This is a genomic window from Mycobacterium sp. 48b (genome assembly GCF_048282725.1).
Classification (GTDB): Bacteria; Actinomycetota; Actinomycetes; order Mycobacteriales; family Mycobacteriaceae; genus Mycobacterium.
This window is the reverse complement of the sequence record NZ_JBLVUL010000002.1, coordinates 1-174,709: the sequence shown is the minus strand read 5'-3', so window position 1 is coordinate 174,709 and position 174,709 is coordinate 1. Positions and strand designations below refer to the sequence as shown.

The 174,709-nt window shown below is 63.8% G+C and carries 156 protein-coding genes and 5 pseudogenes; 74 read left to right on the top strand and 87 right to left on the bottom strand.

Translation table 11 applies throughout. The annotated features are described in order from the left end of the window. Nucleotides 1–144: 144 nt before the first annotated feature. The 9 genes from ACNQR1_RS37145 (at nt 145) to ACNQR1_RS37105 (ending at nt 7,458) form a co-directional block, all read left to right on the top strand. A complete protein-coding gene (locus ACNQR1_RS37145; RefSeq protein WP_368569687.1) occupies nt 145–873 on the top strand; it encodes a hypothetical protein in 729 nt (242 codons plus the stop codon). 521 nt (nt 874–1,394) lie between these two features. Then, complete coding sequence (locus tag ACNQR1_RS37140) at nt 1,395–3,059, top strand: ParB/RepB/Spo0J family partition protein (RefSeq protein ID WP_418050676.1); 1,665 nt, start codon at nt 1,395–1,397, stop codon at nt 3,057–3,059. Between the two features lie 351 nt (nt 3,060–3,410). Then, on the top strand, nt 3,411–4,460 hold the full coding sequence (locus ACNQR1_RS37135; protein ID WP_418050675.1) for a DUF932 domain-containing protein: 1,050 nt from the start codon (nt 3,411–3,413) through the stop codon (nt 4,458–4,460). Nucleotides 4,461–5,003: 543 nt separating this feature from the next. Continuing rightward, a complete protein-coding gene (locus ACNQR1_RS37130) occupies nt 5,004–5,240 on the top strand; it encodes a redoxin NrdH (RefSeq protein WP_418050674.1) in 237 nt (78 codons plus the stop codon). A 2-nt stretch (nt 5,241–5,242) separates the two neighbouring features. Further along, nucleotides 5,243–5,641 (top strand): hypothetical protein, encoded by a 399-nt coding sequence (locus ACNQR1_RS37125; RefSeq protein WP_418050673.1) that lies wholly within the window; start codon nt 5,243–5,245, stop codon nt 5,639–5,641. A gap of 38 nt (nt 5,642–5,679) precedes the next feature. Continuing rightward, nucleotides 5,680–5,961, top strand: a complete 282-nt coding sequence (locus tag ACNQR1_RS37120; RefSeq protein ID WP_418050672.1) for a hypothetical protein — start codon at nt 5,680–5,682, stop codon at nt 5,959–5,961. Continuing rightward, a complete protein-coding gene (locus tag ACNQR1_RS37115; protein ID WP_418050671.1) occupies nt 5,958–6,605 on the top strand; it encodes a hypothetical protein in 648 nt (215 codons plus the stop codon). Before ACNQR1_RS37120 ends, ACNQR1_RS37115 begins: the two co-directional genes overlap by 4 nt. Beyond that, on the top strand, nt 6,602–6,790 hold the full coding sequence (locus ACNQR1_RS37110) for a hypothetical protein (protein WP_418050670.1): 189 nt from the start codon (nt 6,602–6,604) through the stop codon (nt 6,788–6,790). The genes ACNQR1_RS37115 and ACNQR1_RS37110 overlap by 4 nt, the downstream gene beginning before the upstream one ends. After that, the gene (locus ACNQR1_RS37105) at nt 6,787–7,458 is read left to right on the top strand and encodes a serine protease (RefSeq protein ID WP_418050669.1); all 672 of its coding nucleotides are present in this window, start codon (nt 6,787–6,789) and stop codon (nt 7,456–7,458) included. The genes ACNQR1_RS37110 and ACNQR1_RS37105 overlap by 4 nt, the downstream gene beginning before the upstream one ends. 9 nt (nt 7,459–7,467) lie before the next feature. Here ACNQR1_RS37105 and ACNQR1_RS37100 read toward each other — a convergent pair whose 3' ends face one another. Beyond that, nucleotides 7,468–7,605 (bottom strand): hypothetical protein, encoded by a 138-nt coding sequence (locus ACNQR1_RS37100; protein ID WP_418050668.1) that lies wholly within the window; start codon nt 7,603–7,605, stop codon nt 7,468–7,470. A gap of 259 nt (nt 7,606–7,864) precedes the next feature. Between ACNQR1_RS37100 and ACNQR1_RS37095 the strand changes: the two genes are divergently transcribed. After that, on the top strand, nt 7,865–9,208 hold the full coding sequence (locus ACNQR1_RS37095; RefSeq protein ID WP_074328301.1) for an IS256 family transposase: 1,344 nt from the start codon (nt 7,865–7,867) through the stop codon (nt 9,206–9,208). 24 nt (nt 9,209–9,232) lie between these two features. Here the strand turns inward: ACNQR1_RS37095 and ACNQR1_RS37090 are convergent, their stop codons facing one another. Then, the gene (locus ACNQR1_RS37090) at nt 9,233–9,964 is read right to left on the bottom strand and encodes a DUF6933 domain-containing protein (protein WP_019348133.1); all 732 of its coding nucleotides are present in this window, start codon (nt 9,962–9,964) and stop codon (nt 9,233–9,235) included. An 18-nt stretch (nt 9,965–9,982) separates the two neighbouring features. On the opposite strand from ACNQR1_RS37090, the gene ACNQR1_RS37085 reads away from it, so the two are divergent. Both ACNQR1_RS37085 and ACNQR1_RS37080 read left to right on the top strand, forming a co-directional pair. Continuing rightward, nucleotides 9,983–10,384, top strand: a complete 402-nt coding sequence (locus ACNQR1_RS37085) for a hypothetical protein (protein WP_019348132.1) — start codon at nt 9,983–9,985, stop codon at nt 10,382–10,384. A gap of 163 nt (nt 10,385–10,547) precedes the next feature. After that, the gene (locus ACNQR1_RS37080) at nt 10,548–10,922 is read left to right on the top strand and encodes a hypothetical protein (protein WP_418050667.1); all 375 of its coding nucleotides are present in this window, start codon (nt 10,548–10,550) and stop codon (nt 10,920–10,922) included. 39 nt (nt 10,923–10,961) lie between these two features. On the opposite strand, the gene tnpB is transcribed toward ACNQR1_RS37080, so the two are convergent. Next, the gene (gene tnpB / locus ACNQR1_RS37075; protein WP_368569830.1) at nt 10,962–12,365 is read right to left on the bottom strand and encodes an IS607 family element RNA-guided endonuclease TnpB; all 1,404 of its coding nucleotides are present in this window, start codon (nt 12,363–12,365) and stop codon (nt 10,962–10,964) included. Between the two features lie 2 nt (nt 12,366–12,367). Continuing rightward, complete coding sequence (locus ACNQR1_RS37070; protein WP_368569829.1) at nt 12,368–12,955, bottom strand: IS607 family transposase; 588 nt, start codon at nt 12,953–12,955, stop codon at nt 12,368–12,370. 628 nt (nt 12,956–13,583) lie between these two features. Here ACNQR1_RS37070 and ACNQR1_RS37065 point away from each other — a divergent pair. The 3 genes and pseudogenes from ACNQR1_RS37065 (at nt 13,584) to ACNQR1_RS37055 (ending at nt 15,756) form a co-directional block, all read left to right on the top strand. Further along, nucleotides 13,584–14,018, top strand: a complete 435-nt coding sequence (locus ACNQR1_RS37065) for a hypothetical protein (RefSeq protein ID WP_368569828.1) — start codon at nt 13,584–13,586, stop codon at nt 14,016–14,018. Nucleotides 14,019–14,609: 591 nt separating this feature from the next. Then, nucleotides 14,610–14,771: pseudogene (locus ACNQR1_RS37060) on the top strand (Rv3235 family protein); the annotation flags it as partial. Between the two features lie 427 nt (nt 14,772–15,198). Further along, a complete protein-coding gene (locus ACNQR1_RS37055) occupies nt 15,199–15,756 on the top strand; it encodes a hypothetical protein (RefSeq protein WP_368569827.1) in 558 nt (185 codons plus the stop codon). Between the two features lie 196 nt (nt 15,757–15,952). Here the strand turns inward: ACNQR1_RS37055 and ACNQR1_RS37050 are convergent, their stop codons facing one another. Beyond that, nucleotides 15,953–16,489 (bottom strand): hypothetical protein, encoded by a 537-nt coding sequence (locus ACNQR1_RS37050; RefSeq protein WP_418011080.1) that lies wholly within the window; start codon nt 16,487–16,489, stop codon nt 15,953–15,955. A gap of 119 nt (nt 16,490–16,608) precedes the next feature. Then, nucleotides 16,609–17,067 carry a hypothetical protein gene (locus ACNQR1_RS37045; protein WP_368575685.1) on the bottom strand — a complete coding sequence of 153 codons (459 nt, stop codon included), beginning with the start codon at nt 17,065–17,067 and terminating at the stop codon, nt 16,609–16,611. Between the two features lie 241 nt (nt 17,068–17,308). Between ACNQR1_RS37045 and mobF the strand changes: the two genes are divergently transcribed. Together mobF and ACNQR1_RS37035 are read left to right on the top strand one after the other, a co-directional pair. Next, nucleotides 17,309–23,119 (top strand): MobF family relaxase, encoded by a 5,811-nt coding sequence (gene mobF / locus ACNQR1_RS37040; RefSeq protein WP_368575686.1) that lies wholly within the window; start codon nt 17,309–17,311, stop codon nt 23,117–23,119. An 83-nt stretch (nt 23,120–23,202) separates the two neighbouring features. Continuing rightward, nucleotides 23,203–25,551, top strand: coding sequence for a hypothetical protein (locus tag ACNQR1_RS37035; protein ID WP_418050666.1), 2,349 nt, complete (start codon nt 23,203–23,205; stop codon nt 25,549–25,551). Between the two features lie 88 nt (nt 25,552–25,639). Here the strand turns inward: ACNQR1_RS37035 and ACNQR1_RS37030 are convergent, their stop codons facing one another. From ACNQR1_RS37030 to ACNQR1_RS36995, 8 genes are all read right to left on the bottom strand, one after another. Continuing rightward, a complete protein-coding gene (locus ACNQR1_RS37030) occupies nt 25,640–25,795 on the bottom strand; it encodes a hypothetical protein (RefSeq protein ID WP_418050665.1) in 156 nt (51 codons plus the stop codon). A gap of 104 nt (nt 25,796–25,899) precedes the next feature. Further along, a complete protein-coding gene (locus tag ACNQR1_RS37025) occupies nt 25,900–26,847 on the bottom strand; it encodes a hypothetical protein (RefSeq protein WP_418050664.1) in 948 nt (315 codons plus the stop codon). Beyond that, complete coding sequence (locus tag ACNQR1_RS37020) at nt 26,840–27,280, bottom strand: hypothetical protein (protein WP_418050663.1); 441 nt, start codon at nt 27,278–27,280, stop codon at nt 26,840–26,842. Before ACNQR1_RS37020 ends, ACNQR1_RS37025 begins: the two co-directional genes overlap by 8 nt. A 105-nt stretch (nt 27,281–27,385) precedes the next feature. Next, nucleotides 27,386–27,892 (bottom strand): hypothetical protein, encoded by a 507-nt coding sequence (locus tag ACNQR1_RS37015; RefSeq protein ID WP_418050662.1) that lies wholly within the window; start codon nt 27,890–27,892, stop codon nt 27,386–27,388. 12 nt (nt 27,893–27,904) lie between these two features. Then, entirely contained in the window at nt 27,905–28,387 is a 483-nt protein-coding gene (locus ACNQR1_RS37010; RefSeq protein ID WP_418050661.1) for a hypothetical protein, read from the bottom strand. 389 nt (nt 28,388–28,776) lie between these two features. Continuing rightward, nucleotides 28,777–30,234 carry a type IV secretory system conjugative DNA transfer family protein gene (locus ACNQR1_RS37005; RefSeq protein ID WP_418050660.1) on the bottom strand — a complete coding sequence of 486 codons (1,458 nt, stop codon included), beginning with the start codon at nt 30,232–30,234 and terminating at the stop codon, nt 28,777–28,779. Beyond that, nucleotides 30,218–30,901, bottom strand: a complete 684-nt coding sequence (locus ACNQR1_RS37000; RefSeq protein ID WP_418050659.1) for a hypothetical protein — start codon at nt 30,899–30,901, stop codon at nt 30,218–30,220. Before ACNQR1_RS37000 ends, ACNQR1_RS37005 begins: the two co-directional genes overlap by 17 nt. Beyond that, a complete protein-coding gene (locus ACNQR1_RS36995) occupies nt 30,885–31,259 on the bottom strand; it encodes a hypothetical protein (RefSeq protein WP_368569627.1) in 375 nt (124 codons plus the stop codon). Before ACNQR1_RS36995 ends, ACNQR1_RS37000 begins: the two co-directional genes overlap by 17 nt. Nucleotides 31,260–31,418: 159 nt before the next feature. On the opposite strand from ACNQR1_RS36995, the gene ACNQR1_RS36990 reads away from it, so the two are divergent. Genes ACNQR1_RS36990 through ACNQR1_RS36960 form a run of 7 tightly spaced genes read left to right on the top strand, consistent with a single transcriptional unit; the run spans nt 31,419 to nt 39,655 of the window. After that, complete coding sequence (locus tag ACNQR1_RS36990; protein WP_368569628.1) at nt 31,419–31,697, top strand: hypothetical protein; 279 nt, start codon at nt 31,419–31,421, stop codon at nt 31,695–31,697. Then, nucleotides 31,694–32,872, top strand: coding sequence for a hypothetical protein (locus tag ACNQR1_RS36985; RefSeq protein WP_418050658.1), 1,179 nt, complete (start codon nt 31,694–31,696; stop codon nt 32,870–32,872). The genes ACNQR1_RS36990 and ACNQR1_RS36985 overlap by 4 nt, the downstream gene beginning before the upstream one ends. Before the next feature lie 21 nt (nt 32,873–32,893). Beyond that, nucleotides 32,894–33,886 (top strand): hypothetical protein, encoded by a 993-nt coding sequence (locus ACNQR1_RS36980; protein ID WP_418050657.1) that lies wholly within the window; start codon nt 32,894–32,896, stop codon nt 33,884–33,886. 3 nt (nt 33,887–33,889) lie between these two features. After that, nucleotides 33,890–34,168, top strand: a complete 279-nt coding sequence (locus tag ACNQR1_RS36975) for a hypothetical protein (protein ID WP_418050656.1) — start codon at nt 33,890–33,892, stop codon at nt 34,166–34,168. 34 nt (nt 34,169–34,202) lie between these two features. Then, a complete protein-coding gene (locus tag ACNQR1_RS36970) occupies nt 34,203–34,511 on the top strand; it encodes a glycosyl transferase family 39 (protein WP_368569943.1) in 309 nt (102 codons plus the stop codon). After that, nucleotides 34,512–37,511 (top strand): ATP-binding protein, encoded by a 3,000-nt coding sequence (locus ACNQR1_RS36965; RefSeq protein WP_418050655.1) that lies wholly within the window; start codon nt 34,512–34,514, stop codon nt 37,509–37,511. It abuts the gene before it with no gap. Then, nucleotides 37,508–39,655: a hypothetical protein gene (locus ACNQR1_RS36960; RefSeq protein WP_418050654.1), complete on the top strand. Its 2,148-nt coding sequence runs from the start codon at nt 37,508–37,510 to the stop codon at nt 39,653–39,655. The genes ACNQR1_RS36965 and ACNQR1_RS36960 overlap by 4 nt, the downstream gene beginning before the upstream one ends. 36 nt (nt 39,656–39,691) lie before the next feature. On the opposite strand, the gene ACNQR1_RS36955 is transcribed toward ACNQR1_RS36960, so the two are convergent. After that, nucleotides 39,692–40,735 (bottom strand): IS110 family transposase, encoded by a 1,044-nt coding sequence (locus ACNQR1_RS36955; RefSeq protein ID WP_368569564.1) that lies wholly within the window; start codon nt 40,733–40,735, stop codon nt 39,692–39,694. A 592-nt stretch (nt 40,736–41,327) separates the two neighbouring features. Here ACNQR1_RS36955 and ACNQR1_RS36950 point away from each other — a divergent pair. The 8 genes from ACNQR1_RS36950 to ACNQR1_RS36915 all read left to right on the top strand — a co-directional run bounded on the left by ACNQR1_RS36950 (nt 41,328) and on the right by ACNQR1_RS36915 (nt 52,754). Continuing rightward, entirely contained in the window at nt 41,328–42,599 is a 1,272-nt protein-coding gene (locus ACNQR1_RS36950) for a tyrosine-type recombinase/integrase (RefSeq protein ID WP_033711450.1), read from the top strand. Next, a complete protein-coding gene (locus ACNQR1_RS36945; RefSeq protein WP_205626389.1) occupies nt 42,596–45,127 on the top strand; it encodes a tyrosine-type recombinase/integrase in 2,532 nt (843 codons plus the stop codon). The genes ACNQR1_RS36950 and ACNQR1_RS36945 overlap by 4 nt, the downstream gene beginning before the upstream one ends. A 151-nt stretch (nt 45,128–45,278) precedes the next feature. Beyond that, on the top strand, nt 45,279–46,760 hold the full coding sequence (locus tag ACNQR1_RS36940) for an ATP-dependent nuclease (RefSeq protein ID WP_073914419.1): 1,482 nt from the start codon (nt 45,279–45,281) through the stop codon (nt 46,758–46,760). 118 nt (nt 46,761–46,878) lie between these two features. Then, entirely contained in the window at nt 46,879–47,580 is a 702-nt protein-coding gene (locus tag ACNQR1_RS36935) for a hypothetical protein (protein ID WP_418024752.1), read from the top strand. Nucleotides 47,581–47,644: 64 nt separating this feature from the next. Further along, on the top strand, nt 47,645–48,901 hold the full coding sequence (locus tag ACNQR1_RS36930) for an ImmA/IrrE family metallo-endopeptidase (protein ID WP_418011070.1): 1,257 nt from the start codon (nt 47,645–47,647) through the stop codon (nt 48,899–48,901). A gap of 22 nt (nt 48,902–48,923) precedes the next feature. Beyond that, nucleotides 48,924–50,126, top strand: a complete 1,203-nt coding sequence (locus ACNQR1_RS36925) for a tyrosine-type recombinase/integrase (protein ID WP_418011069.1) — start codon at nt 48,924–48,926, stop codon at nt 50,124–50,126. Further along, nucleotides 50,113–52,350 carry a tyrosine-type recombinase/integrase gene (locus tag ACNQR1_RS36920; RefSeq protein ID WP_418011068.1) on the top strand — a complete coding sequence of 746 codons (2,238 nt, stop codon included), beginning with the start codon at nt 50,113–50,115 and terminating at the stop codon, nt 52,348–52,350. The genes ACNQR1_RS36925 and ACNQR1_RS36920 overlap by 14 nt, the downstream gene beginning before the upstream one ends. Next, entirely contained in the window at nt 52,347–52,754 is a 408-nt protein-coding gene (locus ACNQR1_RS36915; protein WP_418011067.1) for a DUF6262 family protein, read from the top strand. Before ACNQR1_RS36920 ends, ACNQR1_RS36915 begins: the two co-directional genes overlap by 4 nt. Nucleotides 52,755–52,760: 6 nt before the next feature. Here ACNQR1_RS36915 and ACNQR1_RS36910 read toward each other — a convergent pair whose 3' ends face one another. The 20 genes from ACNQR1_RS36910 to ACNQR1_RS36815 form a co-directional block, all read right to left on the bottom strand. Then, nucleotides 52,761–55,127 (bottom strand): DUF262 domain-containing protein, encoded by a 2,367-nt coding sequence (locus tag ACNQR1_RS36910; RefSeq protein ID WP_418011066.1) that lies wholly within the window; start codon nt 55,125–55,127, stop codon nt 52,761–52,763. A gap of 179 nt (nt 55,128–55,306) precedes the next feature. Then, a complete protein-coding gene (locus ACNQR1_RS36905) occupies nt 55,307–56,140 on the bottom strand; it encodes a phosphoadenosine phosphosulfate reductase family protein (RefSeq protein WP_418024751.1) in 834 nt (277 codons plus the stop codon). After that, nucleotides 56,133–59,603: a hypothetical protein gene (locus tag ACNQR1_RS36900; protein WP_418011064.1), complete on the bottom strand. Its 3,471-nt coding sequence runs from the start codon at nt 59,601–59,603 to the stop codon at nt 56,133–56,135. The genes ACNQR1_RS36905 and ACNQR1_RS36900 overlap by 8 nt, the downstream gene beginning before the upstream one ends. Then, the gene (locus ACNQR1_RS36895; RefSeq protein WP_418011063.1) at nt 59,600–60,610 is read right to left on the bottom strand and encodes a DUF4007 family protein; all 1,011 of its coding nucleotides are present in this window, start codon (nt 60,608–60,610) and stop codon (nt 59,600–59,602) included. The genes ACNQR1_RS36900 and ACNQR1_RS36895 overlap by 4 nt, the downstream gene beginning before the upstream one ends. Then, complete coding sequence (locus ACNQR1_RS36890; RefSeq protein WP_418011062.1) at nt 60,607–61,821, bottom strand: cysteine desulfurase family protein; 1,215 nt, start codon at nt 61,819–61,821, stop codon at nt 60,607–60,609. Before ACNQR1_RS36890 ends, ACNQR1_RS36895 begins: the two co-directional genes overlap by 4 nt. Nucleotides 61,822–62,171: 350 nt before the next feature. Next, complete coding sequence (locus ACNQR1_RS36885; RefSeq protein ID WP_418050653.1) at nt 62,172–62,666, bottom strand: hypothetical protein; 495 nt, start codon at nt 62,664–62,666, stop codon at nt 62,172–62,174. Continuing rightward, a complete protein-coding gene (locus tag ACNQR1_RS36880) occupies nt 62,647–64,056 on the bottom strand; it encodes a hypothetical protein (RefSeq protein WP_418050652.1) in 1,410 nt (469 codons plus the stop codon). The genes ACNQR1_RS36885 and ACNQR1_RS36880 overlap by 20 nt, the downstream gene beginning before the upstream one ends. Before the next feature lie 429 nt (nt 64,057–64,485). Continuing rightward, the gene (locus ACNQR1_RS36875) at nt 64,486–64,614 is read right to left on the bottom strand and encodes a hypothetical protein (RefSeq protein WP_346418049.1); all 129 of its coding nucleotides are present in this window, start codon (nt 64,612–64,614) and stop codon (nt 64,486–64,488) included. Between the two features lie 923 nt (nt 64,615–65,537). Next, nucleotides 65,538–65,855: a helix-turn-helix domain-containing protein gene (locus ACNQR1_RS36870; RefSeq protein WP_368569566.1), complete on the bottom strand. Its 318-nt coding sequence runs from the start codon at nt 65,853–65,855 to the stop codon at nt 65,538–65,540. Beyond that, nucleotides 65,818–67,776 (bottom strand): type VII secretion AAA-ATPase EccA, encoded by a 1,959-nt coding sequence (gene eccA, locus ACNQR1_RS36865; RefSeq protein WP_368569568.1) that lies wholly within the window; start codon nt 67,774–67,776, stop codon nt 65,818–65,820. Before eccA ends, ACNQR1_RS36870 begins: the two co-directional genes overlap by 38 nt. Nucleotides 67,777–67,804: 28 nt before the next feature. Next, nucleotides 67,805–69,424, bottom strand: coding sequence for a type VII secretion protein EccE (gene eccE / locus ACNQR1_RS36860; protein WP_368569571.1), 1,620 nt, complete (start codon nt 69,422–69,424; stop codon nt 67,805–67,807). Between the two features lie 5 nt (nt 69,425–69,429). Further along, entirely contained in the window at nt 69,430–71,142 is a 1,713-nt protein-coding gene (gene mycP, locus ACNQR1_RS36855; RefSeq protein WP_418011059.1) for a type VII secretion-associated serine protease mycosin, read from the bottom strand. After that, the gene (gene eccD / locus ACNQR1_RS36850) at nt 71,139–72,776 is read right to left on the bottom strand and encodes a type VII secretion integral membrane protein EccD (protein ID WP_368569893.1); all 1,638 of its coding nucleotides are present in this window, start codon (nt 72,774–72,776) and stop codon (nt 71,139–71,141) included. The genes mycP and eccD overlap by 4 nt, the downstream gene beginning before the upstream one ends. Then, a complete protein-coding gene (locus tag ACNQR1_RS36845) occupies nt 72,773–74,221 on the bottom strand; it encodes a MinD/ParA family protein (protein WP_368569894.1) in 1,449 nt (482 codons plus the stop codon). The genes eccD and ACNQR1_RS36845 overlap by 4 nt, the downstream gene beginning before the upstream one ends. Nucleotides 74,222–74,372: 151 nt before the next feature. Beyond that, the gene (locus ACNQR1_RS36840) at nt 74,373–75,284 is read right to left on the bottom strand and encodes an ESX secretion-associated protein EspG (RefSeq protein ID WP_368569895.1); all 912 of its coding nucleotides are present in this window, start codon (nt 75,282–75,284) and stop codon (nt 74,373–74,375) included. A gap of 105 nt (nt 75,285–75,389) precedes the next feature. Next, the gene (locus tag ACNQR1_RS36835) at nt 75,390–75,680 is read right to left on the bottom strand and encodes a WXG100 family type VII secretion target (protein WP_368569896.1); all 291 of its coding nucleotides are present in this window, start codon (nt 75,678–75,680) and stop codon (nt 75,390–75,392) included. 35 nt (nt 75,681–75,715) lie between these two features. Next, nucleotides 75,716–76,009: a WXG100 family type VII secretion target gene (locus tag ACNQR1_RS36830; protein ID WP_055109476.1), complete on the bottom strand. Its 294-nt coding sequence runs from the start codon at nt 76,007–76,009 to the stop codon at nt 75,716–75,718. A 147-nt stretch (nt 76,010–76,156) separates the two neighbouring features. Further along, a complete protein-coding gene (locus tag ACNQR1_RS36825) occupies nt 76,157–77,338 on the bottom strand; it encodes a PPE family protein (RefSeq protein WP_368575791.1) in 1,182 nt (393 codons plus the stop codon). Between the two features lie 15 nt (nt 77,339–77,353). After that, the gene (locus ACNQR1_RS36820; protein ID WP_055109472.1) at nt 77,354–77,647 is read right to left on the bottom strand and encodes a PE family protein; all 294 of its coding nucleotides are present in this window, start codon (nt 77,645–77,647) and stop codon (nt 77,354–77,356) included. Nucleotides 77,648–77,718: 71 nt separating this feature from the next. Beyond that, a complete protein-coding gene (locus tag ACNQR1_RS36815) occupies nt 77,719–78,336 on the bottom strand; it encodes a hypothetical protein (protein WP_418050651.1) in 618 nt (205 codons plus the stop codon). Nucleotides 78,337–78,490: 154 nt separating this feature from the next. Here ACNQR1_RS36815 and ACNQR1_RS36810 point away from each other — a divergent pair, with 154 nt between their 5' ends. Then, nucleotides 78,491–79,894 carry an IS1380 family transposase gene (locus tag ACNQR1_RS36810; protein WP_025997282.1) on the top strand — a complete coding sequence of 468 codons (1,404 nt, stop codon included), beginning with the start codon at nt 78,491–78,493 and terminating at the stop codon, nt 79,892–79,894. A gap of 110 nt (nt 79,895–80,004) precedes the next feature. On the opposite strand, the gene eccCa is transcribed toward ACNQR1_RS36810, so the two are convergent. The 6 genes from eccCa to ACNQR1_RS36780 all read right to left on the bottom strand — a co-directional run bounded on the left by eccCa (nt 80,005) and on the right by ACNQR1_RS36780 (nt 88,844). Continuing rightward, nucleotides 80,005–83,670, bottom strand: coding sequence for a type VII secretion protein EccCa (eccCa, locus tag ACNQR1_RS36805; protein WP_418050650.1), 3,666 nt, complete (start codon nt 83,668–83,670; stop codon nt 80,005–80,007). Beyond that, nucleotides 83,667–85,256 (bottom strand): type VII secretion protein EccB, encoded by a 1,590-nt coding sequence (gene eccB, locus ACNQR1_RS36800; RefSeq protein WP_368569711.1) that lies wholly within the window; start codon nt 85,254–85,256, stop codon nt 83,667–83,669. The genes eccCa and eccB overlap by 4 nt, the downstream gene beginning before the upstream one ends. A gap of 128 nt (nt 85,257–85,384) precedes the next feature. Beyond that, a complete protein-coding gene (locus tag ACNQR1_RS36795; protein ID WP_418011054.1) occupies nt 85,385–86,059 on the bottom strand; it encodes a C40 family peptidase in 675 nt (224 codons plus the stop codon). A gap of 555 nt (nt 86,060–86,614) precedes the next feature. Then, the gene (locus ACNQR1_RS36790; RefSeq protein ID WP_368570416.1) at nt 86,615–87,085 is read right to left on the bottom strand and encodes a hypothetical protein; all 471 of its coding nucleotides are present in this window, start codon (nt 87,083–87,085) and stop codon (nt 86,615–86,617) included. Between the two features lie 35 nt (nt 87,086–87,120). After that, the gene (locus ACNQR1_RS36785; RefSeq protein WP_418050649.1) at nt 87,121–87,867 is read right to left on the bottom strand and encodes a hypothetical protein; all 747 of its coding nucleotides are present in this window, start codon (nt 87,865–87,867) and stop codon (nt 87,121–87,123) included. Nucleotides 87,868–88,235: 368 nt separating this feature from the next. Then, a complete protein-coding gene (locus tag ACNQR1_RS36780) occupies nt 88,236–88,844 on the bottom strand; it encodes a glycoside hydrolase (protein WP_418050648.1) in 609 nt (202 codons plus the stop codon). Nucleotides 88,845–89,005: 161 nt separating this feature from the next. Between ACNQR1_RS36780 and ACNQR1_RS36775 the strand changes: the two genes are divergently transcribed. From ACNQR1_RS36775 to ACNQR1_RS36755, 5 genes are all read left to right on the top strand, one after another. Next, nucleotides 89,006–90,409 carry an IS1380 family transposase gene (locus ACNQR1_RS36775; protein ID WP_011768002.1) on the top strand — a complete coding sequence of 468 codons (1,404 nt, stop codon included), beginning with the start codon at nt 89,006–89,008 and terminating at the stop codon, nt 90,407–90,409. Nucleotides 90,410–91,126: 717 nt separating this feature from the next. Beyond that, a complete protein-coding gene (locus ACNQR1_RS36770; protein ID WP_418050647.1) occupies nt 91,127–91,360 on the top strand; it encodes a hypothetical protein in 234 nt (77 codons plus the stop codon). Then, complete coding sequence (locus tag ACNQR1_RS36765) at nt 91,357–91,620, top strand: hypothetical protein (protein ID WP_368569595.1); 264 nt, start codon at nt 91,357–91,359, stop codon at nt 91,618–91,620. The genes ACNQR1_RS36770 and ACNQR1_RS36765 overlap by 4 nt, the downstream gene beginning before the upstream one ends. A 77-nt stretch (nt 91,621–91,697) precedes the next feature. After that, complete coding sequence (locus ACNQR1_RS36760) at nt 91,698–92,075, top strand: hypothetical protein (protein ID WP_368569594.1); 378 nt, start codon at nt 91,698–91,700, stop codon at nt 92,073–92,075. 1,051 nt (nt 92,076–93,126) lie between these two features. Continuing rightward, nucleotides 93,127–93,846 carry a GNAT family N-acetyltransferase gene (locus ACNQR1_RS36755; RefSeq protein WP_368569593.1) on the top strand — a complete coding sequence of 240 codons (720 nt, stop codon included), beginning with the start codon at nt 93,127–93,129 and terminating at the stop codon, nt 93,844–93,846. Here ACNQR1_RS36755 and ACNQR1_RS36750 read toward each other — a convergent pair. From ACNQR1_RS36750 to ACNQR1_RS36730, 5 genes are all read right to left on the bottom strand, one after another. Beyond that, entirely contained in the window at nt 93,826–95,370 is a 1,545-nt protein-coding gene (locus ACNQR1_RS36750; RefSeq protein WP_418050646.1) for a hypothetical protein, read from the bottom strand. The genes ACNQR1_RS36755 and ACNQR1_RS36750 overlap by 21 nt on opposite strands. Before the next feature lie 31 nt (nt 95,371–95,401). Next, entirely contained in the window at nt 95,402–96,214 is an 813-nt protein-coding gene (locus ACNQR1_RS36745) for a chemotaxis protein (RefSeq protein WP_368569590.1), read from the bottom strand. Nucleotides 96,215–97,761: 1,547 nt separating this feature from the next. Next, entirely contained in the window at nt 97,762–98,217 is a 456-nt protein-coding gene (locus ACNQR1_RS36740; protein ID WP_368569589.1) for a hypothetical protein, read from the bottom strand. A 231-nt stretch (nt 98,218–98,448) separates the two neighbouring features. Beyond that, on the bottom strand, nt 98,449–98,718 hold the full coding sequence (locus ACNQR1_RS36735; RefSeq protein WP_368569588.1) for a hypothetical protein: 270 nt from the start codon (nt 98,716–98,718) through the stop codon (nt 98,449–98,451). A 57-nt stretch (nt 98,719–98,775) separates the two neighbouring features. Beyond that, nucleotides 98,776–99,486 (bottom strand): hypothetical protein, encoded by a 711-nt coding sequence (locus ACNQR1_RS36730; protein WP_418050645.1) that lies wholly within the window; start codon nt 99,484–99,486, stop codon nt 98,776–98,778. Between the two features lie 105 nt (nt 99,487–99,591). Here ACNQR1_RS36730 and ACNQR1_RS36725 point away from each other — a divergent pair, with 105 nt between their 5' ends. Further along, nucleotides 99,592–100,122, top strand: a complete 531-nt coding sequence (locus ACNQR1_RS36725; protein WP_418011043.1) for a hypothetical protein — start codon at nt 99,592–99,594, stop codon at nt 100,120–100,122. A 36-nt stretch (nt 100,123–100,158) separates the two neighbouring features. Here ACNQR1_RS36725 and ACNQR1_RS36720 read toward each other — a convergent pair whose 3' ends face one another. Continuing rightward, nucleotides 100,159–100,530, bottom strand: a complete 372-nt coding sequence (locus tag ACNQR1_RS36720) for a hypothetical protein (protein WP_418011042.1) — start codon at nt 100,528–100,530, stop codon at nt 100,159–100,161. 106 nt (nt 100,531–100,636) lie between these two features. On the opposite strand from ACNQR1_RS36720, the gene ACNQR1_RS36715 reads away from it, so the two are divergent. Both ACNQR1_RS36715 and ACNQR1_RS36710 read left to right on the top strand, forming a co-directional pair. After that, entirely contained in the window at nt 100,637–101,143 is a 507-nt protein-coding gene (locus tag ACNQR1_RS36715) for a hypothetical protein (protein WP_418024746.1), read from the top strand. A gap of 37 nt (nt 101,144–101,180) precedes the next feature. Beyond that, entirely contained in the window at nt 101,181–101,876 is a 696-nt protein-coding gene (locus ACNQR1_RS36710) for a DUF3800 domain-containing protein (RefSeq protein ID WP_418011040.1), read from the top strand. 98 nt (nt 101,877–101,974) lie between these two features. Here ACNQR1_RS36710 and ACNQR1_RS36705 read toward each other — a convergent pair whose 3' ends face one another. Further along, a complete protein-coding gene (locus ACNQR1_RS36705) occupies nt 101,975–102,490 on the bottom strand; it encodes a helix-turn-helix domain-containing protein (RefSeq protein WP_418011039.1) in 516 nt (171 codons plus the stop codon). Between the two features lie 315 nt (nt 102,491–102,805). Between ACNQR1_RS36705 and ACNQR1_RS36700 the strand changes: the two genes are divergently transcribed. The 7 genes from ACNQR1_RS36700 to ACNQR1_RS36670 all read left to right on the top strand — a co-directional run bounded on the left by ACNQR1_RS36700 (nt 102,806) and on the right by ACNQR1_RS36670 (nt 109,328). Continuing rightward, on the top strand, nt 102,806–103,243 hold the full coding sequence (locus ACNQR1_RS36700; protein WP_368569487.1) for a WhiB family transcriptional regulator: 438 nt from the start codon (nt 102,806–102,808) through the stop codon (nt 103,241–103,243). A gap of 5 nt (nt 103,244–103,248) precedes the next feature. Then, entirely contained in the window at nt 103,249–103,422 is a 174-nt protein-coding gene (locus tag ACNQR1_RS36695) for a hypothetical protein (RefSeq protein WP_418011038.1), read from the top strand. 18 nt (nt 103,423–103,440) lie between these two features. Then, the gene (locus ACNQR1_RS36690; RefSeq protein WP_418050644.1) at nt 103,441–104,442 is read left to right on the top strand and encodes an alpha/beta fold hydrolase; all 1,002 of its coding nucleotides are present in this window, start codon (nt 103,441–103,443) and stop codon (nt 104,440–104,442) included. 357 nt (nt 104,443–104,799) lie between these two features. Further along, the gene (locus ACNQR1_RS36685; RefSeq protein ID WP_368569479.1) at nt 104,800–105,141 is read left to right on the top strand and encodes a hypothetical protein; all 342 of its coding nucleotides are present in this window, start codon (nt 104,800–104,802) and stop codon (nt 105,139–105,141) included. Between the two features lie 685 nt (nt 105,142–105,826). Next, nucleotides 105,827–106,051 (top strand): hypothetical protein, encoded by a 225-nt coding sequence (locus ACNQR1_RS36680; protein WP_418050643.1) that lies wholly within the window; start codon nt 105,827–105,829, stop codon nt 106,049–106,051. Between the two features lie 90 nt (nt 106,052–106,141). After that, nucleotides 106,142–107,545, top strand: coding sequence for an IS1380 family transposase (locus ACNQR1_RS36675; RefSeq protein ID WP_011768002.1), 1,404 nt, complete (start codon nt 106,142–106,144; stop codon nt 107,543–107,545). Nucleotides 107,546–108,500: 955 nt separating this feature from the next. Beyond that, a complete protein-coding gene (locus ACNQR1_RS36670; RefSeq protein ID WP_418011084.1) occupies nt 108,501–109,328 on the top strand; it encodes a helix-turn-helix transcriptional regulator in 828 nt (275 codons plus the stop codon). A gap of 505 nt (nt 109,329–109,833) precedes the next feature. On the opposite strand, the pseudogene ACNQR1_RS36665 reads toward ACNQR1_RS36670, so the two are convergent. The 4 genes and pseudogenes from ACNQR1_RS36665 to ACNQR1_RS36650 all read right to left on the bottom strand — a co-directional run. Next, a pseudogene (locus ACNQR1_RS36665) lies at nt 109,834–110,070 on the bottom strand (transposase); the annotation flags it as partial. 161 nt (nt 110,071–110,231) lie between these two features. Continuing rightward, nucleotides 110,232–110,645, bottom strand: a complete 414-nt coding sequence (locus ACNQR1_RS36660) for a hypothetical protein (protein WP_418011036.1) — start codon at nt 110,643–110,645, stop codon at nt 110,232–110,234. Between the two features lie 3 nt (nt 110,646–110,648). After that, on the bottom strand, nt 110,649–111,533 hold the full coding sequence (locus ACNQR1_RS36655; protein WP_418011035.1) for a DUF6192 family protein: 885 nt from the start codon (nt 111,531–111,533) through the stop codon (nt 110,649–110,651). Nucleotides 111,534–112,184: 651 nt separating this feature from the next. Continuing rightward, nucleotides 112,185–112,634 carry a GGDEF domain-containing protein gene (locus ACNQR1_RS36650; RefSeq protein WP_418050642.1) on the bottom strand — a complete coding sequence of 150 codons (450 nt, stop codon included), beginning with the start codon at nt 112,632–112,634 and terminating at the stop codon, nt 112,185–112,187. A 23-nt stretch (nt 112,635–112,657) separates the two neighbouring features. On the opposite strand from ACNQR1_RS36650, the gene ACNQR1_RS36645 reads away from it, so the two are divergent. From ACNQR1_RS36645 to ACNQR1_RS36630, 4 genes and pseudogenes are all read left to right on the top strand, one after another. Next, nucleotides 112,658–114,382, top strand: a complete 1,725-nt coding sequence (locus ACNQR1_RS36645) for a DUF4832 domain-containing protein (protein WP_418050641.1) — start codon at nt 112,658–112,660, stop codon at nt 114,380–114,382. A 31-nt stretch (nt 114,383–114,413) separates the two neighbouring features. Further along, nucleotides 114,414–115,013 (top strand): annotated as a pseudogene (locus ACNQR1_RS36640) (GDP-mannose 4,6-dehydratase); the annotation flags it as partial. A gap of 242 nt (nt 115,014–115,255) precedes the next feature. Next, nucleotides 115,256–116,122 (top strand): glucose-1-phosphate thymidylyltransferase RfbA, encoded by an 867-nt coding sequence (rfbA, locus tag ACNQR1_RS36635; protein WP_418011032.1) that lies wholly within the window; start codon nt 115,256–115,258, stop codon nt 116,120–116,122. Nucleotides 116,123–116,239: 117 nt separating this feature from the next. After that, a complete protein-coding gene (locus ACNQR1_RS36630; protein WP_418011031.1) occupies nt 116,240–116,542 on the top strand; it encodes a hypothetical protein in 303 nt (100 codons plus the stop codon). On the opposite strand, the gene ACNQR1_RS36625 is transcribed toward ACNQR1_RS36630, so the two are convergent. Together ACNQR1_RS36625 and ACNQR1_RS36620 are read right to left on the bottom strand one after the other, a co-directional pair. Further along, entirely contained in the window at nt 116,519–117,886 is a 1,368-nt protein-coding gene (locus ACNQR1_RS36625; protein ID WP_418024745.1) for a glutamate-1-semialdehyde 2,1-aminomutase, read from the bottom strand. The genes ACNQR1_RS36630 and ACNQR1_RS36625 overlap by 24 nt on opposite strands. 16 nt (nt 117,887–117,902) lie before the next feature. Then, nucleotides 117,903–119,423, bottom strand: coding sequence for a sugar transferase (locus tag ACNQR1_RS36620; RefSeq protein WP_418011029.1), 1,521 nt, complete (start codon nt 119,421–119,423; stop codon nt 117,903–117,905). A 476-nt stretch (nt 119,424–119,899) separates the two neighbouring features. Between ACNQR1_RS36620 and ACNQR1_RS36615 the strand changes: the two genes are divergently transcribed. Together ACNQR1_RS36615 and ACNQR1_RS36610 are read left to right on the top strand one after the other, a co-directional pair. Further along, nucleotides 119,900–121,213 carry an IS256 family transposase gene (locus ACNQR1_RS36615; RefSeq protein WP_052536990.1) on the top strand — a complete coding sequence of 438 codons (1,314 nt, stop codon included), beginning with the start codon at nt 119,900–119,902 and terminating at the stop codon, nt 121,211–121,213. Between the two features lie 159 nt (nt 121,214–121,372). Continuing rightward, entirely contained in the window at nt 121,373–122,392 is a 1,020-nt protein-coding gene (locus tag ACNQR1_RS36610; protein ID WP_418050640.1) for a glycosyltransferase family 4 protein, read from the top strand. On the opposite strand, the gene ACNQR1_RS36605 is transcribed toward ACNQR1_RS36610, so the two are convergent. Genes ACNQR1_RS36605 through ACNQR1_RS36595 form a run of 3 tightly spaced genes read right to left on the bottom strand, consistent with a single transcriptional unit; the run spans nt 122,364 to nt 126,851 of the window. Further along, the gene (locus ACNQR1_RS36605; RefSeq protein WP_418024744.1) at nt 122,364–123,392 is read right to left on the bottom strand and encodes a glycosyltransferase family 4 protein; all 1,029 of its coding nucleotides are present in this window, start codon (nt 123,390–123,392) and stop codon (nt 122,364–122,366) included. The two genes, ACNQR1_RS36610 and ACNQR1_RS36605, sit on opposite strands and share 29 nt — an antisense overlap. Further along, complete coding sequence (locus ACNQR1_RS36600; protein WP_418024743.1) at nt 123,389–125,377, bottom strand: glycosyltransferase; 1,989 nt, start codon at nt 125,375–125,377, stop codon at nt 123,389–123,391. The genes ACNQR1_RS36605 and ACNQR1_RS36600 overlap by 4 nt, the downstream gene beginning before the upstream one ends. Continuing rightward, the gene (locus tag ACNQR1_RS36595) at nt 125,367–126,851 is read right to left on the bottom strand and encodes an oligosaccharide flippase family protein (RefSeq protein ID WP_418011026.1); all 1,485 of its coding nucleotides are present in this window, start codon (nt 126,849–126,851) and stop codon (nt 125,367–125,369) included. Before ACNQR1_RS36595 ends, ACNQR1_RS36600 begins: the two co-directional genes overlap by 11 nt. A gap of 53 nt (nt 126,852–126,904) precedes the next feature. On the opposite strand from ACNQR1_RS36595, the gene ACNQR1_RS36590 reads away from it, so the two are divergent. Further along, nucleotides 126,905–127,966 (top strand): glycosyltransferase family 4 protein, encoded by a 1,062-nt coding sequence (locus ACNQR1_RS36590; RefSeq protein WP_418024742.1) that lies wholly within the window; start codon nt 126,905–126,907, stop codon nt 127,964–127,966. On the opposite strand, the gene ACNQR1_RS36585 is transcribed toward ACNQR1_RS36590, so the two are convergent. Further along, on the bottom strand, nt 127,926–128,738 hold the full coding sequence (locus ACNQR1_RS36585) for a WecB/TagA/CpsF family glycosyltransferase (RefSeq protein ID WP_418011024.1): 813 nt from the start codon (nt 128,736–128,738) through the stop codon (nt 127,926–127,928). The genes ACNQR1_RS36590 and ACNQR1_RS36585 overlap by 41 nt on opposite strands. A gap of 534 nt (nt 128,739–129,272) precedes the next feature. Here ACNQR1_RS36585 and ACNQR1_RS36580 point away from each other — a divergent pair. From ACNQR1_RS36580 to ACNQR1_RS36570, 3 genes are read left to right on the top strand one after another with little or no spacing between them, the layout of a single operon-like run. Beyond that, complete coding sequence (locus tag ACNQR1_RS36580; protein ID WP_418011023.1) at nt 129,273–129,845, top strand: hypothetical protein; 573 nt, start codon at nt 129,273–129,275, stop codon at nt 129,843–129,845. Between the two features lie 7 nt (nt 129,846–129,852). Continuing rightward, entirely contained in the window at nt 129,853–131,145 is a 1,293-nt protein-coding gene (locus tag ACNQR1_RS36575; protein WP_418050639.1) for an O-antigen ligase family protein, read from the top strand. Then, nucleotides 131,142–132,767, top strand: a complete 1,626-nt coding sequence (locus ACNQR1_RS36570; RefSeq protein ID WP_418011021.1) for a hypothetical protein — start codon at nt 131,142–131,144, stop codon at nt 132,765–132,767. Before ACNQR1_RS36575 ends, ACNQR1_RS36570 begins: the two co-directional genes overlap by 4 nt. Here the strand turns inward: ACNQR1_RS36570 and ACNQR1_RS36565 are convergent, their stop codons facing one another. Both ACNQR1_RS36565 and ACNQR1_RS36560 read right to left on the bottom strand, forming a co-directional pair. Further along, complete coding sequence (locus tag ACNQR1_RS36565; RefSeq protein ID WP_418011020.1) at nt 132,768–133,289, bottom strand: GNAT family N-acetyltransferase; 522 nt, start codon at nt 133,287–133,289, stop codon at nt 132,768–132,770. A gap of 68 nt (nt 133,290–133,357) precedes the next feature. Further along, nucleotides 133,358–134,443: a class I SAM-dependent methyltransferase gene (locus ACNQR1_RS36560; RefSeq protein WP_418011019.1), complete on the bottom strand. Its 1,086-nt coding sequence runs from the start codon at nt 134,441–134,443 to the stop codon at nt 133,358–133,360. 14 nt (nt 134,444–134,457) lie between these two features. Between ACNQR1_RS36560 and ACNQR1_RS36555 the strand changes: the two genes are divergently transcribed. Further along, nucleotides 134,458–135,012, top strand: coding sequence for a dTDP-4-dehydrorhamnose 3,5-epimerase family protein (locus ACNQR1_RS36555; RefSeq protein ID WP_418011018.1), 555 nt, complete (start codon nt 134,458–134,460; stop codon nt 135,010–135,012). Here ACNQR1_RS36555 and ACNQR1_RS36550 read toward each other — a convergent pair. From ACNQR1_RS36550 to ACNQR1_RS36535, 4 genes are read right to left on the bottom strand one after another with little or no spacing between them, the layout of a single operon-like run. After that, a complete protein-coding gene (locus tag ACNQR1_RS36550) occupies nt 134,996–136,024 on the bottom strand; it encodes an NAD-dependent epimerase/dehydratase family protein (RefSeq protein ID WP_418011017.1) in 1,029 nt (342 codons plus the stop codon). The genes ACNQR1_RS36555 and ACNQR1_RS36550 overlap by 17 nt on opposite strands. Further along, on the bottom strand, nt 136,021–136,680 hold the full coding sequence (locus tag ACNQR1_RS36545) for a PIG-L deacetylase family protein (RefSeq protein WP_418011083.1): 660 nt from the start codon (nt 136,678–136,680) through the stop codon (nt 136,021–136,023). The genes ACNQR1_RS36550 and ACNQR1_RS36545 overlap by 4 nt, the downstream gene beginning before the upstream one ends. After that, on the bottom strand, nt 136,677–137,459 hold the full coding sequence (locus ACNQR1_RS36540) for a glucose-1-phosphate cytidylyltransferase (RefSeq protein WP_418011016.1): 783 nt from the start codon (nt 137,457–137,459) through the stop codon (nt 136,677–136,679). The genes ACNQR1_RS36545 and ACNQR1_RS36540 overlap by 4 nt, the downstream gene beginning before the upstream one ends. Further along, nucleotides 137,459–138,691 (bottom strand): class I SAM-dependent methyltransferase, encoded by a 1,233-nt coding sequence (locus ACNQR1_RS36535; protein WP_418011082.1) that lies wholly within the window; start codon nt 138,689–138,691, stop codon nt 137,459–137,461. The genes ACNQR1_RS36540 and ACNQR1_RS36535 overlap by 1 nt, the downstream gene beginning before the upstream one ends. A 700-nt stretch (nt 138,692–139,391) precedes the next feature. On the opposite strand from ACNQR1_RS36535, the gene ACNQR1_RS36530 reads away from it, so the two are divergent. Further along, a complete protein-coding gene (locus tag ACNQR1_RS36530) occupies nt 139,392–140,576 on the top strand; it encodes an alkane 1-monooxygenase (protein ID WP_418024741.1) in 1,185 nt (394 codons plus the stop codon). After that, nucleotides 140,566–142,203 carry a GMC oxidoreductase gene (locus tag ACNQR1_RS36525; RefSeq protein WP_418024739.1) on the top strand — a complete coding sequence of 546 codons (1,638 nt, stop codon included), beginning with the start codon at nt 140,566–140,568 and terminating at the stop codon, nt 142,201–142,203. The genes ACNQR1_RS36530 and ACNQR1_RS36525 overlap by 11 nt, the downstream gene beginning before the upstream one ends. 159 nt (nt 142,204–142,362) lie before the next feature. Here ACNQR1_RS36525 and ACNQR1_RS36520 read toward each other — a convergent pair whose 3' ends face one another. Continuing rightward, nucleotides 142,363–143,208 carry an IS5 family transposase gene (locus ACNQR1_RS36520; RefSeq protein WP_418050638.1) on the bottom strand — a complete coding sequence of 282 codons (846 nt, stop codon included), beginning with the start codon at nt 143,206–143,208 and terminating at the stop codon, nt 142,363–142,365. Nucleotides 143,209–143,464: 256 nt separating this feature from the next. On the opposite strand from ACNQR1_RS36520, the gene ACNQR1_RS36515 reads away from it, so the two are divergent. Together ACNQR1_RS36515 and ACNQR1_RS36510 are read left to right on the top strand one after the other, a co-directional pair. After that, the gene (locus tag ACNQR1_RS36515) at nt 143,465–143,902 is read left to right on the top strand and encodes a hypothetical protein (RefSeq protein WP_418011012.1); all 438 of its coding nucleotides are present in this window, start codon (nt 143,465–143,467) and stop codon (nt 143,900–143,902) included. 1,463 nt (nt 143,903–145,365) lie between these two features. Further along, nucleotides 145,366–145,737 carry a hypothetical protein gene (locus ACNQR1_RS36510; RefSeq protein WP_418011011.1) on the top strand — a complete coding sequence of 124 codons (372 nt, stop codon included), beginning with the start codon at nt 145,366–145,368 and terminating at the stop codon, nt 145,735–145,737. A gap of 52 nt (nt 145,738–145,789) precedes the next feature. On the opposite strand, the gene ACNQR1_RS36505 is transcribed toward ACNQR1_RS36510, so the two are convergent. The 8 genes from ACNQR1_RS36505 to ACNQR1_RS36470 form a co-directional block, all read right to left on the bottom strand. Next, nucleotides 145,790–146,113 carry a hypothetical protein gene (locus tag ACNQR1_RS36505; RefSeq protein ID WP_418011010.1) on the bottom strand — a complete coding sequence of 108 codons (324 nt, stop codon included), beginning with the start codon at nt 146,111–146,113 and terminating at the stop codon, nt 145,790–145,792. Nucleotides 146,114–146,347: 234 nt separating this feature from the next. Then, a complete protein-coding gene (locus tag ACNQR1_RS36500; RefSeq protein WP_368569470.1) occupies nt 146,348–146,749 on the bottom strand; it encodes a type I secretion protein TolC in 402 nt (133 codons plus the stop codon). Continuing rightward, nucleotides 146,746–148,365 (bottom strand): PPE domain-containing protein, encoded by a 1,620-nt coding sequence (locus tag ACNQR1_RS36495; protein ID WP_418050637.1) that lies wholly within the window; start codon nt 148,363–148,365, stop codon nt 146,746–146,748. Before ACNQR1_RS36495 ends, ACNQR1_RS36500 begins: the two co-directional genes overlap by 4 nt. A gap of 18 nt (nt 148,366–148,383) precedes the next feature. Next, nucleotides 148,384–148,689, bottom strand: a complete 306-nt coding sequence (locus ACNQR1_RS36490) for a hypothetical protein (RefSeq protein ID WP_055109424.1) — start codon at nt 148,687–148,689, stop codon at nt 148,384–148,386. 50 nt (nt 148,690–148,739) lie between these two features. Then, complete coding sequence (locus ACNQR1_RS36485; RefSeq protein WP_368570149.1) at nt 148,740–149,372, bottom strand: hypothetical protein; 633 nt, start codon at nt 149,370–149,372, stop codon at nt 148,740–148,742. An 83-nt stretch (nt 149,373–149,455) separates the two neighbouring features. After that, a complete protein-coding gene (locus ACNQR1_RS36480; protein WP_133058848.1) occupies nt 149,456–149,764 on the bottom strand; it encodes a hypothetical protein in 309 nt (102 codons plus the stop codon). A 12-nt stretch (nt 149,765–149,776) separates the two neighbouring features. Beyond that, nucleotides 149,777–151,294 carry a DUF4226 domain-containing protein gene (locus ACNQR1_RS36475; RefSeq protein WP_418050636.1) on the bottom strand — a complete coding sequence of 506 codons (1,518 nt, stop codon included), beginning with the start codon at nt 151,292–151,294 and terminating at the stop codon, nt 149,777–149,779. A gap of 213 nt (nt 151,295–151,507) precedes the next feature. Further along, nucleotides 151,508–152,377, bottom strand: a complete 870-nt coding sequence (locus ACNQR1_RS36470) for a DUF2637 domain-containing protein (RefSeq protein ID WP_368570154.1) — start codon at nt 152,375–152,377, stop codon at nt 151,508–151,510. Between the two features lie 596 nt (nt 152,378–152,973). Here ACNQR1_RS36470 and ACNQR1_RS36465 point away from each other — a divergent pair. Together ACNQR1_RS36465 and ACNQR1_RS36460 are read left to right on the top strand one after the other, a co-directional pair. After that, nucleotides 152,974–153,870: a ParA family protein gene (locus tag ACNQR1_RS36465; protein ID WP_368575824.1), complete on the top strand. Its 897-nt coding sequence runs from the start codon at nt 152,974–152,976 to the stop codon at nt 153,868–153,870. Nucleotides 153,871–154,252: 382 nt separating this feature from the next. Next, entirely contained in the window at nt 154,253–154,654 is a 402-nt protein-coding gene (locus ACNQR1_RS36460; protein WP_418050635.1) for a hypothetical protein, read from the top strand. Between the two features lie 607 nt (nt 154,655–155,261). Here ACNQR1_RS36460 and ACNQR1_RS36455 read toward each other — a convergent pair. Both ACNQR1_RS36455 and ACNQR1_RS36450 read right to left on the bottom strand, forming a co-directional pair. Continuing rightward, nucleotides 155,262–155,561: a type II toxin-antitoxin system RelE/ParE family toxin gene (locus ACNQR1_RS36455; protein WP_368570320.1), complete on the bottom strand. Its 300-nt coding sequence runs from the start codon at nt 155,559–155,561 to the stop codon at nt 155,262–155,264. Next, nucleotides 155,558–155,809, bottom strand: a complete 252-nt coding sequence (locus ACNQR1_RS36450; protein ID WP_368570321.1) for a type II toxin-antitoxin system ParD family antitoxin — start codon at nt 155,807–155,809, stop codon at nt 155,558–155,560. The genes ACNQR1_RS36455 and ACNQR1_RS36450 overlap by 4 nt, the downstream gene beginning before the upstream one ends. 782 nt (nt 155,810–156,591) lie before the next feature. Between ACNQR1_RS36450 and ACNQR1_RS36445 the strand changes: the two genes are divergently transcribed. Beyond that, complete coding sequence (locus tag ACNQR1_RS36445) at nt 156,592–157,011, top strand: ArsR/SmtB family transcription factor (protein WP_033725375.1); 420 nt, start codon at nt 156,592–156,594, stop codon at nt 157,009–157,011. Continuing rightward, nucleotides 157,008–158,048 carry a cation diffusion facilitator family transporter gene (locus ACNQR1_RS36440; protein ID WP_033725373.1) on the top strand — a complete coding sequence of 347 codons (1,041 nt, stop codon included), beginning with the start codon at nt 157,008–157,010 and terminating at the stop codon, nt 158,046–158,048. Before ACNQR1_RS36445 ends, ACNQR1_RS36440 begins: the two co-directional genes overlap by 4 nt. Nucleotides 158,049–158,109: 61 nt before the next feature. On the opposite strand, the gene ACNQR1_RS36435 is transcribed toward ACNQR1_RS36440, so the two are convergent. The 6 genes and pseudogenes from ACNQR1_RS36435 to ACNQR1_RS36410 all read right to left on the bottom strand — a co-directional run bounded on the left by ACNQR1_RS36435 (nt 158,110) and on the right by ACNQR1_RS36410 (nt 161,817). Beyond that, the gene (locus ACNQR1_RS36435; RefSeq protein WP_044524883.1) at nt 158,110–158,463 is read right to left on the bottom strand and encodes a low molecular weight phosphatase family protein; all 354 of its coding nucleotides are present in this window, start codon (nt 158,461–158,463) and stop codon (nt 158,110–158,112) included. Between the two features lie 86 nt (nt 158,464–158,549). Beyond that, entirely contained in the window at nt 158,550–159,023 is a 474-nt protein-coding gene (locus ACNQR1_RS36430) for a GNAT family N-acetyltransferase (protein ID WP_088304394.1), read from the bottom strand. Nucleotides 159,024–159,081: 58 nt separating this feature from the next. Continuing rightward, nucleotides 159,082–159,750 (bottom strand): arsenate reductase ArsC, encoded by a 669-nt coding sequence (locus ACNQR1_RS36425; protein ID WP_033725367.1) that lies wholly within the window; start codon nt 159,748–159,750, stop codon nt 159,082–159,084. Between the two features lie 62 nt (nt 159,751–159,812). Continuing rightward, nucleotides 159,813–160,859: pseudogene (gene arsB / locus ACNQR1_RS36420) on the bottom strand (ACR3 family arsenite efflux transporter); the annotation flags it as partial. After that, on the bottom strand, nt 160,856–161,221 hold the full coding sequence (locus ACNQR1_RS36415) for an ArsR/SmtB family transcription factor (protein ID WP_033725365.1): 366 nt from the start codon (nt 161,219–161,221) through the stop codon (nt 160,856–160,858). The pseudogene arsB and the gene ACNQR1_RS36415, both read right to left, overlap by 4 nt. Before the next feature lie 107 nt (nt 161,222–161,328). After that, complete coding sequence (locus ACNQR1_RS36410; RefSeq protein ID WP_033725364.1) at nt 161,329–161,817, bottom strand: ArsI/CadI family heavy metal resistance metalloenzyme; 489 nt, start codon at nt 161,815–161,817, stop codon at nt 161,329–161,331. Between the two features lie 103 nt (nt 161,818–161,920). Here ACNQR1_RS36410 and ACNQR1_RS36405 point away from each other — a divergent pair, with 103 nt between their 5' ends. Continuing rightward, nucleotides 161,921–162,280: an Rv2640c family ArsR-like transcriptional regulator gene (locus ACNQR1_RS36405; protein WP_033725383.1), complete on the top strand. Its 360-nt coding sequence runs from the start codon at nt 161,921–161,923 to the stop codon at nt 162,278–162,280. 459 nt (nt 162,281–162,739) lie between these two features. On the opposite strand, the pseudogene ACNQR1_RS36400 reads toward ACNQR1_RS36405, so the two are convergent. The 3 genes and pseudogenes from ACNQR1_RS36400 to ACNQR1_RS36390 form a co-directional block, all read right to left on the bottom strand. Beyond that, nucleotides 162,740–164,140 (bottom strand): annotated as a pseudogene (locus ACNQR1_RS36400) (hypothetical protein); the annotation flags it as partial. A 76-nt stretch (nt 164,141–164,216) separates the two neighbouring features. Beyond that, nucleotides 164,217–164,564 carry a helix-turn-helix domain-containing protein gene (locus ACNQR1_RS36395; protein ID WP_033725363.1) on the bottom strand — a complete coding sequence of 116 codons (348 nt, stop codon included), beginning with the start codon at nt 164,562–164,564 and terminating at the stop codon, nt 164,217–164,219. Then, a complete protein-coding gene (locus ACNQR1_RS36390; RefSeq protein ID WP_033725362.1) occupies nt 164,561–165,664 on the bottom strand; it encodes a tyrosine-type recombinase/integrase in 1,104 nt (367 codons plus the stop codon). The genes ACNQR1_RS36395 and ACNQR1_RS36390 overlap by 4 nt, the downstream gene beginning before the upstream one ends. A 342-nt stretch (nt 165,665–166,006) precedes the next feature. Here ACNQR1_RS36390 and ACNQR1_RS36385 point away from each other — a divergent pair, with 342 nt between their 5' ends. The 6 genes from ACNQR1_RS36385 to ACNQR1_RS36360 all read left to right on the top strand — a co-directional run bounded on the left by ACNQR1_RS36385 (nt 166,007) and on the right by ACNQR1_RS36360 (nt 171,435). Beyond that, nucleotides 166,007–166,276 carry a type II toxin-antitoxin system Phd/YefM family antitoxin gene (locus ACNQR1_RS36385; RefSeq protein ID WP_368569691.1) on the top strand — a complete coding sequence of 90 codons (270 nt, stop codon included), beginning with the start codon at nt 166,007–166,009 and terminating at the stop codon, nt 166,274–166,276. Beyond that, on the top strand, nt 166,273–166,551 hold the full coding sequence (locus tag ACNQR1_RS36380) for a type II toxin-antitoxin system RelE/ParE family toxin (protein WP_368569689.1): 279 nt from the start codon (nt 166,273–166,275) through the stop codon (nt 166,549–166,551). The genes ACNQR1_RS36385 and ACNQR1_RS36380 overlap by 4 nt, the downstream gene beginning before the upstream one ends. A gap of 195 nt (nt 166,552–166,746) precedes the next feature. Then, the gene (locus ACNQR1_RS36375) at nt 166,747–167,478 is read left to right on the top strand and encodes a TnsA-like heteromeric transposase endonuclease subunit (RefSeq protein WP_235718637.1); all 732 of its coding nucleotides are present in this window, start codon (nt 166,747–166,749) and stop codon (nt 167,476–167,478) included. 137 nt (nt 167,479–167,615) lie between these two features. Beyond that, a complete protein-coding gene (locus tag ACNQR1_RS36370; protein WP_036372924.1) occupies nt 167,616–169,568 on the top strand; it encodes a Mu transposase C-terminal domain-containing protein in 1,953 nt (650 codons plus the stop codon). After that, the gene (locus ACNQR1_RS36365) at nt 169,556–170,569 is read left to right on the top strand and encodes a TniB family NTP-binding protein (RefSeq protein WP_011891572.1); all 1,014 of its coding nucleotides are present in this window, start codon (nt 169,556–169,558) and stop codon (nt 170,567–170,569) included. Before ACNQR1_RS36370 ends, ACNQR1_RS36365 begins: the two co-directional genes overlap by 13 nt. 2 nt (nt 170,570–170,571) lie before the next feature. Next, nucleotides 170,572–171,435 carry a TniQ family protein gene (locus ACNQR1_RS36360; protein WP_011891571.1) on the top strand — a complete coding sequence of 288 codons (864 nt, stop codon included), beginning with the start codon at nt 170,572–170,574 and terminating at the stop codon, nt 171,433–171,435. An 89-nt stretch (nt 171,436–171,524) separates the two neighbouring features. Here the strand turns inward: ACNQR1_RS36360 and ACNQR1_RS36355 are convergent, their stop codons facing one another. From ACNQR1_RS36355 to ACNQR1_RS36345, 3 genes are read right to left on the bottom strand one after another with little or no spacing between them, the layout of a single operon-like run. Beyond that, the gene (locus tag ACNQR1_RS36355) at nt 171,525–172,118 is read right to left on the bottom strand and encodes a cadmium resistance transporter (protein ID WP_011894055.1); all 594 of its coding nucleotides are present in this window, start codon (nt 172,116–172,118) and stop codon (nt 171,525–171,527) included. A gap of 19 nt (nt 172,119–172,137) precedes the next feature. Beyond that, a complete protein-coding gene (locus tag ACNQR1_RS36350) occupies nt 172,138–174,105 on the bottom strand; it encodes a heavy metal translocating P-type ATPase (protein WP_011891568.1) in 1,968 nt (655 codons plus the stop codon). Then, nucleotides 174,102–174,497 carry an ArsR/SmtB family transcription factor gene (locus ACNQR1_RS36345; protein WP_063840634.1) on the bottom strand — a complete coding sequence of 132 codons (396 nt, stop codon included), beginning with the start codon at nt 174,495–174,497 and terminating at the stop codon, nt 174,102–174,104. The genes ACNQR1_RS36350 and ACNQR1_RS36345 overlap by 4 nt, the downstream gene beginning before the upstream one ends. Nucleotides 174,498–174,709 lie beyond the last annotated feature (212 nt).

Here is a 174,709-nt window from a genome sequence, read left to right as displayed (position 1 = left end):
GTGCGATCGGGCGCACAGCACTCACACTGAGACCGCGACGGTCACCGCCCTTGTTACCTGACAGCTCATCCACACACCCAAGGGCGGCCGACATGCCACGGCGCGGCGCCCCACAGAACCAGGTTAGTTAGTACGGTTTCAACTATGACCGACCGTGCTCGACTTGTGTTTGCTCCTGAGGTCCGCAAAGTGCTCACTCAACAGGTGATCGAGGAAGCCCGCGCAACCATCGACGTATACACCTGTGTCGCTTGCGGTAGATCCGGGCATGCCCGAACCGAGCTCGCCAGTGTCCTTGTCATCAAGTCACCGAACTTCCCGCCAGTGATGCGATTCGCGCACGTCGACTGCGTACCTTCCCATGTGGTGGATGGTAAAGCTGTTGACCCGAGCGAGTTCCCGGAGGACGAGGTCACTTTCATGAAAGTCGCCTTCCAACCAGGCGGTGACACTCGACGTGGTGTTCAAGCCATGCTGCTCATTGATCAACGTCGTGGTTTGAACGCCGTTACTGCCTCTGGTGAACCAACTGCCCTTGATACGCAGTTCTTCCTCAGTGAGGGGTTCGGCCTCGCGCTAGCAATCGATCAGCAATTTCCAGAGGTTGCTGACTACACCGCGCACATTAATCCGGACCGTACCGGCTATATCGACCACGTGCCCGGTAGGCCCGGCCGGTTCCTGGAGCATTTCGACGACGACGACCCCGCCGGAATGTGGTACTCCACTGTGCGATCGACCGGCTGGCTCACAGTCATCACTGGCAAGCTCGGAATCGCCGGAACCCCACCAGAACACACCCAATCAGCTGTGGAGAACGCGTTGAGATCCGGCAACGTGGTCGGCGGTCGAATTCGCGTTATTCAGCATTAGCGACGGCGCTCACCATTTTCGCTGAGAGCGTCGAGTTAGCTCGGCGCGCCCCACGTGTGGTGCCAACTCGGCCTCATACGGGATCTGAGAGATCCGACGGCGGATGTGCGACGCAGGAGATAGTTCGTGAGATATCGCACGCGATATCTCACGAACGGCACCCGCCTCAATCCGCGACGCGGCCATAGACGGCGGCACAATTTGTCGTAGTGGTGGGAGTGGGTTGCGTCGCGCTGGTGACGTGATGTTTTTGTGCCTTTTGCACTTTCCGATTGTGGCGGGTGGCTCGCCTACGCGCCAAGACGCCGGCCTCCGCTGCTGCGCGACGCTCCGGGCCCTGCGGGCTCGCAAACTCTTTCCCTGCGCTCGCTGCGGTCGCTGGCGCTCCCGATGGCTTCGCTGGGGAAAGACTTTGCGCCCGGGTCTTGCACTCCGGCTCCCCCACACCCGCCCAAATCTCCAGTGCCAAAAGGCAAAAAGAACGGGCGGCCTCCGGGTCGCTCCCTCTGAAAGGTACTGAGATGACCGACACCACCCAGCAGGACGTTGTTGAGACCGCACAGTTCGGGACGCTCGAACACCTCGATCCCGCAACGTTGGAAATAGGTGAGAACGTCCGCGACGAGGCGACGCTAGACAAGTCGTTCCTGGCCAGTATCGCCGAGAACGGCGTCCTGACGCCGATCACCGCCGTTCGCAGCGCTGAGGACCCCGACGTGATCCGGGTCCGCAACGGCCAGATGCGTACCCTTGCAGCCCGCGAACTTGGCCTGGCCAGCGTGCCGGTGTACGTGCTGCCGTCCAGCGCAGCCGACGCTAGCGAAGAAACCATCGAGCGCATCGTGCACCAGATCGTCACCAACGATCACGCGAAGGCCATCACCGAGGCCCAGCGGGCACGCGGCATCCAGCAGATGCTCAACGCCGGAGTCTCACAGACCAAGGTCGCCAAGAAGCTCTCGGTGAAGCGCGACACGGTCAAAGCCGCTGCCGCAGCGGCCAAGTCGAACGCGGCCATGCAGGCGCTCGACACCGGCCAGCTCAGCCTGGAAGAAGCCGCCGCACTCAGCGAGTTCGACGGCGACGACGACGCAATCGAAAAGCTCATCGCCGTTGCCGGGACCACCAGGTTCGCCTTCCGCGTCGAAGAGCTGCGCCAGGCCCGCGACCGTGACCGCGCATATGCCGCCGCCGTGCAGGACTACACCGAACGCGGCTACCGCGTGATCGAGCACGACGAAGCACCCATGTGGGACGACACGACCTGCTTGGCAATCGAATACCTGCTCACCGCAGACGGAGAACCGTGCACCACCGCTGCTGTCACCGAACCCGCGCACTGGGCAGCCATGCTCTACGAAGAGGACGGCTACGCCGACGCCAAAACCGGCGAGATCGTGGACGAGGACTCCATCGACTGGACCACCCGCGACGACGACGAGGCCACCCCGGAAGAAGGCATGCGTCACCTCAACAGCGTGGTCCAGACGACGATCTACTCGCCTGACTGGTACTGCCTGGACTACCAAGCCGCTGGCCTGCAGCTCGGCCACCAGGTCTCGGCACGCGGAGCGCGTGACACCACCGTCCAGGACGAGGCCGACATCACCGACACCGACGCGCAGCAGGCCCGCGACGACGCCGCTGCCGAAGAGGCCCAGCGAGCAGCTGAGTTGCGGCGTGAACGCCGCAAGGTCATCGCCCTCAACCGAATGGCCGAGGCCGCCGCACATGTGCGCCAGGAGTTCGTGACCAAGCTGCTGTCCCGCAAGACCCCTCCGAAGGGTGCGGCGATCTTCATCGCAGATTGCCTGGTCCGCGACCCCGGACTCATCAAGGAGTTCCACGGGGCAACGCAGGCGGCCAAGCTGCTCGGCACGGACTCGACCGCTGCGGTGAAGAAGCTGGTCAGCGAGCTTGCACCGACCGCTGATGGCCGTGCCCAGGTCGTCACCCTCGGGCTGGTACTAGGTGCGCTCGAAGCCCGCACACCGAAGGACTCCTGGCGCTACGGCGGCTACGACGTCGTCAAGCCCATCGACTACCTGCGCTTCCTGGCCACCAATTCCTACGAACTGACCCCGGTCGAACAGGTCATCGTCGGTGAGCGGACCGCAGACGAGGTCTACGACGACAGCCGGCAGACCGATGAGGCCGAAGCCGAACCCGGCGAGGCCGCCGACTAACTGCCGAGTCGGGCTGCGGAGGCCACCACCCTCCGCAGCCCGACTCGGTTTCCAGATGAATGGAAGCGCCTGCGGCGCTACTGAATTCGATCACTCCTGACGGAGTGATCAGAGTTCGTTTGCCTTTCCGGCCATCGATCATAACCGGCGGTCCGGCTGCGCAAGTGCCCGCTGCGGCCTGCGGCTCGGCACCGGTTTCTTTGCCGGTCGCTGCGCTCCCTGGAAACCGGCCCCGCCGAACACTTGCTGCTTTACCGGCCCTATGCCGGTTCTTGATCTCGGTGCCGGAAGGCAAAAAGAACGGGCGGCCACAAGGTCACCCACCACCCTCCTACGGAAGGAACCCACATCATGGCCCACGAACTTGACTCGACCCGCGGCATCTACTCGTTCGCCGATTCCCAGACCGACGCATGGCACCGGCTCGGCCAACCGGTCGGCCACGCCATGACCGGACACGAAGCGATGGAGTCAGCCCATCTGGCCAATTGGAACGTTCGCAAAATGCCGCTGATGATCCCCCGCGAGGCGATCATCAACGCTGACGGAGTCACCACACCGCCACCGATTCAGGTACCGGACATGTTCGCCACCGTGCGCGACAATCCGATCCTTGCCGGACAGGTCGACTACCTCGGTGTGGTCGGCACCAAATACGAGCCGGTGCAGAACGAAGCGTCATGCGCGATCCTTGACGCGCTCACCGACGAGTCCGGCGCGCACTTCGAGACCGCCGGAGCGCTACGCGGTGGCCGCGAAACCTTCGTGACCATGAAGCTTCCGAAAACGATGACCTTCGAGGGACCCGACGGGTCGAAAGACCGCACAGACTGGTATCTGGCAGCCCTCAACAGCCACGATGGCAGCAGCAAGTTCCGCCTGCTGCTGACATCGGTACGCATCGTGTGCGCCAACACTCAGGCCGCCGCTATCGCTGGCGCGAAGTCGACATTCGGGATCCGCCACACCAACGGAGCCCGCATCGCGATCCAGGAGGCCCGAACGGCACTTGGCCTGGCGTGGCACTACATCGACGCCTTCGAAGCCGAAGCCGCCGCGCTCTACGCCACCCCGATGGACATCGACGAGGTACGTCAGTTCGCCGCCAAGCTGGTCAAGGCCGACGACAAGAGCGCCAGCGCCACCGCCCGCCGTGGCCGCCAACAGCAGGCCAACAGCATCGTCAAACTGTGGACGTCGTCGCCGACCGTCGCCCCGATCGGCGAAACCCGCTGGGGCGCCTACAACGCCGTGACGGAATACCTCGACCACTTCCAGCCCGTCCGAGGTGCCCGCACCACCCGCGCCGCAGCCGACACCCGCGCCCTGCGCGCCGTTACCCCCGGCAGCACCGTCGAATCCCTCAAAGTCGACGCCTTCCGGATGCTGCAAACCCTCTGACCATCTACCCGCACACCGGGCCCGCCGCGCACTCCCCCGCCGGCGGGCCCGGCCCATAACTCCAAGCGGAAACGCCTCCGGCGCTACTCCCTATTCTCCTTACCACCGCCGCATTACTTGCGGCCAGTTAGAACACGTACAGCACTAAGCACTGAAAAAGACAACTACCACCGTTTCTGGGCATTGGATTATGCATTGATTGCCAGCCGGTAGCGCAAGGTCTTCGGCGCCGCATATGCGGGCGGCTTACAGCTCGGAAACTTTTCCCACCTGCTCGCTCCGCTCACGGAAAACTTTCCGCCCGAAACCTTGCGCTACCTCTACCAATCAATAGTGAAGAACCTGCCAGAAACGGCGAAAGAAAGGTGGGCAAGACATGCTTCGTGCAGCGGTAAGGCATACCTTAACGGGCGGATTGGCAACACGTTCTGATTGCAACAAAAATATCAATAAGAAGATTTCTTTAGATATGGCATAACGGCATTACCGACAGTAGAATAAATTAATATCCCATCCGCACACCGAATTGTTTAGAGGTCACAAATGTCTCACATCACCGTTTATACCAAGCCCTCATGTGTACAGTGCAACGCCACCTACAAGGCGCTGGAAAAGCAGGGCATCGAGTTCGAGAAAGTCGACATCACCATCGACAGCGAAGCACGCGACTATGTGATGGCACTGGGATACCTGCAAGCCCCGGTCATCGTCGCCGGCGATCAGCACTGGAGTGGGTTCCGCCCAGACCGCGTGAAATCGCTTGCGCGGCAGGCAGTCTGATCATGTACCAGCTAAGTATCGACCACGCTAACAGTACCACCGTCAGCGTGCACCCCGACCACGGTGACGCCACCGCGGCCCTACACAGCTACGCCGACAGCGCCGACTGCACCGTCACCACCACCCAGGCCGGCAATGAATCCTCGAGTTTCGAGCTGACAAGCCTGACCACCGGCAAGGCCTACGTCACCGCCACCATCGAGCACGACCTTAGCAGTCCTGCCCGCACCGCCCGTTTCGCCGAGCTCAAGCAGCTACGCGACGTCGCGACCGCCGCCGATACCGGCAACCCGCTCGTCGACGCCTACGAACGCGACGCCATGCAGATGGCCTGGGACGACCTCACCGGCGCCAGCAGTCACCGAACCTACGGACACACCTACCCCGGCCACCCCGCCTGACGGCTAGATGGCCAATCCCGCGAAAGGACCATAACGACATGACAATTCACCCACTACCCACCGCAGCTACCTACGACGAGCACACCGAACAGATCGGCCACACCCGCGACCAGCTCCTCACCGAGATCGCCGACGGCATCTCCTCATTCCAACGCGCCTACGAACAACTCGCGCAACTACGCGGCCCCGTCGAAGACGCCGAGTTCGTCGACGGCCGCGACGGCCGCGACGTCGCCCGCTTCCTCGATGACGGCATCCGGATCGGCCGCGCCGCCTACGCCGTGGTGCACACCATCATCGACAAGGAGATCCCACGATGAGCCCCAGTACCGCGGCAACCCTCGAACGTCTGCCTGTGGCCGGCAACGACTCCTGGCTGGCCGCGCCCGAGCTCGACGAGCAGCACCCCACCCAGGACGAAAGCGACTCCCCCACACATGCCCTCGCGCAAGACTGCGAAGCCGAACACCAGCTGATCGGTGCGCTGCTGTGGCTGCCCGCCACCCACGCCCGCGCCATCCTCCAGCTCGTCCCCGACACCGTGATCTGGCGCCCGCGAACTCGGTGGGCCTACCAAATCATCCGCACACTGGTAGTGGACGCCGGACAGGATCCCGACCCGGTCGCCGTGCTCGCCGCCGCACGCTCGCAGCCCAGCACCATCACTGTGCAGCCAGGCCGGCCACCCACCGCACACCAGCTCAAAGGACTGTCTATGTACCTGTTCGACGCCTACCAGAGCGCGACCGACCCCCATCGCACCGCCGGACAACACGCGCGCGAAGTACTCGACGCCGCCTATCGACGGGCATTCCGCGACAACGCAATCCGAATGCAGCAACTCGCCGCCACCGACGTCGAACCCGAATTGCTCACCAAGCTGTTCACCGAGACCCGCCAAGAGCTCGCCGACCTCTGGCGCCGCGCCGAGGCTGCCGCCAAACCCGGATGGGACACACCATGACCACACCCCTCACCGATGCCGTTGTCCGCCACACCGCGGCCGCCGTTGCAGTCACCCACCGTCACCGCGCGGCCGCCACAGCGGCCGGCACCTGGATCGAAACCCTCGGGGTCCGCGCCCAACGGTACGCCGAGCGCCACCTGTGCCGCCGCCGGCGGCCCACCGACCCGATCCGCCACTCATGAACCCCGCACGTATCGCAGCCGCGATCACCACCACACTCGGCATCCTCATCGGCACCCCCACAGCACCGGCAGAGGCCGCCGTGCAACTCGTCGAGCCCGGCGACCGAATCGAAACTGCCAGCAGCGCATGCACACTCGGATGGGTCTACATCGGCGCCGACAAACACACCTACGCCCTCACCGCCGGTCACTGTGCCACCTCCCCCAACCAAACCGTGCGCGATGTCGCCAGCGACGCCACAGGCCGGTTCATCAATACCAGCGTCGACCCGCCAGCCATTGGTGGAGCGGACTACGGGCTCATCGACTTCGGGATCAAACCGCTTCCGGCCCGCTTCATCAACGACCAGCCGGCCACCGCCGGCAACCGGCGCGACCTGCAACCCGACCAGACCGTATGCCGCTACGGCATCGCGACCGGCACCCAGTGCGGAACCATCACCCGCGCTTTCGGCCATCACCAGTACCTGACAATCGGCATGACACCCACCATCGGTGGTGACTCCGGCGGACCGGTATGGACCACCGCCACCGACGGATCCGTGCGCGTTGTCGGCATCTGGCTCGGCGGGCGAACAACCTTCGCAGGCGGCAACTACGGCCGCTTCGCCAGCCTGAGCGACGCACTCGCCGCCATTGGCACACCACCGATCACCGCCAACAGCTGACAGGACCACTCATATGCACCAGCTGACCATCGAACTCGACGACACCACCAGCACCACCCCTACAACGACTTCGAGACCGCTCACCAACAGCTGCTGTCCCACGTCATCGCAAAAGACCTCTATCTGCACGTCGATAGCGATGACCATGAAACCGGCACCACCTTCCAGCTGGTCCGCCTCACCGAACGCACCACCCGCCCCCGCATCGTCGGAACCGCACGCATCAAACCCGCACCGGCCACCCCCGTCGCCGACCCGTACTACTCCGCCCACGCAGCACTGTGCTGGATCGCCGACCGCGACACGATCTGGCTGCACGGTCGTGTCCGGGACGCGGTGTAAATACGGAGCACGGGCGTAGGTTCCGCTTCACGACCTGCAAGTCTGCGAAGAAGGAGTCACGCCCGTGCCTGTTCGAGTATCAGCCGTCGATCGCATCCGCACCAGAATCGATGCCCTATTTGCCGAGGATCGGGAGCTTTCGGAGATCCTTGAAGAGGTTGCCCGGCTGGGCGCTCAACTGTTGATGCAGGCGGCCCTGGAGGCTGAGGTCACCGAGTTCCTCGGTCGCGAACGCTACCAACGCGCTGCTGCCTGTCCCGACGCTAACGGCGGCTCGCGCAACGGGTATCGACAGGTGACGGTGAAAACCACCACTGGGCCGGTTACGTTGGAGCGGCCGAAGCTGCGTGGCACCACCGCAGCGTTTGCGTCGCGGTTGTTCGGCAAGCACGTGACGAGAACCAACGCCTTGGAGACGCTGGTGATTGCCTCGTTCGTACGCGGGTTATCGGTGCGCGACGTGCAGGCCACCCTCGCCGAAACACTTGGCGACCAGGCCGCGATCTCCAAATCCACGGTCTCGGAAGTGTGCAAGGCGATCCGAGCCGAATACCAGGCGTGGGCGCGTCGTCGACTTGACGAGATCACGCTGGATTACCTGTTCTTGGATGCCAGCTTCTTTCGGATGCATCCGGGGTCGCCGGCCGAGCCGGTGCTGGCCGCCTGGGGCATCACCACCGAGGGCAAGCCGGTGTTCGTCGGGTTGGCGCCCGGGACCGGCGAGTCGACCGACGCATGGGCCGACTTCCTGACTGATCTGGGCGATCGCGGCCTGGGTTGTCCACTGTTGGTTGTCTCTGACGGCGCCAAGGGCCTGATCGCAGCCATCGAACAAATTTTCCCAAAAGCGTTGCGGCAGAGATGTCTTATTCATCGACTCCGCAACGTGCTCGCGAAGATTCCCGCCGGGATGCAAGCCGAGGTCCGCGACGGCTACTGGGCCATCTTCGATACCGCCGATCTGACGGTTGAACCGGGGCCTGGGCTCGTTGAGATCATCGACAAGCGGATCGAGGCGTTCGCCGCCAAATACTTCGACCTCTATCCGGCGGCGATGCGCATTCTGCTCACCGACAAAGCTGGGTTGACTGCCTATCTGCGGTTCCCGGTCGAACACCATGGGCGCGTTCGACATTCGAATTTTATTGAGCGCTCCTTTGGGGAGACCAAGCGTCGGACCAAGGTCATCGGCCGATTCCCCGGCGAGACCAGCGCCGTTAGCCTGGTATGGGCGGTGCTCGACCGGGCCTCGGCCGGTTGGCGCGGGCTGTCCATGACACCGGTCGGTACCCGATTGCTGCACGACCTACGTCGATCGCTGCTGGACCCACCCCGTGAACTGCGGCTGACACCGTCCACCACGAGTAACGGCACCAACCCCGCAGATCCCATCTCGGCCACCGCGTAACAACTCCGTGTCGCTTTGGCAGGCTCAGTTTCGGTGACGGCTGGCGGTGACCAGGTCGATCGGTGGGATGTAGCCGGTGATGCTGTTGATGGTGCGATGCAGGCCGTGGTGCAGCGCGTCGATGTCGCAGCGGGCCAGGCCGCCAGCGGTGGCGATGACGTGTTCGGTGGTGAACGCCAGGTCGTTGATCGTGCCCAGGATGCGGCGGTCGGCGGTCTTGGCCACGGCCACCTGCTGGGGATCAAGATCGCCGAGCGTATCGGCGGGCAGACCCTCGACGTGCAACGCGGCCTGGATCGCCGAGACGACCGGCGGGCCGATCGGGCGCAACCCGGCGGCGGTGACGTTCGGCATGAACACCGAGAACAAGGTCCCGGCGTGGGTCACCAGCAGGCATTTGCGTCGGTCGATCCAGACCAGGTGGGCATACCAGTCGGTCGCGCAGGCTTGGCCGATGGCCGGCTCAGGCGCCCTCAGCAGCGCCAACACCTTGGCGGTACATCGCAGCATCACGACCCATGATCGTAGGCAGCGTCCCCGAGGATCGGTACCCAAGAACACCGCGACGTGGCGCCGGTACAGTGTGGCGACGTGTTGGTCGCCGATCTGCATCACTTCCTCGACATGCCGCACGACGCTTCCGGTCCCGCGCGCCGCCTGGCACAACACCTGGGCGACATTGTCCGGGCGGGCACCGCCGGCCAGGTCGGTGATCGGTGGGTATCGGCATTGCCGTGTCGGCGCCGCCCCGCCCACAGGCGCTGCCCCGGGCGGATGACCATCGCTATCGCCTCGGCCGAGACGGCGGCGCCGATCCGATGGTCGTGCAGCGTCTGCGACGACGAGGGGGTGATCAGCAACTGGGCAGACTCCCCATACGACCTGCGCCGCCGCCGCTCCAGCGTTGCCGGCGACCTCAAGGAGGTCATCGTCAGCGACACGACCGCCGCCGTGTTACGCGACCTGATGCTGCTTGACCCCGACTGTGAGCGACTGGTGTACGGCATGCGCGCCCACCCAAACGGCGCTGCCTTACTGACCAATGCCGACGACCTCGAAGAGCTTATCGGGTTCGTAGCCGCCGAAGCCAACCACGAACCCAACCGCCGCCGCCAAGACCGCCTCGACGCCGCGTTCAACGCACTGACCGACGCCGCCCAAACCCTCTCCAGCTGAGCATCTCTCGGCCCTACGCATCAGCCCTGGGCGCGCCAAAGCATCCGCAGCAAGCTACCGAACCCGCTCGCCGTTATCCCCAACACCACCAGCTCAAGCTGCAAGAGCCTGTCACTTGAGTTCCCCAGCCCGTATGCTCACCCACGAAGCTGCGAACCGACCGGTGCTTTTACACCCACTTTCGGACGCGACCTGGCTGCACGGATGCGACACCGACTCCGGCGCGCGCTACCCGCTCGCCGTGCTCACCGCCGCGCGCGCCGAAGCGCGCCGGTGGGTCGCCGCGGGCACCATCTACGACGAAGCCGCAGAACTTGCCGGCGTCGACAACGACCAAGTGCCACGCCCCCACCACGCAACGCTGGCGATCCTGCGCGATGAGATCGTCACCGACGCGGCCCTGCGGGCCGAACCGCTGCCTGCAGCCGGCCTCGCTGCCGAAGTCCAGCGTCTACTGCCCGCCAACACCACCCCGCATCAGACCGCTGCCCTCATCTGGTGGAGCGCACTGCTGATGTGGGGAGCCACCGCCCGGTAAACCCCAGAACTTCCGTTGCAAGTGAGTGATCTTTAGTGGTCACGCGACTTGCACCCCGTCTCGGGGTTGTTCCCCAGCCGGGTGGCCGGGTCCCTTCCGCGCTTCACGGCCACCCGCCGGACAAGGTCCGGTCTTACGGTCGGCTCCACGCTTGACGGCGGCCCCAACTGGGCCGACGACGCTACCCGACTTGGCGTCGGTGTCCTCGTAGCGTGCGAGGTTGATCGCGGCGCAATCGTCGCGTTGGTGGGTGGCTCCACAACCGCCGTCAGCGCGATTGCAGGTCCAGTGTTCGTCCCAGCCGATGTCTTGAACATGCCGGCAGGCATGGCAGGTTTTCGACGACGGGAACCACCGATCCGCCAACACCAATTCACTCCCATACCAGCCTGTTTTGTAGAACAGGTGCCGCCGCGGCATTCCCAGGGCTGCATCGGATAGTCCGCGCCGTCTCGCGCGGGCGCCGGGCAGGCCCTTTTGCCGCAGCATTCCCGCAGCGTCGAGACCTTCGACCACGATCCGGCCGTGAGTCTTGGCCAATCGTGTGGTCAGGACATGCAAATGATGCATGCGGACATCGTTGACCCGGCGATGCAGCCGGGACATCTCAGTGGTGCGCTCACGATAGCGGCGTGAGCCTTTCGTGCAGCGGGCACGAGCGCGGCTGACGTGCCGCAACTGCGTGAGCGCTGCATCGAGCGGGCGTGGATTGGGCACCTGTTCGAGCACTGTGCCGGCAGCGTTGGCGACGGTGGCCAGACGCCGCACACCCACGTCGACACCAACCCGCGAATCCGGCCGGGACACACGAGGTTGCCGGGGGCGTTGCACCAACACCCGCACACTCGCGTCCAGTCGGGTGCCGTTGCGGCGCACGCTGATCGCCAACACCCGTGCGCGACCCTTCGCGATCAGCCTCTCGATTCGGCGGGTGTTCTCGTGGGTACGGACACAACCGATCACCGGCACAGTGAGGTGGCGGCGATCCGGTTCAACGCGCATCGCCCCGGTCGTAAAGCACACCCGATCGGCGTCCCGGCCCTTCTTCTTCAACCGCGGGAAACCCACTCGCTTACCCGCCCGGGCACCGGCACGGCTCTGCTGCCAGTTCCAGTACGCGTCGACCGCGCCGTCGATGCCGTCGGCGTAGGCCTCTTTCGAACATTCCGGCCACCACACCGCCCCGGTCTCGGCGTTGACACACACCTCGTCCTTGACCCTGTTCCAACGTTTGCGCAGCACCCGAAGCGACGGTTTCGCCGTCTCGACACCGGTCTCACGCCACGATTGGATGTCGGCTTTGAGGGTGGCCACGGTCCAGTTGTATGCCTTGCGGCGGGCACCGAAATGCCGCGCCAACGCGCAGGCCTGCTCGGCGGTCGGATCCAGCGTGAACCGGAACGCTTGAACCGTCCATCCCTCAGGAATCTCGAACCTTGCCAACCTCAGGCCACCTCGCGCTCGACGACGTCAGCCGCCGCGGCGACCGCACGTTTAGCACGGTTGGCCGCAGCGCGTTTGCCGTAGAGTCGGGCACACATACTGGTGAGGATTTCGGTCATATCCCGCACCAGGTCGTCATCGACCTCAGCTGAATCGACGACCACAAGCGCGCGCCCCTGGGCAGCGAGAGCGGCTTCGACGTATTCCGAGCCTAACCGGCAGAACCGATCGCGATGCTCAACCACAATCCGCGCCACAGCCGGATCACGCAGCAACGCAAGGAACTTGCGGCGGTGCCCGTTGAGCGCCGACCCGACCTCGGTCACCACCCGATCCACAGAGATCTGTTCGGCTGTGGCCCAGGCGGCGACACGTGCGACCTGCCGATCCAGATCAGCTTTCTGATCCGCCGAGGACACGCGCGCATACACCGCGGTCCGGCCCCGCACACCGGCCGGCCCAGCCGGTTCGTCAACCAGAATCAGCCGCCCGACCTTACGGGCGGACACCGGCAATAGCCCGGCACGAAACCAGCGATACGCAGTCACCCGCGCAACGCCGTTGCGCTCAGCCCACGCCGCGAGATTCATGACTTCGTTCCTACAGCACACCACCGACAACTACCGACCACTCACACCGCAACAGCTGGCAACCCCCGGTGCCCCGAGGCCTCCGCACCACTGGCCGGCGGCGCCATCAGTCACCGCATCCGGCACTTCCGCGGCGCAGGCCTGCTGTGGACCCACACCGCCAAACCCGTCACCGAAACCGCCGTGTCCGGCCAGATCCACCCTCCACTACGGAGGTGATAGACCGGCCCCCCTTTTTCTTCCGGCCGCCGGATCCGAGGCGTCGGCGCACCAGGTGCGACCGGCGAATAGCCACCTCCGGCGGCTCTCAAAGCCCACGTGGCCGGGTCCGGGTGTCTTCGCGACTTTTCGGTGCTCCCGGCCAACCCTTCGGGCCGGCCACTCGCACCGAACCCGTGCCGTCAGCGGGTCGCCCAGTGTACTTCGAACTCGACCTCAGTAAACCAGTCGGCCGCAATGGTTTTCGGCGGTGGAGGACATTTGCCGCCCTATCAGCTCGCTGGCGCTCGCGGGCGACAAATCCGCCGAAACCCACCGCGTCCGCCAAGTTGACACCGGTCGATTCCTTCAGTGATTGCTCCCTAGCGCTGACCGGCGCAGCCAATCACCAACCCGAACGGAGAAGGACATGGAACACCAATTCGAACTTGCCTTCGAGCTTCTCGACATCGCCGCCGAGCAACTCGTCAACAACGAGTACGACCGGACCGAGCTGACCAAGACCACCTACTACGGGCTCTACACGATCATCAACCGCCACCACGACAGCCGCACCGGCGGCCACGTCCTCACCCTCCTGGCCTACGACCACGACGAGCTACAAGCCGCCGTGGAAGCCACCACCGACCACGACCACGACCAGCCGCACACCCGGATCGTGAAAGTCCGGGCAGGTGACCAGATGCTCCACGCCACCCAAGAGTGGACCTTCCGGACCCAGCCGAACCACACCCTCACCGCCGAAGTGGCCGGCGACCAGCTCTGGACCGTCCATGCCGCAGGGGGCACCACCACACACGACGACCTCGATGAGGCGGTCAACCAGCTCCTCTCCGCCGCCTAACCCCCCAGCGGGGCCGGCCTCACCCGCCGGGGCCGGCCCCTCACCCCATCAACTCATCAAACTCATCAACAGAACGGAAGAACAACCATGACCACCAACACGTACCCATGGAAGCTCTGCACCCTCACCCACCGTGAGAACGGCGCATCGAGCAACCGCACCCTGCTCGGCAGCTACTTCAACCGCCAACACGCTCTCAACGACGCATGCCGAATTGCCAACCAGCTCGCCGGCCCCGAACGCGACGTACCGCCGACCCACAGTCAAACTGCGCGACGACGAAACACTCGGCGAATGCTGGCAAGTCGGCGACGCCGCCCTGGACCCCGAATACACCCTCGTCTACCCGATCCAGAACTCGTGGCGATAACCACCAACCAACATCGGGCCCGGCCAACCACTCACCCCTGAGCAGGTTGGTCGGGCCCCTTTTTCTTCCGCCCGGCCGGTCATGGTTGGCGTCGGCGCACCAGGTGCGACCGACGGACAGCCACCTGCGGCGGCTTTCAACAGCCCACGTGGCCAGGTCGGGGTGCCTTCGCGACTTTTCGGTGCTCCCGGCCAACCCTTCGAGCCGGCCACTCGCACCGAACCCGTGCCCTCATGAGCCCGCACCTGGTCGATGTCATTGCCACGCTGGCCGCCGCGGAGCTGTTCGCGACTTACACCCGCGGCGAGCGAGGGCATGCCATCGCTGCCCGCATCGAACTACGAACCGATCGTTGGTGCCTGACCGCGCTATACATCGGTTAATTCTCCGACCGCGTGGCCAGTCCGCAGCCAAGCGCGGACTGGCCGCGCACTCCGATGTCCGGTGGGTTTGCGCCGGCGCACCCGGCGCGACCGGCGGACTGCCCACCTGGCGGCGGGCACCAGTTCCGTAGCCCCTCACATTTTTGCCTGTCAGTGGGGTCTCAGTGTGACCGACGAGGACACCGTCACGGTGCAAGGCGCATCCGGCGGGCTCGCCCGTCTTCGCTCCCACCTCGCTGGCGCTCGGCTTCCGCTGCGCCGTGCGGCTCCGACGGCATTTGCGGCCCTACTCAGCTCGCTCCCGCTCGCGGCCCGCAAATCCGCCTCCAGCTGATCCACCGGCTCGCCCTTGACCGCGCCACCTCGCCGGTCCTCCTGAACCCCACGCCAACAGGCGCATCACACCCGATCCGAACGGAGAAAAACCATGTCGCACACCTATCGGCTCGCCGCCCAACTGCAAGCGCTCGCCATCGACAACGTCGAGCGTCGCGTTTTCGGTACGCACCGCATTCCCAGCCCCCAGCACGGCCTCATCACGACCGCCCGACACCGCCAGCGTAACGGGCAACACGCCGTCCTGATCGTCGCCCGCGACGACATCACCCACGTCCTGGCGGCAGCCGTCGCCACCACCCCGATCGGTGGCGGCATCATCGACTCTCACATCGCCCAGTTCCGCAGCGCCGCACTGGTCTGGAAGCGGACCATCACCCCACCCGCCCACTGGTGGCGGCTCAGCGTCGACCACACCGACCCTACAAAGCCCGCGCCGGGTAACCGGATCGGCTTCACCGCCACCGGGGCCGCCGAATATTTCCTCAACCACGACTGGCTGCCCGGCCGCGACCCGCGTAACACCCACTGGTCGCTGAGTTCCTGGACGCCGTCGGCAGGCCTTCGCATCCTCATCGCCGGGGCCGACATCGACGCCGCCACCCGGCACGCCATCACTCTGGAAACCCGGGCGGCAAGTGTCGCATGACATTCCGCTCGAACGTTCCGGACCCGGCTGGCTCCGGACGCCGCCGGGTCCGGAGCCATCCCGACGCGCACGGCGTGCCCGCGAGCCTGCTCGCTGCGCATCGCGGCCCGTCCGTGCGGGTGCCGTTGACGGGCTACCCGCCGCGGCGCCGCCGGCCTTCAGCCCGGCTGTCGCCTGCGGCGCGCTGCCCGCTCTCTCACCACAGTGTGGGGTCGGGTGATCCCAACAATGCGGCCGCGACCGCTTCAGCGTTCCAGCCGTGCCTGACGGCCTCGCGCAGCGCTACCGCGCGCGCTCGCCGCTCGGCTACCCCGTGGTCGCCGCGCCGAACCAGGGTCCGTCCTCCCCCGCGGCCGGACCGGCCCATCATCTCCATGTTGTCGCGTTGCGTGCCGGCCACCAGGTGCAACAGCCCGACATCGCCGACTGCGCTCACGCGTACACACACCGGGTTGTCGCAGCCGTGTAAGGCACGCTCCCACGGTTCCAGCGGTACGCCCGATCGCGCTGCGGCCAGCGCGTACCGGTTGCCTCGCACGATGATCCGGTCACCGCCGCCGCGTCGCACCCAAAATCTCGGGTACCCGTCACCACCGATGGCTCCCCGCCAGATCGCGCAGTCTTCGGCGCCCGGCCCGCGCACGATGTCGGATTCAAACCGCCGCAATTCGTCCGCGTGAACCGCAGGATTGACCACCAGCTGTAGTGGTTGCGAAAACCCCACGGTGGTCACGCTCTCCTGTCACCCTAGTCCGACGTACGTCTTGGGCTGCCTCGCGCTGAGCGCGAGCCTCGCCCAATCCGCCGTCGCGCTCGTGGCTCATTGTGCAGACTGCCACCGACACACCGTGGTCAGCTGGCCACGCGAATCGGATCCTCAGGCGATTTCGCTTCCGCCCCCGGCGCGACCGGCTCCCCGCTCACCGCCTCGCTGGCCGGCGGCTCCTCGACTTTCTCGACCGGCACTGCCGCTTCGGCCGTCGCCGTCCTGATCAGATCCCGTACGGCCTTTTCGCTGATTCCAGCCAGCCGGGCGATCTCGCGGACGCTCTCTCCGCGGTCCTGCATCGCTTTCAGCGCGACCCCGCATTCGCGTCGCTGTTCCTCGCGCCGCTGCGCGGCCCGCTCGGCCAGCTCCGCTGTGCGCTCGCGCAACCACTCGGCCACATCATCAACTCGCTGCTTTGCGGTGAAGTACTTCGCCAAATCTTCCACGTTCGCCTTCTGCCGGCGGACCTGTTCCTCCTGGGCTGCCGCTGCGGCTTCACGTGCTGCTTTACGTGCTGCTTTCGAAACTCCGCTGTTCGCCATACAGCCCACCATCCCCCGTGCTCTCCCGTTATGCCGCACCCAAACTCAATTCACCTCGGCCCCACTGCGCCTTCCACCCGCAGCCTGCCCCTCGCTCGGTCCACTCACCCTGCCTCGCCCCTCACCACTTTCACCCCCACCACGGCACATCACACCTCTTGCATTCAGGTCACGAAACGGTAACGGATGCTGCATAACGCCCAAGTCCCCCTTTGGGTCGATACCAGGTGATGACACGGTGATGGGCCTCCACAAGTTGAGCGCGGGCGACGGGTATCTGTACCTGATTCGCCAGGTCGCTGCCGCCGATGCCACCCACCGTGGCAAGCCCAGCCTGGGCGATTACTACTCGGAAAAAGGGGAATCGCCGGGACGCTGGATGGGCAGCGGACTGCCCGGCCTCGGTCAACCCGTCGGCCGCGACCCCTCCGATCCGATGGTCGCCGAACTCTGGTCAGTTCCAGAGGGCTCCGAGGTCACCGAAGACCAGATGAAAGCCCTCTTCGGCGAGGGACTGCACCCGAACGCCGACCGAATCACCGAACGCCTCACCGGATTCGGCATCGGGCACCAGGGCGCCATCGCCGCCGCCCGATTGGGCCGGCCGTTCCGCGTCAACAAGACCGACAACGAGTGGATGCGGCGCCTGCGGGAGGGCTACGCCGACTTCAACACCACCCTGGGCCGCGACCGCCAAGCCTCACTCGAACCCGAAGAACGCGCCCAGATCCGCACCGCGGTCGGACGCGAGATGTTCGCCGAAACCTACGGCCGCCCTCCGGCCGACGAACGCGAACTCACCGGCTTCATCGCCCGCAAATCACGCGCTCAAACCCAAGCCGTCGCCGGCTACGATTTGACCTTCACCCCGGTCAAATCTGTGTCGGCGCTATGGGCGTTAGCACCCCGGGAAATCTCAGAGCAGGTGCTCGCCGCGCACCACCGAGCCGTCGCCGACGCCATCGCATTCTTGGAGCGCAACGCCGCGTTTTCGCGCATGGGAGCCAACGGAATTGCCCAGGTCGACACCACCGGTTTCATCGCCGCGGCGTTCGACCACCGCGACTCCCGCGCGGGTGATCCCAACCTCCACACCCACGTCGCGATCAGCAACAAAGTCATGGTCATCGGGCCCGACGGAGTACCGCGTTGGCTGGCGCTTGACGGCGACCCGCTGCACAAGGCCACGGTCGCTGCATCCGAGCTCTACAACACCCGACTCGAGGCCTATCTCATCGAGATGCTGGGCGTCGACTTCGCAGAAACCCGCACCAAAACCGACAAACGGCCGGTCCGCGAAATCGTCGGCATTCCCACCGATCTCCTGGAGCGATGGTCAGCCCGGCGTACCGCGATCGAAAACCGTGTCGCCGACTTGGCGAAGGCCTTTCAAGCCGAGCACGGACGCGAACCGCACGCCGTGGAAATGCTGGCGCTCTCCCAACAGGCGACCCTCGATACCCGCCAAGCAAAACACGCTCCCCGCAGCCTTGGCGAACAACGCCACACCTGGCTCACCGAGGCCATCGAAGTCGTTGGTAGCCAACGCAAACTGACTCGTCTCATCACCGACATCACCAGCCAGACCCGCCGTCGGCGCCAGCCCGCCATCACCGCAAAATGGGTCAGCGAACAGGCCGAGGCGGTCATCACCACGGTGTCGCACGCCCGCGCCGAATGGGGCATCAACCACGTCCGCGCCGAAGCTCAACGACTGCTGCGAAACACCGGTCGCCACAGCGATACCAGCGCCCTAGACAAGATCGTGACCGCTGCGCTCGGCGAGCACAGCATCACGATCACCACCCACACCGACACCGAGATGAACGAGCCCGCGGCGCTACGCCGCCACGATGGCACATCGGTCTACACCAAACACGATTCGACCCGCTACACCAGCGCCGCGATCCAGGCCGCAGAACGACGCATACTCGATGCCGCCGCCCAGCATGGCGGACGTGTCGCCGACGACACCAGCATCGGGTTGGCGATGCTCGAAGCGCACGCACAAAACGGCTTGCAGCTCAACGACGGACAAGAAGCACTGGTGCGCGGGATGGCCACCTCCGGAGCCCGGCTGCAACTGGCGCTCGCCCCCGCAGGCACCGGAAAAACCACCGCCATGTCCGTGCTGGCAGCTGCGTGGACCAACAGCGGCGGCAACGTCATCGGCCTGGCACCAACCGCGGCGGCCGCCGAAGTTCTGGCCGAAGACGCCCACATCACCACCGACACCATGGCCAAATTCGTGCAGCTGGCCAACCCCGGAAATCACCGTGACTCCCCCGCCGCACCATCCAATGATCCGGCCCGCAAGTGGTTCAACAAGATTGGCCGCAACACCCTCATCATCGTCGACGAAGCAGGCATGGCCTCCACCCTCGATCTCGACGAAATGATCACCCACGCCCTGGCCAAAGGCGCCAGCATTCGGATCATCGGCGACGATCAACAGCTCGCCTCCATCTCAGCCGGCGGTGTCATCACCGACCTCGCCACCCGGCCCGAAACACTCACGTTGTCCACCGTGGTGCGGTTCCGCGACCCTGCCCAAAGCGCGGCCAGCCTGGCCATCCGCGACGGCGATCCCGCCGGCATCGCCTACTACATCGACCACGGCCGCGTGCACGTCGGAGCCGACCAAACCGCCGCCGACATGGCCTACCAAGCCTGGGCCGACGACATCAAAGCCGGCCACCGTAGCGTGCTCATCGCACCCACCAACGACCTGGTCGCAGAACTCAACGAACGCGCCCGACTCGATCGGCTCCGATCGGCGAAACAGCCGTCACAGACCGTCACCTTGTCCGACGGACTGACCGCATCGGCCGGCGACTGGATCATCACCCGCAAGAACGCCCGCTGGCTGCAACTGGCCAACGGAGCATGGATCAAAAATGGTCACCGCTGGGTCATTCGGTCTGTGCGCCGCGACGGTTCGATCACCATTTCCCGCCTCGGCGCGGCCCCCGGTGCCAAGACCGTCCGCCTGCCCGCAGAGTACGTTGCCGCCAACACCACCCTCGGCTACGCCTCAACGATCAACGCCGCCCAAGGCCTCACCGCCGGCACCCGGAAAACCAAAGGGACCTGCCACATTGTGGGTTCAGATCAGTTGACCCGCCAACAGCTCTACGTCGCCGCAACCCGCGCCAAAGACGAGAACCACGTCTACTTTTCGACCTCCGAAGCCGACCCGCACCGCATCCTCGCGCCCAAAGCCACCCACCCGCCGACCGCGGTCGACATCCTCTCCACGATCCTGCGCCGCGACGGCCGCCAAGTCTCGGCCACCACCGCCGCCCGCGCCGAAATCGACCCCTTCACCCGACTGTTCGGCGCGGCCAGCATGTACTCCGATGCGCTCACCACCGCCGCCGAACAACTCGCTGGCACCACCACCATGGCCCGCATCGACCAAGCCGCCGCCGCGATCGCCGGTGACATCACCGACGCCGAAGCCTGGCCCGTGCTGCGCCGCAACCTGGCCCTGCTAGCCCTCGAAGGCCACGACCCCGTCGCCGCACTGAACCAGGCCGCCGCCACCCCGCTGGGTAACCCCCTCGACGCCGCGGCCGTGCTCGACTGGCGCCTGCCCACACCCCAGGGATCGGCTGCCGCCAACGTCGGCCCACTGCGCTGGCTGCCTACCATCCCGACCGCGGTGAACCAGAATCCCGAATGGACGCAATACCTCACTGGCCGGGCGCAGCTGGTCACTGAACTGGCCGACCAGATCCGCGCCACCGCACGGGAATGGACCTCGGCCACCGCACCCACATGGGCCCGCCCACTGCTCGGTGCCCAACCTCAACTGATGGCCGAAATCGCCGTGTTCCGCGCCGCCCACGACGTCGACCCCGCCGACACCCGGATCACCGGCCGTGAACAACACGCCAACCGCTCCGCCGCCTTCCAACAGCTCCTGCATAGCCGCGTCGACGACACCATCCTGCGCAGCCAGGACAGCGCCGGACGCTGGCGGACCATGGTCGCCGCCATCAACCATCACATCCCCAACGACCCCTACTGGCCGCGGCTGGCCGCCCACATCGACGACGCCGCCCGTGCCGGAGCCGACGTCACCGGCATGCTCGCTTCGGCCATGGCCACCGGCGGTCCACTGCCCGATGAACTCCCCGCAGCCGCCTTGTGGTGGCGCCTGTCGGGGACACTGGCACCGCCCACACTGGAGCGGTCCAACCCGCGTCTGCGACCCGAATGGACCCCCGTACTACACCACCTGCTGGGCACCCAGCTCGCCGAAACGATCATCGCCGACCCGGCCTGGCCCGGACTTATCGCCGCTGTCGCCGCGTCCGACTGGCCACCAGCGGACCTGCTCACAGCCGCCACAGAACACCTGCGCGAGATCGCCCAAACCGAAGGCCTTCGCCCCGACGAATACGCCCGCCTGCTCACCACCCGTATCGAACTGCTCACCCACGCGGCCACCATCGACGCCGACGTCCCGCACCCGGCGGAGACCGTGACCACCCCGGGCGAACAGCTCGACCTGCTCGCCCAGCCGTCCCCAGAAGACGCCGCCTACGCTGTCGACGACGCGCCACCCGATCCTTACGATTACAGCTACGGCTACGCCGAAGACGACCTCGGTGACTGGCTTTTCGAGGACCTGCTTACCTACCGGCCCGCTCCGACCCGGCCAGCTGACATCCTTGCCCTGCGCACCGCGCGGGACCTCGCCCGCGCGCGTGTCCGCGAACTAGAGCAGGCGATTCTGCACACCGGCGGCGGGCCCGCTGAACTCGCCGCGGCTCCCGAGCTCGCCGACCTCACCCACCGCTACGACCAGCAGCGGCCCTACGCCCACGCCTATCACCACGCCTACCACGACTGGGTGCGCGCCGACCGCGGCGTTGAAACACATCACCGTCTCCTGCAGACCATCGACACCCACATCGCGACCGCCCGAGAACACGGACACGACGATCTGGTGGCCACCTACATCGCGTACCGAACCCAACTCGCCACTCACACCACCGATATCGAGACCGCCGCAACCGGGGCGAAACAGCACCGCGACACCGCCCGCCAGGCGCTCATCGACGCTGCCGGCGGGGCCGACCGGGTCGTCACTGCCGCCGACATTCAACAGCACCGCACCGTGGCCCTGCGCGCCGACGCTGAACAACTTCGCCAGGCACGTGCGGAAGCCACCGACCTCGACAACCAGCTCTTCCGCGCCGAGCACGCCGCCGCCCGCACCTTCGCCAACCGACCCGCAGCGGACTACGACCTGGCCGGCGACCTAGAAGCGCTACGCACCGAAATCGAGGTGCTCGAACAGGCCGGGCACCGTAGCCCCGCAGCCATGTACACAGCCCCACCCAACAACCTGCAGCGGCTCGACGACCAAGCCGCCCGGGCCATCGCCGACATCACCGCCAGCGGACAAACCGTGCACCCACTACATCTCGGGCCCGACGCCGACAAGACCGCAGTGCTGGCCGCCCTGGCCGAGACAGCCCGGCACAATCAGCGCCGCATCCTGGCACTGCCGGCCACCGACGCCGCAGCCACCTACGCCGACGCGAACCCCTACGCGCACACCACCACCGACCCCGCGCACGCCCACACCCAACTCGAGAACAGCCAGTGGACGCTGCCGATCGGCACCCTGATCATCGTCGACGACGCCGACCACCTCGCCGCCCACCAACTGCAAGCACTCACCGCTGCGGCTGGCGAAGCCAACACGAAACTTCTCCTCATCACCAACGACACTGTGGCCCAACATGAAACCGACGCCACCAACCTGATCGAGATGCTGCACAACCAGCTGCCGTGGGCGCAGCGCATCGGGACCGCCGACACCGACCAATCCCAACAAACACGCACCGCGATCGACCGCGCCGAACATCACCTGGCCTCCACCACCGACTCCAGCCCAGAAGCTACCCAGGCGGCCGACCTCATCAACCGCCGCGACGCGCTGCGCCACGAACACGACTACCTTGCCGGCGCCCGCGGCCGCGCAACGATCGACCGCAGCCGCGAGCGAAGCCGCGGTGCCGGTCTGGACCTCTGACACCCAAACTCAGCAGAGACGGCGCGTTACCGTTGGATACCTATAACTAGCGCTATGTAGAAACTAACGGTAACGTCCAGTCCATGCCGGTCAACAAGCCCTTCTTCGGACGGATCGTGAACCAAGCTCGCGGCCCACGCACCCAGGACGAGATCGTCGAACTGGGCGGCCCGACACGGCAACGTCTGGCCCAGATCGAAAAAGGGGATCCTGTTGTCCTCACCCCCGCAGTGCTGGCCCAGATCGACGCAGCGTTCGGTTGGGCCCCCTCGACGTCCGAAACCCTCCTCACCCCACCGCGACCACCCGTCGATATGCAGCACCGAGCGTTCCCCGTGACCGGCCTAGGAGTCGATCAATCCGGTGCCAGCGTGCCGATGCCCCCAGTCACCGCTATCACCGGTGCGGGCCACATACTGATACCGCTCGCGGAGCGCTGGGCGGGGCCTGTGCTGATCGACGTTTGCAGCGGTGAGCTGATCGAGCAATTCCTGCAGGGCTGGCACGATCGCTCCTTCAACATCGATCACCGGCGGCTGAAACGCACCGGCCTCAGCGAGCCATTCACCGCAACTGCGAGCGCCATCGACCCCTTCCCCCGCTGGCGCACCACGACATCGGTCATGCAGGTGCTCCATCAGATCGAAGTATTCACCAATGTCAACTCGCCTGTACCAGAGCCGATTCGGCCGACAGCGACGCTAAAACGCATGGCGGTGACGACGCTATTTGTCAGCATGATGGCGACGAAGACCGAGCGTAGCGGACTCTCGGTGATCAGCGACCTGGCCTCGACCACGCCCGATCCTGAGCTGCTCAAGGCGTGGAACGAGTTTTTCGAATCAACCCAATTGAGCAGCGGTTTCGAAAAACTCAGCACCGATGCCTTTGAGGTTTTCAGTCACTTGCTGGAGCTCAGGGACTTCCACATCGACCTTGAGCTTGTGTCAACCGGCCCGGCAACGATGTGCGTACAGCCCCACGACGACGTCGAGATCCTCAACCCTGCCCACCTCAACGACTTCATCATCTTCTACGACTCAACGGTGTGCCCCTACCTCCCAGTCATCGTTGACTGCGCCTACGGGGCTCGAAAATCCGAAATCACACCGCTGCTCATCACGGCCAACCCCCGCCCCTATCTCACGACGGGAATACCACCCGTACTGCCGAACTCGGCTGTCGCGATCCTCACAGAAAACGCCGCGATCCACCGGCCACCCCTAGCATGCGCCAGACTGGTCGACCTGCGAGAAGGATCGGCCGTACTAATACCGCCCACAACCCCACCGAACTCGGCCGCCACCCGTGTGTGGATCACCGATGCGGCAGACACCGTATCCATGAGCCACCACATCAGTCCCTACCATCGTCTCACCGCGGCCGATGCCTACGCCTCCTTCACCACCGTCAGCACAAGCTTCGGCCCATTCACCACCGCAGAATTCCGCCGCGTCCACGGGCCAGAAGACAGCGGCCCCAACCTAATCCTCACCGACGACAGCACCCGCCGCCTCGTCATCGACTGGGTTACCAGCGCCAACCCGAACCAGGATGACGAATACGCCAGCCAGCTGCTCTACATCGCGGGATTCGGCTCGTCCAAAGACGAGATCCTCACGCTGCTCACCGACACCCCGGCAGAGGAGCTCACCAGACTCAGCCGCACTCCCGGCCAGCTCGTCCTGCCCCTAGGCACTATGCGGGGCGAGACCAACACCACGATGTCGGTTGACCTCAGAAACCAGTTCAGTTTCGGCGTGATCGCCGGCGACGGAACCGCCGCGACAGAGATGATCTCCCAAGCCGCAGTAATGATGTGCCAGGGAGCGCCCAGATCCGACCTCGCGGTCATCGGCGTCACCGCAGGATCACCGCGGCCATGGGTGCCGCTCGCCGATCAGGCCCACACCATCGCCTTCCCAGGATTGGGAATCGGAACCCGTGACGAAGCGGCGATCGCACGCTGGTTCGACACAGAGCTCAGCCAACTAATCATCGACCGCGAGCGTCAGCTCAGCGAATCAGGCGCCCACAATGCAACCGAATACCGCGACGCCGGCGGCGTCATGCCCTCGCTCGTGGTCATCATCGATGGCCTCCAGACAGAAACCGGCTACCGCGCACTGACGAAGGCACTCGGCCGAATCGACGAACTCGACATGAAAGTCATTGTTTGCGGCCAAGATCCCATGACGGCAGTCGCGATGCTCACCGAACCATATGGCGGCTTCGAAAAGTGGGCATGGTCGCCGGGGTCGCCGGCGCGCCCCTTCACCGCCACCCTGCCCGGCGCGTCACCAGACACCGTCCGACAACTGATCGGCCTGGGCGCGACCCTCGACCATCCTGCAGATCCGACAACGCCGCGCCCCTTGCTGCGCACCAAGGGCGTTACGCCGTTCAAACCCTGGACCGCGGACCAGCAGTAGGGCCTGCTGTCGTTCGCCTCGGTGGCCGCGACTCCTGTAGGTAATCCGCGCAATTTTCGCCAAAGATTCCTACAACGCCGGATCGAGGTCAGAACCCGACCGGGTTCTGCAGAAGATGAATCAGGAACGACACGACCCCGCCCAGCACCTGGCCGATCATCCACACCGCACCCACGAGGGCGACGAGCAGGCCGCTCAGCCACGGCCCCCGCTGTTCGGCGCGCACACGACGATTCCTACCCATGACGGGACCATCGGGTGGTGAGTCGTCCCACGTGGGCAGCCATCCGCATACCGTCACTGTCTGTGCTCATCTCGGTCCTTCCGCTGTCGTCCAACGCATGTGAATTACCTGTTGTGGGTGCCGGTTTCGTCGCCAGGGATGATTGCGATGCGTGACAGGGCGAATGGGGTCGGCCACGTGACAGCATCCACTGTGGACCCGGTGGGGAAGTCCGCTTCACCGCTGTTACGGACCGGGAAGCCGTAGGCCTCGAACGGCGCATAGTAGGTGCGTACCGCGCCCGGCGCGGGCACCGAGGCTTCAACGACGGCGGTGATGCGCGTCGCGCCGTGACTTTGGCCGGCCAGGCCGTCGCTGGTGAACGCAGCGGGGCTGTCGTCGGTTTGGGAGAACACCACGGTGTCACGCCCTGACCGCTGATCGACGTCGTGCAATTCCCACCGGAGGCGGGTGACCCGGCGACCGGGCAGGAATTCTAACGGGCGGTAGGCGACGCGGGTGACCATCCAGGGCCGATCGCCTCCGAACTCTATGGTGAGCACTTTGCCGGTGCACACACCGTCGGCTGTGCAGGATCCGGCGGTCTCCCTGCCGTCGCTCATCATCGGAATCGGTGCATCGCGGTAGATCATGGGGATAGGGTCCGCGTCCTTGGCGGGCGGCGGCATATCAACAATGTGCGCCCGTGGGGCAGCAACGCTTTCGCCGGCTCCGGGCGGCGTGATGGTGGGCAAGATGATCGCGGCGGCGGTGAGCACCGCCGCGACGATGGCCGTGGTGGCCAGTGCGAGCCCTGGTCGTTGTGTGACAGCGTGTTTCAGATCGAGCACGGCACGGTTTGCGCCGGCCAGGGTGGGCTGGCTGTTCGGTTCTGGACGGTCTTCGTGAGTCGGTTCACTCGCTTCGACGTGGCCGAAATCGGCGGTGTGCGCGCGGTGGCGATACCACGCTGTTGTTGCGCTCCCGGCGAGGGTGGCGGCCAGCCCGATCGCGACAGGTAGGGCCCAGTGTCGCGGTGTAGTTTTACGCGGCGTGGCGGTGGGGTTAGACATGTGAATCTGACTCCTTTACAGCGGCGGCGCCGAGGGTGCGCTGAGAAGAGTCGTCGGCCGGGGCGGGCGCCGTAATGATTGCCCAGGCCACCGTGCACAACAGCGCCAGCGCCGTTGCCACGGCAGCCAGTGTCAGCAGCACCAGGGTGATGATGAGCAGGACGTAGTAGTGCTCCCATACGCAGGTCTGCAGCGTGCAGCGGACAGGTTCGTTCCAGCTGATGGGGAACGGTGGATTGAACGCGGTGTTGAAGAGCACGAGGCTCAGCGCCGTGCTGATGACCAGCTGTGTCAGAGCTGGTGGTAGGTGGCGTTTCTGCGTGGCGGCTGTCCAGGTGTGGCGAAACTTGTACGCGACGGTGACGAGAATGCCAATCGTTGCGACCACCAGCACGCTGAGGATAACTAACGTGGCCATGGTGTTGGGACTCATTGACGTGCTCCTGGTTGTTGAGTGAGGGTGGTTCGTAACCGTGTGATGTCGGTAATCTCTTGTGGCACAACGTAACTGTGATTGTCGGCAGTTGTTGTGTCGACGTCACTTCCGGGGCAGCCACGGGGCTATCGCCGCGTGCATCGTGCTGATGACGGAGTTGCGCTGGCGTGGCGGTAGCTCGGCGATCCTGCGCAGCTGCCCCGGGAGGGCCGCGCCGTCTGCCTGGTCCCAGATTTCGGCGGCCTGGCGCCAACCTGGCACCGTTGTGGGCGCCTCGGTATTGACCAGTGCGTGCCACGTCCAGTCGATGCCCGACCCCGCGCCGTGCTGTCTCGATGCGGCGTAGAGCAGCTCAGCCAGAGGCCTGACGGCGATGCTGGCCCACACGGCGGTGTTGGTGTCGTGGCGCCCCAGAAAATCGAGGAGCGTGTGTGCGGTGTGGATGGCGTCGTGGGGTGATCGGATCGCCCTGGTGGGATCGTCTCCGAGCTGACGGAGAACTTTCTGGCGGCACAGCTCGCGCCGCAACTGGCTCAGATGAATGCGTACCGCTCCAAGCAGGTTGCGTCCGTGAGCGATCCGAACCTTGGTCGCGTTAGCTGTGGTCACTATCATTGGATCTCAATCCCTTTCGCTGTCGATGTCGTCGAGCTCTTCGAACAGGTCGTTGTCGATGTCGTGTTGCAAGGCGGGTACGAATTGGCCGAGGAGCATGCTGCGGTTGAGATGTTTGGTTCCGGCGAGCAGTCGGCGGCGGGCATCGTGGTCGTCGGCTGCGCCGGCGCCGTCGATGATGTGTCGTGCCCGGTCACACAGTTCGGCGGCGATCGCCCACATCGCTTCGGTGGACGCAGCTGGGCTGCGTGGGATTGCGTTGTCGATGTCGGCTTTTAGGCGGTCGAACCGTGTGTGGTCGGCCTGGAGGGCTTCGAGCAGCAGGTGCGCGTAGAGGTCGCGGAAGGCCTCGGTGCGCGAGACCATGTGCGGCTCCATTTCCGAGCCGATACTCAATTCCGCTGGCCCAGGGGTTTGCTCGTGCAGGCTGGCGTTGAGAGCGTAGATCCACGCCGAGGTCAGGTCTTTGTTGCCGGTCGGCAGGGTCATGAGGTGGGTTTCTCCTCCCGGCGTGGCTGGTTGGGCGTTGGTGAATAGTTGGATCGCATTGCCTTGGCGGTCCCCGTTTGACGTGGCCCGCGCTGCGAACGTCGGGCGCGGTGACGCTGTATGAGGTTGTGGCCAAGTTCTTTTCTCTTCCGCTTGACGGGGTGTGATCTGCCAGTACGCTGCCCTGGTCCGGGGCGCGTTCTTTGTCCGCTCGACCAAGCCGTGTCGGTGAAGGGCCAGCAAGGTGCGGTAGATCTGTTCGGCGATCAGCCCAGCCGTTGTCTGGGCGTTCACTCGCGTTCGAATGCAGGTAGTGCTCAGCGGTTGGTCTGCTGCGACGAGCACGGCCAAGACCGCTTCCTGGCGAGCATTCACATCGGGCGGCCGGGTCATCGCGCACCTGCGGCGATGTTGGAGGCAGCTTTGAATTGCCGATGCCGTTCTGCGAGGCGGCCCCACATTGATTGCCGGACTTGAGGTGTCGTCGGCTGTTTGAGGATTCGTTGGATCGCTTTGTCGTAGATTTCGACGAAGGCTTCCCACTTCTCCAACTCAGTGAGCTCGCCGGCGGTGCCGAGCCGCACCAGCCGGGCATGACTGCGATTCTGGGGAAGCAAGCGGCGGTAATCCAGGGTGCTGCCTAGGTGCGATGACACCGTTTTCTGGCTGGAGACCTGGTCGAAGGTTTCTTGACGTCGTGTGGTCTGGCCTTCCCACTCTTCGGCACGCTGCAGAAATTCCATTTCGGGGGCACCGAACATGACCAGCGCGCCCGGAAACGTGTCGCGCAGTTCTCGCATGTATGCGCTGCCGTATACGGTTTCGAGCTGGCTGCTGGCCTGGACCGCCAACATTAGATTCACCCCGAGACCCCGGCCTTCGGAGATGTAACGGCGCAGTGCCGGCATCGGCGCCACGTTGGCCGCTTCGTCGACGACGATCAGCAGCCGGTGACTCATCTCTTTGCGACTGGTCTTGGCCCGCCACAATCGAATCAGGAAGTCCAGCAGGGTCACTGCGGCTCCTGCGATGGAGCCTTCGGCCGGCGTCAGAACGTAGAGGGTAGCCGTGGGATCTGCCAGAAAGGTTTCATCGAAGGCCGGGTAATGCACCCCCCGCATCGACAGCCGCATCCATGGCATCACGGCCTTGCGCACTGTCAGAGCAATGCTGTCGCGCTGTTTGGGATCCATCTCCAGCGTTGCTTTGAGTGCCTCACTGAACAGCGGGAGGCGCTTGACGATCTCAGCTGCGGCTTCCCAACCAGGGTCGGTCGGGATTTGTTGGTTCTTCGGAGTGACTTTCGTGTTGTTCACCGCATGCAGGATCCAGTCGATCCCGCCACCGTTGCCGCCTCGTTGATTACGCCCAGGCGGGGAGGCTGCGTAAAGCATGGCGGCCAACGGAGTTTCGGAGTTGGACTCCCAGATTCCGGCATCGGAGACCTGATCGGCCCCTGATCCCATGCCCACCGCTGACATCGCCATCATGGTGTTGGCGATCGTGAACGCCTGATCTGGGGTGCCGATCAGCTTGGTGGGATCGAACGATAATTGCTCAACTCCGGGGTAGTCCGCCTCGTAGTCAGGCCGCAGGTCGATCAAGGCGCTCGGCCCGTAGCGGCGCTGCATCACCAGTTCCATCAGATCGTCCTTCGGGCCGACGATCACCACGGGCCCAGCCGTCCAGAGAACTGCCGCCGGCGCGAGGACGGTCGAGGTCTTCCCGATCCCGCTTGGCCCTGAGACCAGCACATTGGTGGCCGATTCAGGCACGATGCGACGGCCGTTATCGTCGCGGGCGAAGCCGCAGAACGGTGTTGGAGGAGGTCTATGCGTTTCGCTCATCGGGATCCCTCCGCCGTGGGATGCGATCCCCTACGGGACGTTCTGCTCGGGTCCGGAAAATTCCGGGTGTGGGTGGGTCATCAAAGCTGAAACCGAAATCCACGGTCTCCGTTTCCTGTGGCGGACGCATCGGCCACCAGTCCCGGGCGCCGTCGACAGCCAACCAGCCCTCCAAGATGCCGTAGATGCCCGCGGCCAGCAGAGATGCGGGCACCTGCGCGAATACCCACGGGACCACCACCGTCAGGCTCAGCGAATCGGCCGCGTCGTAGAACAGCCAGTAGACCACCGGAAGTGGTAGCCCAGTCGCGACCGCACCCCACATGAACGCCGCGATCGGATAGGAACGGATCTCATCTGGAATTAGCTGTATCACGAAGTTGTAGAGCCCTCGCCCGGCGGCCCAGCCCACAGGGGCCAGCACCGCCACGGCGAGGATTATCGCCCAGTCGAGCGCACTGTAAATGGTGTCACCCGAACGTGCCCACATAGGGTGAATAAGGTCGTCATCGGCAGGGTCAACGCGTGCACCAGTTCTTTCTTGTGCGCGGTCGCGAATTTGACGAGCGAGAATTTCTGCGCGCCGCTTTTGAAATGTGAACGTGTGCTGATGTCGGGCGATCCACTTTCGGCGGATCTCGTCGAACCGGTCAACGGGAGCCGGCATCAGCCACCTCCTTGCGGGGTGGTTCATGATCAGGATAAAACGCCCGCAGGCGTTGTGCGACATCCAAAAGAAACTCGCGCAACTCTGCCGCGAGGTGACCAACAGCGATGTTTTCGCTCTGCGTCACCGCAGCGTCAATCCGTGTTTTCACCGTCTCTACCTGCTCAGACATTGCCATCACTGGCTCCCCGCCGGCCAGGATCCGTTCGGCGGACCCCTCATCCCACCCCAACGCAGTCTCCAGGCGATGCAGGCTGCGCTCGTTCATCGCGCGGTTGGTTCGGTAGGTCTTGTACAGGGTGGACGGCGACGGCCCGCCGTGAGCGGATAGGTCGTCACGAGACCAGCCCAATTGCACTAGGCGACGCTGGATAAAGAACATGAGCCTGGCCGGTCCATCCTGCGGTATTGCTCTCACGTTTTCGACCGTAGCAACGCCTCAACCCGTTTTGCGATAGCTATCGCAAAACGGTGCAGGTGGCATTTAGCCTCGCTTTGAAGGACTAAGGAGAATCTGATGCAAGTGCTTATCGGTGCGGCTCCGGCCACCGTCATGTTCTGGCTGGCGATCGTGGCCGCCACAGTTGCCTACATCATCGATCATGCATTTGCTATCACGGTCGGCGTCGGCGCCGCCGTTGTGGTGATCACCGCGATCGTCGTCGCGCGTCTGCTCGCGCGCCGCAGCCGGCCCGCAGCGCCCCGGCATCAGGCCTGGCCCGCAGCGCCGCCACCGACATACCCCTCTGCCGCGTACCCAGACCTGTCGCACCGCTTCCAGGAGATGCCTCGATGACCTTTCACGACGATGAACCCGAAGACGCCCCGTCCTGGGTGTCCAACACCCAAGACTGGCTGACCGACCTCGACCGCGACCCCGACTACATCTCCTACGAGGACGACTCAGCACCTGATTTCGACGAAGCCGACTATCCGCCCGACCCCGCCGACGGCTCAGACGTGGACGCCGGCAACCCCGCAGAGAAAAGCAGCACCGACGACAACAACTACAGCGCGGATGACGACGCTGACACCCTCGACGCCGATCCCGTCTCGGATGTGGTCCCAGGTGATGCCGACGACCTAAACCCAGTCGGCGCCGACGGCATTGACATAGAAGCGGCCGCACCGGAAATCGTCGAAGACGAGACCTCTCCCGACCACAAGGAACCGCCCCGGTACAACAAAGCCATTGTCGGTGGCTTCGTCGCCGTGGTGGTTGTGGTCGCGCTCGGCATCACCAGCGCCATGCTCGGAATGCGCCGAACCCCCGAAGTAGCGCAGGAACCCGCAGAGTCCTCGATCAAGGTCACCGCCGCTCCGCAAAACGGCCCGCCGCCGCCTGCGGATGTGCCTGGTACTGCGGGAATTCCGTTCACGGCCAGTGCGCCGGGTTGCCTGCCCGGATCGACGGCGGCCCAGTCGGTGGCCACGGGCGACCCGACCCAGGCGTGGGTCTGCGTCCGCGGCGGTGTCGACGGACAGGTTCTGACCATCGAACTGGGCCGAACTATGGCTGTCACAGCCATCCGGATTACCCCCGGATGGGTTGGCCCGGACACCTCCGGCGCCGACCAGTGGCTTCAGCACCGGGTCTTGACCCGTGTGCAGTGGATACTCACCGACCACGGCAATCAGCCCACTGTCGTGAAGCAGAACACCGGCAACGTCCACGGGGAAGCGCCGCAGCCGATGTCTGGCCAAGGTGTGCTGGCCTCGACCATCACCATGATCGTCCAGGAGACCTCGCGGCCCCCGGCCGACGCTCCACCCACCGATACCGCCAACCCACAACCCGGGTCGGGCGGCTTGCTCGATCAGGTCATCGGCGCTCCACTCAACGCCTCACCACTATCACCCCAGAGCCCGCTTCCGGGCATGCCCGGGGAACAGAGCCAAACCGATCCCGTGGACAACACATTCGCCGTCTCGTCAATCGTCATCGAGGGGCACACGCCCCTCCCGTCCTAACCACCGGAAGGTCGGACACACATGCCCACCAAAACTTGGGAACGCCGTATCAACACCACCGGCGGCTGGCTCGGAAAAGCCGCCCTCGCCGTAGCCTTGATCTCCTGCAGCATCGTGGCCACCGCCACCATTTGGGGATGGATTTTCGATGACCCCATCGATGTGCGCGGACCCGCGCGCAAGGAGCTCAACCGCGCTGAATTCGTCGGAAACTGGGCCAAGCATTGTGTCGAAAAAGCGCTCACCGCAACGAAACCAGCTGCCGGAACGGGCGCATCAGCCCAAGACAGCCGCAACCCCATGCAGGATTGCTGGACCAGCGAAGACGGGCAGCCTCTACCGACCAATCCAGGAGCGGTGATCACCTCACCCGGGGTAGCCGCAGTGACACTGCAAGACGAGATGGGCTATGCCCAGCAGTGGAGCGTGATCATCTCCGTCCTGGAACGACCCTACGCCTCGGCCCCGGCCACGGAGAAGTGCTACAGGCTCCCGGTCCTCTACAGCAGCTACGGACTGCGTGCCACGATGCGACCCGGTAAAGCCGACTGCGGTGGCGCCGGCGCGGACCTGCCGCTCGGGTATCCCACCACCTTGGCCACCACCTCCCCCGTGTTCATCACGCTCACAGGGTTTTTCGAAAGCTACCTGACCAATGCCGGCGGTCTGGACCGCTACATCACCACCGACTCCGCCCTGGTTGCGGCCCCCGACTATCGGTCCAAGCGTGACGGTGGACCCGAACCGCGCATCATCAAACTCCGCTCGACACGCACAGTGCCCGACGCCGACCAGCCCACCCCCGCCGACGGCACCAAAGTGCGGGTACTGGCCACCGTGGATTCGGTGACCCGCCAATACTCGCCACGCCGCGAGGACTACGCCTTGACCCTCACGGTTGTCAGCGGCCGATGGATGGTGGCCGGGATCGACTACGCACCGCAACTGGCCTCCAACGCCGAACTGACGCCAGTCATCCCCACCCCGACAGCTCAAGGCCCGACAGGACGGTAAGTGATGACTGCGATCCCGCGATTCGCCACCAGCACAACAGCACTGACGGCGCAGCCCGCTCTCGATAGCGCCTCCGCGTGGGCCGGCGACCATCCCACCGCGATCCTTGCGATGGTCGCCACCATGGTCGCTGTCACCGCCATCACCGCGGCCATCCGTGCACTACGCCGCTACCTGCGACTCGCACTACTGATGCTGCTGCTGTCCCTAGTTCCCCTGTACCCCACGTCGGCCAACGCGGATCTGCCACCGCCACCGCCGACCCCCTCGCTGTTTCGCTGATCCACATCACCCCATTGAAAGGAACCCCTCTGAAATGATCACTACCGCAACGGTGCTGGCCGCAGCACCCCAAGCAACCTCAACCATCCTGGCAGCCAACGACCTCGTGTCCGGGTCACGCACCCTCTACACCATCGGCGTCGTCATCCTGGTGTTTCTCATCCTGCTCGGCGCCGGATGCCGTGTGGCTGTCGCCGTGTTCGCCGGCAAAAAAGGCGATGTGTTCCTGTGGGGAATCATCGGCGTAGTAGCTGCCGTGTTCGTCGGCGCCGGCTACGCCATCTACGTCTCGACCCACCAGACCGTCGACCGGACCGGCATCACCACCGGACAGCTGGGCTAAATGGCCGTCGAATCCGCCCAGGTGTTCAAGGGGATTCACGACACCCCCACCTACACCGACGTTCTGTTCAACAAACCCCTACGGGTGACCCTGGTCGTTCCGCTCGTGATCGGCGGCATCACCACCCTGGGACTGTGCGTGCTGCTGCTCGACTCCGGCAACGTCCAAACCATCTTCGTGATCGGTGTCCTGCTCACTGCACTCGCCACCGGGATCGGCGCAGCCATCCCCTACGGAAAACCCAACCTCGCGTTCCGGCTCACCAGCATCTGGCAGGCAGTGCGGCCAGTGCGCCAATCCAGCAGCGACACCCTGATTCTCGCACCGCCAGACGACGTCATCGGCCACCTCGAATTCACCAAGCACGGCGTGTACGCGAACTATCTAGTCAGCGGCTTACGCTATTACCTACTGCCCACCAAGCAGCGGCTCGGCGTGGCCGACCGGCACAGCAGCCTCGGCCGCCAAGTCCCCTCCGGTGCCTACATCTACAGCTTCTCGGTGCCGCAGAACCAACGCCAACTGCTGCGCGCGATGCTGCACGGTCACCGCGACAAACCCGAATGGGTCAACACCTGCCAAGCGCTCGCACCACAACTGCAACGCAAAAACCCCCGAACCCGCATCTACTGGCTACGCTTCCCCGTCGACGCCGGCCGCGCCGGCCACACCCCCCAAGGCCAGGCCACCAAACTCAAAGATTGGGTGGCCGGCCGTGACAAAGACTCCGAGACCTCCCTCGCGGCGTATCACCGACTGGCTCACGAAGTAGTCACCTCCCTACCCGAGGAATTCAGCCCAATACCAGTCACCGACGAAATGATCGGCTGGTTCTATCGGCGCACGGCCTGGCGGGGCACATTCACCAACCCTGTACCCCGCCGCCGCGACTCACAAGCCCAGCAAGCCCCGATGCGGTTTCCCACCGCCGAGTTCGACGAGGGCGACCAACTGCACAACCCCGGCCGCAAACTACCCATGCTGCCCGCAGCAGCCGCCCTCGCCGCCCTGGCCATCACCGCGGGCCTGCTCGGCTTCATCACACCCACCGTCCTTTTCGGCGCCCAGGCACTCACCGTGGCCGCCGCGTGGGCGGTCGGCATCCGCCGCCTGCCGTCCTGGAAGAAAGTGCTGCGGGTCAGCAGCCCCGACGGCCTCTACCCCGACAGCTATCAAGCGATCCTGCCGGTCACCGAGATCCCCAAGCAGGGCATCCGCTTCCCCGGGTCGGAATTCCTCGACGCCCTCGACGACCTCAACACAGGCGCCGAATTCGACTTCGCCATCAACCTCGTCGCACACCTACGTGAACTCGAATTCGTCCGCAACGACCGAGCCAAAGAGAACATCTTCGACCAATTCAAACACCGAGGCGACGCCCGCGACGGCGACCGGGAACTGTTCACCACCGGCCGCCAACTCTCCGAGTACAACCGGCTACTGACCAACAGCACCGATGAACGCCCCATGGAATCGGCATTCATCATCGCAGTCGGCGCACCCGATCCCGCCACCCTCGAATACAGCATCGAGCGGTTGCGCGAGCGCCTCGCCGACTCCGGACAAGTTCTCACCCGCCACTACCGCGGCGCGCAAACCCGGCTGTGGGCATCATTCAATTCCGGTGTGCCCGCGCATAAAAGCACCATCGACCAGTTCAGCTACCCGACCACCGCCCGCAAATGGTCACGTTTCGTGCCCATCACGTCCTCGCAGATCGGCAACACCACCGGAGCACTACTCGGCTTCAACACCGCCAACGCCCTCAACAGCGCCGTCCTGATCGATCTCCCCGGCTCCGCTCGACGCAACCACACCCCTTGCCTGGTATGCAGTGGTGCCCCTGGCTACGGCAAATCCTATGCAGCCAAACGCATCACACGTAGCGAGTTCCAACGCGGCGCCCAGTTGTTCATCATCGACCCCGGAGTCGAATGGGTCGAAGCATTCGCCGACGTCCCCAACTCCCGGAAAGTCGTCATCGACATGGCCGGGCGGAAATTCAGCTGCGATCCCCTTCGAGTGTTTCCCGACAGCGTCGCCGGCGGTTACTGGCTGGACTACATGGTGCCCATGATGGGCCTCGACTCACGCAGCACCGGCGTGCAGCGCCTTCGGACCGTGTTGACCGCCCGCGCCCGCCGCCAGTTGAAGATCCCCACCACCGCCGCACTAATGGCCTACATCAGTGGCATCCAAGCCCCCGCCACCGGCCCCGATAACCGCCCCGAGCAGGTCGTCAAACTCGCCGACGACCTCTACCCGATCCTCGTCGCACTGGAGTCCTGGGCCACCTACGACTTCACCCAGGCCATTTTCGACGACAGCCTGCCGGTCCCCGACCTCGTCAACGTCGACATCAGCATCTGGCTCACCGAGAGCCTTGACCTGCCCGACGCCGAGGAGATGACCAGCGAGCACCTCTACAAAGATCTCAGCGACCGTAAGAAGGCCTCCGTGGCGATCTACGGCATGATCGTGCGACTGGCGCGAACCACATTCTTCGCCAACACATCCCGGTTCGGTCTCATCGTCCTCGAAGAAGCCGGCGGCCTGCTGAACTCGCGGGCCGGCGCCCACGACGCGCACATCATCAGCCGCCGCGCACGCCGCCGGTTCACAGGCCTGCTCATCATCACCCAGAACCCCGTCGCCGACCTTCGCCTCATGGGCGACGAATTCATCACCCAACAACTCATCGTCCCGTTCGAAAACGAAGAACTCGCCAAAGAAGTCGCGCGCAAAGCCGGACTCCGGGCCGGCGACTACGACGACCTCGAGGAGTACTTCCTCGCCGAACCCGATCCCGAACACATGCGCGAACCCACCGACTTCGACGACCAACCGGACCGCTCGCAACGACCCGACCGCGGCGACCGAGTCGGCAAAGCCTTCTTCATCGACGAATTCCGCCGTCCCGCACCGATCATCGTCGCCCACGAACCCGACCCACGCCTGCACGCCGCCTACGACACCACCCCGGGAAAGAACGCGCCATGACAACCACCCCGGCACCACGAATGCACCCGGCCGAACGATTCGGCTACCTCATGGCCACCCGCCCCACGCTGCGTCGCGTGACCATCTTCTGGTCTACCGGCCACATCCTTGGCCTATGGTCGGTCGGCGCCGCCCCACCAGCGTTCGCCTCCACCATGGCCGGAGTCCTCAACTGGACAGGAATCACCGACAGCTACGGCGTCCCCCTCGGCAGCTACTACCTCTCGGTGGTCTCCACCCGCGAAGCCATCATGGAAGCCGGCCCCGACCTGTCCCTCAACCCGACCAGCTGGGCACGATGGCTCGGCAACGCCGTGGTCACCGGTGTCAGCCACGACACCGTCGTCAACTGGCTGCAAGCGCAAGTCTCGGTGTACGTCTTCATGATCACCATCGCACTCTGGCTGCTGCGATTCGCCATGTCCTCGACCTGGCTGTACTGGCTGGCCACGTGGTTCCGACCACTCTTCGAAGTCCTACGCACCCTGCTCATGGACATGTGGATCTTCCCGATCTGCCTCACACTCGGCCTGGCCTACGGTGCCTTCCAAATGCTCTGGCACGGCCGACGCGGACACGGCTGGAGCATCATGCTCAGCAGCGTCGCCATCGGCGTCATCGGCATAGTCCTAGTCTGGAAAGGCGATCCACTCGGCGAGCTTTCCGGAGACCACGGACTGCTCTTCCAAGCCCGCACACTGGCATTCACCGCCGCACAAGGAGCCATCAACAACGGCTCCCTCGTGCCCGGCGCCGACACCGCGGCCAACCTCAACCACCTCAACGGTGTCACCGCCGACGCCGTCCTACGACACCCCCTGCAGCTGCTCAACTTCGGGATGGTCGTCGACAACGTCGGCAGCTGCTCCAACGCCTACTCCACGGCCTTGATGGCCGGTGATGGCCAAATCATTCCGTCACTGGGAATGCCGGGATCGCCCGTGTCAGGGGTCACCGACGCACTGCCGTTCATCGGCGGCGGTGACCACGCCGGCCCGGCCCACGCCATGGCCCGATGCGGCGCACCCCAGGCACTCGCCCACGCTCAGCAACTCGACTTCGGCAGTTTCGCCGTCGGGCTCGGATTCCTAGTCCTCGGCTTCATCTTCACGTTTTTCATCTGCTACGTCACCTACTCCTACGTCATGGTCTGCGGTGCAGCGTTCCTCAACGCCTTCATGGCACTGTTCGCCGCGGGGCCCGCCATGATCGCCGGCAAGCCCCGCCAACGAGCAAAACACCGCCTCAAAGAGTTCTTCAAACACGCCTTCCTGGTGTTCGTCTACGTGCTCTACGTCTCGTTCGCCTCGGTCATCATCCTCAAGACGGTGGCCCCCGGCGGCTACGCCTCCCAAGTCGGAATGAACCATCCCGTCGCCCAACTCGTCATGATCGCGATCATGTCCGCCGTAGCCATCGGCCTATTCTGGTGGCTCAAAAAGAAGGTCGGCGACCGCACCCGCGAAGACCTCGTACACGCCGTACACCAGGTCATCGACAAAGCCCGCGCAGGCTACGACAAAGGCCAAGAACTCAAAGACCGCGGCATGGACGCCTTCCACCGCGGCACCGACTTCCTCAACCGCGGCAAAGGCGCCGACACCGACGAGGACGACGACCAGCCATTGACCGGCGCACCCGTCGACGGACGCTCCGGCGTCAACAAGCCCACGACCAGCAACCCAAGTGAGCTCACCGACGCGCTGCCCGTAGGCGGCGGGGCAGGAGGTGGCGGCCTCAGCGGCGGCGGTGCAGTCGGCGCAGGAGCCACAGGCGGCGCTGCCGACGCCACCGCCGTAGCTGCACCCGAAGTCGCCGTCGGCGCTGCCGTAGTCCAGAAAGCTCAACAGGGCCGCCAACAACACCCACAACAATCAACGGGCCGCAGCACCAACAGCTATCAACTCTCCGACTCTGCACCGCCGGTCATCGACGCCAACGGCGGCCAACAAAACGTCAGCACGAGCCCAGACGATTCGGTGCCAGCCACCGGCCGCAGCAACCAACCCACCAGCCAGAGTGGGCAACGTCGACTCCCCCCGCCACCCGACGACTACCCACCCATCTACGAACCGCCACCCGACTGGGACGACCCAGCCGACCGCTCTCCCCAGGGTGGACTGCCTCCCGCACCCGGCCGCTAAACCTCGATGGTGTTGGGACTGTCTCTAGCTCCTCTGTCAAGCGGCAGCGGTTTTGGCCGCCGTAGCGAGGTCGGCTTGTAGCGCCGCGTAGACGACGTCGGAGAGTCGCCGTTTGAGGACACGCAGTGCTTCCATCCCGCTGTCTCCGCTGGCTTTACGCCGAGTCATCATCTGTTTGGCCGGTTCGTGCCAGTGCGCCTGGGTGAGCGCGATCCGGTGCAGGGCTGCGTTGAGTTGACGATTCCCGGTGCGGCTCAGCCGGTGGCGGGCCTTGTTGGAGGACCAGACCGGCATCGGTGCGGTGCCGTTATGACGGGCGTAGGCGTCCTTGGACCGGAACCGATCGACCCCGGCGGTCTCACCGAGAATCTTGGCTGCGGTGATAGCTCCGCAGCCGGGGATCGCGATCAACGACGGCGCCATATCGGTCACCAGTGTGGTGATCTCTGTGGTGAGCTCGTTAATCTGCTGGGTCAGTGTGCGGCACCGTTCGAGCAAATCACGCGCGAGCCGGGCGACGGTTCCCCTGAGCGGTTCCAGGTGAGTCCAAACCTGGTCCAGAGTGCTGAGCCGGTCCAGCGATCGGGCCTTGGGTTCCCAAGATGGGTCGAGCTCGTGCAGAAACCAGCGCAGCCTGTTGACTACTCGGGTTCGTTCTGCGACAAGGGATTCACGATGGTCTCCCAGCAGTCGCACGTCACGGTCGGGCCCATCCAACCGGGCCACGGGAAGATCGGGTTCGCGCTGCGCGGCACGGGCGACGGCGAGCGCATCGATGGGATCGGATTTGCCGTAGGTGCGGGCCGAGTCGCGGACGTGGGCCATCAACTTCGGTGGCACCCGCACGATTGCGTGACCCGCGGCAAGCAGATCCCGTTCCAGCCGCCGCGACAGGTGTCGGCAGTCTTCGATCGCCCACACCAGGCCGTTGCCTCTGGCCAACTGCTCGGCCCAGCTCAGCAGTCCCAGATGATCTTTCGTGGTCGTGGTGATCGTCTTCGATGCCAGCTGGCGGCCGTTAGAATCGACCGCGACGATGGTGTGGGTGCGCTTGTGCGCATCGACTCCCAGAGTGATCATTGAACCGTCTCCTTCTCCATGAGGGGATCAGGGATCGGTCGGTGGGCACATCCCAGTCAGGGGCGATGCCACGCTCCTCTCAAGCCACGCCGGCCGGTCCTTGGCATCCGGCGGGTCGCACTACAGACAATGGCCACCAACGGCAAGTAACAGGTGGAGCGAACCCGCCGGACCACCTCAGTCAAACACTGGCGTTAACGGTGTTTCCGGCGGTTTTCCTCAGTAGGTTTCGGCTGCCGGGAATCGGTCGGCGAAGGTGATCGCGAACGCATTCAGGGCAGGTTTCCACCTGTGGCTGCGGCTATGTGCACAAGACCAACCGCAAATCCCAGGCCCGACTCCAATGCGGGTTCTGCGGTAAGAAGTTTTACGGCTTATCAGGGGTTAAACTCATTAAACGCCAGCGATCTGCGTGTTGAACTGGGGATATAGCTTTATATACATGTATCCTACTAGGTATGGCACGCGAAAAATTGCGCGCCGTTCGGCGGCGTGGCACACCAACGAATGTTGTGTGGCGGGGTAAATCTGTTGACTGAACTAAGATACGAATCATTGCAGGTCAGATAGGGCTTTGGTACGTTCCCGAGTCATGGGCGATCCGGATGGGGTGCGGAATCTTGCAGTGCTGGTGGTGCCCGATGTTGGCCGGCTTGAGGCGACCGGTGACCGCTGGGTGCCGTTTCGCATGCTTGACGCAAACGGGATTTCCATTGAACCAGTCGCGGCGTTTTTCGCCGAGTTGCAGGCCGCAGATCGGCGGCCTGGCACGATCCGCTCGTATGGTCACGATCTGTTGCGGTGGTGGAGGTTTCTAGCTGCGGTCGGGGTGGACTGGGACCGCGCGACATCGATCGAGGGCCGTGACTTCGCACGTTGGATGATGCTGGCCGACAAGCCCGTTCGTGTTCATTGGCGGCACCGTGACGGAAATAAGGCAGCTGCTCCCGCACCGTCCAGGCGTGACGGTGGAGTGAATGCTGTGACTGGCAAGCCGGAACCGTCGAGTCGTTACGCTTCGTCGACGAGAGTGCACGCTGAGGCGGTATTGCGCTCGTTCTACGACTTTCAGATCGAGTTGGGGCGGGGTCCGCTGGTCAATCCGTTCCCATTGGATCGTTCACGTCGGCCGGGACGGCGCAATGCTCACCGGAACCCGCTGGATGCGGTGTCTGGCGATCGGGCAGGTCGGTACCGTCCGCGACGACAGCGTCGGATACCGAAGAGCATTCCCGATGACCAGTTCAACCGATTGTTCGCAGATCTGCGCACGCATAGGGATCGTGCCCTGCTGGCGTTTTGGGTATCGACGGGCGCCCGTGCCGACGAACTGTTGTCGACCACACAATTCGATGTGGATCCGGGGCAACAACTGATCCGTGTGACGCGTAAGGGATCTCGGGCGGTGCAATGGCTTCCCGCGTCACAGGATGCGTTCGTGTGGCTGCGCCTGTATCAGGAACAGGTGTGGAAGCGGGGCGCACCTCGCGGCAAGTCGCATCCGTTGTGGCTGACCTTGCGCCGGCCGTGGCGGCCCGTGTCGTATCCGGCGGCCCGGGCGATGTTCTCTCGTACGCAGGATGCGCTGGGGTCGAATTGGACCATTCACGATCTGCGGCATACGGCCGCGACCCGGATGAGCAATGACCCTGAAATGTCGATCACGGACGTGCAGTGGGTACTGGGCCACGCTCACCTGACGACCACGCAGATCTACACCACACCCACAGAGGAGGACGTGGTCGCGCGAACGCTGGCCCATCAGCGCCGCGTCGCCGCACAACCCAGTGACGTGGCGCCTCCGGCGGCGGGGTATCACCAACAGTCGCTCGACGTGCTCTTCAGCCGCGGAGCGACCCGATGAAAACTCCGTCGCGTCCCGACGTGGTGACTGCCGCTGTGCCGCCAGGCGTGAAACCAACGGGTTGGCAGGTTTCGGGGCGCGGTGAGTATGCCCAAGACATGCTGCGGCGCTTTCCGGCCCGTATCGCTGCACCCTGCCCCGATCTCGGCGCAGCATCCATCGATGAGGTGTTGATGCGAATCAGCGTGGCCGGCCGGGCCGCAATGCCGTTGACTCCCAAACAAGTCCGTGGTGCCACAGGCCTGTTGCGCTGGCTCGCGTCCCTATCAGGTGACACCTGGCAGCAACGATGGATAACAAGCGGAGCCGAGGAACGCGAGGCGGACTGGATCACTGAGCCTGCATTGTGGCTCGGTGCTCACACCAGACGCGTCGGCGCGTCAGCACTTAAGGCCGGCTTTCTGGTCTTGGTCGCAGCAGAAGTCTTGTCTCCCAGCTTGATGTTCTTTTCGTCACGCAAACGCGACCCTGACTTGACCGACATCATGACTGCTCGCCGCGATCCGGGCGGTTTCGCTGCCATTGAGGCGGCTACGGATTCCGATCTGTGGGGCTCGCAGCCGGGCAGACTGGCTCGATGGCAGATCGCTGCCATCCTCGCCGCCAAAGGCGGCGGGATCACCGACATCACGGTTGGCGACTGTGTACAGCTGCGCCAGGTCGAAATTAGCTTGTGCCTCACTGGATCACGCCGATACCTGTTCTATGCGATTCTGCGATCGGCCGGGGTGTTCACCGGCGGCGCACCCGCCACTCTGCGCAGAATCACCTCCTATGGAGGACAACTCACACCCGAACAGCTCATCGATCGCTATCACGTGGAGAACGGCAGAATCCGCGACCTGTTGGTGGACTACCTAACCGAACGCCAACCCGCGCTGGACTACACCAGTTTGGAGGGGTTGGCCCGCTATCTCGGTTCGAATTTCTGGCGTGACCTCGAAATTCACCATCCCGGGATCGAGTCGTTGAAATTGAGTCCTGAAGTCGCCTCGGCATGGAAAGAACGGCTGCGCACCAAAACAACTCGCCGACAGCTACCCGACGGAACCGTCACCGAGACGGTCGCACCGCGCGGCAACTACATCCCGATCCTGCACCAGGTGCGTGCCTTCTACCTTGACCTTGCTCAGTGGGCCACCGAAGACCCCGCTCGCTGGGCACCGTGGGCCGTCCCGAGTCCCATCAGCGCCACCGAGGTGCTATTGAAGAAGACCTTCGCCCGGCGCAAGGCTCGTATCGACCAGCGCACGCGGGATCTACGTCCATTCCTGCCGACGATCGTTGATGCCGCCGCACAACGGGCCCAAGACGCTCGAGTACGGCTTGAGGCAGCGTTGGCCACCGACGACGACACATTCACCGTGTGTGGTGAGACGTTCACAAGAGCGGTTCTATCGAGTCGCCGCGGCACACGCCGGCAGCGCACCGCCGCCGTCGACGCCTCGGGCCGCAAACGGCATCTGCTCAGGGAGGAGAACCGCGCGTTCTGGGGCTGGGCGGCTGTGGAGTTTCTGCGCCACACAGGAGTTCGAATCGAAGAGATGCTCGAAACAAGCCACCACAGCATCACCCAGTATCAGCTACCCAAGACGGGTGAGATCATCCCGCTGTTGCATATCGCCCCATCGAAAACCGACCAGGAACGTCTCCTGGTCGTGAGTCCCGAATTGGCCGATGTACTGGCCACGATCATTACCCGGGTCCGGGGCGACTCTGAGTCGATACCGCTGGTGCCGTTCTACGACGAACACGAGCGAGTATGGGAACCACCTTCTCCCTTGCTCTTTCAATGGAACGATGTTGGCCACCGCTCCGCCTTGTCTACCGCGACGATCCGGACAGCCATCAAAGAAGCGTTCGAGGCCACCGACGTCAAAGACGCCGACGGGCAACCCCTCTATTTCCGGCCCCACGACTTCCGGCGAATCTTTACCACCGACGCGATCCTGAACGGGATGCCACCACATATCGCCCAACTTCTACTGGGGCACAAGGACATCAACACCACCATGGGATACAAGACCATCTATCCCCAGGAAGCAATCAACGGCCACCGCGCGTTCATCGCACGGCGCCGAGCGCTGCGCCCCGGCGAGGAATACCGCACCCCGACCGACGCCGAATGGGACGAATTCCTCGGGCATTTCGAACGTCGCAAGCTCGCCCTTGGGGACTGCGGCCGCGCCTACGGGACCAGTTGTCAACACGAGCACAGCTGCATCCGCTGCCCAGTGCTTCGGGTCGATCCGGCGCAGCGGTCCCGCCTGGAGACCATCCGCGACAATCTCAGCGACCGGGTCGCTGAAGCCGAGGAAGCAGGATGGCTCGGAGAAGCCGATGGGCTACGCACGAGCCTGGCTGCCGCCGAAGAGAAACTCGCCGAGCTCGACCACCGCGCACGCCAGCAAGCGACCGTATTCCTCGCGACACCGTCATTGCCGGAGATGACCGCCCGAACCGCAGCAGATCTGCGTTCGGAGGAGTTCGCACTGGGACGCTCCCGAGAGTTCACCCTTCGCCCCTGACGAGCTGACGAGCGGCATCTGGCGCTTACCTGTGAAGCATCTCAAGGCCGTGTCTGGCCCGAACCGACTGCCGGTGGTGGATATCAGTGGCAGAATGAGCCGTGTTTTTGCACGATATCCATTGGTAGTCGAAGTGAGGCAAGCCAACAAAATGAGCCACGACGACAATGTTCGGAAGCTGGCAGCAAAGTTCAGGGCTGACCACAGATATGCCAACTTCGGGCCGATCTTGCAGTCCATTGAGATTCACGGCTTTCGGGGCGTTGCCGATCTTACTATCGAATTTCAATCACCTATTACCGCGTTGTCAGGATTGAATGGAACAGGAAAGAGCACTATTGCCCGGCTTGCAAGTTGCGCATACCGAAAAGCGGTCACTGCGGCACTTGCAAGATTTTACGTGAAGGATTTCTTCCCTGTATCGGCGGCCGACCCATCACCATTCAGCGACGATGCAAGGGTATTTTATTCATATTGCGTAGAGCGCGGGGCGGAGCCGCAAAAAGTAACGGTTAGCAGGAAGGCTAGAGAATGGTCTGGCTACAAACGACAGCCTGAAAGAGCGTGTTACTACATCGGCTTTACCCAGTTCATACCTAAGGTCGAACGCCGTGACTTGTCTATATACGGTGGCCACCGTATCCAATTGGGCGCGTCACGTGAACTACCAAACGATGCGGCCAATAACGTAGCCACGATACTCGGATTACCATACGATGAGCTGGGCTTCACCGAGGTTACCCATTCCAACCGAACCGCAGAGTTGGCGATGGCAACTCGAAACGGGAAACGGTACTCAGAGAATCATATGGGCTTCGGCGAAGGGCGTGTCGTCTATATGGTCAACACAATGGAAGGCGCTCCGACGCAGAGCCTGTTTGTTCTTGAAGAGCCTGAGACCTCGCTCCATGGCGAGGCTCAACGCCGCCTCGCCAGATACCTAGTTGACGTGGCGGGCCGTCGCGGTCACCAGATCATACTAACGACTCACAGTTCTGCGATTCTGATGGAACTTGGGCGCGATTCAGTCGTATACCTGAAACGACAACCGGATGGTCTCATTGACGCAGCGACCGGGCTGAGCACCTATCAGATAGACGCATATTTGCATGGTGATGCACGGGACAATGAAAGAGCGATCGTTTGCGTAGAGGATGAATTTTCCCGTCGCCTCACAATTGAGATAATCCGTAGTTGCGCTAGCGACTTTCTCTCAGGGGTCCAGGTTCTGGGCGTTGGAGATGCGCAAAACATACCATCGGCCGTTTCACTTTTGCGAAAAGCGGGCATTAGAGCAGTCGGACTGTATGACGGCGATATCAAAATAGGCGATTTGAAGGATCTCAAACCCTTCGTGGCAAGCCTACCAGGTGGTGTCGCGCCCGAGATATTGGTTTTTGGCTGCGCCGAGGTGGAAGAGCATTTCAAAGTCAATCACCGCATCAGTATCGCAGAGGTGATCAGCAGCGTTGACGACCATCACGACTATATCCGCGCAGTGGCTAAGAAATTAATGCTCGACGAGACCTACATTGCCACGGAGGTATGCCGCGTCTACGCTTCCACCCGCGATGCGACCGAATTTACTTCGACCGGAGAATTCCTTCGAGAAACATTGAGTGACCGCCGGTAACGGGTTCGACACCGAGTAACGCTACGACTACGCTAGATCGCTTTTCGCGATCGCCCAAATCGAAATTTCAGCATTGGCCATGCGTGGGGCCAATGTTAGTTCAGAAAAAAAACACCCCATGGAACTACACGAGGACCCGCAGGCCTTGGTAGAGGCGTTCGCTGCGCAGCACAGCCAGGCCCTTGGGGAGTTTCACGGCGACATCGTGGCACGACTGCCGGAGGTGCCGGATCGGTTCAGCGACCAAGGCGGCGAGCCGCGGTCGATCACGGTGTCGTGCACGTTGTTGGAGACGCTGCTGACGTCGCGGCGGCGTCGGCAGACTGGCGAGTCAACGCTGAAGGTCGCCAGGGGCAATGGGATGGGGATCTTGCTCCTGGACGGGAAAGGGACGCGAATCCCTGTCAAGAAGCATCCACGCAAATGGGATGGCAGCCTGCTGGAGTTGGTGGCCTATACCCCTGGCGCGGTCCAGCTGAGCATCGAGGAGGAGTTGGGCCATTCGGTGGGCGGCGAGGACGGCATCGCGGAGCCGCCGGGCTATCGCCTGTACATCTTGTGGTGGTCGGGCCCGTCTGGCGCCTTGGGCGGGGCAGTGCTGGCCGCGGGCGTGCTCACCGAAACGGTGCAGCTGCTCTATGCGGCGACGCCGCTGCCTCCACCGATCATGGAGGAACGCTCCGATCGTTCCGGTTCGGCCGGCGGCGCGGGCAGCGCGCCGGGATTGGCAGGCACCGAGAAGCGTCGCCGCGACGACGATTTCGGCGATGTCGACCAGGACGACGGTGGCGAGGAGGCGGCACCGCCGCAGACGTCGTAGCCCTCATGCACAGTGTCGGGTGCATGTGCGATTCCCAACCCGATGATGTTGAATCGAGCGCGCGATGACAGAGGTATTTGGTGCACGGATCCGGCAGGCCCGGCTGCTGCGGCGGATGACAGCAACTTCGGTGGTGGAGTCGGTTGGCTGGACCAACCACCGCCAGACGAAGATCGAGAAGTCTCCCAAGATTTGGCTTGAGGACTCCGATGTTGAGCGGCTGGCAGCGTTGTTTCGCTTTCCTGCAAGATTTTTCAGTTCCGAACCGCAATCTCGGGTCACCGCTGACGAACTGCTGTTTCGGGCGCCGAAGTCAATGACGGTCGGCGAGCAGGAATTCCTGGCCACGTTCGCGTCGCTGGCCGGAGACTTCCTCAGCGATCTTGACGCCCAGTCGAAACTGCCGCCTGTCAAGGTTCCCGCCGTGGTCGGCGACGGGCCGGTGAAGACGTCGATCGCCGACGCAGCAGCCCGCCTCCGGGAAGCGATGGGCGTGGATCCTGATGCGCCCCTGGACGATTTGACGTATGAGGCGGAGCGCTTGGGTGCACCGGTCATCGTGCGTCGACGCGTACCCGGCGAATGGGAAAGCGAGTTCGCCGCTACTCCTGGACGCGCACGTGACGAGAAGCACCTTGGCTATTCGAGCTGGGTGGGCCGGCACCGCGACCGCCCACTGTTGGTGCTGCGGGAGACCGAATCGTGGGAGCGCACCCGGTTCACCATTGCTCATGAATTAGGGCATCTCGTGTTGCACAGCCGTGCCTACTGTTCGGTGAATGCTCACGAAGAACTGGAAGCCAACCGGTTCGCCACCGAGTTGTTGGCCCCAGCGGCAGTGATCGCCTCGGAGCTGCCACGAGTGATATCGCTGTTGAATTTGCGGCCGATCAAAGACAAGTGGGGTTTGTCGCTAGGTTCGCTGATCATGCATCTGCGGGACACGAAGTTGATTGATGCGACGCGGGCGAAAACACTGACCACACAACTGCATTCACGGATCAATCCCGCGACCGGACACACCTGGGGCATGACCGAGCCCGGGTGGAAGGACCGTGAGCCGGAGCGGCCTCGGCTGCTGCGCAAGTGGGTGGAACGCTGCTACGGCAGCGCGTCGGTACCGATGCTCGCCGCTCGTGAGTCCATGATCTTCCCGCCGGACCTGCTGGACTGGTTCTTGGCGACACAGCGACCAGCACCGGAGGCCAATCGTCATTCAGTGGCCGCTACGGCCGGGTCTTCGAACAAATCGTCTCCTGCCGGCGAGCGTGGCACACGGGTCATCCGACTGGACGATTTCCGGCGAGGCAGAGAGTCATGAGTCGGGGCGGGGGCTGCTGATCGTGGCGCAGGTGCAACGGTTGTTGTTTGCCGACCGGTCCCACTCCTACACCGTGGTCGGCGCCGACAAGCTTCCGATTGCACCTGCGCGGGAGTACCTGCGATTCCTGGTCGACAGTGGTGCCTCACCGCACACAGTCCGCGCATACGCCTACGGACTGGCCGCCTGGTGGACCTTGTTGGAGCACACCCACACCGCCTGGGATGACTTCCCCACCAGTCTGTTCGGTCAGTTTCTGCGCTATCTGCGGACCGGGGACCTTCCTGGCACCAGCCGTATCGGTGAGGTCGAAGAATCGATGGCCGAGTCCTCGCTGCTACCTCGTGGTGCCGCGGTGTTGTCGATGTATCGATACTTCGCCGAGGCACACGACCTCGATCGTCCCTATCGACGCTTGTTCTCCTCCCACGCTCGCGCTGCTCGACGACGCTACGCATCGTTTTTGACCGGGATCGGTCCGCAACGCGACCACGCCGCGCCGATCTATCGCCGCCGCGCACCCACCCGCAGCGAGACCCCGCTGCTGCTTCCGGTGCAGGTGAACGCCATCTTGGACGCCTGTAGTGTCCAGGCCGATTCCGGGCAGTGGTCGGGTGGGGCGACCGGGTTGCGCGACCGCTTGTTTCTCGGGGTGCTGGCCGAGACCGGGATGCGGATGGGCGAAGCATTGTCGTTGCGACACCATGACTTTCACATCAGCGGCGGCGATACTCCGTCGATCGTGATTGCCGGGCGCAATGATCACCCGCACGGGGTACGGGCGAAGTCCGGTGCCCGCCGCATCTACGTCGGTGATGACCTGGTCGCCCTCTACACCGAGTACGTGTGGCAACTGATTGCCGACGGCGCCGATGTCGCAGTCCCTGATCTGGCCACCCATTTCGTGTTCGTCAACCTGACGCGAGGCGAAAAGTACGCGCCGATGCGACCCGAAACCATCTACGACAAAGTTGATCTCATCACCGACCGGTGCTCTGATGTACTGCCCGAGGACTGGACACCACATTGGCTGCGCCACACGCACGCCACCGCGCTGCTGCTGGCCGGCATCAGCGAGCACGTCGTGATGCGCCGGCTGGGCCATGCCGACGTGCAAACCACGCTGTCGACCTACGGGTGGGTGACCGCCGACGCTGAAATGCGGACGTTGGCCGAATGGAAGAACTACGTCGCAGGCTGGAAGGTCGACCATGACGGGCAGTAACACCCACCCAAGGGGATCGACGCGACCAGCTCGGGCCGCTGCTGACCAGGTGTGGGCGCAGCAATGGGAACAGGTGCCGCAGTCCTGCCGATCGCTGACATATGTGCTCGACACCTCACCGATCAAGTCGGTATTCGTGCACAACCCGCGCTACTGGCGCAACCTCGACAGTCACGACTTCACACCTGCGGATGTGCCCCAACGGTTTTGCGACGAATTGGCATGGTGGGTGTGGACATGCGCCCATGATGACGTACGCAAGATCGACCCGTCCCTGTTGAAGTGGTGCGGTCGGGCTTTGACCGCCGCGGCTGCCGAATACCACCAGCAGCACCACCAGTGGCCACGCAGCATCGCTGACCTGTCAGCGGCAGCGCTTGTGCGCCACGCGATGGTCGAGTTTGAACACCGCAACAAGCGGTTGCCCTCGGCCGGAGCCCGACGCCAGATCACCGGCTTCATCGAGCACCTGCACCTGTATGTGTCGGTGCGCTGCACACCAGCACCGTGGTGGGCACATGATGTGTGGGACCTGAGCGCAGATCCACGGATCCCCCAGCGGGAACACGAACCCAGCCACGACAAGGTGGTCCGGCTCGCCGGGATCGAACCGGCCTGGCTGCGCGAGGGGGTGCGGTTCTGGCTACGTACGTCGCTGACCGGGGAGCTGCTGCGTTGGACGTCGGTGGTGGACCGGGCCCGGGACATGGCACGCCACCTGGGCCCGTTTCTGGCCGCCCGCAACATCACTGACCCCTTGATCACCGATGACCGTGGCGAGCTGCGATTGCTGTTTACCGAGTTTTCCGAGTACCTGAAGTCACCGGAGGCCGCGGCCCGTCCAGACAAGCCGTTGTCACCCTCGGCGATCGATGCCACCCAATCTCAGACCCAGGTGTTCTATGCGTTCATGGTCGATCATGCCGACGAAGCCGCGGCCGCGACGGGCAACCCGCGGTGGGCAGATATCACCGATACCCACACCAGGTTGTGGGGTGCAGCGTTTCGGACCCGCCGCGCCAACAGGTCTCGGGAACTGACGTGGTTTTCGACCGCCCAGTTGCAACAGATGCTGTGCTACCTCGACGTGCTGGCCGCCGATCGCGGCCAGCCGGTGGCCATCACCCACCCCGACTCCACCATCTCCGTCGTCGCCGGCCTGGGTGACCCGCAAGCAGCTCGGGCATGGCTGCTGCAGGCCCTGACGGGACGCCGCGCCTCAGAGATCCTGATGCTCGACTTCGACCCGCTCTTGCCGATCCCGGGCCAGGACCGTCCCACGGCCTCCGATGACCCCGATGCTTTCGTGGCCAAACTGCGCTACCAACAGACCAAAGTCGACGGTGTCACCCCGACGATCCTCATCGAGCAGGCGGTGGTCAACGTCATCGCCGAACAGCAGGACTGGATTAACGACCGGTATCCGGGCCTGACGCCGAAGTACCTGTTTCTCGGCTTGCGCTATCAGCACCGCGGACAGCGACCGCGCAGCTACCAGTCCTACGGGGTGGTCCTGGGCAAGCTCGACAAGATCCACGGACTCACCGATACCGCGGGTAAACCGCTGCGGTTCAGCCACACTCATCGCCTACGCCACACCCGGGCCAGCGAACTGCTCAACGACGGGGTCCCGATCCACGTGGTGCAACGCTACCTCGGCCACGCCTCCCCCGAGATGACGCTGCGCTACGCCGCGACCCTGGCCGCCACCGCCGAAGCGGAATTCCTCAAACACAAGAAGATCGGGGCGCACGGCACCGAGATCGCCGTCAGCCCTTCTGATATCTACGATCTGACTCAACTGTCCTCGCGTACCGACCGGGTGCTGCCCAACGGTGTCTGTCTATTGCCGCCGCTGAAGTCCTGCGACAAAGGCAACGCCTGCTTGTCGTGCGGGCACTTCGCCACCGACGCCACCCATCTCGACGAGCTGCTCGACCAACGCAGCAAGACCCAAGCACTGATCGAGGTTCGCCGTTCTCAATACCATGCCCGCACCGGACGTGACCTGACCGACGACAACGTTTGGATACACGAGCGGCGCCGCGAAATCGCCTCCCTAGACGCCATCATCGAACGCCTACGCAACGACCCCGCGGCCACCAACGACGGCAAGTCGGTCAGTGGTGCCGGCACCACCAACCGGTCGCCACTGCTACAGATCAAAACCCGCGGAAGCCACGAATCTGTCCTCCGCAAAGCTGACCCTGGAACGAATCAATGAGCCGACGGCCCCCGCCACCCACCGCGAAAGCCCACGCAGCCCTCGCGAAATACCGCCACGCAATCAGCGTCGAGAAACGCCGCGACATCGAGAAAGCCATCCGCCATCTGCGCAAGACCAACGCTGAAATCAACGTGTCCACGGTCGCCCGACGGGCCGGGGTGCAACGCAAGACCGTCTACAAGTATCCCGAGCTGATCGCCGTGATCGACCAATACCGCCACCAAACCAACGCCGATCCCACCGATCCCGCCCCGACGAGCCGCGAGAGCAGCATCGTCGCGGCATTGCGAGCCCGGCTAGCCGCCAAAGACGAGGAGATCAAACAGCTGCGAGCGACCGTGGCGCAACAGAAAGACACCATCGAACTGCTCTACGGGCAACTCGATTCCCCGATGCCCTAGGCCTTTTTAGTCCGCATGCGGAAGGTCAAGTCCTAGCCACGGCGATAGTCGGGCGTAAGCGAGCCGTAGTAGGCGTTCCGCACGTATGGCCATGAATCCGGGAGTCCAAGGTTCGTGACGTTGGTAGAGCGCGTTTAGGTGTGGAAGGTAGTGCGAGAGCCCGGCGAGTTCTTCAGTGGTCTGTGCGAACGTCATCCCCGCGTCTTGGAGGACCTTCTTGGCGTCCTCTGGTGTCCGAGCACCCAAGGCGCCGTACAGCACACGCTTTTCGGCCCAAGGCCGGGAACTCAGCGAGCTGTTTGCTCCGCCTGGGGCAAGTACAAGGTTGCCAATCTGATGGACGGTGGCCTTTTCGGTGTAGAACCCTTCATCCCAACCACTCGTGCTCGTCCGGGGGGCGATGTGTTCGATAGTGAGATGACCGTCGTCAGCCCATCCTTGTCCTGTCAAGCAAGGTGCGACGCCGGCCTTACCCGGCTTGATCAATCCGGGGTGATCCGGATCCTCCACAGAGTCGTGATAGGCGGCGAGTAAAAGGAATCGTGTCAGCGGTCGGCTGACGTTGTACAGGGGAACTTCTCGGGACCGGTTGAGCCAAGTTTCCAATGACGAGAGGTCACCGTGATTGGCATGCACTAGTCGATGACGCAACTCGGATTTTAGTAGATCTACATCGACCGTCGGTGCGGGAATATCTGGCCCCGTTCTCCGGCGCCGCGCGAGCGGGTCCATGCCGGTGAGCGATGACGATCCAGCCATGATCTCGCGGTATTCACGATCGATGTTTCCAGTGCTGGAGCGCGATGCCCGCCACAGAACTGTGAACGCGGTAATTGCCTTCAGCGCTTCTTCGAAGTTACTGACTTTGATTTGGCGGGTAGCGTCATCGGCCCGCAGTGCTTCAGAATAGAATCTGACCAGCGGAGCTATCGTAACGGTGTGCTTGAGGTCGACGAGAAACGCAAGACACAGCCGGACCGCATCCGTCATGGCGGACGTCTCCAAACCCACCAATTTGCGATTTCCGTCGTTGCATTCCCACGTCTCGCCTACGAATGTGGCGGTGTCCTTCAAATGACCTAAAAACGACAGCCTGCTGGATTCTTCATCTTTACACTTGTCGAACTCTTCTTTTAGATAGACTCGTTGATCGGCGAGCCTTTTGGATAGCTTGGTCCCAGTTTCGGCGAGAGCAAACGTCACAAGAAGTTCCCGAGTAGCGTTCTGCAGTCGGTCACCGGCAGGAAATTGCGATAAATGCTCCTGCACCACAGCCATCTGCTCATGAGCTTTCGAATTTTGATAATTCTCAATCGATTCAGCCATCACCACCCGCGGGAGAAAAGTCTCGAAAGCGGTCAACGGTTCGCCAGTGGTATTGAGTGACTCGAATATCGTGAAGGCGTAATCTTCATCTTTGCCTTTTACGACCGTCAGCGCAATACGGTTGAGCGCATATGCCCCCAACATCGCTAAACGGGTGAGCTCCACTATGGCAGGGTCATCGACTACCTTTATCCAGTTACATAGACTCTCCTTCAACGGGTGGTTGAAGAGCGCCCTCTGAGCTTCGGGGTTCTCGGCTAGCGAATTGAGAGGTGGCAGCGGCTCGAATTCTTCCATCTCGTCGCCGCGGGCCAACTTGATGAAGTCACTGCGCATTTCCGTAAACCGCTTAATCAAATCGACCTCACCGTCGCCGACACCAGCGCGGGCAGTTGGCCGAAAATCTGTGGGTTTACGACCATTGCCGTCCTCGGCATCAACGAGCGTGCCGTAGTCGTAGAGAAGATGCGCAATCGGCGACATGTACTTACTGAGCTTACTCCTCTTCGCCCATTGGTCGCTGAATGAACGAATGAGGCGAGGATAAATTGGCGTATCACCGACGTCTTGCTTTTGATAGAACGCTAGCCCTAGGGACTTAAGAAGCGTGATGGTTTCTTCGTGTAACGCAGTCGCAGGCTCGTCATCGGGCGCCGGCGATTTTCCTTTGAATACATTCCAATGCTTCTGCCTGATCAAGTTATGCAAGCACGCAATGAGTAACAGCAAACTGGATATTCGTTGTTGCCCATCGATCACTGTTAAGACTTTCGCTGGCACTTCATCCTTGACGATAGGCAAGATCGTCACGTGATTGATATCGTGGATCGTAATTACAGTGCCGAGAAATGTAAAGCTGTCAGTCGCCCCGTCAATTAAATTGTGCAATCCATGCAATGTGTCGTCAATCAGTTTCTCTACTTTATCGCCGCTCCAGGTATAAGGGCGCTGATACGGCGGTAGGTAGAGCCCGAGTCCATTCTCCGTGAGTAGTTCACGCAAGCTCTTGCTATGGGCTTCGAAGATATCTTTGGCTTCTGTTGGCATAAACCGGCTCCCCCTCTTGCCATACGGTGATCGGGCGCGCTAGCCCATTGCGCATTACATCATCGCGGACGAACTTCGGAACAAACAACACTGGGTTCGGCTTTGACAACCTCGCCACAACCACGTCCGCCTAGTTCAACACAGCGTTACCCAGGGACGCGAAACGGACCGTTTGGCCTTCACAGGTGACAAACCGCGCATCCCGCCTCGTCGTTGTCGTCGTCGAGTGCGTCGGCGAGGACGTCCACCAGCGGTAAGTTCACAGGTCGGCGTCGCGCGGCACGTTGCAGCGCTTCTTGGTGTTTCGCTTCGATCTCATCGCGACGAGCGAGGAGTTCGCGCAGGTTCTCTCCATCCGACCAGGTATAGTCGCGTCCCTTCATCGCGGTGGCCTGGAAGTTGACCTTGTCCTCGTACTCCAGCGCTCTCTCAAACAGGTCGGGATGGCGGTCGGCAAGTCCGACCCATTCGTGTTTGCGTTGGAAGAAGCAGAAGTAGCAGCCTGAGCGGGTACGCCACTGGTAGTAGTCGGGTAGACCTACTCCGGATTCGTCGAGGATGCGCATCACACCGGCTTTGTCGATGCCGTCGTCGCGGAAGGGGAACGTCGTTTGGATGTTGGGTTTGGTTGACACATAGCCGAGGCGGTTTTCATCGGCTCGGATCGCGACGTAGCTGAGCGCTGGTTCATCACCAAGCCAGGCTTCCAACGGGCGTATCTTTAGGTTTTTCGTGCACCAACGGACTTGCGGACTGGGCAATGTCCCTTGGTATACCTGCAGCCAGTGGTCAAAGCCTCGCTCTGCGTTGAGGCGAACGATCGGTTTGCCGAGTGCGGTTTCAAGTCGGCTCAGAAATTCGTAGGTCTCGGGTAGCTCAGAGCCTGTATCGCAGAAGAAGTACTCCATCTGAGGCACTCGGTCTCGCAGGTAAATCGCCAGTGCGGCAGAGTCTTTGCCGCCAGAGATACCGAGGACATGCCGCTCAGCGGCCTGCTGGATGTGTTCACTCATGTAGCGCTCCTACAGTGGTGTTGCGTAATGCTCGGCTGGCAAGTAGCGATAGCAGCTGTCGTTCGGCATCTGCGCCGAGGACAGCTCGGGCACTATCCAGAGCCCGGTCGAGTACCTGTTCAGCATCCGGGTTCGATGTCGCCTCGACCACCAGGTGCTCCTCTTGGCCGTCAGGTGCAGTCAACGTCAGTCGATGTGCGGAGCCGTTCTCACCCGGGGCGTCGAGGTGCAGCGCGTACAGCCGTCCAATAGCACGGAGTAGGTGTCGGGCGCCGGCGGCGAAACTGTCCACATTTTCGTCACGCCATTGGTTCGGCGGCTTCGACTCGATGATCATTGCGGCCTGAGCAAGCCAGTCTGCATCGTCAAGGGTGTCCTGCTGGGCATGCTGGAGAAACGCCCTGACAGTGAGGTCGGTAGGCGTAATGGAAATGAGTCGGGCTTGCCGGGCCAAAGTTCGTCGGATCGCGGATATTCCTACTGCAGGTGGCGACAGGGCGGATCCGAGGTTGTCAGCGATCGATTGGGCGAGGGTGGCATCGGCTGTCCGGAGTTCGTCCATGGTGCTGGTGATGGCAGCGACGAGCTGAGCGGCTGTCTTCGCATCAACTGGGCTGTCGGGGGTGATGACGTCGTAGCCGAGCGCGACTGGCAAGTCGTGGAAAATGAGGTGCGCGGGGTCGCGGGCCGTCAGCAGCGCGGTACGAGCAGCGACGGCCTGCGGGGACACGCGCCGAGTGTGGCGGGCAAAATCCGACATCGTACTGACGTTCTGCAGAAGTGTCGCCACCACTAAGACGAGACTGGGAGCTCGGGTGGCCCGGCGCCGACCGGCGGTGAGACCGAAGGCCTGACCTAGTTTGCCGATCACTTCTGCTGCTTGTCCGCTTCCGACGGCGCTGTGTTTCAAGATGATTCGTTCAGGGCCTTTGATCGCACGTTCGAGCAGTTCTGGCTGTAGCGCAGTCTGAAACGTACCGTCTTCGAAGATGGCAATGTCGAGGTCGAGGGACAGGACAGCGGCCAGCAGAATCGGAAAAACGCCCGCTTTGACGCCGTACGGTGGCTTCGCCACGAGAGTTTCCAGCTCTGCGGCAGTGACTCCATCCGCGTGAGATCGGATGTGATCGACCATAGCTTGATAGCAGGGCCCGCTGGAATCGTGCGGACTAGGCGGTGTCCATCCGTACGCTGCATCGGTAGCACCTGGACCGTGAAGCCCGAGATGTTCGACCACGCCGCGGTACATTGCGACTTCGGGACCATGCCCGGTAAGGCCAGCACAGGGTGCACCGGGATGCTGCACCAGTGCAGTGAGCAACTCACGTCGCGCTTTGGCCCCCTGGCTCGTGAGCTGATGTCGCCCAAGCATCTCCGAACGAATCCGTGGCGAGTCGCAATACGCAATGTCACATGCGGCCGAAACCAGAGCCGACATGCTGGGCTGGAGACCCATCGGCTGATCCAACCCAAGTTCATCGACACGTAGCCGCCAGTCGACATCCTTACGGGTTGGGTCGAAAGCGCGAGTCACGACATTCGCTAGGACGGATCGAGCGCTAGTAAGCCTTTCCTTGACCTCGGCTCGCGCGACGGGATCAAGGTCAGCGGCATCCAAAAGCTCACCAAGGGCCAACGTTTCAGTCGCTGCCCGGCGGATCGTAGCGGCGTCCGGGGTGCTACCAACGAGAACCGGTACTCCTTGTCCGGCCTCTATGGAAGCCTCGCCACCTGACAGATCCATCACGATGAATCCGTCCGGTCGACCGGTGAGTCGATCACCGCTGACCGCGGCTGATGCGGAATCCGCCACCATCGGCTGGAAGTAGCGCAGCATCCCAGTGACTTGACTATGCCGGCCGGCGACAACTGCGGTCGGTAGATAACTCCGAGTAAGCAATTCGGCAACGGCCGCACTACCAAGTTGCTCGCGCAAACCTTCGACGCGGGCAGCGATGTCGATGTCTGTGCCAGCCCACAGCCGATACTCGTCGTCGTGGCGGCGATACGTCAAATAGCCTCGGTCCTGCAGGCTCTGTATTCGTCGGGCAATGAGGGCGCGAGCTGCGGCTGTGACCTGCTGTGGGTCGCTCAGGGCGAACGTCAAGGCCGGCAAGCTAGCTCGCAGTACTCCTCCCGCGCTCACCAAGTTGAGCAGGCCTGCGGCCTTCAGCAACCGTAGATCAATCTCGTCGATGTCGTCGTGGTGCCGAGCTGACTCGATGCGTGCCGTGATCTCGATCCAGCGGCCACCGGCAGCGGCGGCACCGCTGGTGATGGTGTCAGCGAAGTAGTCGTACACCGTGTCAAGCTTGACGGTGGCCAGTGTTTTGACATCCCGGCTTGCCGGAGTGCCCTGCAGAAATCGGGCCACTGTGTGTGGTTCATCGGCTGTGAGGAATCCCGCCAGGGTGCGCTCGTGCTGACCGAGCCGTGCGCACAGTTCCGGCAGGCTGGTCAACGCCAGAGGGTGCACGGGATAGGTGGCGGCGAACAAGTCGGGATCACCTGATAGGAGCGCGTCGAGGCCTAGTTCCCGCCAGTGAGTCGTCGCAGCCTTGGCATACCGGCGCAGTACTGTCTGGCCACCGGTGTCGAGGTCCTGGGTGAGAGTGGCACCCACCAGCGCTGCCACGTCAGAGGCGTCGTCCGAATAGGTGACGTCGTGGAATCGACCTTGGATTTTGCGCCACTCGCGGCCCTGCAGGGACGTGCTTCCAGTGCTGTATTCGGTGAATGTTGCGTGCTGGAAGGTCAGCAGGTAGATGGGAGAAGCACGATGACCTGACGCCAGTTCGGCCAGTTCCTGCAGGAAGAAAAGATCACCGCCGCTATGACTTTCACTGAAGTATTCAAGATTCTTGCCGAACTCGTCAATGATCATGAGCACCGGCCGCCGCGCCGCTGTGTCCCGGATAACCTCGAGGAGAGCAGCGTCAAGGCCAGCGTCGGTCGGCATCGAGTCCAAAGCTGCTGCCAAGGCATGATCATCGGCGGCGGCAGCGCGCAGAGCACGCAACACGGTTGTGGTTACAGGTTCACGACGGGCAGTCACCACGGCGCGAAGCATCGGTGCACGAGCAGCGTGCCGCTCGAGTGTCGAAGCTAGATCATGATCGCGCTGCCGTATCGCAGTCAACGCCAAGTCCTGTGCGTGGCTAACCGGCGACCTGGAGCGTCCACGCCGCCGCGCCGTTTGTGGCGGGCACAAGACGGCGGCAAGCATAACCGCGAATGAGGATTTGCCGGCACCGTATGGCCCAGTTACTGCCCAGGCACGGGACGAGTCTGGATGATCTAGAGCAGTAGCGATCCGCTGCAGTAACGCCAGCCCCCGGTTGGTAACCACGTAGCCATCCAGAGCTACCGCAGTTGTGTCGTGTTCGACGTTTGCCGATCTGAGCTGGCGCGTGACAATACCAATGCCTTGCAGCGGTGCAGCATTCGACGGTTTCAGGCTCATGCCGATTCCTTGCGTCGGTCCCCGCGACGTTTCCGCCCAGCTGCCGTTTGTGTCGATCGGTAGTACTCGTTGATGATGGTTTCCGCCAGTCGATCCGGGGGACCGTCGACGACGAAGGAACGTTGACCGAGACTGTCAGTCAGATGGAGATCCTTTGACGTTGTGCACAATTCATCGAGCGCTTCCACCAGTGCTGGCTCGCTCAACCGAAGTGCACGACCGACTGCACCAGGCTCCTGGGCCAAACGTGCAGTGGAGATCTGACCTTTAATGTCATGGTTGGCCATGTAGTCCAGGCATGCGTAGACAACAACTTCCGGTGGCGCCGGAAGCCGCGGACTCGCAGCGAATCGCCATTCCCGCGTCTCTCCGGGAACCGCCTCTAGGATGCCGAGTTCACGAAACGGGCTATCCAGAAGATCCTCAATGCTGCCCGGCGAACCAGCAGCTGCACGGCGGGGAGCATACATCTTGGTGAGGCAATCAACGTCTTTCACTATCGATGATCGGTTCACCGGCTCCCACGCAGCGGCGTCGATGGCACGCTCGACCTCGACGACAAGCCCGCTGTCTTGAAACCGCGTTGTAGACGTGCGGTAGAACGCAACCCACCAGGTCGGTACAAGGCATGTGCGTCGTAGCAACCACCAATGCAAAAGCCACAGCGTCGCTGGCTGCTCAAGCCACGGATCGACACCGTGCTCGCCGAACAACCAGCGGGCTTCGGCTGTCGGCTTCGCATACCGTGCGCGCGACTTCGTGTCGACACTCTTCTCGTCTGTCAGTCCAAAGGCCAACGCCCAGTACCTGATCGCGTTCACCATGTTTTTCCCTACGCCGAGATCGACCGGCGCAGTGGGTGTGAGGAACGCAGCACTGTACTCGCCATCAGGGCCGGCACCGCCGTCTTTAACGGCCTCGTAGGCTTTGCGTAGCCAGCCGAACCGCGGCGCGAACGTCTCATGTCCAGCGAAACGACGCTGTGCGTGGTCGGCGAGACCCGTCATGCCAGTGCGCCTTGCCGTTGTGTCGCAGACCGCACTGTCAACTCCGTGGATCCGATTGCAGCATCCACGGCTTCCACTGCCGCGATCAACGCCTCCGCGGCAAACTCTCCGTCGGACGCTTCGTTGGTATAGCCGAACGAGAACCGCAGCGTGGAGTCGGCCTCTTCACGTGAGAGGCCCATCGCAAGGAGTACGTGACTAGGCTCAAGTGTGCTTGATGAACAGGCCGACCCTTCGGACACGGCAACATGAGGCATCGCTGCCATCACCGCATCTGCTGGGCGACCAGGCAACGTCACACTGCTAACTCCGGGCAAGCGCAATGCGTTGGCACCGTTGAACCGCGCGCCGATGTGACTGTGTAAGACCACCTTCTCGAAGCGATCCCGGATCGCTCGAACGTAGCCGGATTCGTTTGGCATCGCCGACGCGGCCTCGTCGGCGGCAGCACCTAACGCGACGACGCTGGCGACGTTGACCGTTCCCGGCCGCCAACCTCGTTCCTGTTCGCCTCCGCGGAATATGGGTTGCGCGGACACCGGCGCGTCGCGCCGGACATACAGGGCTCCCGTTCCTGCCGGCCCACCAAACTTGTGGCCCGACAGTGACAGCAGATCGACGTCCCAATGATCCACATTGACCGGGATCCGGCCGACCGCTTGCGTCGCGTCCGTATGCAGCAAGCCCCCCGATCCCCGCACTAGCGCGCTGACGGATGGGAGGTCAGTGATCACCCCGGTCTCGTTGTTTGCAGCAATCACGGATACGACTGCACCGGGGTGGTTTCGCAAAACCTGGGCAAGGGCAGCAAGGTCGACTCGGCCACATTCGTCTACGCCCACCAAAACGCTTCCGCGGTGAGCTCGCGCTACGGACAGTACTGCTGCATGCTCGACCTCGGTCGTAATCAATCTCGCTTGCGGCCGATTGGCCAGCGCGGCGTGAATCGCGAGATTGTTCGCCTCGGTTGCCCCAGAGGTGAAGATGATCTCGCGAGGTCGAGCACCAACAATTGTGGCTACCCGTTCCCGAGCATCCTCGACCGCGGCAGCGGCTCGCTGTCCCCAAACATGTCGACTCGACGAATTTGCCGGGATCTCGAGCCACCGCATCATCTGCTTGACCGCAGCGTGGCGCATAGCAGTCGTCGCATTGTGGTCGCAGTAAATTGATCGCTCCTGCACTCCGACCTCCGCCGTAGATCGATCCATCAAGCAACAGTCTTATGTCGCTCCTGGGGCGCTCGGTGCCACGATCGATCACGGCCACCAGGCGTACAGAAGGACACTTTATACCTCCCTGGCGACAATTGGACGACCACCACAACATCACTCCAGGAGTAGAAATCGAGTACTCGGTCCACTCCTGGTGACAGTCCTGGAGATGCAACAGGCGATCAACCAGGCGTCCCCGCAGCACGGCCGCAGATCAGATCACCGTAGCCACGGCCACCGACCTTTCAGGGCAGCCATGACATCGCGGGACATCGGCAAAGCGACGGGCCGGCCGCCGATCAAGCGACCATTACAGACATCCGCTTAAGGTGAGTCCGTTCCGTGATTCACCGGTACGGCATGTGATACAGCACAACGTAAGTCGTCTCACCCTCGAATCGGGGAACCATCACCAAGATCTTGCGCCCACCGATGTATTGCTCGCAGGCCCCAAAATCGAAGCGATCCACGGTGATATCCGCGGCTTTGAGTAAGTCACCGTCGATGGTCCCACCAAGCAACGGCGGATGGTCGAAGTCCTTGTATTTGACGGTACTGCACGTTTGATCGATCACCTCGGCGCGGGGAGCGACGAAGCTCACCACTGCTTTCGCTCGGAAGTCCTCCAGCGGCGGCTTGACCACCCGCACCTGTTCAGCGTGCGTCGGCAGCGTAAGGCCGAACGACCCCATCACCTCGCGGGCATCGTCGATCGGTGACAAGCTCGGAGTGGAGGTTGTCGTTGCCGCGACGGGCTCACGATCGACTGGGCTACAGCCCGCCAGAGCCATGCAGCAGATCAGCAGAATGCCGGCCAGTGCTCTAGTTGCCACTGTGGACACCGGTGCTTCCGTACATGGTGAACTCCTTTGCCCAGCCGATCATGTGGAAGCGGCCCAACTGGTTGTCGCTGATCGGCACACCAGCGATCGGCGTGGCTTTCTGCACGTCCCAGTTGTACCGATCCCTCATGTTCAGATCGGCATCCATCGAATAGGTCCACTGCCCGCCCGGTTGAGTCGGCGGGTACACCGTCACTTCTCCACCCAGGTTGTAATCGAAGTTGCCGATCGCCAGATACCAGTTCCGGTCCGACTGCGGAATCGCGTTGCCGATCCAGTCGGTATTGACAGGGAACGTCAACGGTCCGGTAGCACCCGACGCCTGCGCCTGGTTTATCGCGCTCGCCCCCAACTCCTGCATCCGCGTGTCAACCGATTCCCGGAAGCTGGGCAGGTCGTTGAGCATCTTGCCGACATCCTGTTCCAACGGTGCACCGCTGACACCGAAATAGTGGGACATATTGCGTTCCGCTTCGGGCCACACCGACGCGATTCCTTCACGGACCGCATCGATTTCCCACTTGTCGAGCTGGTCAGACGGGAGCCGCGACTCCCACGTACCGAACGTGGCGTCGCCACCGGAGCCGACATCCTTGGGTGTCCACGCCGGCGGCTTGGGCCGCTCTGACAGCGACTCGCCCGGCACCGGGGGCCCAAGCCCGCTTGGGCCGTAGTGCTCACCGCCCGGCGTACCGCCGGACACCGGCGTGCCGGGAGGCGGCCACGTGCCGGGTTCGGCGACCTCGCTGCGCGGTTCGGCAACGCGTTCCATCGCCTCATCTTTCGGCGACTTCTGTTCCTCGTTGTTGACGAACTGGATGCTGCCGTTGCTTCCACGAGTTTCGCCGTCGAACATGATCGTATCCAGCTCAGCGGCTTTGGCCGAGATGCGTTGCGCGATCAGCTTGTCCGTAGCCAGGAGTTGCTCGGCATGCCAGCGCATGTTCTCCGTGTGTTCGGAAGCCGCCGTGTAGCGGGACGACATCGTAGAGATATCGATCCGACGCGTATCGGTGGCTAAGAAGTTTTCTGCGACACGAAATCCGTCCGCTTCCGCTTCGGCGATCGCGTCCAATGCCGTGCGTTGGGCGGCGCGCAGATCGCTGACTCCGGCGAAGGCGATATCGGCGGCAGCGCTCAGGACTTCACCTTGTCGACCGACCACTGTGGTGTCCGCACTGACCCGCTCCCATGCGGCATCTTTGGCGCTGCCATGCCAGTCCGTGCCACCTGGGGTCGACACGCTCTGACGGTGCTGTTCGAACAGTTCCTCAGATTCGGAAGCGGATGCCCGCCATCGAGCGGCGGCTGCGTCCAAATGAGCGAAATCCCAGTTCTCGATTTGCGACCGCGTCAGCGCCGCATCTGATGCCGGGGCGGCGGGGCTCATACCCACCTCGTCAAATCACCCGCAGCGTCACCGTCGGTCGTGTAGTAACGCGCGCTGGCAGTTCGCATATCGTCAGCATGTCCGCGGACACGGCCAGCCTGGCGGGACCGCGCTGACGCAAGTGCACCGTCGAGCGCCGCGACAGCGAAGTGACTGGGCTGACCCGAGAACGCCGAGCCCTCAACCCCTGTGACCGAAAGCGCATCAGCGACCTCCGCACTCTGCGAGGCCGCGTTGTTAAGCCCCGCGCCATCCACCGAAAGCTCATGCACCACTGAATTTCCCCCTCACCACACAGCTCTGCAGACAACTGCTTCAACCGACCCTCAGCAACTTCTCAAATCCAGAGTATGCGACCAGTAGTACGTTCCTGACGACGCGCCAAGTCACTGCGCGCCCGCCCGCAGGCACACAGACGGCGGGCCGCCCTCACACGACAGCATCACCACCGAACACGAGCGAAAGTTCCCACCGCACCAAATCAATTGCCGCCCTCACGCGCAGGTCGTCCGGATCAAGCCCCTCAGCAAGCAACACCTGGCGGTCCTCGTCGTCCACAAAACGTTAGACGCACACCGAGCCCAACCGGTTCCATCGGAATTCCAGCCAGACATCCCATCCCGCGCCCACGGCGGCCACGATTCACACCTTATCGGGAACACCACCGCTACAGGCTGTCTCCGACTAGGCCCGGTTCGGACCCTTCATCTCATCGGGAACAATAGGGCACACCATTATCTGACCCCAGATAACACGCGGACGTGAACGCGTCCAGGACCGTGGCGTCGAGACGTTCTCGGCCACTACCGCACGGCACTGGTCCACGCTCGCGGGAGAACACCCGCCGACTGCTCGACAGCGACCACCGTCACCGGTGGAACCTGCCGACACCAGGCGCGGTCCGCGGCATGACAGGTGCAGCCCCACAAAGGCCGCGTGACCTAGAACGATGAACTGCCATGGAATTAGAAACTGTGGAACACCAGAGTTAGTGCAGGGCACCCGTACTCACCGAGTAGCACAGTGGCCCTTGACCACTCTCCCCGACATCACTGACGTAGAGGTAGCTTCCCGGTGCCGGCTTCAACTGGCCTTCGGACGCTCGATCCATTTCGGCATTCTGTCTCTCGGCTGCCTTACTTGCACGCAGCTGCGCCGACACCGCGTCCGCCGGTGTCGCAAAGCAGTGGATCCCGAAGTTCGCCAGATCCAGTAGGTCGCGAATTGGGTCATTCGGTTGCTCAATTGCTGAGCCCCCCGCCCCTTCATGAGAGGCGCTATCGCTGCTTGTAACGTCGGCTGTAGGTTCGCGCCGTCCGCCTTCGCACCCAGCCACTGCGAGGAGGCACAACATTACCCACAACACCCGCGTGTAGGTTCTCATCGCAGTTGCTATGGGCATGATGGGCTTTCTCACTTCCATGTCGTTGCTCGTTGCTCAACGTAGTCAACGGAGCCCAGTTTCCCAATCTTGCCCACTGCTAGCCCAGGCGCCGGCACTCAAAGACGCGCGGACCATCGCGCATCATCTCCAACAGGGTCAGTTGGTCCTCGATGTCCGGCCTGTCCTCGGTTAAATACTCGGGGGATACACCGAAAAATTCGGCGATGGCTACCAGCTCAGGTCGACTGGGCGTCGACCCCGCTCCTGACCGCAGCCGACCTAGATAAGCCGGATCGATCGCGACACCCGTCCGCTCTACGATCCCTGCCGCTGCAGCTTCAGTCGACATGGCGGGCTCATTCCGGCGGTGCATGACCTCAAAGAGGCGGTTGATCTTGCCCGACAAGGCTTGCATGTGCACCTCTAATTTCCTCGATCGTTGAGCTCGATCCGATTTCGGTCTCCTCTGGTGGGTGTCCGGCGGTTAGCGAGGCGATTGCGCTGCCAATGTCCGATTCGGTGGAGGGAGCTGTATCTTCGAGCAGCCGCGTCACCGACGCCGCAATGTCACGTGCGGTGATGGTCGTGAGCATGGTGTCGTCGACGTCCTCGATGTCACCGCCATGGTCTTCAATGAGCCGCTCAGCCAGTGCTTCGAAGGATGCTTCGACGACGTTCCGCACGAATCGACCATTTCCGGCGACGTCCAGGGCTGGACGCAGTTTGCCTGGCTTCCCGTTGGATTCGACACTGGGCCATTTCTGAGGCTCCAGATACGCACACACCGCTTTCAGGATGCCGATGGCCTCCTCGTCGATCGCCGACTCATTGTCGGTAACCATCGACGCGGCGATGTCCCCCAATTCCTCGGGACTGTAGGAGGGGAAGTTGATCCTGCGGCGGAACCGGCTGGCAAGACCATCATTGGACTCCAGGAGTCGGTCCAGCTCACTCATATAGCCAGCGATGATGACCACAAACTTGTCCCGGTCGTTCTCCATACGGGCCAGCAGCGTGTCGATGGCCTCCTGACCGAACGCATCCCCGCCAGACAACCCTTCCTGGATCAGGCTGTACGCCTCGTCGATGAACAGAATGCCGCCCATAGCCTCATCGATCTTGGCTTCGGTCTTCGGCGCTGTCTGACCCAGATGTGTAGCGACCAAATCAGCGCGCCTGGCCTCAACGACAGTCGGCTTCTCCAAAATGCCTAAACCGCAATAGATGTAGGCCACCACTCGTGCGATCGTCGTCTTCCCTGTTCCGGGTGGTCCGCCGAACACCATATGATGGCTGCGAACGATCGGCGAACGCCCACGCTGCACCCGGACCGCGTTGATCTTCTCGGTGGCTTTCAGTGTCTGGATTTGGCGTTTGACGTCGTGCAGCCCAATCTGCTTGTCCAACATCTTTTCTGCCTCGGCGAGCAGATCAGCGTGCTGCTCAGCTGCCACCATTTCCGGTGTGGTTTCCGTGCTGGGATCCCACGGGTCAGTGCGCCCCTCGATCATCTCCGGAGTAGTCAGACTCAGTTGCCGGCGCGGATCGTCGAGTGCTTCGCGGGCCGGGGCGAATTGAGGATCACGCGCATACACCCGGCGCAGCAACTGACTGGCGTCGTCCTGCCTGCCCAGGTGGCGCAGGCACATCCCCTGCGTGTACAGGGCGATGGTCGCCGCATGCGGCACCACGTCGTCGTCAATGGCGCCTTGGGCACGGCGAAACGCATCCTCGAACACACCAAGGCTGGCCAGCGCCGTGGTGGCCATTGCCGCCGCAACTGCCCCGTATGCCGGTATCCGCCACACCTTGTCCGCAGGAAACAAACGATGCACATCCGCCCATCTACCGGCCCGGAAATGCAGCACCCCAAGGGCATACGTGACAAGGTCCGCGTCGAACGCATCGCTGGGCGCCAGCGCCGAGAGCACCTTGTCGGCGTCGGCGTAGCGCCCGCTGCGACTCAGCACTGTCCCGTAGGCCGCGCCCAACGAATCCGGCGAGGTGATCTGCACATTCAGGAACAGGCCGTCGAAAACCTTGGGCACAAATTTTGATGGCACCACGCCGAGTCGGCGGATCTCCCAGCCGAACGTGTCCCGAGCGTTCCACGCCCCGTACAGAACCTTGACGGAGTCTTCTCCGGTCAGAATGCGGCCCAGCCAGGCATCACACATCGACGGATCTTTGTCGGTCGCAAACCGAAACGAGCGGGTCGCGTCCTCAGCGTTGTCGCTGGGCATCATAGTGTTCACGCCGATCCCCGACGCGAGCATTCCGCGGATCAGCGCCTGGCGGGCAGCGTCGGTTGATGATGTCGCGTTCACACTGGTCATCGGCCCTCTTCGTCGTCTGTTGGTGTTGTCAGGCCACCCGGCCACGCGCCTGCGTCCGGATCAGATCCCGTTCGGCGCTCAAATCGATTCTCTCCCGATAGGTGAACGCGGCCGTCCGGATGCCGCACGTGTTCGGAGAATCGTGATCTTGCTCCATGTGGACATCGGCGACACTGGTAGAACGGGCAGGCACCAGGCGAACAGTGATCGCAGCACGCGGACCCGCCGCCGCCCGCGACGCACTGGCAGGCGCGCTGGCCCGGGGATCGTCATAGATGACCATCGCCCCTTCGCCGTTGTCGGGCAGGGTTGGAGGAAGCCCCGGCACGATGTGCAGACCCGCACCCGCGGCCGGGCGCCACACCTGCGGCCGCGACGACCGCACGATCACGTGATATCCAATGGCCGCGTGACACATGGCCAGCTGGATGAGCAGTGCTACCTCGCCGGCCACCGTCACTGTCGACGTCGCCCCCGGTACCGAGCTGGCCAGGTTCAGCAGCAACGGATGACCGTTCATGGTCGACCCGATGATGACCCCGTTCGACCCGATCGGAGCCAACAAGTTCTCCCCTGCCTCCAGCACCCGATGGGGAGCCAGTAGCGCTGGGGTGGCCGCGTCGGCCAGCCCAGCGCGGAACCCCAAGTCATGACGGCCCGAGAGCGGATTGAGACCTAACACCGGTGGCTCATGCAGCGGACCTCCAGTGGCGTAACGCACCAGCAGTCCAACCCGGGTGGTGCCGTCCGAACCGGCCCGTAACTGCAGCGCTGTCGCGGTGTGATCGCAATCAGGCACCCACACCCGATCCAGAGTGCTGGTGGTGATGTCCTCGGGTGACACCCAGTACGTGGTCACCACGCCGCCACCGTGGCGTAGGCCGCCCCACAGTTGATGAGCCGGTTCGGTGACCCCCAGGCTCAGCTCGTCATCGATCGTGGCCAGCTCGGCGGAATCGACAACCCGAGAGGAACACTGCCGGGCCGTCAGCTCCGCAGCCAGCCGTTGGGCACAGGCAGTCACCGTGTCTGCCACCGAGTCGCGCGACAACACAGCGGCCACGTTGTCCTGACTGTTCATCCGCAACACACACAGCGTGCGGCGGGTGCCCATAGCGCCATGGTCCCCCACCCGCCGCGAATACGTTGCCGCATAGTGATGATGCCCATTGGCAGCGCGGCGACGGCCCCGGCTGAGCACGTCGATGCCGGACAGCCGCACGTCGAACTGCCGCAGCGCATCAGCGATCACCGCGATGGGAAGGCCGGCCGGCGACACCACCCGTTGATGGTCAAGCGAGGCAGGGACATGGGAGGGCCCATCCACCGCCACGACCGCAATGGCCTCGTCACCGTGTCCGCGTACCGCCGAGGTGACGATCGGCCATCGGCCGGCGTGATCGACGGCCGGCGCCAGTGCAAGCAGGCCGTGTGCTCGGCGGCGCAGCAGCCGGATTCCCAGTGTCAGTAGGTGTTCACGCCGCCAGGTCAGCACGCCCAGTCCCACCACCAACACCACGACCACCGCCGACACCGCTATCGCGGCCGGGCCGACCAAGGTAGCCGATGCGATCGCCAGCACAGCTACAGCCGCCATGAACGTCACCGACAGCCGCAGCCAACGGGCCTGGACCCCCAGTGCAGCCATGGGTTTCACTGCTGCCTCCTCGATCGGATCGCGTTGAGTCCCACAGTGATCACGCAGAGTGCGCCGATGGCGCAGAGCCCACCCAGCGACCACCACACCGGTGTCATGTTCCGCGCAGGAACCGGCGCGGGCAGAATCAGCGGCGACGAAAGACGTTCCTCGCCAACCGGATCGCCATCGGCCCCGCTGTAGGTCAGCGCGGCGACCGGGTCGACGATGCCATGACCGATCTGGTTATCGACACCGCTGGCCGGTGGCCGTGCGGTGTTGATCAGCCGGTTGATCACCTGATGCGCGGTCAGCTGCGGATATTTCGCTCTCACCAGCGCGGCGACGCCCGTGACGATCGCCGCGGAGAACGACGTGCCGGCCGGAGCGACCATCTTGTTGTCGCGTCCTTCGGTAGCGTTGATCAGACCGTCATCGCGCGGTGAAAGGCTCACCATGTCTGTGCCCGGCGCTGCGATGCCCACCCATGGGCCCGACATGCTCAGATCCCTGAGCGGGTTGCCGTTGGAGTCGACTGCGCCGACGGTGAGCACATACTTGTCGAACCACGCCGGGGTGACCACCGTGCTGACCTGGCCCCACCCGCGTGGGTCGTCCGGCTTCAGTGGATCCGGTGCGGGGTTCTGACTGCAGTCACTGTTTCCGCTGTCGCCGGCATTGCCGGCGGCCGCAACGATCACGGCGTTGCGTTCGACCGCGGCGTACCGCAGCGCCGCCCCCAGCTGGGCCTGGTCGATCACGTTCAGTGCGCTCATGCAGGACACCTCGCTGATGTTGATTACCTGGGCTCCCATATCGGCGGCGTGTCGTACTGCCAATGCCATCGACTTGATATCGCCCGACTTGCGCCGCGTCACCGGATCTTGGTTGCCGAAGGCATCTTTGGGACTGAATGCCTTCGACGACTGCCGGATGCTGATCAGCTCAACATCGGGCGCAACCCCGGAGAACCCGTCGGCAGGCGGTCCCGCCGGGGGTGGTGGCGGTGCTGGTGGTTCGGCGGGAACGTCCACCCCGTCGCCGGGCGTCTGCGGAATCTGCCAGCGGTTGCCCACCAGTTGCGTGTGCACTGTGGTGCTGGTGGGCTGCCACGAGGCCGGCGCCCCGCCTGGCTCGGGTGGGGGTGGGCTCCCCGGAGCGGGCGGCGGCGGTACCTGGACGATCACTGTTTGAGGCGGCGGGGGTGGTGGTGGCGGTGGCGGAGCCTCACTGCTGGGCACCGTCTCTGGTCGCCGGGACTCCCGCGGCGGGGGCAGCGGGGTCTTTCCGTCCAGCGGATAGGCGGCGATCAGCGACGCCACCCAGGTGCCGTGCGCATCACAGTCCGAGAGCCCGTCACCGCCCTCGACCACATAGTCGCCGCCCCCTGCAAGGTTGGGCAAGCGCGGATGCGGGCTCACACCGGTGTCGATCAAGGCGACCTTGACACCCGCGCCGCGGCCCCAACGCCACGCCTCGGGCAGATTCAGCATGTCCATGTATTTCGGCTGCACCCGGTAGTCCGTATTGGGCAGGGTGTCCACCCGGGTGCAATACGCGCCCTGGCGCATCGGCTCAAGCGGCGCCGGCGGACTGTCCGCAGGCAACGCCGCGGGGTCGACTGTCGGCTCCTCGATCGCCGCCGCCGGCACGGCGCCCCACAACGTCGACGTCGCGACCAAGCTCACCGTCGCCAGCCCCGCCAGCGCCCGATACACACCGCCGGTCATGAGCGGTACCGGATCGCGGCGAACACATCCATAACCCAGAACGACAGCGGGAACACCGCCGTCAACAACAGGTACTCGACAATCTCGACGGCCTGTTTGAACACCGGGGTGTACACCGAGCGCGGCACAACCACGGCCGCGATCAGCCCGCATGCCGGCACCGCGACCAGCATTGCGGATCCGATCGTCAGCGCCGGCAACGACCACAGCCCTACGACATACCGCACCGCCACGGTCTCGGCGATCGTCACCGCGACCACCGCGAGGATGGCCGACTGCCACCGATCGGTGTAGGACCGGCCAAACAGCAGGACCGCGCTCGCGACCACGGCCGCCAACGACACCATCAGCCATCGGCGCGAGGCGTGCGGGTTGCACAGTCCCACACAACTGACGATCAGCAGAATGCCCCATGCCGACAGCAGCCCTGTCATGTAGGCGTGGGCACGTGCGCGGCCCAGTTCCACACGCCGCAGCGATTCGGCACCCTCCAAGGTCAATGACTCACCGGAGGCCACCACCACCTCGCTGGGCAGATACGGTCGGGTCTCAAAGACGAACGGGCGGCCCGGCGGCGGCATCACCGGCAACTGAATCGCCGCCGATGCAGCGCGCGCGATCGATGGCGTCAGTTTCAGTCCGACCATCGCCACCAGTAGCAAACAGGTCAGCAGCGTCACCGCCGAGGTGACCAGGACCATTCGCGCGACGCCCGTGACGATTACGGCGGCACCGAGGGTGATCACCGCGGTGCACAGTGCGATGTGGCGGCCGGTGTAGCGAGCGATCATCCCCGCGGCCGCGACGAGGACACCGGCACCCAGCCCGGCATTGGGAGCACCCAGCGGACCCGGGATGGCCATCGCAGCCCCCAATGCGACGGCTGCGGCCCCCACGAGCCGCAGAACATCACCAACGGCGATTTCTGCGGCCAGTTCCTCTTGCGCGGCTTTGTTTTCCGCTGCGCCGCCGGCTACGTCACGCTGATTCCAGGCCGTCCGCATCGCCACCACCGTCGAGGCGACGAGCAGACCCAATCCCACCACCGCGGCGATCACCGCGGCAGCGAGTCCTTCGTGCCCGTAACGCCAACGCAGCAACAGCGCCAGCATCAGCCCGACCCCGACGGCCAACATTCCCACCCCGATGCGCGCGGCAGCAGTCGGTGTGATCGCCGGCCAGCGCTTGCGGAACTCCGCAGCCACCAATGTGGTCACATTCTCGATCACCGGCGTGCGGGCTTCGGTGTCCTCGACGAACCGCAGCCACAGCTTGCTTCCGTCCACCACCCCCTGCTCCGCCAGTGAACGAGCCTTGTGCAGCGGCGTGCCGTCCACCCAGCACAACGCCCACCGGCCACGCGCCGGCTTGGTCTTCTCGTGGTCGAGGTACCCGCCGGAAAGCTCCAGCTGCGGTCGCCCGATTTCCTCAAACCGCATGTTGGCAAGGTCCACCAGTGCCGAAACCTGCTGCGACACTTTCGCTACCGCGTCTAGAACGACACCGATCTGAACGCCGTCCACCATCAGCCCGACACGTACGCGGCTGTACTGCTGCGACGAAGACACGGCAGCCGCCGCACTCTTGTCTTCGCGGTCAGCGTCGTCGGCCTGCCGATCAGCGACCGCCGTCATCGCGGGCTCACCCCACCAGGAGTCGGAAATCCTTCAGACAACCACGCCGCGATCTCAATGAACGCCAACTGAGTCGCCCGCGCCAGAGCATCGAAATCCAGCACCGCCCCGTCGCGCAAGTGCTTATCGAACGGCACCGTTTTCACCGCCCCGACCCGCGGTTCGAACGACTGCCGCACCGCTGTCAGGAATTTCGGGTTCGCACAATCGAACAGGTCATTGAGCACCACCACCGACCGGCGCAGCAGATCGTGGGCCCTGTTGGCAGCCAGCCAGTCGAGCGTCTTCTCAGCGGCGCTGGCACCTTCAAAGTTCGATCCACCCACGATCACCAACGCATTCGCTGACCGCAACACAGACCGCATCACCGCGTGCTCGATACCCTTGCCGCAGTCCAACAGTGCCAGCGGGTAAAACCGTTGTGTGCGTTGCAGTGTGTGCTCGAACAACTCCGGAGACAACATCACTGGGTCGCCCACATTCTGGTTGCCGCCCAGCACTTCAAGACCCTGTGGATTCTGACCGGTGTGCTTTCGGGACTGCGGGTACGTGGTGACCAGCGCGTCGGAGATGTAGTCGCGGATCGCTGATGTCGCTCTGGGGTCCACCACCCGGCTCAACGACCCGTAGGTGGGGTCAACATCCACCGCGATCACCGGTTCGTTGCGGTGCAGCTTGAACACTGTGCCGATCCCGGCCGTCAGGCGCGTCTTGCCGACTCCACCGCCGACCGAGAGCACTGCCACCTGATAGTTTCCGGGAATGTTGCTGCCGATCTGGGCGATCTGTTCGCGCAGCTTTCGTTCGGCGGGCCCGGCGCCGAGGTTGACCGTGTGTCCGGTGACCGCATAAACGGCTTTGCGCCAACCCATCTCAGCAGGAACGCGGCGCTTGGCGGCCAGTTCATCATGGCGCAGGTGCTTGGTCGACTCGCCGGCCCAGGCCGGGTCAAGCGCCCCGTTAGCACCGTATGCCCAGTTCGATGACACTCGCAGCGGTGCCGCGCTCTCCTGCTGAGTGCCGGGCCGCGTCACCGCGACCCCGTGTGGGTTCTCGAACGGTTGTCGTGCCTGCCATCCACCCGTATTCGCCGCGTGGTGGTTACCGCGACCGTTGGACGGCGGCTCCTGCTGGAATTGCGCTTGCTGGTAGTCGGAATACCCCTGTGGGACAGTTCCGTTGGGTGGTCGCCCGTTGCCCACCGGCGGCGTCGTGTCCCCCCGCCTGTGCCGCTCAATCACCTCAGACTCTGCGGCCGAACGTGGCCGCACGATCGTCGGCTCGTCAATCCGGGCGGCTGCGCTGCTCACCTCCGGCTCCGGTTGCACCACAGGTTCGGCGATGACCGCCTCCTGCACATCCTCAATGCCGGACTTGTCCTCGGCGGCGCTGGCCTGTCCCGGCGAATCGTTGAGATACCGGGCCTGGAAATCATGATTGTCCATTGTTTTTAAATCCCAACCCAAAATTGTGCTTCATTCTGACGGGCTCTGATCCCAATCCTATGACCCGCTATTACCGGCTTGCGACGGTCAAACGTGATCTTCCGAGAATTATTTTGCGGGCTCAGATACCACCGGAAATCGCACGCTTTGCTCACCCCCGCTTGTAGGTCTCCCACGACCGCACCCCCACACTGTCGAGCATCGCCGTGATGCCCTGTTCGACCACTTTGGCTCGGCCTGGCGCGATCGCCTGCCAATCCTGCGTGGACCCACGCATCCGACCCATCTGATACAACACGACCCGGCCCGCTGCCGTATCGCGCACATTCACCGCCGACGTGCTGTACAACACGTCGGTATCCCGGTGCGCCCGCGCGTACATCACCGCCTCCGCCACGGGACTGTCGAGCACCTCAGCCAGCTCAGCGATGTCGGCCGACCGCACCCCCAGCTTCCGCAGCCCGCTGTTGCGCACCGGTGACTGCTCATCGGTCTGTGCACGGTCGGCGGCCACCGTCATGATCTCCTCGAGCGGCACATTGACCGCACTGATGCGGGACGGCTCGCACGGATGCAGCGCGTCGATCAGGCCCAGCAACCTGGCCGTCAGCCACGAGGTTCCGCCGCCCTGTATGTCATCAATGGTGATCTCGTCGCCGCCACGCACTGCCGACACCCACCGACCATCGCGGCGAGCCAGCACCACCCGCAGCTGCCCCTCCGGGATCGACCGCCAGGTGCTCGGGTCCGCCAAATCGGGCATCGACGGTGCCAACGGACCGATACCGGCGTGAATGGCCACCTCAACGTCGGGCGCTGCCAGGATGTCGAGACGGCGGGCCAGGCCCTCGATAATGCGGCCGTCGCGGCCCACCACGCCTTGTTCACGCAGCGCCGCCATACCGGGGTGGGTTCCGATCCAGTCGTCGGTCCGCGCCGCCCCATAGGGCACGGCAACCAAATCCGGTGCCAGCGTGGGGATTCCCATGATCGCCTGCAACAGCCACAGGCCGGCCAGATTCACGGTCACATCGGCGATGTTGTCCTCAGGTGTGGTCACCATGGTCTGCCCCTCACATGTCCGATTCATTGTTTTGATACAGCAAAGCGGCGACACCCGTATCGCAGGGTGCCGCCGCTTCTCGCCGCGATAACTCGTAGTGTCGCCCTACACTGCCCACGACCCACCGACGGAGCCGTCGGTCGAAGCCATGTTGTTGCCTGCGGTGCGCACCTTGTTGCCGTGCTCGTGCAGGCTCTGGTAGATCACCTGGAAGTTGCGGCCTAACTCTTCGACGAACTGGGTGTAGCCGTTGCTGCCGACACCACCCCAGAAATCGCCGCATGCGGCCACGTCCCGCAGGATCGCCTGGTGTTCACCCTCCAACGCCTGGGCCTGTGCGATCAGGGTCGAGCCATGGCTGTCCACACCGTCGAAGTCGTAATCCATGCTTGCCATTGGTGTCCTCCTTGAAATTGCTGCTCGGGATGGGGTTACGACGACAGGATCTGGCTGGACTGGTGTTCCTGGGTCTCGTATTCGGTGGCGTTGCGGGCGAGGGTCTCGCTGGTGTGCTGCAGCATGTTGTTGATGTTCCGGAAGGCCCTCATCATTTCTTCCATCGTGGCCGTGGATGTTCCCTGGGCGGTGCCGCTCCAGCCCGCGCCGGCAATGTTCTGAGACGATGCCCAGGCTTTGTTGGACTCGTCCTGCACGATGTTGGCGTGGTTGTGGAACCGGCCCGAGTACTCGCGCATCAGATCCGGGTCGGTGAGGAATTTGCTCATACTGTTAGCTCCTAACAAAGATTTAGCATCGGATCGATTTTGCTGCCCGTAATGTGAAGTCTAGTGGCTGGCAATGTCACTGCAACGGTCATAGAAAATTGGTTTGGAAAACTTGGACCCCCTCCATCGCGCCAGTGCAACGCCAGTTCATGCTGGCTCCGGACGTACCCGCACGGGGTTTCCGTACCGTGGTTGTCCCCCATCGCCCTGCCCCTCGCGGGCCAGCGCCGCCACCGGGGCGCCGGCCATCCCGGTGCCGCCAGTACTGGCCGGCGCCGCGCCTGTTGGTGCCGACCCCGACGCCGGCACCACCGCACTCGTCGTCGTGACGGTGCCGTTCTGGCCTGTGCTGGCCGCCCACGTTGCTGGCACCGACAAACCGCCGAGGTTCCCGCCACCGCCCATCGCGGCCGACACCGCGCCGCCTCCACCGCCCAGCAGGCCGCCGCCGCCCAGCGCCGACACCGGCGCCACACCGGTGGCCGCCGGCACCAGGGCCGAGGCGTCTATGGCGCTGGTCAGAGCGGGGTTGTTCAAGCTGCTCATGAGCGGACTCAGCACGGACTGGAACTGGCCTAAACTCTGCAGAGGAGCCGTCGCGGGCTGTGAAAGCCCTTGCAATGCTTGCGGAATCATGCTGATCATCTGCGGCCCCATACTCAGCATGGACTGGGCATCCATCGGCATGGAGGCCGTCTGGGCGCTCGCCGTGGCGGCGTGCTGTGAGGCGTTGCCGGCGGCTTGACCGCTGGCTTGGGCCACCGACCCGCCTTGGGCCGCCAGCCCCGCCGGGTTCGTGGTCGGCATCGGCGGCGTGAATGGGGTGGCGGCGATTGCGCTCGTCACCCCCGAGGCGTCGGTCGCGTAGCCATAGAGCACGCTGACGTCCTGGACCCACATTTCGTCGTAAGCCGCGATCGTGGCCGCGATCGCGCCCGTGTTCACCCCCATGAAATTGGTGGCCAGCAGGGTTTGCAGAGTGTTGCGGTTGATTTCGATCTCTGCCGGCGGCACGACCCCGGCCCGAGCTGCTTCGAATACCCCCGCGGCCTGCTGTGCAGCCTGAGCTGAGGCTTCCTGCTGTGCCGCGGTCGCCAGGAGCCACGCCACATACGGCGCCGCCGACGCCGCCATCGTCAACGCCGTCGGGCCCTGCCAACCGGCCCCCAGCAGACTCTCGATGACCGCTTGATACGCCGCCCCGATGCTGCCGAGCTCGCCCGCCAGCGTGTGCCACGCTGCGGCCGCTTGGATCAGGGGTTCTGAGCCCGGACCCATGTACATGCGTCCGGAGTTGATCTCGGGAGGCAATGCAGCGATATCGATCATCAGCGCAGTTGGTTGCTAGAGCGCACCGAGAATGTTGGCGGCTTCGGTCGCTTCGTAGCTGAGCCCGCTGACGCCCATCGTGCCGACAAACAACTCGTTGATCGCCGTGGCAACGCCCCCAGCAGCCTGATACACCCCGCCATGCGTCGCGAACGCCAGCGCGAGCAACGCCGAAGTTGCGTCGGCGGCCGGCGGAAGAACCCCGATCGTCGGTGCGGCCGCCACGGCGTTGGTCGTCGTCATGGTGGTCCCGAGGGTCTGCAGTTGGGCGGCGGTTGCTGCCATTGCTGCGGGTTCACTTGTCAGCATTATTTCTTCCTCCCGATTGGGCCATGTGCGACCAGCATAACGGCGGCTGTGACGTTATGCCGCCGCCAAAATCAACCATTCCCTGAATCCACCGGAACCCATCCCACCTGCACGTATGTTCCCGATGGATCGGTACCCATCAAGAATCCGCGCCCCGGTGGCATGGGGTGCCCCTTCCATCCGGCGCGGACAAATCCGTCATCCGGCTTCGAATCCATCACCAGCAAATTCGGATTTGCTTGATTCATTGTCGCCACCAGGGGATCGCGTCCACCAGAGTTGACCCAGCCACCGAACAGCCGGGTGTAGATGATGTGCAGCCCGACGTCCTCGGCGGCATTTGCTGCGTCGACCAGCGGGGCAAACGCGGAGTCGAAGCCGCCTGCGAACCGGTGGCCATCGTCGATGACCAGGAAGATCTCCGGACCCTCCCAGGACTGTTCAAACGCTTGATCGACACTAAATCCGGCCTTGGGGAGCCGGTCTGCCAGCACCGCGGCGAGGTTCTTGATCATCTCCTTGGTGGTGTCGGGCCGGTAGGCGTACTGCTCGACATAATCGGGGCCCAGAACGCGCAACAACTTCCGGTCAGGGCTGGCCAACCACACCTGTGCCCGACGGCGCTGATCGTTGCTGTCGCGCACCGCGGTCGACGACCCTGGCGCGTAGACCCGGCCGATTTCGGTCATAATTGCCGCACAGGTAGTGGTGCGACCGCACTTAGCCTCGATCCACCGATGTATCGGCTGGTCGCAGGGTGTCGGAATGAGGAAAGTGCCCTTTGAACTGGGAAGATTGGTGTTCTCGACGCACTAATCAGTCCAGGTCAGAAAGGCACTTCCGGTGAAAGTGTCCCATAGTTTCGCTGTGTCGTCGGCGGTCTTCGATGATGACCATCTCGTGTCCTGTGCTGGATTGGTCCCGGTGATGACCCTGGCGGCCCAGACTGCCTTGCCGCAGCTATTACGTGACAAGGTGGTCATTGCCGAGCCGAGGATCAAGTCCGGGGCGGCCAACCCGGCACCGAAGCTGAGCACAGTCATCGCGGGCATGTGTGCCGGTGCGGACTGCATTGACGATCTCGACCTGGTGCGGGCAGGTGGGATGAAGACACTGTTCGGCGGCGTGTATGCACCCTCGACCATCGGAACTTTGTTGCGCGAGTTTACTTTCGGACACGCCCGCCAGCTCGAATCGGTTTTGCGCGAGCACCTGGCCGGACTCTGCGCGCGGGTCGATCTGTTGCCTGGCGCCGACGAGCGCGCGTTCCTCGACATCGACTCACTGCTGCGTCCGGTCTATGGCCACGCCAAACAAGGTGCTTCCTACGGACACACCAAAATCGCGGGCAAGCAGATCCTGCGCAAGGGCCTGTCGCCGTTGGTCACCACGATCAGCACCGCCACGAGTGCGCCGGTGATCACCGGCGCCCGGTTGCGAGCCGGGAAGGCCAACTCCGGCAAGGGTGCGGCCCGGATGATCGCCCAAGCCGTCGCCACCGCCCGCACCGCCGGGGTCACCGGCCAGATTGTGGTGCGCGGCGATTCGGCCTACGGCAACAGCACCGTGGCCACAGCCTGCCGCCGCGCCGGTGCCCAGTTCTCGTTGGTGCTGACCAAGACCCGCGCCGTCGCTGCAGCCATCGAGTCCATCGACGAGAGCGCCTGGATTGCAGTGGAATACCCCGGAGCGGTCCGTGATCCCGACACGGGAGCCTGGATCTCCGATGCCGAAGTCGCCGAGACCACCTACACCGCCTTCACCTCCACCGACAACCCGATGACCGCCCGGTTGATCGTGCGTCGGGTCAAAGATGCCCGCTTTCCTGATGCGCTGTTTCCGGTGTGGCGGTATCACCCGTTCTTCACCGACACCGACGAACCCACCGTTGCGGCCGACATCACCCACCGCCGCCACGCGATCATCGAAACCGTGTTCGCCGACCTGATCGATGGACCCCTGGCTCACATGCCTTCGGGACGTTTCGGAGCGAACTCGGCGTGGATCCTGTGCGCCGCTATTGCCCACAACCTGCTGCGCGCCGCCGGCGTCCTGGCCGGTGGAGCCCACGCAGTCGCCCGGGGCGCCACACTGCGCCGCAAGCTCATCACCGTCCCCGCACGCCTGGTCCGACCGCAACGCCGACCCCTTCTGCACCTACCGAGCCACTGGCCCTGGGCTGACCACTGGCTTACGCTGTGGCGCAACACCATCGGCCACAGCCCACCACTCACCGCCACCACCTGACCACCTGGCCGAATAGGCCCCTACCGGAGCGCACAGGGAAAAGCTGGGCAGACCAGCGGTTACGTCACGCTCACAAGCCCACCAAACGACAACCAGCCACGGCAGACACATCAATCACTCAAGTCCACGGATCGAGGCTTAGGCTCACCCACAATCTCCAGGAACGGCGATTGGAAGTTCTCCAATCCGACCGGCAGGGAGAACTCGTTCATCGCCCACACCATGCCGGTATGTTGATGCCGGGCCGCAGACTCCTGCAGCTGTGCCAGGCCAATTCGATGGGGCAGCAAGTGCACCGGCCGAGCCGGCTGATAACCCTCGGCCAGTCGCGCGACCATCGCCACCACGCTCTGCGACTCGAATGTGTGCTTGTCGGCACCGCGCAGCGCCGGCCGCGCCATCAACGTATGCAGACCGACTTTATCGACCCCTTCGCGCGGATAATTCTGCGCGACCATGCCACGACCCGGCTTGTGCGGAACCTTCCCCGCTTCAGAACCCCGCACCAAGGTCGCATCGGCTGTGGCCATCTTGAGCTCGATGCGGTTGACGTCAAACAGAGTCCGCACTCCCGGTGGGATGTTGCCGGGCCTGTTCGCAGAGACTATGACATGGATGCCGAAGCTTCTACCGTCCATGATCAGCCGGACGATCTGGTCGACAAGTTTATCCTTGCCGCGGAACGTCGATGACGCATCGGACAAGGCGAACATGTTGTCCACCACCAGATATACGTCACCGTAGGCGTCTGTCGAGACTGGATCCTGGGCCGCTTCCTGCGGTGTCTTGCCGGCCAGGGCGGCTTTGCGTGCCCGGAACTCGTCCATCGAGTTCACGTGCCAGTCCCCGCCGAAGCCGCGTTGCCGGCGTTCCAGCAGTGCGAGGAGCTCGGCCACGATCCTGCGGATGCCGTCTTCGTCTATCAGCTGGGCCACATGCCCGACATGGGGAAGCTCACGTACTGACGTCAGCGCCGACGAGGACAGGGCCAGCACATAGAACTGGACCTGTTCGGGACTGTGTGTCATGGCCGCCGCGCAGATCAAATTCTGCAGGACGGTCGTTTTCCCCGAACCCTGCCCGCCCACCACCAAGAGGTTGTCGTTTCCGTTGACCACCAGCGGCTGCTGATCCTGCTTGAACGGGCGATCGATAATCCCTACCGGGAACTGCAGACTCGGCTGCCTCGAATACCGGTACTCCTGGCCCCACACTCTTCCGAGATGCATCTCCACGACATCGTCGATGGTGCGGGGTTGATCCAGCGGGGGGCAGAACAGTCGGTACGGTGTGAACGGCATGGCCCGGAACTGCTCCAGCATGACGTCGCCGACTTTGGGTTTGCGCATAAGCTCAGCCTCGGCCGCCCGCGAAGCATCGCCTTGCTCCCCTCCGTCACCGTCGCCCAGTTCCGGAGTTTCGTCCACTGTGGCGGGATTCTCACCGTCCGCGCCGGTATCCGTGCCGTCGATCCAATTCGGTTTCACCGAAAAAAGCTGCGGCTCAAAGTGATTCACCGACTCTTCGGGCGTGTCGTCGACACTCTCGTCCTCGTCTGTACCCGGTTTGCGGTAGTCGCGCCACAGGTAATCAAACTGGACCTTGATCTGCTCGTCTTCCCCCAACCGCAGATACGCCAGCCCGGCTTTCTTCGGCAACCGCAAGGCGGCGGGCACACCTGCCGTCGACGCACTCGTCGCCGTTCCCGTCTTCAGCACCACCCGGTAGCCGCAGTTCTCCAACAGCTTGCCGGCTCGCGAGTCGACTTCCTGACTCGCCAACAGCATGTGGATCCAATACGCCCGACCTTGACGGCCTACTTCGTCAAACGCCAGCCACATGTCTTCGGTCATCTTGAACGCCTGCGTGAACTCGTCGAGCACCACCTGCAGGATCGGCATCGGTTCAAGCTGGGGACCATCCGGGTTACGGGCCAGGTCGATACGTTTCTGGTTGTACTCCAGGGCATTCGGCACATTCGCCTCGGCGAGCATCCTCTTTCGGCGAGCGATCTCCCCGAACAGTCCATCGATAAATCGTCCGACCAGGCTCTGGTCCTCCTCCAGGTCGGTGATCACACATGCGGTGTGCGGCGACCCTTCGAACGGCTTGACACCCTGCCCGCCCTTGAAATCTGCGAGCACGAGCTGCAGGTTCTCCGGAGGGTGAGCACACATCAGAGACAGAATCCAGGTCTTCAAACTCTCCGTTTTGCCCGAGCCGGTCGTGCCCACCATGAGCCCGTGTGGGCCGTCGCCCCCTTCGCTCATGTCCCTATTGTTGAGCGATATCAACTCGCCGGTATCGACCCGGATGCCGAACGGAACATCCATCCGCCCTGGCGACAAAATGCTGCGCCGCGACTTATACAAGGCCTCGAAATTGATGTTGGCCGGATCGGTGATCCCGTAGAACCCAGTGACATCGCGAGCCCGGCTGCCCAGCTCCTCGCCCAAATCGATCGTCTCGTAGGACGCAGCGAGCCGCCAGCGGGCCATCCCTTGAGCGAAATTCTCGAAATCATCGGCGCTCATCAAGTCGGCCTTGGCGAAAAACACCGCCGTGGCAGCCTTCTTGGTGTCGAACGTGTTGATGTCGCGGGGCACCGCCTCGATCACATCACCAGATGTGACCCGCAACAACCGCTGCGGCGTCACACACAGCGGCACCGTTCCGCGCAGATCGAACACCGTGAACCCGGCCAAACCTGTCGGATCCCCATCCGAAGCACTGATCTTCGACATCCCCGGCACCCCGGACCAGTCATGCTCACCCACATCGCTGATGATCACCGTATGGGGACACGGATCCACCGGACCCTGGTGCCCAGCGTGGCGCGGCGAAAACGCCGACCGGTTCGCCAACACATCGGTGTCCCTCAACTCCCGCACCGACTGGTACACCATCCGTAGCGGCCCGGCGGCGTCCTCCAGCTGGTCATCAGCGACGTGCGGCAACCACTTCGCCGACTCCCACTCCTCGATGTCGTCGGTGACCACCATGACCCTCAAATAATCCGGACCATGCGAAAACGTCATCTGGGCCAACACCGCCCGCATCAGTCCCAGCACCTGCTCACGGTCCCCGTCGAGCCACCAGCCCGGCTCGGCGAGCAGTGAAATCAACGCCGGCGTACCGTAGGCCGACTGCTGGCAGCGAATGAACTCCTGCAACGCAACACCGGTCGCCGGCTCCATCTCAGTGTCAGTCGGCATATCGTCGACCGGATCGGCCAGAGACAACGCCTTCGCCTCAGTCAGCGACGTCATCCCCCGCCCCACCCGGACAACCCCGAACCACGAATCCTCGCCATCGGGCCGGCGCTCCCACATCCTTGGACCACCCACCGCAGCCTCGAGCGTGTCTGTCGGAGGGTGATACCACCGGTAATTCGCATCGAGTTCATCAGCGGCCTCACCAGCGGTCTTTCGCTGCCGGTCCAGCAGCGCCATAAACTGCGCCCGCAACGAATCCATTTTGCTGCGCGACATTTGGTTGTTCCCGCCGAAGCGACCACCAACAAGCATCGCGATCATCCCGAACACCATGAACAGCGGGAAAATACCGCCAACACCCATGAAGGTGCGCTGGCCGCTGGAGAACGACAAGAACAGCATCGCCAGCACCATCCCGACGACGAAAATCATGACGGCGACAATCCACCACGGTTTCCCCTCAGGCACAGGTACTTTCAGCGGCGCAATCAACTGCAATACATGCGCCTTCAGCTTCGTCGGCGCCGGCAGCGGCTCCTTACGCGACCACGCCTTCTTCACTTCGGATTCTCCAATCCCCCGGGCTGCATATCCATCGGCAAACTGTTATGCCCCACCGCTGCATGCGCTTTCGACAACGCTGGACCCGCGACCAGAAGCCTCACCACTGACCAGGGCGCTGGAAGAGTGGCAGTGCCAACCCCCAACGACCGCTCCGTCTCCTCGTCACGAGGCACCCCGAACCGGGTGCCCTCCTTCGTGATGAACCACTGAGTCTCCACTGTGGAAGCCGTCGGGTCATTGCCCGTCGACGCCACATAATTCGCCGAGTCCGGCCCGAAAAATACCTGATCAGCTCGTTTACCGGACTTATCAGCATTGACCGGCCTGGCGATCTGGTCGACCCGGTCAGCAGCGATGGGAATGGTCGGGCCCGACACCAGCGACGTCTGTGCGCGACCCTCCCCCTTCGACTTCTGCCACCACCAGCACGTTGCCGGATTCGCCTGCGAATCAATCAAATCCAAACGCTGACGTGGGTACATCGACACATCCAGGCTGTCGGCCGACGGCAGATCCGACAACCGCGGCCCCGCCACCACCGGCATCGGAGCCCCCGACGAATTCGCATTCTGCAAAATTTGGGCCACTACAGGGGCAATCGTCTGCATACCTTCGGTCAGCACCACCGAATACGTCGGCTCCCCGCCAACCTGGGGAGTAGACACCACCGTCCCCACCGGCCCCGGCGCATCGGCGAACCCGGCCGGCTCACCCAACCTCGGGATCACCGGCACCGTCAGCGCTGACCCCACCGGGATCGCATCGAACAACGCCGTACTCATCGGCCGCGCCGTAGCGATCGCCTCCGTAGTCACACCCAACGCCAGCAGCACCGGCCTCTGCGCCGGATCCACCCGTGATCGGCGCCCATCCCGGATCAGCCACACATCCGCGCCATAACGCAACAACAGCGCCTGCTCAGGTGCCATCACCTGCCGCCGATCCGTCAAGTCAGGCTTCCCATCGATCACGGTCACCGTCACCGGTTCCGGCGCACCAGCCCCGAACGCCTTCGTCACCGCATCACACACCAGCCACGACGACGTCATCGGCGCCGCCACCAACAACTCATCGGGCGCACCAGGAATACCCACCAGCGGGCCCCGAGGCAACGACTCAATTTCACTGCGCCGCACCCGAACCGGATTCTCCGCACTGCCCACAACCAGCCGCGCCGAGGCCAGATTCAAAGCCGGATACAGCTTTTCGCCCAGACGCACGTACAACGCACTCGTGTCCTGATCAGCGACGATCTTCGAATTGCCCACCGACCCAGCCGGGCGCAGCAGCGACCAGAACAACGCCACCAAACACCCCACGATCACCACGCTCACACCAGCCATGTACGCCATCGACTGACGCCGAGCCTGCGGCGACTCCATCCCCACATGACGCAGCGTCAACGCCACCACGGCACGCCGGGCCATGAACTGGTGGGCGGTGACCTGAACCCGTGTCGCATAATCCAGCCCACGCCCCCGACGACGCCAGACCGGACCCTCGTCCTGACCGTCCTTGCCCTGCTGCTCCACCCTGGTTCCTACCTCCCCGGTGCGCGACGCCCTCGGAATCGCTTGCGTCATCCAACGCTAACCAGCACTGCGCAGTACAACCACACCCAAAACAAACCCATTACCGATCAGTCCCACCTGGTCGATCACTACCGTGACCGGGCTCGTGGGCCCACCACCACCGATCGACCGCGGCTCATCTACGCCACCCGGCGAACCACGATCGGCCCGGACGGGATCGGCGAATACTGCACATGACCACCAGGTTTGGGTGCCTCGATCTGCATCGTCGGAGATACCGCCAACGCCACATGCTCAGGAACACCCGGCGCCGAAAAGTTCTGCAAGATGATGTCGCCCGGCCGGATGTCGCTGCGCGAAACATGCTGGCCCTCGCGGATCTGGTCATAAGTGGTGCGGTCCAGCGACACCCCAGCATGCGCGTAGGCCTTCTGGACCAGCGACGAACAGTCCCACGCGTTGGGCCCGTTGGCGCCCAAGCTGTATGGCTTACCCAACTGGGCCTTGGCGAAAGCTATGGCGCGAGCCGCGGCCCCGTTGGGCTCACCGTTCTGCCCGAACAACGCGTCGACCTGCTGCTCGACACCGCCCTGACCGCTGCGCCCCAACGAGCTCAGTGAGCTCAGGGCGTTGAGGCCGGGAATCCCCCCACCAGCGCCACCAAAGCTGGGCATACCACCCCCACCACCACCGAAACTGGGCATACCGCCCGACATCATCGACCGACCACCACCACCCATCGCCGCCGAGGACCGATACGCCTGCGCCACCTGCCGCAACCGCACCGCCAACAACTTGTTCTGAGCCTTAGTCGCATCGATCTGCTGCTGCATCGCAGCCAACCGCTCATCCATCGTCGACACCATCAACTTCGCCCCCGCCGGCGAACCCGCCGCCGGCGCGATCGCCGCAGCCTGAGACCGAGCCGTATCCCGCACCCCCGACGAACCCGACCGACCCTGCTCACCAGCCGAACGACCCTCAGCAGCCGCAGTATTGGTATCGGCATCCAACCCAGTCACACCACGCCAACCCTGACGATACGAATCCCCCGCACCATCAACACCGACCTGCAACCGACCACCCGACGGCGCCCCCACCACAGAAGGCCCACCACCAGCATCAACCCGACCCGACCCACCACCACCGAACTCCGGAAACACCCCCACACCAGCAGACAACACACGATCGACCGCCACCACATACGCAGCCACCGACCCACCACTCACCCACAAAAACTAACCAGCAACCAACCCCTTATGCCGCACCCAAACCAAAATCCACAGGTGACGATCACAGAGGCATCGGCTTACAGAGCCAATACCGGCCAGGTGAATGGCATCCGCTCGACCGTCCGACCTGGCGTTTGTGAACAATCCGCAGGTCGGCGAGAAGCATATGCTCGAGTCTCAGGTGCTGGTGATCGCGCGCAACCGCTGCGCTGCCTGCTCCAGTGCCACGCGGGTCGAAGCGATGACAGTCTGGGCAGCGCCCAACCGCTCATCCATCGTTTCCGTCAAGAGCTTGAGCTCTTCCGGCGCTTTCCCGTCAGATTTCTCCGGCAAAATTGCGGCCGCCTGAGTCCGCGCAGCATCCCGAAGCGCTTCCATGTCCCGACTCCCACGCTGGACCGCATCAATCATCGCCGCCAACGTTTCCCGCACCGCCGCGTCCTGCGTGGCAGCCTCAGACACCATCCTGTTGTACGTGTCCGCCGATTCCGTGGCCCGCTCGGCAAGGCCGCCGCCCCCATCCGGCGGCGGTTCCAACGTCGGCCCTTCCCAGGCCGGCAATTCAGGGCGCTGCGACGGATCCGGGAACACCGCGCCAGCCGCCGCCAACAACCTGTCGATCTGTGCAACATAGTCTTGCGCGCCCACGCCACCAGAGTATCCAGGGGATCCGGCTGCTGTTGTCATGCCGTCAGCTCCTCATACATCCGGGTGGCCGGCCTGAGTTGGCTGCGGATCTCGTGCAAATAATTCACGCGCCCATTGGCCAGGGCTTGATCCGCAGACGGTTCACCCGGCCGTTGCTGCAACCAGAAGATGTTCCTGAACATGTCCGAGCTGGCTCCTGCTGAATTCCGTTTGGCATCAAGCCGTCTGAGGAACTCGTCGATGTTGCGGTTCGGATCATCCCGCCCGGGATAGCTCGTGTCCTGCTGGAAGATCCCATGCCAGGCCCCGCCGCCGCCACTCGCCTTCGGGTTGAGCCCACTTTCCTGTATTCCCGTCGAGAGGATCGCGATGATCTGCTCACGGTTGTAGCCCCGCCGATGTGCCTCGGCAATGATCCGGGCGGCGACCTCGCGTGCCGTCGAGCTCCGTGTCAGCAGCGGACCACCGCCCAGCGGTGCGTGTCCTGGTTCCCCGCCGCCCGCACCCGACATCGCGCTTACCGCCTGGCTGGGCAGTGAGCTCAGTGAGTTCAGGGCGTTGAGGCCGGGAATCCCCCCACCAGCGCCACCAAAGCTGGGCATACCACCCCCACCACCACCGAAACTGGGCATACCGCCCGACATCATCGACCGACCACCACCACCCATCGCCGCCGAGGACCGATACGCCTGCGCCACCTGCCGCAACCGCACCGCCAACAACTTGTTCTGAGCCTTAGTCGCATCGATCTGCTGCTGCATCGCAGCCAACCGCTCATCCATCGTCGACACCATCAACTTCGCCCCCGCCGGCGAACCCGCCGCCGGCGCGATCGCCGCAGCCTGAGACCGAGCCGTATCCCGCACCCCCGACGAACCCGACCGACCCTGCTCACCAGCCGAACGACCCTCAGCAGCCGCAGTATTGGTATCGGCATCCAACCCAGTCACACCACGCCAACCCTGACGATACGAATCCCCCGCACCATCAACACCGACCTGCAACCGACCACCCGACGGCGCCCCCACCACAGAAGGCCCACCACCAGCATCAACCCGACCCGACCCACCACCACCGAACTCCGGAAACACCCCCACACCAGCAGACAACACACGATCGACCGCCACCACATACGCAGCCACCGACCCGGTCATGGGTAACCACCCCCCGTCGACGCCACGTGCACATGGTCGAAATGGTTGGCGGTAATGCCTCCCCGGTCCTGCATGAGCTTGCCACCGCTGCCGCTGTCGATGTGCTGTCGCCAAATCGTGTGATCGACACCCAGAGAATCCCTATTGGTCTGCAGAAACTGAACGACCTTGTTCCCCAACGCAATACCCTCTGGGCTCGTCGGATTCGGAATCATGATGTCCAACGCCAAACCCTGCGGATGCCACTTCAACGAATCCTGCCGATAACCGCCGATCTCCCTGATCTCCGGGAACGCCGCCGACACTGCTCTGTTGATCTTGATGGTGTTGCGCTGCAAGCGATCCTCAGAGGCCTTCCCCGGGGGCAGAGCACCGTTGACGAACGCACGGCCCGAAGCCAGATCCGCAACATTGCGCCCCGAACCCGGCCGACCAGACAAACCCGAGGATATTGAGTTCAGGGCGTTGAGGCCGGGAATCCCCCCACCAGCGCCACCAAAGCTGGGCATACCACCCCCACCACCACCGAAACTGGGCATACCGCCCGACATCATCGACCGACCACCACCACCCATCGCCGCCGAGGACCGATACGCCTGCGCCACCTGCCGCAACCGCACCGCCAACAACTTGTTCTGAGCCTTAGCCTCGATCCACCGATGAATTGCCTGTGTAGGTGGGTGTCGATATAAGGAAAGTGCCCCTTGAGCTGGGAGGATTGGTGTTCTCTACGCATCAATCAGGCCAGTTAAGAAAGGCACTTCCAGTGCAAGTGTCCCACGGGTTCGCTGCGTCGTCGGCGGTCTTCGATGAGGATCATCTCGTGTCGTGCGCCGGACTGGTGCCGGTGATGACACTGGCTGAGCAGACCGGCCTGCCGAATCTGTTGGCTGACAAGATCTTCATCCCCGCGCCGAAGATCAAATCCGGGTCAGCGAATCCGGCACCGAAGCTGGCCACGGTGATCGCCGGGATGTGCGCCGGCGCCGACAGCATTGATGACCTCAACATCGTCCGGGCCGGGGGCATGAAAACACTCTTCGGCGATGTGTACGCACCATCAACCATCGGAACCCTGTTGCGGGAGTTCACCTTCGGACACGCACGCCAACTCGAATCAGTCCTGCGCGAACACTTGGCCGCCCTCTGCCGGCGCGTTGAGTTGCTACCCGGATCCGACAGCGGTGTGTTCATCGACATCGACTCCCTGCTACGACCGGTCTACGGCCATGCCAAACAAGGCGCCTCCTACGGACACACCAAAATCGCTGGCAAGCAGGTCCTGCGCAAAGGACTCTCGCCGTTGGCGACCACGATCAGCACCCCCGGTGCGGCGCCGGTGATCGCCGGGATGCGGCTGCGGGCCGGCAAGACCGGCTCCGGTAAAGGAGCCGGTCGAATGGTCGCCCAGGCCATCACCACGGCCCGAGCGGCCGGGGTCACCGGCCAGATCCTGGTCCGCGGCGATTCGTCCTACGGCACCCGCGCCGTCGTCGGCGCCTGCCGACGCCATGGTGCGCAATTCTCGGTGGTCATGGGCCGCAACAGCGCGATCAACCGGGCCATCAACGCCATCGACGACGCGGCGTGGACACCGGTGAAATACCCGGGCGCGGTGCGTGATCCCGACACCGGAGAGTGGATCTCTGATGCCGAAGTCGCCGAAATCAGCTACACCGCATTCGCGGCCACCACAGACCGCTTCACCGCCCGACTGGTGGTACGTCGGGTCAAAGATGCGCGCTTCCGCGACGCCCTGTTCCCGGTCTGGCGGTATCACCCGTTCTTCACCAACACCGACCTACCAACCGCCGACGCCGACATCACCCACCGTCAACACGCGATCATCGAAACTGTCTTCGCCGACCTGATCGCCGGCCCCTTGGCCCACATGCCCTCCGGGCAATTCGGCGCCAACTCCGCGTGGGTGCTCTGCGGGGCCATCGCCCACAATCTGCTGCGCGCCGCCGGTGTGCTTGCCGGTGGAGCGCACGCAGTGGCCCGGGGAGCCACCTTGCGACGCACGATCATCACCGTCCCGGCACGGCTGGCCCGACCGCAACGCCGACCCATCCTGCACCTACCCAGCCACTGGCCCTGGACCGAGCACTGGCTCACCCTGTGGCGCAACACCATCGGCTACAGCCCACCCGCTACCGCAACCGTCTAACCGTCGCCGAACAGGCCCCACCGAAGCACACAGGAAAAGCTGGGCAGACCAGCGGCTACATCCTGCCCACCCCACAAACCGCCGTCAGAATCACCGTCGAACCACACCACTCAAGTCAGTCCACGGATTGAGGCTTAGTCGCATCGATCTGCTGCTGCATCGCAGCCAACCGCTCATCCATCGTCGACACCATCAACTTCGCCCCCGCCGGCGAACCCGCCGCCGGCGCGATCGCCGCAGCCTGAGACCGAGCCGTATCCCGCACCCCCGACGAACCCGACCGACCCTGCTCACCAGCCGAACGACCCTCAGCAGCCGCAGTATTGGTATCGGCATCCAACCCAGTCACACCACGCCAACCCTGACGATACGAATCCCCCGCACCATCAACACCGACCTGCAACCGACCACCCGACGGCGCCCCCACCACAGAAGGCCCACCACCAGCATCAACCCGACCCGACCCACCACCACCGAACTCCGGAAACACCCCCACACCAGCAGACAACACACGATCGACCGCCACCACATACGCAGCCACCGACCCACCACTCACCCACAAAAACTAACCAGCAACCAACCCCTTATGCCGCACCCAAACCAAAATCCACACAGATTCGGCAGCAAACGATCACGGCCGCCCGCCAAAGCGACCAGGCGCAGCTCCCGGCTCGCCACAGTGTTGCCCATTGTGGGAAAATGGGCTATTTTAGTGTGGTGGCTGAACTTGCATTCGTCGAAACCGATAGCCGTAGCCGCGCAGTGCTACCCGGCCGCCCTAACCAGCGCTTCGTGATGCGCGAAAACCCAGATGGCAGCGTACTTCTGCAGCCAGCGCAAGTGGTGACGAACGCTCAGCACGAATTCGACACCGATCCCGAACTGCGCGAACTGTTGTCCCGCGCCACTGCATCTCCAACCGTACGTCGCACACGGACCCGCAGAACGTGAGCGTGGAGGGTGACTACTCCGCAGTCGCCGACGCCCAGCTCGACACCCTGGAGAACGGCCCGGACGTGGACTTGTACAACAGCGTCCTCGACACGATCGCATTCATCTTCCGGCTACCTGGGCAAGCCCAGTCCCTCTCCACAGCAATCACCACTCCGGCCGGCATTCGTATGCGACTACCGGTGATCGGCCACCCACCCCACAAGGTGTTCTGGTCTACGGACGGCCCCCGAATCGAAGCGGTCTTCCCACACCCATAACGGCGCGTTGCGACGCAGAACTTACCGGCGACGTCTCTCGGATGAGAGTTGTCATAGCACAGGAGCATGATCAAGACATGGACGACACTGAGAAGTCCCGACCCAGGAGTGAGCACGGGCTGCGGTTGGTAAGCACCCAGGAGCCGCAACCCTTGTCGCGTCGAGAAGCGCGCAGCCTGAGTAAGGAGCTGTCGCGAATTGGGCAATCGATCTCGGCGACCCGGCTGGAAGATATCTACGCCGGCAGCCGTGCGACCCGCGACGAAATCGCATCGCTGCAGGCCCTCAATCAGCATAGTTCCGTCGAATTGCCGATTCTCAGAGACCGCGCTTCGCAGCTACGAGAACTCAAGTGGCAACTCATCATCTGCGCTGTCCTGGTGTGGACAGTCCTGCTGGGTCTGTACTTCATCACCCACGCCAGCGAGCTGGCCCATACGCCGATGGGCCTCTAGACAGGGAGATAGCGCTATGGAACAACCTCAATCACCAGAAGCGGTCAATTTGCTGGATATCCTTGGGATTGCGGACGGTCCAGCGGACTCGTACCCGCTTCTCGGTGGCGATGGTCCCCACCGAGGCATCATCGGGCCCACGAAGTCGCTGGGACGGGACGCTGCGCCAGCACAGAGAAAAGAGCCCAAGTGGCGTCAGTGAGCCGGTCGGTCCGCAATCAGTCCGTGAAACGTACGGAGACGTCACACCCAAGGAGCAACATGAACGCCATGAAGGCACTGAATAGAGCAAAGCCCTGGTTCGCAGTCGGTGGGATCTTTGCGACTTTAGTTTCATCGGTGATGGCGGCCTATTCCGGCTGGGGCATCTCCTCCCTAGCGGTGGCCGGGCTCGGCACAGCCATGGCAGTTTGGGGCATCCCCCGGTAGGTACGGCGAAGTCCGAGGCAATTCTGACCCGCTCTTCTGTCAGAGAATGGTCGCGGCTCGGCGCCGCATTGAGTACCTCTCCGGTGAACGTACTAGCACTCGCACCCGAAGAACACCGCGAACCCGCGCGGATTGGGCAAATTTCTCCGTTTTGGATGTTGTTCAACGACTGACTGCCACTTAACGTTTCATTCAAGCCCCGGCGGACTCCCCCCTCGCCGCCGGGGCCTCAATTCTCTCAGGTAATCAGCCGGCAATGCCTCGACCACCGCCGCCCTTTTCGCAAGCAGCGCCCGGTACTGATTTCGCGGGGAAAAGTCGGCTCTGGGCGCCTGTGCACCTGGCAAGCTGGTAGCCACCGGAACCGACACCAGGAGGCTGTACTGATGAACTCAACTTCTCTCGATCCTGCTGACCAGCTCACGGACGCTCTGTTCACCTCGATGCTCGCCCTTGGTCTTCCTCCAGACAAGCGCGACGCTATCGAACAGATTCGCCAGGATCTAGCCGTCGCCCAGGCTCGGCTCGGGCGACGAGCATTGACTAATCCTGAGCTGCAACACCAGCATGCCAACGCAGTGCGAAACGCTGTCGCGAAAACCAGGGAGGTTCTGTCCTCGCTATGACCACCGCCACCCTGTTTGCACCAAAAGTACGCTACACCAGTACTTTTGAGAGTCAGTTCGACATGATGAACACCTGGCGGGCTGAACTCGAGTTGTCCTATCTCGACGACGACGGCGATGCCCCCGACGTTCTCGCTGGCTACGCAGACTTTCTCATCATCCGGGTGGGCGAGCACCCGATCGATGACCTCCTGGACTCGATATCCGAGGATGCCAGCCATTTCGCCGAGCTGTTCGACAAGGACGACGTCGCTGCCGCGGTGCAAGAACAGTTTGACGACGCACCGTTCAATCGCATCCTGATCATCACCCTGGTCACCGTCGGCCCCTCGCTACGACGGCACGGCCTCGGAGCGTGGCTAGTAGCAGAGCTCATCGACCGGATGGCCAGCCCGACCGACACCCTGGTCCTTCTCTACCCTTACCCGGTTGGCCCTCAGACCGATAAGGCCTCCGAGCTCGCGGCGGTCAACGCCCTGTCGAGTTACTGGCAACGTGTCGGCTTGCAGCCCATTGCAGCCCAACCCCAAATCCTAGGCCAGGCAACGGCCTACAGTCATCTACCTAATGCCCGAGCCGAGCTCAATGCCGCCACAGCACACGTCAAGATCACCGTTCCGACATCGCAGATCCACGCCGAACAACCTGACGCCTATCCCCGACACACCGCCATCACAAACCCAGAGCCACAGCGGTTACGGCTCGTCCGCGACTGACAGACGGCCATGGTCTTCGACAGCCAACGCTGGATCGCCCGAGGCGATCACCAACGGTGCATCGGTTCCATCAATCCGCCTGGCCAACAAAGAGTTCAGATTCGGCACCACCGCTCGGCGCACATCACCAGCCGCATCCAGCACCAGGTTCGTCACAACATTCCGCAACGCCTTACGCGGGAATTCGCCACCATGCGGCCCAGTCCCAGCCGGCCGCCCTGTCCACGGCAGCGGCCACACCTCCCCACGCGAATCCCGGAAAAACGCATTCAACGGACCCTCGAAATGCAGTTCGGTGAGCTGCCCCGCGGCCGGAACCGACCAACTCACCGCCACGTACACCGTGTCATCAGTGACGACAACCCACGAGTCCGGATTCCGACGATCCCGATACACATCACCCTCGGACCCGGCCTCCCGACGAACATACGCAAACCCCAGCTCAGCCGCAGCTTCAGGTACCGGAGTTAGATGCTGAAACCATTCGGCTGCAAGCGAATCCACCCTGTCCCGAGGGACGAAGTACACCGCATTCAGCGGAAGCCATCGCCCCTCCAAAAGCCTCAGATACTTCCTCGCCTCAGCAGGATCAGCGCACGGCTGGTGAAGCAACAATGTCGCCTCACCCGTGGTGATCCCACCCGGCTCCGGCCCCGGATCGATGTCTGCGACCGCGCCATGGATAAGCCCACGCCGCGCCGGCAACTCGTCATGCCCATCGCTGTCGAAAAACCCCTTCGCAGCGTCCCAATCGAGATACTCGATCGCACGGTCCACCACCTGGCGGACATACTCCGGTGTGCTCGCCGCGACGAGGCCGGCCAGATCATGAGGATCAGGCCACAGCGTGTGCTGAGCGCGAAGCCGCTGCACGGGCGCACCGGGCCGCCACGATGCGATCGCCTCCAGGTCGCGCAACTGCTCAGACCACCACGGGACATCAACCCGCAGCAACGATCCGATATCGAACCATCCAGCACTACCATTGACCCGCTCATGGTGCTCTGCCACAACCAAAAACGGCTGAATAGCCTGATCAGCAGCACTCTTGGTTGTCCGGCTTGGGCAACACACCGCCGTCGCCCAGGGCAACTCCTGCAACAAACCTTCAGCCGCTGCGATCAATTCGTTCTCGTGCACATCACGGCCGCAAAACGCCACCGCGATCGGGCCCCGCCCATCGGTGGGTTGCCACGCGTGCACCGCCATCCGGTCGACCACCTGACCGAACAAGAACCGCGCCGGACCCAGCGCTGGGGTGATCGGGTACAACCGCGGAACCATGAACTCACGGTCAGTGCGGTGCACCAGAATGTACTCATAAACCTGGCGGCGTGACCACTGCCCGTCCCCGGCCGGGGCCGGCAGACCAGGTGCAGCTACTGCCAAATCCGCTGGATCCGCAATATCTAAGAGCGCCGCCACATCTGGCGCCGAGAGATTCGGAAACGTCCACCGATGCACATTCCCCATCCGGATCCAGTACGCATCATCGTCACCAACCGGCGCGTCAAAAGCCCTCACACTTCAATCCCCCGCGAAAAGTTGTCCGTCGTTAGGTCTTGATCAAGGCCAAAGACGGCGTGGGCACCCCGGCCGCACGCGCTGCGTACACCACATCCGCACGCGAGTCCCGCTCCCAGCACACCAACGTCTCCAACCGCTGGCACGCCACAAAGTCGTACTGATACGCCATCGACTGCTGCCCATCCTCAATACCGATCACCCCAGGCCGCTGAGACCCAGCCATCAACCGCGCCGACGAGCACTCATCGCGCAGCGTCGACCACTCCTCTGTCGACGGCCAACTCCCCGACAACACCGCCCTCGCCACCCCTTGAGCCGCGGCAGACAGCTCAGGCCCAGCGCTACTGAATACCGCCTGCTGCGTCAGGTGCCGAGCATACGCATCGACCACCGCACGATCACCCACCGACAATTCGTGAAACAGCGCCGGCGCAACGGTTTCCAATCGATGCGCCCGACTCTGCAACTGCTGGGAAGCCTCCGCCTGCTCCGGACCACCCACCGCCGCCGTCACACCCATCGACACGTCACGTACCGCCTCGTCGACCATCTCTGACCGCGACATGAACGTCGTCGCCACCGCCGACACCACCTCACCACGCGCCTCGATCGCGCGCATCACGGTTTCTGCCGGGTTGAACCACCCGAACCACCGGCCATCTTCAAGATCCCGGACCACCGGCATCGACCGCGGCACATACACACCGGCCGGGATGTACCCCAAGCCCTCGTTCGTCGCGATCCAGAACCTCGGGATGCCCTGCGCACCACGAGCGACACCAACCGCCCAATCCAAACCAGGATGAACCACACTCGATGCCGCCGCCAGATCAGCGACCACCGCGCGAGCAGTCTCTAAATCCGACCGCGAAACCTCTCGGGACACCGCGCCCGAATCGCGCCCACCCCGATCCACCGGAACAAACCCGCTGGCCCCCGGAGCACCACCACCGCCTACCGGGCCAGGAGGAGCCGCACCACCCGACAAACCAGCCGGCCCACCGGCCACCGGCCCCGCACCACTAGCCGCCGCACCCGGAGGCAACAACGAACCATACGACGTCATCTGAGAACCACCAGGGCCACCAACAGCCGAAGAACCCATAGGTGCCCCACCCGCCGGCGCTGCCACAGCAGGAGCCGCACTAGGTGTCGGAGCACTCATCGTCGCCGGCGCCGCGGCCGGCAACGCACTGCTCATCGGCGCAGCCAACGGAGACGCAGGAGCCTGCGGCACCGGCTGCGAAGGTGGCGGAGAAGGAACCGCTCCAGCCGCATTCGCCCCCGCCATCAGCCCACGACCGAAATCACCACCCATCGCAGTCTGCATCGCACGCGACGTCTGCCCCTGCACCGAAGAGGCCGGATTCCCAACACTATTGGCCAAACCACCCGGACCGCCGCCCAGCAACCCCGACACCGGCCCACCCATACCGCCACTCGCAGCACCACTCAACGGCGACCCACCACTTCCCCCAGACGGAGAGGACGGCAACGACGGCATTGAAGGACGGCTGGGCGCAGCTGGTGAAGCCGACGGTGCATCACTCCAGTTCGATTGTCCACGTGGTGATTTGGCTGATGGTACGGACGATCCGTCTCCAGATCCGGTCCCCTGAGTGTTGTCTTGACCGCCCGCTGCGGGCGGCTTCGAGTGGTCTTTAGCGTCGTCGCTCCAACCGCCCTGCCCCCTACCACCGTTCTCCTTCGGTGGAGTTTCTGGGGCTCCGAATTTGTTCGTGAGACTTTGGGTTTCGTCGGTGACGATGGCTTTCAAGTCTGTTGAGTAACCCATGATCAAGGTGCGATGCTCGGTTAAGATCGGCGCAACACCGGCAATGCCTAGTGCGCCGGGGGCCTTCAAGTATGCTTCGATCTCTTCGTGGGCTTGGTCGTGTTCCTGGCGGATCAATCGTTTGGCGGCCCCGACAGCATCGCTCAACCGTCGCATACCCGATGATCCGGCGGTCAACACATCCACCAGATGCTGGTGCGCTACGTATTCCTGCGCGTAGTGCGCCTCGGCAGCTTCCGCCCCGTCACCTGACCTCCAGTACGTCTGGAGTACTTGATCCGAATGCCCCTTCGCCTCTTCATTGGCTCTCGCGTGGTGGCGGGCCATCGCACCCAACTGATCCGCTGAACGCGCCATCTCCGATTCCGAGGCCGTCGGCCAGTCCTCCGGTCCGACCAGGTATGGCGTGTACAAGCCCGGGCGAAGCTGCACATCTCCACCGTCTGCCATCCCCACGTTCGGCACGAAGCAATCAGCGGCCGGCTTCGCGGCCACGAACTTCTGCAACAGTTGCCGAGACTGGATCTGAGCAATATCAGGAACCTTGGCAACACCGTCGCCACTCGGGCTCGGGTTCGGGGTAACCGCGGGCATCAGCGCGGCAGCCCGCACGAATCAGCCAGCGCAAAGATAGCTGAGTTCGAAAGGTCGTTCAATCGATTTCCTTCGTCAGCAGGAACACTGGCCAGTGCGGCCGTCACGGAATCGAGAGAACGATCGACGAAGTTGCGCGCAGCTTTCGCCAGGTCCGGCGATACCGCGGGTACCAACGCATTCTGAACGGCTACGGCGCCACTCACTGTCCGCAACGCGAGTGGCATGTTGAGGGCACCGGCTTGGACGAGTCCGCCCTGGGACTGTTGTCCTTTGGTAGCGGTGTCGAAGGTGCCGCAGAGCCGGCCGTCGGCCGCGCTCTGCTCGGCCGCTGTGAACTGCGGTGCGGACGAGGCTCCGGTCGTTGGTTGCGGCGCTGCTGGCTGCTCAGCCGAGATGTTGCCTCGGGCAATCGCATAAGTGATCGCCGCGGTGGCGGCGATAGCGACGATCATCAGGATGACAACACCAACCGCTGCGAGCCAGATTGCCCGGTTGCTCCTCCCCCCACGCGGCGGCGCAGGCTGATTCGCAGGCGGCGGGTTCGCCGGCGGTGGCGGACCGCCCCGCGGTGGTGCAGGCAACTGCCGTGGCGCGGGATCAGCGGGGATCTGCGGCGCCGGCCCCGTCTGCGGTGCCCACGGCGACGTCGTGGTCATGATCGCCCCCTCCTTCGAAAACTCTCTCTACGTCAGCGAGGCGGCGTTCAGCGCCTCGGTAGTCTCAACCGCCGTCACACTCGCCGCCGAAGTAACCGCACCGAATGCGGCTTTCGTCTCCACGGCCGCCATGGCCGGTACCAGCAGCCCCTCCAACGTCGCGCTGAACAGCGTGATGGGTGTCCCCATCGGAAGCATCGGCACACCAGAACCCACCACGGCACCAGTGCGTGCAGCAGCAGTCGCGGCCAACCCCATCGCGGTTTCCGGCGCTGCCATATCCATGGTTGAGGCCATGGCCCCGATGCTACCTGCGGTTTGCTGCCTATACAGCTTCCAAAACCCAGAAATGTTCTAGGCGAACAGCCTGGTCAGGCGTGGATCAGTCATCCAACGCTCACCCAGAACCGCCGCCGCAACCCATAAACACACTGCCGGGGCCGCCGGCCCCGCCAACCGCAGCGGCACACACTTGCCCTTGAACCCAAGGGTGACCTGCCATCCCTCCAGATCGGGATAGAACTCAGTGACGGCACCGTAGGAGTAACTCTCAAAGCCTTGATCAAGCGTATTGCACAGCAAGCGACGATTAGTGACGGTCACCTGGACTTGCTGCTGATCGCGCCAACGCTGCTCCGCGGCCCGGCGCGCGACAACCTTGCGACGATGGTTGATCGCGGCGTTGACCGCCAAAGCCCCCACCATCACAGCTGGCTTACCGACGACGAGCATGTCGTTCTTGTGGTACCGGCCGTCGCCAGCCGCATACAAGCGGGAATACGACAACTGCGCCTCCAACAAACCGACCTCACCCGCCGCGAGCACCGGCCCGTACACGTTGATTTCCGGTGGCGCGATCCCGCGGGCATACCGCCGCGCCGCGCCCTGCGCATACATCCACCAGCGCTGCCACTCATCGTGCACCGCAGCGATCCGAGCATGGTGATGTTCAGCGCCTTGCCGAGGACTGTCCACAACCCCTTCGGAGACATCAGGGTGATAGACAGCCGGCAGCGGCCGAGCTGTCGCAGCCCCAGCCACCTGGTCCTCCCACCAACCGTCCATACCCGGATTATCGCGCGGGGCACCGACATATTGCGACAGCCAAACTAGAGAATCCGAAGACGGTTGGGTGTGGTGTAACTGTTCTCCCCAGGTTTGCATGAGCTCATGGACAAAGGCGACGGAGATATACAACTGTGCCCGGGCTTGTACACGGCGTCGTTGATCGGACCGCAGGACTGGCCGACGGACTCGGAATCGGAGATGGCCAGGGCCGCAGAAGAACTCAAAGAACAGTCCACGCGGTATGCGGCAGCTGCCCACGACACGAGAAGACTCATGGACAGAGCCGTGCTCGACTCCTGGACGGGGCAGGCTGCAGTGCCAAACGATGAGGCCGGCTTATGTCGGCAATACGAAGGCCTGCTTCGGGCGGCGGAGGCATATGAAGCTGGGGCTACAGGCTATCGTCGACTCAGCAAGGATGTCTCGCGAACCAAACGACTGATGCAAGAAGCGCACGACAACGCCCACCGCGAAATCGCAGCCGCCGTAGAGACCCACGTTGGTGCAGAAATCGAGCTCGCGGCTCCCATCCTGGTGAACTACAGGGCTCTCATCGAGGGCTACGCCGCAGAACTCCGACACCTAGTCGAGAACGAACTACACTGGCTTAAGCAAAGATTCGAGCAGCCCTGACCCACTTGTTCAACAAGTTCACGAGTCTGCGGAGTCTCAACCCCTGTCGATTAGCTGCTGGAGCAGACCAGCGATGTGCTCCTGGCCGGCAGCGGTGGCGTCAAACTTTCCGCGCATCTCCGTGAAGCCCTGATCTACCCGCTCGAACTTGGCGTTCATGTCGGCGAAGCCATCCGTCACCTTGCTACGCAGGTCGACGAAATCTTGGCGCAGGGCGTTGAAGCTCGCGGTGGTTGCCTGTCGGAAGTCGCGCAACTCCTCGCCGATCTTGCTGACGTCGCGGTCTGCTGCGCCGGCGAGCACCCGTGCGGCTGCAGCATCCTGGGCGCTTTGGTGCACCTGCTGAGACAGGGTGTGCACTTGCTTTTCGAGCGCTGCGACGCGCGACTCCAGATCACTGGGCTCCACGCTGTAGAACCTACTCCGCACACCCGTGCTGCACCGCGGTGCCAACCGGGCAGATCACCGAGTAGCGTCCAGCCTGGGCTTATCCGCGAGATTGAAGGGATCCTTGATGGCGACGTTGCAGGACATCCGGTTGTTGGTGAGGAAATCCAGCCGGGCCGACTGGCACCTCATCGAGGAAGGCCCGACCTACCGAAATAGGTTCGTCAGTTCCACGGGTCCAGGAGACCGGTGGCAGCTGGAAGCAGACAATCATCACACCGTGATGGTGTACGTGCACGATGTGGACCTCACCATGGCGTACGGCATGACCTTCGATTTTCACGGCCATGGGCCCGACCGGGAGTTCGCATGGTCCAAGGTCTTCCCCGATGCATCGGTCCAGATAGACATAGCCGATATCTTCTGGCGAGGATCATTGATTGACCGGGTCGACTACGCATACGTCGACGGGGCCCGTGGCATCTTGCCGATGGGCGGTGGCCACCAGGGTCTGAAGGTGACCAGCTACGAGCGTGACGTCGCCCGGCTGTTGCACAATCTCCGAAGCGGTGGTTCTGGGAGCTTCGACAGTTTCTTCGATCGGGTGCCCTTCGAGGTCACCAAAGTTGACTGAAATGACGCATTCGGGCCTACCGGCGACGATATAGCCGATGCTGCTCGCCTACATCGACGAGTCGTACGACCGCGATGAATACTGGCTCACCGCCCTTGTCGTGCCCAATGATGTTGCGCTACAGCTGCAGAACAGGCTCGACGAGATCGTGCGTGACGCAACCCTGAATTTCGGGGTACCACTGGCAGCCGAACTGCACGGTCATCCGCTCCTTCACGCCAAGGAGGCGTGGGAACCGATGAAACAGCCAGTCCGTGCACGCATCAATGTTTACGGAGCTGCGCTTCGAGCAATCGCAAACTGTGAGGGCATCCAGATCGTCATGGCAGGTATCGACATTGCGAGGCTCAACCGCCGCTACACCACACCTCCGCATCCGCATACAGAAGCGCTCGACCAGCTCGCACAATCGGTCAACGCCCTCGCCGCGGAGCGAGGAGCCGACTTCCTAGCCATTGCCGACGAGATCGACCAATCCGACACCCTGCGCGCCAGCTACTGGGACATGCAGCGACTCGACACCTTGAGCCGCTACGGCGGGAAGCTTGATCGAGCTGTCGATGCCCTGCACTTCGCGCCCTCCCGGCATAGCCGCCTGCTTCAGGCCGCCGACCTCGTGTCTTACCTGCACTTTCGTATCCGGCGAACACCGGATCCGCGATCAGCGAAAGCAAGTGCAGACCTCTGGGACATCGTCGACCACCAGGTCGGAATGAAAACGATCTGGCCGTAGACGCACGTCAGCCCCGCGCGAGGCGGGGCTGCGGCTGGGCAGGATCCTCGTCGGATTCCCGCATCCCCGATCTTACATCCGGGGTCGACCCCGCTGCGTCAGTTCTCTGCCCGCAGCTGGGCCAGCAGGTTTACTGCCTCGCCGCGTTCGGCGTCGTCGAGCCAGGCCCACAAGGCGATGATGCCTTCCTCAGCTTCCCGGGCTGATCGGTTGAGCTGGCCCACGAGGGCTTCCCGCGTGGCCGGTTCCATGTGCTCGGTGTGTGCGTGAAGGGTTTCTCTCATCGACAGCACCTGGCGGGCCAGGGCAAACCGATCTGGGGGCGCAGCCGGGGGCGCGCCGGAGTCGTTGTGCGCCGGCGATTCGTTGGTGGGTATGCGTTGGGCCAGGGTGGGGACGCCGCCACGAAGAATCTCGTCAACACTGCCCGGTTCCCAGTCCAGTGCGGTTTCGAGTGCGCGGCGCATCCGAGGACTCAGGCGGCCGTGCCGGTTGTTTTCCAGTTTCCGCACCAGTTCGGCCGACGGACCGCCGCGTGCATGCACGCCGGCTTGACTGAGATCAAGCGCGTGACGCCGTTCACGCAGCTCTTCGGCCAGCCTCTCCCACGACATGATGCCCACATCATGCCTGATGTACCGGTACAAATCGGCATTCTTCGGCCGGTGACTGGTATCTATGGCAGCCCCAGACCACTACACGGTATGCATACCATGCTTCTGATTGTGTCACGCGGATCGCGAAAATACCCCGTTCACCTGCATAGTTGGTGATTTTCTGAGCGGTTCTCCCGGCGACGCTGGTTTTGGTACCGCAGAGCCTGCCCTTCAGATATACCGCACAGTACGGTATTTTCTGCTACGGTAACGGTATATCCCGCTATATACCGCGCTCGCTGCGGTGAACGGGCCAAAGGAATGAGGGGAACCATGACCGTCGAAACCAGCGACAACTCGCTTCCAGCAGCGGCTCGGCTCTCAGGGCTCGCCGGCAACCTCCCCGGCTCATCGGTGACAAGGCTTTTCGAGACCGACGAACCGCGGCCGTGCACGATCACCAAACCCGGCCCCGACAACGATCTGTGGTTCTCCGAGAACCGCAGCCGAAACCGAGCGGCGAAACTGTGCCGCCGGTGCCCCTTTATCGGCCGCTGCGGCTTCAACGCCGTCGCCAATCGCGCCACCCACGGCGTATGGGGCGGGGTGGTATTTCCCGGCGACCACACTCACAAGCTGGAGCGGATCTACGTGCAGTTGCTCGAGCAGTTTGAGCGGCGCCGGCCCATCGAGCTCGGGAACGCTCCCGTGCCGGCTGTGCCCGAACCGGTCGCCTACCGGCGCAACGTGGCAACTTCCTCCGCGGCCTGATCCGAATGGACGATCAGCGCCCGACCTGTCACGGCGGTGTCCCGGCGGACTTCATTCTCGACGAGTACGCCACCGCCCCGCAGGCCCGGGTCGCGCTGCCCGCCTATGGCCAGTCGTGCGGGGTCGAACACCCAGAACTGGTCGCAGATCTGCGCCGAACGCTGGGCGCAGCGGAGTAGGAAGCAGGGGAATGCATCGTGACTATAGCCATCGAAAGTATTGTCCCCCAAGGCATTCCCGCAGAACTGGTCCAACAGGAATCCGCCCAGGCCAGACCACATAAGCTCCACATCGCCACTGGCGACGGTGTTGACCTCGCGGTACGCGACTACCGGCCCCGCGGCCATGCCAGCCACACCGTGGTACTGCTCCACGGCTTCTGCCTCTCCCAGAGCACCTGGAACATCCAGATCCGGTCGCTGCGCCGCCATTCACCCTGCTTGCGCATCATCACTTTCGACTATCGAGGCCACGGCCGATCCGCCAGTGGACCAATCCACACCTACACCATCGAGCAGCTCGCCAACGACATCGGCCACGTCCTCACGACGCTCGACGTCACCGGTGCTATCACGCTAGTTGGACACAGCATGGGAGGTATGGCCGCGCTCTCCTACGTTGCGATGAGCGTGGCACCCGTTCCCGTCGGACTCGTGCTCATCGCCACCGCCGCCGGCCGACTCACCGAACGCGGCATCGGCCGACTCCTGGCCACCCCCGTCATCAACCCGCTCACCCACGTCGTCGACCACATACCGCACCGCGCCGTCGACCGCACCGTGAGAACACTGATCGGACCCGCCTGCCACACCCTGAGCCGGCTCGCCGGCTTCGGCGGGACAGAACGCGCGGCGCTTGCCAGCGCGGCCGCCGACGCAGTGCACCGCACCCCGCTGGCCACCGCAGTCGGATTCCTGCCCGCCCTACGCAACTACGACCGCTACAGCGATCTTCACGCGATCACTGCTCACACCGTTGTCGTCAGCGGCGGAAACGACGTCGTCACCCCCGCCGCTCACGCGGCCGACCTCGCTAACGGCATCCCCGGCGCGATTCACCTGCACCACGCCACCGGGGGACACATGCTGCTGCACGATGCGCCCCAACTCGTCGTCGACGCCATCCTCACCACACTGACCGACTCCCACCGCGGTGCAACTGACACATTCAGTGCACCAAGAGTTTTGGAGGTTCGGTGAACGCAGCACACCCAGTTCCGATGGTGTCGACACTCAGACCTTTGGCGACGACGGTTGCAACCACCCGCGTCGGCGTCCGTGGCTGGATCATCGACGTCGACACCACGGAAACCTCGCCATGCCCCGCCAGGGCCACCAGGACTGGCTGTATCCAAGCCAGCCACCGCGGGCCGAGCTCGCAACCACCACACTCGACCGGCGACGGGTTGGGTGTATTGCCGCACTGCCAGCCCAGCATCGGCGGGACACGATCAAGAGCCTGTTGGTCACCGACGAGACCTCCCCGACATAAGGAATCGCGTTCCGCCGCAAGGCCGCAACTGACTTTTGTCGGCACACAACCACAGGAGAGAAACCATGACCGCAGCTCACCCTCCACTTACCGCCGAGGACTTCAACACGCAGTACTACGCCGAGCATCGCTACATCTTCATTGATGACGAAGACGCCAACATGCTCTACACCTACGGCCACGATAGGGACGAAGAATTCGCCCGACAGGCAAACGAATTCGACATCGAGATCCTCGGCCTGGACGTCGAGGAAGCGCAGCACACCGCCGCCGACATACATCACTTCTGGGCAATCACCATCGAACCGAAGCCGCAATGGCGCTTCACCAGCCGCAACACCGAAACCCACAAGAACATCGAAGAGAACACGCCCGGCGCGTTCCCGGTATCGGTCATCTTCAGATGAACCAGGCAGGGGTCAGGCCCGACCTCGGAATCGTTGATGCCAACGGCGCCCAGGTCCTCGCCTGCCAGTTGCCCGCGGGGCCAGCACAGCCTGAGCCGGGGCACCTGACCCAGTCCCTGCTGGTTCCCTAACCGATCGACGCACCGATACGGAGAATGCATGTCCGACAACACCGCTGGACCCGGCAGATGCAACGCACAAGGCTGCGGCACCCCGTGTGACGGATTCATGTGTGCGGCGCACTGGAAACTCGTACCCCCCGCAATGCGGCTGGCCATCGAATCGAGTCTCGACCCGCGAAGCGCGGAGTCACCCATTTCTCAGGCGGCCATTGCCGAGGTCGCCCACAGGGAATCCCGCAGCAAGTCACGGGGTAGCTCCGGGATCCGCAAGGAACCGGTCCAGCTCGCCCTATTCGGCGATGACCAGGTCGTCCTCGCAGCAGGAAAACGGCGATGAGCCGGCACCGCGAACGCTGAGTGCCTGTTTGCAAACCGTCGATAGGGCTAGTGCGAGCGCAGTTTCATGGATGATGTGCGATGTCCGTCGGCTCCTCGAACTCACGGGACGAGCGCTTTTCCTAAAGTCTGGGAGTTTTCTGAAAGCGAACCCGACGTTCGCTCGATAGGTTGCACCTGGTTTGCTCGGAGCCACCCGGCCCCGGCCCCGAGTGTGAGGAGATCTCGTGCTGAAGAGGTTTGCCGCGGCCGGCGCGCTGGCGCTGGGTGCCGTGCTGTCCGCCGCCGGCGTCGCACATGCCGATGACGTCGTCGTCCGCGATGCCAACGGCATCCCGCGGAGCTGGCCAAGTGAGGCGTCCTGCATCAAGGACGGTCCCGACCAGCACCTGCAGAACGTTGACGACGACGCGTTCCTTAAGCCTCGATCCACCGATGAATTGCCTGTGTAGGTGGGTGTCGATATAAGGAAAGTGCCCCTTGAGCTGGGAGGATTGGTGTTCTCTACGCATCAATCAGGCCAGTTAAGAAAGGCACTTCCAGTGCAAGTGTCCCACGGGTTCGCTGCGTCGTCGGCGGTCTTCGATGAGGATCATCTCGTGTCGTGCGCCGGACTGGTGCCGGTGATGACACTGGCTGAGCAGACCGGCCTGCCGAATCTGTTGGCTGACAAGATCTTCATCCCCGCGCCGAAGATCAAATCCGGGTCAGCGAATCCGGCACCGAAGCTGGCCACGGTGATCGCCGGGATGTGCGCCGGCGCCGACAGCATTGATGACCTCAACATCGTCCGGGCCGGGGGCATGAAAACACTCTTCGGCGATGTGTACGCACCATCAACCATCGGAACCCTGTTGCGGGAGTTCACCTTCGGACACGCACGCCAACTCGAATCAGTCCTGCGCGAACACTTGGCCGCCCTCTGCCGGCGCGTTGAGTTGCTACCCGGATCCGACAGCGGTGTGTTCATCGACATCGACTCCCTGCTACGACCGGTCTACGGCCATGCCAAACAAGGCGCCTCCTACGGACACACCAAAATCGCTGGCAAGCAGGTCCTGCGCAAAGGACTCTCGCCGTTGGCGACCACGATCAGCACCCCCGGTGCGGCGCCGGTGATCGCCGGGATGCGGCTGCGGGCCGGCAAGACCGGCTCCGGTAAAGGAGCCGGTCGAATGGTCGCCCAGGCCATCACCACGGCCCGAGCGGCCGGGGTCACCGGCCAGATCCTGGTCCGCGGCGATTCGTCCTACGGCACCCGCGCCGTCGTCGGCGCCTGCCGACGCCATGGTGCGCAATTCTCGGTGGTCATGGGCCGCAACAGCGCGATCAACCGGGCCATCAACGCCATCGACGACGCGGCGTGGACACCGGTGAAATACCCGGGCGCGGTGCGTGATCCCGACACCGGAGAGTGGATCTCTGATGCCGAAGTCGCCGAAATCAGCTACACCGCATTCGCGGCCACCACAGACCGCTTCACCGCCCGACTGGTGGTACGTCGGGTCAAAGATGCGCGCTTCCGCGACGCCCTGTTCCCGGTCTGGCGGTATCACCCGTTCTTCACCAACACCGACCTACCAACCGCCGACGCCGACATCACCCACCGTCAACACGCGATCATCGAAACTGTCTTCGCCGACCTGATCGCCGGCCCCTTGGCCCACATGCCCTCCGGGCAATTCGGCGCCAACTCCGCGTGGGTGCTCTGCGGGGCCATCGCCCACAATCTGCTGCGCGCCGCCGGTGTGCTTGCCGGTGGAGCGCACGCAGTGGCCCGGGGAGCCACCTTGCGACGCACGATCATCACCGTCCCGGCACGGCTGGCCCGACCGCAACGCCGACCCATCCTGCACCTACCCAGCCACTGGCCCTGGACCGAGCACTGGCTCACCCTGTGGCGCAACACCATCGGCTACAGCCCACCCGCTACCGCAACCGTCTAACCGTCGCCGAACAGGCCCCACCGAAGCACACAGGAAAAGCTGGGCAGACCAGCGGCTACATCCTGCCCACCCCACAAACCGCCGTCAGAATCACCGTCGAACCACACCACTCAAGTCAGTCCACGGATTGAGGTTAAGTACTGGTACTGCCTCAAGCACGACGACGGTCTCTGGTACCTGCATAACACCGACAGCCCGACCGAGCGGGTCGGGTAGCTGCGGCTCAGGATCACAGCTGTGGCGTGGCGGCCCTGTAGGGGGGTCGGGGCCGCCATGCTGCCCGGGCAATAACGACCGACGCCAATATGTGGACCGCTCGCGGCGGCCCTGAGGCAATCCGAAGCCGTTGCGAACTCGGTGGCAGCAGTCCTGACGTGCTTCGCCCGCGAGTATTAGCAGCTAAACAAGCGGTGCAAATGCAGCAGTCGCGTCGCTGCGGTATGCGTTCCGCAGGTTCGGCCCCGCGCGGCGCAGGAGTGCGACTTGCACCAGGTCGAGGGGACGCGTCAACTACAGTTGCCAAGATTGTTGCCGGGGCGGTCCTGATTTTCCCGCAAGTTTGCACGGCGCAAACCGAAAGCGGATAACACAGCTACCACAGTAGATTTGTGAGGCGGCGTCAAACGAATAGCGGCGTGAGATGTGCGCATCCGGTCGTCCCACTGCTCTTGTTGGGGCGACCGGATTTTTCTCTCCGATGCATTGCTGATGAAGCTAACCGCTGGTCTCGCGGACAGATTCCACCCCTGCGCTGTCGCGACCCTGTAGCGCCGTGCCGGTTCAGCTACCGAGGTATCTTCCGCACCGCGCCCGTAGGAACGTCGGCAATGTTGGGTGGGCATCGTCGGCAAATGAACCATGGCCTGCCAGTATCGAAGCGACCTTCCTCACACAAAAGATGTCAGGTCGAACGGATTGCGAAATACTGCCAACCATGGCTTCCCTGTGGGACGGAATGCGTGACCGCAGTCCGCGCACCGTGCTGTCTAACACCGCCGCCTGTGGGCAGGGGATCGAATTCAAGTTCGTTTCGGAACAGATATCGGCACCGACGGACTGGTGCTTCGAAGAGCCTCACCACGTCGTCGTCGTGCATCGTGGCGGTCGGGTGCATTCCATGGAGATCGAGTTCGATCGCGGTCCTTCGGGTCCTACTGTGCCCCAGGTCGGAGATGTGTGGGTGATTCCCGCACAGCACCGATATGCCGCGCTGGTACAGGGACAGACGGTGCAGTTCTGTGAACTCACCGTTCCCACAGCCACGCTCGGCGACCGGGAACTGGCCTCGCGCATCAGGCACCGGGATCCTCTTGTGCACCAGCTGATTGAACGCATGGGCGCGGTCATCGACCGTGATGATGTCACCGCGCGACTGCTGACCGATTCCTTGGCTGAAACGCTACGACTGCACCTGGTCGATCAATTCGCCAGCGGCAGCGCCCGAGTCCAGCGCCACAACGGGCTGAGCAGACAGACGCGGGCGCGACTGAAGGAGTATCTGGAGGACGGCCTTGACTCAGAAATTTCGATCGCCGGGCTCGCCGACCTCACCGGCATGCCGGTGGCTGAGTTCACTACCGCCTTCGCTGCTACGTTTCACACCACGCCGTATCAGTACGTGCTCGACCGCCGCATGCAACGCGCCAAGACGTTGCTGATTACTACCACCATGTCGATTACTGATGTGGGTATCGCGGTGGGATTTTCGACGCCAAGTCATTTCGCCACGACGTTCAAGAGCCGAGTCGGCATATCGCCGAGCAGCTATCGCCGCAACGCATGAACAGACGCACTCTGCGGGGCAACTGAGCATCGGCAGGTACCGCCGCGGCGGATTGGGCATCCAAGTCCACGTCCGCTTGGGCCGCAACGCCTATGGGCAACGACATCGAGTCGAGACGCTGACTTTGACTGCTGATTCGGGAGTCGTTTGACCACGAAATTCGGAGTCGGTGCGGCGGCTGCTGGCGCCAGTTTGACCACGAATTTGAGAGTCAATGAGTTGGTGTCGTCGGGCGCGTGGACCGAACCGTGCGATGGGTTCGCAATCCGGATCGGAGGCGCGGTTGGATTCGTTGTCCATCACGGGGGCATGCTTCGGTGTTAGTGACGGGGTGTCCGGTGTTGGGAGTCGACGGTGTTGGCCGAGCTTGCCCGCCGGGGCCTTTGCGACTGTTGATACCGACGAGGATTCGTGGATCGAATCGTTGAGTGGTGAGCCGCTGTTGCCCGGCAGCTTTGCTGCATGCGGCGTCGAGAACCCTCGCCTACAGACTTGCTTTCCCGGCCCGGCTCCCGTTGCGGGAATTGCCGCTGCCACGGCCGACCGGGTCGTGCTTGTCATAGCCCAGGTGCTCGGACATCTCCGCGTCCAGCGCGGTTTCCAGCACGTTCTTGGTCAATTGATTGAGCAGGCCGTTGGGGCCCACCAACTCCACGCCTTGTTCCTTGGCCTGGGCGAGCAACTGCTCGGCCAGCTGCTTTTGATCCACATCGATCGCCACGGATTCGAGTGTTTCGGACATCATCAGTCCTTCCCGCCAAGCTCACGCTCGGCGTGTCAGACCAAGACCAGATCCACCGTTATTCCGACAGTCCCCAAGAACCGGATCGAAAGGGGTGAACCGTCCTGGGTTTGAGCGTTCGGGCCGAGTCGTTGTCGTGTGGTGCAGCGTGATGGCTCATGTCAGCTGACCGCCAGACGGGTAATCCCTTCTAGCGATGCGCGTACTCCTACGAGTTGGTCTAGGACCAGGCGGGCGTAGTCGTCATCGGGTGCCAACTGGTGGTGGGGGTAGACGGTTCCGGTGACCAAACGGGCGATGCGGGTCAGTTCGGTGTGGACTTGCATTCGTTCGTAGCCAATGCAGTCACCAGAATCTTGCGCCGAAACGTACCCATCCTTGCGGGACCAGATCAACGGCGACAGATGTTCGAGTGCAGCGTATTCCCTGATCCCCCTGAGCCCGTCGCGTACCTGACTGATCGTGAGACCGGTCGCAACACACAGCTGGTGGGTGTTCAAACCGCTCGGACGGGCTTCGAGCAGCGCCAGGCGCACGCGTTCGACTTTGACGTTGCGAGGGATGCGGGCGGGCATGGTTCACCCGTTCTTGAGCAGCTCTGCCAAGGCTTCGTCGAGACTGACGTCGCCGGTGTCTAACGCGTGTTGTATCCAGTCGGCCGTGCTGCGGACCCGACCGATGTTGCGGTGTACGGCGTCTTTTTCCTCGGCGGTGAATTCGTGGCCCCGCATGCCCGGCAGGATGCGCCCAACGGCGGCCACGAACTGGGCACAGGCACCGACCAGGTCGAGGTATTCGATGCTGTGCTCGATGGTACGGATCGCAGGGGTGCGCTGGCGGGCGCACACCACCTGTTGGCGCGACCGGTCGAACTGGGCGCTGTTGACGGCGTGGCGGGCGGACTGATCACCCATTGCCCGGAATGCCACAGCGGGCCGCTTGAGTAAGTCGCGGGCCACCGAGACGGCCACCATGTCATCTTTGGTCAGGTCATGGATTCGGTTGACCTTCTCCTGGTTGGTGATTGGCGTACGCGGTGTCCATCCCACCACTCGGCATGCGGCGTCGGTGTCCCAGCGGTATTGCCCGCTGCGCGGATTCTTGGGCGGTGTGGCGATGAGTGTGAAGCGATCGTCGCGGCCGGCGAACACCTTGTGTATGTAGTGCGAGACCCCGCTCACGCGTTGACGTTTGGGCCATCGCGAGGCTACCCACCGGTAGTCCATTAACGTTGTGGATGTTACCCCGATGTCTTCGGCGTACATGGCGATCGCGTCGCTGACGCTCAGTGGTTCCTCGTTGGGGCCAGAATGCGTCCCGCCGCGGGATCGCATGGGTTCGATCTCCAGGGCACGGTCGCCCAAGGCGAACTGACAGCGGGACTGCTGTTCGACTAAATCGCGGCCTTCAGCGACCAGTTGTACATAACGACCCTTGGTCACATTTCCAATCTTGGTTGGCATTGTTGTCTCCTCGCGGGAATCCCAATAGTGGGTTCGCGCGGGCCACCACGTGCGCCCTTGTGTTTCACCTTCGCCGCCGCTCAGTGGGTGAACCGAGCCGCAAGCCCCCAGTCGCCAGCGGGCCCCGCACGATCGAAGTCTGTCGATGATCACCTTCTCACGCCTGGCGATGCAGTATCCGAACGGATATCCACCGCAGGCGTCTCCATTCTGCGCGGAGATCCTCTGTCGAACAAGCCCTCCACAAACTGCATTTAGGCTGTTCAGGGCATATATCGCAGACGAAGAGAAACGCGTTTGGTGTACGCGTCACGGTGATGGATGTTGCGAACGATTACTGCGCGCGGTGACGGCGCCACCGGCGGGTGCGGCATCGCGGCGAGCAATAGATGGTGCCGGCACGGTGGTCCACGCCTGCCACCCACGTGTTGCCGCACTCGGGGCACCGCGCCCGCTGAGCCGCGCTGGCGCGTAACGCACGGACACGGGAGCGGCTCACCTGCACCCACCGCCAATGTCGGGCGCGGCAGGCCGCCGAGCAGTACACCGCGTCCGCGCGCATCCCATCGCGCAGCGGTGAGCCGCAGCCCGGGCAGAAGTGCCCCGCCGTAACGCGGGGCGATAGTTTCCGACTGAGCATTCCAACACCGTTCACGTGAGACGGCTGGGGCGGGGCGAACGGCGGAACGTGTCTGCGGTGGGCTCGGTGACTCCGTCGCGGTAGAGGGCACAGGCTGCGCCGCCTGAGCGTTTCGCGTCGTACATGGCGGCGTCGGCATGCCTGAGGACATCGTCGATGGTGAAATGCCGATCAGCTGTGCTGTGTGCGGCGATGCCGACGCTGGCCGTCAGTGCCATAGCGGGCGTGTCGAGGTGGGTCAGCGGTTCAAGCCGGGCAAGCAACCCCGCGATCAGCGTGTCGGTACTCGTGGTGGTCGGTGTGATGGCAACGAGCACCAGTTCGTCGCCGCCAATTCGGGCGGTCAGTTCGGCGCCCGCGGCCCGTGACTTAAGCCGCTGCGCCATCGAGATGAGCGCGGCGTCGCCTGCTGCATGGCCCTTCTTGTCGTTGAGGTTTTTGAACTTGTCGATGTCGCACACCGCTGCGGTCTACAGTCGACGGCGTGACGATCGGTTCCACCACAATCTCCGCCACGTCATGGACAGACTATGCGGCGACCGCCAACATCGGCGCCGGATCGCACGTCGTCGGCATCGCCTACACCAACGACTACCGATCATTATTCTGCGATCGGAATCTGCTGGTGGACAAGGTGACAATCGTTCCGGGCGCTGTCACCACGACGCCGCCGACCACCACACCACCCACCGGCACGGTGGCCCTCGGCGCGGTCGTTCCCTATTCGGCAGTCGACGTGAGCAACCCGAAACGCGGCCAGTTCGAGAACATCGGCGTCGGACTGTTCCCGCAGAGTCAGCCTGCACAGCGTAGTTACCCCGCGTGGCCCGACACGTTCGATGCGGGTGCCCGGTTTGAGTGGAAGGATCTGCAGCCCACCAGCGCGGCGACCATCAACTACGCCCCGATCGACACCGCGATCGCGGCTGCCGCAGCACGCGGCAAACGGTTCCACTTCCGGGTCATGGCGTTCGCATCGTGCTGCCAGGCATCCTACTTGGCCAACACCGACATCTCGGTACCCGACTGGCTGCGCGCGATATCGGGAGCGACCACCGACTATAACCACAACGGCGTCACCTACGTCGTGCCGAACTGGAACAACGATGCCTACCTGACTGCAGTGGAGAGGCTGGTCACCGCGCTGGGCGCCCGGTACAACAAGGACGAGCGTGTCGCATGGTTCGAACTGTCGGGCTATGGGGACTTCAGCGAGAACCACAACGCGTTCATGCGCGATACGCTCGGCGTTTCCGGTCCCGCGCCAGCCGACAGCATCGCCGCGCTCGGCTACTACAGTCAGTATCAGGATCAGTACATCACCAAATCGTCGGTCGCCCGCATCGTCAATGCGACACTGCGTGCGTTCCCCGACACCCAAGTGCTGACCACCGCGCAGAACCCCGAGATCGTCAAACAGGTCATGCGGGACAGCCCCGCGGTCAGGGGTCTCGCCCATCCGGTCGGCGTCCGCGCCGACTGCCTCGGCGTCTACCAACCGCCGCAAACCTGGGCGGTCAATCAATATTCGTACTACGTGCAGTCCGGCGACCCAATCGTGCCCATGCTGCTCGATCGGTGGCGCACAGCACCCGTAGTCACCGAGTGGTGCACCTTCGCGCCGACCGGCGAACAGGCACTTTTTGATCAGGCGGTCCGCGACACCGTCAACTACCACGTGTCGATGCTGTCCAGTACGGTCCCGCTGTATGAGAACTCGGCGACGATGCCCGCCGCCATCTACGACTTGTGGGCCAAGGCCAATAAGTTCGGCGGGTACCGGTATGCGATGACCTCGGCGGTCCTACCCGCCACCGCCACAGCCGGTACCGCCGTGCCGCTGCAGGTCCGGTGGGCCAATTTCGGCAGCGCGCCCAGCTACGACAACTGGGTGATCCGATACGAATTGCGCGATAGGTCGGGGGCGTCACGTCAGGCCGTCAACTCCCAGCTCTCCCTGAAAAGCCTTGCCGCCACGCAGAACTACACGGCGACCACGCAGGAACCCGCATCGGTCACCGCTGACGACAGCGTAAGTCTGCCCACCACGGGCCTGCCTGCCGGTATTTACACAGTGGTCGCGCGGGTGATGTGGAACGAGCACAAGTCCAGCGGCACGAATGCGCTCACCATGGAACCGATGAACTTAGCCCAGGCTGGGCGCGACAGCTCGGGTGCGTATCCGATCGGCTCCATCTCACTGTCGTGATCGTGCCCGGGCACATCTTCTAAGGTCGTTGGGCGATCTGGAACTGGGGCAGCCTCGTGCGGTTCACTGAAGCCACGCCCTACAACCCGTCAAGCCCCTATTCGGCCACTAAGGCGGCCTCCGACATGCTGGTACGGTCCTACGGCGCTCGGACCACGATCTCGAACTGCTTCAACAACTACGGGCCCTTCTAGCACGTGCAGTAGTTCATTCCCCGGCAGATCGCCAACGTCTTGTCCGCCCGCCGTCCCAAGCTCTACGGCACCGGGACAAACGTCCACAACTGGAGCCGCATCGATCACCACAATGCCGCGGTGTGGCACGCATCCTCCCGAGGGCTAGATCGGGCGCACCTATCTCATTGGCACCGACAACGAACGCGACAACCTGACGGTGCTGCGGACCCTCCTGACCCTGATGGGGCGTGATCTCGACGACGTCACCTGACCAGGCCGGGCGCGACCTCCGGTACGCGATCGACCCGTCAGCCCTCAGCAGCCCGTTCGGCTGGAAACTCGAGCACGCCGACTTCGGCAACAGCTTTCACGCCACCATCGACCGGTATAGCGCCAACGAATCCCAGTGGGGCCCACTCAAAGACACCGTCGAGGCCCAATGCGCAGAGCGCGGGGGGAATCGCGTCAAGTTACGCGGACGACCTACGTACGGGGTATTTCGCAGCGTCGCCATCCAGCCAAGCCAACAGGCGCGCCTTGTGTGGTTGCCCGGACGCCGAATCTGTCCGACCTGTAGCGCGGCGGCATTCCCCCCTCCGAGGTACAGGCCGCTGGGTCGCCGCCGAACCGGACGAACACCCACGGTTCGTCCAGGCCCCGCGCCGGCAATCCCACCGGTCAGCACTAGGCTGCGCGCATGCGTGGCATCATCCTGGCCGGCGGCTCAGGTACCCGGCTGCACCCGATCACCCTCGGGGTCAGCAAACAACTCCTGCCGGTGTACGACAAACCGCTGATCTACTACCCGCTGTCGACGCTCATGATGGCAGGTATCCGGGACATTCTGCTGATCAGCACCGAACACGACGCACCGGCGTTCCGGCGGCTGCTCGGCGACGGCGCGGCGTTCGGTGTCAACATCAGCTACGCGATACAGCCGAGACCTGACGGTTTAGCGCAGGCCTTCGTCCTCGGCGCCGACTACATCGGCACTGATGCCGTGGCGCTTGTCCTGGGCGACAACATGTTTCACGGCCCGGGCTTGGGCACCAGCCTGAGTAAATTCGGGAATGTCGACGGGGCCGCGATATTCGCCTACTGGGTCGCCGACCCCTCGGCCTACGGGGTGGTGGAGTTCGACGCCGACGGAACTGCTGTGTCCCTTGAGGAAAAGCCGGCCACACCCAAGTCGCACTACGCGATCCCCGGGTTGTACTTCTATGACAACGACGTGGTCGAGATCGCCCGTGGGCTGCGCCCGTCTACACGCGGCGAGTACGAGATCACCGAGGTCAACCAAACCTATCTAGATCAGGGCAAGCTGAATGTCACCGTCATGCCGCGCGGCACAGCATGGCTCGACACCGGGACGTTCGATTCTTTGCTGGACGCCTCCGACTACGTCCGTACCGTGGAGCGCAGGCAGGGACTTAAGGTCGGCGTCCCTGAGGAAGTGGCGTGGCGCATGGGGTTTATCGACGATGCGCGACTCGCTGAGCGTGCCCGCTCCTTGATGAAATCCGGCTACGGAGGATATTTGCTTGATCTGCTTGAAGGCAGATAGTTCCCGCGGCGGAGCTCCCTTCGCGGCGGGCCGTGCTTTACATTTGATGCGTCGCGTGTCGCTGCACACCCCGGGGTACTTATCGTTGCATCGTCGACCATCGTCGTAGCCGCCACCGTGGCTGCGCTGGGTTGCTGGCGGTTTCGGCTGCGCACGCACCCCCGTTGGTCCACCAACGACGATGCCCGGTTCTACATCTCCGCGGGCAGCTGGTCGGTCCTCATCGCGCTGTACTGGTATCTGCAAGCTCGGCTCGACCCGGCCTGGGTGTGGGACGCCTGGCCGGTACTGGCCACTGGTTCATTAGTGCTGCTGATCCGGGGCGTCAACGCTCTGGCGGTGGATCCCGATCAGTTCGTGGATGTGCCACCGCCGCCGCACTCCGACCATCGTGTATTAACGCACCGCTCCCCGCGGTGACGGTTCAGTCGTCGGCCAGCTGGCGGGATAGGCCGTGCGGCGGATCGCAGGTGCCACCGGGCGCCCCTTCAAATGGCCCGCGACTGACCCGTCGTCGATCGCGTGGCGGTACACCAGCAACGCTGATCGCACCGCATCGACTGTGAGGTCGATGTCGTCATCGCCGTGTGCGGCTGAGGTGACGAACGATTGCCCCAGGACACCGTGGTGCAGCAGTTCCTGCAGGAACAGCGCCCGGTAAGCCTGAGACGGAACCTGTTCGGCGTCCCGGGTTATGAACACGAGGCACGAAGGCCGGCCGACAACCTGAACGTGGTCGGTCAACCCGGCTTCCCGGGCCGCCGCGGTGACGTCCTCGGTCAGCCGCCGGCCTGACCGCTCCATGCGGGCGACCGGGTCGTCGTCGCGGTACGCCTGGGCGACCGCGCGAAATGCGGCGAGTGACGCGGTCTCTGGACCATGGGTGCTGGATAGCAGAAACACCCGGTCCTGGTCGGTGCGCAGACCGCCGAGCTCCATGAACTCCCGCTTGCCTGCCAGCGCCGACAGCGGAAAGCCGTTCCCCATCGCCTTGCCCCAGCACGACAGGTCCGGGGTAACGCCGTACACCGCCTGCGCGCCGCCAGCTGACCATCGGAATCCGGTGATCATCTCGTCGAACACCAGCAGGGTGCCGGTGCGGTTGCATAGGGCCCGGACCGCCTCCAGGTAGCCGGGTCCTGGCTCGGCGGTCGCGGTGGCCGCTTCCATGACGACACAGGCAACGTCGTTGTCCTGCAAGCATTCTTTCAGCGCGGCCACGTCGTTGTAGGGAAATCGTACGGTCTGCGCGACCACATCGTCGGGGATGCCGCTGGCCATGGCGGTGGTGCCGATGAACCAGTCGTCGGTGGAGAAAAATGGCTGGTCACAGATCGCGATTCTGGTGCGGCCGGTGACGGCGCGCGCGAGTTTGACCGCCGCGGTGGTGACGTCAGACCCGTTCTTGGCGAATTTGACCATGTCGGCGCCGGGCACCAGGCGCAGGAAGTCCTCGGCGGCGGCGAGTTCGTGCACGGTGGGCCGGGAGAAGCTGACGCCGTCGGCGATCGCCGCGCGTACCGCCTCGACAACGGGCGCATAGCCGTGCCCCAATGTCACAGCGCGCAAACCCATTCCGTATTCGACGAACTCGTTGCCGTCGGCATCGGTGACCCGGCATCCCTTACCGCGTACCAGGACCGGCGCCATCGACTCGGGATACTGATCGGATCCGCGGGCGTAGGTGTGTGCACCACCGGGCACGAGCTCGTGCAGCCTGGCCTGCAGCCGGTTGGATTGTTCGAAGGACCGGTACCTTGTCATGCGGCGATCACTGCGCTCAGTATGCGCCCGAGCCCATGACGACAGCCTTGACGGTGCTCGCCACGATGACGAGATCGCCGACCATCGACCAGTTTTCGACATACGACAGATCCAACCGTACCGAATCCTCCCACGACAGGTCCGAGCGACCGCTGACCTGCCAGAGCCCGGTGATGCCCGGCAGGACCAGCATGCGGCGGCGCACCTGATGGTCGTAGCCGTCCGCCTCGTTGCGCAGGGGTGGTCGCGGTCCGACTACGCTCATCTCTCGCCGCAGCACATTGATGAACTGCGGCAGTTCGTCGATGCTGTAACGGCGCAGGAACCGGCCGACAGGGGTGACGCGAGGATCGTGGCGCATCTTGAACAGCACGCCGTTGCCGTCGCTGTGCTCGGCGAGCCTGGCTTGTAACCGGTCGGCGTCGGCCACCATGCTGCGGAATTTGTACATCATGAACGGTGTGCCGTCCAGGCCGATGCGCTCAGCCTTGTAGAACACGGGGCCACGGCTGGTGGTTTTGATGGCCAACGCTGCGACGATCATCACCGGCGCTGTGATCAGCAGCGCTACGGCTGCGAACGCGAGGTCGAAGGCGCGCTTCTGGAATCGTTTGGCGCGTTCGTACTGCGGCTTGTCGACGTGAATCAGCGGCAGCCCTCCGACCGGCCGCACCATGAGGCGCGGGCTTGCGACCCCGGCGATCCCCGGTGCCACGATGAGGTCGACGTCGAGCTTCTCTAATTGCCATGACAGATCCCGGATCTGGTCGGGACTGAGGTGACCCGACGTTAACGCCACGGTGTCGGCGCCCGATTTCAGCACGGCGTCGGTGATGTCACCGTGATGCTGATAGGTGGGGATGCCGTCCACGGCGGGAATGCGCACACCGTCACCACCGGGGACGCACGCTCCGACGACCCGGTATCCGTGATCGGGTTGATGCGCCAGAGAGGTGGCCAGCTCGCGTATCGAGCTGACGTGGCCGACGACGAGGACCGAGTTGGTGAACTCCCCGTCGGATCGGCGTGCCGCGACGTAGCGGCGGGCCAGCATCCGGTTGGCTGTCAGTGCGACGAGTCCGAGTGGCAGTGCCAGTGCGAGATAGCCGCGCGCGATGTCGAAGCGGAACATCGCAGAGATCACCGCGACGATTCCAAACACCGCGAGTGTGGCGGTCCAGACCCGGCGGTACTCTTCGAGTCCGTGGCCGAGCACCTGTGGTGCGCGGCTGTGATGGAAGGCCAGCGTCACCAGCCAGGCGGCGGTGATCGCCACCGATATGACTGCGTAATCGATGTTCGTATAGGCGACCTCTTCACCGGTCATCGCTCCGAACCTGAGCTGCTGAGCCAGCGCGACGACGGCACTAACTACCAACGCATCGCTACCCGTCAGCCATCGGGCGTAACGACGCTGCCAGCGGCGCAGACCGTCCCCGACAAGAGGTGAGACGACCCCATCAATCCTGTCTACATGCCCGTCATTAATTGCTGCGAGACGCCGATGTGAAGGTGTGGGCAGATCAGTGAGGCTCATGGCGGTGTGCGGTTTTCCCGGTCTGTGCAGACGATAGTTAGCTCAGCTTGCACTATGCAACGGCGATTGGCATCCACAAACAATCCCTTAGTGACGTGAATCACCGATGTGTCGCCCTTATGTTTGCCATGTGATGTCTCCGCAAGTTTCTGATCTGATTATTACCTGGTGGTTGCTTCTCGTGGCAAATGTTTGTCTTGTCGCCTAGAACATGTTCTAGGAGACGCGATGAAGGTTCTCCTCGGCGGAAATGGTGTGCGCGAGGGGCGGGCCGCGGACGGCGCGGCCCAATATCGGGTGCGTCTTGACTCCGGATCCGCGCCAGTTGGGCCACGCCGCCGCGAGCAATGATCAGAACCTGTGGATGAGCCTCGGCGAGGCGGCGTAGGAAAGGGCGCACCTTCCCGAGGATGATCTGAATGTCGAAGGTCTGATCAAGAGCCGGCGTTGGCGCGCTGGTTCGGGAAGGTACGCCCATGCTCACGGTAGTTCACGATGCGGATTCATCCAACGAGGATGCTGGCTCGTCGCGGTCGTTGCTCGATGAGATTGTCCGCGACGGTGCCCGCCAGATGCTGGCCGCAGCGTTGCGGGCTGAGGTCGCCGCCTACATCGAGGCTCATGCCGGTGAGCTTGATGAGAACGGGCACCGGCTGGTGGTGCGCAATGGCTATCACCGCGAGCGCGAGGTGCTCACCGCGGCGGGCGCGGTGAGTGTGACCGCGCCGCGGGTCAATGACAAACGTGTTGACCCGGACACTGGTGAGCGGCAACGGTTTTCCTCGGCGATCCTGCCGGCGTGGGTGCGCAAGTCGCCGCAGATGACCGAGGTGTTGCCGTTGCTGTATCTGCATGGCTTGTCGACCAGTGATTTCGGTCCGGCGTTGGAGCAGTTCCTGGGCTCGGGTGCCGGCTTGTCGGCCACGACGATCACCCGACTCACCACGCAGTGGCAGGACGAGGCCAAGGCCTTCGAGGCCCGTGATCTGTCGGGCACCGACTACGTCTACCTGTGGGTCGACGGCATCCATCTCAAGGTGCGCCTGGAGCAGGAGAAGCTCTGTTTGCTGGTGATGATCGGTGTGCGCGCTGACGGCCGCAAGGAGCTGGTCGCGCTCACCGACGGGTACCGGGAGTCGGCCGAGTCGTGGGCTGATCTGTTGCGGTCGTGCCGACGTCGCGGGATGACCGCACCGGTGCTGGCCGTCGGCGATGGGGCCCTGGGGTTCTGGAAGGCCGTGCGTGAGGTGTTCCCGGCCACCGGCGAGCAGCGGTGCTGGTTTCACAAGCAGGCCAATGTTCTTGCCTGCCTGCCAAAGTCGGCTCATCCGGGGGCGATCGCGGCGATGCGGGAGATCTACAACGCCGAGGATATCGACCACGCGCAGGTGGCGATCAAGGCGTTCGAGGTGGACTACGGCGCCAAGTACCCCAAGGCGGTCGCCAAGATCGTCGATGACGCCGATGTGCTGCTGGAGTTCTATAAGTACCCGGCCGAGCACTGGGTCCATCTGCGCACTACCAACCCGATCGAATCAACGTTTGCCACGGTACGTTTGAGGACCAAGGTGACCAAGGGGCCGGGTTCACGCGTCGCCGGAATGGCCATGGCTTACAAGCTGATCGACGCCGCGCAAGCCCGCTGGCGAGCCGTCAACGCACCGCACCTGGTCGCTCTGGTCCGGGCCGGCGCGATCTTCCACAAAGGCAAACTGCTCGAGCGACCCACCGACATCACCCCGTCGGCGGACTCGGCACCGACCGAATCAACTGGAACGGAGGTCGCCTGAAACAAGCCGATCCACAGGTATTGACAATTCCTCCGCCGCCGCCGCAACTATGTTCTGGTCAGCTGTTTGATTTGCCATAATCGTTCGGTGACGTCGAGTAAACCGATCCGGGTACTCACCATCGGCCCCGAGCCGGCGGGGCCGAACAGCCGGGGAGGGATGGCCACGGTGATGCGGCTTCTGCTCGACGATCCGGACCCGCGGTTTGCGATCTCAGCCGTACCGACCTACGTCGACACCGGGGCGGCGCTGCGGCTGTGGACTGGGGTGCGCGGCATGGTGCAGTCGGCGACCCTGATTGTGTTGGGCCGCGCCGACATCGTCCACGTGCATCTGTCGCACGGCGGCAGCGTGGCACGCAAGGCATTACCGCTATTTGCGGCGCGCCTGCGTGGTGTCCCGTCGATCGTGCATGGACACAGTTTCGATTTCTCTGGCTGGTTCGATCGGCTGCCCGCGCTGGTGCGCCCGGTGGTCCGGGCGGCACTGCGCGCCGACCACTGGCTGGTTCTCGGCGGTTCGCTCTCCGAGGAGTACCGCGCGAGCCTCCATCTGTCCGGCGAATCGGTGCAGGTCTTGTACAACCCGGTGGTATTGCCCGCTGCGGTAGCCTCCCATGGAGGGCAGCCGTTGACTGTGCTGGCACTGGGACGGCTGGGACAGCGCAAAGGCACCTACGATCTGATCGAGGCGATCGCCCTGCTGCCCGACGACATCCGCGCACGGGTGTGTGTCACGCTGGCAGGCGACGGCGAGGTGGAGCAGGCACGCGCGCTGGTCGCCGCACGCCGCCTGTCCGGGGTCATCGATGTCGTCGGCTGGATCGATCCGATTACACGCGACGAACTGCTGGGCCGCACAGACATTTTCGTTCTACCCAGCTATGACGAAGGCCTGCCGATGGCCATTCTGGAAGCCATGGCGCATGGGGTCGTCCCGGTCACCACGCCCGTGGGCGGCATTCCCGACGCGGTGACAGACGGAATCGACGGCCTCCTGGTGGCACCGGGCCAAACCGCGCAGCTCGCCGAGGCGCTGTGCCGCTTGATCTGTGACGACGGGCTGCGGGAAACGCTCGGCGCGGCCGCCCGCGAGCGAGCCCAGATGTTTGATATCGAGGCCTGGCGCGCCGAACTCGCGCAGCTGTGGCTCAACCTTGCCGTACGGCAGTCCGGCTGAGCACGCCGAGCAGCTCATGCGCCGACACCGACGCCGAATACGTTGTACGGTAATGATATTGCGCGGCTAGACCCCGGGCTGCGGCCCGGTCGGGATCGGCCAGTGCATCGAATGCGCGGGCCAGCCCTTCGACATCGTCCACGTCGACCGGTGGTTCCCCGGGTGGCTGGAACTCGGGCAAGGCGCCCTCGGTGGACACCACAGGCGTGACCCCAAGCTGCATGGCCAGGACCTGCACACCGCTCTGCGAGGCCCGCCGGTAGTGCACGATCGAACCTTTCGCTCGCGCCAGCTGCGGCAAGACGTCGGCGTAGCGGAATGATTGCCGTTGCCACACCACATGTTCGGGCAGCGCGCCGGCCCATTCGCCGTCGCCGATCAACACGAGATGGTCGCCGGCCCAGCTGCGGCCCGCGGTGTGTTTCTGCCAGGCCTGCAGGCATACGTCGATGTTCTTGTAGCTGTTGAGCCGTCCGAGTAACACGAAGTCGCGCCGGCCCGCTGCCTGGACGAAGGCGGGCGCTTCGCCGTCGGCGAGATCGCTGGTCAGCGGTACCACGTCGGCCGCGCACACCTGGCCGGCTACGTAGTGACTGAAGGCCACGCGGCGTGACCTGCGCGCGGGCCGGCTAAACAGTGCATGTTCCCAACGCGGCCGGATTTCACCTATGTCGTGCGGGCGGTCGTCGTGGATCAGCTCGACACGTGGCGATCGGGGTGCGAATGCCAGCCATCGTGGATCGCGAACCAGTTCGGACACCACGACATCAGGGGCGAAGTCGCGGCACCGTTTCATTGCCCGCGCGGCGTTGGGCCAGGTGTGTAACCGCTTGGGCCGCGGATCAAGGACCAGTTCGTACGACCTGGCGGCATCTGAGGCCGGATGCTGATCCGAGGTCACCAGCAGCACCTCGGCGCCGGCGTCCCCCAAGGCCTCGGCGTACACGCGCGCCAGTGGCCGCATCCACGGTGACAGCCACAACACACGTAGGCCGGTCATCCGAATGCCGCCGCGATCGCAGCCTCGTACGAGTCGGCCATAGCCTCGATCGTGTACAGCTGCGCCATCCGGCGGAAACCCTTATCTCCCAGCGACTGCCACGAATCGGTGCGACGCAGCACCGAATCCAGCACGGTCCGCCACCCGGCTACCGAGATGTCATCGACCACGAACCCTGCGTCGCCCGCATCGAGCATGTCGGGCACCCCGCACACGGCCGAAGCCGCCACCGGGATGCGCCGAGCCATAGCCTCCAGGATCACCAGCGGGAAAGCTTCCGACCGGCTGGGCACACACAGCAGATCGCAATCGGCCATCGCCGGACCGGGCCCCGCAGACCAGCCGCGCCACGCGACGCGATCCGCGAGGTCCGGCGGGGTCAACGCCTGCAACTCCTCGCGATCGGGCCCGTCACCGTATATCGAGAGCCGCCACGGCAATTCGCGCAAGCCGTCGAGAGCTTCGACCAACAGGTGCGGATTCTTGTGTTTGGCGATACGCGTGAGCATCACCAGGTGGGGCACGTCGGCAACAGGGGGCCGCGCGGGTGCGGCTGCCACCTCCGCCTCGGTCGCCACTCCGTTGGGGGCGAAGAAGGCCCTGGTGCCCAGATCCTGGTGTGCGGTGGCCTCCTGCCAGTGTCGCGGCGACAGTGCGATGAATCCGTCGGCCCGGCGCATCGCAGCGGCCAGTGGCCGGGAGTAGGTGGGGCCCTGCGGGTTCGGTGGGATGTGTGCCGCGACGAGCCAGCGCCGATCACGGCCCGCTGTGCGCCACAGCGTGGCGAAACCCGTTTCAGTGTTGGTGTCGCCGCTGATCACCACCGAGCGTCCGGCGCCGGTGTCAACCACAGGGGCCCACCATGGTTGCCGTACGACCCGTACCGACGGCGGAATCTCGGCCACCAGCGGCCCGAATCGTTGGACACACGTGATCACGACCTCGTAGCCACGCCGGTCCAACTCGGTGGCCAGCAGCACATGCTGCCGTTCGGCACCCCCGAACACCAGGCGGTTGGTGGTGATGATCACCGATGGGCGCGCCCCGGCGGGTCTGCGCCCCGCCGCGCGTTGCCTGCGAGCCGAGCGCTGTACGCGATCGAGCACGGATGTGCCGGCCAGATAGAGATTGGCGGGTACCGGGCCCTTGTCCAGCTCCAGGTTCAGGGCGATGTTGGCCCGCAACAGGTCTCGTGAGCGCTGCCCGGCCACCGGGTCTCCGGCGACCGTGCCATGCCCGGTGTGGGCGATGCCGGGCTCGTCGACCAACTCCAGCGTCCACCCGGCGGACCGGGCCCGGCGCTGCCAGTCCGCCTCCTCCCCGTAGAGGAAGAACTCTTCATCGAAGCATCCGACGGCCTGCCACGCATCCCTGCTCACGGCAAGGCACGCGCCGGTGAGATAACCGGTGACGGTGGTGGGGCGGCGGTCGTAGAGCTCCGAGAATCGGCTCCCCCGAAGACGATCGGCATACCCCGCACGCGACACCAGGGCACGGATCGTGCCGTACTCACGGTGAGCGACGTCCCAATCGCGGTGCCGCGCCAGGTCGGCGGTGTCGTCGACGACCAGCGGGGCCGCGGCCGCGACGCCTGGGCGATTCAGCGCGGCGAGTGTCGCGGTCAGCGAACCCAAAAGGATCGCATCGGGGTTGAGCAACAACAGGTTGTGCTCGGGCGCTTCGTCGGCGAGGGCGTTGACCGCCGCGGCGAAGCCCACGTTCGCCGAACCGAGGAACCACTGCACACCGCGGTGTGCGGCCACCACGTCATGCATCCCCGGGTGATCGGGGCCCGAGTTGTCCCACACCAAAACAGGCAGGTCTGGCAAGTGCTCATCGACCGCGGCCAGACACGCGGCCAGCAACTCCGGATTGCGATATGCGACGATCAGGACCGCGGTGTCGCGCACCGTCGGTCGCCGTGGCGGGCCCGCCGGGACCCGGAAACGCTCCGGCAGGTAAGCCCTGTCGAGTTCACGATTCATGCCTGGCCTCCAGAGCTTGGTTGGTAGCGGGTTCGCCGTCCTTGAGGAGCGTTCGGATGACCTTCGGCGTGACCGGTCCCAGTACCAGATTGAGCCCCAGGTAGGCGGCCGCGGCGAGCCCCAGTGGCGCGATCACCGGCCAATGCCGGGTCCAGATCGCCAGTCCCGCAGCAACTCCCAGCGGGATCAGTAACCGAAGCACGAACAGCCACGGCATGCCGAACGGCGCGATCTTGCCCAACCGCCACGTCGCGACCCCCAACCCGACCACCTCGGCGACGATCAACGCCACGGCCGCCCCGACTGCTCCGTACCGGGGCGCGAGAACGATGTTGAGCACGATATTGCCCACCAGGTTCACCAGGTTGAGCCGAAACAGGAACACCTGGTCGTGGGCGGCGAACAGGGCCTGGCTGATCGCGGCGTTGACGAAGGTCAGCGCGACGGCAACCAACAGCAGCGCCAGCGTCGGCGCCCCATGTGCTACGAACTGCGACGAACCGACCAGTTCGACCAACGGTGCCGCCAACACCGTGCCCACCACCGCGATCGGCATTCCGAGGAACACCATGGACTCCAGCGATCTGGTGACGAAACCGGCGAATTCGCGGCGGTCGCGGGCAAAGGAGTGCGTGGCCGCTGACAGCGTGGAGGTCTGAAAAAACGTCGAGAGCACCGACAACGTGAATGCCAAGGTATAGGCCAGCCCGTACACGCCCACCTGATCCGGTGTGCTGCGCAGGCTCAGGATCACCCCGTCGGCGCGCCAGTACAGCACCGCGATGATCAGCACCCCGGTCTGGGGCAGGCTTTCCCGCAGCAGGTGCCAGCTTTCGCCCCAGGAGAACACCGGCCGCCAGTCGGCGATCCTGGCCGCCGCGCGCCCCTGGATTACGAGCACCACAAGGGGTGGGACCAACTGCACGACCGCAAACCACACCGTGTCGGCGTCGCGCATCATCAGCAGCATCGTCACGCCCAGTGACGCCACACGGCTGACCAGATCTGACCAGGCGACGGCAGTGAATCGGACCTTCGCCAGGAAGATCGGCTCGAAACAACTCGTGATCGTCGTGAGGATCAGGCTGCACGACACGATCAGGACCATCTTCACGACTTCGTCCTGTCCGCGATACACCAGCACCCCGGATGTTGCGGCGACGGCGAACAGTGGCAGGCAGTAGACCAGTGACATCCCGGCATTCACCCGAACGAGCCGTTCCAGGTTTCCATTTCCCGACATCACCCGGCGGACCATTACCGCGCCGACACCGAGCTCGGTGAGGCTGGTCCACAATCCGACAAACACCACTGCGGTGGTCAGATGGCCGTAGGCGGTCGGTCCCAGATGGCGGGTGGTGACTGCGACGGTGAGCACCGAGGCCACCATCCCCAACGCGCGAAAGATTAGCTGCTGACTGAAGGCCTGGGCCATCGCCCGGTTGGACACCCGCTCCGGTTGTGGCCTACCCATCTCGGCCTCGCTGTTATCCTCACCGCAATCAGCAAAGTGCCGAGCGGGGATCGATGCGCGCATATATTCCGTTGCCTCATGGTCTTTCCGCGACCGTGTGGGCCCAACGCTACCGCCGCGGCGAGGTTCCCGACGTGTCACCGTACGGACTCCACCGGTTGGCCCACCACGGCATCGAGGTGGTGTTCGGCGGGCCGAGACTGGGCCGCGTGGCCGAACGTGTCGCGGCCTCGGTGCGCTATCGGACAACCGGTTTCGAACTGATCGAAGGGCTGGCCGACAGGGGCATGCGACGGGGTTCCGATGTCGTGCTGGCCTACGATGAGCGCACAGGTGTCCCGGCCGCGCTGCTGCGGCGCCGGGCCACCGGTCCCGTGGTTCTCGGTGTCGGCTGGTTGACGAGCCGCGCAGCGGCCCCCCGCCTGCACGCACTGTTGGCGACACGCGCTCTGCCGCGGGCCGCGTCCGTTTTCACCCAATGTGCTGGGGCGTTGCCCGCGCTGCACCGCGAATGGGGCGTGCCGCGGTCTCGGCTGCATTTCGTCCCGGTAGGTATCGACACCGACTTCTACTCCGTGCAACCGTGGCCCGATGTGACGGCACGAGCTATCGTCGTCAGTGCCGGCGAGGACCGCTACCGCGACCATGCTCTGCTCGTCGCGGCGGTATCCGCCTTGCGCGCCAAGCATCCCGGTGTTCGGCTGGAACTGGCGACCGGCCTTCCAGTCGATCTGCCCGAGGATCTGGGCACGCTCCACCGCGGCCGCTTGGACGGCAAGATGCGCGATCTGTACCGCCGGGCCACCGTCGTGGCGGTCGCACTCAGACCGACCGTCAGCGGATCGGGACTGACAGTGGCGCTGGAGGCCATGGCCAGCGGCAGGCCGGTGGTGATGACCGGCAACCCCGGGGTGGATGACTACGTCGACCATGGTGTCACCGGTCTGCTCGTGCCGCCCAACGACGTGGATGCGTTCGCCGCCGCGATGGACGAGTTGCTCGCCGATCCGCAGCGGTGCGCGGAAATGGGTGCAGCCGCAGCGGTTCGGGTTCGCGAACGGTTCACCTCGGGCGTCATGGCTGCCCACCTGGCTGTGCTGTTGAAGGCAGCGTGACAGGAGACTCTTCCCGCGCGGCGTGCCGCAACTGCACAAGTGCCGCCGGTCCCTGCACTAGATAGCGCCGCGCCAGCCGGCGGGGCTCCTGTCCGAGCCGGTAGAGCCACTCCAGTCCGTAGCGCCGGTAGGCCAGCGGAGCCCGGTCGACGACCCCGGCCAGGAAGTCTGCGGCGGCGCCGAAAGCCAGCACCACATCGGCACCGGTGTCGCTGGCATGCTGGGCGATCCAACGCTCCTGGCGGGGTTTCCCCAGGCCCACGACCAGCATGCGTACGCCGGCGTCGCGGATCTGTGCGGCCAATTCGATAGAGGTGTCTAGTGATTCGATCTCGGCCCGCTCAGGGGCCCAGTACCTGGCGGGCAGCGCGTGTGGGTACCGCGTCTCCAGCACCGCGGCCAGTCGTTCGTGCGTCGCGGGCCGCCCACCGAGAAATCCCACCTGTGCGCCCAGTACTGCGGCCTCCTGTAGCAGAGGTTCGAGCAGATCGGCACCCGTTACCCTGGGCCATCGACCGTCGGCAAAGCGGGCACCCCGCCAGGCCACCGGCGCGCCGTCGGCCAGCCACAACCATTCGGGACGCTCTGGTAGGGGCTCGCGGCCGCAACGAAAATGATGCAGGTGGTCGAGGTTGACCGATCCCACCGCCAACGGTGCCGTCGAGGAGCTGGCCAGCCGGTCCGCCACGATAGTGATCACTTCAGCCGCGGTGTGCCGGGTCACCACGGTGTCACCGATCCGTACCCGCGCCGCGGGCTGCTCAGGGAGCATCAGCAATGTATCCGGCCTTTCTCACAGCACACCGTTTCCCCGAGTCTTAGACATCATGGCAAACCGTCGACGGCGTCGCAGAGGCAGATAGTAAACCAGCGAGATCCCTCATGAAGGCTCCCCGCGAGCCGACGGCCTGACCACGCTCCAGCACACATCATCCGGCAGTACTCCACTCGGTGATGAATGCCACGAATCGCCGCATATTCAGTCGCTGAAAGAGACGCCGCAAACCAGATGCACAGGCTATGCGCTTCGGTACCGGAAACCGCGCCTCGATGGGGCGACCCGCTGCGTGCCCCACGGCCTGCCCGACTTGGCTACCAGCCTGGTCGCCATTAGCATTCATTGGCATACGAGCGCCTTCGGCGCACCTCCAACCCTGCAGGGGTCTACGCCGTGAACGTCGCCCAATTCCTGCGGTCGCTCACCCGGCGACCGATCGTGCTGACAGTGCTAGCAATCATGACAACAATTGCGGGATATATCGGACTATCGTCTGCCTCAGCGGTGTATCAATCGACGGCGGTTGCCGTGGTTATTCCTCCGGGCAGCGGATCTCCCGATGCCGGGTTGAACCCGCTGATCAATCTGAACAACAACACCGCACAGCTGACCGCCGTGATCGCGACCGCTCTGCAAAGTGATGGTGGACGCAAAGCGGCCCTGGATGCGGGAGGAACCGGCAACTTCACTGTGACCACCACGTTCGGTGACGCCGCGGTGTTCGCACAGCTCACGTCGCAGCTGGTGATCGTCGCCGAGGGCCCCGACCCGAACACCGCCAAGGCCGCGGCAGCTGCACTGGTGGAGTACGCGCGTGGCTGCCTCAACAAGATCCAACTCGACTCAGCGGTGCCCACAGTCAACAACGCCCTGCTCATCCCATCGGTGGAGCCCAGCCAGGCGGTGCAACTGCCGACAAGCGGCATTCGCGCCGGCGCGTCCTACGGTCTCGGCGCACTACTGGGTGGCCTCGCGGTGGTGTTGGCCTTCGACGCGGCACGAGAAGCCGTCCGCCGGTGGCGCACACCGTCAGACGCGACCGTCGGCACCGACCCCGCCAGCGACCGCGACGACACAATGCGAAGCGATGCCACCATCTGAGGTAGCCGTGGTCGCTGCCGATGTCAGGCAGCCCATCGACGGTCGCTGGGTCGGACCATGGGTCCTGGCGGCCGGTGCGTTCTTGCTCCTGGGCATGCGCCAGACTTTCACGGTCCCTTTGACTTTCGGACTCAGCGCGGGGCAGTTCCTGCTCTACATCGGTGCGGGCCTGGTCGCGATGGTGAGCGCCGCCGGTAGGTCCGTCGTCGCCAACCGCTGGTTAACAGTGGCCCTGTGCGGGTATCTCGTGGCATCGCTGGTGTCCTACGGCGCCGCCATGAATCGCGGCACCGTCATGCGCGGCATCGAATTCGGCGATCGCTATGTATTCTCCGACCTCGCACTCACCGCGATGGTGATCGCGATCCTCACCTCAATCACCTCTCGTGCCCGGGTTCAACTCCTCATCAAAGGGCTGCTGCTGGGCGGCGCTTTGTCGTCGGCATTCGCGATCGTACGACTGAGCATCGGAATCGATCTGGCACCGCTGTTCACTCTTCCCGGCCTCAAGACGAGCGATTTCGTCCTCGTCACCGCGTTGGCCAGAGAGGGTATCGACCGTCCCCAAGGCAGCGCGGGCCATCCTCTCGAACTTGCTGGCGTCCTGACGGTGATCATCCCTCTCGGCGTCGCCGTCGCGGCCACAGCGCGCCACCGGGGCCAGCGGGCGTGGCCCTGGATGGCCTGCACCGGCGTCCTCATCTGCGGTGCGCTGGTGACGGTTTCGCGATCGGTTCTGGTGGGCCTGACCGTAGCTGTCCTGGCGATGGCCTGGCGATGGCCGATCACGCGCTTCGCCGCGACGCTGCTCGCCGCGGTGGCCGCGACCGGGCTGGGGCTGTTGCTCAACGTGCAAGTTCTGGGCGCCATCATGGCCTCTTTTGGCAATGCCGCCACGGATTCGTCGATCGCATCGCGGGGATACGGCGCGACCTACGTCGCAACGCATTTCCGCGACCACTTCTGGGTAGGGCAAGGCGCCGGAATGTACCCGGCATACCGCCAACCCGTGCTTGACAACCAATATCTGTCCCGCCTCATGGAAACCGGGGCGCTGGGGTTGATTAGCTTCGTCGCATTGCTCGGCGTGGCCCTCGTCCTGGCGTTGCGCGCTTCGGCGGCCGCCGATCCTGTGACCGCCGAACTGGCCGGTGGAGTCAGTGGCTCTTTGGCGGCACTCGCGGCTATCAGCCTGATCCTCGACGTCAGCGGCTTCATCCAGATCTGGACCGTGACCTGGATCCTGGTCGCGATTTCGACGGTGCTGTGGAGCCTGAGCCGGCGGAGTTCGCCACCATGAAGCTCATTGCGTTGGCGGTGCTGGGGATGCTCGCGCTCGGCACGTGCGGTTCCCCCGGTCGGGCAGCCGAGCCGGTGCGCTCACCCGAGATCATCGGATTCACCGCACCTGACCTGGTCAACCCGCTGCGCGGCCAGTATCAGAACCTGGCGACTCCACTCTTCCCGCAGGCCAACCCGGCTCAGTCTCAGTATCCGCCGTGGCCGGGTACCACCGATACCAGCATCCGGATCGATTGGCGCACACTGCAACCGCGGGACCCGCGGACGTTGCCGCCGGATGCCACCGACGAGCAAGTGTACGACTTCAGCGTGATCGATCGTGTGCTGAAGACCGCGGCCGCCGCCGGCGGGCGCGTGGGCTTGCGGGTGACGGCCTTCAACTCCTGCTGTGAAGCCCACTACCCCAACGACACTGACATCGCTGCGCCGGACTGGCTGCTCACCGTGCCGGGCGCGACCCGCACCTACCGCACCGGCGGAGTGAATTACGTCATCCCCGACTGGAACAACCCGGCCTACCTGTCGCACTTCGCCGATCTGATGGGAGCCCTCGGGCGGCGCTACGACCACGACGAGCGGCTCGCACTGGTCGAGATGTCGGGATATGGTGATTTCAGCGAGAACCACGTCGCGTTCATGCGCGACACCCTCGACATCCCCGGCCCGGCACCGCAACGCAGCGAACGCGAGCTGGGCTACTTCAGCCAGTACCGGGATCAGTACATCACCAAGGATTCGATCACCGCCCTCGTCAACGCAAACCTTGCCGCGTTCCCAAACACACAGTTGATCACGGCCACCGGGAACCCGGAGATGACCCGGCAGCTGTTCTCTGACAGCCCGTTGCTGCGTGGCCGCACCAAACCCGTCGGCATCCGGGCAGACGGCCTCGGCGCGTTCCGCCCGATACCGACCTGGGCGTCCGACAAGGACTCACGGTACGTGCAGATGCGTGACCCCATCGTGAATGTTGTTCTCAATCGGTTCCGCAGCGCACCGATTGTCACCGAATGGATCCCGAATCCCCCGACCCCGACCGGCGCCATGGACTACTACCTGACCGGTCTGCGTGACGTGGTCAACGACCATGTGTCGATGACGGCGAGCACAGGGTTCCCCGGCCAACTCACCGACGCCCCGATGCCGCGTGATCAGTACGACGTGTGGTCGAGGGCCAACACATTCAGCGGCTACCGGTACGCCGTCGTCGGATCAGAGCCCTCCGACCCATTGGCGCCGTCGCAACCGTTCACCCTGTCTTTTCGGTGGACGAACTTCGGCGCCGCACCCACCTACGAGCGTTGGGAACCCACCTACGAGATCGTGTCGTCGTCGGGACACGTAGTGCGCACACTGCACGCCGGATTCGACTTGGGTGGCCTGGTCGCCGATCAGCACTTCGACGACATAGCCGACGTGCCCGCCGCCAAGTCGACATTCGACAACGTCACAGTGGATCCGGGCCTGCCCACCGGTAGCTACCTCGTGCGGGTGCGGGTGGCCTGGGCCGACCACAAACCCAACGCCACGACGACAGTAAACCTTGCGCCTATGAACCTCGCACAGTCAGGACGCGACGCCGACGGCGGCTACCCGATCATGGGGTTCACGGTGCGCTGATCACCGCCAGTCGTCGCGGACCAAGCTCCACAATGTGTGGTCGATCCTTCCGCGCCCCACCCGCATGTAGCTTCGCATCACGCCTTCGCGGGTGAAGCCCAGCCGTTTCGCTATCCGCGTCGTGGCGATGTTCTGCACCGCGATCGGAGCCGAGATGCGTTCCACCCCGGCCACATCGAACAGGCAGGCAATCATGAGCCGCGCCGCGGTGGTTCCCACACCTGTGCCCGCGTGCTGCGAACCCACCCACAGGCCGAGTTCACTGCGCGCGTGGAACGCATCGATCCACGCGTCACACTGGCCGGCCAACCGGCCGTTGACCTCGATCACGGTGTGCAGACCAGACCCGCTGCGCATTGCGCGGCGCGCCGACACATATTCCCGCAGCCACATGGCTCTGGTGTGCCGCTGTGCCCAGTCCAGCGTTGAGTAATCCCAGAACGGCTCGATCAGCGCCTGATCGGCCATCCGGAGCCGGCGCCAGTGGTCTGCGTCGGCTATCCGGGGTGCACGCAGCGTCACCGGGATACCGCTTGGTGTACGGCCGCAAAGCGCCGGTGCCGCACAGAGTCGGTTTCGCCACGAACCGTTCACCGCAACCCCGCGGGGCCGATCAAGGTGTCCATGTCGACCCAGCGCCCGTCCAGCTCTGGAAGCCGAGAGGCCACCTCGGTCAACAGATCCGGCACGGTCAGCAGCACTGCGTCCGGATCGGCGCCCACGAGTGCCTGCGGGGAGATGATCGCGACGTCGGTGCCCGGCATCCGCCGGTTCTGCTTGGCCGGTGACGCGTCGGCCACCGCGGCGATGAGCTCGCGGTCCAGCCCGGCCATCGCGAACAGTGCCACCGCGCGCGATGCTGCACCATAGGCGTATACCCGCTGTCGGGCGCGGCGGCACTCCTGCAGCCACGCCCGCAGGGCGGCCACCTGTGTGTCAGCAGCCCGTTGCAGGGCGCCGGCCACCAGTTCGGTATCGAGCCGGCTGTCCCGGCCGGTATACTCGGCCCGCCCAGGCGAACGGTGCAGCGCGGCAACCAGTTCCGTGCCGCCGTACAGGTCGAATGTCCAGCTAGCCTCGATCGCCATCCCTGCCTCCGCCAGCAAACGATCGAGAGCGGCCCGCGAATAGTACGCGAAATGCCCGTGCCGCAGCGCATTCCACTGACCACCGGCCACGATGGACTCCAAGGCGTGGTACTGCAGGAGCAACACCCCGCCAGGTGAGGTCGCCGCGGCCCGCTGCGCGAAAGCAGCACGCTGATCGGGTTCATGCATGATGCCGAAGCAGTCGAGTACCACATCAGCGACCCCATCGGCCACTTCGGTGAATCCGCGCTGCGCGAGCAGTCCCAACCAGCTGCCACCATGCGGACTCCCGAACTCCCGCACAGTCTTTCCGTTGAGCCATCCCGCGTCGGCGGCCTTGTCGACAGCATCGGCGGCCTGATCCCGCAACACCTGCGGTTCGACACCGCGAGGTTCTGCAGTGACCGTGTCGTCTTCAGCCAGTTGGGCCAGACCACACCTCGCACACAGGTCCATCGCCAGCAGATGGCGCGTCTCATCGATGCTCACCGGAGCATCGGCAGGCGGAAAATCGTCGGCGGCCGGCATCGCGCCGAGATCCAGTACGCGGCGCAAGTCGTGTCCGGCGCATCCCCGGCAACCCCTCATGACAGCATATCGGTGTGCGTATCGAGCAGACCCAGCTGCACGGGGTGGCCATCCTCATTCCGCGCCCGCATCACGATGATCGGGGATTCTTCACGCGCACCTTCGACGCCGACGTGTTCGACGACTGGCGCGGCGTACCCGGTGCCGCAGCGGCGTTCATACAGGATTCGCAGTCCCGGTCGGCACGCGGAGTGATCCGTGGATTGCACGGCAGACGCGGCCGCGGTGAAGCAAAGCTGGTGCGCTGCGCCAACGGCGCGGTGCACGACGTGCTGGTTGACGCCCGGCCGGACTCTCCGACGTTCGGGCAGCATGAGTCGTTTATGCTCGATGACAGCGGCTTCCGCCACCTTTATGTGCCGCCCGGCCTGCTGCACGGCTTCCAGGCACTGACCACGACCGCCGACGTGTGCTACCGCATCAACCGCGAGCACGATCCTGCCGAGGATCTCGCGGTCGCCCACGACGATCCTGACCTGGCCATCGCTTGGCCCCTGCCGGTGGCTGTTATCTCGCAGCGCGACGCCGCCGCGGGCAGCTGGGCCGATCTGGTCACGCACCTGCGCTGACCCGCCGCAACTGCGCATCAACGACTCCCTCGGCGAGCAGCTCACGCAGCCGGGTCAGCCGGGTGAATCGGCCCTCGAATGCCTCTGGCGTCAGCCCGTAAGCTGTGTAAGCGTCGTACAGTTCGACCGCGCCGTCGGCGACCGTGCGTCGCGCCTCAAAACCCAACTCCGTTCTGGCCCTGGAGAAACTGACCCGGTAGGAGCGTGGGTCGGCGCCCGTCTCCCCGGTGATGGACACCGCCGACCCCGGGACCGCGCGCACCACCTCGTGCGCTATGTCGGCGACAGTGACGTTGTTGGTCTCCGATCCGATGTTGTAGGCACGGGCACTGACCACGTGGGCCGGGGCGGTCAGGCACGTGCAAAAGGCCTCGGCAATATCCTTGGCATGGACCAGTGGACGCCATGGTGTTCCATCGGAGAGCACCAGCACGACACCGGTCAGCATCGCGTGCCCGACCAGGTTGTTGAGCACGATGTCAGCGCGTGGACGCGGCGAGAACCCGAATGCCGTGGCGTTGCGCAGGAATACCGGGGCGAAGCCGTCGCCTGCCATCGCCGCCACCTCGTCCTCAACGCGCACTTTGCTGATCGCGTACGGTGTGAGCGGCCGCAGCGGGGTCTGCTCGTCGACCAGTCCGTCACCAGCCGCGCCGTAGACCGAACAGGTTGACGCATACAGGAACCGCTTGACCCCCGCGTCTTTGGCCAGCCTGGCCAGCCGCACCGACGCACTGTGGTTGATGTCGAAGGTGATCTCGGGTTCGAGGGCGCCGAGCGGATCGTTGGACAGCGCCGCCAGGTGCACCACGGCATCAAACCCGGCCAGCTGCTGCGAGGTGACCTCGCGCAGATCGACTGACAACTGCTCGATTCCATCGGGAGCGGGGCCCAGCACGCAGTCGGCGAAGAAGCCGGTGTCCAACCCGGCCACCGAATGCCCTGCCGCCTGCAGAGCGGGAACCATCACCGTGCCGAGGTAGCCTTGATGGCCGGTGACCAGAACTCTCACGTTGCCACCCTTTCTGTGAATCCGATGTTCGCCTTCTCCATCACGAACGCTTCGGCGTGACTGCTGCGGCATTGCACACCCCGCAGCCGGGCCAGTCCGAGAAACGCCGCGTCGTCGAACCAGTCGTGGCCCACCTGCGAAAGGTAGTGCGCGTGTAAAAGGCATGCCTTTTGCTTGGCGATGTCGCTGCTCAGCGGGTGAAACGCCGTCGGTGTCGGGGTGTCGGTTTCCCACTTGAGGATCTCGTAGCCCAGGGTGAGGTGGTCGCGGAATTCGGTGGGTATCAATTCGGCCAGCGTCCGGTGGTCCTGGTGGGCATCGCGCCGGTGTGGACCGAAAACCAGATCCGGATCGCAGCTGCGCCGGAAGGTCTTGAGTTCGTTTTTGATCCGGTCCCAGTGCGCGGGTGCGCGGCCGTCGGGAACGTCGAGCACTGTGAGCGCGATGTCGGCGCCGGGGCAGAACGCCGACAGCGCGGCACGCTCCTCGGCCTCCCGGGGGCTACCCGCTCCCGAGAGCACCAGGGCGTGCACCCGAAGCCCCGGACAGGTGTTTGCCAGGGTTAGCAAGGTGCCGCCCATTCCGATCGCGATGTCGTCGCAATGCGCTGCGAGCACGGCGATTTCCGCGATGCTCCCGGTGTTCAGAGCGATCACGATGCGTGCTTCTCCCACAGCATCCACGGTGCGTCGCCCCGCTGGTAGGCCGCGTCGAGATCAGCGCGTTCTTTGAACGTGTCGGCCGGTTTCCAAAAGCCCAGATGCTTGTAGCCGTAGAGGCGGCCGTCGGCGGCGAGCTTGCCGCATACGTCCTCGACCAGGTCGCAGTTCTCGGTCAGCAGGCCCAGGACCTCGCGGGACAGCACGAAGAACCCGCCGTTCTCCCAGATCGGAAGCCGCGAGACGGGCGTGATCCCGTTGACCGCACCGGAGTCGGCGAGTTCGACGCAGTGGAACGACGACTGCGGTGGGACCACAAGCATCGAGGCGGCCGCACCCGATGACTTGACCTCGTCGATGATGTGATTCATCGGGGCGTCGGTCAGCACGTCGGCGTAATTCGCCAGAAAATAGTCATCTCCGTCCAGGAACTTGCTGACACGCCGCAGGCGCTCGCCGATCGGTGATTCCGCGCCGGTGTCGACGAACGTGATCGACCAGTCGCGGATGTCGGAGTGCAGAAGCTCAACGCAGCCGTCACGGATGACGAAGTCGTTGGACACCGACTCCTGATAGGTCAGGAAGTAGTTCTTGATGTGGGTCGCGCCATATCCGAGACACAGGATGAAGTCGGTATGCCCGAAATGTGCGTAGTACCGCATGACGTGCCAGATCAGCGGCCGAGTGCCGATCATCTGCATAGGTTTGGGGACGGTGTCCTCAGCGCCATTGCGCATACGCATGCCGTAACCACCGCAAAACAACACCACCTTCATCAGGGCTTCCCTTCTGCTGCAACGACATGCAGGGCGGGAAGGGGGTAGACCAGCTGCGCCCCCCACCTACCGGTATAGGACAGTTGCTCGGTGATCTCGGTCTCTAGATTCCATGGCAGCACCACAATGACGTCGGGGCGGTCCTTGTCGATGCGCTCCACAGGGTGGATCGGGATTCGAATGCCCGGGGTGAATTTGCCGTGCTTGTACGGGTTGCGGTCGACGGTGTATTCGATGAGGTCCGAGCGGATCCCGCAATAGTTGAGCAGCGTGTTGCCTTTCCCGGGCGCGCCATAGCCGATCACGCGCTTGCCGGTGGCGTGGTAGTCCAGCAGCAGCCCCAGCAGATCGTGGCGCAGCTGCTCAGTCTTGCGTTGCAGCCCGAGGTATCCGCTGACGTCGTGCAGACCGGCGGCTTCCTCGGCCGCCAGCAGCTGGGCCATCCGCGGCGACGGTACTCCCGGGCCCGGCCGCGCCCACAGCCTGATCGAGCCACCGTGAGTGGGCAGCGGCTCGGCATCGACGACGGTCAGCCCGGCGCTCGCCAGGGCCCGGGCCGCCGACGCCACGGTGTAGTACTGGAAATGCTCGTGATAAATGGTGTCGAACTGGCCGAATTCCACGAGGCTGCCAGCATGGTGAACTTCGATCGACAGCCAACCATCATCGGCCAGCAGCGTCCGCAACGCGCGCGTGAACCCGACCAGATCCGGAATGTGGGCGTAGACGTTGTTGGCTACCACCAGATCAGCTGGTCCGTGCTCGGCCCGCACCGACATTGCTGTCGGTTCATCGAGGAACGCCGTGAGCGTCGGGACCCCCTGGTCGAGGGCGGTCGCCCCCACGTTGACCGACGGCTCGATGCCCAGGCATCGCACGCCGGCGTCCACCACGTGCCGCAGCAGGTAGCCGTCATTGCTGGCAACCTCCACCACAAACTTGTCCGGGCCAAGGTCCAACCGGTCGACGGTGTCGGTGACGAACTGTCGTGCGTGCGCAACCCAGGAGTCTGAAAACGATGAGAAGTACGCGTACTCGGTGAACGTGTCCTCGGGCGTGATGAGCGCGGGAATCTGCAGGAGCAGGCAGTTCTCACACAATCGCAGATGCAGCGGGTACGTCGACTCGGGTAGGTCGAGCTCGTCGGCCGACAGCAACTTCTCGCATGGCGGCGTCGCGCCGAGGTCGAGCACACTCAGCAGACGGTCAGATTCACACAACCGGCACAGCACACGCGGACCTTCGCTCTCGACCGAAAGTTCATCGATACTCACCATCGACGGAATCGTGCTGACACACAGCCGCCAGACGTGACTCGTCGAGGATCGTAGCAGGACATAGCTAACTGTTCAGATGTTGCTCAGCGCGGTTGCCATCGGGCTGGAAACCGACCTTGGTGGGTTGCCGGACATGCCGCGATGACAGCGCAGCGCTTGCTAGGGGCACGGGGCGCCAGCCTGCTCGCCACTCAATCCGCGCGCCCGTGCCGGAGGCTGACTGACATCCTCGGCCCGTCCGACGGCCCGTCTGAGAGGTTACCCAAGGGGCAGCGCAGCATGCCCGCGCAGGTGATTTCCAGCACATGTCACCGCGCGAATTGAACGCGGAGAGTCGTCGGCGAAGGAAAGCGTTCGCCGACGCAAGCCTCGAACACCATGCTGATTTGCTCGCGTACATGTTCGTCTGCCTGAGCCGCCCTGAAGTGGTTGGTTGAACCACCGCGAGTCTCCGTTTCCATCGATCAGGGTCGCTCGTATCGCCTGCGACATCTGCATGATTCGCACCTGTCAACGGTTCGTTGCCGTCGGCCATCTCGTCGCGGATCGATCCGGACCTTGAGTGGTTCAGTGTTTATACCTTTGCTACATTTCGCCAGGCAGGTGTCAAATCTGCTGGGTGGGGCATGGGCGATGATGGGTTAAAGGTGACGACATGATGGTGCGCCGGCAACAGGTTGTCGATGTCCGACGATGGAGGGATCCCAAAAAGTACCTGTGGTTGCTCGGCGCGTCCGTCCCATGTTTAGTGCCGATCTCGTGGGCCGCGGTGATCCTCACCGATTTCCGGTGGCTGTGGTGGTTGGGGCTGATCCTTGCCTTCATGGTGATACCCGTTCTGGACCAGGTGATTCCCGCCGATGCGGGCAATCCCCCGGACGGTGCCTACATCGAACTAGAGCGGGATCGGCTCTATCGATGTGCGACCTATCTGTATCTTCCCAATCAGTACTTTTCACTAGGGTTTGCTTGCTGGCTGTGGAGCGGCGGCGGTTGGTTGTCAATGACGTTCGGCGACAAGGTCGGACTAATGACCACCGTCGGCATCGTCGGCGGGGTGGGCATCAATGCTGCCCACGAGCTCGGCCACAAACGTCAACTCGTGGAGCGACGGCTCAGCAAAATCGCATTGGCGCAAACGTGCTACGGACATTTTTTTGTGGAGCACAACCGTGGTCACCACAGCCGCGTGGCAACACCGGCAGATCCCGCCAGTGCGAGGCTGGGCGAGAGCCTGTACCGGTTCATCCCGAGGTCTTTGTTCGGTGGTCTGCGTTCAGCGTGGCACATGGAGGCACGGCGATTAGCACGGTCCGGGCTGTCGCCGTGGACTTTCCGAAACCACATTCTCAACGCGTGGCTGCTGAGTGCAGCGATGTTCGCCGTTCTCGCACTCTGGTTCGGGACCAACGTGCTTCCCTGGCTGGCAGGGCAGGCGATCATCGGGATCTTTTTGCTTGAGATCGTCAATTACATTGAACACTACGGGCTTCAGCGCAAACTGATGGCCAGCGGACGCTACGAGAAGGTGTCCCCCTGCCACAGCTGGAACAGCAACGCCGTCGTCACCAACATCTTCTTGTTTCACCTTCAGCGCCATTCCGACCATCACGCCAACCCCCAACGCCGCTACCAAACCCTGCGGAGTTTCGATGAAGCTCCCGAACTGCCGGGTGGGTACGGCACGATGGTGGTTCTGGCGCTGTTCCCGCTGTTGTGGCGACGCGTGATGGATCCCCGTGTCTTTGCGCACTATCAGGACCAAATCCGGCTAACAGCAATCGCTCCCCGAGATCGGCAACCTCTCCTCGACAAGTACGGACCGGGCGATGAGTACTAGCGTCTTCTCGCGGAAACGATTCCTGGGGCTCGCTTCCATGGCTGCATTCGGTGCCGGCGCCGCGGCTGTACACGCGCGATCACACCGAACCGACATTGAACTGCGCGATCACTACGCCGCGATTGTGGTGGGAAGCGGATACGGCGGGGGCGTCAGCGCGTTGCGGCTCGGGCAAGCAGGAATCGACACTCTGATCCTGGAAAAAGGCAGACATTGGACCACCCCGGACGAAGACGGGAAGCGGTTCTCCAAGATGCTTCCCGCCGACACTCGATCGGGTTGGTTCACGCCGATTCCGCCCAGCCTGACCACGTCCTTCCGCGGAATCACCGTCGCCGACGTTGCGCAGAATGTGCCCTCACCTCAGCCTGTGCAGGCCGGCATCTGTGACAAGAGTACTCACGGCTCCCACGATGTCTTCCGCGGAATCTGTGTCGGAGGTGGATCGATGGTGAACGCGGCAATCGCGGCGATCCCCACCGCCGCTCAGGTTTCCGCCACCTTTCCTGACATCGCCCCGACGGAATTTCTAGGAACCTATATCGACCGTGCACGCAGGTCGCTTCGGATCAGCTATCGCAACATGGACTGGTTCGAACAAACACCATGGTTCCAATATTCGCGAGTCGGACGCCAATACGCAGCTGCCGCAGGCTATCCCGTCGACTACAACGGCAGCGCCTACTCCTTCGACTATCTCATGGAGGAAACAGCAGGCCGGGTGCCTCCCTCAGCCACCGCCTTCGAACAGCAGTACGGCAACAATTTCGGCCGCATCGGCAACGTCGCCGACACCTACATCAAAGCTGCGATGGACACCGGAAGCGTAAGCCTCAAACCGCTCACTGAAGTCACCAATATCCGGCGAGAGCCTTCCGGCGAATATGTGGTGCAAATCCGCACCATCGACCGCTGGGGTAAACAGCTAGCACTCCATGAAATCGGATGCCAGCACCTCTACCTCAGCGCCGGCGTCCTGGGCACCAATCACATCCTGATCCGTGCCCGTGAAACGGGCGCTTTGCCAAATCTCTCCGAGGCAATCGGGCGGGGTTACGGCAACAACGGTGACGTCATGGTCGCACACATGCTGAGCAACCAGAATCCGGCCGGCACTCAACAATCACTCATGGGAATGATCAACCTAGACGGTAGAGCCGACCCAGACAATCCCGTGTACGCCAGCATGTTTTCCATCCCACTCCCTGAAGAGACCTTCATGCTCGGCTACTACGCCATGGTCAACACCACAGATCGCGCCGACATCAGCTACGACCGTCAGTCCGATTCGATATCCATCCAATGGACCGACGACCACACCCAGCACCTAGTGGAACGGGCCAAGTCGGTGTTCGACAGAGTCGTCAACGCCAATCGGGTCGACTACCGAGATGACATCTTCTCCGGAAAAGTGTTCACACCCAATACCGTTCACCCGCTGGGCGGGTGCATTCGCGGACAAGTCACCGACGAATTCGGCCGAGTGATCGGCTACGACAACCTCTACATCAACGACGCCTCTCTTGTCCCCGGTTTCCTCGGCTGCAACCCATTCATGACCATCACCGCCCTAGCGGAACGCAACATCGAAGCGATCCTGCAAGGACGGGGCCGAACAACGGTTTGACGTGACTCCACGTTGAGTGACCAGCGGAGTTTTCGGTCCAGGAGCCTCCAGTGGCCGCCGGTCGTGGCGACCTATGTGGCCGACGTTGGTCATTAGCCACGACGTCCGCATAAGGTGGGCGCTGACCGGCGTTAGCCGGCAGCGACGTGGACGCGGCCATCATTGCCCTCGGGTGAGCCGCCGGGTCATCAATGTCACCGCCGCCCATGTCAGCAATGCCTCGGCATTCTCGGGCGATCGTTCGTAGTCCCGGACCAGGCGGCGGGCGTGGGTTAACCACGCCAAACTGCGTTCGACGACCCAGCGCCGTGGGAGCACCACGAACCCACGCACACCTTGCGGTCTGGGCACGACCTCGATGCGCAATCGCAACTGCTGCGCGGCCCAGGACACCAGTGCGCCGCGGTAGGCACCATCCGCCCAAATCGTGGCGATCTGCGGATTCTCGCTCCGCAGCCGAGTCAGCAGCACCCTCGCGGCGTCACGATCCTGAAGGTTCCCGCCGGTGACGACGGCGGCCAGAAGCATTCCGTCAAGGTCTACCGCGACGCTCCGTTTGCGACCGTTGATTTTCTTGGCCGCGTCATACCCGCGCGAGGCTCGTGCAACGGTTTCGGCGGCGCGCACCGTCTGGGAATCGATGACCGCAGTCGGCGACCGCATACAGTGCCCGGCCGCAAGGCGGACGGCCACCAACAGCTCATCGCGGATGCGGTCGAGCACACCGTTGCGAGACCACCGAGTGAAGAACCCGTACACCGTGCGCCAGGGCGGAAAGTCAGCCGGCATGGCCCGCCACTTGCACCCGTTGTCGACCAAGTAGCGAATCGCGTCGACGATCGCGCGGCGATCATGCGCCTCAGGTCGGCCGCCGGTCGGCGTCTGGCACGCCGCAATCGGCAGGAGCGGCTCGATTAACTGCCACTCCAGATCAGAAGTATCCGACGGATACCGCGGCACCCGCACCGCCCCAGTATGCGAGCACCACGGCTCGGGAGCAAGCATTCATTACGCCAATCACCCTAAGCACCAATTCGTTTCAACGAGCCGTCACAGTGACTCTAAAGGCGAACGGATCAGCGGCAGTCAACGAGGAATGAAAACAGGCACTGAGTTGAAGCGTCGTTTGCCGCGACGCCCGGTCAAACCCCCGCTGAAACGCTCACCACGCGAATTCGATACGGCGCCAGGCCTGATCACACGAAGGACAACGGTGGATAGCCCGGCGCGAAACCCACGAAGACAGGAGAAATTGGACACTATGATCCTCACCGCTGCCCAAGCGATCGCCGCGTGTGACCAGCTCACCGCCGCACTGCGTCGCTTCGCCGAGCCATGCTCGACCACGCAGCTCGCTGCCGAATGCGGGCTGCCGTGGCGTTCGCTGAACATCTTCGATGCGAGCTGTTCGTGGATTCAGGAGTTCGCCGCGTTTTGCTGCGGATGCGTGAAGCACTGCGCCGGCCGGGTCCATACCGTGGCGGTTCCGCCGCCGGCCGGGGTGATCCACCCGCTACTGACCGGTCTGGAGGCTGACGGCCTCGTAGAGCGCGTCGACACCAGTGTCCGGACGGTTTCCATGCGGGAACAGTGGTTTGGGCGTCAGGTGACGCATGCCGCGACGTTCTGGCAGTACTGCGGCCCCCGCTCGGATCCCGGATTCGACGCCATCGTCTCTGACCTCAGCCGATCACGGTAGTTACCGCTTCGCCGTGACTTGCCGGGAATTTGATACTGATTCCGCAGTATCACCGGCGTGTCTCGAATCGGTAACCGCTTCGCGATGGCAAGGTCAGCACCATGCCACAGCCACACAAGGGAGAACGCCGGCCCGTCTTAGTGCGCCCGGTGGACAGCGTGTACAGCGAGTTGGAGAAGTTGCGCCAGGAAGCGGGCGTCAGATCGATGTCTCAGTACATCGCTGACTTGCTTGCGGTTCATGTCGGAATGCCGGAATTGGCCCGGGAACTCAATCAGGAGGTGCTGCTACAGATCAGCGCATAGGACCGCAGGGGCGGGCACCTCAGAGGGACGACGTGCCAGCTCCCTGTTACCCCAGCACATCTGAATAGCGCGCGAGAAACCACTCCAAGAAACACGAACGCCCCCGGCTGGCAGGCCGAGGGCAACTGTTCGTAGTCGTAGCGAGTGCGAAGAACCGAGTTAGCAGCTCGGACCTTCTCATAGGTGACTCGCGCACCTACCCATGAAGGGACTGTCTTGACCGACAGCTCTCACGGTAGCGCACGTCTCCGACAACGTCCAGAGGGCGCGCTTTCGTGTACCCAGCAATCATCTCGGCCACCTCGGGTGACCGAGCATTCACGGCGCCCCTACCAGGGTTGCAGCCGCACGAAACGTCGTCGCGGGGTGATCCGCACCCGACCGCGGGTGGTGGCCGCGCGCCGGCGTCGAGCACGTCGCGCGGCCACTCGGACACGGTGGCGGGACAACGAGCTCGTCTACCTTGAACTCCCCCAGGACGTCCATCTGGGTGTGGCGTGTTGGACCGGGCGATCGGCTCGTTGGGTCCATTTGACTGTGGCTATCGCCTTTGACTTGCGCTACAAGGCAATTCGGCCGCAGATGTGCAACGGGGGCGTGAGCAGGGCTGCGCTCCTGGCGATCGCGGCCGCCCGGGCGCGGCATGCCGACTTCCAGACCGGCCGCAACTGCCGGCCGACCAATGCCCGGCTTGCTGAGTTGACCGGTTTCTCGGTACGTCAGGTGCAGCGGGCCGACGAAGCACTGCGGCTGTTGGGGGTGGCCACCGAAGTTCTGAGGGGGCGGCAACGTACTCGTGCCGAGCGGTTGGCGTCGTGGCGTGTCGGTGATCGTGGCCGTGGGTGGGCATCGGTTTGGGTGCTGCACGATAGTGCCTGGTTGATGCTGGTTATTAACAGCATGTCATCCCACCCCGAAGGGTCTCTTTTACGTAGTAAAAGAACTTTTGATTACCCACTTACTACCCGTAAACGCTCGCCCAAGGGCTCCCGTAGTTGCGGCGCGGGGCGCCGCAAGAGCCCAGACGCAGCAGGTTCGGCCCTAGCTCGGGCGTGGAGGGCGACTCCGGATTGCCCGCCGTGGGCTCGAAAACACTCAGCGAGTGCCTGGGCAGCGTTGTTGGCCGCCCCGGCACGCCACGGGTGGACGGCACGTGACTTGACGCAGCTGGTAACCGACTGGCTGGGCATTACCGGCCGGACGATACCGGATGCCCCGTACCGGCCTATCGGGCTGATGGGGGCCATTTTGGCGTGGCATGGGGGCGAGAACCTCGACGATCGTCCCGCAGCGGCTGAGGAAGCGCGTGAGGCCGCAGAAGTGGCCGCTGCCACGGCGCGAGTGGCCCGTCAGCGCACAGAGCTCACCCCACCTGCCGGGCCGGATTCGGGCGGCGCTGGTCGGATCGCTGCCCGTGCGGTCGCGACCGAAGCTGTGCGCAACGCCGCCCGCAAGCGCACCGCCGAGGCCGCGCGCCAACAGGTGGCACTACAGGACGCTGTGCGCCGCGCTCGTGGACGAACCGACTGAGCGTGCCGAAAACGACTGCGGTGAGATGCGATCGACACCGCCTTTTCCTGGTTCACCCCGTGTCGTCGGTCGGCTCGATCTCCAGTTCTCGGGCAAGCCGGATTCGCTCTTCCCGGATTTCCCGCTTGAATCGTTGCCAGGTGGCTTCCCAAGTCGGGGTGTCGATGTCGCGCTGGGCGCGTGCTGCGAGATCGATCGCGACAGCTGAGGGTGGACCAGGATCAGTGTCGTCGCGGCCGATCATTCTGAGGACGGTCAGCAGGTTCTTGGCCATCTCGGCGGTGACGTCGTCGGGACCGAAGGCCGACACCGTGTAGTCGAGCTGCCAGAAGACGTCGTAGCGCAGCTGGAGGTCCTCTTCGTGTTCATCGGTCATGGGGTGTCCTCAGGCCTGTTGCGGCGCCCGGGTTGCGAGGCAGTGGATTTCAGGGGCGTTCGATGTGAAACAGGGTTTCGTCGTGATACTCGTTGCCGTTCCAGAGGTTCATCTCATAGTCGGATGTACTCCCCACCGATCACATCCCCGGGCTGAAGTTCGCGGGGACCAACAACCAGAACACTCGACACAGAACCTTCTCCCTCTGCTGAAACCTGTTGTGTCACAATGCTGTTAGATCGGCGGCGGTACAACGTAGGGTTCGCCGACAATATCGGGATCGAAGTTCGCCGCATTGGGTTGCAGGTATTTCGCGTGCAGTCCAAAGAGTTCGGCAGCAGCACGACTGCGGGTTTCCTCCAACACGTTTCGGATGAGCTCTTCCAGCTCGGTGTTGGTGTAGGTGCGCAGCGCTTTGTCGGTCACCTCGAACTCGACCAGCGTCCCGTTGCTGTCGAAACGCGCGTAGACGTCGGGATCGACGGGGTCGACCTCGATGCGGTCGACGGCGTCCATGAAGGCCCGGTGGCGGGCCCGCCAGTGCGCGATCGCGCCCTCTGTCTGCGCGACGTATTCGTCGTCGGTCAACTCCACGGAGCGATGGTCGGTGGAGTTCGTCTTCTCGGCGCTGGTCATTGCTTTTCGGTGTCCCCTCGTCTGGCGCGCGCCTCGCGCCGGCCTTTGACTGGTTCGGCGTTGGGCGCTTCTTCGATGTGTAGTCGCCGATCGGGCGCTAGCCGTTTGTCTTCTTCAGCGCCGCCTCCGCGGCCGCCCATTGGCGCACCCATCATGGGTGGGACCATTCCGCCCCCACCCACACCCATGGGGCTGCCAGCGGTGCTCGGTGTGGACGCGCTGACAGTTGCCGGTGCTGCCACGACAGGAGCAGACGTCGCGGCCGTCACCGCCGGCGGCGAAAGTGGCTCCGACAGTGTCGAAGACGCAGGCTCGGTGTCTCCGGGCAGTCCGCCGCCACCGCCTGATCCGAAGTCGGGCAACCCCGAACTGTCGCCTGACCCGTCACTGCCGCCCAGCTTTGGCGCCGACGCCGATGCAGCCGAGGTCAATGTGCTCATTCCTTGTGTCAGACCGCCGACCGCCTGGCTCCCGACCTCCTGCAGCTTCTGAGCGGCGCCACTGACCGCCCCCACCCCAGCGCCGACCGCGCCCGAGATCCCCCCGAGCACCGCCGGCAACACGGTCTGCAACATTTCCGCGCCGGTGCCGGTCGCATCATCCAGCAGCGCCGGGTCGGCGTTCGGATCATCCAGTGCCGCTGAGGTATTCATGTCCGATCCGGCGGTATCTGCTCCCGGATCCGCCGCACCGGCCGGGGGCGGGGCATCTGCTGGGCCAGGTGGCTGTCCAAGGCTGGACACGGGGTGGGTTTCCGCGGCCGCGGTGTACTGGCCGAATGCGGTAATAGCCTTGCGGTTCGCGTCTGCCAGTTTCGTCTGCAGTTCGGTGATCGTGGCCGAGTAGCGACCCATACTGCCTGGTTGGGCGTTGGCATTGTTGGCGGCATAGAGCCGCCGTTCCAAATCCGTGAAGACGCTCGGCTGCGGAGTGTCGGCTTTGAATTGCCGGAAGTTGGCGGCGTGGGCGCTGGCTTGGGATGCACCCGTGCGTGCCTGCTCGGCGTGATCCTGGTAGCGGCGTTCCAGACCGCTAAGGTGATTATCGGCGTTGTCGGCTGCATCTGATGACCAGCTGCTGGCAGCCTGTGAGCGCCCGGAGCGCACCGTCGTTGCGGCCTGCTCGAGCTGACCGGCGAGAGCCTTGAGCGCGGTCGCTGCGTCGTCGAGGCCCTGCGGGCCTGGACCCCCATGAACGACGGTGGCGATCTCGTGCCCGGTTACGGGGACAATCCCGCCGCCTGCTGGGACTGCTGCTGGCATGCTGGGCGCCCGCGGTGCGGCGAAGTTCGGCATCTGCACATCGGCAAAGTGCGCGGGTGCGGCACCTGCGTGGGTATTGCCCAATGCACGCGCTGAGATCGTGTCCTGTTCCTGATAGGTGTCGGCACTGCTCGTGAGCCGTCCCGACGCCACTTCGGTGCGAGCGTTCGTCACCGTGGTGTTCACGCCCAGCGTGGCCATCAACGCTCCCAGTTGCGCAGCCACACTCACCGATGTTGCATCAGCTGCCGCCGGCGTCACTGCCGACGGCGGGGTTCCTCGCGTGGGGGCCTGCTGCACGACGCCGCCGGCCCCTCGCACACCGTCCGGATCGATGTCCAGCCTGCTGCCCATTCGACCGTCCCACCTTCCTTAGGTGGACAGTGCCCGGCTGTTGGCGGCCTCGGTGTCGCCGTAGGTTGCCAAGTCGCGCCGAATGTGGCCGGCCACACCGTTGGCGTACGAACCGAACCGTCGTCCCAGTTCTCTGCGGGCTTGCAGCGCCGCGGCGTACTCCTGCCCGACCGATGACGACCCGATCTTGCCGAACGACTTCTTGGCCTCGGCGATCGCCGTGTCGTCGACGTGCAGCCGGTCGCGGGCAGCGTCGGCTTCGGTGTCCCACGATTGCGCGTGGGTTTCCCATTCATCGAAATTGATATCCAGTGAACGACTCATCGCGTGTACCTTCCCTGACCGCAGTTTGCTACTTGTATTGTGCCGCTTTGTCAGAAATTGAAATATCGGCGGCGGTACTCAGTGACTTCGGAGACGCTGGGCAACCGTTCCAGCTTCTCAACGCCGCGCCGCTGCATTTCAGCTCTCTCTCGGGCCACCGCGGCGGTGAGCGCCGCGGTGTACATGTCTTGAACTCGCTCCCCCACCTGTTGGCCGGTCCAGGTTGAGACCACCGCCGGGGCCAGATACACATCGGCCACGACAGAGCGATCGTCGAAGCTCATCAGGAGTTCACCGGACCGAGACGACTCCACGTGCCTGGTGGACGACACGGTCGGGGAGGTGCTGCTGGTATCCCACCCGAATAGACCCCACAGATCCAGATCCCTGTACAACTGCTTGAACCGCTCATTGAACCGTTGGTGGGCATCTGCCAGCACGGTCTTGACGACGTCGGCGAGATCGCTGCTTGAATACCTCGCCAGCATCTGCGGGGCAACCGTGAACTCGCGCAGCGCGAGAGCATCACCGGAACCGAAAACGGCTCGTACTCCGTCGACTTCCCCGGTGACCTGAAGGCGGCCCACCGACTCGCGAAACACCGCAATGCGCTCCCTTGCATAGCGGAGCTGATCGCCGAGAAGCTCCGCCAGCTGATCGTCGTCTGGATCGGAACTCGTCATTGCTGCGTCTTTCCCCGATGGAAGTGCTCCCCTGTTTGCCCCAACGTAACTGTCGTCGTGGCGTTATGCAGCAGCCAAACCCATCAGAAATTGATGAATCGGTGCCGGTATTCCGCGACTTCCGACGCCGTCGGGAAGACCGGGTGTCCCGGCGGGATGCCGGCGCCGCGGTCGTTCATCTGGTCGCGGTCCTCGCAGCGCTTGCGCATCAGCGCCACCGTATGCAGGCGCAGGACGCGAGAACTGACTTCCTGGGCTGTCCACGTCGCGTTGACCTCGGGTTCGACCTGCACACGCACGACCGCTTCGTCCCCGTCGAGTTCAACGGTCAGCGCACCATCACGGGAATACTCGACATAGGTACGCACAGGTGACCTGACCTCTGGCTGCATCGACAACAACTCCTACACCGCCCCAGCGCCGGTGCCCGATTGCGCCGCAGCACCCGGTGCCTTCGTCCAGCCTAGGAAATCCTGCCGACTTCCGAGCGAACTCAACGGCTGGACTTGGCCATCGAGCCAAATCTTGCCCTTCCCCATCGCCAGAATCGGCTCCTGGGCCTCGAAGTAGCCCAGCTCACCACCCTTCATGAGATTCGGATCCACCGGAGCCGTCACCGGCGTACCAGGGGGCGCCAGCTGCACACCGTGTTGCCCGTAGGCCGCGGTCGGACTCATCCCCTTCTCCACCACGTCGCTCATCACGTCGTAAGTCAGCTTGTCCGGCGCGGTGAACTCATCGTTGCCGGCTTTCACCGTCAGCTCCGACTTCTCAGGATCACCGGCAGGCGTGGCTACCGGCGCGGCCGCCTCCGGTGCGGTCTGTGACTTCGGGTCGACTACCCCTGGATGCGCAGGATCAGCACCGGGGGCCGGCGGCGCGGGACTGTCGTTAAACCCGGCCCCGGGATCCTTGACCTTCGGATCCTGCGAAGGGTCCGGGCCGTCCTTGAAGTGATCATCGGGCTTCTCGCCGTCTGTCGGCGCCTTGTCAGCGAAAGTGTCCTTGAGTCCGGCCAACCCGCCCAGAGCCCCCAGCCCCGAACCGAGCGCATCCAATGGCAACCCCCCACCGCCACCACTCATCCCTGACAGCATGCCCGGCACACTTCCCAACGCCGGCCCCAGCGCAGCCAGCGGATCCATTGGACCGCCGCCCACCATCGGACCCAGACCCGCCAGCGGATCCTGTAACGGTTCCGCCGGCGGGGTACCGCCACCGCCGCCACCCCCGCCCTCGCCGCCGCCAGGTGCGCCGCCCTGTTCGCCACCGTTACCGCCACCCTCGCCGCCAGGTGCGCCACCGCTGCCGCCAGGTCCGTCGTGCTCATCTCCCCTCGGGCCGGTCGTGCGGTACTCGTCGCTTAGGCCTCGTAGCACCTCAGACTGCTTGGCGGTATCGATGTGTGCGTCGTCGAGAACCTTCTGCACCTCGCCGAGCTTGTCGTCGACGAACTTCTGAAAGGTCAGCAGACCACCGGGTGTGTTCAACGCGTCCGGTCCCATCTGCTTCTGCTTGTCTTCGATCTCCCTGAGGATCGACATCACCTTGTCGTAGGACGCCTGATTGGACGCGAAGATGTCCTTGAGGGTCTGAGACAGTTTTTGGTCGGTGAGCTCCACACCGTGGTTGCTGTCGTTGTACTGCTGCCCGGCGTTGTCGGCTCCGTTGGGCATCCCACCGGTCCCCTGCCCTGCCGGGGGCGGCGCAGGGATGGGGGCATGCCCGGGCGGAAGCGGATACGTAGGGTCTCCCCCGCCTCCACCACGGTCCTCGTCGGCGCCGTTCGACGGGCTCTGCGGGAATCCACCTGGCCCGAAGACCGGTGCGGCCGGCGGGGCGAAGATATTTCCCGCGGCGCCCACAAGCTTGACGACGTTGTCCACCGAGTCCGACAGACCCTGGTCAAATCCAACCGCCACCGCGAGCCACCCTTCCTGAGTTCTTGGTCGCGACCGACGTCAGCCGCACTGAGTTGAACGTTAGGAACCCCCATGGCGTTATGCGACAGTCATCCGGAATGAACTTCGCCAAGCCATCCTCTCCAACCCATGTGAGATATCGCGCAAGATATTTCATGAGATATCGGCTTGGATGGGTTGGCGTTCATTCCGCCACCCTGCGCCACCGGTCTACTACCCCCCGCCACCATCTGCGACACCAGCTCCGAGCAGCGCTGATACCTCATCGCGCACCTTGCCCACCACGTCGTGATGCCGACCAACCCGCCGGCCGATCTCCCTCAACGTCAACGTCGGTTCGGTGTGGAACAGCAGGCGTACCGTCTCGGCGACCACTTCCTCCGGATGTCCCGTCAACTTGCCACGACCCTGGATCCCGGCCGCCACCGCGCGCGACAGCTCCGCCACCCCCTCCGCCGGCTCGCCAACCTCAGCGATTCCGACCGCCACTTCGGCCGGCGTCAGGCTGTCCTCGTCGGGAGTGAAGGCCCACAGCCTGGCCAGCAGATGGGTGCAAGCCAAAAGTGCGATCGGAGGAATGCACGAGATCCCGGCGCCCAGCCACATGCCCGCAGTCACAGGGCCCTGAGCCTGCCCCGTCAAGTGCGGCAGCAGAGGGTGAATGAAATTCGCACCCATACTGACCGCTGCCCCGAACCCCAGGACGAACCACGAATAAACGACGTTGGCCTTCTGCCCGGTGTATCCACCGAAGGCCACCAGCGACATCGTGGCGACGATGATCATGCCGTCGACGATCAACGGCCACAGCCACGCGATGTAGGAAGGCCACGCCAGCTCAGACGCCATGTCCCATAGGGAGTAGAACGACAGGCCGAACGACCCGCACGCGATGAACACGGTCACCGCGACCGCGCTCTTGCGGGCACGCCGAAGCATCAGCAGCTTCTCAGCGGCCCGGTCGACCTGGCCGCTGCCCCGCTCCGCGGCTGCAGGAGGAGGGCTCGTGCGTGGTGGCCCGGGCTCGGCTGGCTCCACCGAAACGTCTGGAGCCAGTGTGGGCCGCTCATCCAAGAGGGTCATTAGTGGATTTCCCTTTCGTCAGCTCGGGATCTTCAACTCGAAGTGTCTGGTCCACCCAGCCGCTAATGCGACAGTCATCCTGAAATTCATCCACCCCGCCGGCGTCGGTGAGGATCACGCTGGAGACGGGGGCCCGCGTTGCCCCTCCGCCCCCATCTCGACGTGCAGCGCATGCCGAACAGTGACGCGAACATGGATACGCGCGCTGATCGATGGAAGGATGCGTGCACGATTGCGTGTGTTGTCACGAACGGTGACGCGTGCGATACCTCGTAACCCATTGCGGATGCCAATGCATGAGATGACGGATAAGTACTTGCGACAGATGTCGTGTGGAGCAGTGCTTGAGTGTGCGTGTGTGTCACTACGTACGTGCACGGATGAACCGATGCATAAGATATCACGCAGAGTAGTGCGTGGCTTGTCGCGCGCCGTATCGCGTCACGTATCTCATAAGATATTTCCTGAAGTTAGCGACACGTTATTGAATGAGATAGCACATGAGATAGTCCACGCTCTAGCATGTGAAACATGACGCGGCACACCGCGAGGCATGTCCCGAGAAACTACGCGTGAGCGGGGGAGTGACAGGAAGCATGACGACTACCAGTGTGATCGATGCAGACACCTCACCGATTGAGCTCGCCTTGGAACGGCTGCGGTACCCCTTCGGCCGCGACGAAAAGGATGAGGACAACGACTGGCCAATTGACTCCCTGCTGGCCACCACGCCAGAGCACGTTCTGCGTAGAATTCTCGCCAATCTGCTCGTGGCGATCGCAGCCTGGAAGGGCGGTGTCGGCAAGACCGAGATCGCCAAAGAGATCGCCTGGATCCTCGCCGCGGTGCTCGTCGACCTCGACTGGGACCGCGGCAACGCCAGCCGCGCGTGGGGCTACCGCCACGAGACCCGTACCAACGCACCCCTACTCGACGCATTCGAGACCGGACGGACTCCACGACCTCTCAAGGGTGGGGAATTCCGTGCCGACCTCGTCCCGTCCCACCCCGACTGGATGGCCAACCAGCCCGAAGACGAAGTAGTGACCCGACACCTCGAACAGTGGTCAACCGAGTGGCGGCGAACCATCGTCACCGATACGCATCCCGGCGGCGGTGACAGTACCTACGGCGCCGTTGCCGCCGCGCATGTCATCGTCGCACCGGTTGTCCTCGAACAACGGCCCCTGGAGGCGCTGGAAGGTATGGCCGACGAACTCCGGTCCTATCCGTTGCTGATCGTGCCCAATATGGTCGCCCCGGTACCGCCGCGCAAGATGATCGAGCGCCTCCAAGACATCAGCGAAACCTACGGACTGCCGGTCGGACCGCCGATCAGCAAGTACAGCTGGCTCGCCCAGCGGCAATATCGCATGGCCGTATCCGCACGTAAACCAGTGCCCGCACGCAGCAAGCCGTTCGTACGTGAGGTGACCGCGGTGGCCCGGGCCGTCGTTGAGCTAGCCATCACCAGAGCAGGAGAGAGCGAGTAAAGCCATGGCACAGAACGGTATCGACGCCTTGAACAGCCGGCGGGCCCGGCGAACCCGCCAAGCACCGCCACCCCGCCACCCCGCGACCCCCGCCGCTCTGTCTGTCGTCTCCGACAACATCGCCGTCGACGGCATCGCCGAGCCTCTCGAATCGAAGCCCGATCAGCCCGCAGCCGTTGAAGAGAAACCGGCTCAGCCGGCCCCACCAGCCACCGAGCCTCACACGGCGGGCGCCCAAGTCGCGGCCGGGGGAGTAGCCCCCACAGCGACAGCACCCGCCGCGCCGGTCGTCGTCCAGGCGCCCACGACACAACCTGCTGGACTGCCGGACCTGGCTATCGACCTCAACGATCCCGACGCTCACATCCCTTCACCGACGGTCATGAGCATTCCCGAGTCGATTGTCGTTCGTTTCAACAGCGCCCGCGCAACCGCGCCGAGCCACACGGCTATCGTGCTTAACGCGCTACGTGAGCACGCTCACGAACTGCCGGCCCTCATCCTTGCGAGGCGCCCCGGCCCCACTCCCGGCGACTTGTTCCCTTGGCGTGGGGCGCCAGGCAAATCCGGTACGGAAACGCCGCTCCCGCTGCGCATCCGACCCACAAAAGCCGAGCGCAAAGTCATGAAAGCACTCGAAACCTGGGCTTCTCAACAGATCCGCGTGCAGCGGCCTGGTGCCCCGGAAACCAACCGCTCAGAGATGGTTGCTGCCGCCCTCGACGCATACCTTCCCCAGCAGGCACACGCTGCCAAGAAGGCCTCCAGGCGATCGACGAGCTAGGTTGCGTGCCCAAATAGCGGGGGCGCGGCAGGACTCCTCGTCAGCGTCCTGTTTGGACCGCTGTGCGCGCGCCGCTCGCTTGCGCGGCCTCGCCGCTGAGTCTTCGGGTGCATCAGAAGCGCTGAACTGGGCTCGGTACGTGGTGGTGACCTCCCGCGCCGTCGCTAGCGCGTCGGTAAGGGCTTGCACACGCTCGTCCGCACCTACGCTGGACTTGCGCGAGCTGTTCGGCGTGGCCGGCGCGCAGCGCTTCCCGTTCTGCCTGAGCATCCGTGCGGTGCCGGTCGAGCTCGCCCCGCAACGCCGTCGCTGTGTCTCGCTCGCGCCCGGCACAGCAAGGCCGAGCAGGTGGGACGGGGGGACCAGCGTTGGAAGGCTCAGCTCTGGATCGGGCGCTGTGGCAAACCGGACCATCTCCGACACGGCTGAGAATCCGGTAGCCGCGCTCCATTTCGCCGAGTCGGTAACTCTCCGCAAGATTCCTTACGGAGTTGGCGGTCACTCCCAGAGGAGCGCCAACAAGAATGGGATGAAACACTGCTGCGTGTCAGTGAAGTTGGCGTTTCCGAACGATAATTCCGACTGCTTGGACCCGGGCCGCCGCACGTTAGTCGAGGTGCTGGTCGACATCCATGCGTTTGTGGAGGATGCGCACCACATCGATCAGCTCTCCACCGGCGCCAACGCGGTAATAAAGCGTGTGCGATCCCGCAGTATGCCGCCGGTAGCCGGTACGGACCTCGTCGCAAGACCTCCCAATCAGGGGATTGTCCGCAACAAGCTCCACGGCACGCTGAATCCCGCGCACGTAGGCTTCGGCCTGATCGTCATTCCACCGTTCGCACGAGTAGTCCCAGATCTGCTCCAGATCTGCCTGGGCAGCTGGGGACAGCACATATCGGCTCACCGTCCGCGATGTTCCTGAGCGCGCTTCCGCGCCACGAACGCGTCGAATTCGAACGGCGTTGACGCACCGCTATTTTCGCCCGCTACCAGCGCCTCGCGGAGGGCGTTTAAGCGTGTCTCGCGTTCCTCCAGCAGCCGCAGGGCGGCGCGCACGACGTCGCTTGCCGACCGATATCGGCCTGAGGCGACCTCGTCGTCGATGAATGCGTTGAAGTGCTCATCCAGGCTGAACGAGGTGTTTCTACCCATACCAAAAATGTACCAACTATTGGTAATCGTCGAGCCGCGACCGCTCGTTTGGCCCGAGAATCGTCGGGCGAGCCGCGGTCCGACAGGTTGAATGCGGCGACAACCGCCAGGTTCGCTGAGACCGGGGACTGCTGTTATCAGAGCTTCAAAATAGTTGGGGCACAGGTTGGCTACACCTCGACTGGTAACCCTCCATATTCGATTCCGCCGTATTCGTCGTGCTGAAAGCGGCCGTCGGCGATAAGGCTTCCTAAGCAGCTTGTCGTATTGGATGGCTGCCGCTCCTTTGGGCGCCTACCCGGAAACTAGTTTGCTGAGTGTTGGTCTAGGGGTCGATGGGGTAAGCGGGGCATCAAGCTGCCCCCGTCGTGTCGGCCGGGGCCCATTAACGCTGACATGGCCAACCGTCGAACTAGCCAAACTCGGCTCGTCCTCCAACGCCACTGCGGCGTTATCGCGCGCAAACCGGCTATCTCGATGAATCGGATTCGGCCTCAAACCCCTGGAACACTCGCGACGCCGATCGGTTGAAGCGGGCAAATGATTTCATGGCGTGGGTGGTCGAGGGGTCGCCGTGGAGGCCCGCCGCATCGCCGAAACACGCTGCTTTGCAGACAATCTGGATGGAGCCGTCGCGATGAGTGACCGCCGGGTGATCAGCCTGAATCAGCGACGCTTGAATGACGGGGCGCAGTGATCGCGCCTGGCCCACGCCCGCGTGGCCCGGGCCACCACCTGATCAACGTTTTACACTCGCTCCATACTCCTACTATTATCTGCGCATGAATGCAGATAAAGGGGCTTGTAGTCGTCGGCTGCCCGACGACCAGGTCGATCTGGTGGTCGAGGTGTTCCGGATGTTGGCCGATGCCACTCGAGTTCAGGTGCTGTGGGCGCTGGTGAGCCGCGAGATGTCGGTCAACGACCTGGCGACCCATATCGGCAAACCAGCGCCGTCGGTATCTCAGCATTTGGCGAAGCTGCGGATGGCGCGGCTGGTGCGGACCCGCCGCGAGGGCACCACGATCTTCTACAGCCTCGACAACGACCACATCGGTCAACTTGTCACCGACGCGGTGTTCAACGCCGAACACGCCGGACCAGATGTGCCGGGCCATCACCGCGACGCCGCCGACCTGGCCACCCTGCATCCCGCCACCGTCGACCCCACGCCGATCCGATCGAAGGGACGCCGCACATGATGCACAAGGCCCGACCCGCCGCGGCTGTCGGACATGACCACGGTGAACACGCCGGTCACGACCACGGCTTAGATCACGGCCACGATCACCCCAAAGGCCTGCGCGCAGCGATCAAGGAGATCTTCGCCCCGCACAGCCATGACGCCTCCGACAGCATCGACGGGGCCCTGGAATCCAGTGCCGCGGGCATCCGCGCAGTCAAGATTAGCCTCCTCGCGCTCGCAGCGACCTCCATCGCGCAGCTGGTAATCGTCGTGATCTCCGGGTCGGTAGCCTTGCTGGCCGACACCATCCACAACTTCTCCGACGCCCTGACCGCCATCCCGCTGTGGATCGCTTTCGCGCTGGGCACCAAGGCCGCCACCCGCCGCTACACCTACGGCTACGGCCGCGCCGAAGACCTGGCCGGACTCTTCGTGGTCGCGATGATCACTCTCTCGGCCATCATCGCCGGCATCGAATCCGTTCGCCGGCTGATCAACCCGGTTCCGATCCAACACCTCGGATGGGTCGCCGTGGCCGGGCTGGTCGGCTTCATCGGCAACGAACTCGTCGCGGTCTACCGCATCCGCGTCGGACGCCAAATCGGGTCGGCCGCCCTGATCGCCGACGGGCTGCACGCCCGTACCGATGGCTTCACCTCCCTGGCCGTGCTGCTCGGCGCCGGCGGCGTCGCCCTAGGCTTCCCGCTGGCCGACCCCATCATCGGCGTGCTCATCACCGTGGCGATCTTGGCGGTACTGCGCACTGCCGCACGCGACGTGTTCCGACGCCTACTGGATGCCATCGACCCCGCACTCGTCGCCGCCGCAGAGACCACGCTGGCCGCCGAACCCGGTGTCACCGCTGTGCGCAGCGTCAAAATGCGCTGGATCGGACACCGCATCCACGCCGACGCCGAACTGGACATCGACCCGTCCACCAGCCTCACCAACGCCCATCAGATCGCCCACGACGCCGAACACGCCCTCACCCACGCCATTCCGAAACTATCGAGCGCACTGGTCCACGCCTACCCCGCAAGCCCCACCACCTGAGTCGAGCACCTTCCCGCGAAACACCGGGAGGCGAGTTGTCACTGCGGCTCTGTCTGGATGGCTAGTCGCTGAGACTGGCGGCGAGGTTCTGGACGCGGGTGTTGATGTCGTCGCGGATAATTCGCATGCGTTCGATTCCGTCGATGCCGCGGAGTGAGGGTTCGTCGGTGTCCCATCGCTGGATGGTGGTGCCAGGGTGGTTGCCGAGTTCGGCTTGGGTGCCGACGATGACCACCAGGTCCGCATCGTCGAGCATCTGATCGGTGAGTTGGACGGGCTGGTGGCCGCTGATGTCGACGCCAACTTCGGCCAATGCCTGCGCTGAGAGGTCGTTGACGGCGGTCTTGGCGTGGGTGCCCGCCGAGGCGACGTGAATGGCTGTTCCTGCGATGTGGTGCATGAGTCCTGCTGCCATCACTGATTTTCCGGCGTTGCTGACGCAGACGAACAGGACGGTTGGGGGTGAGTTGGTCACCGGGTGTTCTCCTTCGTTGTGGGCGGTCAGATGATGTGCGGGCTGCGCCGCTCGAGGAGGATGACGTCACGCCAGTGGCCGTGGTGTCGGCCGTGGCGCTCGCGCACGCCGACGACGCGGAATCCGGCCCGGTGGTGAAGGGCGAGAGTGGCGGTGTTCTCGGGAAACACCTGGCTTTGCAGGGTCCAGATTCCGGCGTTCTCGCTGGAGGAGATCAGAGACTGCAGCAGCAGTGTCCCGATACCTTGGCCGCGAGCGTGCTCGGCGACATACACACTGAGCTCTATCACCCCGGCATGCACGCACCGTGATGAGACAGGTGCAGCGGCAGCCCATCCCATGACGTGTCCGTCGGAGTCGGTGGCGACGAAGCGGTGATCCGGGAGGTGTTCGGTGTCGAAGGTTGCCCAGTCCGGAGCATTGAGGTCGAAGGTGGCGTTTGCGGTGTTGATCCCGGCTTGGTAGATCGCCAGGACGGCATCGGCATGGTCGGCGGTCATTGGCGCCACCTGATGTTGACTGCGGATCATCGCGACGGATGCTCGTGCGGTGCGATGGTCACGGGGTGACTGCGACGTTCAGCTGGGCCAACAGTTGGTGGATGCGTTGGTCGATTTGGTCGCGGATTGGGCGCACAGCGTCGAGGCCTTGGCCGGCCGGGTCGGGCAGTTCCCAATTCTCGTAGCGTTTTCCGGGGAAGATCGGGCAGGCGTCCCCGCAGCCCATGGTGATGACAACGTCGGCGGCAGCCACGATTTCGTCGGTCCAGGGTTTGGGGTATTCACTGGTGATGTCGATACCGACCTCGGCCATGGCAGCGATCGCGGCCGGGTTGATCTCGTTTCCGGGTTCAGAACCCCCCGACCAGGCGATCGCGTTGTCGCCGGCGTAATGGGTGAAGTAACCGAGCGCCATCTGCGAGCGGCCGGCGTTGTGTGTGCAGAGGAACAGCACGGTGGGCTTGCCGTCGCTGATCTTGCCTTCGACCCGTGCCAGGGCGTGCAGGCGTTGGCGGGCGAACCGTTCGGCCAGCAGCGGCAGGAAGTTGGGAATGGTGGCGCGACCGGCGAATTGGTCGTAGGACGAGCAGAGGAACCGTTCGATGGTCTCGGTGCCGAATGTGCCATCGAACTCGCCGTGCAGCCGGGTCGCCGCGGTCTTCAAGGCGAGCTGTTGGTCGATCGAGAGGTCGTCGCGCAGTTGGTGAGTGACGGGGCTGTCAGTCATGGTGTGGGTTCCGTTCTCGTCGTCGAGCCGGTGGGCAGGTGTTGGGGGGTGTGGTGGTGGAATCGTTTGCGTAGCGCCAGCGAGACATAGACCAGGGCGACCAGGACCGGGACTTCGATCAGCGGGCCCACGACGCCGGCCAGGGCTTGGCCGGAGGTGGCGCCGTAGGTGGCGATCGCCACGGCGATCGCAAGTTCGAAGTTGTTGCCGGCGGCGGTGAACGCCAGGGTGGTGGTGCGCTCGTAGCCGAGATCCAAGATGGTGCCGAGCAGGTAGCCACCGCCCCACATGATCGCGAAGTAGGCGAGCAGGGGCAGGGCGATGCGGACCACATCCAGGGGTCGGTTGGTGATCTGATCGCCTTGCAGGGCAAAGAGAATCACGATGGTGAACAGCAGCCCGTAGAGCGCCCAGGGCCCGATCCGGGGTAGGAACTTGGCCTCGTACCAGTCGCGGCCTTTCGTCTTTTCTCCGATCCGGCGAGAGAGGTAGCCGGCCAGCAGTGGGATGCCGAGGAAGATGAGCACGGATTTGGCGATCTGCCACGGTGAAGTCGAAATGGTGGTCTGTTCCAGGCCGAGCCAGCCAGGCAGCACTGACAGATAGAACCAGCCCAACACCGCGAACATGATGACCTGGAAGATCGAGTTGAGTGCCACCAGGACTGCGGCGGCTTCGCGGTCTCCGCAGGCCAGGTCGTTCCAGATGATGACCATGGCGATGCAGCGGGCCAGCCCGACGATGATCAGTCCGGTGCGGTATTCGGGCAGGTCGGGCAGCAGCATCCAGGCCAGCGCGAACATCAACGCCGGGCCGAGCACCCAGTTCAACACCAGCGAGGAGAGCAGAAGTTTGCGGTCTCCGGTGACGGTGTCGAGGCGGTCGTAGCGGACTTTGGCCAGCACGGGATACATCATGATCAGCAGGCCCAGGGCGATGGGCAGTGAAATACCGTCCAGCTGAACGCTTTCCAGCGCGGTGTTCAAGCCGGGGATCCAGCGGCCCAGCAGCAGGCCGGCGACCATGGCGGCGCCGATCCAGACCGGCAGGAACCGATCCAGGGTGGAGAGCTTGCCGACGACCGGCGGCGCAGTGCTGGTGTCGGTCATGCCGGCACCCCCGCCAACGTCGCGCCGAGTAGCACGGCCAGGCTGGCCAGTGCGTCGGGCACCACCGCGTAATACACCCACGAGGCCCGACGCTGCGAGGTGAGCAGGCCGGCGTCGCGCAGCACCTTGAGGTGATGACTCACGGTGGGTTGGGAGACCTCCACCCCGGCCGAGATGTCGCAGACGCAGGCCTCGCCGCCGGCGTGGCTGGCGATCGCCGAGAACAACTGCAGCCGAACCGGATCGGCCAGGGCCTTGAGTTTGACTGCCATATCTGCGGCCTCTGCGGCCGAGAGGGGTTCCCCCAGTAGTGCTCCGGGTGGGCAGCACGCGTCGTCGACCGGATCAGATGATTTCGACATACATCAATATTGATACTTATCGAACTAGCCGTCAAGCCAGGCCACCAATGACCAGGGGCCCACCATCGTGTGATGGTGGGCCCCTGGTGTCGTGGCGCGGATCCCGCTCAGCAGCAGGCCGACGTCTTCGCCGCTTGGGGCTCCGCGTCGGCGGCGGCAGTTCCGCCGCAGCAGACTCCACCCTCGGCAGCCTCACCCTCGGCGAGAAGCTGGGGATTGGTGCCGAATGTCTCGGAGTCGGCCAGCACCGTGTAGACCTCCCATTTCTCTCCGGCCGGGCCGGTCACCCAGACCTTGTCCTGGGTGGCAAAACAACAGGTCGTGCCGATCTCCTCATCGGTGAACAGCCCTTCGCCGGTCAGGCGGGCGATCTCGGCGTGCACCGTCTCGCTGGATTCGACCTCGACCCCGAGGTGGTTGATGGTGCCGCCCTTGCCTGGGTTTTCGAGCAGCACCAGCTTCAGCGGCGGCTCGGTGACCGCGAAGTTGGCGTAACCGGGCTTGACCTTGGCGGGGGAAACGCCAAAGAGTTTGGTGTAGAACGTGATCGCCTCGTCGAGATCATCGACGTTGAGCGCTAACTGAACACGGGACATGATGGGCCTCCAACCACTGATGAGACATATATCGAACTGACGCGTCAGTGCTCAGCATGCCACCTTTTCGATATATGTCAAGAATTGTGGCAGGATGGATGTCATGCCCAAAGCGCTGCCCGTGATCGACATGTCCGCCCCGGTGTGCTGCGCCCCGGTGGCCGCCGGACCGCTCAGCGACGCCGACGCCCTGGAGGTGGCGATGCGCCTGAAGGCCCTGGCTGATCCGATGCGCGTGAAGATCATGTCGCTGCTGTTCAGTTCGCGCCCTGGGGAGGAGACTAGCGGGGAGCTGGCCGCGGTACTCGACCTGGCCGAATCCACGGTCAGCCATCACCTCGGGCAGCTCCGCAAGGCTGGCCTGGTGATCTCCGATCGGCGTGGCATGAACGTCTTTCACCGGGTGAAACCCGAAGCCCTGCAAGCACTGTGTGTGGTGCTCGACCCGAATTGCTGCCAGTAGATGATCCCGCCGAGCGGCCACATGTAGTGCGATCACCGCGGTCCTGCGTGAGGGCCAAGTTCGTTACGGATCCTGCGTGTCGTGAGCGTTGCCCGGCCTGTCGTGCTCGGCCGGGTTGCGGGCCCGTGCCGCCCACCGTTGGTGTGCAGCCTGCGGCGAGATACCCAGTCTCGCAGCAATTCTCGTCCAAGTGAACCCGGAGCGATAGGCGTGTAGCACAGCCTGTGCGAGTTCCTCTTCGGCTGCGGTGACAGCGGCCCGTGCTTGCGTGACGGTGTCCGCTGCGCCATCAAGGGCATCGAGGAGAGCCTGAACGGGACTGGCTGGGGGAGCACCATCGTCGATGTCGTCATCGGTGAGGTCTAAGGTCAGTTGGTCACCGTTGTCAGCGTGCGCAAAGTGAGGAACAGGCTGCGGCTGCTGTCGCGGAGGAATCACGCTGCTCCGTTCGGGTGCGGTGGATGCGTAGGCGGCCCAGGTGTTGCCGGCGTCCGCAGCATGTTTTTGGGTGACTTGGTCGCTGTATCCGAGCATCTCGGCGACCAGGGGAGCGGGGACCTGGGCGACGAGTTCCTTCAACGCGGTGTTGCGTGAGCCCAGCGTGTTGATGCCCACCCATCGAAGCCGGTGCATGATCGTTTGTGGGTCCAGGTGCCAGCCCGGTCTGCTGCTGGGGAACATCCAGGGGGTGCCGACGGCTCCGCCGGTGGTGCGCAGATTGGGTCGATGGCGAAGGTGGTAGTTGAGCTGTGAGGCGAACGGTTCGGGCACCGGGATGGGCTGTTTGCCCAGCGCGATGAGCGTTTGCCCGTCGGCTTGGGAGATAACGGTGCTCTGCAGGGCAGCGATTTTGGTGAGTGGTTGTGCGTAGAGCAGCACGAGGACGCCGGCCACGCGATAGGGAAGGCTTTCGGCGTTGCCGGTGAGCAGTTCCTTGAGCCAGGCCAGTCGCTGTTCTTGGGTGATTGTCGGGGTTGTTCTGGCCTGCCGGAATCCGATCTGCACTCCGGTATTGATCCTGCTGCTCTTGGCCCAGACGAAGAATGTTCTGATCAAGTGGCGGGTGGTGGGTCCCGATGCGAGATATTCGTCGACGTCGTGCTGTGTGCAGTCCACGGCGGTGCGGCCATGGGTGTTCTCGAGCCAGGTGAGGAATTTGATGGTCTCGGTGATCTCTTGTTTCGCGGATCGCTTCGGTCCGTCGGATGATTGGCCGGGCTGGGACTCACTGCGTAACCGACGTAGGTGGTGCCAGGTGGCGAACTGCTCAATCGGTGCGCGGACTGCCGGTGAAGCGACGGCGCCCAGTTTGGCGCTCAACCATTCTTCGAAGCGTGCCAGGTGTTCGTCTCGTGGTGGGAGCAGTCCATGGTGCTCCAGGATCGATCGTAGGTGGCCGATGTGTTTGCCGCGGCCCGCTGCAGTGAGGCCGTCGTGGGTGAGTGGTATTGCGCCGGAGGTGATCCCGCCGAGCATTTCCAGGACCTTCTGGCTGCGTTTCCAGGTCAGGATGCTCTCGGGCCGGTCCACGCCGCACAGTACTTCGATGAGGGTCTCCATCGCGGCAGAGTCTGCCGGGTGGTGCAACAGGATCCGGCAGAGGTCATCGCGCAGTGCGCATCGGGCGCAAACGCCGTTGCGGTAGATCTCGCCTTCCTGTTTGCAGGTCCGGCAGGTGAAGTTGCCGGGGATGCCGGAGCAGGTCAGGCAGACCGGCCGTGGGTCGGTGTGGTTCGCGCGTCCTGGTAGGACGCCATCGTGGCCGCAGAGCGGGCAGATGCCATGCGTGCGCATCGCGGCGTAGAAGCAGCTGTGGCAGAGCTGATCACCGGGCCAATACACCCGCAGTTTGTTGGCCATGCGGTGGCACCTGCTGCACTCTTGGTCACCATCAGTGACCGGTGGCCTTCCACGTCGTGTCGAGCGGGGCTTTGGGTCAATGGTCATCGGTGATGACTCGGGCGCGCCGTGGTCGGACCGATTTGTTGAGTTCGACGACGTTCGGCGCGGGCGGGGTCGTGCCCGAGGCGGTCTTGCGGCGGCGGACGTCGGTGGCGGTTACTGTGACCAGGTCTTCGACGCCGCAGCCCAGGATGTCGCACAACGCCGCCATCAGCTGCAGTGAGACACGTTCGGGCCGTTGATGAACGACGCGGTACACCTGGGGCCGGGACAGCTGTATCCCACGCTCGGCGAGCCGGGGGATCAGGTCGGTGCTGTTGTGCATGCCATGAGCGGCCATGAGCTCGGCCAGTCGCCAGCTGTAGTCGACTTCGCGTTTCATGAGGTTTCCTCTCCCAGCGAGAGCGCATCCTTGATGGTCTGGTCGAGCACGCGGCGCAGGGTGCGGGTCCGAAAGTCGCTGCCAACACTGGTGTACAGCGATGTGGTGCTGGCGAATTCGTGGCCGGCCTGGTCCTGGACGAACTTGGCGTCCCAGCCGTCCTCGATGAGGTGGGTGATGTAGGAGCGGCGAAACGAATGCAGATCCAGGCCCTCGGCCAGGCCGAGATCTTTGCAGTAGCGCCGAAACCGGCGCAGCAGGGTGTTCTCGGCGACCAGTGAGCCCCGCTCACTAGGGAACAGATCGATGCTGTCGTCGATGTAGGGCTGGCCGTGAGCCAGCCAGTCGGCGATGATCTCCGGCGTCCAATCGAAGACTGTCAGCACGGTGCGACGCTTGGGCGGCGAACCCTTCTTGGCCTTGCCGTAGCGGACCAGGACCGCGCCGTAACGGCCGAACTCCGCGGCATGGGGATTGCGGGAGAAGTCGACAGTCTGCAGGTGGCGCAGCTCGTTGAAGCGCAGCCCATAGGAGTAGGCGACCTTGAACATCACCGAATCCCGGTAGGCCGGCAGCCACCCCTTCCTGTTCGAGTTGGCGATCAGCGTGACCTGATCATCGGCGTGGTCGAAGAAAATCTGCAGCTCCTGCTTGGTGAACGGCCGCTTCTCGGGGGACTGCTCATTGTCCTGGACGTGCGTTGCGGTGTTCCAGGCAAAGAACACCTGCGCGGGGTGCGTACCAAAGCGCTGTTCGCACACCCGGTCCCAGCCATAGTCAGGATCGGCAATATAGGAGCAGAACAACCGCAGCCCGTTCTGGTAGCCCCGCACGGTGGACTGCTTGACAGCCTTGATGCTGCGGAGGTCACCGAAAAACTCCTCGACGATGGCCGGCGTCCACGACCAAGGGAACTCGTTGGTGTCGGCGATGAAGCGGCGGACGAGTGCGATCCGACCGGCGATCGTGTCGTGATCGAGGTTTCGACATAGTTGCTGGTTGCGCCACCCATCCAGCATCTCGTCGACGGTTTGGACCTCGGGATGCAGCAGGGGGACCGAGCCGACGAGGTACACGCGACCGCTCTTATCGACAGGCAAACCGGCCTCCAGGCTGTCTCATCTGATGCATCATTGAATCATCTAATGAATCATTACCACATCGGTGCAGGTAGAGCCATCGCTTCCAGGAGGCTTTTATCAGCGCGTCGAGGCGACCCCGCGCAACTACCGGCGTAGCAGGCCCGTCGTGTTGACCCACAACTTCAGTGGGCCAACGACTTTCGCCTGGAATCCCCGGAATGACGGCGCCCATGCCAATCGGGGCGATCGGGCCGGAAATGATTCATCTGATGAAAACGGAGACTTTAACCTGACATAATTACTTATTATCGGCTAAATATTTGGCTAGTTATGGGCCAAGATTTAGGCTAGTATCGGGCCATGAAGACGGTACCGCTCAGTGAAGCCAAGGACAAACTCTCCGCGCTGGTCGACGAGGCAGACAGCACGCACGAGATCATCCGTATTACTCGACACGGTCGGGCCGCCGCGGTCTTGATGTCCGCAGACGACCTCGACTCGCTCAATGAGACCCTGCACGCGCTGCGGACCCCGGGAATCGTCGACGAGCTCAACCAGGCCGACGCCGACTACGCTGCCGGCAACACTGTCACCGGTGAGGATCTGCGCAAACGCTACGGCCTGTCGTGAGTGGCGACCAGCCATGGTCGGTGCGGCTGGCGCCCAGTGCTGTCCGGGCGCTCGATCGACTGCCACACAAAGTCGCGGCCGCGATCGCCGAGTTCGTCACCGCAACGCTGTCCACGGATCCATACCGGATGTCCAAGCCGCTGCGTCACGAGCTGGCCGGCTGGCGGGTGGCCCGGCGAGGCGACTATCGCGTCACGTTCCGGATCCTCGACGACGACCACGCGCTCCTCATTGGTCGTGTTGAGCACCGGGCGCACATCTACCGCCCCACCTAAGCTATCCAGGCGCACCGCAACAAATCGTCACCGTGACGAATTCTCCTGTATGGCAGTCGGAATCGCGGCGGAACTACCGAGTTGGCGTCCGTGCTGTCAGTTCTCATCCGATCTGAAGCATTCTCATTTGATGTGACACATCGGCGCGCCTTTCTCATTTGATCTGATACAGCCGGTACCGTTCTGGGCATGTCGATGCTGGCCGGTGATGCTGTTGCCGCGGGCCGGTGCGATGCGGTGTTTGAGGTAGCCGACGTGGATGGGACTTCCCGTCTTCCATTGGAGTTGGCTCATGGGATCCGGTTCGATGTCGATTGCGAGCCGGTGCGGTCGTTTCCGTCGTTTCGTGGGCAACGGAATTTTCCTGGGCTGTGGTGGTTCGCGACGACGCGCCGGCACATCGGTTATGAATCGTGGGTTGAGCGGGATCAGCTGATGGCATTGGATGCTAATCCTGAAACCGTTGGCGTTGCCTCCCAACCTTTTCGGCTGCGATGGCCCGATGGCCGTCATCATGTGCCCGACTACTACGCTCGCAGATCCGACGGCACGGTCGTGATCGTCGATGTTCGTCCCGATGACCGGATTCCTGAGTCTGATGCGGAGTTGTTCGCCCGCTCGGAGGTCGTGTGCATTGCGGCCGGCTGGCAGTACCGGCGCGTCGGTGTATTGGACCCTGTGCTGGCGGCGAACCTGCGGTGGCTGTCTGGGTACCGGCATCCGAGAGCGTTGCGACCTGGCGTGGCGGCAGAACTGTTGAGCTGTTTCGCCCGCGAGCAGCCCCTTCTGGAGGGCGCGACGGCGGTGGGCGACCCGCTGGTGGTGCTGCCTGTGCTGTTCCATCTGCTCTGGCATCGACGCTTGGTGGTCGATCTGTCCCGGACGGTCCTCGACGATCGGACGGCAGTGAGCGCGGCAGCGTTATGAGTTCGCTTCGAGGCGGTGTGATCCGTGAAGGCGATGAAATCCGTCTAGGTTCACGGGTTTTCACGGTCGCAAGTCTGGCCGGAGGATCGGTACGGCTTGTCGACGCTGTTGGTGAACGCACAACCGTTCCCCTGTCGATGGTATTGGCCGATTCGACTCTGGAGGTTCTGGCGGGGTCACGACCGGTGCTGTGGTCTGTTGAGGCGCTCGAAGGTGTCCCCGAGGAGGTCGCTGATCGCGCACGATGGTGGGAGCAGCACATCGTTGAGGTATTGACCGGGCGCCGACCCGAAAGTCCGCCTGGGCAGCCAATCCGGCCAGAGTTCGATCCGGCGGTCCGATCCCTTCGCCAGAGGGAGCTGACCAAGCTTGAGGAGCTTCGAGCAGCCGGTCACGATCTGGCGTTGATCACCCTGCAGCGTCAGCGATCTCGCTACGAGGCCAAAGGTCTTCTGGGATTGGTGGACGGCCGCTATCTCGCCAAACGTCCAGTGTTGGGCCGTGTCGATGAGCGTGTCGTTGCCGTGGTCCGGCGTCTGATCGACAACGAAACTGAGCTATCAACCGGCACGGTGAGCAGACTTCAGCGCAAGCTGGAGAAGGCGCTGTTGGCCGAATACGGTCCCGACGACGCCCCGAAGGCCCCGTCACAGGCGACCTTCTACCGGCTCGTCAAACGCCTGGAGGAAGGCAAACACACCTTCGGTTCCGCCCGTACTCGCAGGTCATTGGCCAAGCAACCCGACGGCCCCTTCGGCACGGTAACCGCGGCCCGTCCCGGTGAAATGGTGGAAATCGACTCCACCCCGCTGGACGTGCGGGTGGTCCTTGACGACGGTGTAGTCGATCGGGTGGAGCTGACCGCCATGGTCGACAACGTCACCCGCTCGATCCCGGCGGCAGTTCTGCGGCCCACCACCAAGGCCGTCGATGCCGCGCTGCTGTTGGCCAAGGCGCTGACCCCAGAGCCGATGCGCCCGGGTTGGTCCGATGCGTTGCGGTTGTCACGCTCGGTGTTGCCGCATCGGCGTTTGACCGATATCGATCAACGGCTCGCCGATGCCGCGGCTCGCCCGGTGATCGCTCCCGAGACCATCGTCTGTGATCACGGGAAAGCGTTTCTCTCCAAGACATTTGAGCAGGCGTGCTGCTCACTGGGCATCAACCTGCAACCCGCTCATCCGGATCAGCCCACCGACAAACCGAAGGTGGAACGCACCCTGCAGTCGGTGGGTACATTGTTCGCCCAGTATGTCGCCGGGTATGTCGGTTCCAGCGTGGAACGTCGCGGCAAGAACGCCGACCAGGACGCAGTGTGGTCGCTGGTGGAACTGCAGGCGTTGCTCGATGAGTGGCTCGTCGCGGTGTGGCAGAACCGTCCCCACGACGGACTACGTGACCCGGTGACCCCGGGCAAAGCGCTGACGCCGAACGAGAAGTTCGCGGCCCTGGTCGAAGTCGCTGGTTACGTCCCGGTGCCTCTGAGCGCTGATGCTTACATCGAGTTGTTGCCCGCGACGTGGCGCACCATCGGCTCAGCGGGTATCCGGGTCAATCACCGGACCTACGATGCCCGGGCATTGAACCCGTACCGGCGAGTCGACTCTGGGGTTCGTTCCCGCAACGGCCGGTGGGAGGTTCATTACGACCCCTATGACGTCTCTCAGATTTGGGTTCGCAATCACCACGACGACGGTTGGATCACCGCGACCTGGACCCACATGCGCACCGCTGCAGTGCCGTTCGGGGACACCGTGTGGAAACAGGCCCAAGCGATCGTCGCCGAAAGGGGCGCAGATCCGGTGACCGAAGCCGAGATCGCGGCGGCGGCCGACGCCCTGCTGGACCGTGCCGAACGCGGCCCCGACACCCAGCAGGACCCGCCAGCAGCTCGACGCGCAGCCGCCAGGGCCCGATCCATCCCCGAGCCGTCCTGGCCACACCCCAGTGTCGAGGGCACCAACCAGAACCAGGAACCGTCTGAGGTGAGCACCGACAGGCCAGCGAACTCCGACGATGACGATCTTGCTGATGTCATCCCGTTGCCGGTGTTCGACGCACGTAAGGAGGCCGAGCAGTGGCATTGGTGAGTCCGATCAGTCAACTCGAGGAGCGCCGGCAGCCGACGACAACCCTGGAAGGGTGGCGACGGTTCATTGACGCTGACCGGCCTGAATTCACCTTGCTGCCCGACCAAGACTGGTCCGATCTCGACGATGCTGATCGGATCGCCTACAACGAGGCCAGGGTGGCCCACCATTCCGAGCTCGTCGTGGTGACCACCTCGGCGATCCAGAAGATCACCAACGAGGGTCAGCTGCTCACTTTGCTGAATCAACGCGAGATCGGCGCCCGGCGAGGGCTGATCGTCTCCGGTGGCGCAGCCACCGGAAAGACCACGGCCATCAAACAACTCGGCCGGTTCCACGAACTTCGGATCCGCACCCGTTACTCGGACAAAACCCGCATCCCTGTCGTCTACGTGACCGCTCCACCGAAGGGCTCAGCACGCAAGCTCGCAATGGAATTCGCCCGCTTCCTCGGGCTTCCACCGGTACGACGGATGAACGTCACCGATATCGCCGACGCGGTGTGCCAAGTGCTCATCGATGCGCGTACCGACATAGTGGTCGTCGACGAGATCCATAACCTCAATCTCGATACCCGTGCCGGAGAAGAACTTTCCGATCACCTCAAGTACTTCACCGAACACCTGCCCGCGACCTTCGTCTACGCCGGCATTGACGTCGAACGCTCCGGAGTGTTTACCGGTACTCGCGGCCGCCAGCTTGCCGGGCGCTGCGGTGTCATCAACACAGCGGCCTTCCCGTATGGGCAGGAGTGGCGGGCTCTGGTCGCCGCGATGGAGGGAACCCTGCGACTGCACCGACACGAGCCGGGCACGCTCGTGCGCCAGACGAAACACCTGCACCAGCGCACCGGCGGAATGATCGGAAGCCTCGCCCACCTCATCCGCTCGGCAGCCATCCGGGCAATGCTGGACCACACCGAACACATCGACCGCGAGGGCTTGGACAGCGTCCTCATCGACTACGCGGCTCAGGCCTCAGCCCAACGCAGCGCCGGATAGCAGTGATCACCGACTGGCCCCGACTCCCACCACGACCACTTCCGCAGTCAGTCACCGCATTTCGCGATGAGACCGTGTACTCCTTCACCACCCGACTCGCCCACGCCAACAGAATCCCACCCCAAAGCCTGCGCGACTACGCCGCACGCGAGAGCCATTACGTCGACCCTGAGCGCCTCGCCCGCCTCAGCGGCTACCCACGACATGTCCTCTGCGCCCGACTGCGGGGCCTGACCGCTGATGAACGTGATCTCACCCGCCAGCGGGCACGTGCCCGCCCGATTTGCCGGTACTGCACAGCACGGCGAGGGGTGCCCCAGCCGGTCCATTGCTGGTTGCCCGACCACCTCACCGTCTGTCATCGCCACGGCCGCTGGATTGGCCCCTCCGCCCAGCGATGGGACGATCAGATGTCACTGAAACACCATCCAGCTGTTGCCCGATCTGCCAGGGCACATCATGCCCTGGCCAAGCGCAATGCCCCCGACATCGTTGAGCTAGCGATCAACGACGCATCACGTATAGTGCTGCGGCAGCGCCGATTCCGACGGGATGACGGTCTCGGTGATAGCGCGGCCACCGGTATCGCATTACGGGGGCGATGGGCCAGCATCTCAACGGTCAACCTGCACATCGCCACCTACGTCGAAACAGTCCGGATGGCCGCAGTCATCATTGACCAGCGGCCAGCATTGTTGAACCGCACCGGCGATCCCAGTGTCGCCCGCGTAGCTCTCTTGGCAGCCGCGAACGCAGTGTTCGGCGCCGAGGATGAGACGGCGACCACCGCGGCCCTCGACGGCTGGCTGAACAACCAGCAGATCATCCGGAAGTCCCGCGATAAATCAATGATCGTTCATACCTGATGCAAAAGTCTTTATCTTGCAACCATATTCGTAGGAAAACCCATTGCCAGCCGACCGTGAGGCATACGTAGATGGAAATACTAGACGAGCTAGAAAGCTAGGCCGCCGATCAGGATGACAATACCCAGTCCGATCAGAACAATCGGGAACAGGATGTGTTCCCATCGTTCGAGGATCTCCGCGATCGGGCGGCGGGTGGCAACATATCTGGCGATGACCACCAGCACCCCGACGAGAAGAAGGAAGACGACGCAGTAGGCCACGACGGCTGCGTGTCCGACGCTGAGGAAGACCGGGACGTAGACGCCGACGTTGTCGCCGCCGTTGGCGAAGGTCACGCCAGCGACCGCCCAGACGCTGACGGTCTTGCCCGCAACCTTCGCGTCACCATCATCGTCACCGTTTCCGCGCCAGGCTTGCCAAGCCGCCTTCAGTCCCAGGGCGAGGGGGATGAGTCCGAAGAACGGGATGACGTCGGGCGGCAGGAATGCGCCCGCACCTAGGGTCACGAGGACGGCGGCGCCGAGAATTCCAGCGAATCCCAGGTATTGGCCGGCGGTGATCCGGGAGGTGGTCCCGCGTTGTCCTGCGCCGCGGGCGAAGAACAGTGAAAGCACGATGATGTCGTCGATGTTGGTGACGATGAACAGCCCGATCGCGGGCAGAACCGACGACAGGATCATGGGTGTGTGCCATCGGTGGTCACGACGGGGCACCCACTGCGGTCGCGGTGGCTAGGTTGGTTGACCGCTGTGCGGTGAGTGCGGTCAGTGCTGTGGTGCGGCCGGCGCGCACACCGTTGGCGATGACCACGATTTCGGCGAGTTCATGGACGAGCACGACGGCGGCCAACCCGAGCACCCCGAACAAAGCCAGCGGCATCAGCACAATGATCAGTCCGAGGGATAGGCCGACGTTTTGCAGCATGATCCGTCGGGCGCGGCGGGCATGGGTGAATGTTTGTGGCAGGTGGCGTAGGTCTTCACCCATGAGTGCGACGTCGGCGGTTTCGATGGCGACGTCGGTGCCCATGGCGCCCATCGCGATGCCGAGGTCGGCGGTAGCCAGTGCGGGGGCGTCGTTGACGCCATCGCCGACCATCGCGGTGGGGCGCTGGGTGCGGAGCTGTTCGATCAGTCGGGCTTTGTCTTCGGGGCGCAGATCGGCGTGCACGGTGTCGATGCCGACTTCGCGGGCCAGGGCGGCCGCGGTGGCGTGGTTGTCGCCGGTGAGCATCGCCACCTGGTAGCCGTCGCGGCGCAGCTGGGTGATGACTTCGGTTGCCTCGGGCCGCAATTCGTCACGCACGGCGATGGCACCGATCACCTGTCCGTTGTCTTCGACCAGGACGGCGGTGGCTCCGGCCTGCTGCATCCGGGTGACCTCGGCGGTGAGCGGACCTCGGTCGAGCCAGCCGGGGCGGCCCAGCCGGATGCGGTGCCCGTCGCGGTGGCCGGTGAGTCCGGCGCCGGTGACTGCCTCGACGTCGGCGGCGGGGGTGACGGTGCCGGCGGCGGCCAGGATCGCCGCGGCCAGGGGGTGTTCACTGCGGGCCTCTACGGCGGCCGCGAGGTCCAGGACGTGCTCGGGGGTGACGTCGGGGGTGGTGGCCACCTCGATGACGGTGGGCCGGTTGGCGGTGAGGGTACCGGTCTTATCCAGGGCGACCCCACGGATCCTGCCCAGCGCTTCCAGCGCGGCGCCACCTTTGACCAGGGCGCCCAGCTTGCTGGCGGCGCCGATGGCGGCGACGACCGTGACCGGTACCGAAATCGCCAGAGCACAGGGCGAGGCGGCGACCAGCACCACCAGAGCGCGTTCGATCCAGGTGGCGGGGTCACCGAGCAGGCTCCCCGCGACGGCGATCAGGGCGGCGGCGATCATCACGGCGGGGACCAGGGGTTTGGCGATGCGGTCAGCCAAACGTTGGGCGGCGCCCTTGCGGGACTGCTCGGCTTCCACGATGCGCACGATGCGGGCCAGGGAATTGTCCTCGGCGGTGGTGCTGACTTCTACTTCGAGGGCGCCGGCTCCGTTGATCGACCCGGCGAACACCTCATCACCGGGGCCGGCTTCAACGGGCACTGATTCGCCGGTGATGGCCGAGAGGTCCAGGGCGGTGCGGCCCCGGGTGATGATGCCGTCAGTGGCGACTCGTTCTCCGGGTTTGACGACCATGAGGTCACCGATGCGCAATTCTGTTGGCGCGATGGTTGTTTCGGTGCCGTCGCGGCGAACGGTGGCCTCATCGGGCACCAGCGACAGTAGTGCGCGCAGTCCGCGGCGGGTGCGGGCCAGCGAGTATTCCTCCAGGCCTTCGCTGATGGAGAACAGGAACGCCAGCATCGCGGCCTCACCGACCTCGCCGAGCAGCACCGCGCCCACGGCGGCGATGGTCATCAGCGTGCCGACCCCGATCTTGCCCTTGGCCAGCCGCCCCAGGGTGGACGGCACGAAGGTATAGGCGCCGGCCAGCAGCGCCGCTGCCTCCAACGTGAGCACCACCGGGTCGGCGGCGCCGACCAGGTTGGCGATCAACGCCGCCAGCAGCAGTACCCCGGAGAGCGCGGCGAACTGCAATTCTGTGATCTGCCAGAGCCGTTCGGGTTCACGCTCCTGCTCCTCGGCGCTGCGGGGTTCGTCGCTGCCGCAGCCACAGGCATCGCTCATTGCCGCGTCTCCTCGGTGTCGATCGCCGCACCCCGGGCGCCGGTTCCATAGGTGGGACACAACGCCACCGCGTTGCCGGTGGCCGCCAGCAGCGTTTCCGCCGCAGCGAGCACGTCCAGCAGCTCGGGGCGAGACAAGGAATAGAACACCTGACGGCCTTCTGGGCGGCCGGTGACCAGCCCACAGTCCCGCAGGCACGCCACGTGCGCGGAGACGGTGGATTGCGCCAACCCCAGCTCACCGATCAGATCGACAACTCGCGCCTCCCCGTCAGCCAGGCGGCGCACGATCGTCAACCGCGTCGCATCGGAGAGACTGTGGAACAGTGCCACCGCGGCATCGAGGTCGGACGTGTTGCCGGCCAGGCAGGTGTCCCGCTTATTCATCGTCACACAACGATGATAACCATCGAAGCCGATTTAGCGAAAGGGGCGCATTCGTGACAGCCATTCTCGGAGCTGCTCCCGGTCGCGGCGAGCGTCGCAGACGAATTCGGTCGTGCATCAGATCGGCTGATAAAGCTGGTCAAGTGGAATTCTCATCCGATCTGATACACCGCAGTTCAGCTCACTGGTCCTGTGTCAGATCAAATGAGAACGGACAC

Excerpts from the sequence above, each read along its gene's own strand:
- eccB (WP_368569711.1), bottom strand. The coding sequence starts at position 85,256 with ATGACGCAAGCGATTCCGAGGGCGTCGCGCACCGGGGAGGTAGGAACC.
- ACNQR1_RS36570 (WP_418011021.1), top strand. The coding sequence starts at position 131,142 with ATGAAGCTCATTGCGTTGGCGGTGCTGGGGATGCTCGCGCTCGGCACG.
- ACNQR1_RS37110 (WP_418050670.1), top strand. The coding sequence starts at position 6,602 with ATGACCACACCCCTCACCGATGCCGTTGTCCGCCACACCGCGGCCGCC.
- ACNQR1_RS37030 (WP_418050665.1), bottom strand. The coding sequence starts at position 25,795 with ATGGGTAGGAATCGTCGTGTGCGCGCCGAACAGCGGGGGCCGTGGCTG.
- eccE (WP_368569571.1), bottom strand. The coding sequence starts at position 69,424 with ATGGCTGCACTGGGGGTCCAGGCCCGTTGGCTGCGGCTGTCGGTGACG.
- ACNQR1_RS36465 (WP_368575824.1), top strand. The coding sequence starts at position 152,974 with ATGACGACTACCAGTGTGATCGATGCAGACACCTCACCGATTGAGCTC.
- ACNQR1_RS36425 (WP_033725367.1), bottom strand. The coding sequence starts at position 159,750 with ATGACTGACAGCCCCGTCACTCACCAACTGCGCGACGACCTCTCGATC.
- ACNQR1_RS36385 (WP_368569691.1), top strand. The coding sequence starts at position 166,007 with ATGAAGACGGTACCGCTCAGTGAAGCCAAGGACAAACTCTCCGCGCTG.
- ACNQR1_RS37145 (WP_368569687.1), top strand. The coding sequence starts at position 145 with ATGACCGACCGTGCTCGACTTGTGTTTGCTCCTGAGGTCCGCAAAGTG.
- ACNQR1_RS36520 (WP_418050638.1), bottom strand. The coding sequence starts at position 143,208 with ATGCTTGCTCCCGAGCCGTGGTGCTCGCATACTGGGGCGGTGCGGGTG.
- ACNQR1_RS36490 (WP_055109424.1), bottom strand. The coding sequence starts at position 148,689 with ATGAGTCGTTCACTGGATATCAATTTCGATGAATGGGAAACCCACGCG.
- ACNQR1_RS36815 (WP_418050651.1), bottom strand. The coding sequence starts at position 78,336 with ATGACCGAAATCGGCCGGGTCTACGCGCCAGGGTCGTCGACCGCGGTG.
- ACNQR1_RS36615 (WP_052536990.1), top strand. The coding sequence starts at position 119,900 with ATGCTCACGGTAGTTCACGATGCGGATTCATCCAACGAGGATGCTGGC.
- ACNQR1_RS36715 (WP_418024746.1), top strand. The coding sequence starts at position 100,637 with ATGGCGACGTTGCAGGACATCCGGTTGTTGGTGAGGAAATCCAGCCGG.
- ACNQR1_RS37085 (WP_019348132.1), top strand. The coding sequence starts at position 9,983 with ATGACCATCGCTATCGCCTCGGCCGAGACGGCGGCGCCGATCCGATGG.
- ACNQR1_RS36990 (WP_368569628.1), top strand. The coding sequence starts at position 31,419 with ATGCAAGTGCTTATCGGTGCGGCTCCGGCCACCGTCATGTTCTGGCTG.
- ACNQR1_RS36625 (WP_418024745.1), bottom strand. The coding sequence starts at position 117,886 with ATGACAAGGTACCGGTCCTTCGAACAATCCAACCGGCTGCAGGCCAGG.
- ACNQR1_RS37005 (WP_418050660.1), bottom strand. The coding sequence starts at position 30,234 with ATGAGCGAAACGCATAGACCTCCTCCAACACCGTTCTGCGGCTTCGCC.
- ACNQR1_RS36910 (WP_418011066.1), bottom strand. The coding sequence starts at position 55,127 with ATGCCAACAGAAGCCAAAGATATCTTCGAAGCCCATAGCAAGAGCTTG.
- ACNQR1_RS36950 (WP_033711450.1), top strand. The coding sequence starts at position 41,328 with ATGGGCGATCCGGATGGGGTGCGGAATCTTGCAGTGCTGGTGGTGCCC.
- ACNQR1_RS36795 (WP_418011054.1), bottom strand. The coding sequence starts at position 86,059 with ATGGATGAGCGGTTGGCTGCGATGCAGCAGCAGATCGATGCGACTAAG.
- ACNQR1_RS36355 (WP_011894055.1), bottom strand. The coding sequence starts at position 172,118 with ATGATCCTGTCGTCGGTTCTGCCCGCGATCGGGCTGTTCATCGTCACC.
- ACNQR1_RS36480 (WP_133058848.1), bottom strand. The coding sequence starts at position 149,764 with ATGCAGCCAGAGGTCAGGTCACCTGTGCGTACCTATGTCGAGTATTCC.
- ACNQR1_RS36560 (WP_418011019.1), bottom strand. The coding sequence starts at position 134,443 with ATGAGGGGTTGCCGGGGATGCGCCGGACACGACTTGCGCCGCGTACTG.
- ACNQR1_RS36515 (WP_418011012.1), top strand. The coding sequence starts at position 143,465 with ATGATCCTCACCGCTGCCCAAGCGATCGCCGCGTGTGACCAGCTCACC.
- ACNQR1_RS36930 (WP_418011070.1), top strand. The coding sequence starts at position 47,645 with ATGACAGAGGTATTTGGTGCACGGATCCGGCAGGCCCGGCTGCTGCGG.
- ACNQR1_RS36710 (WP_418011040.1), top strand. The coding sequence starts at position 101,181 with ATGCTGCTCGCCTACATCGACGAGTCGTACGACCGCGATGAATACTGG.
- ACNQR1_RS36395 (WP_033725363.1), bottom strand. The coding sequence starts at position 164,564 with ATGAAACGCGAAGTCGACTACAGCTGGCGACTGGCCGAGCTCATGGCC.
- ACNQR1_RS36955 (WP_368569564.1), bottom strand. The coding sequence starts at position 40,735 with ATGATCACTCTGGGAGTCGATGCGCACAAGCGCACCCACACCATCGTC.
- ACNQR1_RS36880 (WP_418050652.1), bottom strand. The coding sequence starts at position 64,056 with ATGAGCCCCGCCGCCCCGGCATCAGATGCGGCGCTGACGCGGTCGCAA.
- ACNQR1_RS36760 (WP_368569594.1), top strand. The coding sequence starts at position 91,698 with ATGGACGACACTGAGAAGTCCCGACCCAGGAGTGAGCACGGGCTGCGG.
- ACNQR1_RS36500 (WP_368569470.1), bottom strand. The coding sequence starts at position 146,749 with ATGACCAGCGCCGAGAAGACGAACTCCACCGACCATCGCTCCGTGGAG.
- ACNQR1_RS37135 (WP_418050675.1), top strand. The coding sequence starts at position 3,411 with ATGGCCCACGAACTTGACTCGACCCGCGGCATCTACTCGTTCGCCGAT.
- ACNQR1_RS36920 (WP_418011068.1), top strand. The coding sequence starts at position 50,113 with ATGACGGGCAGTAACACCCACCCAAGGGGATCGACGCGACCAGCTCGG.
- ACNQR1_RS36735 (WP_368569588.1), bottom strand. The coding sequence starts at position 98,718 with ATGGCCTCAACCATGGATATGGCAGCGCCGGAAACCGCGATGGGGTTG.
- ACNQR1_RS36620 (WP_418011029.1), bottom strand. The coding sequence starts at position 119,423 with ATGAGCCTCACTGATCTGCCCACACCTTCACATCGGCGTCTCGCAGCA.
- ACNQR1_RS36440 (WP_033725373.1), top strand. The coding sequence starts at position 157,008 with ATGATGCACAAGGCCCGACCCGCCGCGGCTGTCGGACATGACCACGGT.
- ACNQR1_RS36655 (WP_418011035.1), bottom strand. The coding sequence starts at position 111,533 with ATGCCAACCAAGATTGGAAATGTGACCAAGGGTCGTTATGTACAACTG.
- ACNQR1_RS36785 (WP_418050649.1), bottom strand. The coding sequence starts at position 87,867 with ATGGATGAGCGGTTGGCTGCGATGCAGCAGCAGATCGATGCGACTAAG.
- ACNQR1_RS36905 (WP_418024751.1), bottom strand. The coding sequence starts at position 56,140 with ATGAGTGAACACATCCAGCAGGCCGCTGAGCGGCATGTCCTCGGTATC.
- mobF (WP_368575686.1), top strand. The coding sequence starts at position 17,309 with ATGGGCCTCCACAAGTTGAGCGCGGGCGACGGGTATCTGTACCTGATT.
- ACNQR1_RS36530 (WP_418024741.1), top strand. The coding sequence starts at position 139,392 with ATGATGGTGCGCCGGCAACAGGTTGTCGATGTCCGACGATGGAGGGAT.
- ACNQR1_RS36935 (WP_418024752.1), top strand. The coding sequence starts at position 46,879 with ATGGAACTACACGAGGACCCGCAGGCCTTGGTAGAGGCGTTCGCTGCG.
- ACNQR1_RS36470 (WP_368570154.1), bottom strand. The coding sequence starts at position 152,377 with ATGACCCTCTTGGATGAGCGGCCCACACTGGCTCCAGACGTTTCGGTG.
- ACNQR1_RS36605 (WP_418024744.1), bottom strand. The coding sequence starts at position 123,392 with ATGACCGGCCTACGTGTGTTGTGGCTGTCACCGTGGATGCGGCCACTG.
- ACNQR1_RS36845 (WP_368569894.1), bottom strand. The coding sequence starts at position 74,221 with ATGGACAATCATGATTTCCAGGCCCGGTATCTCAACGATTCGCCGGGA.
- ACNQR1_RS36450 (WP_368570321.1), bottom strand. The coding sequence starts at position 155,809 with ATGGGTAGAAACACCTCGTTCAGCCTGGATGAGCACTTCAACGCATTC.
- ACNQR1_RS36485 (WP_368570149.1), bottom strand. The coding sequence starts at position 149,372 with ATGACGAGTTCCGATCCAGACGACGATCAGCTGGCGGAGCTTCTCGGC.
- ACNQR1_RS36460 (WP_418050635.1), top strand. The coding sequence starts at position 154,253 with ATGAGCATTCCCGAGTCGATTGTCGTTCGTTTCAACAGCGCCCGCGCA.
- ACNQR1_RS36375 (WP_235718637.1), top strand. The coding sequence starts at position 166,747 with ATGCTGGCCGGTGATGCTGTTGCCGCGGGCCGGTGCGATGCGGTGTTT.
- ACNQR1_RS36700 (WP_368569487.1), top strand. The coding sequence starts at position 102,806 with ATGACCGTCGAAACCAGCGACAACTCGCTTCCAGCAGCGGCTCGGCTC.
- ACNQR1_RS36660 (WP_418011036.1), bottom strand. The coding sequence starts at position 110,645 with ATGCCCGCCCGCATCCCTCGCAACGTCAAAGTCGAACGCGTGCGCCTG.
- eccA (WP_368569568.1), bottom strand. The coding sequence starts at position 67,776 with ATGACCAGTGTGAACGCGACATCATCAACCGACGCTGCCCGCCAGGCG.
- ACNQR1_RS36730 (WP_418050645.1), bottom strand. The coding sequence starts at position 99,486 with ATGGACGGTTGGTGGGAGGACCAGGTGGCTGGGGCTGCGACAGCTCGG.
- ACNQR1_RS37125 (WP_418050673.1), top strand. The coding sequence starts at position 5,243 with ATGTACCAGCTAAGTATCGACCACGCTAACAGTACCACCGTCAGCGTG.
- ACNQR1_RS36945 (WP_205626389.1), top strand. The coding sequence starts at position 42,596 with ATGAAAACTCCGTCGCGTCCCGACGTGGTGACTGCCGCTGTGCCGCCA.
- ACNQR1_RS36525 (WP_418024739.1), top strand. The coding sequence starts at position 140,566 with ATGAGTACTAGCGTCTTCTCGCGGAAACGATTCCTGGGGCTCGCTTCC.
- ACNQR1_RS36670 (WP_418011084.1), top strand. The coding sequence starts at position 108,501 with ATGCGTGACCGCAGTCCGCGCACCGTGCTGTCTAACACCGCCGCCTGT.
- ACNQR1_RS37035 (WP_418050666.1), top strand. The coding sequence starts at position 23,203 with ATGCCGGTCAACAAGCCCTTCTTCGGACGGATCGTGAACCAAGCTCGC.
- ACNQR1_RS36495 (WP_418050637.1), bottom strand. The coding sequence starts at position 148,365 with ATGGGCAGCAGGCTGGACATCGATCCGGACGGTGTGCGAGGGGCCGGC.
- ACNQR1_RS37010 (WP_418050661.1), bottom strand. The coding sequence starts at position 28,387 with ATGACCCTGCCGACCGGCAACAAAGACCTGACCTCGGCGTGGATCTAC.
- ACNQR1_RS36835 (WP_368569896.1), bottom strand. The coding sequence starts at position 75,680 with ATGGCAAGCATGGATTACGACTTCGACGGTGTGGACAGCCATGGCTCG.
- ACNQR1_RS36830 (WP_055109476.1), bottom strand. The coding sequence starts at position 76,009 with ATGAGCAAATTCCTCACCGACCCGGATCTGATGCGCGAGTACTCGGGC.
- ACNQR1_RS36610 (WP_418050640.1), top strand. The coding sequence starts at position 121,373 with ATGGCCACGGTGATGCGGCTTCTGCTCGACGATCCGGACCCGCGGTTT.
- ACNQR1_RS37130 (WP_418050674.1), top strand. The coding sequence starts at position 5,004 with ATGTCTCACATCACCGTTTATACCAAGCCCTCATGTGTACAGTGCAAC.
- ACNQR1_RS36600 (WP_418024743.1), bottom strand. The coding sequence starts at position 125,377 with ATGAATCGTGAACTCGACAGGGCTTACCTGCCGGAGCGTTTCCGGGTC.
- eccD (WP_368569893.1), bottom strand. The coding sequence starts at position 72,776 with ATGACGGCGGTCGCTGATCGGCAGGCCGACGACGCTGACCGCGAAGAC.
- ACNQR1_RS37065 (WP_368569828.1), top strand. The coding sequence starts at position 13,584 with ATGGAACACCAATTCGAACTTGCCTTCGAGCTTCTCGACATCGCCGCC.
- ACNQR1_RS36940 (WP_073914419.1), top strand. The coding sequence starts at position 45,279 with ATGAGCCACGACGACAATGTTCGGAAGCTGGCAGCAAAGTTCAGGGCT.
- ACNQR1_RS37115 (WP_418050671.1), top strand. The coding sequence starts at position 5,958 with ATGAGCCCCAGTACCGCGGCAACCCTCGAACGTCTGCCTGTGGCCGGC.
- ACNQR1_RS37055 (WP_368569827.1), top strand. The coding sequence starts at position 15,199 with ATGTCGCACACCTATCGGCTCGCCGCCCAACTGCAAGCGCTCGCCATC.
- rfbA (WP_418011032.1), top strand. The coding sequence starts at position 115,256 with ATGCGTGGCATCATCCTGGCCGGCGGCTCAGGTACCCGGCTGCACCCG.
- ACNQR1_RS36895 (WP_418011063.1), bottom strand. The coding sequence starts at position 60,610 with ATGACGGGTCTCGCCGACCACGCACAGCGTCGTTTCGCTGGACATGAG.
- ACNQR1_RS36840 (WP_368569895.1), bottom strand. The coding sequence starts at position 75,284 with ATGGTGACCACACCTGAGGACAACATCGCCGATGTGACCGTGAATCTG.
- ACNQR1_RS36505 (WP_418011010.1), bottom strand. The coding sequence starts at position 146,113 with ATGACCGATGAACACGAAGAGGACCTCCAGCTGCGCTACGACGTCTTC.
- ACNQR1_RS36590 (WP_418024742.1), top strand. The coding sequence starts at position 126,905 with ATGCGCGCATATATTCCGTTGCCTCATGGTCTTTCCGCGACCGTGTGG.
- ACNQR1_RS36900 (WP_418011064.1), bottom strand. The coding sequence starts at position 59,603 with ATGAGCCTGAAACCGTCGAATGCTGCACCGCTGCAAGGCATTGGTATT.
- ACNQR1_RS37025 (WP_418050664.1), bottom strand. The coding sequence starts at position 26,847 with ATGTCTAACCCCACCGCCACGCCGCGTAAAACTACACCGCGACACTGG.
- ACNQR1_RS36435 (WP_044524883.1), bottom strand. The coding sequence starts at position 158,463 with ATGGCAGCAGGACTCATGCACCACATCGCAGGAACAGCCATTCACGTC.
- ACNQR1_RS36975 (WP_418050656.1), top strand. The coding sequence starts at position 33,890 with ATGACTGCGATCCCGCGATTCGCCACCAGCACAACAGCACTGACGGCG.
- ACNQR1_RS37045 (WP_368575685.1), bottom strand. The coding sequence starts at position 17,067 with ATGGCGAACAGCGGAGTTTCGAAAGCAGCACGTAAAGCAGCACGTGAA.
- ACNQR1_RS36985 (WP_418050658.1), top strand. The coding sequence starts at position 31,694 with ATGACCTTTCACGACGATGAACCCGAAGACGCCCCGTCCTGGGTGTCC.
- ACNQR1_RS37120 (WP_418050672.1), top strand. The coding sequence starts at position 5,680 with ATGACAATTCACCCACTACCCACCGCAGCTACCTACGACGAGCACACC.
- ACNQR1_RS36695 (WP_418011038.1), top strand. The coding sequence starts at position 103,249 with ATGGACGATCAGCGCCCGACCTGTCACGGCGGTGTCCCGGCGGACTTC.
- mycP (WP_418011059.1), bottom strand. The coding sequence starts at position 71,142 with ATGACCGGCGGTGTGTATCGGGCGCTGGCGGGGCTGGCGACGGTGAGC.
- ACNQR1_RS36755 (WP_368569593.1), top strand. The coding sequence starts at position 93,127 with ATGACCACCGCCACCCTGTTTGCACCAAAAGTACGCTACACCAGTACT.
- ACNQR1_RS37105 (WP_418050669.1), top strand. The coding sequence starts at position 6,787 with ATGAACCCCGCACGTATCGCAGCCGCGATCACCACCACACTCGGCATC.
- ACNQR1_RS37000 (WP_418050659.1), bottom strand. The coding sequence starts at position 30,901 with ATGCCGGCTCCCGTTGACCGGTTCGACGAGATCCGCCGAAAGTGGATC.
- ACNQR1_RS36685 (WP_368569479.1), top strand. The coding sequence starts at position 104,800 with ATGACCGCAGCTCACCCTCCACTTACCGCCGAGGACTTCAACACGCAG.
- ACNQR1_RS36970 (WP_368569943.1), top strand. The coding sequence starts at position 34,203 with ATGATCACTACCGCAACGGTGCTGGCCGCAGCACCCCAAGCAACCTCA.
- ACNQR1_RS36965 (WP_418050655.1), top strand. The coding sequence starts at position 34,512 with ATGGCCGTCGAATCCGCCCAGGTGTTCAAGGGGATTCACGACACCCCC.
- ACNQR1_RS36405 (WP_033725383.1), top strand. The coding sequence starts at position 161,921 with ATGCCCAAAGCGCTGCCCGTGATCGACATGTCCGCCCCGGTGTGCTGC.
- ACNQR1_RS37140 (WP_418050676.1), top strand. The coding sequence starts at position 1,395 with ATGACCGACACCACCCAGCAGGACGTTGTTGAGACCGCACAGTTCGGG.
- ACNQR1_RS37100 (WP_418050668.1), bottom strand. The coding sequence starts at position 7,605 with ATGGTCATCGCTATCGACGTGCAGATAGAGGTCTTTTGCGATGACGTG.
- ACNQR1_RS36725 (WP_418011043.1), top strand. The coding sequence starts at position 99,592 with ATGGACAAAGGCGACGGAGATATACAACTGTGCCCGGGCTTGTACACG.
- ACNQR1_RS36415 (WP_033725365.1), bottom strand. The coding sequence starts at position 161,221 with ATGTCGAAATCATCTGATCCGGTCGACGACGCGTGCTGCCCACCCGGA.
- ACNQR1_RS37070 (WP_368569829.1), bottom strand. The coding sequence starts at position 12,955 with ATGAATCTCGCGGCGTGGGCTGAGCGCAACGGCGTTGCGCGGGTGACT.
- ACNQR1_RS36410 (WP_033725364.1), bottom strand. The coding sequence starts at position 161,817 with ATGTCCCGTGTTCAGTTAGCGCTCAACGTCGATGATCTCGACGAGGCG.
- ACNQR1_RS36825 (WP_368575791.1), bottom strand. The coding sequence starts at position 77,338 with ATGATCGATATCGCTGCATTGCCTCCCGAGATCAACTCCGGACGCATG.
- ACNQR1_RS36870 (WP_368569566.1), bottom strand. The coding sequence starts at position 65,855 with ATGCAAGCCTTGTCGGGCAAGATCAACCGCCTCTTTGAGGTCATGCAC.
- ACNQR1_RS36890 (WP_418011062.1), bottom strand. The coding sequence starts at position 61,821 with ATGGATCGATCTACGGCGGAGGTCGGAGTGCAGGAGCGATCAATTTAC.
- ACNQR1_RS36980 (WP_418050657.1), top strand. The coding sequence starts at position 32,894 with ATGCCCACCAAAACTTGGGAACGCCGTATCAACACCACCGGCGGCTGG.
- ACNQR1_RS36820 (WP_055109472.1), bottom strand. The coding sequence starts at position 77,647 with ATGCTGACAAGTGAACCCGCAGCAATGGCAGCAACCGCCGCCCAACTG.
- ACNQR1_RS36740 (WP_368569589.1), bottom strand. The coding sequence starts at position 98,217 with ATGATCGTCGCTATCGCCGCCACCGCGGCGATCACTTATGCGATTGCC.
- ACNQR1_RS36585 (WP_418011024.1), bottom strand. The coding sequence starts at position 128,738 with ATGCTCCCTGAGCAGCCCGCGGCGCGGGTACGGATCGGTGACACCGTG.
- ACNQR1_RS36960 (WP_418050654.1), top strand. The coding sequence starts at position 37,508 with ATGACAACCACCCCGGCACCACGAATGCACCCGGCCGAACGATTCGGC.
- ACNQR1_RS36370 (WP_036372924.1), top strand. The coding sequence starts at position 167,616 with ATGGTATTGGCCGATTCGACTCTGGAGGTTCTGGCGGGGTCACGACCG.
- ACNQR1_RS36705 (WP_418011039.1), bottom strand. The coding sequence starts at position 102,490 with ATGTCGTGGGAGAGGCTGGCCGAAGAGCTGCGTGAACGGCGTCACGCG.
- ACNQR1_RS36350 (WP_011891568.1), bottom strand. The coding sequence starts at position 174,105 with ATGAGCGATGCCTGTGGCTGCGGCAGCGACGAACCCCGCAGCGCCGAG.
- ACNQR1_RS37020 (WP_418050663.1), bottom strand. The coding sequence starts at position 27,280 with ATGAGTCCCAACACCATGGCCACGTTAGTTATCCTCAGCGTGCTGGTG.
- ACNQR1_RS36595 (WP_418011026.1), bottom strand. The coding sequence starts at position 126,851 with ATGGGTAGGCCACAACCGGAGCGGGTGTCCAACCGGGCGATGGCCCAG.
- ACNQR1_RS36540 (WP_418011016.1), bottom strand. The coding sequence starts at position 137,459 with ATGAAGGTGGTGTTGTTTTGCGGTGGTTACGGCATGCGTATGCGCAAT.
- ACNQR1_RS36445 (WP_033725375.1), top strand. The coding sequence starts at position 156,592 with ATGAATGCAGATAAAGGGGCTTGTAGTCGTCGGCTGCCCGACGACCAG.
- ACNQR1_RS36915 (WP_418011067.1), top strand. The coding sequence starts at position 52,347 with ATGAGCCGACGGCCCCCGCCACCCACCGCGAAAGCCCACGCAGCCCTC.
- ACNQR1_RS36430 (WP_088304394.1), bottom strand. The coding sequence starts at position 159,023 with ATGACCGCCGACCATGCCGATGCCGTCCTGGCGATCTACCAAGCCGGG.